This window comes from Serratia sp. CY56464, from assembly GCF_052168435.1.
In the GTDB taxonomy this organism is placed as follows: domain Bacteria; phylum Pseudomonadota; class Gammaproteobacteria; order Enterobacterales; family Enterobacteriaceae; genus Serratia; species Serratia marcescens.
On the sequence record NZ_JBJNMV010000002.1, the window covers coordinates 113,005 to 338,933 of the forward strand.

Genomic DNA, 225,929 nt, shown 5'->3' on the forward strand with positions numbered 1-225,929 from the left:
CTGTGCGGTACCGCAACCAGCTTGGCGTCTTCACCGGCTTCGTCGGTCATCTTCAGCACGCCAACCGGACGGCAGCGGATCACGGAGCCCGGCTGCAGCGGGTATGGGGTTGGGACCAGCACGTCAACCGGATCACCGTCCAGAGACAGAGTGTGGTTGATGTAGCCGTAGTTGCACGGGTAGAACATCGCGGTGGACATGAAACGGTCAACGAACAGCGCGCCGGTTTCTTTGTCGATTTCGTATTTGATTGGATCGGCGTTGGCCGGGATTTCGATTACTACGTAGATGTCTTCCGGCAGGTCTTTGCCAGCAGGGACCAGATTCAAGCTCATGTCGGTTTCCTTTAATCATCAAACCAGAAATGGAGTGGCGGCTATTATAGCGGACTCTTTTGCGATTTCCTGCCCTTTTCATCGTCGAAAACCCCGCGTGCCGGCGCAGGGATAATTTCCAGATTAATCCCGCCACGGCATGAAGTTTTGTCTCCGCCTGCCGATAACTTCAACAAACAATAATGAGCCAGCAAAGCTGGCTCCGCGTTTTGCCACCCCTACTACGTCTGATCTCACTATTCTGAAGCCGGGAAGAACTCATGCTAAAAAAGATTACGGTGAAGGCTGGGCTGATCGCCCTGCTGAGCCTGATGACCATGCTGCTGATCATGGTCAGCGTTATTGGCGTCAACGCGATTAACGAAGGATCGCGCTCGATCCATACCTTAAACCAGATCCTCGGCGAAGAGCTGGGCTCGCTGGCCAACAGCTCCAACCTGACGCTGCGCGCCCGCACCGCCGCCTCGCTGGCGGTGCGCCAACGGGAGATCGGCCAGATCGATGTCGCTGACGCCACCGTGGGCCGCATTTACGGCTACCTCGAGCAGTCGAACAAGGAAATGGCGCGCTTTGTCGGCGTCGGCACCGTGACCGAGCGCGGCCGCGAACTCTCCAATCGTCTGCAAAACAGCTATCGCGCCTACCTCGAGCAGGGCGTGAAGCCGATGGCCGCCGCCATCAAGGCCGGTAAAATCGATGAGTATTACCATATTCAGGAGACCCGCATCTCTGCGTTGAGCATCGCGTTTGAAAAGGATCTCAGCGATTTCCGCAGCTTCGCCATGAAGCTCGGCGAAAAGCAGGTGTATGACGCGGAAAACAACGCCAGCACCAAGATCTCGCTGATCGTGGTGGCGGGCCTGCTCAGCGTGCTGCTGGCGGTGCTGGCCTGGTTCGCGCTGCGCGTGATCATTTTGCGCCCGTTGGACGAGTCCATCGCGCAGTTGGAACACATCGCCGGCGGCGATCTGACCCATGAGATCCGTGGTGAGGGCGATACCGAGATGGGCCGCCTGGTGCGGGCGATGCAGCGCATGCAGCAGGCGTTGGCCATTTCGGTCAGTAAAGTGCGTGACGCCAGCAGCCAGATCGACACCGGCTCGCGCGAACTGGCGGCCGGCAACCTGCATCTGGCGCAGCGTACCGAAGAGTCGGCCGCGTCGCTGGAAGAGACCGCCGCCAGCATGGAACAGCTGACTTCGACGGTGAAAATGAACGCCGAGAACTGCGAGCAGGCCAATCAGCTGGCGCTGAGCGTGTCCGATATCGCCAACCAGGGCAGCGACGTGGTCAGTCAGGTCATGAGCAAGATGCAGGCGATCACCGACAGCTCGCGCCGCATCGCCGACATCATCAGCGTGATGGACGGCATCGCCTTCCAGACCAATATCCTGGCGTTGAACGCAGCGGTGGAAGCGGCGCGCGCCGGTGAACAGGGCCGCGGTTTCGCGGTGGTGGCCGGCGAAGTGCGCAATCTGGCGCAGCGCAGCGCCCAGTCGGCGAAAGAGATCAAAGGGTTGATCGAAGCGTCGCAGAACCGGGTGCAGGAAGGCGAGCAGATGGTGGAGTCGGCGGCGCAGACCATGAGCGGCATCACCGGTGAAGTGGGCCGGGTGACGGCGTTGATGCGTGAGATCTCGGCGGCGACGCGCGAACAAAGCAGCGGTATCGAACAGGTGAACCTGGCGGTGGCGCAGATGGATCAGGTGGCGCAACAGAATGCGGCGCTGGTGGAGGAGTCTGCGGCGGCGACGCGCTCGCTGGAAGATCAGGCTCAGCTGCTGGCGCAGAGCATGGCGGCGTTCAAGCTGTAAGGCGATAAGGGTTCGGCGTGGCGCCGAACCCTTGCCAGAAACGCGTTACTCGTCCGGGTTTTCGGCGATGAAGCGTTCTGCGTCTTCTACCATTGACTTGGTGCCGACGAAGAATGGCGCGCGCTGGTGCAGTTTCACCGGCGTGATGTCCAGAATGCGATTTTTGCCGTCGCTGGCCTTGCCGCCGGCCTGTTCGGCCAGGAACGCCATCGGGTTGCATTCGTACAGCAGGCGCAGCTTGCCTTGCGGGTGGCTGGCGGTGCTTGGGTAGATGTAGATGCCGCCTTTCAGCAGGTTGCGGTGGAAGTCCGCCACCAGAGAACCGATGTAGCGCGAGGTGTAAGGGCGCTGCGTCGCTTCATCCTGCTCCTGGCAGTACTTGATGTATTTCTTCACGCCGAGAGGGAACTTGATGTAGTTGCCTTCGTTGATGGAATACATGTTGCCGCTCGCCGGGAAGCGCACTTTCTCGTGAGAGAGACAGAACACGCCCAGAGACGGATCGTACGTGAAGGCGTGGACGCCGTAACCGGTGGTGTACACCAGCATGGTGGACGAGCCGTAAACCACGTAACCCGCTGCGACCTGGGCGCTGCCCGGCTGCAGGAAGTCTTCTTCGGTCACCGGCGTGCCGACCGGCGTGATGCGACGATAGATAGAGAAAATCGTACCGACCGAGACGTTGACATCGATGTTGGACGAACCGTCCAACGGATCCATCAATACGACATACTTGGCATTTTCAGCTCGCTCGCCGTCGAATATCACGATTTCATCTTCTTCTTCGGAAGCGATACCCGCAACTTCACCACGCGCTTTCAACGCCGCTTTCAGTTTTTCGTTCGCGTACAGGTCCAGTTTCATCTGAACTTCGCCCTGTACGTTGGACACCCCGCTGGTCCCCAGAATATCAACCAGGCCGGCCTTGTTGATGTCGCGGTGGATGATTTTGGCGCCCAGTTTAATGGCAGAAAGTAACGCAGTCAGCTCGCCGGTGGCGTGCGAGAAGTCGTGCTGTTTCTCGACGATAAATTCGCCTAACGTTTTCATGACACAATCCCTGAATCTACGGATGGATAGCGGCCTGTTAACAAACCGCCAACGTTTTCGCGAGCAGTGTAGCCCAAAGATGCGCGCCATTCATAGGCAAATCCATTTCTTCTGGACGATTCTGAGCGTTAGAATATGCCGACATTCGATGCACTCACATGAGAAACCTATGCGCATTCACATTCTTGGGATCTGTGGCACCTTTATGGGCGGGCTGGCGATGCTGGCGCGCTCACTGGGGCATGACGTCACCGGTTCGGACGCCAACGTCTATCCGCCGATGAGCACGCTGCTGGAGAACCAGGGGATCGATCTGATTCAGGGTTATGATCCCGCCCAGCTGGATCCGGCGCCGGATCTGGTGATCATCGGCAACGCCATGACGCGCGGCAACCCGTGCGTGGAGGCGGTGCTGGAGCGCGGTATCCCTTACGTTTCCGGCCCGCAGTGGCTGCACGATGCCGTGTTGCGCGATCGCTGGGTACTGGCGGTCGCCGGCACCCACGGCAAAACCACCACCGCCGGCATGGCGACCTGGATCCTCGAAGCCTGCGGCTACCAGCCCGGCTTCGTCATCGGCGGCGTGCCGGGCAACTTCGACGTCTCGGCCCGCCTCGGCGGCAGCCCGTTCTTCGTGATCGAGGCCGACGAGTATGACTGCGCGTTCTTCGACAAACGCTCCAAGTTCGTGCACTACAGCCCGCGCACGCTGATCATGAACAACCTGGAGTTCGACCACGCCGATATCTTCGACGATCTGAAAGCCATCCAGAAACAGTTCCACCACCTGGTGCGTCTGGTGCCGGGCAAAGGCAAGATCATCCTGCCGGACAACGACAGCCACCTGAAGCAGGTGATGGCGATGGGCTGCTGGAGCGAACAGGAGATGGTGGGCGAAGAGGGCGCCTGGCGCGCGCAGAAGCTGACGCCGGACGCCAGCCATTACGCGGTGTTCCTCGACGGCGAGCAGGTCGGCGAAGTGAACTGGGCGCTGGTGGGCGAGCACAACATGCATAACGGCCTGATGGCCATCGCCGCGACCCGTCACGTCGGCGTGCAGCCGGCGGACGCCTGCCGCGCGTTGGGCGATTTCATCAACGCCCGCCGCCGCCTGGAGCTGCGTGGCGAAGCCAACGGCGTCACGGTTTACGACGATTTCGCGCACCACCCGACGGCGATCCTGGCCACTCTGGCCGCGCTGCGCGGCAAGGTCGGCGGCACGGCGCGCATTCTGGCAGTGCTGGAACCGCGATCCAACACCATGAAAATGGGCATCAGCAAAAACGATCTGGCGCCTTCGCTCGGCCGCGCCGACGAAGTGTTCCTGTTCCAGCCGCACCACATTCCGTGGCAGGTCGCGGAAGTGGCGGATGCCTGCGTGCAGCCGGCGCATTGGAGCGCGGATCTCGATACGCTGGTGGAGATGGTGGTGAAAACCGCGCAGCCGGGCGACCACATTCTGGTGATGAGCAACGGCGGTTTCGGCGGCATTCACGATCGCTTGCTGGACGCGTTGGCGAAAAAGCAGGAACCGAAGGTGACCTACTGATCGTTCAGCCGCATAAGCCAATCTAAGGGCCGCATTCGCGGCCTTTTTTACGCCCATAAAAAAGCCCTCGCGAGCGAGGGCAACGGGGGTCGTCGGATAGGACGACGAGAGGGTCTCTGGGAAATCGGCGTTTGCGTCAGAACTCGGCAGTGGCAGTGACGAGGGTAATCAGCTCTGCAAAGCCGTTCCCAGAGTTGTTATTTGTAAATCTCGGCGGTGGCGTGGTAGTTGCCTTCGTTACGGGCTTCGATCACGCGGTAGGCGGTCGCGCCTTTCGCGTCGGCTTTCTCCGACAACGCCTGGCGAATATCGGTCGGCGCGCCGTCGATACCGCTGACGGTAATGGTGCCGATAGATTGCAGATTGGCGGTCTGATCGTTAGTCACCAACTGGGCGGCAGATGCGCCGAAGGAGATGACGGACAGCAAACCGAGTGCAGCAAGAGTAGTTTTCATGTTCATGATAGCGATCCTTGTTCATAACAGCCTGGAAGGGCTTGGCAGCGATTTTTATTCTTGAAGGCCGTTATGACAGCGTTTGATTCCAGAGAGGTATTGCCCGTTGCCGGGTAATGCCGTTACTTATTTGTAGATTTCAGCGGTCGCGTGGAAGTTGCCGTCGTTGCGCGCTTCGATTACGCGGTAAGCGGTCGCCCCTTTGGCGTCAGCTTTGTCGGACAGCGCCTGGCGAATGTCGGAAGGCGCCGCGGCGACGCCGCTCACGGTGATCACACCGGCGGGCTGCAGTTTTGCGGCCTGGGTTGCATCAACAGATTGTGCTGCGAATGCACCAAAGGAAAGCATGGACAGAACGCTCAGGGTTGCAACGGTAGCTTTAATTTTCATCATCTCACCTCATCGTATTCTTTTATCAGTTCCAACGAACTGTGATTCAGTTCACGAAAATGAGTATACAGCTAGTAACGCGAAAAATTAATAGTTCGCTAACAGTTGCTAGTGAAACTTTAACCTCATGATCCTTATTTTTTATAACCGTAAGGAATAAAAAACGCTCATAAAACGATCTTTTGATGTTAAATTTATGTAATTTCAATAAGGTAAGTGATTTTGACTAAAAGTGCGGAAGATCACAGTGGGTACTGCTGGTTACATGGATATGTCATGGAAATGTGTTGTTACGGGATAAAAAAGCAGTGTTAAACGCGGTTGAAGGCTGGGAAGGTAACGCGAGGGTTAAAGAAGCGCTAACAAAATGCGGTTTACAGCCGCACTTTGTTAGCGCCAGGTTTCACAGCTCTTGCTCGAACACGCCCAGGATCGCTTCATGCAGCTTCTGAGCGGTAAAGCCGCTGGACGGGGTGACGAAAATCGTGTCGTCGCCGGCAATTGTGCCGAGGATACCCTGGGATTTACCCAGTGAGTCGAGCAGGCGGGCGATCAGCTGCGCGGCGCCCGGGCTGGTGTGGATCACCACGACGGCATCGTTATGGTCGACGTCGAGCACCAGATTCTTCAACGGGCTGGTGGTGGTCGGCACGCCGAGTTCGGCAGGAAGGCAATACACCATTTCCATTTTGGCATTGCGCGTACGTACCGCGCCGAACTTGGTCAGCATGCGCGATACTTTGGATTGGTTAATGTTTTCGAAGCCTTCTTCTTGCAGCGCCAAAACGATCTCGCCTTGAGAACTGAATTTTTCTTCTTTCAATAACGCTTTGAACGTCTTGATCAGATCTTCCTGTTTTGCGGGATTACGCATTTTGCACCGTGGAATGTTGATAGTGGAAGTCATGATTATGCATATAGATGAATTTTTATGCAACAAAGGCCGCCCCAAAGAAAATAAAAATGACCGGACGGCGAGGAAAGGGCGGCATTTTAACAAAATCCGGCCGCGATGAATATGCCCTTTTGACGACGGAAAATCGGCCTGCAGTGGTAAATAAAATGTTATTAAAATGATGTTGTTCTGATGTTGCGTAAGGGTGTAATGTAACGGCCGGTTAACTTGCTCGTGAATAACCTCGCACTATTTTTGATTAGTGTGCGCTATGCCCTTCATGCGTAAGCGATTTAATCTAAAATGGGCGCGACAGCGGCCGTTTTATTACACCTGCAGGCAAGAATTGGCTAATTTATTGTTTTGAAAGGTGTAATAACGTAAGGTCCGTAACCAACACATTCACGGCGCTTTATATATTTAAGATAATAAAGGAGTATAGGATGAAAGTTGCAGTTCTCGGTGCTGCTGGCGGTATCGGCCAGGCCCTCGCCCTTCTACTCAAAACCCAGCTTCCTTCAGGTTCTGAACTCTCTCTCTACGACATTGCCCCCGTTACCCCAGGCGTTGCCGTCGACTTAAGCCACATCCCAACCGCAGTTAAAATCAAAGGCTTCAGCGGCGAAGACGCGACTCCGGCTCTGCACGGCGCGGACGTGGTGCTGATTTCCGCCGGCGTGGCCCGTAAGCCTGGCATGGATCGCTCTGACCTGTTCAACGTTAACGCCGGCATCGTGCGTAATCTGATTGAGCAAGTGGCGAAAACCTGCCCGAAAGCCTGCATCGGCATCATCACCAACCCGGTTAACACCACGGTCGCCATCGCGGCGGAAGTGCTGAAAAAAGCCGGCGTTTACGACAAGAACAAACTGTTCGGCGTGACTTCGCTGGATATCATCCGTTCCAACACCTTCGTGGCCGAGCTGAAAGGCAAGCAGCCGGAAGAATTGAACGTGCCGGTGATCGGCGGCCACTCTGGCGTGACCATCCTGCCTCTGCTGTCGCAGATCCCTGGCGTGAGCTTCACCGAGCAGGAAGTGGCGGATCTGACCAAACGCATTCAGAATGCCGGTACCGAAGTGGTGGAAGCCAAAGCCGGCGGCGGATCTGCAACGCTGTCCATGGGGCAGGCGGCCGCCCGTTTCGGTCTGTCTCTGGTGCGTGCGCTGCAGGGCGAGAAAGGCGTTGTGGAATGCGCTTACGTTGAAGGCGACGGCAAATACGCTCGCTTCTTCGCGCAGCCGCTGGTGCTGGGCAAAAACGGCGTTGAAGAACGCAAAGATATCGGCACCCTGAGCGCCTTCGAGCAGAAAGCGCTGAACGAGATGCTGGACGTGCTGCATAAAGATATTGAACTGGGCGAGAAGTTCATCAATAACTGATCGACACCGATAGTCAGCCGATAAACGCCGCCGGACGCTGTTCCGGCGGTTTTTTTTGCTCCGCGTTCACGATTTGATACGTGCTTTGCGATCCAGCAGGCAATCGTTGTGCGGATCGTAATAGCGGCTTGGCCAGATCTCCGAAGGGTGGATGCCTATCGCTTCGGCGATCAGCCATTCCCCCTTCGGCCACGGGCGCGACAGCGCATTGGCCAGCGTCGATGAGCTTAATCCGGCCTTGCGCGACACTGCCGCCAGCGTGGTGCCCTGCTTGCGTAGCGCCGCGATGATATCTGCCGGATGCCAATCTGGGTTCCTTGAATTCATGTTTACATTCCTTTTCTGATTAGCCAAAGTTGCGTTAGTGGTATAACTAACGGGTCATGGTTAAGCGTTTGAACAACGTGAAACGCTTATTCGGAAATAAGAATACCATTAAATTTCCTAAAAAATACCCAGGTAATTTCCAAAAAACGACATTGCCCACTATTGCCCAGAGATGATGGCTATGAAAAACGAGTGGTTTGCCGCCAAGGAACTGACAGGCATCGCAGGATTACCCTCCTCACCACAGGGAATCAATCTGATGGCCCGACGCGAAGGCTGGATCAGCCGCAGGCGTAAAGGCGTGCAGGGAAAAGCGTTGGAGTACCATATCGACAGCCTGCCTCCAGGCGTGCGTAACCTGCTGGCGCTGAAGGAAGACGGGGCGGCATATGACGTAGAACGCCAGGATCCGTTGGCGGTCTGGATCGAGTATTACTACCATTTGACGGAGAGCGAGCGCGAGAGAATGGTGGCTTTCCTGATGCGGGAAGGGATCGGCGGCCTGCTGGCGCGTATCGACGAAGAGAGCAATACCTAGGCAGGCCCGCCTGGGCGGGCCTGATGAATACATTTGGAAATCACGATTTCTTAAAAGTCGCGTTGTACCGCCAAATGGGCCAGGCCTTCCAGCGCTGTTCGGTGCTCTGATGCCGGCAATACCTGCAGCGCGGCGATCGCCTTGTCGGCTTCTTCCTCGGCGCGTTTGCGGGTGTATTCCAGCGAACCGCATTGCTGCATCGCCTGCAGCACCGGCTCCAACAGGTGACGGCCGTTGCCTTGCTCAATCGCGCCGCGGATCATGTCACGCTGGGCGTCGTCGCCGTTGTGCATCGCGTGCAGCAGCGGCAGGGTCGGTTTCCCTTCGTTCAGATCGTCGCCGGTGTTTTTGCCCAGGGTGCTGCCGTCGGCGCTGTAGTCGAGCAGATCGTCGATCAGCTGGAAAGCGGTGCCGAGGTAGCGGCCATAATCTTGCAGCGCCTGTTCTTGCTCAGCGCTGGCGCCGGACAGGATCGCCGACGATTGCGCCGCCGCCTCAAACAGACGGGCGGTTTTGCTGTAGATCACCCGCATATAACTTTCTTCGCTGATGTCGGGATCGTGCACGTTCATCAACTGCAGCACTTCACCTTCGGCGATGACGTTGACCGCCTCCGACATCAGCGCCAGCACGCGCAGGGATTCCAGGCTGGTCATCATCTGGAAGGCGCGGGTATAGATAAAGTCGCCGACCAGCACGCTGGCGGCGTTGCCGAACGCCGCGTTGGCGGTGGCTTTGCCGCGGCGCATGTCCGATTCGTCGACGACGTCGTCATGCAGCAGCGTGGCGGTATGAATGAATTCGATCAGGGCGGCGACGGTGACGTGCTTGTTGCCTTCGTAGCCCAACGCCCGCGCCGCCAGGACGGCGATCATCGGCCGGATGCGCTTACCGCCACCGCTGATAATGTAATAGCCAAGCTGATTGATGAGCGTGACATCGGAATTCAGCTGTTCGAGAATTGTTGCGTTCACGGCCGCCATATCTTGCGCGGTTAACTCGGTAATTTGCTCTAGGTTCATTGTGTTTTTTTCAGCTGTGTTTCTCTTCACCGCGTTGAGATCGCTGCTCACATCGGTACATGGCGGTAACTGTCCCTATGATTGTACTTGAAAAACGGTTCAGATAAACGCCACGAAAGAAACTGCGCTTTTTTTCTTCTTTTTTCTTGTTCTGGTCTTATTCTGCTCTTGTCATGCGCTGCTTTTTTGCGTAGAATTCGCGCCCTATTGTGAATATTTATAGCGCGCTCTGAACTAACACAGTCGGGCACGCGGAAAGCGGAGTTTTATATGTACGCGGTTTTCCAAAGTGGTGGTAAACAACACCGAGTAAGCGAAGGTCAGACCGTTCGCTTGGAAAAGCTGGACATCGCAACTGGTGAAGCGGTTGAGTTTGACCAGATTCTGATGATCGCTAATGGCGAAGATATCAAAATCGGCGTTCCTTTCGTCGATGGCGGCAAGATCAAAGCTGAAGTCGTTGCTCACGGTCGTGGCGAGAAAATTAAAATCGTTAAGTTTCGTCGTCGTAAACACCACCGTAAGCAGCAGGGCCACCGTCAGTGGTTCACTGACGTTAAAATCACCGGCATCAGCGCTTAAGTTAGGAGAGCGGATTAATGGCACACAAAAAGGCTGGCGGCTCGACTCGTAACGGTCGCGATTCAGAAGCTAAACGTCTGGGCGTAAAACGCTTTGGCGGCGAAGCAGTACTGGCAGGCAGCATCATCGTTCGTCAGCGCGGCACCAAATTCCACGCTGGTACCAACGTGGGTTGCGGCAAAGACCACACTCTGTTTGCTTTGAAAGACGGTAAAGTCAAATTCGAAGTTAAAGGCCCGAGCAATCGTAAATTCATCAGCATCGAAGCTGAATAATTTTTCGAGCCTTACGAAATAGATGTAAGCCCCGCAATTCGTTGCGGGGCTTTTTACATTTATGGGTTGCCTGAGGGCAGGCCCGTCAGCGTTGGCGAAGGTGATATGGATACGAAGCAGCAGGTCGGCGTTGGTATTTCTTTGGCGTTAACCACGGCGGTTTGCTGGGGCGCGTTGCCGATCGCGATGAAAGAAGTGTTGGTGGTGATGGAGCCGTTTACCGTTGTCTGGTATCGCTTTACCATGGCCGCCATCGGTTTGGGCCTGATCCTTGCGGTGCGCGGCAAGCTGCCGCCGCTGACGATGTTCCGCCAGCCGCGTTGGCTGCTGCTGTTGGCGATCGCGACGGCGGGGCTGCTTGGCAACTTTGTGTTCTTCAGCTCCTCGCTGCAATACCTGAGCCCGACGGCGTCGCAGGTGATTGGCCAGCTGTCGCCAGTCGGTATGATGTTCGCCAGCGTGCTGATTTTAAAAGAACGCATGCGCATCACCCAGGTCATTGGCGCCCTGATGCTGATTTGCGGGCTGATGCTGTTTTTCAACGTCAGTCTGATAGAGATCTTCACCCGGCTGACGGACTACACGCTGGGCGTCATGCTGGGCGTGTGCGCGGCGATGGTCTGGGTGAGCTATGGCGTGGCGCAGAAGGTGTTGCTGCGCCGGCTGGCTTCGCCGCAGATCCTGGTTATGTTGTACACTTTATGTGCGATTGCGTTGTTCCCTCTGGCCAAACCCGAGGTGATTTTCCAGCTTAGCGGCTGGCAATTAGCGTGCCTGCTGTTTTGCGGCGCCAACACGCTGATCGGCTATGGCGCGCTGGCAGAAGCGATGGCGCGCTGGCAGGCGGCGCAGGTGAGCGCGTTGGTTACGCTGACCCCGCTGTTTACCCTGCTGTTTTCAGATTTATTGGCGCTGGCTTGGCCCCAGGCATTCGCCATGCCGACGCTGAACATCGTCGGCTATGTCGGTGCGTTTGTGGTTGTGGCGGGCGCCATGTTTTCCGCAATTGGTCACCGGTGGTGGCCGCGACGGGCAGACCCCCCCCTGGTTGCTCCTTTGAAGCAGCCCGGTGAATGATTTACGGAGACGGTAAATGAAGTTTGTAGATGAAGCAGCGATTCTGGTCGTTGCAGGCGACGGCGGCAACGGGTGCGTCAGCTTCCGCCGCGAAAAATATATCCCGAACGGTGGGCCTGACGGCGGCGACGGCGGCGACGGCGGCGACGTCTACCTGCTGGCGGACGAGAACCTTAACACCCTGATCGACTACCGCTTTGAGAAGTCTTTCCGCGCTGAGCGCGGCCAGAATGGCCAGAGCCGCGATTGTACCGGCAAACGCGGTAAAGACGTCATCATTAAGGTGCCGGTCGGCACGCGCGTGAAGGATCAGGGCACCGGCGAGATCCTCGGCGACATGACCCGCCACGAGCAGAAGCTGATGGTCGCCAAAGGCGGCTGGCACGGTCTGGGCAACACCCGTTTCAAATCTTCGGTCAACCGCGCGCCGCGTCAGAAGACGCTGGGTACCGCCGGCGAAGCGCGTGACCTGTTGCTGGAGCTGTTGCTGCTGGCCGATGTGGGCATGCTGGGGCTGCCGAACGCCGGCAAATCGACCTTCATCCGCGCGGTGTCCGCCGCCAAGCCGAAGGTGGCCGATTATCCGTTCACCACGCTGGTGCCGAGCCTGGGCGTGGTGCGCATGGACCACGAGCAGAGCTTTGTGGTCGCCGACATTCCGGGGCTGATCGAGGGCGCCTCGGAAGGCGCCGGCCTGGGTATTCGTTTCCTGAAACACCTGGAGCGTTGCCGCGTGCTGCTGCACCTGGTGGACATCGCGCCGATCGACGAATCCGATCCGGTGGAAAACGCCAAAGTCATTATCAACGAGTTGAACCAATACAGCGAAAATCTGGCGCAGAAGCCGCGCTGGCTGGTGTTCAACAAAATTGATGTGATTGGTGAGGAAGAAGCCGCCGAACGCGCCAAGGCGATTGTGGAAGGCATGGGCTGGGAAGGGAAGTACTACATGATCTCCGCCGCCAACCGCGAAGGCGTCAATGCGCTGTGCTGGGACGTGATGAACTTCATCAACACCCAGCCGAAAGCGATGGCGATCGAAGAAAGCGCACCGGAAAAAGTCGAATTCATGTGGGATGACTACCACCGCGAGCAAATCGCGGAAGTGGAAGCCGAAGCGGAAGATGACTGGGATGACGACTGGGACGAAGACGACGACGAAGGCGTCGAAATCATTTACCAGAAGTAATTCGGTGATAAAGGGCTCAGCAACGCTGGGCCCTTGTTATTTGAGCGCCTTTTCCGGCAGCCAGCACTGGGCATTCAGGCCGCGCGCATCGCGGCGGTTTTCCAGCGTCAAACGCCCCTGGTGCAGTTGCGCGATGCGGATCACGATATTCAGGCCCAGTCCGCTGCCGCCGTAGCGTTGATCCATGCGGCGAAACGCCTGCGTCAGTTCCCCGACCATCTCTTCCTTGATTCCCGGGCCATCGTCGATGACCTGCAGCAGATAGCCGTTGTCTTGCGGCGTTAACCGCACCTGTATCGCGCCGCCTTCCGGGCCGTAACGGTGGGCGTTTTCGACCAGGTTGCGCAGCAGCAGCCGCAGCAGCACCGGATCGCCGTTCACGGTGGCAGCAGCCGGCAATTGCCAGCCCAGCGTCTGCCCGCGTTGGGCGGTCATTTCGTCGAGCTCTTCACGCAGCGGCTGGATCACATCGGCCACCCAATCGAAATGCTGATAATGGCCGCTGGCGAAGTCTTGCCCGGCGCGCGACAGCATCAGCAACTGCTCGACGGTGTGCATCAGCTGATCGATGCGGGCGATCAGCGCCTGGCTGCCCTTGACGCCCTGCTTTTCCATCAGTTCCAGGTGCAGGCGGATGCCGGCCAGCGGCGTGCGCAGCTCGTGGGCGGCGTCGGCAGTGAACAGGCGTTCCTGTTGAATGGTGTTATCCAGCCGTGAAAACAGCTGATTGAGTGCATTGGTGACCGCCACCATTTCCTGACTGTCGCTGGTGATTGGCAGCGGCGTCAGGTTATCGGCAGAGCGTTTTTCCAGCCGTTGCTGCAATTGGTTGAGCGGGCGGATGATCCAACTGATGGCCCAAAACGACGCCAACAGCGTGACGATCATCATGATCAGCGAAGGCGCCAACAGCGACGCGATGGCCTCGGCGATCTCGGTATCGACGCGTTCGGTACGCACTTTGGCGGACAGGGTTTCGTCCACCAGGAAGCTGATCTGTTCCTGGCTTTCGTGCCACAGCCAGAAGGCGCTGATGAGTTGCGTGACCAGCAGGATCAGCGCCAGCATCAGCAGCAGGCGGCGGCGCATGCTGATCATGACGAGGGTTCCAGGCGGTAGCCGATGCCGCGCACGGTGCGGATGCGATCCTTGCCCAGTTTGCGGCGCAGGTTGTGGATATGCACTTCCAGGGTGTTGGACCCTAAATCGTCTTGCCAGGTGTAGAGATCCTGCTGCAGGAGTTCGCGGTTGACCGTCTGCCCGGCACGCATGATCAGGCGCGCCAGAATGGCGAACTCTTTCGGCGTGACCTCCACCGGCTGCTGTTGCAGATAGACCTGCTGGCTGGAGAGATTCAACTGCAGGTCATCCACCTGCATCAGATTGTCGCTGTGACCCTGGTAGCGCCGCAGGAGGGCGCGCACGCGCGCCTGCAGCTCAACCAGCGCGAAGGGTTTGACCAGGTAGTCGTCGGCGCCGGCGTCCAGCCCATCGACGCGGTCTTCCAGGGCGTCGCGGGCGGTCAGGATCAGCACCGGCAGATCGATCTGTTGGCGGCGCCACTGCCGCAGCAGCGCGGCGCCGTCCATGTCCGGCAGACCGAGATCCAGGATCACCATGCTGTATTGGCTGGTGATGAGCAGGCTGCTGGCTTCCGCCGCTGTGGCGGCGCAGTCGCACACGTAGCCTTCGCCGGTCAGCGCCAGCGCCAACCCTTGTTGCAGCAGTTCATCATCTTCAACGACCAGCAGCTTCATGGCGATCCTCAGTTGTTTTGGTAAATATCCCGATACAGGCGACTTTCGAAACGCACCAGCGGCGCGCGGCGCTGTTTCTGATCTTCCGGCGGCACGGCGTAGCCGGAGAGATACTGCACGAAGGCCATGCGCTGGCCGCTGGCGGTAGTGATGAAGCCCGCCAGGTTGTAGACGCCCTGCAGCGCGCCGGTCTTGGCCGACACCTTGCCGTCTACGCCGGCCTCATGCAGGCCGCCGCGGTAGCGCAGGGTGCCGTCATAGCCGGACAGCGGCAGCATCGAGATAAAGTTCAGCTCGTTGTCGTGCTGCGCGATGTACTGCAGCGCCTGCATCATGGTCGCCGGGGCCAGCAGGTTGTGGCGCGACAGGCCGGAACCGTCGGCGATGATGGTGTTGCCCAGATCGATGCCTGCCTTCTGGCGCAGCACCTGGCGTACCGCATCGGAACCTGCTCGCCAGGTGCCCGGCACGCCGAAGCGCTCGTGGCCGATCGTGCGGAAGACGGTATCGGCAATCATGTTGTCCGATTTCTTCAGCATGATTTTCAACAGATCGTGCAGCGGCGCCGACTGGGTTTGCGCGATCACCGTGCCGGTGATGCCGGGGCGCGTTTGGCGTTTCAAATGCCCGTCGATCTGGATATCGGCCTGCGTCAGCTCGTCTTTCAGTATGGCGCCCGCATAGCTGGCACCGTCCTGGATGGCGAAGGCCAACGGCAGCGGTTCGCTGCGCTGCGTCAGGCAGCCGGTCAGGGTAAAGCGGTTCAGCTCGCCCGGCACCACGTCCAGTTCGCAGTATTGCGCGTCTGCGGATCCGCGCGCCAGGGTGCGCACCTGGCTAAACATATTGACCGGATAATAGGAGGCGACGCGGATAAACGCCATGTCGCCCGGGTTCGGCGCGCTGTACAGCGAGACCGAGAAACAGTTGCGATCGACGATGGCGGCGGCCGGCGGCGCGCTGAAGCACTGCGTCAGATCGTTCCACGGCCAACCAGGCGCCTTGTCATGGCTGGCGAAGACCGAGGTATCGACCAGCACGTCGCCGCTGATTTGGCGCACGCCCTGCTTCTTCAGGACGGCCACCATATTGCGCAGGCTCTGACGTTTGAAGGTCGGATCGCCGCTGAAGCGGGCGATCAGGTTGCCGCGCAGCACGCCGTCGCGGATATCGCCCTGGCTCTCCAGCGTGGTGGTGAAACGGTAATCGGGCCCGAGTTGCAGCAATGCCGCCAGCGCCGTCAGCACTTTTTGGGTACTGGCCGGCAGCGCCATCTGCTGAGAGTGATAATCGATCGTCGGCGCACCGGCACCGATCTTCTGAACGACCAGGGCAAGGTTGGCCCCATCAGGCAGATATTGTGTGTACTCTTCAACCGGGGCCGCATTCGCATTCAGAACAAATGCGCAAGCCAATGCACTGACAATTCGTGAAAAACGCATAATCTCGGGATAACAGCTGGATAACGTGCCGTCATACTACGGTGCAATCAGGGAAAAAGTAAACGATGACCCTCAAGGAACTCTAGGCTAAAATGCGTATCAAAATGCAAAACCGATCTTGGCTTGGGCCCCGTTCCGAGTCAGGTTTCTTTTGTTTGTCGCCTGGAGGCGGGGGGCGGAATGCCAACCGTGTTTTCATACGAATACGTCAGGATGACGGTTATTTGAACAGGAAAGATTTAGAGGTATTTATACGATGAACCAAATTCCGATGACCTTGTTTGGCGCTGAAAAACTGCGCGAAGAGCTCGAATATCTGAAAAGCGTGCGCCGCCCGAAAATCATTGCGGATATCGCTGAAGCGCGTGAACACGGCGACTTGAAAGAAAATGCCGAGTACCATGCCGCCCGCGAACAGCAGGGTTTCTGCGAAGGCCGCATTCAGGAGATCGAAGCCAAGCTGTCCAATGCGCAGGTGATCGATATCACCAAGATGCCGAACACCGGTCGGGTGATCTTCGGCGCCACCGTATCGGTGATGAATCTGGACAGCGAAGAAGAAGTGACTTACCGCATCGTTGGCGACGATGAGGCCGATTTCAAGAAAAATCTGATTTCGGTAAACTCGCCGATGGCGCGCGGCCTGATCGGCAAAGAGCAAGACGATGTGGTGGTGATCAAAACCCCTGGCGGCGACGTGGAATACGAGATCCTGAAGGTCGAGTATCTCTGATCGGGACCGTTGGTCATTAATGCGCCAACGTTTTGTAAAGATAGGAAAAAGGCCGCAAGCGGCCTTTTATCTTGGTCAGGCGCATGGCACCTTTTCGTTAACCTGATGGTTATTAACGCGGTAGACTGATCTTGCGCTCTTTCGACGGGCGGTAAAGAATAAGCGTACTGCCGATAACTTGCACATTGCAGGCGCCCGTTTCACGCACGATAGCGTCGGCGATCAGGGTCTTGGTTTCGCGATCTTCAGCGGCGATTTTTACCTTGATCAGCTCATGATGCTCCAGAGCCTGTTCAATTTCAGCCAGCACCCCTTCGGTAAGACCGTTATTGCCCAGCATCACCACCGGTTTTAACGGATGCGCCAGGCCTTTCAGGTGCTGTTTTTGTTTATTATTCAGATTCATTGTCTTTTTTGCTTAAGTTGGGATTGAAAACGGTACATTCTACCGCCATCTCATGTATATCACCAAATCGGTCTTCACCGGTGTGAGTCTACGTGAGCAGCGACCCTGACATAAGACTCTTTTTATGATAGTTGGAAAACGAGATGGCTAATAAAAAGCGTTCGGCTAGCTCCAGTCGCTGGTTACAAGAACACTTTAGCGATAAATATGTACAGCAGGCGCAGAAAAAGGGACTGCGTTCCCGTGCCTGGTTTAAACTTGATGAAATACAGCAGAGCGACAAACTGTTCAAACCGGGCATGACCGTGGTTGACCTGGGCGCCGCACCGGGCGGCTGGTCGCAGTATGTGGTCACCCAAATCGGCGGTACCGGGCGCATCATCGCCTGTGATATTTTGCCAATGGATCCTATCGTTGGCGTCGATTTCCTTCAGGGCGATTTTCGTGATGAACTGGTGCTGAAGGCGCTGTTGGAACGAGTAGGCGAAAGTAAGGTTCAGGTGGTCATGTCCGATATGGCCCCGAATATGAGTGGCACCCCGGCGGTCGACATTCCAAGGTCGATGTATCTGGTGGAGTTGGCGCTGGATATGTGTCGTGATGTCCTCGCACCAGGCGGAAGTTTCCTGGTGAAGGTGTTCCAGGGAGATGGCTTTGACGAGTACCTACGGGAAATTCGCTCCCTGTTTACGAAGGTTAAGATTCGTAAGCCAGACGCTTCCCGCGCCCGTTCGCGCGAAGTGTACATTGTAGCGACAGGGCGCAAACTGTAGTACCCTAACGCTGTTTGTTAACACAGTTGTAAGATGAGGTTAATCCCTTGAGTGACATGGCGAAAAACCTAATTCTCTGGTTAGTCATCGCGGTAGTGTTGATGTCTGTATTCCAGAGCTTTGGGCCCAGCGAGTCGAATGGCCGTAGGGTGGATTACTCTACCTTCATGTCCGAACTGACCCAGGACCAGGTTCGCGAAGCGCGAATCAACGGACGTGAAATTAACGTTACCAAGAAAGACAGTAACAAATACACGACCTACATCCCTGTCAACGATCCCAAGTTGCTGGATACGTTGTTAACGAAGAATGTGAAAGTTGTCGGCGAGCCGCCTGAAGAGCCGAGCCTGCTGGCTTCTATCTTTATCTCCTGGTTCCCGATGCTGTTGCTGATCGGGGTCTGGATCTTTTTTATGCGGCAAATGCAGGGCGGCGGCGGCAAGGGCGCGATGTCCTTCGGCAAGAGCAAGGCCCGCATGCTGACGGAAGACCAGATCAAGACCACTTTCGCCGATGTCGCCGGTTGTGACGAAGCGAAAGAAGAGGTGAGCGAACTGGTGGAATACCTGCGCGAGCCGAGCCGTTTCCAGAAATTGGGCGGCAAGATCCCGAAAGGCGTGCTGATGGTCGGCCCGCCGGGGACCGGTAAAACGCTGTTGGCGAAAGCGATCGCCGGCGAAGCGAAGGTGCCGTTCTTCACCATTTCCGGTTCCGACTTCGTTGAAATGTTCGTCGGCGTGGGGGCATCCCGCGTGCGTGACATGTTTGAACAAGCGAAGAAAGCCGCGCCGTGCATCATCTTCATCGATGAAATCGACGCCGTCGGCCGCCAGCGTGGCGCCGGCCTGGGTGGCGGTCACGATGAGCGCGAACAGACCCTGAACCAGATGCTGGTTGAGATGGACGGTTTCGAAGGCAACGAGGGCATCATCGTCATCGCGGCCACCAACCGTCCGGACGTGCTTGACCCCGCGCTGCTGCGCCCGGGCCGTTTCGACCGTCAGGTCGTGGTCGGGCTGCCGGATGTGCGTGGCCGTGAGCAGATCCTGAAGGTGCACATGCGCCGCGTGCCGTTGGCTGCCGACATCGACGCCTCCGTCATTGCGCGCGGTACGCCGGGCTTCTCCGGTGCCGACCTGGCCAACTTGGTCAACGAAGCGGCGCTGTTCGCCGCCCGCGGCAACAAGCGCGTGGTGTCGATGGTGGAGTTCGAGAAAGCCAAAGACAAGATCATGATGGGTGCGGAACGTCGCTCCATGGTGATGACCGAAGCGCAGAAAGAGTCGACCGCGTATCACGAAGCGGGCCACGCCATCATCGGCCGCCTGGTTCCTGAACACGATCCGGTACACAAAGTGACCATCATTCCTCGTGGCCGTGCGCTTGGCGTGACCTTCTTCCTGCCGGAAGGGGATGCGATCAGCGCCAGCCGTCAGAAGCTGGAGAGCCAAATCTCCACCCTGTACGGCGGCCGTCTGGCGGAAGAGATCATCTACGGGCCGGAAAAAGTCTCTACCGGTGCGTCGAACGACATCAAAGTGGCGACCTCCATCGCCCGCAACATGGTGACCCAATGGGGCTTCTCCGAGAAGCTGGGGCCGCTGCTGTATGCGGAAGAAGAGGGTGAAGTGTTCCTGGGCCGCTCCGTGGCCAAGGCGAAGCACATGTCGGATGAAACCGCGCGTATCATCGACCAGGAAGTGAAGTCGCTGATCGAACGTAACTACACGCGTGCTCGCTCGCTGCTGATGGAAAACATGGACATCCTGCACTCGATGAAGGATGCGCTGATGAAGTATGAAACCATCGATGCGCCGCAGATCGACGATCTGATGAACCGCAAAGACGTGCGTCCGCCGGCGGGCTGGGACGATGCGAACAAAGGCAACAGCTCCGACAACGGTGGCACCCCGAAAGCCCCGACGCCGGTAGATGAGCCGCGCACCCCAACGCCGGGCAACACCATGTCCGAACAGCTCGACAAGTAAGAACGGCTGTGTAATAACATCAAACCCCGGTACGCCGGGGTTTTTTTTGCCCGGCGGGCAGTGAACCAGGCAACAGTAAGGTGAAACAACATGCAGTTAACCGTGCGCGACATGACGCTCAACCTCTCTCATCCACAGGTGATGGGCATCCTCAACGTGACGCCGGATTCGTTTTCCGACGGCGGTCGCCACAACACGCTGAATCAGGCGTTGCTGCACGCGCATGCGCTGATTTCGGCCGGCGCTACGATGATTGATATCGGCGGCGAGTCGACAAGGCCGGGGGCGGCGGAGGTGAGTGAAGAGGAAGAATTGGAACGGGTCGTGCCGGTGGTGGAAGCGCTGGCGCAGCGTTTCGAAGTCTTCATCTCGGTCGATACCTCGAAAGCGGGCGTGATCCGCGAATCGGCGCACGCCGGCGCGCATCTGATCAACGACATTCGTTCGCTGCAGGAGCCGGGTGCCCTGGCGGCGGCGGCGGAAAGCGGCCTGCCGGTCTGCCTGATGCACATGCAGGGGCAGCCGCGTACCATGCAACAGGCACCGCACTACGACGATCTGATCGCCGACGTTCAGGCGTTTTTCGAACACCATATCCAGCGCTGTAACGAGGCAGGGATAACAAATCAGAAATTGCTGCTCGACCCAGGCTTCGGTTTCGGTAAAAATTTGGCGCACAACTATCAGCTTCTGGCCCGGTTGTCGGAGTTTCATCGTTTTGGTTTGCCGCTGTTGGTCGGCATGTCGCGCAAATCGATGATTGGACAACTGTTGAACGTACCGCCGGATCAACGGGTTATCGGCAGCGTGGCCTGCGCGGTGATCGCGGCGATGCAGGGTGCGCAGATTGTCAGAGTGCATGACGTTAAAGAAACCGTCGAGGCGATGCGTGTCGTCGAGGCAACACTTTCAGCTAAGGGACAGTAGAAACATGAGCGAGCGCAAATATTTTGGCACCGACGGCATCCGTGGCAAGGTCGGGGACAGCCCCATCACGCCGGACTTCGTGCTGAAGCTGGGCTGGGCGGCCGGCAAGGTGCTGGCGCGTCACGGTTCCCGCAAGATCATCATCGGAAAGGATACGCGCATCTCCGGCTATATGCTGGAGTCCGCGCTGGAAGCCGGCCTGGCGGCCGCCGGATTGTCCGCGTCCTTCACCGGGCCGATGCCCACGCCGGCGGTGGCTTATTTGACGCGTACCTTCCGGGCTGAAGCGGGCATTGTCATTTCCGCTTCGCATAACCCGTTCTATGACAACGGCATCAAGTTTTTCTCGATCGACGGCGCCAAGCTGCCGGACAATGTCGAAGAAGCGATCGAGGCCGAGATGGAAAAACCGCTGACCTGCGTGGAGTCTGCGGAGTTGGGTAAAGCCAGCCGCATCATCGACGCCGCCGGTCGCTATATCGAATTCTGCAAAGGCACCTTCCCGAGCGAGCTGAGTCTGAAAGGGCTGAAAATCGTGGTCGACTGCGCCAACGGCGCGACTTACCACATCGCGCCGAGCGTGCTGCGCGAGCTGGGCGCCACGGTGATCGCCATCGGCGTTGAGCCGGACGGCATGAACATCAACGAGAAATGCGGCGCTACCGATGTGCGTCAGCTGCAGGAGCGCGTGCTGCAGGAAAAAGCGCACGTTGGCCTGGCGTTCGACGGCGACGGCGACCGCGTGATGATGGTGGATCACCTGGGCAACAAGGTGGACGGCGATCAGATCCTGTACATCATCGCCCGCGAAGGCCTGCGTCAGGGGCAGCTGCGCGGTGGCGCGGTCGGCACCCTGATGAGCAATATGGGGCTGGAACTGGCGCTGAAACAGCTGGGCATTCCGTTCGCTCGCGCCAAAGTGGGCGACCGTTACGTGCTGGAGAAGTTGCAGGAGTTGGGCTGGCGCATCGGTGCGGAAAACTCCGGCCATGTGATCCTGCTGGACAAAACCACCACCGGCGATGGCATCGTGGCCGGGTTGCAGGTGCTGACCGCCATGGTGCGCAACCACATGAGCCTGCATGACCTGTGCAGCGGCATGAAGCTGTTGCCGCAGATCCTGGTCAACGTGCGTTTCGCCGGCGATCACAATCCGCTGGAATCTGAAGCGGTGCGCAAGGTCACCGAACAGGTGGAAGCCGAGCTGGCCGGCCGCGGCCGGGTGCTGCTGCGTAAATCGGGCACCGAGCCGCTGATCCGCGTGATGGTGGAGGGCGAGGACGAGCAGCAGGTGACCGCGCTGGCACATCGCATCGCCGACGCGGTGAAATCCGCAGGTTAAAACAGACAGTTAGCCACCGGGCTTGGCATCGCTGAGCCCGAATAGACGATTGTTGGCGTTTTTTTCCGCAAACGCGCCGGCGGCTGCAAATTGCCCTTGCGCGGGTTGGCGGCTTTGGTTAGTATTCACACCCGCTTCAGTAGGCAGTTTATAAACACGCCTGCTTGATGAGTGTGAAGCATTTGGCATGCGGTGAGGCCGCAAGGATACGGGTACTACTATGTACGAAGCTCTTCTGGTAATTTTCCTGCTGATTTCAATCGGGCTGGTTGCTCTGATTATGTTGCAGCAAGGTAAAGGCGCTGATATGGGAGCCTCTTTCGGAGCAGGTGCATCAGGCACGTTGTTCGGTTCGAGTGGTTCCGGTAACTTTATGACCCGCATGACTGCTGTATTGGCGACGCTGTTCTTCGTCATCAGCCTGATTTTGGGCAACCTCAGCAGCAACCAAAGCAAGAAAGGCAGCGAGTGGGAAAATCTGGGTCAGCCGGTGAAAACTGAGCAGACAACCGCGCCGGCAGCACCTGCCAAGCCGAGCAGCGATATCCCGCAGTAAGCCGTAAAAGTTTGTAAACGGTGGTTGTGAACTCGAAAGAACAACGGCCGTTAGCAGTAAGAATCAGTACCGAGGTGGTGGAATTGGTAGACACGCTACCTTGAGGTGGTAGTGCCCTAACGGGCTTGTGGGTTCGAGTCCCATCCTCGGTACCAAATCCCAGAGATAACTTGCAATTTTGCGATTATCGGCGTAGTATTTGCCACGTTTTCGGACGCGGGGTGGAGCAGCCTGGTAGCTCGTCGGGCTCATAACCCGAAGGTCGTCGGTTCAAATCCGGCCCCCGCAACCACTTTCCTTTAAGTGTTTATTTTCAAATACACTTTTCGATTGAAATCCGCTTTTCTCGATCATCATTTGAAAATGACACTTGCTCGAAAGTTGTACCGAGGCCGCCTAGCGGCAAACAGGGTCCAGTTGCATAAAGCCCCGATTTTTCGGGGTTTTTTGTTATTTGGCAACAGAATCACTGGGCTATTTAGCCCTTTTTTTATGTCTTGGGGGTGGGCTTGTCCACATTAGAGCAACAGTTAACAGAGATGCTTTCGGCACCGGTAGAAGCGTTGGGCTTTGAGCTTGTAGGCATCGAATTCATTCGTGCGCGCCAATCGACGCTCCGCATCTATATTGATAGTGATAACGGCATCAATGTTGATGATTGCGCTGATGTCAGCCACCAGGTCAGCGCTGTATTGGACGTCGAAGATCCAATCACGGTCGCTTACAACTTGGAAGTCTCCTCTCCTGGCCTTGATCGCCCGATGTTCACCGCAGAGCACTATACGCGTTTCCTCGGTGAAGAAGTCAGCCTGGTCCTGCGCATGGCGGTACAGAACCGTCGCAAGTGGCAGGGTATTATCAAGTCTGTCGAAGGCGAGATGATCACGGTTACTGTGGAAGGGAAAGATGAAGTGTTCGCGCTGAGCAACATCCAGAAAGCGAACCTGGTACCCCACTTTTAAAGTTTGGAAGAGGCAACTAGGATGAACAAAGAGATTCTGGCTGTTGTTGAAGCAGTTTCCAATGAAAAATCCCTTCCGCGCGAGAAGATTTTCGAAGCGCTGGAAACTGCATTAGCCACCGCAACCAAGAAAAAATACGAGCAGGAAATCGACGTGCGCGTCAGCATTGACCGCAGAACCGGCGATTTCGATACCTTCCGCCGTTGGGTCGCCGTAGACGAAGTGACGCAGCCAACGCGTGAAATCACGCTGGAAGCCGCTCAGTTTGAAGATCCGAGCATCGAGCTCGGCGGCTACGTCGAAGATCAGATCGAATCCGTGACCTTCGACCGCATCACCACCCAAACCGCCAAGCAGGTTATCGTGCAGAAAGTGCGCGAGGCCGAGCGTGCGATGGTGGTCGACGCTTTCCGTGAACACGAAGGTGAGATCGTCACCGGCGTGGTGAAGAAAGTGAACCGTGACAGCATCGCGCTGGATCTGGGCAACAACGCCGAAGCGGTGATTGGCCGTGAAGACATGCTGCCGCGCGAAAACTTCCGTCCGGGCGACCGCATTCGTGGCGTACTGTACGCCGTGCGTCCTGAGGCCCGCGGCGCGCAGCTGTTCGTCAGCCGTTCCAGCCCGGAAATGCTGAAAGAACTGTTCCGCATCGAAGTGCCGGAAATCGGCGAAGAAGTGATTGAAATTAAAGCGGCAGCCCGCGATCCTGGCTCCCGTGCGAAAATTGCAGTGAAAACCAACGACAAGCGCATCGACCCGGTCGGCGCCTGCGTAGGTATGCGCGGTGCGCGCGTTCAGGCCGTGTCGAGCGAGCTCGGCGGCGAACGCATCGACATCATTCTGTGGGATGATAACCCAGCGCAATTCGTCATCAACGCCATGGCGCCGGCCGACGTCGCGTCGATCGTGGTAGATGAAGATAACTGCACCATGGATATCGCCGTTGAAGCCAGCAACCTGGCACAGGCGATCGGCCGTAACGGCCAAAACGTGCGTTTGGCTTCCCAGCTGCTGAAACAACACCGCGGCGACGATCGTTGGGAACTGAACGTGATGACGGCGGACGACCTGCAGGCCAAGCACCAGGCCGAGGCTCATGCCGCTATTGATACCTTCACCAAGTATCTTGATATCGACGAAGATTTCGCCACCGTACTGGTTGAAGAAGGCTTCTCCACGCTGGAAGAGCTGGCCTACGTGCCGATCAAAGAGCTGTTGGAAATCGACGGTCTGGATGAAGATACGGTTGAAGCATTGCGCGAACGCGCCAAAGCTGCATTGACCACGCTGGCCCTGGCACAAGAAGAAAGCCTGGGCGACAACAAACCGGCCGACGATTTGCTCAACCTGCCGGGTCTTGAGCGCAGCATGGCCTTTAAACTGGCCGCGCGTGGGGTTTGTACGCTGGAAGATCTTGCCGAGCAGGGTGTTGACGATCTGGCTGATATTGAAGGGCTTAGCGACGAGCAAGCCGGCGAGCTGATCATGGCTGCGCGCAATATCTGTTGGTTTGGCGACAACGCGTAATAACTGTAGCAGGAAGGAACAGCATGACGACAGATGTAACCGTAAAATCGCTGGCAGCAGAGATTCAGACTCCGGTTGATCGCCTGGTACAGCAGTTTGCTGATGCAGGGATCAACAAGTCCGAGTCGGACTCTGTTACCCAGCAAGAAAAAGAAACATTGCTGGCGCACCTGAACCGTGAACACGGCAGCGCGCCGGGTAAACTCACTTTGCAGCGCAAAACGCGCAGCACCTTGAATATCCCGAGCACCGGCGGTAAAAGTAAATCGGTGCAAATTGAGGTCCGCAAGAAACGCACTTATGTAAATCGCGATACGCAGGAAGCCCAGTTGGCTGAAGCGGCAGAGCAGGCACAGCGTGAAGCGGAAGAGCAGGCACGGCGCGAAGCGGAAGAGCTCGCAAAACGCGAAGCGGAAGCGAAGCGCGCAGCCGAAGAGCAAGCCAAACGTGAGGCCGCGGAGATTGCTAAGCGTAATTCAGCGGAAAAAGAAAAAGTGACCAATCAACATACCGACGAAATGACCAAGCCAGCTCAGGCGGAAAAAGCACGCCGTGAAGCCGAAGCCGCTGAACTGAAACGCAAAGCGGAAGAGGAAGTGCGCCGCAAGGTTGAAGAGGAAGCCAAGCGCGTGGCGGAAGAAGCCCGTCGCATGGCCGAAGAGAACGGCGAGAAGTGGGCCCAGGCAGACGCGGCAAGCGCCGCGGTTGAAAGCGCCGACTATCACGTGACCACCTCTCAGCACGCCCGTGCCGCAGAAGATGAAAACGACGCCAAAGTTGAAGGCGATCGTCGCAGCCGCACCCGCGGCGGCAAAGCGACCAAGCAGAAGAAAGGCAACAAGCTGTCCGAATCCAAAGCGGATCGCGAAGAAGCGCGCGCCGTTACCCGTGGCGGTAAAGGCAAACGCAAGCCTAGCGCTCTGCAGCAGGGCTTCAACAAGCCGGCGCAGGTGGTTAACCGCGACGTGGTGATCGGCGAAACCATCACCGTGGCCGAGTTGGCCAACAAGATGGCGGTAAAAGGTTCTCAGGTCATCAAAGTGATGATGAAGCTGGGCGCCATGGCCACCATCAACCAGGTTATCGACCAGGAAACCGCGCAGCTGGTTGCCGAAGAGATGGGCCACAAAGTTATCCTGCGTCGTGAAAACGAGCTGGAAGAAGCGCTGATGAGCGACCGTGATACGGGCGCTGCGGCCGAGCCGCGCGCGCCGGTCGTGACCATCATGGGCCACGTTGACCACGGTAAAACCTCTCTGCTGGACTACATTCGCTCCACCAAAGTGGCGGCGGGCGAAGCCGGCGGCATTACCCAGCACATCGGTGCCTACCACGTAGAAACCGAGAACGGCATGATCACCTTCCTGGATACCCCGGGCCACGCCGCGTTTACCTCGATGCGTGCTCGCGGTGCTCAGGCGACTGACATCGTGGTTCTGGTGGTGGCGGCTGATGACGGCGTGATGCCACAGACCATTGAAGCTATCCAGCACGCGAAAGCGGCGCAGGTGCCGTTGGTGGTTGCGGTGAACAAAATCGACAAGCCGGAAGCCGATCCGGACCGCGTTAAGCAAGAACTGTCTCAGTACGGCGTGATGCCGGAAGAGTGGGGCGGCGAAGCGCAGTTCGTCCACGTGTCCGCGAAAGCCGGTACCGGTATCGACGAGCTGCTGCAGGCTATCCTGCTGCAGGCCGAAGTTCTGGAACTGAAAGCGGTACGCAGCGGCATGGCGAGCGGCGTGGTGATCGAGTCCTTCCTGGATAAAGGCCGTGGCCCGGTTGCCACCGTGCTGGTTCAGGAAGGTACGCTGAACAAGGGCGACATCGTCCTGTGTGGCTTCGAATACGGCCGTGTGCGTGCGATGCGCGACGAGCTGGGCCGTGAAGTGACCTCCGCCGGTCCGTCTATCCCTGTGGAAATCCTGGGTCTGTCCAGCGTGCCTGCAGCGGGTGACGAAGCGACCGTGGTGCGCGACGAGAAGAAAGCGCGTGAAGTGGCGCTGTACCGTCAGGGCAAGTTCCGCGAAGTCAAACTGGCGCGTCAGCAGAAGTCCAAGCTGGAAAACATGTTCGCCAACATGACCGACGGCGAAGTGTCCGAGCTGAACATCGTACTGAAATCCGATGTACAGGGTTCTTGCGAAGCGATCAGCGACTCGCTGCTGAAACTCTCCACCGACGAAGTGAAGGTGAAGATTGTCGGCTCCGGCGTAGGTGGGATCACCGAAACCGACGCGACGCTGGCTGCGGCTTCCAACGCCATCATCCTGGGCTTCAACGTGCGTGCCGACGCTTCTGCGCGCCGCGTAATCGAAGCGGAAAGCCTGGATCTGCGTTACTACTCCGTGATCTATAACCTGATCGACGAAGTGAAGCAGGCGATGAGCGGCATGCTGGCGCCGGAATACAAGCAGCAGATCATCGGCTTGGCCGAAGTGCGCGACGTGTTCAAATCGCCTAAGTTCGGCGCTATCGCCGGCTGTATGGTTACCGAAGGGACCATCAAGCGTCACAACCCAATCCGCGTACTGCGCGACAACGTGGTTATCTATGAAGGTGAGCTGGAATCCCTGCGCCGCTTCAAAGATGACGTTAACGAAGTCCGTAACGGCATGGAATGTGGTATCGGCGTTAAGAACTATAACGACGTGCGCGTCGGCGACATGATCGAAGTGTTCGAAATCATTGAGATCCAACGCACCATCGCTTAACGATTGCACATCTGCTTATATCTGTTTACGGGGGGCCTTTGTGCCCCCCGATTTGTCTGGAGAATCCAAAATGGCAAAAGAATTCAGCCGCGGTCAACGCGTGGCGCAAGAGATGCAGAAAGAGATTGCGATCATTCTGCAGCGTGAAGTGAAAGATCCGCGCGTCGGTATGGCGACCGTTTCCGGCGTGGAAGTCTCCCGTGATCTGGCGTATGCCAAGGTTTACGTCACCTTCCTGAACGTGCTGACCGAGAACCACGATCCGGATCTGGTCACCAACGGCATCAAAGCGTTGCAGGACGCTTCCGGCTATATCCGCACCCTGCTGGGCAAAGCGATGCGCCTGCGCGTGGTGCCGGAGCTGACCTTCGCCTACGACAACTCCCTGGTGGAAGGCATGCGCATGTCCAACCTGGTGACCAACGTGGTGAAGAACGACGCCGAGCGCCGTTCCGCCTCAGGCGATGACAAGGAGGATTAATGAGTCGCCCTCGTCGCCGCGGCCGTGATATCCACGGCGTGCTGTTGCTGGACAAGCCGCAAGGGTTGTCGTCCAACGATGCGCTGCAAAAAGTAAAACGCCTGTACAACGCCAACCGAGCGGGCCATACCGGCGCGCTCGATCCGTTGGCGACCGGCATGCTGCCTATCTGCCTGGGCGAAGCGACCAAGTTTTCGCAATACCTGCTCGATTCCGACAAGCGCTATCGGGTGATCGCCAAGCTGGGGCAGCGTACCGATACTTCCGACGCCGACGGTCAGATCGTGCAGGAACGCCCGGTGAACTTCACCCAGGCGCAGCTCGACGCGGCGCTGGACACCTTCCGTGGCGACATCCAGCAGGTGCCGTCGATGTATTCGGCGCTGAAATACCAGGGCAAGAAACTCTACGAGTATGCGCGCCAGGGGATTGAAGTGCCGCGAGAAGCGCGCAGCATCACGGTGTACGAGCTGCAGTTTATCCGCTGGGAAGGGGATGAGCTGGAGCTGGAGATCCACTGCTCGAAAGGCACCTACATCCGCACCATCACCGACGATCTCGGCGAGTTGCTGGGCTGCGGCGCGCACGTGATCTATCTGCGCCGCCTGCAGGTGGCGACTTATCCGATCGCGCGCATGGTGACGCTGGAACAGCTGAATGCTTTGCTGGCGCAGGCGCAGGAACAAGCGATCGCGCCCGGCGAGCTGCTCGATCCGCTGCTGATGCCGATGGACAGCCCGGTTGAGAACTATCCGGAAGTGAATTTGCTGCCGGTGGTGGCGGGTTACGTCAAGCAGGGGCAACCGGTGCAAGTGGCCGGCGCGCCGGCTTCCGGTCTGGTGCGCATCACCGAGGGTGAAGAGCGAAAATTCATCGGCGTTGGCGACATCGCCGAGGATGGTCGCGTGGCGCCGCGCCGCCTGGTGGTCGAGCATTTCGACTGACGGCGGGGCACTGCGTCGCCTTGCGATCGCACTGCGCTAAGAGTAGAATGGCGCAGCTTATGCATTGGGTTGCTGAATTAGAGATCGGCGCCTGTTTTTATTATCTATAATCTGGAGTATTACAATGTCTCTAAGTGTTGAAGCTAAAGCTCAAATCGTAGCTGATTTCGGTCGTGGTACTAACGACAGCGGTTCTACCGAAGTTCAGGTTGCCCTGCTGACTGCGCAGATCAACCATCTGCAAGGCCACTTCTCCGAGCACAAAAAAGATCACCACAGCCGTCGTGGTCTGCTGCGTATGGTTTCTCAGCGTCGTAAGCTGCTGGACTACCTGAAGCGTAAAGATGTAGCACGTTACACCAGCCTGATCGAGCGTCTGGGTCTGCGTCGCTAATCTAGCAAGTTTCAGTGGAAAGGGGCCTATTTTGGCCCCTTTCTTCTAGGAAGCATAAGCAAATCAGGTTAATGTATTACTGATGTTTCCAAACAGGTTCTTCCGTTACAGAGGTTCGCGCGGCTAATGAGAGGCTTTATCTCCCGCCTGAGATAAGGATTGTCATTAGTCGCGAGGATGTAGTGAGAAGGCAAATCGAGTCACAGGCGTGTCGAGTCGTCAATGCGATTGCGCGCCGTTAATCAAGGATATAATTTTGCTGACACCGATCATTCGCAAATTCCAGTATGGCCAGCATACCGTCACCATCGAAACCGGTATGATGGCGCGTCAGGCCACCGCCGCCGTTATGGTGAGCATGGATGACACCGCCGTATTCGTTACCGTCGTTGGCCAGAAAAAAGCCAAGCCGGGCCAGAGCTTCTTCCCGCTGACCGTTAACTACCAAGAGCGTACCTACGCCGCCGGCCGCATCCCGGGCAGCTTCTTCCGTCGCGAAGGCCGTCCGAGCGAAGGTGAGACGCTGACTTCCCGTCTGATCGACCGTCCGATCCGTCCACTGTTCCCGGACAGCTTCCTGAACGAAGTTCAGGTGATTGCGACCGTGGTTTCCGTTAACCCGCAGGTGAACCCGGACATCGTTGCGATGATCGGTGCTTCTGCGGCCCTGAGCCTGTCCGGTATTCCGTTCAACGGCCCAATCGGCGCCGCGCGCGTAGGTTACATCAACGACCAGTACGTACTGAACCCAACGACTGACGAACTGAAAGAAAGCCGTCTGGATCTGGTGGTTGCCGGTACTGCAGGCGCGGTGCTGATGGTTGAATCCGAAGCGGACGTGCTGAGCGAAGACCAGATGCTGGGCGCCGTGGTGTTCGGCCATGACCAGCAGCAAGTGGTTATCGAAAACATCAACGCGCTGGTTGCCGAAGCGGGCAAACCGAAGTGGGATTGGCAGGCGCCTGCGGTCAACGAAGCGCTGCACGCGCGCGTGGCTGAACTGGCCGAAGCTCGCCTGGGCGACGCTTACCACATCACCGAAAAACAAGAGCGTTACGCTCAGGTTGACGCGATCAAAGACAGCGTTGTTGAAACCCTGCTGGCGCAGGACGAGACGCTGGACGCCGGCGAAATCCAGGACATCCTGGGCACCGTCGAGAAAAACGTGGTGCGCAGCCGCGTACTGCGTGGCGAGCCGCGTATCGACGGCCGTGAAAAAGACATGATCCGTGGCCTGGACGTGCGCACCGGCGTACTGCCGCGCACCCACGGTTCCGCGCTGTTCACCCGTGGCGAAACTCAGGCGCTGGTTACCGCGACCCTGGGCACCGCGCGCGACGCACAGAACCTGGACGAGCTGATGGGCGAGAAGACCGACAGCTTCCTGTTCCACTACAACTTCCCTCCGTACTCCGTAGGCGAAACCGGCATGGTCGGTTCTCCTAAGCGTCGTGAAATCGGTCACGGTCGCCTGGCGAAACGCGGCGTATTGGCTATGATGCCTAAACCGGAAGATTTCCCGTACACGGTTCGCGTGGTGTCTGAAATCACCGAATCCAACGGTTCTTCTTCCATGGCTTCCGTGTGCGGCGCGTCTCTGGCGCTGATGGACGCCGGTGTGCCAATTAAGGCTGCCGTTGCGGGCATCGCGATGGGCCTGGTGAAAGAAGCCGACAACTATGTGGTTCTGTCCGACATTCTGGGTGACGAAGATCACCTGGGCGACATGGACTTCAAAGTGGCCGGTAGCCGCGACGGTATCACCGCGCTGCAGATGGACATCAAAATCGAAGGCATCACCCGCGAAATCATGCAGGTGGCTCTGAACCAGGCCAAGGGCGCGCGTCTGCACATCCTGGGCGTGATGGAACAGGCTATCAGCACTCCGCGCGGCGATATCTCCGAATTCGCACCACGCATTCATACTATCCGCATCAACCCGGATAAAATCAAAGACGTGATCGGTAAGGGCGGTTCCGTTATCCGCGCGCTGACCGAAGAGACTGGCACTACCATCGAAATCGAAGATGATGGTACAGTTAAAATCGCTGCGACCGACGGTGAGAAAGCGAAATTCGCTATCCGTCGCATCGAAGAGATCACGGCAGAGATCGAAGTGGGCCGTATCTATCAGGGTAAAGTGACCCGTATCGTTGATTTCGGCGCATTCGTCGCTATCGGCGGTGGTAAAGAAGGCCTGGTGCACATTTCTCAGATCGCCGACAAGCGCGTTGAGAAAGTGACCGACTATCTGCAGATGGGTCAGGAAGTGCCGGTTAAGGTACTGGAAGTTGACCGTCAGGGCCGCGTGCGTCTGAGCATCAAAGAAGCGATGGCGCCGGAAGCGGGTTCACCTGCGCCTGAAGCAGAATAACTGTATAGATAGTTTTACAGCTCCCCGCCACGGGGTTGGGAGCTGTTCGTATCGCGCGGGTAGGATGCCCGCGTTTTAGCAAACGGAGGACAGGACGTTCATCCAATGTTTGTCTTCGGGAGTGGGAAATGAAGCCTTTCTTGCGCTGGTGTTACGTTGCGACAGCACTCATGCTGGCAGGATGCAGCAACCATGATTGGCGTAAAGACGAAGTTTTGGCAATCCCGTTGCAGCCAACGTTGCAGCAGGAAGTGATCCTGGCGCGCATGGAACAAATTCTTGCCAGCCGGGCACTGACGGATGACGAACGCGCACAGCTTTTATATGAGCGCGGTGTGCTGTATGATAGCCTCGGGTTACGTGCATTAGCGCGCAATGATTTCTCGCAGGCGCTGGCGATACGTCCCGACATGCCGGAAGTTTTCAACTACCTGGGCATTTACTTAACGCAGGCAGGCAATTTTGATGCTGCCTATGAAGCGTTTGATTCTGTACTAGAGCTTGATCCAACTTACAATTACGCGCGTTTAAACCGGGGCATCGCACTGTATTATGGCGGCCGCTTCCCGTTGGCGCAGGATGATCTGCAGGCGTTTTATCAAGACGACCCAAACGATCCCTTCCGTTCGTTATGGCTGTATCTGGTGGAGAGAGAAATCGATCCCAAGAAGGCCGAGGTAGCGCTTCAGCAGCGCTATGACAAAGCGGACAGAGGGCAATGGGGATGGAATATTGTCGAATTCTACCTGGGCAAGATCAGCGAAAAAACGCTGATGGAACGCCTCAAGGCAGATGCAACGGATAACACTTCGCTCGCTGAGCATCTCAGTGAAACTGACTTCTATTTGGGTAAACACTACCTGAGTCTGGGGGACAAGGACACCGCTTCGGCGCTGTTCAAACTGACGGTGTCTAACAACGTTCACAACTTCGTTGAGCACCGCTATGCATTGTTGGAATTGGCGCTTTTGGGCCAAGAGCAAGACGACCTATCGGAATCGGACCAGCAATAGCTGACGAACACCTATCAGCCTGATGGACATTGGTTTTTAACCAAAGTTATCGCCTTCACGGGCGAGGGCTTTTTTGTTCGTTTTATAATCTAATTTGAGCCGGTTCACACTTTTCAATGAAAATGACTGAAAATTTTCTCGACGAGTTATGTAGACTGGCTGCCATTATTAATGAGGCACGTGTACATGACGACTGAGTTTGAAACCTCTTTTGCTGATCTGGGGCTGTCTGCTCCAATCATTTCCGCCCTGAACGATCTGGGCTATGAAAAACCATCTCCGATCCAGGCTGAGTGTATTCCTCACCTGTTGAACGGCCGCGACGTGCTGGGCATGGCGCAGACCGGTAGTGGTAAAACTGCAGCGTTCTCGCTGCCGCTGCTGCACAACCTGCAGGCAGACCTGAAAGCACCTCAGATCCTGGTGCTGGCGCCGACCCGTGAACTGGCGGTTCAGGTTGCCGAAGCGATGACCGATTTCTCCAAACACATGAACGGCGTCAACGTGGTAGCCCTGTACGGCGGCCAGCGTTACGACGTGCAGCTGCGCGCTCTGCGCCAGGGCCCGCAAATCGTTGTGGGTACCCCAGGCCGCCTGCTGGACCACCTGAAGCGCGGCACCCTGAACCTCTCCAATCTGAGCGGTCTGGTGCTGGATGAAGCCGACGAAATGCTGCGCATGGGCTTTATCGAAGACGTAGAAACCATCATGGCTGAGATCCCGGCTGAACATCAGACCGCGCTGTTCTCCGCCACCATGCCGGAAGCGATCCGTCGCATCACCCGCCGCTTCATGAAAGAGCCGCAGGAAGTGCGCATCCAATCCAGCGTGACCACCCGTCCGGACATTAGCCAGAGCTACTGGTCGGTCTACGGCATGCGTAAAAACGAAGCGCTGGTGCGTTTCCTGGAAGCCGAAGACTTTGACGCGGCGATCATCTTCGTCCGTACCAAGAACGCGACCCTGGAAGTGGCCGAAGCGCTGGAGCGCAGCGGTTACAGCAGCGCCGCGCTGAACGGCGACATGAACCAGGCGCTGCGTGAGCAGACTCTGGAGCGTCTGAAAGACGGTCGTCTGGATATCCTGATCGCGACCGACGTTGCGGCCCGTGGCCTGGATGTTGAGCGCATCAGCCTGGTTGTCAACTACGACATCCCGATGGACTCCGAGTCTTACGTTCACCGTATCGGCCGTACCGGTCGTGCGGGCCGCGCCGGCCGCGCGCTGCTGTTCGTGGAAAACCGCGAACGCCGCCTGCTGCGCAATATCGAACGCACCATGAAGCTGACCATCCCTGAAGTGGAACTGCCGAACGCAGAACTGCTGGGCGAGCGTCGTCTGGCCAAGTTCGCCGCGAAAGTTCAACAGCAGCTGGAAAGCAGCGATCTGGACCTGTACCGTGCACTGCTGACCAAACTGCAGCCGGAAGAAGAGCTGGATATGGAAACCCTGGCCGCAGCGCTGCTGAAAATGGCTCAGGGCGAACGTCCGCTGATCCTGCCGCCGGATCCGGTCTTCAAACCGCGTCAGCGCCGCGAGTTCAACGACCGTGACGATCGTCGCGGTGACCGTGGCGATCGCCGCGACAGCCGTGACGGCGATCGTCCGCGTCGCGAACGTCGTGACGTTGGCGAAATGCAGCTGTACCGCATCGAAGTGGGCCGTGACGATGGCGTAGAAGTGCGTCACATCGTTGGCGCTATCGCTAACGAAGGCGACATCAGCAGCCGTTACATCGGCAACATCAAGCTGTTCGCTTCCCACTCCACCATCGAGCTGCCAAAAGGCATGCCGGGCGAGATCCTGAATCACTTCACTCGCACTCGCATCCTGAACAAGCCGATGAACATGCAGCTGCTGGGCGATGCACAGCCGTTCGAACGTCGCGAGCGTCGTGACGGTGGCAACGGTGGCGAGCGTCGCGGCAACGGTCGTCCGTTCAACGGCGAACGTCGTGAAGGCGGCCCGCGTCGCTCCTTCGGCGAACGTCGTGAAGGCGGTAACGGCGGCGAGCGTCGTGGCGGCAACTACAACCGCGACGGCAAGCCGGCGCCACGCCGTGATGATGGCGCACCGGCGGCACCACGTCGTCGTTTCGGCGACGCATAATCGCTGATTCGCCGTTCGCGGTGAAGCGCTCTGAAAAACCAGCCTGCGGGCTGGTTTTTTTATGCCTGAAAGTTGCCGTCAAACGCCCCTGAATGGCGTATCATTCATAAGGTTTTTTCTTACGGATGATATGCACGGGAGATGCCATGAGTTGGCAGCAGTTTAAATCTCAATACCTGGTGCGCTTTTGGGCGCCGCTGCCGGCGGTGATCGCCGCCGGGATCCTTTCTACCTACTACTTCGGCATGACCGGCACCTTCTGGGCGGTGACCGGCGAATTCACTCGCTGGGGCGGCCATGTGCTGCAGTGGTTCGGCCTGCATCCCGAGCAGTGGGGCTATTTCAAGGTCATCGGCCTGCAGGGCACGCCGCTGGAGCGCATCGACGGGCGCATGATCATCGGCATGTTCGCCGGCTGCATCGCCGCCGCGCTGTGGGCCAACAACATCAAACTGCGTCAGCCGCAGCACCGCATTCGCATCGTGCAGGCGCTGCTGGGCGGCATCATCGCCGGCTTCGGCGCACGCCTGGCGATGGGCTGCAACCTGGCGGCATTCTTCACCGGCATTCCGCAGTTCTCGTTGCACGCCTGGTTCTTCGCGCTGGCGACTGCCGCCGGCTCCTACTTCGGCGCCAAATTCACGCTGCTGCCGATGTTCCGCATTCCGGTCAAATTGCAAAAGGTGAAGGCCGCCGCGCCGCTGACGCAGAAGCCTGAGCAGGCGCGCCGCCGCTTCCGGCTGGGCATGGCCGTCTTCGGCCTGGCGGTGGCCTGGTCGCTGTGGACGCTGTTCGATGCGCCGAAGCTTGGCATCGCCATGCTGTTCGGCATCGGCTTTGGCCTGCTGATCGAACGCGCGCAGATCTGCTTCACCTCGGCGTTCCGCGATCTGTGGATCACCGGCCGCACCCACATGGCGAAAGCCATCATCATCGGCATGGCGGTGAGCGCCATCGGCATCTTCAGCTATGTGCAGCTCGGCGTGGCGCCGAAGATCATGTGGGCCGGCCCGAATGCGGTGCTGGGCGGTTTGCTGTTCGGCTTCGGCATCGTGCTGGCCGGCGGCTGCGAGACCGGTTGGATGTACCGTGCGGTGGAAGGGCAGGTGCACTACTGGTGGGTGGGGCTGGGCAACATCATCGGCGCTACGCTGCTGGCCTATTACTGGGACGACCTGGCGCCGGCGCTGGCGACCGATTACGACAAGATCAACCTGCTCGATACCTTCGGCCCGATCGGCGGCCTGCTGGTGACTTACCTGCTGCTGGCGCTGGCCTTCGCCGCCATGCTGTGGTGGGAGAAACGCTTTTTCCGCGCCCGGCCTGAGGCGCAGGTGGTGAACTTGAGGAGCATGCCATGAAAGAGACGACGATAGTGCCGGACTACCGGCTGGACATGCTGGGCGAGCCTTGCCCGTACCCGGCGGTGGCGACGCTGGAGGCGATGCCGCAGCTGAAGCCGGGAGAGATCCTGGAGGTGATCAGCGATTGCCCGCAGTCGATCAACAACATCCCGCTTGATGCGCGCAACCACGGCTACAAGGTGCTGGATATCCAGCAGGACGGGCCGACCATCCGCTATCTGATCCAGCGTTAATGCCAAGGCGGTGGGGTTCCCACCGCCTTTTCGTTTTTTAGCCCTTCACGATGTCGCCCTTCACCCCGGCGACGATCTCGAACGAACGCAGCCGCGCCTGATGATCGAAGATCTGGCCGTTGACCATGATCTCGTCGGCATCGGTTTCACGCAGCAGCGTTTGCAGCCCGTGACGCACCGTTTTTTCATCGCCGACGATCGACATCCGCAGCGCCTGTTCGACGCCATACTGCTCGCCGGCGGTCCACAGCGCGTGGATGTTATCCACCGGCGGCGGCAGCGGGCCGGGCGAACCGCGGCGCAGATTGATGAATTGCTGCTGCATCGAGCTGAACAGGAAGCGCGCGTCGCGGTCGCTGTCGGCGGCGATCACGTTGACGCACACCATAGCGTGCGGCTGCGCCAGCTGTTTGGAGGGTTTGAAGTTCTCGCGGTACAGCTGCAGCGCCTGGAACAGCATATCCGGAGCGAAGTGCGAAGCGAAGGCGAACGGCAGGCCGAGCTGCGCCGCCAGCTGCGCGCTATAGAGGCTGGAGCCGAGCAGCCAGAGCGGCACATGCAGCCCCTGGCCCGGCACCGCCTGCACCGGCTGGCCGGGCTGCGCATCGCAGAAGTAGTTTTGCAGTTCCTGCACGTCGCGCGGGAAGGTATCCACGTCGCCGGACAGGTGCCGACGCAGCGCCATCATGGTGCGTTGATCGGTGCCGGGCGCGCGGCCCAGCCCCAGATCGATGCGGCCGGGGTAGAGCGACTCCAGCGTGCCGAACTGCTCGGCGATCACCAGCGGCGCATGGTTCGGCAGCATCACGCCGCCGGAGCCGAGGCGAATGCTCTGGGTGCCGGCGGCCAGATAGCCCAGCAGCACCGAGGTGGCGGCGCTGCCGATGCCGGTCATATTGTGGTGCTCGGCCAGCCAGTAACGCTGGTAGCCCCAGCGTTCGGCGTGCTGCGCCAGATCCAGCGAACAGTGGAAAGCGTCGCGCGCCTTGGCCCCTTGCGGGATTGGCGATAAATCCAGTACCGAAAGCGGTACGGCAGTGTGTTCAGTCATGACATCGTCCATCAGAGAGTGGATCGCTTAAAGGGCGATTGCAGGAGTCTGCATACTAAAAGGCCGAAAAAAAGATGCTTTTTAGTGTTAAAAGCATAATCCAATTTATAGTTATAAAAGAGGAGATATGTGCTTGTGATATCCTCATGAGTGCAATGGTGTTTTTTGGAGCAATTTGAGACATGGAAATGATGATCCCCGCCCGCCGCTTACCGTTCCGGGAGCTGACATAATGAAAAAAAAGACGCTGTTTACCCTGTTGCTGATGTTGGCGGCGATCGCATTGGCGATCCTGTTCCGCGCGCACAATCAGGATCTGTTACTGCAGGGTGAAGTGGATGCCCCCGAAGTGATCGTCGCATCCAAGGCGAAAGGCCGAGTCGTTGAACGCCTGATCGAACGCGGCGACGACGTGAAAAGCGGCCAACTGATCATCCAACTCGACAGCCCCGAACTGATGGCGCAGCTGCGTTCCGCGCAGGCGACGCGCGACGAGGCCAAAGCGCAGCTCGAGCTGTCGCTGCACGGCACCCGTGAAGAGAGCATCCGCAACCTGCGCGCCAACCTGGCGCAGGCCGAGGCGCAGTATCGCAATGCGCAAAACGACTACAACCGTAACCTGAGCGTGGCCGGCAAGGGCTATATCTCGAAGTCCGAGCTGGACGCTTCGCGCCGGTCGCGCGACACCGCCTTCCAGCAGGTGCAGGCCGCCAAGGCCAACCTGGATGAAGGCATCAACGGCGACCGCGTCGAGCAGCGGCAGCAATATGCGGCGGCGCTGCGGGCGGCGGAAGAGAACCTGCTGCAGGTCCAGGCGCAGAGCGACGATCTGCAGGTGAAAGCGCCGGTGGACGGCGAAGTGGGGCCGATCCCGGCCGAAGTGGGCGAATTGCTGAACGCCGGCAGCCCGCTGGTGACGTTGATCCGGGTGCCGGACGCCTACTTCGTGTTTAACCTGCGTGAAGACATCCTGGCCCACGTGCGCAAAGGCGACAAGGTCAAGCTGCGGGTGCCGGCGCTGAAGGACAAAATGATCGACACCGAGGTGCGCTACATCGCGCCGCTGGGGGATTACGCCACCAAACGCGCCACCCGCGCCACCGGCGACTTCGACCTGAAAACCTTCGAAGTGCGCCTGTATCCGTCACAGCCGGTGGACGGCCTGCGTCCGGGGATGAGCACCTTATGGCAATGGAAAGAGTAAGGGCCGGCTGGCGCTGCTTCAGTCACGCGTTCGACAAAGAGTGTCGCGTCGCCTTTCGCAGCCCGGTGGTGCACTGGCTGAGCTGGATCTTTCCGCTGATCTTGTTTGCGCTGATCAGCAGCAACTTCTCCGAAGGCACGCTGCTCGATCTGCCGGTCTCGGTGGTGGACAGCGATCACAGCCCGCTGTCCAAATCGCTGACGCGCCGGCTGGACGCCGGTTCGCACGCCCACGTCGAGGCTTACGGCGGCGGGCTGCCGGAGTCACTGAGCCGCCTGCGCAGCGCGCAGGATTACGCGTTGCTGTATATCCCGCCGGATCTTGAGGCCAACGCGCTGTCGGGCAAACAGCCGAGCGTGGTGATGTACTACAATGCGTTGTTCTACGGCGCCGGGCTGTACTCCACTCAGGACTTCGGCGGCCTGATGAACGAAATCAACGCCAGCACCCGCAGCATCATCGCCACCGAGATGGGCAAAACGCTGCCGCCGTTGGCGGACGTGACGCTCTCCTACGGCAGCCTGTTCAACGCCAGCGGCAGCTATATCTATTACCAGCAGTTCGCCGCCACCATCCACCTGCTGCAGCTGTTCGCGGTGACCTGCATGATCTATGTGTTGGCGCGCAGCAAGTCGCTGCTGCAGGCCAAGCCGTTCAGCCTGGCGCTGCTCGGCAAGCTGGCGCCGTACACGCTGTGTTTCACCACCCTGCTGATGGTCGAGATCGCGGCGCTGGTGGGCATCTTTGACGCCCGCGTCAGCGGCAACCCGCTGTTTATGCTGATGATTGGCCTGTTCTATGTGATGGCGGCGCAGAGCATCGGCCTGCTGCTGTACACCTTTACCGGCAGCACCATCACCGCCTACAGCCTGATCGGTATTTTGGTCAGTATCGCGATGACCTTCTCCGGTATGGCGGTGCCTGAGCTGTCGATGCCGCTGCCGGCGCGCATCATTTCCAACATCGAACCGCTGACCCACGCGCTGTACGCGATGTTCGACGTCTTCCTGCGGCAGGTGCACGCCAGCGCCATCTTCAGCGTGTGCGCGCTGCTGGCGGTCTATCCGCTGGTGGCCGCGCTGCTGGTGCGCAATCGCCTGCCGGCGCGGCTGGCAAAAGAGGGGAACGCCGGATGAAGCTCTATTGGCAAACCTTCGTTAAAGTGCTGCTCGGCATGCTGGAGCGGCCGGTGTGGCTGATGCTGATCCTGTCGCTGTGCATCATGAGCCTGGTGTACGCCAACCGCACGGTCTGGGATCTGCCGGTGGGGGTGGTCGATCAGGATCACAGCACCGCCAGCCGGCAGCTGATCCGCCAACTGGACGCCACCTCCAAGATCGCGATTGAAACCTACGACAGCCTGGAACAGGCGCAGCGCGATCTCAGCTGGCGCAAGCTGTTTGCAGTGATCATCATGCCGGTGGATCTGGAGAAGAAAATTCTCAGCGGGCAGAACATCGTGGTGCCGGTCTACGGCGACGCCACCAACCGCCTGGCTAACGGCCAGATCCAACAAGACGTGGTGGCGGCCTATCAGCAGCTGCTGACGGAGTACAACAACGGGCTGCTGCTGCGCAGCGGCTTCAGCGAACGGCAGGCGCAGATACTGCTGACGCCGATACTGGGGCAAACGCTGGACGTGTTCAACCCCGGCATCAGCTTCGCGGCGATCATCTTCCCCGGGCTGTTGGTGATGCTGTTGCAGCACTCGTTGCTGATCGCCTGTATCCGCGTCAATATCGCCATGAAGAGCATGCCCGGCGGCAAAGCGCCGCTGGCGGCGCACCTCGGCGGGCTGACGGCGCTGCTGCCGATCTGGCTGTTCCTGTCGATCGTGCTGTTCGTGCTGTGGCCGTGGGTATTGGGCTATAGGCAGACGGCGAACATCGCCGAACTGCTGCTGCTGACCTTCCCGTTCCTGCTGGCGGTATTGGGGCTGGGCAAGCTGGTGACCGAGTGCCTGCGCAGCGTCGAGATGATCTACCTCACGCTGGCGTTCATCACGACGCCGGTCTTCTACCTGTCCGGCACCATCTGGCCGCTGCAGTCGATGCCGGCCTGGGTGCGCGCCATCTCGTACAGCATTCCCTCCACCTGGGGCACCAAGGCGATCGCCGGCGTCAACCAGATGGGGCTGTCGCTGAATGAAGTGTGGGGCGATGTGGTGATGATGTTGATACTCGGCGTGGTCTACACCCTGCTGGGCTTCGGCGTGGCCTTCTTGCGCAACAGCGTGGCGCTGCGCGGGATGTTCAGGAAGCGGCGGGCGTAGGGGATAAATAAAGGCGCCATTTTCGGTGCCTTTATTATTTCGTATTATTGATATGGTTAAGGTGATTTATTTAGTGGGATGTTCACTCTTATTTTAATTTGATTTCTTATTTTGACTTTGGTAATTGTAATTGTCGACCTGCTTAGGGAGTTAATGGTTGACGTTAATTTTATCTATAACGTGTTATTTAAAGGATGGAATAATATGTCAACAATAAGAATGCTTACATTTGATGAGATGAAACTGATTGGCGGTTGTGGCGATGGAAATAACGGCGGCGATCGTGATAGGCCAAGCAGAGGTGCGCCAAACTCTTGTGCCAATCAGGTTGGAATGGGCATTATCATTGGCGCATTTACCGGTTTTTCCGGCGGCCCGCCTGGGATGGTCGGAATGGCCGTTGCCGGTGGCTTAATGGGGGCGGTCTCTTGCGCAGATAACAGCCCAGCCGGGAATAATAAGAATAACGGTGGTGCCTTGGGCGGGAATAAAAACGCCAATAGCGTTAATGGGCAATGTCGCTGGTGATGAGTCAATCGCTTTTAGAGTGTCAAAAATAGAGGGTGGGTTATGGTTAATAGGCGTCTTTTAAACCCGCTTTGTAATATGATGGCGCTAACGTTGAGTATGTTACTTATCTCGTTCTCCTCATTGAGTATTATTTCATACGGAGAACATTTGGTAGATGCGGCCATCGCGGTTTTCACGTATTTTGGTATCAGAAGCTGCTGCCTGATGTGTGTAAGTTTATTCCATTGGTTCCACGGTGGAAATGACCGCATTAATCTTGATAAATAAACAGTGCCGGCAGCGTCCGCCGCCGGCACTGTCCTCGCTAAGACACCAACTCCAACCCCGCCACGCGGCGCCAGTAGCCGTTGCAGTCGGTGTGGTCGGTCAAAGTCAGCGGCTGCTCGCCATACTCGTTGGCGCGGAAGGCGTCGATTTGCGCCAGTGTCTCGGCGCCCTGCGGCGATAGCCGCACGATGTCCACCAGCCCTTGCATGCTCGGCAGCTCGTTGCCGAGGTTATAGCAGTAGCCGCTCATGGTCTGGATGCCGTTGAGCACGAACACCTGCTGCTGCTCCTGCGAGCGCATCATGCGACCCTGCGGATATTTGATGCAGCAGGTTTCGCACTCGTCCTTGCCGCGGTTTTCCGAGCGGGCGGTGAAGCAGCGCGCCGAATAGGCCAGCGGCAGGTGGCCGTAGCTCAGCACCTCCACTTCGAAATCGTGGCGGAAGCCCAGTTCGTCGCACTGCGTCAGCAGGTTGGCCAGCCAGTCGCGCGACAGCTCGACCGGCATGCACCAGCGCACCATGCCCTGGCGGCGCAGCAGGCGTAGGGTATAAGCGTTGTAGCAGTTCAGCGCATGGCCGGCGACGAACGGCAGACCGCGCTCCGCCGCCATGTTGACCGCGCCCAGATCGTTGGCTTCAAACAAGAACTCGCCGTTCTCCACATAGCGTTTCAGCTCATTCAGTTCGGACGGCGCCTGCAGCAGCGCCAACGTGGAGATCACCACCTGCTTGCCGCTGCGGGCGATTTCACGCGCCAGCGCCAGCCAATCGCCGACCTTCATCTCGCGCCGCTTGGTGCAGACGCTCTCGCCGAGATAAATGATGTCGGCGCTGCTCTCCGCCGCCTGTTGATAGAACGCCGCGATGTCGTTTTTCGGCCAGTAGTAGAGTACCGGCCCGAGTGCGTATTTCATGTTTCCTCCGGCTACTGCCATTTGCGGTGATAGGCGCCCAGCGTGGTTTGGGTGCCCTCGGACATCGCGCCCAGCGTCTCCATCCAGGCGGCGTCGGCGCGATAGGCGGCCGGATCGGCCTGACAACGATCTATCGCCTGGCGCCAGACGCGCGCCACCTGGCTGACGTAAGCCGGGCTGCGCTGGCGGCCTTCGATCTTCACCGAGGCGATGTTGGCGGCCAGCAGCGCCGGCAGCAGCTCCAGCGTATTGAGGCTGGTGGGCTCTTCCAGCGCGTGGTAGCGAACGTCGTCCACCAGATAGCGGCCCTTGCACAGCGTCGGGTAACCGGCGTTTTCATGGTCCTGGTAGCGGTCGATCAGCACGTCGTTCAGGCGCGACTCCATGCCCTGCGGGGTGTGCTGCCAGCGCACGAAGCGCGCCGGCGAACAGGCGCCGACGGTGTTCGGCGACTCGCCGGTCAGGTAGGAAGAGAGATAGCAGCGCCCCTCGGCCATGATGCACAGGCTGCCGAAGGCGAACACTTCCAGCGGCACCGGGCTGGTGCGCGCCAGCTGTTTCACCTGGTGCATCGACAGCACCCGCGGCAGCACCACCCGGCCGACCTCGAAGTTGCGCTGGTAGAAACGGATCGCCTCCTCATTGGTGGCGGAAGCCTGCACCGAAACGTGGCGTTCCAGCTGCGGGTAGCGCTGGGCGGCGTATTCCAGCATCGCCAGATCCGCCAGAATCAACGCGTCGGCGCCCAGTTGGGCGGCCATGTCCACCGCGCGCTGCCAGCGGGCGTAGCCGTCGGGATGGGCGAAGGTGTTGATGGCGATATGCAGTTTGCGGCCGTGGCGATGCACGTAATCGACCGCTTCCTGCAGCTTTTTCTCGGTGAAGTTGAGGCCGGCGAAGTGGCGCGCGTTGGTATCGTCTTTCAGCCCGATGTAAACGGCATCGGCGCCGTTATCCACCGCGGCCTTCAGGGCCGGCAGGTTGCCGGCGGGACAAAGCAGCTCCATAGATTTATCCTGGCTTAGCCGTACGCCCGGCCGGGCGCACGCTGTCTTTAAAGGTTGCCGGCGGCGGTGTTCCGCCGGCAAACGCGAATCGGGGAGGCCATTTTAGGCAAAGGGGCGCACACAGGTTTTGATTTGGGGCAGCTTATGGCGTATTGATAAACATGGCGGTGAAATGCACTATTTGTTGATATAGACCGCTGAAGCCGCGCGCCAGTGTGGCAAAATAGCGGTAGTCCGTATTGAAAGGAGTGGATGACCGTGTTGGAACAACTACGAGCACGCCTTGTGCGCCAGGGGCCGTCGCTGCTGCGCATCCCGCTGAAATTCACGCCGTTCGCCCTGCAGCGCCAGTTGCTGCAACAGGTGCTGAGCTGGCAGTTCCGCCAGGCGTTGGCGGATGGCGAGCTGGAATTTCTCGAATCGCGCTGGTTGAAGATCGAAGTTCGCGATCTGGCGCTACACTGGTTTATGACGGTAGAAAACGACAAACTGGTGGTCAGCCAGCACGCCGAAGCGGACGTCAGCTTCAGCGGCGACGCCAACGATCTGATCCTGATCGCGGCGCGCAAGCAAGATCCGGATACGCTGTTCTTTCAGCGTCGGCTGCAGATTGAAGGGGATACCGAATTGGGCCTGTATGTGAAAAATTTGATGGACGCCATCGAGCTGGAAAGCATGCCTGCGCCGCTGCGCATGGGGCTGCTGCAGTTGGCTGATTTTGTCGAAGCAGGGCTGCAGGAGGGCACGGCGTCGGTTTCCCGTGTGGCGGTATCATGCTGATCCGCGTAGAGATCCCGGTAGACGCGGCGGGCATTGACGCCTTGCTGCGCCGCGCCTTTGGCCGCGACGACGAAGCCGATCTGGTGCAGCAGCTGCGTGAAGACGGCCTGCTGACGCTGGGCGTGGTCGCCACTGACGACGAAGGCGGGGTAGTGGGTTACGCCGCGTTCAGCCCGGTAGACGTGGCCGGCGAAGACCGCCAATGGGTGGCGCTGGCGCCGCTGGCGGTTGATGAAAGCCTGCGCCGCCAGGGGCTGGCTGAAAAGCTGGTGTACGAAGGCTTGGATTCGCTGAACGAATTCAGCTACGCCGCGGTGGTGGTGCTGGGCGATCCGGCCTACTACGGCCGCTTCGGCTTTAAACCGGCCGCCGCCTATGGCCTGCACTGCCGCTGGCCGGAGACGGAAAGCACATTCCAGGTGTATCCGCTGGCGGAAGACGCCCTGAATGGCGTCAGTGGCGAAGTGGCTTTTTCGGCGCCGTTTAATCGCTTCTAGCGCCCGGCAACAAATACTCCAACGACAGCGGCGGGTGATTCACCAGCCGCTCTTTTTGTATTTTGCTCAGCTGTTTGACGCGGTATTCCAGCTTCAGCGCCGTTGAGCGATCCCCCACCGGGCAGTGAAACGCCAGCGTCAATTCCCCTTTGCCGCGCAGCGCCTTGGCGCCTTTGCCGGCCTGATGCTGCGCCAGGCGGCGCGCCACGTCGGTGGTGATGCCGGTATACAGCATGCCGCTCGGTAAACGCAGCATATAGAGATACCAGTGGGGCAAGTCCATCATTGGGGTCCTGTGCAAGGGTAGAGATGACATCAGGCCGCCATAGCTAAGCGCGGCATCTCTATTTTGTCACGATTTAACGATGGATTTCACCACTGGCGGAACGGTTTGTTTATTCCGTCTTGACGATAAGGGATTATTTTACACCCACGGTAAATTTGTTTTCTTCCCCTTTATGATGCTGAATTGTCCACTCGCCACTGACGCGGAATGAAGCCGCGGAAGCATAGGTGTCTTCCATAAACTGGAAATAAACGATTTTTCCGTCTTTGACCTGCGCTTTTATTGCGAAAGGAGAGGTGAACTGATGGCCTAGCGCTACTGAGGTATAGGTGAATTGACCAAATACGGCCACGGTGCCTCCGTCGGCAAGAATGTCACCGATCGTGAAGTCGTTTATCTCCCAGTAAGTGCCGACATTTGAAAAGGTATCGATGTAAACCTGTCGCCCTTGAGAAGTGCCCGCCCAGGGCTCGATCTGTTTGAGCTCTTTGTTTTCAAAGTTCAGGGAAGTATAAACCGCGTTTTCATCGATAAGACGCATGGCGGCATTGGTGACGTCTTCCTTTGCCGTGTTCATCAAGAATGCATAAACCACATCTTTTGGCAGTTGAGTCTCTTCTGCTTTCACAATGAGTTTTTCATTGTTTTTCATATAAACCTCGTCACGTGACTTCCGGGATGAATAATTGGCCGTTTATTCCGATGATGAGCCGGTGATTGGTTGTAAATCAACGATGATCATAGCACCGCCGGAAAGCAGAGCAGATGATAGAAAGTGCTTAGGCGTTCGGGAAATAAAGTCCCTGTAAACGGCATTAATCATCCTAACGCCATATTAAATAAGGTTTTTATTCATGGTTAAGGCATTGGCGCACATGGGGTGACGAAGCGAGAACGCTGTTTTAAATGGATTTATATAAGCGGTATCAATGATGTTTTGATGCTTTTTATTTATGAATGGCGGTAGTGAACAGGGATTATGCTTGGTGGCTTGGATTTACTGATAATAAAGCCCGAGAGTAAGAAAGAGAGTGAGTCATTCCAGTCACTAGAGCGGCGTGGGCGACAGAGAGCATCTGCTGGCCAGGGTTGCGATGAGGTGATATTGCACCCCATCACAATCCCATCCCCGGCCGCCGGAGCCTTACCGCTTTACCCCTTTTTTCCCGCCAGCTCGAAGCGCGGCGAAACGATGCCGTACAGCGTCCAGCCGAGGAAGGTGGCGATGGCGCCCCACATCATCGCTTCTTCACCGGAGCTGTAGAGCGCATAGAAGCTGTACAGCGCGCCGATGCCGGCGATGATATTGGCGATGCGCGCCTTGTTGTCCGGCACCTTCGCCACTTTCTGAATAATGACCAGCGCCGCCATCGACAGGATGTAAGGGATGATGTTGGTCACCACCGCCAGGTTCACCAGCACGTTGAACTGCTTGTTCAGCGACGGGCTGATGGTCATCAGCGACAAACCGCTCTGGATGACGACGATGGTCAGCATGCCTTTAACCGGCGCGTCGGCCTTGCTCAGCTTGGAGAAGATTTTCGGGAAGAAGCCGCTGTCGGCGGAGGATTTGAACACCTGAGCGATGGTGAACTGCCAGCCGAGCAGCGAGCCGACGCAGGACATGACCATCAACGCCATGATGATCTTGCCGACCGTCGGGTTGAACATGTGGGAGAACGCCAGCCCGAACGGGGCGGTGGAGTTGGCCAGATCCATGTTCGGCACGATGCCGGCGATCACGTTGGTCGAAATGATATAGATCACCGCCGCGCTGAGGGTGCCGCCCAGTACGGCGATCGGCACGTTGCGCTCCGGGTTTTCCACCACGTCGGTGTTGGCGCAGGCGGATTCCAGCCCCAGGAACGCCCACAGGGTCATTGAGATGGAGGCGCCGATGGCTTCGAAGGTCGGCACCTGATGCGGGTTCCAGGCGGCGACGTAGGCGCTGCCGCTGAACCAGTACCAGCCGATGACCGAGATGCCCACCACCGGAATGATCACGCCCCAGACGGTGATGCCGCTGATTTTGCCGGTGATGCGCGCGCCGCCGAAGTTAGCGACGGTCGCCAGCCACAGCACGCCGATGGTGGCGATACAGATCCCGAGCGGGCTGAGCGTGGTGTCGAACAGCTCGGTGCCGTAGCCGACGGCTGAAATGGCGATGGCGATATTGGCGATCAGCAGCGAAACGCCGTAGGTATAGTTCGCCATGAAGTTGCCTGATTTACCGAAGGCGTATTCGGCGTAGCCGCCCATGCCGCCGGATTTACGGCTGAACATGCCGCATTTGGCGAAGGCGTAGGCCAGCGCCATCGAGCCGACGGCGGTCACCAGCCAGGAAACGATCGAAATCGTGCCTACTTCGGCCAGCTTGGTCGGCAGCATAATTATGCCGGAACCCATCATATTCACGGCGGTCAGGATCGTTAATTGTACGACCCCCATTTTATTATTGGACTTACTCATGATCATTTTCTCTTTTAGGATGCGATCCGGGCGGCGAGAATAATCACCGCCCCGTAAGGTGATTAATTTTTCATGACGTAGCCGTAAGCGCGGTTCCAGCCGTCCTCATCCTGTTGGATATAAACGCCCTGCAATTCCGGCGCGAACCCCGGCAATAAATTGATGCCTTCTTCCAGTGCCAAGAAATAACGCTGCGCGGCGCCGCCCCAAATTTCACCGGGAACCACGCACAGCACGCCAGGCGGGTAAGGCAGGGCGCCTTCGGCGGCGATGCGGCCCTCGGCCTTGGCCAGCGACACCAATTCCACATTGCCGCGCACGAACTCGGTATTGGCGTCCTGCGGATTCATCACCACGCGCGGGAAATAACTTTTGCGGAACATCTCTTTTTGCAGTTCTTTAACGTCATAGCTGACGTAAAGATCGTGCATTTCCTGGCACAACTGGCGGATGGTGTAGTTTTTGTAGCGCTGCTGGTGGTTTTTATAGACCGCAGGCAGCACCTCGCTGAGCAGGGAGTTTTGCTCGATGTGCTTCTCGAAGCGGGCGATCAGGGCCACCAGGTGCTGCATCTTGGCGATGTCTTCCGCCGGCGTCAGCAGGAACAGGATCGAGTTGAGATCGCATTTTTCCGGCACGATGCCGTTTTCGCGCAGGTAGTTGGCCAGAATGGTCGCCGGGATGCCGAACTCGCTGTAGCTGCCGGTGGCGGTATCGATGCCCGGCGTGGTGAGCAGCAGCTTGCATGGATCGACGAAGTACTGCGACTCGGCATAGCCCTCAAAGGCGTGCCACTTCTCGCCGGGCACGAAGTTGAAGAAGCGCAGATCGTTGGCCATCGCCGCGGTGTCATAGGCCTGCCACGGCTTGCCGTCGATCTGATCCGGCACGAACGGTTTGATCATCGTGCAGGTATCCAGCAGCATTTTGCGCGCTTCGATGCCCACGCGCACGCACTCTTGCCACAGGCGCTGGCCGCTCTTGCCCTCGTGCATCTTGGCGTTGACGTCCAGCGCGGCGAACAGCGGATAGAACGGGCTGGTGGAGGCGTGCAGCATAAAGGCGTTGTTGAAGCGCTTGTGGTTGCAGTAGCGGCTCTGCCCCTTGATGTGCTTGTCTTTTTTGTGGATCTGCGAGGTCTGCGAGAAACCGGCCTGCTGTTTGTGCACCGACTGGGTGACGATGATGCCGGGATCGTTTTCGTTCAGTTCCAGCAGCAGCGGCGAGCAGTCTTTCATCATCGGAATGAACTGCTCATAGCCCACCCAGGCGGAGTCGAACAGGATGTAGTCGCACAGGTGGCCAATTTTGTCGACCACCTGACGGGCGTTGTAGATGGTGCCGTCGTAGGTGCCGAGCTGGATGATCGCCAGGCGGAACGGGCGAGCCTCGTTGGCGCGTTCCGGCGCCACTTCGCGGATCTGCTGGCGCAGGTAGCGTTCGTCGAAGCAGTGCGCGTCGATGCCGCCGATAAAGCCGAACGGGTTGCGCGCGGTTTCCAGATAAACCGGCGTGGCGCCGGCCTGGATCAACGCGCCGTGGTGGTTGGATTTATGGTTGTTGCGGTCGAACAGCACCAGGTCGCCGCGCGTCAGCAGGGCGTTGGTCGCCACCTTGTTCGAGGCCGAGGTGCCGTTGAGCACGAAGTAGGTCTTGTCGGCGTTGAACACCTTGGCGGCGTGCTGCTGTGCGGCGCAAGGCGCGCCTTCGTGGATCAACAGGTCGCCCAGTTTGACGTCGGCGTTGCACATGTCGGAGCGGAAAATCGTTTCGCCGTAGAAGTCGAAGAACTGGCGGCCCGCCGGGTGTTTGCGGAAGAACTCGCCGCCCTGGTGGCCGGGGCAGGCGAAGGTGGCGTTGCCCATTTCCACATACTGCGTCAGCGTATTGAAGAACGGCGGCAGCAGTTCGCTCTCATATTTGGCGGCGGCGGCTTCCAGCTGTTTGCCGTAGAACTGGGTATTCTTGCCGCACAGCTCAAACACGCCATGCAGCGCCGGCAAGACGGCGTTATCCAGCTCTTCTTCGCAGCAGACGGCGACGAACAGCGGAATGTTCAGGCCGTGTTCTTCGATGTGCGCCACCATGCCTTGCGCGACGTCGTCTACCGACAGCACGATGGCGGCGACGTCATTGAAATCGCTGTGATGCACATCGACGATGTCGCGTTCAGTTTCAAAGCAGCCGAGGGTTTGGGTGTTGGCGGCAATTTTTAGTTTTTTCATTTTTCTCATTCTTCAGGCAAAGGCATTCCGCCGGCAAATAATTTCATTTGCCGCTAACGCCTTCACGAAAATAAAGGTGTACGAGAGCCCAGTGATGCCCTAAGACATTAACTGTGTTCTTTGTTTTATTTTTCTTGGAGGCTCTTTGACGGTATTAAAAATGTATTGCGCTCCCTTCCCGGTTTACGGGGGAAAGACATTATCACCGGAGTGCGGAGAATAAAGTGAAACGCAAAGACACTCTTAACAACGGCGTAAGAGCGAGGGGGTGAGGGTTATCTGTAGTTGAAGAATGCGAAACTAAAGCAGCTGCGATGAGCCATCATCATAATATGGGTTGTGCGCCTGATGTGCGCCATTTTTCGGTTATTGTTTTCCATTTTCTAATCCACCTTGCTGAGTGAAAAGATGGCGCTATTTTAACGCAAGGCGGGCTAAAAATCGTGATTAAAGTCACATAAATGCCGGTTTTGATAAATAACTATTCATAATTTATGCAGTGAATTGCATAAATCGTGTTCAGGGAGTCAACTGGGTATGTAAATAAATTGCTAATCGGTGCCGGACGTGTGCGCTAAATTTGCGTGTCGTCAGGATGAGAACAATAAAATCGCTCGATTAACCGGTTGCATAACGATCAAATAAATCCGCCTTGTATTTTTTATGTTATAAATCCGCTTTGGGCTTAAGTTAATAAAAATGCATTTATTGTGTTTTTATATTCAATTTTGTTTTTTGATGATTATCATTATTTGTGACTCGCTTCAACAACGCAGGGTAAGATGAAGTGAGTGAACAGGGAGGCGAGTAACCTTGAATACCCCAGAACAACGGCAGCAGATTGCGGATTTCATCGGCAAGCAACACGTCTTGACGCTGTGCGCCGGCGACGGCCTCGACATGTGGTGCGCCAACTGTTTTTACGTGTTCGACGCCGCGACGATGGCGCTGTGGCTGATGACCGAACCGCACACCCGCCACGGCGGGCTGATGCTGAACAACGGCCGGGTGGTTGGCACCATCGCGCCGAAACCGAAAAGCATCGCGCTGATCCGCGGCGTGCAATACCGCGCCGAGGCGGTGCTGCTGAGCGGCGAAGAGGCCGAGGCGGCGCGCGCGCGTTACTGCAAGCGCTTCCCGATCGCCAGGGCGATGAAGGCCTCGGTATGGCGGTTGGATCTGCACGAGGTGAAGATGACCGACAACACCCTTGGTTTCGGCAAGAAGCTGCATTGGGCGCGGTCTATACTTTAAATCGACGTATTGATTACAACGGGAGATCGCATGGCGCGAGCATTGTTAGTCGGCGCAACCGGGCTGGTGGGGCGCGAATTGTTGCAGCTGTTGCAAAGCGATCCGCAGATAACGGCCATTGTGGCGCCGACGCGCACGCCGCTGCCGCCGCACGGCAAGCTGACCAACCCGGTCGGTGATGCGCTGTTCGAACTGCTGAGCGGCCTGCAGCAGCCGGTCGATCTGGTGTTCTGCTGCCTGGGCACCACCCGCCAGGCGGCGGGCAGCGCCGATGCCTTCCGCTACGTCGATTACCAACTGGTGGTGGAGAGCGCGCTGACTGGCCGCCGGTTGGGGGCACAGCACTGTCTGGTGGTGAGCGCGTTGGGTGCCAACGCGGATTCCACCTTCCTGTATAACCGCACCAAAGGCGAGATGGAGCAGGCGCTGCGCGAACAGCGCTGGCCGCGCCTGACGCTGGTGCGGCCTTCCATGCTGGTGGGGGATCGCCCTGCGCCGCGCCTGATGGAGCGCCTCACGCTGCCGCTGTTCAGGCTGCTGCCCGGCAAATGGCGCGCCGTCTCCGCCAAAGACGTGGCGCAAACGCTGCTGCAGCAGGCGTTCACGCCGGGCGAAGGGGTCAGGGTGCTGGAATCGGATCGGCTGCATTGCTACCGAGACTGACGCTGAGGTGATCGAACGCCAGCTCCAGGCCGGCGGGCAGCTCGTTGTCCAGCAGCCACCGATCGAGATGATGGCTGATGTGCGTCAGCAGCGTGCGCTTGGGCTGCAGCAACCGCTGCGTCTCCTGCGCGCGGGTCAGATCGTTGTGGTTGCGCGGCGCCTGCGGCTGAGGCGGCAGGCTGCAGTCGAGCACCAGCAGATCCAGCGCCACATTCTGCAGATAGTCGGCGGTGGCCGGCGGCAGGCCGACGGTGTCGGTCAGGTAGGCCAGTGAAGCGCCCGCCGCCTGGATCAGGTAGCCGTGGGTTAGCTTGGAGTGTTGCAGCGGCAGCGGGGTGATGCGCATGCCGCCCAGCTCGACGGTGGCGAAGGGCGCCAGCGGCGGCTGAAACGCCAGAATGCCAGGGTGTTTGAACAGGTCGTCGCAGCCCTGTTCATCCGGCGGACCATACACCGGAATGGAATTTCCGCACCCCCAACGCAAAGGAAATAACCCCTGAACGTGATCCATGTGGTAATGTGTCAGTAAAAAACGTTGAATTTGCCCCGCCGAAAATCGCCGCTCCAAAGCCGGCAATCCCGCATCCAATAAGGTCGTTTCCCCCTGATAGTTGAGCATGGCGCTGCACGCTCGCCGCCGAAATGCCGGCTCGCGCCGCGCCCGTTGGCAGATCGGGCAGTCGCAGCCGAACACCGGCACCTGCTGCGCGCCGCCGGTGCCGAGAAAGGTCAGTTGCATCGTTCCCCCCCTCCGTTAAAGGTACTTCTGCGCAAAGCGGTTGATGTCGCGAAAATCCGCCAGCCGCGCCTGCAGCGTGGCGTGATCCCAGTGCCACCACTGGCTGCGTTCGATACGCTCGATCAGCGCGTCGTCGAAGCGCATGCCGATCTTTTTGGCCGCCACGCCGGCGACGATGCTGTAAGGCTCCACGTCCTTGGTAACCACTGCCGCGCTGCCGATCACCGCGCCGTTGCCGACGCTGACGCCCGGCATCAGGATGGCGTTATGGCCGATCCACACGTCGTGGCCGACGGTGACATGGTGCTCGCGCCGCCAGTCGAAGAACGCCGCGTCGTCTTCCCCCAGCCCGTATTCGGAAGCGCGGTAGGTGAAGTGATGCTGCGCGATGCGCTGGTAGGTCGGGTGGTTGCCGGGATTGATGCGCGCATAGGAGGCGATGGAGACGAACTTGCCGATAGCGGCGTAAAAGATCTGGTTGTGCCCGGCGGTGTAGGAGTAGTCCCCCATCTCCACCTCTTCCAGGATCGCATCGTCGGCCAGGTGCACATATTGGCCAAGCCGGGTGCGGTTAAGGGTCACGTTGTCGCCGATTTTCGGCTGGGCAAAGTCGTTCATGGCGTCGCATCCTGAGCTTGTCGGGTGGCGGTAGGCAGCAGCGCCAGCAGCGCCGCCAGGGTATCGTCGAGTGGGCCGTCGTTGTGCAGCACCCGGCAGCCGGCGGGCAGACTCTGCTGATATTCCGCCGCCCGCGCCAGCCGCTGCTCGATCTGTTCAGCGCTTTCCCGCCCCCGATCCTGCAGGCGCCGGCGCAGGATCGCGGCGTTGACCTGCAGGCATACCGGCAGCAGCTGTGCACCGTAGCGCTGCTGCGCCTGCGGCAGGTGGGCGCGTGAACCGTTGACCGCTACGTCGATCCCCTGCAGCAGCCAAAGATCCACTTCGATCCCGAACGCGTAGCGCTGCTGGTGGGCCTGCCAGTCGAGCGCGAACAGCCCCTTGGCGCGGCGGCGCAGAAATTCGGCTTCGCTCAGCGCGATGTGATTCTCGCAGCCGGCGTCCGCCGGCCGGGTGATGTAACGGTGCGCCACCAGCGGCGCGCGGTCGGCGTCGGCCCGCAGCGCGGCCAGCAGGCTGTCCTTGCCTGCGCCGGAAGGCCCCATCAGATAGATGAGCCGCGCCATCAGAACACCTGCCTGCCCTGACGCCACACGTTCTGCACGTAAACGTGCTCGCCGTGCGGCCGCGCCAGCACCAGATCCGCCCGCAATCCTTCGGCGATGGCGCCGCGATCCTGCAGATCCAGCGCCCGCGCCGGGTTGCGGGTGATCATGCGCACCGCCTGGGGCAGATCGTAGGCGTTGCGCTCGTCCGCCGCGAGGCGAAACGCCGCGTCCAGCAGGCTGGCCGGGTAATAATCGGAAGAGAGAATATCCAGCACCCCCAGCGCCGCCAAGTGGTGCGCCGCCACGTTGCCGGAATGGGAGCCGCCGCGCACGATGTTCGGCGCGCCCATCAGCACCTGCAGGCCCTGCTGGTGCGAAGCGCGGGCGGCCGCCTCGGTGGTGGGGAACTCGGCGATGGCGCTGCCCAGCGCGCAGGATTCGGCCACGTGCGCGGCGGTGGCGTCGTCATGGCTGGCCAGCGAGATGCGGCGCGCGCGGCAGTGGGCGGCGATCGCCTCGCGGTTCGGCGCGGCCCAGCGGGCGGACAGGGCGACCTGCTGCGCCTCGTACTCGCTCATCTGCTGATCGTTGAGGTGGTATTTGCCCTGATAATATTCGCGGTACTTTTCGCGCGAGGCGAACTGGCGCTGGCCCGGCGAGTGGTCCATCAGCGACACCAGCGACACACCCGGCTTGTCCATCAGCTGTTCGAACAGCGGCAGCGTGCTCTCGTGCGGCAGCTCGCAGCGCAGGTGCAGCCGGTGCTCGGCGCGGTTCACCCCGGCGCGCTGGCTGTGGATCACCGCGTCGATCATCTTCTGCAGGTTTTCCAGCCGGTGGCCGCCGTCGCGCACGTCGCCGATCGCCACCGCGTCCAGCACCGTGGTGATGCCGTTGGCCACCATCAGCGCGTCGTGGCTGCTCATCGCCGAATGGGCCGGCCAGTCGACGTTCGGGCGCGGGGTAAAGAACTTGTCCAGGTTGTCGGTATGCAGCTCGATCAGCCCCGGCAGCAGCCAGCCGCCGTCGCCGTCCAGCGCCTGCGGCAGCCGGCTCGGGCCGTCGGCGAAGCTGCGGATCACGCCGTCCTGCATCTCCAGCGAGCCTTGCACCACCTGGTCATCCAGCACCAGCTTAACGTTATTGACGATCATCAGAGGGCCTCCAGCGCCTGCGGCGCCTGCATGTCATAAAGCCGGTCGGCGACCTGTCGGCGGACGCCTTCATCGTGAAAAATGCCGACGATCGCCGCGCCGCGCGCCTTGGCGCGTTCGATAAGCTGCACCACCGCCGCGCTGTTGCGGCTGTCGAGCGAAGCGGTCGGTTCGTCCAGCAACAGGATCGGGTAATCGACGATAAAACCGCGCGCGATGTTCACCCGCTGCTGCTCGCCGCCGGAGAAGGTGGACGGCGCCAGCGGCCACAGGCGCTGCGGCACGTTGAGCGCGGCGAGCAGCGCTTCGGCGCGTTCGCGGCACTCGGCGCGCTCGACGCCCTGTTCCAGCAGCGGCTGCATCACCACCTCCAGCGCGCTGATGCGCGGGATCACCCGCAGGAACTGGCTGACCCAGCCCAGCGTATGGCGGCGCACCGCCAGAATCTGGCGCGCGTCGGCGCTGACCATGTCCAGCCAGTCGCCCTGGTGGTTGATCCAGATATGGCCGCTGTCCGGCAGGTAGTTGGCGTACAGCGAGCGCAGCAGGGTGGATTTGCCGCTGCCGGAGTGGCCGTGCAGCACCACGCATTCGCCGCCGTGGACCGTCAGGTTGGCGTCGTGCAGCACCGGCAGGCGGGTGCCGTACTGCTGATGCAGCACAAAGGTTTTACTGAGATGTTCAACTCGGATTTGCATAGTCATCTGTTATCGCCTTGGGTTACGACAGCACCGAAGAAACCAGCAGCTGGGTGTAAGGATGGTGCGGATCGTCGAGCACCCGATCGGTCAGGCCGCTCTCCACCACTTCGCCCTGTTTCATCACCAGCAGGCGGTGGGCCAGCAGCCGCGCCACGCCGAGATCGTGGGTGACGATCACCGCCGCCAGCTGCATCTCCACCACCAGGTTGCGCAGCAGATCGAGCAGGCGCGCCTGCACCGACACGTCCAGCCCGCCGGTCGGCTCATCCATAAACACCAGCTTGGGGTGGGTGACCAGGTTGCGGGCGATCTGCAGCCGCTGCTGCATGCCGCCGGAGAAGGTGGTCGGCAGATCGTCGAGGCGCGACAGCGGGATTTCGACGTCTTCCAGCCACTGGCCGGCCTGGCGGCGAATGTCGCCATAGTGGCGCTGGCCGATGGCCATCAGCCGCTCGCCGATGTTGCCGCCGGCGGAGACCTGCGGCCGCAGCCCGTCGAGCGGGTGCTGGTGCACCACGCCCCAGTCGGTGCGCAGCAGGCGGCGGCGATCGCTCTCCGCCATGGCGTACAGATCGTGTTCCTGGTCCGCCTGCGGGCGGTAAAGGATCTGCCCGCGCTGCGGCGCCAGCCGCGCCGAGATCGACTTCAGCAGCGTGGTTTTGCCGGAGCCGGATTCGCCGACGATGCCCAGCACTTCACCGGGGTAGATGTCGAACGACACGTCGCTGAAGCCCTTGCCGGGGGCGTACAGGTGGGTGAGCCGCTTCACCGACAGCAGCGGGGTGGTGCTCAATGGGGTGGAAGTCATCAGTGCTGCGCCTCTTGCGAAGATTGCGCCAGCTGCTGCCGGCAGTAGTCGGTGTCCGAACAGACGAACATGCGGTTGCCCCGATCGTCGAGCACCACCTCGTCCAGATAGCTGTGGCGCGAGCCGCACAGCGCGCAGGGTTCGTCCCACTGCTGCACGCTGAACGGATGGTCGTCGAAGTCCAGGCTCTCCACCTTGGTGAACGGCGGCAGGGCGTAGATGCGTTTCTCGCGCCCGGCGCCGAACAGCTGCAGCGCCGGCATCATGTGCATTTTCGGGTTGTCGAATTTCGGGATCGGCGACGGATCCATCACGTAGCGATCGTTGACCTTCACCGGGTAGGCGTAGGTGGTGGCGATATGGCCGTAGCGCGCGATGTCTTCATACAGCTTCACCTGCATCACGCCATACTCCTCCAGCGCGTGCATCTTGCGGGTCTCGGTTTCGCGCGGTTCGATAAAGCGCAGCGGCTCCGGGATCGGCACCTGATAGATCAGGATCTGGTCTTCGCGCAGCGCGGTTTCCGGAATGCGGTGACGGGTCTGGATTAGGGTGGCCTCCGGCGTGCGTTCGGTGGTTTCCACCCCGGCGACGCGCTGGAAGAAGCGGCGGATCGACACCGCGTTGGTGGTGTCGTCGGCGCCCTGGTCGATCACCTTCAGCACGTCGGCGCGGCCGATGACGCTGGCGGTGAGTTGAATGCCGCCGGTGCCCCAGCCGTAGGGCATCGGCATCTCGCGGCCGCCGAACGGCACCTGATAGCCGGGGATCGCCACCGCCTTCAGGATAGCGCGGCGGATCATGCGCTTGGTCTGCTCGTCCAGATAACCGAGGTTATAGCCGGTCAATACTTCACTCATCGCGGGCCTCCTGACGCTCGCTGTATTCCTGCCGCAGCCGCTTGAGCAGTTCCAGTTCGGCCTGGAAGTCGACGTAGTGCGGCAGCTTGAGATGGGAGACGAAGCCGGCGGCCTCGACGTTGTCGGCGTGGGCCAGCACGAACTCTTCGTCCTGCGCCGGGCCGGCGACGCCTTCGCCGTAGTCCGGGCTCTGCAATGCGCGATCCACCAACGCCATCGCCATCGCCTTACGCTCGGCGCGGCCGAACACCAGCCCGTAACCGCGGGTGAAGTGCGGCGGGTGGTCCTTGGGATCGACGAAGCCGTTGACCATTTCGCACTCGGTCAGCAGGATGTCGCCGATATCGATGGCGAAACCGAGCTCTTCAGGCACGATCTCCACCGAAACGTGGCCGGTGCGGATCTCGCCGGCGAACGGGTGGTTGCGGCCGTAGCCGCGCTGGGTGGCGTAGCCGAGCGCCAGCAGAAAACCTTCGTCGCCGCGCACCAGCTGCTGCAGGCGCGCCGAGCGCGAGCAGGGGTAGACCGGCGGGTTGCGGGTGATGTCGTCCGGCGCGCTGCCGTCGTCCTGTTCCTCCCGCGCAAGCTGCTGGCGACACAACAGATCGAACACGTGGCCGCAGTTGTCCGGCAGCGGTTCGTCGGCCTGCGGCGCACGCGGCGCTTCGCCTTCCGCCAGCAGCGCGAAATCCAGCAGCCGGTGGGTGTAGTCATAGGTCGGTCCCAGCACCTGCCCGCCGGGCAAGTCCTTGTAAACCGCCGAGATGCGCCGCTCCAGCCGCATGTTTTCGCTGGCCAGCGGCTCGCTGACCGCCAGGCGCGGCAGGGTGGTGCGATAGGCGCGCAGCAGGAAGATCGCCTCCACCAGATCGCCACTGGCCTGTTTGATGGCCAGCGCCGCCAGCTCGCGATCGTAGATGCCGCCTTCGGTCATCACCCGATCCACCGCCAGCCCCAGCTGCTGTTCGATTTGTTCTGTGCCGAGCGCCGGCAGCGCCTCGTCGCCGCGCCGCAGCTGTTCCTGCAGCTGATGGGCGGCCTCAATGGCTTTTTCGCCCCCTTTTACCGCTACGTACATCAGCACACCTCCACGCGGGTGGTCCGCGGGATCGCCAGCAGGCGATCGCCGCAGGTCAGCAAGATATCCAGCCCGAGCGGGAAGCGCTGCGGACGGTTGACGAGATAATCCAGCAGCGCCGGCGGCAGGCGCGGCGCTATCAGGCGTTGGCTCTTGATGCCGGGGCCGGTCAGGCGCAGCGCGGCGCCGTTCTCCAGTTCAGCGAGCTGCACCACCACCGTGGCGCCGCATTCCGGCGAGATTTCAGTGCCGTGCGGCAACGCCTGCAGATCGGCGGCCTGCACGTGCTCATCGAACAGGGCAAAACAGACCTCCTGCGCCGTGGCGGCCAGCGGCGCGCCGCTGTGAAAACGAATGTTTGTTAGCACTTGCTTACTATTTAGCGCTGGGCACAGCAGCAGCGGCGTTTCCTGATCGGCCAGCGTCAGCAGCGCGGCGGTGCTGGCGGCGTTCAGCGGCGCCCAGGCTGGGCCGTTCGGCAGCGTCACCCGGTGGCCCGGTTCGCTTAAGGCTTTAAGAATCAAACGGAAAGCGTGCTGCGATTGGTCTATCGGTTGTTCAAAACCGGTCAATAAACTCATGGCTTAATCCCCTCGCACCAGCGTAAAGAAGTCCACCCGGCTGGCGGCGATCGCCCGGGCGCGCAGCTGGCGCTGTTCGTGCTGCAGCGCGGCCAGCGGCGCGATCAGCTGTTGTTGCAGGCGTTCGCCGTGCTCCGGCTGTTGCAGCAGCGCATCGGCCAGCGCGCACAGCTCGGCGTGCGCCTTGTCGCGCCCGGCGATATAGCTGTAGCCGTAGCCGCCGTTGTCCAGCTGCACCACCGCGCGGGTGACCGTCATGTCCCCCAGCACGAAGCGGCGGCCGGTGGCGCCCATGCGCCCCTGCAGCTGGGCCAGGCCGATCTCCGGCGCGCGGATGCTGCGGTAACCCGGGCTGAGGTTCAGCGCCTGCCAGTGGCTGCGCAGCTGCTCGGGCCGGCTGTGCGCCAGCACCGACATCCAGCGTTGTCTCGACTCTAAGGCGTGCATTCAGTGCTCCATCGTCAGTTCAATCATGTCGGCGCGGGCCAGGCTGACGGAGTATTCCGCCACGTCTTCGCCGCCGCTGCGGACGTTAAGGGTGCGCACGCACAGCAGCGGCGCGTGGGTGGCGATCTCCAGCAGCCGGCTCTCTTTGGCCTGCGCGCGGCGCGCGCTGATGCGCGTCTGTCGGCGGGCCAGCGGCTGCTGGAGGTGCTGTTCGATAAACTGGTGCAGCGAACCGCTGTGGAACTGCTGTAGCGCCGGCCACCAGTCCAGATCGGGCAGATAATGGTCGATCACGCTCATCGGCACGCCGTTGACCCGGCGCAGGGTGCGCAGGTGGATCACCATTTCGCCTTCTTCACGCGAGAGCGCGCTGGCGACATGCCCATTGCACGGGCGCAAGACAGCGAGTAAGCGCTCACTGGTGGGGTGGCTGCCCTGCTCGAACAGGTTCTGGCTGAAGCGGGTGTTGGCGTGCAGCGGGTAGTCGTAAGGCCGCATCAGCACCAGAATGCCGACGCCGTGGCGGCGCTGCAGCCAGCCGCGCTCTACCAGCTGATCCACCGCGCGGCGCAGGGTGTGGCGATTGACCTGATAACGTTCGGCCAGCTGCTGTTCCGAAGGCAGGTAGTCGCCGCAGCGGTACTGCGTGCGCAGCTCCTGTTCCAGCTGCGCGGCGATCTGCTGATAGCGGGTGGGGTAAGTGGTCGGATGTCTAGATAACTCCATCATAATAAAAACCTCGTCATGCCGATGGCGGTGCGATGAAGGCGGAAGCGGTGCGTTTCATCGGGCGTCTACCCTGTGGTTTTCTCGTCGGCATCATGGTGACGGGCGCAGATGACAATCGCGTTACGCGTCGGTGGCGAACAGATGAACTATTTAGGACAGCCCGGGCGTGCACGGGCGGCGGCGGCGCGCTATGCTGGCGCCACTGTTGACTGACTCTGGCCGCTACCATGCCGCAACCTCTGAACGCCCCTGAACACGCCCCACGCGCCTGGCCGCTGTGGAAACCGATCCTGTTTCTGCTGGTGGTGGCCGTTGGCCTCTACTACGTCAAATGGCAGCCTTACTACGGCAAGGCCTTCGTGGCGGCGGACAGCCACTCGATCGGCAAATCTATCCTGGCCGACGGCGCCGCGAGCCCCTGGCTGGCGGCCTGGCAGTACGCGCTGGTCTACTTCACCGCGGTATGGAAGGCGGCGCTGCTCGGGGTGCTGTTAGGTTCGCTGGTGCAGGTGCTGATCCCGCGCGACTGGCTGGCGCGCACGCTCGGCCACCGGCGTTTTTCCGGCACCGTGCTGGGGGCGCTGATCGCACTGCCGGGCATGATGTGCACCTGCTGCGCCGCACCGGTTGCCGCCGGCATGCGCCGCCAGTCGGTATCCAGCGGCGCCGCGCTGGCCTTTTGGCTCGCCAACCCGGTATTGAACCCGGCGACGCTGGTGTTTATGGGATTTGTGCTCGGTTGGCCGTTCGCCGCCATCCGCCTGGTGGCGGGCGTGGTGATGGTGCTGGGCATCGCCTGGCTGGTGCAGCGCGTGACCGCCAACGATCCGCAGCCCGTCGCGCCGCAGCCGCCGGTGATGACGGCGCAGAACGACGAGCAGCCGTTCCTTGCCCGCTGGGGCAAAGCGCTGTGGGCGCTGTTTTGGTCGACCATCCCGATCTATGTGCTGGCGGTGCTGGCGCTAGGCGCGGCGCGGGTCTGGCTGTTCCCGCACGCCGACGGCGCCGTCGACAACAGCCTGCTGTGGATCATCGGCCTGGCGATCGTCGGCTGCCTGTTCGTTATCCCCACCGCGGCGGAGATCCCGATCGTGCAGACCATGATGCTGGCGGGCATGGGCGCAGGCCCGGCGCTGGCGCTGCTGATGACCCTACCGGCGGTCAGCCTGCCTTCGTTGCTGATGCTCAACAAAGCCTTCTCCGCCCGGGCGCTGTGCCTGACGGCGGCGCTGGTGGCGCTGTGCGGCGCGGTGACCGGCGTGGTGGGGATGGGGTTGGTGTAACTTACCGTCGCTGATGTGTGGCCTGAGGCTGTCTCAATGGAGGAGATGGAAGTGGAACAGCGGACTAAACCTGAAATGCACGTAGAGGCGATGTTGCTGGAGCAAGCGTTGCGTGAAAGGGTGGATGCCGCCCTTGAACGCTTAAGAAACGGCACCGCGATTTATCTCAGCCATTCGGAGGCAGAAAAACGAATGGCTATATTTAAAGCGAAAATCCGGGGGCGTTATCGAGGATGATGTTGAGCTGTGCAAGCTAACAGCTGGACCTACAGTGTCTAAGGTCGCTGTTGGTCGGCTTCGAGCGAAAAGCGGACATTTGATTAGTGTCAGCAATGACATTTTCTAACTCCACCTAACCCTTTTGAAGTCTGTAAAAAGCAAGTTGAAAAACTCCGCTGGCGTTAAATGGTATTCGGTTTAAGACACCGCTATCGGAGTTTTACCTAATGGTACAGTAGGCAAACCGGCGCGTTCTGGCCCGGTGTTGATCTCCCCCCCTATATCTGGTATGTCTCCTTACTGAGAGAGACACAACATGTAGCGTTCAGCGCTGCAGCAGGGCGATTCGATAGAATTGGCGTTATACCGAATCAATCCACAAAACGCCTAACGTCTCATTTTACAACGTCACTCCCATCCCCCAGATTCAGCGGCGGCCACATTCTCAGAAAATTTTCTCAGGACGAAAATATCGTGAATGCTATGATAAATAATGGGACTTTTTACCAAACAGACAAAGGATAACGTGAACCTATGCAACCAGAGAGAATGTCTATAGCAAAGGAATTGCGCGATTTCGCGGCAACCCTCGCAGCACAAATTAGAATACATACCCGGAATGGATTGAATGACCTGGCTAAAGCACAGGAACAGTCACTGCTGCCATTAATTAATAAAGCTTACGCAAGACAATTTATCGATTTAAATGAAAAAAAAGCCAATCATCCTGTGATTGATTACGGGGAATATACTGCTGGCTTGGGTCTCCAAATGACCGCATCCGTTAGAAAAGATAAGTTTAAGAATACGATTGATAAATTACTGAGTAATCCAGAATTGAGAAAAGGATATAGGGTAATTTGGTTTTTCTTGCTGACGGTGGATGCCGTACCTGCTTCAGCTACCTTCTACAGCAATGCTGTGACAGTGAAGTACATCACCCTAGATGATCTGATTAATCAAGTTCTACGCTCAGGAATTCAAGCACAAATAAATTTTCTGAGTTTGGCCAAAAAAGAATACTCCAGCTATTTTAAAAATGAATTTTCAAGCTTTACATTATCGGAGGGGGGTTCAGTCCCTCAAAATCTGAGATTGTTTAATGATTTCATCGGCACGGTAGAGTGGTTTCCAGAAAACCCCACAGAGGGATATTCCAGAGTCCATAGTAGTCTTGAGAATTTCAGAAAACGATTAAGCTTTTGCTCTAAAGAGGCTCGAACCATCCTCATTTCCATTGTAAAAATTGCAGAGTGTCCTGTAAGACAAGACGGAAGGGTAGAAATTTATCTTGACCAGTTAATGGGAAGTCTAAATATTTCCCCAGAAAACTCGGGTAATTTGCAGTATTACATGGAAGTATTAGAAAATAATAGACTTCTCGCATTCGAAGATGAATTTCAAGAGATGTATGAATCAGGTGAAGATATTCTGATTAAAAACAGAAGAAAGGTAATCCTGAACTACGGTATATATGATCCTGACATAAATTTATTTACAGTGTTGCCAGCATTTTATAGAAAATATCATACGCACTCAGATTTTGAGCGTGCGATAGAACACCTTGACTTTTCATTATTATCTGATTTTAAGTGCAAGGAATTTCAAAAAATAATTGACTAAAAGTATTAATATCTTAAGCATAATAAAGGTTGTGATATTATGGCAAATTTATATAAGTATATAGGTGCTGATATTGCGGATGTACTATTAATGGATGACAACCATTTCAGTATTAAATTTTCACATTTAAAAGACTATAATGACCCCTACGAGTTTTCCCTGACGATTAGTTACCAACGCCCTGCCGCCGAATTGGCATTTTATAATGAAATGATCGGTATGGTGTTACAACAACCCGTCACCTGCTTTGCAAAATCCCCTGTAATCATTCCAATGTGGGCACACTATGCGAACAACTCCACCGGATTCTCGTTGGAAATCGATGAGGATAAACTTAATCAGCATATAGTTAATGCAGGGTATGGTGATAGCAGTGTTTTACTCGATGTAGCGTATCGCGATGTACCTATTGACGGTATTAATGAAATGCTGGATCGTGCCTACCATATTTGCAAGCCACGTTATATAGGGTTTTTGCAAGATTATATTCGTTACGCCGCATACTCAGTCAAGAAGACTTGTTGGAGCTACGAACAAGAAAGACGCTTTATTATTGATGAAGATGCACTGACGAAGATCAATGCTAATTTAATGGTGTTGGCCGCCCCGACAGACTGTATCAAGTCAATTATTATTGGTCCAATGGCGACACCTGGGGTGAAGCAAAAGCTGGCTGAGATTAGCGACAAATTAGGATGCCAACGATACGAAATGGTGATTGGAAAAAGCACTACTGAACCCTTCATGATAGATCCTCATCAGAAGACATATTGTTTCGATGGCGAAAGTATCATATTTCAGCCCTATTCTTGTCAGAAGTGCCATGAACCTGTAGATGCCGGAGTTAAACAGTGTGCATGGTGCAGCATCACAGAAAATGACCAAGCAGAAGCCGCACATAGAAACTCATTTCGAATGCTAGGTGAAGCTGGAATATTAGAGGATTACCTAGAAAGATTTCGAGCAATAGGACAGGCAGCCAAAGATAAAAAAGGTTGATACAAGAGAGTTTCTTTCGTGAGAATTTTGCTGGTTAGCAGCCCTCTTAGTAGAACGGCCTTTTACCGAAAGCCGGAAAAAGAGAGAGAAAGGCCGCATTTTGTAGCCAAAAAAGCACGCCCGTAAGGGCAGAAGGAACTTGAACAAAGACGGGGGTTAACCACCCCGCCTTTTTTCGTTTCTGCGCTTCGGTTCGGCTGAATTGGCGTTTTACCGAAAGTAAAGAAAAAACTTCAGGGGCGGTCAGGCAGTGAAATGTGAACAACGTCCCTCTGTATAAGAAGCGGATGCTGCTGAAATCATAAAATTCCATTCGGGCAGGAAGGTACTGATAAGTTTTTGATTGCCGGTAAATTGCGGGTTTTACCGAATACGGTCGAACAGGAAAGTATCAGTCCGCTTTTGGCACAAAACTGCCCGTCAGATTGACTCTGTGCCATCGTTGTATCAGTTCGAACTTGGGCCAACACATCTTGCGATGAGCACTATCAACTCATCGCAACCTATGCACTACCTGGTTGCTGCTGCCGCGCCAAATCAGCGCCGGGTCTTGCAAATCCTGCACGAACTTGCCGTCGATCAGCACGTTGATCCTGTCCACCACCTGCATTTGCTGTGCGTCCAGCTCCGCCAGCCGGTAGCCGGTCCACAGCCAGATATCCTTGCTGGGGCACTCGGCGCGCACCCGTTTCACCAGCGTTAAGATGCTCGGCACGTTGGCCGGGTGCAGCGGATCGCCGCCGGAGAGCGACAGCCCCTGGCGCGGCACGCGCGTATCGTTCAGATCGGCAATGATGCGGTCTTCCAGCGCCGGGGTAAACGGCTGACCGGAGTTGAGCCGCCAGGTGCTTTTGTTGTAGCAACCGGGGCACTGGTGCACGCAGCCGGCGACAAACAGCGTGCAGCGGGTGCCGGGGCCGTTGACCACGTCGATTGGATAGTACTGGTGATAGTTCATCGTTCGTCTTCTGGCTGGAGGGCCCGGCAAGCCGAGCCCTGAGCGGATTAACCAAGCTGCCCATTACCGAGGTGTTTCACCCGGCGTTTCACCTCTTCCTGCTTGCCGGCGTTGAACGGCCGGGCATCGGGGCTGCCGAGATAGCCGCACACCCGGCGGGTGACCGAGACCTTGGCCGAGTCGTGGTTGCCGCATTTCGGGCAGGTGAAGCCTTTGCTGGTGCAGGAGAATTCACCGGTGAAGCCGCATTCGTAGCACTCGTCGATCGGCGTGTTGGTGCCGTAGTAAGGCACCCGGGTGTAGCTGTAGTCCCATACGTCTTCCAGCGCCTTCAGGTTGTGCTGCAGGTTCGGGTACTCGCCGTAGCAGATGAAGCCGCCGCTGGCCAACGGCGGGTAGGGCGCTTCGAAGTCCAGCTTGTCGTACGGATTGACCTTCTTCTCGACGTCGAGGTGGAAGCTGTTGGTGTAATAGCCCTTGTCGGTGACGCCCGGCACCACGCCGAAATCGGCGGTGTCCAGCCGGCAGAAGCGATCGCACAGGTTTTCGCTCGGCGTGCTGTAGAGGCTGAAGCCGTAGCCGGTCTCGTCTTTCCAGGCGTCGACGGCGGCGCGCAGCCGCGCGACGATCGCCACCGCTTTGGTGCGCAGCGCCTCGTCGTCATACACGTGATTTTCGCCGCCGAACAGCGCGTTGATGGTCTCGTGCAGGCCGATGTAGCCCAGCGAAATTGAAGCGCGGCCGTGCTTGAAGATATCCGCGATGTTGTCGTCGGCCTTGAGCCGCACGCCGCAGGCGCCTTCCATGTACAAGATTGGCGCCACCCGCGCCTTGATGCCTTCCAGCCGGGCGATGCGCGTCATCAGGGCCTTTTTCGCCAACTGCAGGCGCTGTTCCAGCAGCGCCCAGAAGCGCGACTCGTCGCCCATCGCCTCCAGCGCGATGCGCGGCAGGTTGAGGCTGATGACGCCGATGTTGTTGCGGCCGTCGTGCACCAGTTCGCCGTCCTGCTCGTAGGTGCCGAGGAAGCTGCGGCAGCCCATCGGCGTTTTGAACGAGCCGGTGACCTTCACCACCTGATCGTAGTTGAGGATGTCCGGGTACATGCGCTTGCTGGCGCACTCCAGCGCCAGCTGCTTGATGTCGTAGTTCGGGTCGCCGTACTGGTGGTTGAGGCCGTCGCGGATGGCGAACACCAGTTTGGGGAACACGGCGGTCTTGCGGTTTTTGCCCAGCCCGGCGATGCGGTTTTTCAGGATCGAGCGCTGGATCAGGCGCGACTCCCAGCTGGTGCCGAGGCCGAAACCGAAGGTGACGAACGGCGTCTGGCCGTTGGCGGTGTGCAGGGTGTTGACCTCGTACTCCAGCGATTGGAAGGCGTCGTAACACTCTTTCTCGGTGCGCGCCATGGCATAGCCTTTGGCGTCCGGGATCTGCCACTCTTCCGCCACCTGCAGGTGTTTGCGGAAGCTCTCGTCGACGAACGGCGCCAGAATTTCATCGATGCGGTTGATGGTGGTGCCGCCATAGATATGGCTGGCGACCTGGGCGATGATCTGCGCGGTCACGGCGGTGGCGGTGGAGATCGACTTCGGCGGCTCAATCTCGGCGTTGCCCATCTTGAAACCGTTGGTCAGCATGCCTTTCAGATCGATCAGCATGCAGTTGAACATTGGGAAGAACGGCGAGTAGTCGAGATCGTGGTAGTGAATTTCGCCGCGTTCATGGGCCAGCACCACGTCGCGCGGCAGGATGTGCTGCTTGGCGTAGTGTTTGGCGACGATGCCCGCCAGCAGGTCGCGCTGGGTGGGGATCACCTTGCTGTCCTTGTTGGCGTTTTCGTTCAGCAGCGCGCGGTTGCTTTGCTCGACCAGGCCGCGAATTTCCTGATTCAGGCGGCCACGCAGTTCGCGCGCCACGTCGCGATCGTGGCGGTATTCGATATAGGCGCGCGCCAGCTGTTTGTACTCGCCGGCCATCAGCTGGTTTTCCACCGCCTGCTGGATCTCGTGGATATCGACGCGCGGCTGCTGCTCCATGCGCTGAGCGACCACGCGGGCGACGGTGGCGCAGTAGTCGGCATCGACCACGCCCACCGCCAGCGCGGCGCGCTCGATGGCCTGCGCGATGCGCGCTTCGTCAAAAGGTACCTGGCAACCGTCCCGCTTAATCACTACTGGTTTCACGTTGTACTCCTTGTTCCCCGAGGGAGCGTTGATACCCGCCTGACGCGGCGAGCAACCGTCAAATGTCGCTTATCCACAGGGCAAAGCCGCAGCGCGCAAGGGCTGTGGCGGCGTGTGGATGATTTTGTGGATAACTACTATATATAGGTGTTCGTAATTCTTAATGCACTATATATAGATATTGACGCGATTCTTTTGATGTAGAACAAGGAAAACGGAAGAGCGTGCGCAAGCTGAACAGACGTCAATCGCCGGTTGGCCGATCGCGAAAATGTTCCAGCAGAAAATCGACCCAAACGCGCACCCGCGGCGGCAGATCCGCCGAAGCGTAATAGAGCCACAGCTGCACCGGGCGCGGCCAGCATTCCGCCAGCACTGGCCGCAGCGTGCCCTGCTCGAAGTGTTTCTCGACGTACCAGCGCGCCAGGTTGACGATGCCCAGCCCGGCCAGCGCCGCATCCAGCAGCATTTCCGGGCGGCTGGCCACCAGCCGGCCGTTCAGATCCAGCGCCAGCGTTTCGCCCTGATGGCGCAGCTGCCATTTGACGTGGCGGCCGTTGGCCGGGTTGCGGTGCAGCAGGCAGTCGTGCCGCAGCAGATCGTGCGGCGTTTGCGGTTCACCGCGCCGCGCCAGATAGTCGGGTGACGCCGCCAGCACCATATGCATCGGGTAGAGCGGGCGGGCCACCAGCCGGCTGTCGGGATCGACCCGGCTGCCGATGCCGACGTCAAAACCTTCGCCCACCAGATTCACCACCCGCGCATCCAGCGACAGATCGAGATCGATCTGCGGGTAGCGCGCCAGAAATTGCGGGATCAACGGCATCAGCATCTGGCGGCCGAAGCCGGGGATCATCGTGACGCGCACCATCCCGGCAGGCGCCTGCCGTTCGCCGCCGGCGCTTTCCAGCGTCACCGCCAATGCCTGCCACAGCGGCGCCACCTGCGCCAGCAGCGCTTTGCCCTCGTCGGTCAGCAGCACGTTGTGGGTGTTGCGCTGAAACAGCCGCAGCGCCAGCTTCTCTTCCAGCGCGCGGATGTTTTTGCTGACCGCCGCCGGCGTCACGCCCAGCTGGCGAGCGGCAGCGGAGAAATTTTGCGCCTGTGCGGCGGCGAGGAAGGCCGGCAGCAGGCGGTGCACGTCAAAGGGCAGCGACATAGTGGTTGATACTTTCGGTTGAAATTGAAGTGACCTTTAACAGCCTACACCCGAAGCGGCGGAAATGGAAAAATGCCCTCATCTTCTTATGACCGAGGAATCGTTATGTCACGCATTTTAGTGTTAACCGCCCACCGCACCCCCGACGAGTCGCGCATTAATAAGGCGTTGATCGAGGCCGTACGCCCGCTGCCCAACGTGACCGTTCACGAACTGATCCGCGCTTACCCGGATTACCGCATCGACGTGGCGCGCGAGCAGGAACTGCTGCAGAGCCATGATGCGGTAGTGATGCTGTTCCCGTTTTATTGGTACAGCTCGCCGGCGATCCTCAGCGAATGGCAGGATGCGGTATTAACCTACGGTTTCGCCTACGGCAGCGCAGGCACCCAGCTGCACGGCAAGCCGCTGCAGCTGGTGGTGAGCACCGGCGGCGACGCGCAGGCTTATACGGCGCAAGGGTATAACCGTTATCCGGTGCAGGATCTGCTGCTGCCGTTCCACGCTATGGCCAACCTGACCGGCATGGATTACCTGCCGCCGCATTTGGTGCAGGGCGTGAGCGACATGAGCGATGAGCAGTTGGCGCAAGAGGCCGCCGGGGTGGCGGCGCTGCTGGGGAAATGGTAGGGCGCAGCGCTCGCCGCGCCCTGTGGGGTTAGTCTTCGAGCAGCCACCACACCGCTTCGAACGGCCGCAGCGTCAGCGCCTGCGGCTGGTCCGCCGAGTCGCTGTAGTTGCTCATCAGCGGGCGCCACTGGGCGGAAGGCTCCACGCCCGCCGCCGCCCAGGCCTGCGGCTCGCGGCTCAGGTTGGCCGCCACCAGCAGGCGCTGGCCGTTCCAGCTGCGCTGATAGCACCACAGCGCCGGGTGTTCCGGCGCCAGATCCTGATAGTCGCCGTGGGTCAGCAGCGGGTACTGCTTGCGCAGGGTGATCAGCTGGCGGTAGGCGTAAAACACCGAGTCGAGGTCGGCCAGCGCCGCTTCGGCGTTGATCTGCGGGTAGTTCTCGGCGCAGCCGATCCACGGCGTGCCGGTGGTGAAACCGGCGTGCGGCGCGGCGCTCCACTGCATCGGCGTGCGGCCGTTGTCGCGCGATTTGTCGGCCAGGATCGCCAGCAGTTCGGCATCGCTGCGGCCCTGAGCGCGCAGTTCAGCGTACATGTTCAGGCTTTCCACGTCGCGATACTGTTCAATGGCGCGGAAGCCGGGGTTGGTCATGCCGATCTCTTCACCCTGGTAGATATAAGGCGTGCCTTGCATGCCATGCAGCACCATCGCCAGCATTTTAGCGGCCGGCAGCCGCAGTGCGCCTTCATCGCCGAAGCGCGACACGATGCGCGGCTGATCGTGGTTGCACCAGAACAGCGCATTCCAGGCGCGGTTATGCATTCCTTGCTGCCAGTGGCGGAAGATCTGCTTCAGCTCCACGTAATCCGGCGCCGCCCGCGTCCATTTTTCACCGCCGGCGTAGTCCACCTTCAGGTGGTGGAAGTTGAAGGTCATCGACAGCTCTTCGCCGCTCTGCGCCGCGTACTGCTGGCAATGCTCAAGCGTGGTGGAAGACATCTCGCCCACCGTCATCAGGCCGCGCGGCTGAAACACCTCGCGGCTCATTTCCTGCAGGAACTCGTGGATGCGCGGGCCGTCGGTATAGAAGCGGCGGCCGTCGCCCTGGCTGTCGGACGGGAAGTCCTGCTGTTTGGACACCAGGTTGATCACGTCGAGGCGCAGCCCGTCGACACCTTTGTCCGCCCAGAACTGACACACTTTCTTCAGCTCTTCGCGCACCGGCGGGTGTTCCCAGTTGAGATCCGCCTGCTCGGTGGCGAACAGGTGCAGGTAGTACTGGCCGCTGTCGGCGTGCCATTGCCAGGCGTTGCCGCCGAACTTGGAGCGCCAGTTGTTCGGCGGCGTATCGCCTTCGCCGTCGCGCCAGACGTAGAACTGACGATACGGGCTGTGGCGATCCTGCGCGGCCTTGAACCACGGGTGCTCGGTCGAGGTGTGGTTGAATACCATGTCCATCACGATGCGGATGCCGCGCTGGTGGGCGGCGGCGACCAACTGCTCGAAGTCCGCCATCGTGCCGTAAGCCGGATCGATGGCGCAGTAGTCCGCCACGTCATAGCCGTTGTCCACCTGCGGCGATACGTAGACCGGCGTCAGCCAGATGGCGTCGACGCCCAGCTCCTGCAGATAGTCCAGCCGCCGGGTCACGCCGGCCAAATCGCCGTAGCCGTTGCCGGTGCTGTCCTGAAAACTCTTCGGATAAATTTGGTAGATGACGCCGTTCTGCCACCAAGGGGTTGGGTTGCTCATAGCTGTATACCTTTGAATCGTGACAACGGGCCCGTACCCTTCATCTTTCAAACTGCAGCGTTGTTGGCTGCTGGCGCTGCACCCCAGTCACTTACTTGAGTAAGCTCCTGGGGACTTGCACCCTTGCTGCCTAGCTGCAGCTCGAAAGCTATAGGGTATTTCCAGCCTCTACATTCATGTTGCGTATTTTGCGTCAATTAAACCGGCAGCTCGCCGCGGGCGGCCTTGCGTTTGTAGACCATGATGGTCAGCACCAGCGGGATGACGATCGCCACCAGAATCGCCAGCGAGTAAATCAGCCAGAACTGCGGCTTGATAGACAGGATGCCCGGCAGGCCGCCGACGCCGATACCGTTGGCCATTACGCCGTCCAGGCCGCAGATCAGGCCCGCGATCGCGGAGCCGATCATCGCGCACAGCATCGGGAAGCGGTATTTGAGGTTGATGCCGTACATCGCCGGTTCGGTCACGCCGAGGTAGGCGGAGATCGCTGCCGGCACCGAGATTTCACGCTCGTTGGCCTTGCGGCTGATGATGATGATGCCGAGCACCGCCGAGGCCTGCGCGATGTTGGACAGCGCAATCAGCGGCCACACCGGGGTGCCGCCCATGCTCTGGATCATCTGCATGTCGATAGCCAGCGTGGTCTGATGCACGCCGGTGATCACCAGCGGCGCATACAGGAAGCCGAACAGCGCGGCGCCCACCGGGGCGAAGCTGCCGGTCATCACCGCTTTCACCGCCCAGGCGACGCCGTCGCCGATCATGCGGCCGAACGGCCCGATCAGCGCGTGCGCCAGGAACGCCGCCAGCAGCAGCGAAACCACCGGCACCACCACCAGATAGAGATAGTCGGGGACGATCTTTTTCAGCCGGGTTTCGATCCAGCCCAGCGCCATGCCCGCCAGGATCGACGGGATCACCTGCGCCTGATAACCCACTTTCTGGATCACGAACCAGCCGAAGTTCCACACTTCCGGCGTTTGCTGGCCGAGCAGGTAGGAGTTCATCAGCTGCGGCGACACCAGGGTGACACCCAGCACGATGCCGAGCACCGGGGTGCCGCCCATCTTTTTCACCGTCGACCAGCAGATGGCCACCGGCAGGAACATGAAGATCGCTTCACCGAGCAGCCACAGGAAGTCGTAAACGGTTTTCCACGCCGGGTGCATCTGCGCCAGCGTTTGGCCGCCGGACATCGGGATGTCGCCGATCACGTTGCGGAAGCCGAGGATCAGACCGCCGCTGATCAGCGCCGGCAGCAGCGGGAAGAAGATTTCGGCGAAGTGGGAGATGGTGCGCTCGGTCCAGGTCATGTTCTGGCGCGCGGCCACCTTGGCCTGTTCCTTGTCGGCCTCGTTGACGCCGGTGCTGGCGATCAGGGCCTGATAGTAGTCGCCGACGTCGGTGCCGATCACCACCTGGAACTGCCCGGCGTTGGTGAAGCACCCTTTGACCATCGGCAGCGCTTCGATCTCTTTCGGTTTCGCCTTGTTGGGATCGTTGAGGACGAAACGCAGCCGGGTAATGCAATGGCTGACGGTGGCGATGTTCTCGCGGCCGCCGACCAAAACAATCAGGCGATCAATATCCTGCTGTTTTACTTTGCTCATTATGGGATACCTGCAGAGGTGTTGACTGAGTAATGATCAAAGCTTAGCCACTCGGCTTTTTGAATGAAATGGGAACGTTCCCGGTTTGGGGTGAGGATCACAAAATGACAAAAAATGGTCAACTTCTAATCAGGTCGTCAGGAAAGTTTGCTGGGCACCACCAGGCGGCGGATCCCCTGTTCGCCGCTGAGCTGCGCCAGCAGCTGCTGCGCCGCCAGCAGGCCGGCGCTGCCGTAGCCGAACTCGACCGACAGGGTGTCGGGGAACAGGAAGCTGAGCAGCGGGGTGTTGCCGATGGCGCACACTTGAATGGCGCGCGCCGGCTGCTGCTGCAGGTACTTGATCGCGCCGAGGGCGATGCTGTCGGAGGCGCAGATCAGCGCGCTGGTGTGCGCATCGATCACTTCGGCGGCGTGCTGGAAACCGCTCTGGTAGCTCAGCTCGCCCAGCGCGGCGCGCGGCGTGAGCGTGAGGCGTTCGCAGGCGTCGAGATAGGCCTGATAGCGGCGCTGGCCGGTGGTGGCGTCGCTGAGCTGCACCCCCAGATAGCCAATATGCCGATGCCCTTGTTGATACAGGCGATCCATCAACAGGTTCACCGCGCCGGCGTCGTCGTAGCAGACGGACGAGAAGCCGTCGTATTCGCGCACCATCACCACCATTTTTTCCTGCCACGGCTTGAGCATCGCCGCGGTCAGGCCGGTGAAGCCAAACAGGATCACGCCGTCGACGTTGCGCTGATGCAGTACGTGCAGATGCTCCTGCACCAGGCGGGTTTCGAACTGGCTCTCCATCACGATCGGATCGAAGCCCTGCTGGTACAGCAACGGCAGCATGGTGCGCACCGCCTGGTTCTCCGACGGCGAATCGAGACGGGAAACGATGATGCCCACCACTTTGTCGCTCTGGCCGCGCATGGCGCGCGCCGACTTGGAGGGGGTAAACCCTTGCTGACGGATCACCGCTTCCACCCGTTCACGGGTTTGCGGGCTCACGCTGCCTTCATTGTTCAACACGCGTGAGACGGTGGATTTGCCTACGCCGCTCAGGCGTGCGATGTCCTTGATGGTCAGCCGGTTTTGCATGGTTTACTTTTCGTTGAAGTGGACAGGCGTAACATAACGGCCTGTAAAACAATGCCCGTCAGCATAGCTCATTTTCCTACGGGGATCTTGATGCAAAACGGGATTGTTGCACTGCGCTGAACGGCCGCTCCTGCCGCTCTGTTTTTCCCTTTACCGGAGGTTATACCCCATATGGACCCCGACCCGACTGCTTTAGACACTCACTCGGTTCTCCGGTAAAACCTCTCCGCCTGGCGCTGCTGTTTTACCGGTGAAGTACATCACGGTAACCGGTAGCGCGCGCTTCGTCGTTCGCTCCTGCTGCTGAAAAAAAGAATAAGGATCTGCGTTGGCAGAGGCTTTTTGGCGCACCCGCCATCCGCCCGGCCGATGACGATCCCCGTTTACCCGCTGCCGTGAGGCACCGGGCGACGAGGTGCGAACCATGAAACTGAAAAAACTCCCCCGTCAGCTGCTGGGCCTGTTCGCCCGCGGCCTCCCGCGCCGTTTGGTACGCCGCGACAGCTTGCTGGACGGCGTCAGCGGCGCTGCGCGCGATATGCCTGCCGGCCTGGCGCAGCAGCGGCTGGCATGCGCCGCCGCAGAGACGATGCAGCTGTTTGAGCGTTTTCACAGCCACCCGGAAGGCATCACCGCCTATGAGGCGGAACAGGTTCGCCGGCGCTGCGGCGAGAACGTCATCGACGATCAGCAGAAAGAGGCCTGGTGGCAGCACCTGTGGCACTGCTACCGCAACCCGTTCAACCTGCTGCTGACCGCGCTCGGCATGATCTCTTACGCCACCGAGGATCTCACCGGCGCCTTGGTGATCGCGCTGATGGTGCTGATCTCCACGTTGCTGAACTTCATCCAGGAGGCGCGCTCCAACCGGGCGGCCGATGCGCTGAAGGCGATGGTGAGCAACACCGCCACGGTGATCCGCAGCGACGCGCACACCGGCAAGAGCGAACACGTGGAGCTGCCGATCGCACAGCTGGTGCCGGGCGACATCATCAAGCTGGCGGCCGGCGACATGATCCCGGCGGATCTGCGCGTGCTGTCGGCCAAGGATCTGTTCATCAGCCAGGCGGCGCTGACCGGCGAATCGCTGCCGGTGGAGAAATCCGCCGCGCCGCAATTGTTGGCGGCCGATCCGCTCGACTGCCAGAACCTGTGCTTCATGGGCACCAACGTGGTCAGCGGCACCGCGCTGGCGATGGTGATCGGCACCGGCGGCGGCACCTATTTCGGCCAGCTGGCGCAGCGCGTCACCAGCCAGGATGAGCAGCCGAACGCCTTCCAGAGCGGCATCAGCAAGGTCAGTTGGCTGCTGATCCGCTTTATGCTGGTGATGACGCCGATCGTGCTGCTGATCAACGGCTACACCAAGGGCGACTGGTGGGAGGCGGCGCTGTTCGCGCTGTCGGTGGCGGTCGGGCTGACGCCGGAGATGCTGCCGATGATCGTCACCTCGACGCTGGCCAAAGGGGCGGTGAAGCTGTCGCGCCAGAAGGTGATCGTCAAACGGCTGGACGCCATCCAGAACTTCGGCGCCATGGATATTCTGTGCACCGACAAGACCGGCACTCTGACCCAGGACAAGATCGTGCTGGAGCGCCATACCGATGCGTTCGGCGCCGGCAGCGAGCGGGTGCTGCGCTACGCCTGGCTGAACAGCTTCTACCAGACCGGGCTGAAAAACCTGCTCGACGTGGCGGTGCTGAGCTGCGCGGAGCAGAACCGGCAGCCGGAGGCGCTGCAAAACTACCGTAAGGTGGATGAGATCCCGTTCGACTTCGTGCGCCGCCGCATGTCGGTGGTGGTGGCCAAAGACAACGAGTATCACGAGCTGGTGTGCAAGGGCGCGCTGGAAGAGATGCTGGCGATTTGCAGCCACGTGCGCCACGAAGACGAGGTGATCCCGCTGAGCGAGGCGCTGCTGGCGAGGATCCGCTGCATCACCGACGATCTCAACCAGCAGGGGCTGCGGGTGGTAGCAGTGGCCAACAAGATCCTGCCGGCGCAAACCCATGAATACGGCGTGGCGGACGAGTCGGATCTGATCCTCGAAGGCTACGTCGCCTTCCTCGATCCGCCGAAGGAAAGCACCGCACCGGCGCTGGCGGCGCTGAAACAGAACGGCGTCACGGTGAAGATCCTCACCGGCGACAACGAGCTGGTGGCCGCCAAAGTGTGCCGTGACGTCGGGCTCGAGGCCGATCATCTGCTGCGCGGCAGCGAGATCGAGCAGATGGACGACGAGCAGCTGGCGCAGGCGGCGGCGCGCACCACGGTGTTCGCCAAGCTGACGCCGCTGCACAAGGAGCGCATCGTCAAACTGCTGCGCCGCCAGGGGCACGTGGTGGGCTTTATGGGCGACGGTATCAATGACGCGCCGGCGCTGCGCGCGGCCGATATCGGCATCTCCGTCGATTCGGCGGTGGACATCGCCAAGGAAGCGGCGGACATCATCCTGCTGGAAAAAAGCCTGATGGTGCTGGAGCAGGGGGTGATCGAAGGGCGCCGCACCTTCGCCAACATGCTGAAATACATCAAGATGACCGCCAGCTCCAACTTCGGCAACGTGTTCAGCGTGCTGATCGCCAGCGCCTTCCTGCCGTTTCTGCCGATGTTGCCGCTACACCTGTTGATTCAGAACCTGATGTACGACATCTCGCAGATCGCCATCCCGTTCGATAACGTCGACGATGATCAAATCACTCAGCCGCAGCGCTGGAACTCCGCCGATCTGGGGCGGTTTATGGTGTTCTTTGGGCCGATCAGTTCAATTTTCGACGCGCTGACCTTCAGCCTGATGTGGTGGGTATTCAAGGCCAATACGCCGGACATGCAGACGCTGTTCCAGTCCGGCTGGTTCGTGGAAGGGCTGCTGTCGCAAACGCTGATCGTGCACATGATCCGCACGCGCAAAATTCCGTTTATCCAGAGCCGCCCGTCCTGGCCGCTGTGCATCATGACGCTGGCGGTGATCGCCACCGGCATCGGCCTGGTGTTCTCACCGCTGGCCGGCTTCTTGCAGCTGCAGGCGCTGCCGCTCGGCTACTTCCCGTGGCTGGTGCTGATCCTCGCCGGTTACATGGTGCTGACCCAGTGCGTGAAAGGCTGGTTCGTGCGCCGCTACGGCTGGCAATAACCCGTTCGCCCCCTCCGGCCCGGAGGGGGCAACTGTGATCCCGTCCGCTTTTTCACCGCAACGGTTGGACATCTGTTCTGTGCTGAGTCTTTATCTACAGCGTTGGCTGTTTTCCCCTGCGCCTTTCAAGCCACCGCGTTGTTGTTTATCGCCTAGCGGTGGTTTGAAATTCATTGGGGATATTTTGTTTTTTTCCTCTGAGGAATTTCCGATGCACAGACCTTTCCGTTATACGCTACTGGCTTCATCGTTATGGTTTTCTTGCGGCGCGCTGGCGCAGCCGGCGGGTGATTTGCCGCTGATGCCCTGGCCGCAGCAGGTGGAAGTGACGCAACCGGCGGGCAAGCTGGTTTTGGATCACCGTTTGTCCCTGACGCTGCAGGGTGACGACTTGGGTGACGCGCTGCCGCGCTGGCGCCAGCGCATCGAACTGCAGACCGGTTGGACGCTGGCGCCGAGGGAGGAAGCGAACGGCGCGGCGATCAGGGTGGTGATCAAGGATCGGGTGGCGGCGCAGCCGCTGCCGGGCAGCGATGAGAGTTACCGGCTGGCGGTCACGCCGCAGGGCGCCACGCTGACCGCCAACACCCGCTTCGGCGCGCTGCGCGGCATGGAGACCCTGCTGCAACTGCTGCAGACCGACGGGCAAAACACTTTCCTGCCATTGGTGGATATTCGCGACGTGCCGCGTTTTCCGTGGCGCGGCGTGCTGCTGGATTCGGCGCGCCATTTCCTGCCGCTGCCGGACATTTTGCGCCAGCTCGACGGCATGGCGGCGGCCAAGCTCAACGTATTCCACTGGCACCTGACCGACGATCAGGGCTGGCGCTTCGCCTCCGAGCATTACCCTAAATTGCAGCAGCAGGCCAGCGACGGCCAGTTCTACACCCGTGAGCAAATGCAGCAGGTGGTGGCTTACGCCACGGCGCGCGGCATTCGCGTGGTGCCGGAGATCGACATGCCGGGGCACGCCTCCAGCATCGCGGTGGCCTATCCCGACCTGATGAGCGCGCCGGGGCCGTATCGCATGGAGCGCGAGTGGGGCGTGCATAAGCCGACGCTCGATCCGACCCGAGACGAGGTGTATCGGTTTGTCGATACGATCGTCGGCGAGCTGGCGGCGATCTTCCCCGATCCTTATCTGCACATCGGCGGCGACGAAGTGGACGCCAGCCAGTGGCGGGCGTCGCCGTCGATTCAGGCGTTTATGCAGCAGAACGGGCTGGCGGATACCCATGCGCTGCAGGCCTACTTCAACCAGAAGCTGGAAAAGATCCTCGAGAAGCACCAGCGGCAGATGGTCGGCTGGGACGAGATCTATCATCCGTCGCTGCCGCGTTCGATCGTCATTCAGTCCTGGCAGGGGCAAGACTCGCTGGGCGCCAGCGCGCAGGACGGCTATCAGGGCATCCTCTCCACCGGTTTCTACCTCGATCAGCCGCAAAGCACCGCCTATCACTACCGCAATGAAATTCTGCCGCAGCCGCTGGGGGTTGAGACGGCGGTGCAGCCCGGCGAGCAGGCGCAAAGCTGGCGTTTCAGCATGCCGCGCCTGAAGGGCAGCGCGGTGGAGGGCAGCTTCACGTTGATCGAGGGCAAGCAGGGCTGGCGCGGCTTTATCGATTTCAACGGCAAATCGCGCCGCGCGGTGCACGATATCGTCTGGCGCACGCCGCAGCAGGTGACGTTCCGCGTCGATACCTGGATGGGCGACACGCGGCCGGTGTTTACGCTGCAACAGGACAAGCTCAGCGGCTATACGCTGGTCGGCAACGTGCGTTACCCCACCCAGGGCGAGAAACTGGCGGCGGCGCCGGCGGGCAAGATGCCGGTGGTGCCGGATGAGAAGGGGCAGGCCAAGATCCTCGGCGGGGAAGCGGCGCTGTGGGCGGAAAACGTGCGTGCGCCGCTGATCGATCTCAAGCTGTGGCCGCGCGCCTTTGCGGTGGCGGAGCGGCTGTGGTCGGCGCAGGACGTCACCGATGAGAACAACATGTACCGGCGGCTGGCGGCGATCGACGCCTGGTCGGTGGTGTCGGTCGGCCTGCAGCAGCACGCGGAAACGGCGCGCGAATTCACCCGGCTGAGCAACAGCGTGCAGATCATGCCGCTGCAGATCCTGGCCGAGGCGGTGGAACCGGCGCAGTATTACACCCGCCAGCACCTGAAGTTCCAGGCCGGCAACTATCACCAGTTCGAACCGCTGAACCGCTTTGCCGATGCGCTGCCGCCGGAGAGCGAGGCGGTGCGCGCCATGCATGCGCAGGTCGCGGCTCTGCTGAAGGATAAGCGCGATAAGGCGGCGGCGCAGGCGCTGCGCGAACGGCTGCAGCGCTGGCAGGCGAACGGCGCGGCGCTGCAGACGGCGATCGTGGGCAACCGCACGCTGCAAGATCTGGCGCCGGTGGCGCAGGACGTGGATGCCCTGGCCGCATTGGGGTTAACGCTGCTGGATCGCCATCAGCAGGACAAACCGCTGAGCCGGGCCGAGGCCGAACGAGCGCAGCGCCGGCTGGATGCGGCGGCGCAGACGCGCGACGAAGTGGTGATTGCCGCGGTGTACCCGTTGGAGGCGCTGCTGCGGGGGCTTAAAACGGAGTGAGGGTGACGGGGCTCGGCCAGTTGAGCCCCGGTTTTGTTACGCCTGTAGCGACAGCGGCGCATACCCGATGGCGTGCTGCAGGTAATTCAGCAGCAGCTGGCGGGTGAAGCGCGGCTCATCGATACCGCTGCCCTGCAGGAAGCGTTGCAGGTTGCTGCAGTCCCACCGATAGGTGTCTTGATAGAGCTCCACCGTCGATAGCTCGTCTACCATAGGATCCTTGAACAGGCTGAGCAGCGGGTACAGCGGCGCGTCGCTGTCGTTTTCCCATTGTGCCCGCCACTGTGCGAAGGGCAAGGGACGAAAACGATAACCGAACTCGCGCTCCAGCAGGCTGAAAAACTCACGCAGCGTCAGATTATTGTCACCTTGATGGATCAGGTTGAATTTCTGCCCCAGCGCCTGCGGGTTGCGAGAGACGTGGGCGATGGCCCGGGTCATGTAATCCACCGTGGTCAACCCTTCGCGCATATCCCGCAAATCCGGCACCGTGCCGCTGCTGATGCAGGTTTTCACCAGCCGTCCCCACCATTGATAATCGGCGTTGACGCCGGTACGGCTGTGGCAGGTGGCGTAGCCCAGGCGGAAGGTCATCAGCGGCAGGCCTTGCGCCGCCGCCAAATCGGCGATTTTCTCCATCACCCATTTGCTGCGCACGTAGCCGATATCGCGGCTGACCGCCGGCAGGTTTTGGTCGATATCGTCGCTTTCCCGCATCACCCGCTTGCCGGTGTGCAGATGCCCCCAGCTGTATACGGAGATGGTCGACAGCAGCATCAGCGGCTTGGTGCGGCTATGCGCCGCGAAGCGAATGATTTCCCGCAGGCCCTGCACGTTGTCGCGCTTCATGTAGGCGTAAGGCTGGATAAAATTCACCGCGCTGGCCGAATGGTAAATCAGATCGATATCTCGGCTTAACGCCCTGTAGGCCGCCGGCGTCAGCGAAAAGTCGTGTTCCGCTACGTTGCCAGGCACGATATGAATGCGCGCGTGCTGGCTGGCGTTCAGCGCGATCCGGTAGCGCTGCAGCACCGCCTCCAGCCGCTGTCTCGGCGGCAGTTTGGCGCCGTCGCGCACCAGACAGTACAGCTCGGCGTCGGTGGTGCGCAGCAGATCGGCCAACAGATGCGCGCCGACGAAGCCGGTGGCGCCGGTCAGCAAAATGGCGCGCGGCGCGCTGATTTGCCGCGGATCGAACGTCGGATCGATGACGAGATCCGACGGCAAATACACATCATCCTGTAAGGCACGCGCTTCGCCTTGCCGCTGTGTCGGTTGCCGGTCTCTGCGTTGTGCCAGTGCCTGTGCCAGGGCACCCAGAGTGGGATATTCATAGATGTCGTGCACCGAAGTCTCGACGGCAAATGCCTCGGCCAGCGCCGTCATCAGCTTGGCCGCCAACAGCGAATGGCCGCCCAGCGAGAAAAAATCATCGTCGGTTGCGGGCTGTTCCACTTTCAGCAACGAACGCCAGAGATCGGCGACGATGCGCTGATCGGCGGTCAGCGGTTGCGCAACGCCGGCGCTGACCGGTTGGTAATGCGCCAACAGAGCCGCTTTGTCGATCTTGCCGTTGTTGTTCAGCGGCATGTGTTGCAGTAAACGATAATCGGCGGGCAGAAATGCGGTGGGCAGCGTTTCTTTCAGTTTCTGTCGGACGCGTGCGATCACGTTTTCGCCGTCACACTCCGCGACCAGAAACGCCACGATTTTCTTGCCCAGCGGATCATCTGCCGCCGCCACGGCGGCCACCGCTTTACGGATGCCCGCAACCTGCAGCATGGCGTTTTCGATTTCGCCCAGTTCAATGCGATTGCCGCGGATTTTGACCTGATCGTCGATACGGCCCAGATATTGAATGCGGCCATCCGCCAGCCAACGAGCCCGATCGCCGCTGCGGTACAGGCGCAATCCGGCGAAGTGAGGCGGGGTGATGAAGCGCTCGGCGGTCAACGCCGGATTGTTCAGGTAGCCGCGGGCCAGACAGCGGCCGCTGATATACAGCTCGCCGGGGCGATCGCCGATCACGGGCTGCAGTCGGTCATCGAGGATGAAGATTTCGGTATCGCCGATGGGCCGCCCAATGCTGGCGGGCGGGTTTTGCGTGGCGCAAGCCACCCGGTTGCAGGTGGCGAAGATGGTGGCTTCCGTCGGGCCGTAGTAATCGATCAATGAATAATCGATGCCGCGCAGATCGACCGGATGAAGTTTCTCCCCTGAGCTGAACAGATACCGCAGCGCCAGATTGGCCGGTTGCGGCGCGCCGACCACTTCGGCGACCAGTACGGCGGGCAGGCTGGCGTGGGTAATGCCCTGTTCGGCAAAGTAGGCCAGCAGGACTTCCGGCTGCAGGCGAGCGTCTTCCGGGGGCAGATACAATGTGCCGCCGCTGGTCAGAGGCGACCAGATCTCCCATTGCGCAACGTCGAAACTCAAGCCGGCGATCAGCGTAGAACGACTTTCGGCATCCATAGCGAATTGCTTGTTATGCCAGAGAATTAAATTCAGCAGCGACTGATGTTCTATCAGCACACCTTTCGGTTTGCCGGTGGTACCTGAAGTGAAAATGAGATAAACGATGGCATCGGGAGACGGAGAAATTAACGTTATATTCTCCTGCGGAGAAATTGATATATTATCAATATAAATAATATCCTCGCTGAAGTTATTTTCCGAAAGCGCTATCGTCGCGTTGCTGGCGAGTATTAAAGGGGAACCGCTTTGCGTAACGATATCCTGTATTCTTTTTTCCGGGTAACGGGCGTCGATGGGAATATAGCCTGCGCCGGCTTTGACGATCGCCAACATACCGATCAGCATTTCCGGCGTGCGCAGCGTGACGAGCGGCACATAGCTGCCGGGCGCCACGCCCCGCCGTAGCAACAGCGCGCACAGTGCGCTGCTGGCTTCATCCAATTGACGGTAGGTCAGGCGTTTATTATCGCCGACGACGGCAAGTTTTTCCGGATAACGGGAAGCTTGTTGGATAAAATAATCCAATACGCTAGGTGCCATGGTTATCTCCTGTCATTATTCACGAAGTGAACGAAATGAAACAGCAATGACCCGGCCGGGTGAAAAACAATTATAGGCGTATTTTTATTAGGGAATTGTAAATGTGAACGATATTACGCTATCGCTATAAATTAATTGGGTTAAAAAATTATTATCAATAAAAACGGCCAGCCGAAGCTGACCGTGATTCGCGTGCGCGTCGATTAACGACGCACGGCGATGGCTTCGATTTCGATCTTCACGTCTTTCGGCAGACGCGCCACTTCTACGCAGGAGCGGGCCGGGAACGGCGCGCTGTGCTCGGTGAAGAAGGCTTCGTACGCGGCGTTGACGGTGGCGAAGTCGTTCAGGTCTTTCACGAACACGGTGGTTTTCACGATGTCGGCAACGAGCAGGCCGGCGGCTTCGACGATCGCCTTGACGTTTTCCAGCGACTGGCGCGCCTGTGCGGCGACGTCGTCGGCGACGGAGCCGGTTTTCGGATCGACCGGGATCTGGCCGGAAGTGATGATCATGCTGCCCAGATCAACGCCCTGCACGTAAGGACCAATGGCTGCCGGGGCGAGTTCAGTGCTGATGTTACGTGACATGTTTTCTCCTGATAAACGAGGATTGTTCTATCCAGAAATCCCATTATAGGGCGTCACCGGGAGAATGACAGCGCCATCTCCCGGCGCCCATGCCGGGCTTAGTCGGCCTGCAACACCACCTGATGCTCGAACTCTTTTTCGCAGTAGCGGCATTTCAGGTGCACTTCGCCGCCGCGCGATTTGACGCTGAAGCTCGACGCCACCGGCTCGCTGCGGCTGATGCAGTTGCCGTTCGGGCAGGTCAGCACGCCGTCGATGTGGTCCGGCAGGCTGAGGGTCAGCTTGCGCACCACTTCATAGTTGTCGATGCGGTTTACCGTGGCCTTCGGCGCGTACATCGCCAGTTGGTTGGCCTGCTGCTCGGTCAGGAAGGTGTTCTCGATCTTGATCAGATCCTTGCGGCCCAGCTCGTTGGAGGGCAGGTTCAGGCCGATGGTGATGCGCTGGTCGGTGGCGGTCAGCTTGAACAGCGTCAGCAGTTTGAAACCGATCTGCGCCGGAATGTGGTCGATTACCGTGCCGCATTTGATCGCTTCCACCTGCAGTTTGTTGTCATGAGTCATGGCGGTTCCCCCTTAAAGAGCCAAATCTGCGTTGAGCACCAGCGCCAGCAGCGCCTGGCGGGCGAAGATGCCGTTGCCCGCCTGCTGGAAGTAGTAAGCGTGCGGCGTTTTATCCACGTCGGTGGCGATCTCGTCGATGCGCGGCAGCGGGTGCAGCACCTTGAGGTTGGCGCGCGCGCCGGCCAGATCCGCGGCGCGCAGCACGAACTGCGCCTTCACGTTGGCGTACTCGGACGGATCGAGGCGCTCTTTCTGCACCCGGGTCATGTAGAGAATATCCAGCTCCGGCACCACTTCTTCAATGCTGCCGTGCAGGCTGTACTCGATGCCTTTCTCTTCCAGCATTTTCAGGATGTAGGCCGGCATCGCCAGCGCGTCCGGGGCGATGAAGTAGAAGCGGTTGCCTTCGAACTTGGCCAGCGCCTGGGTGAGCGAGTGCACGGTGCGGCCGTACTTCAGGTCGCCGACCATGGCGATGCTGAGGTTGCTCAGGCGGCCCTGGGTTTCCTGGATGGTGAACAGATCCAGCAGGGTCTGGGTCGGGTGCTGGTTGGCGCCGTCGCCGGCGTTGAGCACCGGCACGTTGCCGGAGAACTCCGAGGCCATGCGCGCCGCGCCTTCCTGCGGATGGCGCATCACGATGGCGTCCACGTAGGTGCTGATCACCGAGATGGTGTCGGCCAGGGTTTCGCCTTTCTTGCCGAGCGAGGTGTTGCTGCCGTCGGCGAAACCGACCACCGAGGCGCCGAGGCGGTGCATCGAGGTTTCGAACGACAGGCGGGTACGGGTCGAGGCTTCGAAGAAGCAGCTGGCGATCACCTTGTGTTTCAACAGCTCCGGCTGCGGGTTGGCTTTCAGACCGGCGGCGGTGCGCAGCACCAGCTCCAGATCCTCGCGGCTGAGATCGTTAATAGAGATGATGTGTTTGTGATACAGCGGGTTGGCCATTTTTCACTCCTCCTCGACGCGTGCCCGTGGCGCGGGACTTTTTAAGGCAAAAAAAAGCCCCTCAATGAGGGGCTTGAAAAGATCGGTTTAGCAACAGGAGAAACAACGGCAGCTGGCCGCCGATAGGCAGTCGGTTTTGTCGATTGCGGCTAACAAAACAAACGTCGTTTTTCATGCTTTCTCCTGGCAAATTGTGGCGCATTATACTCGCGCTTTTCGCCACTGCAAGCGTTAAAACGCCGTTTTTTGCCGCCCCGCAATCGATTGGCCGGCGATGGCCGCTCGCCGGCTATTTGCTGACGCGATCGTAGTAGACCATGTCGGCGTTCAACCCTTGTTGATAGCCTTTGACGTTGTCGCGCAGCACCACTTCGGTTTTAGCCTGATCGATAAACACGTACGGCGAACTGTGCTGCAGCTCCTGCTGCATGGCGGTGTACAGCGCGCGGCGCTTGGCCGGATCGGCTTCGGCCAGCGCCGCCAGCGTCTGCTTATTCAACTGCGGGATCTGCCAGCCGTTCAGCCCGGCCACCGTGCTGCTCTTGCCGTCGTTGTAAGCGAAGGCGCTGGCGTTGGAGTGGGCGTCGAAGTAATCCGGGATCCACAGCCGGATCGCCGCCTGATGCTGTCTGGCGCGCACGCGCGAGTAAACCTGGCTGCCCGCGGCCGGCAGCAGCTCGATCTTCACGCCGGCGGCGGCGAAGCTGCCCTGCAGCGCCTGCGCGATGGTGATGAACGGCGGTTTGTTCTCCACGTCCAGCGTAAAGGCGGCGTGGGTGATGCCCGCCTTGGCCAGGATGGCTTTCGCCTTGGCCGGATCGTAGCTGAACGGGTTGCTCTCCAGCGCGCCCGGCAGCCCGACCGGCAGGAAGCTCTGGTGCACGAAGTATTGGCCCTTCAGCAGCTCCTTCGTGATGCCCTGATAATCCACCAAGTAGCGCGCCGCTTCCCAGAAGGCCGGGTTGTTCAGCAGCGGATTGGCGCCGTTGCCGGTGTTGAACACCAGATAGTTTTGCTCGGCGGACGGGATCTCCAGCACCTTGACGCCCGGCTGGTTCTTCAGCGTGTCGGTCTGGTCGGCGCCCAGTTCGCGGGCGATATCGGCGTCGCCCTGCTGGAGCAGCAGGCGGCGGGTGGCCGGATCCGGCACGTTTTTAATGATGATGTTGTTCAGCTGCGGCTTGTCGCCCGGCGAGGTGGGGTTGGCGTCCAGCACGATCGCCTGGTGCGGCTGATAGACGCGCATCTTGAACGGGCCGCTGCCGGCGGAGTGCATCTTCAGCCAGGCGTTGCCGAAGTCGCCGTCTTTGACGTTGGCCAGCGCCGCTTTGCTGTCGACGATCGAGGCGATCGGCGTCGAGAGGATATTCAGCGCCACCGCCGGACTGACGTCCGCCGTCCAGCGCAGTTGCACGGTATGTTCGTCGATCTTCTTGAGCTGCGCGTCGATGTTGTCCGGCTGCCAGCCGAGCACGTTGAGGATGAACGCCGGCGACTTGTTCATTTTCACCGCGCGGCTGTAGGAGAAGATCACGTCGTCGGCGGTCAGCGGGTTGCCGGAGGCGAACGCCGCCTGCGGCCGCAGCTTCACCGTCAGCGTTTTGGCCGCCGCATCGCTCTGCCAGCTTTCCGCCAGCACCGGCGCCACCTTGGCCGGATCGTCGCGATCCGCCTGCACCAAGCGCTGGTACAGGCTGGGCACCGTCTGGATGCTGGAGAGTTCGTTGGCTTCCGCCGGATCGAGGCTGACGATGTCATCCAGCGATTGCACCACCACCAGCGTATTCGGCGGCGTGGCGGCTAACACGGCGGCGGGCAGGGCGGCGAGCAGGAACAGCGGCAAGAGTTTGGCTTTCATCGGTGTATATCCCCTGAAGGCGCCACAAGGTGGCGCTGAGAACGGTTTGTTATCGTTGGTTTTTACGGCGCGGGCGCCGTCGGCCTGTCACGGTAGAACCTTTGCCGGCGGCGGGCAAAGGTCAATGCGCTATTTGATATTCCTGGAATATATTAGCCGCCCTGGCCGGGGGCGCCAGGGCGGAGGAGGAGGATTGTCAGAGGGTTTCGCTCAGCGTGGCGACCAGCACCGCCTTGATGGTATGCAGCCGGTTTTCCGCCTGATCGAACACCACGCTGTGCGCTGACTCGAACACCTCGTCGGTCACTTCCATGCCGCCGTGCAGATCGTACTGCTGCGCCATCTGCTTGCCGAGCGTGGTTTGGTCGTCGTGGAACGCCGGCAGGCAGTGCAGGAACTTCACGTTCGGGTTGCCGGTCAGTTTCAGCATCGCCATGTTGACCTGATACGGCCGCAGCAGCGCGATACGCTCTTGCCAGGTTTCTTTCGGTTCGCCCATCGACACCCACACGTCGGTGTAGAGGAAGTCGGCGTCTTGCACCCCTTCGGCGATGTCTTCGGTCAGGGTGAGTTTCGCGCCGGTTTGCTGCGCCAGCGCCTGGCATTCGGCCACCAGCTCCGGCTGCGGCCAGCAGGCCTTCGGCGCCACCAGCCGCAGATCCATGCCCGCCAGCGCGGCGGCTTCCAGCAGCGTGTTGCCCATGTTGTTGCGCGCGTCGCCGACGTACGCCAGCTTCACTTCACTCAGCGCCTTGCCCGGCAGGTGTTCCTGCACGGTGAGCAGATCCGCCAGCAATTGGGTAGGGTGGAACTCGTCGGTCAGGCCGTTCCACACCGGCACGCCGGCATGTTCCGCCAGGGTTTCCACCAGCGCCTGGCCGTAGCCGCGATACTGAATGCCGTCGTACAGGCGGCCCAGCACCCGGGCGGTGTCTTTCATCGACTCTTTATGGCCGATCTGGCTGCCGCTTGGGCCGAGATAGGTCACCTGCGCGCCCTGATCGAATGCGGCAACTTCGAAAGAGCATCGCGTGCGGGTCGAGTCTTTTTCGAAGATGAGCGCAATGTTTTTGCCCAGCAGCCGGCGCGGTTCCCGCCCCTGCTTTTTGGCCTGTTTCAGATCGGCCGCCAGCTTCAGCAGCGCCTGCAGTTCGGCGGGGGTGAAATCCATTAACCTCAGAAAGTGACGTTGGTAGAACGCATTGCCGGTGCTCATAGTCCGATTCCCTGATTGTTTAATTGAATTAAAATTCACTTTATATGTATGAATATTCAATTTCAACCCCGGCGAGGAAATCTTTCACGTTTATCGTGGAAGCAATGTCGGCGGTGTGTGAAAATAGAAGGAATGAAGGCCATTTGACTTGAGGATATAGGCATGGCAAACCGCGAATTGCTGGAAGAACAACGTGAAGAGACCCGCCTGATCATCGAAGAACTGCTGGAAGACGGCAGCGATCCGGACGCGCTCTACACCATCGAGCACCATCTGTCCGCCGAGAAATTTGAGGTTCTGGAGCAGGCCGCCGTTGAAGCCTTCAAGTTGGGCTACGAAGTGACCGACGCCGAAGAGCTGGAAGTGGAAGACGGTTCGCTGGTGATGTGCTGCGACGTGATCAGCGAAGTCGGCCTGAACGCCGAACTGATCGACGCCCAGGTCGAGCAGCTGGTGGCGCTGGCGGAACGCTGCGGCGTCAACTACGACGGCTGGGGCACCTACTTCGAAGATCCGAACGGTGAAGACGGTGAGGATGACGAAGACGGCGACTACATCGACGAAGACGACGACGGCAAACGCCACTAATTAACCCCGCTTATTCACATGGGCCGGCTCTCGTCGGCCCCTGATATCCCCGTCGTCTTTCAAGCTGCAGCGTTGTTGGCTGCACTCTCTCACCCCAGTCACTTACCTGAGTAAGCTCCTGGGGATGAGTGAGCTGGCCGCCTAGCTGCAACTTGAAATACATAGGGCAATGAAGCCGATGACATACCAGTCCCTGTTAGCCCCGATTTTAAGCTTCCTGCACTGTGAAACTCCCGACGCCTGGATCGACGCCGCGCGCCGTCCGGAAAACCTGCAGCTGTTGCTGACCGACCACCTGGTGTGCGAGCTGAAGGCCGCGCAGACCGGCATGTGGCTGATCCGCCGCTATGTGGCGGACAAAGAGAGCGGCGACGCGCTGTTGGCGCTGCTGCGGCCCTACGAGGCGTTTCTGCACGAAGCGCAGGGCGCGCCGGACACGCTGTTCCGCCAGGGCCAGTTCACCCGCAAGATCCTGCCGAAAAACGGCTCGGCCTACGGCCAGGATCTGGCGGATCGCATGGTGCTGTTGATCAAGGAAGAGCTGCATCACTTCTCGCAGGTGCTGGAGATCATGCAGGCACGCGGGATCCCGTATCGCAAGATCACCGCCAGCCGCTACGCCAAGGGCATGATCCGCGAGATCCGCACCCACGATCCGGCGACGCTGATCGATAAACTGATCTGCGGCGCCTACATCGAAGCGCGATCCTGCGAACGCTTCGCCAAGCTGGCGCCGCACCTGGACGACGAGTTGAACCGCTTTTACGTTTCGCTGCTGCGATCCGAAGCGCGGCATTACCAGGACTACCTGACATTGGCCGAGCAGATCGCCGGCGGCGACATCAGCGAACGGGTGGCGCATTTCGGCCGCCTCGAAGCTGAGCTGATCCTGTCGCCGGACAGCGAGCTGCGTTTCCACAGCGGCGTGCCCGCCGCCGCCTGACGTTGAGGCGCGCCCTTACTGCGGCGCGCCCAGCAACAAATCTACCGCCTTTTCCGCCAGCATGATGGTCGGCGCATTGGTGTTGCCGCTGGTGAGCTGCGGCATCACCGAGCAGTCGATCACCCGCAACCGTTCAAAACCGTGCACCCGCAGCTGCGGATCGGTCACCGCGTCCTGTGGCGACGGCCCCATGCGGCAACTGCCCACCGGGTGATACACCGTCTTGCAGAAGTTGCGCACGAATTCTTCCAGCTGCGCTTCATCGCGCGTCCACTCCGGCTGCGGCATCAGCAGATCTTTGATCAGCGGCTTCAGCGCCGCGGTTTGCAGGAAATCCAGGCCGAACTTCACCGCGCGCACGCTGCCGGCCAGATCGTCCGGGTGGCCGAGGTAGTTGGCGTGCAGCTTGACCGGATCGCGCGGGTTGCTGCTGCGCAGCTGCACTTCGCCGCGCGCCTTCGGCTGCAGGTAGCCGACCTTGAGCGTGAAGCCGTGAATGTTCGGCAGCGGCTCGCCGGGCACGTCGTCCCAGCTGTCCAGCAGCGGCAGGAAGTGGATCTGCACGTCCGGCCGGCCGTCGCCCTGGCTGTCGGTGAAGGCGGCGCCTTCCAGCACGTTGGATGAGAGCACCCCGCTGCGAAACGCCAGCCACTGCGCGCCGTGGCTCAGCGCCTGCAGGCCGCGATCGGCGCCGAACAGGCTGATCGGCTCGCGGGTGCTGACGTTGATCGACATGTGCAGATGGTCGTGGAAGTTTTTGCCCACCGGCAGATCCGCCCGCACCTCGATGCCCAGCTGCTGCAGGTGGTCGCGCGGGCCGATGCCGGACAGCATCAGCAGCTTCGGCGAACCGACCGCGCCGGCGCTGACGATCACCTCTTTGGTGGCGCGAGCGGTCACTTCGGCGCCGCCGTTCTGGCTGTAGACCACGCCGGTGGCGACGTTGCCCTCGAAGGTCAGCCGATGCGCCAGGGCGTTCAGTTTCACCACCAGCCGCCGTTCGTCGCGCACCGCCTTCAGGTAGGTGCGGGCGGTGCTGGCGCGTTCGCCGTTGTGGGTGGTGGTTTGGTAGAAACCGACGCCGTGCTGGCTGTCGCCGTTGAAGTCGTTGCGATAGGGCAGGTTCAGCTCCTGGCCGGCGCGGATAAACGCCATGCTGAGCGGGTGGCGATAGCGGTTTTCGCTGACCGGCAGCAGCCCGTCGGCGCCGTGGTAGTCGTCGGACAGGCTTTCGTTGGCCTCGGCGCGTTTGAAGTAGGGCAGCACCTCGCGGTAGCTCCAGCCGGCGCAGCCGTAGCGTTCGGCCCAGTCGTCGTAGTCCTGCGGCTGGCCGCGCAGGTAGATCATGCCGTTGACCGAACTGCTGCCGCCCAGCACCTTGCCCTGCGCGATCTGCATGCGGCGGTTATTGGCGTGCGGTTCCGGTTCCGTCTCATAAGGCCAGCTCTTTTTGGCGATGATTTTGGCCACCCCGGCCGGCATCTTGATAAACAGGTTATTGTCGTCGCCGCCGGCTTCCAGCAGCAGCACCCGCGCCTGGGTGCGGCGGATCAGCTGCGCCGCCAGCACGCAGCCGGCGGAACCGGCGCCGACGATGATGTAATCAAAGGTATTTTCCGACATGACAGCTCTCCGTGCGCGATTGGGATACTGGCAGAGTAACGCGGGGGAAAAAGCGGTCAATTTGCGATCGTTAATTTATTAACGAACTTCACATTAAATTTACATCGTGGTTTTAAACTTCAGTTTATCTGCTTGAAAAACGGCGTTATAGCGAGTTTTACTGATTGATTGCGATATTAATAAAAAAGGCGCAGCAAGCTGCGCCCTGATGAAGAGGCAGGGGAGGATTACAGCGTTTTCAGCATGGTGACTTCGCAATCGACATGGCCGGTGGCGCCCATCGCGTGGTCGATGTGTTCAAAGCCCAGGTGTTCGTACAGCGCGACGGCCTGCGTCAGGCTGGCGGTGGTTTCGAGATAACAACAGCGGAAGCCGTGCTGGCGGGCGAAATCCAGCGCCTGCAGCGCCAGGCGTTTCGCCAATCCCTTGCCGCGCAACACCGGCAGGAAATACATCTTCTGCAATTCGCAAATATCGTCTGCGCCGCCCTGCAGCGGCGCGATGCCGCCGCCGCCGGCGACCTGGCCGTCCACCTCGATCACCCAGTAAGCGCTGCGCGGCAGGCTATAGAGCTGATACAGGGCATCTAGGTTGGGATCGGAGACGGTATAGCCTTTATCCGCCGTCAAGCCGTGCTCGGCGGAGACTTCGCGAATGACGTGAGCAATGGCGGCATTGTCTTCCGCCGTGATGGGGCGCACCAGCAGGCGCGCCGGGGTTGCTGTTGTCATGTTTACACTCGCCATTGAAAGAGACCACGTTCGTTTTTCGTTTTTATCGCAGCACGAAACGCGCCGGGGGTTATTTCCCGGCGGCGTCCCTGCAGCAGTAATATCTTGTAATAACATCTAACCCGGCCCGGATGCAACGGCGATAAAAAAACAGCGGGGAAGACCCCGCTGTTTTCAGGCGTTGGCGTGAGCCGGTGGATTACAGCGCGGCGATGGTCGCCTGCTGTTCCTGCAGCTTCACTTTGCCTTCTTTGCAGGCCGCCAGGCGATCGCGTTCTTTGGCGACCACCGCTTCCGGCGCGCGCGCCACGAAGCCTTCGTTCGCCAGCTTGCCTTCGATCGAAGCGATTTCCGCATCCAGTTTGCCCATCTCTTTGGCCAGACGCGCGATCTCGGCGTCCTTGTCGATGAAACCGGCCATCGGGATCAGCAGCTCGGCGCCGTCCACCAGCTTGGTGACGGAGACCGGGCCTTTCTCACCGGCCGGCAGCAGCGCGATGGATCCCAGGCGCGCCAGGCGGGCGATAAAGCTTTGGTTCTCCTGCACGCGGCGCTGGGCGTCGGCGCTGCAGTTGCGCAGCAGCACGTCGAGCGCTTTGCTTGGCGCGATGTTCATCTCGGCGCGGATGTTGCGCACGGCGATGATGGTTTGCTTGATCCACTCCAGATCGTTCAGCGCCTGCTCGTCTTCCAGCGCGGCGTCGTAGGCCGGGAACGGTTGCAGCATGATGGTGTCTGCGGCCGTGCCGGTCAGCGGCTTCACGCGCTGCCAGATGGTTTCGGTGATGAACGGAATGATCGGGTGCGCCAGGCGCAGCAGCGCTTCCAGCACGGTGATCAGCGTGTGGCGGGTGCCGCGCTGTTCCGCTTCGCTGCCGTTGCTCACCACAGGCTTGGTCAGCTCCAGATACCAGTCGCAGAACTGGTTCCAGGTGAATTCGTACAGGATGTTGGCCGCCAGATCGAAGCGGTAGGTATCCAGCGCTTCACGGTAGGCTTTCACCGTGCGGTTGAATTCGGCCAGGATCCAGCGATCCGCCAGCGACAGCACTTTCTCGCCGCCGTTGAAGCCGCAGTCGTGCGCCTCGGTGTTCATCAGCACGAAGCGGCTGGCGTTCCACAGCTTGTTACAGAAGTTGCGGTAGCCTTCCAGGCGCTTCATGTCCCAGTTGATGTCGCGGCCGGTCGAGGCCAGCGCCGCCAGGGTGAAGCGCAGGGCGTCGGTGCCGTGCGGCTCGATGCCGTTCGGGAATTGCTTCTCGGTGCGCTTGCGGATTTTCTCCGCCAGCTGCGGCTGCATCATGTTGCCGGTGCGTTTTTCCAGCAGGTCTTCCAGCGAGATGCCGTCGACCATGTCCAGCGGGTCGATCACGTTGCCTTTCGACTTGGACATCTTCTGGCCTTCGTCGTCGCGGATAAGACCGGTCATGTAGACGGTCTTGAACGGCACCTGCGGCTTGCCGTTTTCATCCTTGATGAAGTGCATGGTCAGCATGATCATGCGCGCGATCCAGAAGAAGATGATGTCGAAGCCGCTGACCATCACGCTGGTCGGGTGGAAGGTTTTCAGCGCGTCGGTCTGCTCCGGCCAGCCCAGGGTGGAGAAGGTCCACAGGCCGGACGAGAACCAGGTGTCCAGCACGTCTTCGTCCTGGGTCAGCGCCACGTCGGCGCCCAGGTTGTTCTCGCTGCGCACTTCTTCTTCGCTGCGGCCCACATAGACTTTGCCGTTCACGTCGTACCAGGCCGGGATGCGGTGGCCCCACCACAGCTGACGCGAGATGCACCAGTCCTGAATGTCGCGCATCCAGCTGAAGTACATGTTTTCGTACTGCTTCGGCACGAACTCGATTTGGCCCTGTTCGACCGCTTCCACCGCCACTTTGGCCAGCGGCGCGGTGCGCACGTACCATTGGTCGGTCAGCATCGGCTCGATCACCACGCCGCCGCGGTCGCCGTAAGGCACCGTCAGGTCGTGCGGTTTGATCTCGTCCAGCAGGCCCAGATTTTCGAAGGCGGCGACCACCGCTTTACGCGCCGCGAAGCGCTCCAGGCCGCGGAACTCGGCCGGGATCTCGCTGCAGTAGTCGGTGCAGACTTCGCCCAGGGTGTTGAACACTTCCGCTTCCTGACGGATGTCACCGTCGAAGGTCAGAATGTTGATCATCGGCAGGCCGTGGCGTTTGCCGACTTCGTAGTCGTTGAAATCGTGCGCCGGGGTGATCTTCACGCAGCCGGTGCCTTTTTCCATATCGGCGTGTTCGTCGCCGACGATGCGGATGCGGCGGCCGACCAGCGGCAGAATGATCTCTTTGCCGATCAGGTCTTTATAGCGCGGATCTTCCGGGTTGACCGCCACGCCGGTATCGCCCAGCACGGTTTCCGGACGGGTGGTGGCGACCACCAGGTAGTCTTTGCCCTCGGCGGTTTTCGCGCCGTCGGCCAGCGGATAGCGCAGGTGCCACATCGAGCCTTTGGATTCGCGGTTTTCCACTTCCAGATCGGAGATGGCGGTGCGCAGCTTCGGATCCCAGTTCACCAGGCGCTTGCCGCGGTAGATCAGATCTTCTTTGTGCAGACGGACAAACACTTCGCGCACCGCGTTCGACAGACCTTCGTCCATGGTGAAGCGCTCGCGCTCCCAGTCCACGGAGTTGCCCAGACGGCGCATCTGACGGGTGATGGTGCCGCCGGATTCCGCCTTCCACTGCCAGATCTTGTCGATGAACGCGTCACGGCCGTAGTCGTGGCGGGTTTTGCCTTCTTCTGCGGCGATCTTGCGCTCCACCACCATCTGGGTGGCGATGCCGGCGTGGTCGGTGCCCGCCTGCCACAGGGTGTTTTTACCCTGCATGCGTTGATAGCGAATCATGGTGTCCATGATGGTCTGCTGGAACGCGTGGCCCATGTGCAGGCTGCCGGTGACGTTCGGCGGCGGGATCATGATGCAGAAGCTTTCCTGGCTGGTGTCGCCGTTCGGCTTGAAGTAACCCTGACTCTCCCAGTGATCGTACAGCTTCTGTTCGATCTGTTTTGGGTCGTATGCGGTGTCGAGCTGACTGTTTGTCTTTTCCATTCTTTATCGTATTCAGTGAGTTGGCGGCGTAGCCGTGGTCAAATGGAAGCCGACGCTGCGATAGGCCTTGTAACGGTCGCGCGCCAACTGTTTCAGAGTGTCTTCGTAAGGAACGAAGTCTACCACTTCATGGAAAGCGGTAGCAAAGTCGGCAAACTGCGGCAGCAGGGCGATCAGCAGATCGCGCGGGGCGTTGCCGCGCTTGCCGGGCCAGCACAGTTCCACCGGCGCGCCGTAGTGCGGCCCTTCGCCGGCCAGGTTGTGCGGCACGAATTCATGCGGCTCGCGCTGCCACAGCGCTTCGTCCAGCCGCTGGGCCTGCTCCTGGCTCTCGCAGGCGATCAGCACCCGCTTGCCGGAACGCCAGCGTTCGGCGGCAACGGCGCAGGCCACGGCCTCATGGGCGCTGAGCGCGCCTGACGGTTCCGCGTTGTCGAGCAAATAAAACGTCGCCTGTTTCATTAAGGATCCACCGCTGCCGATAAAAAAACAGGGCACAACATGTAGGTTGCGCCCTTTTTGGGAACGGAGCAGATAACTCTACCCCTTCGCTGCTGAGAGGATTATATACCCAATAGATTTCAAGTTGCAGCTAGGCGGCAAGTTCGTTCATCCCCAGGAGCTGACATCAAGTCAGTGACTGGGGTGAACGAATGCGGCCAACAACGCTGCGGCTTGAAAGATGAAGGGTATTTAATCGTCGCCGTTCAGGCCTGCACGGTTGAGCAAGAACTGCGACAGCAGCGCCACCGGGCGGCCGGTCGCGCCCTTGGCTTTACCGGAGCGCCAGGCGGTGCCGGCGATATCCAGGTGCGCCCAGGTGTACTTGCGGGTGAAGCGCGACAGGAAGCAGGCGGCGGTGATGGCGCCGCCAGGGCGGCCACCGATGTTCGCCATGTCGGCGAAGTTGGAGTCCAACTGCTCGTAGTACTCGTCGGCCATCGGCAGGCGCCAGGCGCGGTCGCCGGCCTGCTCGGAAGCGCCCAGCAGCTCGTGCGCCAGCGGGTTGTGGTTCGACATCAGGCCGGTGATGTGGTGGCCCAAGGCGATCACGCAGGCGCCGGTCAGGGTGGCGATGTCGATCACCAGCTCCGGCTCAAAGCGCTCGACGTAGGTCAGGGTGTCGCACAGCACCAGGCGGCCTTCGGCGTCGGTGTTGAGCACCTCGACGGTCTGGCCGGACATGGTGGTCAGCACGTCGCCCGGACGATACGCCCGGCCGCCCGGCATGTTTTCACAGCCGGCCAGCACGCCGATCACGTTCAGCGGCAGGTTCAGCTCCGCCACCACGCGCATCACGCCGTACACGGTCGCCGCGCCGCACATGTCGTATTTCATCTCGTCCATGCCATCGGCCGGTTTGATCGAGATGCCGCCGGAGTCGAAGGTCAGCCCTTTGCCTACCAGCACGATCGGCTTAGCGTCCGGATTTGGGTTGCCCTTATATTCCATCACCGACATCAATGATTCGTTCTGCGAACCGGCGCCGACCGCCAGATAGGCGTTCATGCCCAGCTCTTTCATCTGCTGTTCGCCGATGACGCGGGTGGTGATGTTGGTGCTGAAGGCGTCCGCCAGCTGACGGGCCTGCGAGGCCAGGTAGCCGGCGTTACAGATGTTCGGCGGCATGTTGCCGAGATCTTTGGCCGCCTTGATGCCGGAAGCTACCGCCAGGCCGTGCTGGATGGCGCGTTCGCCGCTGGTGAGCTCACGGCGGGTCGGCACGTTGAATACCATTTTGCGCAGCGGACGACGCGGTTCCACCTTGTTGCTTTTCAGCTGATCGAAGGTGTAGAGCGTCTCTTTGGCGGTTTCCACCGCCTGACGCACTTTCCAGTAGGTGTTGCGGCCTTTCACGTGCAGCTCGGTCAGGAAACAGACCGCTTCCATCGAGCCGGTGTCGTTGAGGGTATTGATGGTTTTCTGGATCACCTGCTTGTATTGGCGCTCATCGAGCTCGCGCTCTTTGCCGCAACCGATCAGCAGGATGCGCTCGGAGAGAATGTTGGGCACATGGTGCAGTAGCAGCGTCTGCCCGACCTTGCCTTCCAGTTCGCCGCGGCGCAGCAATGCGCTGATATAACCATCACTGATTTTGTCGAGTTGTTCTGCGATAGGGGACAGGCGGCGCGGTTCGAAAACGCCGACTACAATACAGGCACTGCGCTGTTTTTCCGGGCTACCGCTTTTTACACTGAACTCCATGCACTCTCCTGAATCTTAAAGACAAAGGCGGACGCTACGGCTAGAATAACCGACTCCGTAACGATCTCCCGCCATTTGAGTTAACGGATTATGTTAACCTGAACGGCGTAAATTGCTCTGTTTTGGCGACTATAAGCAAGTTCCTATAGGACACCCAAACGGCTTGATGTTGTAATACTATTTTAGCTGTGAAGGTTGCCATATGATGAGAATAAATGGCGGATTAGCGATGAAATTATCGATTTTCCTGCAAAAAGACAAGTTTTCACAGGCGTAATAAGCGTGATCATCATAAGATATCTGGTACGGGAAACGCTCAAGAGCCAAATCGCCATCCTGTTCATCCTGCTTCTGATCTTCTTTTGTCAGAACCTGGTCAGGGTGTTGGGCGACGCGGTGGACGGCAATATCCCGACAAACTTAGTACTCTCTCTGCTCGCTCTGGGCGTGCCGAAGATGGCGCAGCTCATCCTGCCTTTGAGCCTGTTTCTCGGCTTGCTGATGACGCTTGGGCGGTTGTATACCGAGAGCGAAATCACCGTCATGCATGCCTGCGGGCTGGGCAAACGCACCCTGATTATCGCCGCCATGATCCTGGCGCTGTTCACCTCTGCGGTCGCGGCGGTGAACGTGTTCTGGGCCGGCCCCTGGGCCTCGCGCTATCAGGACGTGGTGGTGAACGAAGCCAAGGCCAACCCGAGCATCGCCGGGCTGGCGGAAGGGCAGTTCAAACCCTCGCAAGACGGCAACGCGGTGCTGTTTATCGGCAACGTGAAGGGCAGCACCTTCAACGACGTGTTCCTGGCGCAACTGCGGCCGAACGGCAACCAACGCCCGTCGGTGGTGGTGGCCGAGCACGGCAACATCGTGCAGCAGAAAGACGGCTCGCAGGTGGTGACGCTCGACAAGGGCACCCGTTTTGAAGGCACCGCGCTGCTGCGCGATTTCCGCATTACCGACTTCACCGACTACAAGGCGGTGATTGGCCACCGCACCGTGGCGGCGGACAACACCGAATCCGAACAGATGTCGATGCAGACGCTGTGGGAATCCGACGATCCGGATGCGCGCGCCGAGCTGCACTGGCGCCTGACGCTGGTGGTGTCGGTGGCGCTGATGGCGCTGCTGGTGGTGCCGCTCAGCGTGGTGAACCCGCGCCAGGGCCGCGTGCTGAGCATGCTGCCGGCCATCCTGCTGTATCTGATCTTCTTCCTGCTGCAGACCTCGCTGCGCTCCAACGCCGGCAAGGGCAAGCTGGATCCGATGCTGTGGCTGTGGCTGGTTAACGGCGTTTACTTCGCGATCGCGCTGGCGCTGAACCTGTGGGATACCGTGCCGATGCGCAAGCTGCGCGCACGCCTGAGAGGAGCGGCCTGATGTTTGGCGTATTAGACCGGTATATCGGTAAAACGATTTTCAACACCATCATCATGACGCTGTTCATGCTGGTGTCGCTGTCCGGCATCATCAAGTTCGTCGATCAGCTGCGCAAGGTCGGCCAGGGCGAGTACACCGCGCTGAGCGCCGGCATGTACACCCTGCTGAGCGTGCCGAAAGACATCGAGATCTTCTTCCCGATGGCGGCGCTGCTCGGCGCGCTGCTCGGCCTGGGCCAGCTGGCGACGCGCAGCGAACTGGTGGTGATGCAGGCTTCCGGCTTCACCCGCCTGCAGATCGCCGGCTCGGTGATGAAAACCGCCATTCCGCTGGTGCTGCTGACCATGGCGATCGGCGAGTGGGTGGCGCCGCAGGGCGAGCAGATGGCGCGCAACTACCGCGCCCAGCAGATGTACGGCGGCTCGCTGCTCTCCACCAAGAGCGGGCTGTGGGCGAAGGACGGCAACGACTTCATCTACATCGAGCGCGTCTCCGGCGATAAAGAACTCTCCGGCGTGAACATCTACCACTTCAACGATCAGCGTCGCCTCGAGACGGTGCGCTATGCCGCCACCGCCAGCTTCGAGAACGGCCTGTGGCAGCTTTCGCAGGTGGACACCTCGGATCTGACCAACCCGAAACAGGTGACCGGCACCCAGACGCTGACCGGCGAATGGAAAACCAACCTGACCCCGGACAAGCTGGGCGTGGTGGCGCTGGATCCGGATTCGCTCTCCATCAGCGGGCTGCACAACTACGTGAAGTACCTGAAGCAGAGCGGCCAGGAAGCCAACCGTTACCAGCTCAACATGTGGAGCAAAATCTTCTCGCCGCTGTCGGTGGCGGTGATGATGCTGATGGCGCTGTCGTTCATCTTCGGCCCGCTGCGCAGCGTGCCGATGGGCATCCGCGTGGTGACCGGCATCAGCTTCGGCTTCCTGTTCTACGTGCTGGATCAGATCTTCGGCCCGCTGAGCCTGGTTTACAGCATGCCGCCGGTGCTGGGCGCGTTGTTGCCGAGCATGCTGTTCCTGCTGATCAGCGTGTATATGCTGCTCAAACGCAAGTAGCGGAGCAAGCGGTAGTGAAGAAAGGCGTGGCCGAGGGGCCGCGCCTTTTTTGTGGGTGCGGCATGCCCCCGCCTGCGGTTTTTGTCGTGCTATAGTCACCTCAGCGGCAATGCAGGGAGAGGGAGCTGGCAGCCAATGGAAGATGAATATAATCTCAGCAACATTATCGGCAAGCGCCTGGAAGCGGCACTAGGAGAGTTGGGCGATCTCCTGTGGGCGTATGTGGTGTTATCCAAAAAAGACATTGCCTGCATCTTTGGCGTCACCAACTACCCGAGTGAATGGGTAAAAAAGTATCAAGAGCAGGGGTTGCAGTACATTGATCCGGTGGTGCTTACCGCCCGCAACCGCCTGACCCCCTTCGCCTGGGACGAGCAAATCATGGCGGACGGAGGGCTGCATTTTCCCGAACTGTTCGAACAGGCCCGCGAGTTTGGCGTAACGCACGGCTATACTTTCGTGCTGCACGATTACAACGATAACCTCGTCACGCTTTCCTTTGCCTTCAACCTTGAGCAAAGAGCGGAAGCCATCCAGGCGCTCACCGAACGTAAAGGTGATATTTCGGTATTGCTGGCCTCAATCCATGAGTCCTATCTGGCGCTGTCCCCACTGACAACAAAAAACGCCGCAGCCCTGGAGAGAAACGCCCGCTTTACCGACAGGGAAAACGAGATCCTCTATTGGGCCAGCGTGGGTAAAACCTACCAGGAAACGGCGATGATCCTGGGCATAAAGACCGGCACCATCAAGTTTCATATGTCCAACGTCGTCAAAAAGCTGGGGGTCACGAATGCCCGACATGCCGTGCGCCTGGGGATGGAGCTGCGGCTGATTAAACCGGTGGAATGACGGGCATGCTAGCCCGTGGAATACTGAGGCAACGACTGCGCAGAACTCATCAGCGTGATACGTCTAAAGGGAGAAAATATCGGCTGGCGAACAGCGTCTTTCGATTCGGGAAATGACGGGCGTTAATCGGTATTGATTTAGCCGCATGGCGCTTCAAGTGAAGGGCGTAATAAAGTGCGGGCCCCGATCTCTGTGCTTTGAAATAATCACCAGCTTGAACTGATAAAGGTCTAGTAAGGGACTGTACTTTAGTCTAACTAGTTTCTCACCCCGTAAGGCGATACACTTTCCCGGTAATTTTTTGATAAAAATACAAAAAAAAACCTGACCACGTAGGGCCAGGTTGCCAATATTGGCCAACACCAGGGAAAATTTTCTTGCACCATCTTAAAGCGATTAACTCCGCAGAGGCAAGTGTTCTCAGCAGGTTTTTACGCCTTGAGTGGCTATTTTGTTACGTATGTACGCTATTTTGTGGTGATTTTAGTTCGAAGCCTATCCAACCGAAAATACCGTCTCTTTTTTGATGGCGTTATTCCACGATTTTATTTCCTGCCTGATATTCGCCAATGAAAAAATAGTGTTCCTGGAATGTTACGCAACCTCATTCTTTATTGGCTGACACATTGTTATGCAATTATTTGCAGCATTGTCATTGCCGCTGGGGATTATTTTATTTTTGATAGGGGCTGAGTGAGACAGTGGGGATGGGGAAGGCAGGTGCTACCTTCCGCGTGGCGGGTTCCTGAACCTGTTTCGCTAGCTGGGCGAGCGGTTCTGGCTAGTGGGAGGGAGTGATGTACGGCACATGAATCATCATTGCTCTGTGCGACGAGCCTGGAATCGGACGGTATTGCGTGAGTGTGGTGCCTGATCCTGGATGCTCGTTGCAACAGCCTGTGGATGTAGCATGTTCATCACCAACGTGGTTATGGAGGGCGCGCAGCGGGTAAGGCGAGGCGGACAAACGCGCGTGGCGGCGGTTTTTTCGACACTTAACTCATTGAACAACGGATAAGTGTTGCGTGCTGGTCGCGGGAAGGTATAATTCACCCGTTTTCCGCATACTACTTCAGTGCCGAAGTGGCGAAATCGGTAGACGCAGTTGATTCAAAATCAACCGTAGAGATACGTGCCGGTTCGAGTCCGGCCTTCGGCACCATCGGAACATCAATAGACGTCAATGGACGTCTTTTTTTGTGCCTGAAATCCAGTATCCGCAAGGCTTTCCTCGCTTTTTCACTCGACCTAAGTCAACCTGATTTAATCTACATCAACTTACTGATGCGGGTACAACTGCGGGTATATCTCGGTTCGATAATGTTTGTACCCACACAGAACCCTTGAAAGGATACTCATCATGGCTCTGAGTGATGTGAAGGTTCGTTCGGCAAAGCCTGAAGCAAAAGCCTACAACCTACTGACGGTGAAGGCATGGTGTTGCTGGTTCACCCTAACGGCTCCAAATACTGGCGGCTTCGTTATCGTTTTGGCGGTAAGGAGAAGATGCTAGCTCTGGGGAGATACCCTGAGGTTTCGCTAGCGGATGCCAGGGCACGCAGGAATGAGGCCCGTAAGCTATTAGCTAATGGCGTCGATCCCGGTGAGAATAAGAAAGCCGTTAAGGTAGAACAAGAACAAGAGGAGATAACGTTTGAAGTGGTTGCCAGATACTGGCACGCTAGCAATCAAAAAGTGGTCTGAGTCGTATAGTGGCCGTGTTCTTAAAAGTTTGGAAGATAATTTGTTCGATGCGATTGGTTAGCGAAGTATTGCAGAGTTAAAAACAGAGATCTGCTTACACCGATTACAGTCGTGGAGATATCTGGAGGTCTTGAGGTGGCGGCGCGTCTATAACAACGGACAACAGTAATTATGTGATTTGCCGTGCAGAGCGGTTTAATCGATTACAACCCCGCACAAGAGATCGCTGGAGCGGCTGCTACAGCTAAGCGACAGCATCGCGCTGCGTTAGAACTTAATCGCATTCCTGAACTACTTCATCGAATAGATACCTACACTGGCAGACCTCTCACTCGACTGGCGATGGAACTAACGCTATTAGTATTCATACGATCTAGTGAACTGCGTTTCGCACGCTGGTCAGGTAACCTAGTTTCCTAGAACCATGCGAACAGCACGTTTACGAACTTCAAGGGGAAATCGGTTATGTGTTGTTATCCAGGTTACCTTTCACAAAGAGTGTAGCTTCTAGGATTGCCTGTGTGGTTCAACAAGTAATCTTTTTATTTACTGCTGGTAATTTTTCTTTCATGATTTTTATTATTAATAATTCTGTTATAATTCATAGACTTTAACGAAGCTTGTTCAGCGAGGACCTAATGAGTAACAAACGTCCCAATATCGTTTATGTCGTCGGTGCCGGTCTTTCTGCCGGTTTAGGCTTTCCAACAATAGGTAATCTCCTACCAAAAATGTGGGGGAGACTCGAGGAAAAGAAGATTGCAGATGACCTCAGTAAAATTATACGGTTTCACCATCCAAATTTTAATCCCGCACTGGAAGAAACATATCCAAACATAGAGCAGTTGCTTTCAGAAATGCAGGCAAATGAGCAATTATTTGATTCCAGTAGACCAGCAACAGGAAACTTCACATCTGAAAAACTGCAAGATCAGCGACAAAACCTTCTACTCGAATTGGCAACATGGTTCCATGAATTAAAAGATATAGCCCTAAAAAAACCTCCAGAATGGCTGAAACAGTTAGTTTCAGAAATGAAGGCGGAGAATGCACAAGTAATTTCATTCAATTGGGATCTGGTTCTTGATCAGCTTCTCTTTGGGAAGGATCTTGATTCGAGCTGTTATGGATTTGGTGAACATAAAGATCGTGTCAGGCTGATTAAGCCACACGGCTCATTAAACTGGTACGAGATGCGCACAGGGAAATATATTAAAGATGAGAAAAAAATAGACCTGACAGGTACTGGGAAAGACAAAGTATTTGCCTTTCGCCCTTATCGCTCACCGAAATCTACAAAGCGTGAATACATGCCATTAATTGTCCCTCCAGTATATGCAAAACAGTTTGAAGGGGATGTTTTTCAGCGTTTATGGCAAGAAACTGTTTCTGTTTTAAGTACTGCAAGTGAAGTTCGCTTCCTTGGATACTCATTGGCACCAGCTGATTTTCACGCTCGCTTCATATTGCGATGTGGTTTTCATAACCAGGATTTCGGTGCCCTGAAGGTAGATGGTAGCAGAGAGGAACCTATCGGGCACGCTAAAGTGACCATCGTTGATCCTCATGGTAAACCAGTATTTGACCGTATTACTGATGTAGTTGGACGGGACTGTATCAAACGAAAAAAAACAATTGAAGATTGGTTCAATTCAAGACGATAACGGGAAGGGCATTTTTGCATGATTGGCTAAGGGAAGATAAAATGAATAATACTAAGGTAATTCAACATTTTCACTCTGTCGGTAATGGGACGTTCAAAACGGGTTCTGTTTTTAACTGGAGCGACGGTAACCAGTTTAATTGGGTCTATGACTGTGGTTCCACCAGTCCCTCAACTCTTAATCGCATCTTCAGGGACATCACCATGCATAAGGGGTGGCCCGGTTACATTGACATGCTGGTTCTTTCCCACTTTGATGATGATCACGTAAATGGTGTTGAAACACTTCTCAAACATAACCATGTAAAATCGTTGGTTCTTCCCTTCTCTGAGTGGGCCCAAAGCGTACGCGAAATTTCAGTTCTTGGAAAAAAAGGGGTCTCCTCCTCCACGGCTCTTTTACAACTCAATCCACTGCAATGGCTAGCATCCAGAGATTTTGATGTTCAGGTTGACGAAGTTTTACTCGTTCAGGGAGGTTCTGACAGGCCTAGTCCTGTCTCCGATAATTTCCCAAAGGACGATGATCCTAGGGCGTTTAGCGAGAACTACTTTACTTTTAACCAACGCTCTATGTTGGGTAGGACAACGATCAAAACTGTGCGACACAATCACCCTATTTATTCCCATAAGAGTGATCTTGAATTTGTCTTTTATAATGCAGAGAAAGATTTCAAAGAATTGGGGCTCATTGTAAAAAAGGGTGGGAAATGGTGTGCGAAAAATTCAGGCAGGCCTCTTACTGATGTGAAAGCAGATATTCAAAATACAATCGAAAGCATTAATCTGCATATCCCATCTTCGACTATGCCTCTGGGATGGCGTAAGACATTGAAGAGTTGCTACGAGAAACATTTCGGCCAAACAGGTAAGGCAAAAAATAATATATCACTTTGTATGTATACAGCTCCCGCTCGAAATAATGTCAGCGATTTTTTGGTAATACGTAACTCCCAAGTGCAAAACTATCCATTTCATCCTACTTATCTGTTTTATCCGCAATATACTCTATTTCAAACTTCGCGTCTGGCAACTTTGTGCACCGGCGATATTACCCTCACTAGTAGCGTGATCGCAGATCTTAAGAGTCACTTAGGCCTACAACGCTGGGATAAGCTTGGTTTAATTCAGGTTCCTCATCACGGCTCTCAGCATTCATGGAGAAGTGGAAATGCAGGATTACTGGCTCCGGCCCAATTTTTACATTGTGCTTCGGGAAGTAAGCACCATCCTCATCCTAAAGTAACGAAAGATTTGAGCGGTTTTGTTGTTCATACTGCTGATCGCACTAATGGGGTATCGATTGGCTACAATATTTGATGCTTAAAAATATGGAGCACATAATGCTGTGTTGCATTAATGGTCGTTTTTACCGAGATGCTGAAATTACTATCTATCAATTGGTTAAGGTTTGATGCTATGACGGTAACAAGGGGGAGCATGAAACAATGGATCGTTGAGTGTCTTCGGGAACGTGGTGGTAGTGCTTGGCCACGTGAAGTTTCAAAGTACGTATGGGACAGCTACGAGGCTGAGCTTAGAGATTCGGGAGATATGTTGTATACGTGGCAATATGACATTCGTTGGGCCGCTCAACAATTGAGAAACGAGGGTACTCTGAAACCAGTTAATAGACGCAGAGATTTGCCATGGGAACTAGCATCGCAAGAGTAAGTTTAATGTCCAACTCGCAGCCAAATCTGACTTTGTTCTGAGTGGATGGGAATTGATATCTCTGAAGAAAACGTTCCTGCCTGCCTGAGTCTTGCTTCGACAGCCATATCAGTGTTCTACTGGTATGGCTTTATACCCACTCGCGATGTCTATTTTTTATACGGATTTTAACTTGTGGGTACAAGTGCGGGTATAATTAATTATTCCTTCTTATAAACTACATTGATATCAGTCTGTTGGGTGTGTAATTCGAGTCCGGCCTTCGCACCATTAAGTACCGCGCGAACAAGAAGCCACCGAAAGGTGGTTTTTTTGTGCCTGGGATCTGCCTGCCGCAATTACCTACACACTTTACTCTATATTGACGTATTTCCCATTTCAGTAAAAACCGGATCTTCCTGATGCTTTCCTAAGGCCTATCTGATTGACCTTAAAGACTAAAATGGCGTTTCATTGAACCCTTTCGGATAAAGGAGTTCCAGGATGGAACCACAATAGGAAGCGAGCACGTGGGTGTTAACGCCGGGCGAAGTCAATCAGGCGCGTTTTAAAATGGCTTCCAAACTTAATTTCCTGTGTTGACAGCGACTATGCGAGGGGCAGGAAAAATTCACCATTAAATGCATAATTCGCTTTAGTGAAGCTTAAATGAAATTTCTGATGAGCATTTAATATAAACATCAGAAATTTCAATGGTAGTTTATGGTGGGGTGATGAAATTATCGAAATTTATATCTGGCTGACCTTGGCGGGCATAATAAATTGAAAATCTTGCAATAATCTCTTTAATAAATGATGATGAAACCTGTATTTCAGGTTGCGAATACATTTCAAAAAAACTATCATAAGAAACGGTTGAGATATTTCTAAAATTAATGAAACCTCCATCAAAAAAATTAGTTTTTGGAAGCCAATGAAAATACGTTGCTTTGTTATTTCTAAATGCTTTCTGCAACTCCCCTTTTTGTGAATTACTATAACCAGTATTTGGAAAGTCTGGGAACAGTTGTTGTTGTGGTATGATTTCCGCGAGTAAGATTCTATCTGTATTACACTTGTTTGGTGCACGCATTACTAAGTCGCAGGCAGGATTCATTACTACGTATTTTACGCTCCCCGTAAGCTCTGTTACAATACTTCCAGTTTTTATTTGTACTGTTAATGGGGGATATAAATACATTTCTTCTGGGTAGCTACGATCTCCATCATCATCTAATAGTTGCAATAAATGAGATAAGGCATGTCGGAGTAGTGCTTTCTCCGTTCTTTCGGGGCATTGAGAACCATATAGCATCCATTTTTCTTTTTGCGGTAGTAGATTTCCGCGGAAGACTTGATAGAGGGTAGATTCAATAATACCACGACCTCCCATAATTCTTGTTAAGCCAGTATCGTAAATTTTCCAAAAAATGTTGAGAAGATCCTCATATTTAGCACCGGGATCGCCCTTTTTAAATATACCAATATTTACGAAATCAGTATTTACTGGATCCGGAGTTCCAGTAAGAATTGCAACAGGGATTCTTAATTGAGACTGCTCAATAAGTTGTATTACTTGATTACCCTCATTTCCTTGTTCAGCCAGTTTCATATCGATAATGGCTCCGTCGAAGGTGTTATCGATTTTCTCAAGTGCTTCTTCTAGGTTTTCACACTCAATTAGTTCTATATCACGATGGGTTTGGGCTCGATAACGAATAATTGTATCTCTGCACACCTCGCGGTCTTGCTCATTATCCTCCACCAACAATAGTCTGAATTTACTCATTTGATTCATTATCCTCCGTAATCGGTTGCAGTCGGAACCACGCACCAGGCTTAGCCTCAAAGGCTTTTAACTCCAAACCATTACGCATTGCAGCTTCACCTGCAATGGCTAACCCTAATCCGGTACCCGATTTTTTTGTTGAAAATTCTGGTTCAAATATCATTTCACTTGATATGAATTTAGGCTCTATGCCTGGGCCTGTATCGTGATAATCGATATGGAGTAAAACCCCATTGTCTGTAACGATCTCTACGATTATCTGTCGGTCGGTGATTTTTTTGTTTTCCATCCAATAAAGACTATTATCAGCAAGGTTGGTGAAAATAGCATAAATATCCTGTTGCCAAGATAAGAATTTAATTCCATCTTCGCCGATAACTCTCAGCTGAACATTTTGAGTTTTCATTTCCTCCGTGAAGACAGAAAAAGAATCTTGAATTATCTTTTTTAGATCAAATAGTTTCTTAGCCACACGTTTGCCCGCGGCTAATGGATCTAGCCTACTAAATAATTTAACGAAGATGTCGGCATTTTCAGCAATTCCCTCAGCTATTGGTATAACCATTTCCAATGACTCAATATCATTTTCTTGACGAAATCTATTAGCCCAGAAACTCATGTTAGGAATCTGGTTGTTGAAGTAATTGAGAGGACGACGTCCCTCATGTAGAATAACGTTGATAATTTTGCCAAGTGTGGCTTGACCTTGATAAATAGCAACAGTTTGGCGAATATCGTCAGCTACTTTATTCTTTTCTTCAGCATCCCGATCAATTATTTCAAACACTTCACGAACCGTTTGCTGATCTACCCCACCTTTAGTTAGTCGGAAACTAATGTCTTTTTTCAAAGCATCAAAAGAAAATAGCCCTTCTAACTCACGCTCGACTTTAGTTGCAGGCCGACTTATTCCAGCTGTTCTTCTGTAATCAAATCTGCGCTCCTCCAATTTAGAAATTACCATTCTTGTGATTTCTTTCAAACGGGAAAAAGCCTTGTTCTCTTTAAGGCCATCACGTGCACTTTTTTCTACTAGGCCGGATGATTCGTCTGATTGAATAAGAACATAACCGATAACTTGGTTATTACCAATACGTAATGATGGATTTTGGATACGTTGTTCATTGAGTTTCAGCCAATCAAAGTCAGCATCTCCTAGTGGACGAATTCGAAATCCATTACGGTAAACACCAATTCCGTTGTACTCATTCAGCAATTGGCGCGCTTGAAGTTTTCCAACATAATTACCTCTTTCATCCCTTAGTCCGCGTTCAATCAACGATTCAATAGCATTTTTGTCACGGTCGTAAGCACGAATATCAAAAAATAGATCACCGCAAGAAGAACCCGTACTGCTATCGAAAATAATCTCATCCTCAAACGTATTACGTGCATTCTGTTGGGAATATCTCAATGTACCATTTCCATCGGCACCTATAAATCCGGTGATGCGATAATCAAATAGATCAAATATAGGATAGGGAACGATTTTTTCTATAATGTCGTCAACATTAGGAAAGCCTTCAATACTAAGTGTGATACGAAAATCTTCAGAAAAATCATTATTATTTATTGAGCTAATTGGCGGGATTAATTTTTTTAACTCAAACCTAAGTTTATTAAACTGGGTTTGATCCCACTCTTGTAACACATTAATATCTCCAGACATTGTTAGTTTTGTGCCAGAGGGTTCTAATGTAGGTATTGTCTCGATGAGGATCTCAACATCTTCAAGAAACTCAGCATTTTCAAATGCATCCCATTCAATAAAGGCTGTTGTTTTATCTCCATGATTATCTACTGTTTCTAATAGAAAATCGGTTCCTAGAATAGAAGCTGCATATCGGCCAACTCCTTTCCGTCCCTGCATTATCCTTCCAGAGGGGCTTTTTCGTCTTTCTTGTTTATCCTTGGTAGAGGGAACCATCCATTTATTAACGACGGTATCTCTGGACATACCATGCCCACGATCAGTAATGACAATTGTAGTTGTATTTAAATTTGGGGTCGCTCGAAATTCAATATGTATGTCAGGTGAGTCAGCATCATAAGCATTCTTTACCAACTCAACGACAGCTGCATAACTGTCTTGGATTAAGTCTCTTCCAATGGTGAGTATATGTCTTCCCGCTGGGCGGATTTTATAGCTAATAATTGAATCCATATTCACACTCCTGTCTTAAATTTTGCACTATTTTATCCCATTGAGCCTAGGCACGAAAACCCTGTAAAGTTATTATTGTTAACTAACAGATGATTCCGGAACAGTAACAGCCGTATATTGGCGATGTTTGCCATATTTTACTGAAATAACTTCTTTAAATTGCTAACTATAAAATGGGAAAACATAGCTTACTTGTGATTGCTCTATCAGAAGATCCCATTCAGTATATCATGTATTTTATTTCCTAGAGTAACATATCCGGGGGCGATGATGTAAACTATTAACTTAATGCTATGATTTATGCATAGATAGACAAAATCTCGCTAATGAAGTCATTCAAGGAAACTAATTCATTTCTGATTTTTTCAGGATATTTTTTGTGTAAAGGTTTTGGAACAACCAATGTAACTCCGGCGTCTTTCATTTCCATAAACTGATTTACTGAGACGCCTTCTTGGAGAGTAAACAAATGTATTCTATCAATACGATTAGCCTCATTCAGCGCCTGTCTCCAGCGATCTTTACAGGTCGTTTTAACTGCTAACATTCTTAATTTCTCTGCAGGATATGCTGGATTGTGATATTCCATCCAAGATGGGAAAAGAAAGTCAGGTTTCTTTTTTCCCTCGGTAATGCTTTGTGTAGAAAAATTTTTAAGGCCATTCGCAAGAAATATTTTCTCAAGATGCATCTCAAGTGATTTTCCTGAACGAGATTTTCGGCGATTACTGACAGAATTCGCAAGTTTAATGAATTCCTCTACGGAGTTGAAGCCTTCTTTTATTTTATCTATGACGTGAATTTCCTCGATTTTTCTGAACAAGGAGTATTCTTTATCACGTCGTTCTAATAATAATTTATCTGGAGTATTAGCTTTGAATTTAAAAATATTTGGAAGATATTCTATAATATCATTGCTGCTGGGGAACGTTAATTTCCATGAATCAGGTATTGTATAATTATGAGATTTCCAATCACTATCATCAATAACGAAACCGCCCAATATCTGATCTGATGGCCCTGATAGCGCCGTCCCAGGCAATACTTCACCAATAATTGCTTCAAGTAAATCTTCTTCTTCAATGGAGTTGCACACCCATACTTCGACAAGCTCACAATCTTTTGTATTATCTGGGCTATAAAAAGCAAAGATAGCTATGGCACCTGTATTATTTTGGCTCTGTACTGGATTTTTTTGTCCACCCCAACAAGTGATACGAGTTTCATTACGGCCATTTGAGTTAAGATTTCTTAGTTTACTGTTGTAATATACAGCTCTTACTTGAGAGTCATTGGCTTCATGGGAAATTATTTTTGCAGTAAGAGACACTGATGGGTTCTTTTTATCAATCCGATTAATTGATGGAAAAATAAAATTTGCTGAATTATTAGGAAGATAAACACCAGATTGATGGCCACCGCTAGCTCCGGTATCATTTGCCGAGAGTCTTTTTATATGTATGTACCAATTATCTGACGACTTTTCTATTAGCCAATGTTGAAAGTTAGACACTTAATCCCTCTCATCAATATCGTTATGTATACCACCTATCTATTACTATGAATCTATTATCCATGTTATTGGTCAGATGTCGATGGTAAAAGACTAAATTTTAGTTAGTCGTGAGGCCTTTTCTTTGCATAGAAGGAGCATTGAGTTAATATTGTTATAATGCTAATTATTTGGTTTGTGAATACCTTTAGAATCAATAGCCGCATGTGAATCGCTAGCACACAACCATTCTTCAATTCTTTCTGAAAGTGCTCTGGTTGAAAGCTTGAGCCGTCCTTTCATGGCGCACTCCCATATAATCAACTCGCGCCATCCTTGCTCTGATAATAATTCCGTGACTTTATTATCTCGTTTCACATTTGCATCAATTTTTTTTAGCCAAAAATCTGTTCTTGTAGCTGGTATCTTGAACAGATAGCAATCATGTTGATGCCAGAAGCATCCATGAACAAAGATGACGGCTTTATATGCATCGAGAACAAAATCAGGTTTACCTGGCAGGTCCGTAACTTGAGTACGGTAAGCTATCCCCGCTTCGTCCAGAAGCTGGGATAGCTTTTTCTCAATGGCTGTATTTTGATTGCGTATGGCCCGCATATTTTTACTTCTGACTGCGGGGGTATGCACATCAGCCATTTTTCACCTCAAGCAGCTTTACTGTTATCTTTTTCAACAGCAGAAACAATGTAAGGTTCAAGCAACTTAGCAACGGCTGCAAAAGCGGGGACAATGACTGAGTTACCGAACTGCCGGTATGCCTGAGTATCTGAAACAGGGATGCGGAATGATTCGCCATCAGGTTTTTCAAAACCCATAATTCTGGCGCATTCTTTGGGCATTAAACGACGTGGTCTGTTGGCCTGGTTGTTGGGATCTGAGAAGTTTGTTTCACCGAGCTTCATGTCCCAACCCCTGTCGATGAGAATCTCTGAACCGTCTTTGTGATAGCGTGCTGAGAGTGTTCTGGCAATACTTGCCTTGTTTTTCGGATCGACTAAGCCAAAACCAAAGCCATTTCCTTTAGCCTGATGTTTTTTTGCGTAGTTATACAAATACTTCCATAGATGCTCCGTAAGAATATATTTTTCAGGTGGGTTCTCTATTAATAACTCACCGAAAGAGGGGCGATTCTCTGGGAAGAAACGATGTAAATCGTTCAATGTAAAACCACTATGAATATTGAGATCGCGTCGGAATCCCACTAACACGATACGTTCACGATGTTGAGGTAAGAAGTTTTTTCCATCGATGATTTTAGGATCGCTGGGGCCTGAAGCCTGAGCATCAGCAACTTCATAACCTAATTCATCTAACGTTTCCATGATAATTTTGAATGTTTTTCCTTTATCATGGCTTTTAAGATTTTTAACGTTTTCTAGCAGAAAGATTGCAGGTTTTTTGGCCGCAATGATCCGTGCAACATCAAAAAACAATGTACCCTGAGTCTCACACTCGAAACCGTGAGCACGGCCAAGTGAGTTCTTCTTGGATACCCCTGCAAGGGAGAATGGCTGGCAGGGGAAGCCTGCGAGTAATACATCGTGATCAGGGATTTCTTTATCAATATTTTTATAAGCATCCTGAACGGAGACATCATTATCTTCGCTAAGAGTTATTTCACGTATATCTGAATTAAATTTGTGATGTTCAGGATCGCAGTACCAGTTCGCTTTGTAGGTACGAACAGCCTCTTTGTTCCACTCACTGGTAAACACGCACTGCCCACCGATGTCTTCAAAACCTTTGCGAATGCCACCGATACCAGCAAACAGATCGATAAAGCGGAATTTATAGTTGGGGTGAAACCGGGAAGGTTCCGGCAACATCGATCTAAGTAACTTGAACTCTTCCTCTGTCAAAACTTTTTGTGGGGTTTTCCCCTTCAGCCAACGATTGAGTGACTCACGAGTCCACTCGTAGCTCCCGCTGACCTCACGCAAAAGCTCAGCTATGGCTTTTTGATCGTAAATTTCTACCAGTTTCTCGACCAGAGCTTTGTCTTGCTCTTGTCTGGTTTGTTGCTGATGTTCTGCTTCGACACGCAGCTTTCTGGCATACTCTTGGAACTCTTGCATAATAACATTTTCCAAATGTGGAACGACTTAGTGATAGCTTATCACTCACTATACCCAGTTAAAAGGTGTATGGATAAATATCCAGTGAATTTCCTTCAGGTCTGGATGTAGACAATGAGTTTAGTGTAGCAGTGATGGTCAAAGGCTAGCACTGCTACTACAGTTCATCGTTCTACGCCTTCCATCTCCCGCAACGCACGTCCATAAAGGTTACATAGCGCAGGAACCAGATGCGCCGTGGCGTTGAGGTAGCGGTTCAGTTGTTCCCAGCCTTCGGTATCCAACTGTGGGTGCTTTTGCAGTAAGTGGCCAAACAGTATCAGGCCGTGGCACAGCCCTTCCGCCTGTTCGGCAGAGAGGGCGGCCAGGTCTAAGAGTTCTGAGGGATTGAAAGCGCTAAGATCGAGGTGGTTAAACAGTTGGCGATAAAGGGTGAGGGTACTTGTGGTGTTTTCGGTGATGGCGACATTTTCCATGTGTCTTTATCCTTAGTGTGTAGTATGCGTACTACCACATGAGACGCTAAACCCATGGTGGTAGCCCAAGCGGAGTTAGCGTTACCGGACACGAAGGAAACCGGCGCTTCTTGCGAAGCCCCCACTTGGGCCACCATAATTCTGGATGTTTAAAGCCCCAACATTATATACATAATGCTGCCTTGTGTAAGTGTTCGGAACGCTAACTCCGGCTGCGGATTTTGCCGCAGCGAAAAAACTATAGCGTTATCAGTAAAAGGAAAAAATAAGCTGTATGGAATTACAGTTTGTTTGCTTTCAGCATTGGAATACAGATCGCAGTTATTTATGGTGCTCTTTTATATTTGTAATGTTGTCTATATATAGTGAATATAATTCATGGCATTCCATTCTCTAAATGAATGTTATGCTCAGTAATCCTCTATTCGCGCTACTAAATGTTAACCGTTCCAGTATTTATCCTTTCTAGAGCTTATGTTAATCATACGGCTTTGCTAATTCACGGATGAACGAACATGGCGAATGAAGATGAGTTGCGTATTGCCTTGTCGCCGGTGCAGCTTGCGGCGGTACTGTCTGATGAAAGCGTCACTGAAGGCGAAACGCTCAGTAACCGTCTGCTTGGCGGTTTGGGGCTTGCCGGTGGTGTCGTTGAGCTGATGGGGGCGGGGGTGTTGTGCTATGCGCCGGATCCGACGTTTATCACCAAAGTCGGGTGTGTGGTGGTGGGAACGCATAGCCTGGACAGCATCAAAGCTGCTTCCAATCAGATGATTACCGGGCATCCAACAACTACCGATACTTATCAGTCTGCCGTTTTATTGGCGCAAACACTGGGTGCCGATAGGGAAACGGCCTATAACGTCGGTTTAACGGTCGATATTGCCGTGCCTTTAGTCTTTGCCGGAGCGGTTGGTGCTGCCAGAGCCGCATCCGTGCGCATGGGGCGGGTTAAGCTGATTGAGCATGAGTCCGTTAGCGGTAAATATCCGGGCGGGCACACATTGGCTCGGCATATAAACATAGCTCCGGAAGCGCTTATTGCCAGGCTAGCCAGGCGCCCGAAACTGATCGCGGCAAGTACCTTCAGATCGGTAAAGGAGGCCGAAAAGTATGTATCTGTCACGGTCAAGGCGAACCGTGCAGATATTATGAATTGGGTAAAGTACGCATCTCCCGGCAGCCGTTTGAGCGTGTATCATAATTTTTCAGAGTCAGTGGGTTACGGCGTGTTACGCGGCAGCACTGACGTCTATCAATGTCACCGGGTTGGCGTTGTGATTGAATTTACCCGCTATAATGGCAAACCTTACTTTATCCTTAGCGCCTTCCCTGCGAGATAAGCCGATGAAAACCAGCGAACTTGATAACCTGATCGTTGTTTATTTTGGTCAAGATTATGACCTGATAAATGCAGAGGGCGATATTACTGCGCTGATCGCAGAGTACATTCGTCTGGCGACTCATCAGCAGCGCGAGGATTTGGTCAATGAGATAGATGCGTTATTGGCGCAGGATAATGTGGAGTCATTATTCAGCCAACGTTTCGGTTTTACCTTCAGCCCGGAGCTATGGGGAACCACGGTTCCCGCATTCCTACAACAGGCCAGAAGCGCTGCAGTGAAAGTGCTTTGAACACCACCGTGATTCGCAATCACTTTAGCGAGCTCAGTAGCCTATTCAGTATTTACTTCGGTCAGGATTATGATCTGTTTACTGATGCCGAAACGGCCGAGAGGGTGATTGACGGCTTCCTGGAGCAAAACGGCACTCAAGTCATCCGCGATATCCTCGAGGAGACTAAAGAGTTTCAGGCTACTTATGCAGGGCGTATAAACGAAGGCATGGCGGAGCATTTTTCAGATGAATTTATGCCGGAGAGCTGGGGCACGACAGCGGTAGGGTTCTTTGCCATATTGCAACGAAAAACGGAACACAAGCTGGGGCAGCTTAAGCGAATTTAAGCCCCCAACCCCACCGCCCAAACCTACCTCAAATCCCCCCCATTGCTGGCGATCACTTTCTTATACCACCAGAACGATTTCTTGCGGGTGCGGGCGAGGGTGCCGTTGCCCTGGTCGTCGCGGTCGACGTAGACAAAGCCGTAGCGCTTGCTCATTTCGCCGGTCGAGGCGGCCACCAGGTCGATGCAGCCCCAGGTGGTGTAACCCAGCACCGGCACGCCGTCGGCGATGGCGTCGGCCATGGCGCGGATGTGTTCGCGCAGGTAGCTGATGCGGTAGTCGTCCTCAATCTCGCCTGCTGCATTGAGCTCGTCGTGCGCGCCCAGGCCGTTTTCCACCAGGAACAGCGGCTTTTGGTAGCGGTCGTACATCATGTTCATGGTGATGCGCAGCCCCAGCGGATCGATGCCCCAGCCCCAGTCGCTGCGCGGCACGTGCGGGTTCGCCAGCGATTTCACCACGTTGGCGGCGCTGCTGTTGTTGTCGTTCATGTCGGCGGAGGCGCAGCGCGAGGCGTAGTAGCTGAAGGAGACGAAGTCGACGGTGTGCTTCAGGATGTCGGCGTCTTCCGGTTCCATGACGATGCTGACGTCTTTCTCACGGAATACGCGGGCGGCGTAGGAGGGGTAAGTGCCGCGCGCCTGCACGTCGATAAAGAACAGGTTCTCGCGGTCTTTCTCCAGCGCGGCCCACACGTCTTCCGGCTTGCTGGACCACGGGTAGAAGTTGCCGCCGGCCAGCATGCAGCCCACCTGGTTGGCGGGGTTCACTTCGTGGGCGATGCGCGTCGCCAGCGCGCTGGCCACCAGTTCGTGGTGCGCAGCCTGGTATTTCACCTGTTCGGGGTTTTCGTCCGCTTCAAACACCAGCCCGGCGCCGGAGAACGGGCTGTGCAGCAGGATGTTGATCTCGTTGAAGGTCAGCCAGTATTTCACCAGCCCGTCGAAGGCCTCGAAGCAGGTGTGGGCGTAGCGGGTGAAGAACTCCACCATCTTGCGGCTGCGCCAGGAGCCGTATTCGGTCACCAGGTGCATCGGCACGTCGAAATGGCACAGGGTCACCAGCGGCTCGATGCCGTATTGGCGGCACTCTTCGAACAGGCTGCGGTAGAAGGCGATGCCCTCGGGGTTGGGTGTCAGCTCGTCGCCGTTGGGGTAGATGCGGCTCCAGGCGATGGAGGTGCGGAACACGGTAAAGCCCATCTCCGCCATCAGCGCGATGTCGTCGCGGTAGCGGTGGTAGAAATCGATGGCGTCGTGGCTGGGATAAAATTCGTCGTCGCGCAGGCTAAAGCGCTTCTCCAGCCCGAGTTTGACCGCCATGCGGTTGGCGCCGTGCGGGATCATATCGACGGTGGTCAGCCCTTTGCCGCCCTCGCGATAGCCGCCTTCCGCCTGGTTGGCGGCTAAAGCGCCGCCCCATAAAAATCCTGTCGGGAATGTTGAATCGGACATGCAATCCTCTGGTGTCTCAATGCGTTGCGCTGGCGGCGTTCGCCGCCGGTGCGGTTTGGCCGGGCGCGGCGGCGTTTTCCGGCAGATCCTCGAAGCCCAGCATCAGCGTGAGCGCGAACGACAGCACCACCGAGAGCGCCATCACCGCCACCACCCACACGATGCTCATCGGGTTGGCCGGATCGAAGAACTGCACGCTGGTGAACAGCCCGGGCGAGGCCATCGAATGGCTGGCCAACCCGCCGATGCCGGCGACCGCGCCGCAGACGAAGCCGCTGATCAGGCTGGCGATCAGCGGCCGCTTCAGGCGCACCGCCACGCCGTACAGCGCCGGTTCGGAAATCCCCGCCACGATGGCGGAAGCGGCGGCGGCCAGCGCGGTCTGGCGCAGCTCGCGGTTCTTGGTTTTCAGCGCCACCGCCAGCGAAGCGCCGCCCAGCGACAGGTTGGCGCCGATCTCCGAAGGCATCACCATGCCCTCTTTGCCGGTCTCGGCGATGGTCTGGATGATGGTCGGGGTAAACACCCGGTGCATGCCGGTGATCACCAGCAGCGGCCAGATCGCCCCCATGATGGCTACGGAAAGCCAGCCCAGATAGCCGTGCACGGTGTAGACCAGCGCAGAGATGCCGCTGCCGATCCAGATGCCGAGCGGGCCAATAAGCAGAATGGCGATCGGCGCGGCGATCAGCACGATCAGCATCGGCTTGAGGAAGTTCTTGGTCACCGCCGGGGTGATGCGATCCACCCCGCGTTCGATGTGCGACAGGATCCAGGTCATCACCAGCGCCGGGATCACCGTGTAGGTGTATTTCACCGCCGTCACCGGGATGAAGGCGAATTCCACCGCCTGGCCCTGCGCCGCCTTGGCCATCAGATCGATAAAGTTGGGATGCACCAGCACCCCGGCGATGGCGATCGCCAATGACATGTTGGTTTTGAACTTCAGCGCCGCCGAGGCGGCGACCATCACCGGCAGGAAGAAGAACGCGCCGTCGCCGATCACGTTGAGGATGACGAGGGTCGAGGAGCCTTTCTCGAATACGCCGGCCATGTCCAGGATCATCGCCAGCAGCTTCACCATCGAGCCGCCGATGATGGCGGGGATCAGGGGCGACATGGTGCCCACCAGCGCGTCGAGAATGCCGGTGCCGATGCCCTTAAGGGTGAGCTGGCGTTTTACCGGGGCGGCGGGGGCCGCCGCGCCCGGCATGCCGAGCGCCAGCACCGCCTGATAGGCCTTGGCCACCTCGTTGCCGATGATCACCTGGCACTGCTCGCCGCTGTGCACCACGCCCAGCACGCCGTCGATGGCCTTCAGCGCCGGCGTGTCGATCCGCGTTTTGTCTTTCACCACGAATCTCAGGCGGGTCATGCAGTGGGTCACGGCCTCGATATTGCCCGCGCCGCCCAGGGCGGCCACGATAGCGTGCGAGATCTCTGCGTAGTTCTTCGGCATGGCGTGTCGTCTCTCAGATAGCAATTCGGATAGCCCAAAGGCGAATATTTACTGCCTGGGCGATCCGTCGTTCCATCCATATGAAACGCCCATAAGAAACCGGTTTCACAAAATCATGTATTGGTGTTTCATGGTTGGCAAGAACTATGATTTTTGGCGTTGCGTTTTCGTGATCTGGATCGTTAGGGGTAAGCGCATACCGATGTGCAGGGGCGTGAAAACGTTCCAAACGCCGGGCGTCTTGGGTAGACTGCGCTGAACCCATGGATTTTGGCGGCGCACAGATGGCAACGATACTCGAGGTGGCGAAAAAGGCCGGCGTTTCAAAGGCGACGGTGTCGCGCGTTTTGTCCGGCAGCGGCTATGTCAGCGAGGAGAAACGCGCGTTGGTGGATAAAGCCATCGCGGAAACCGGCTATCGGCCCAACCTGCTGGCGCGCAGCCTGGCGACCAACACCACCCAAACCCTCGGCCTGGTGGTCACCAACACCCTCTACAGCGGCAACTATTTCAGCGAACTGATGGCGCAGTCGGCGCGCATCATGGAGGCGAACGGCCGCCAACTGATCCTGGCGGACGGCAAGCACACCGCCGAAGAGGAGCGGGCCGCCATTCAGTTTTTGCTGGATCTGCGCTGCGACGGGGTGATCATCTACCCGCGTTTTCTGTCGATCGCGGAAATGGACGAGATCGTCTCCCAACACCGCCAGCCGATTCTGGTGATCAACCGGCGGCTGCGGCTGAACGACAGCTACTGCATCTTCAGCGATCAGCACGCCGCCGGCGCGGCGGCGGTGGCGCACCTGATCGCGCGCGGCCATCGCGACATCGCCTTTATCACCGGCTCGCTCGATTCCCCCACCGGGCTGGAGCGGCTTTCCGGCTACAAATCCGCGCTGGGGCAGGAGGGCATCGCGGTTAACGAGGCGTTGATCGTCGAGGGGAAATGGCACGCGCAAAGCGGCGTGGCGGCGGTCGATGCGCTGCTGGCCGGCGGGCAACCGTTCAGCGCCATCGTCGCGGGCAACGACGAAATGGCCATCGGCGCGATGAAGCGGCTGACAGAGCGCGGCGTGGCGGTGCCGGAGGCGGTATCGGTGATCGGCTTCGACGACATCCCATTGGCGCCCTATACCGTGCCGTCGCTGTCGAGCATGAAGATGCCGGTCACCGAGATGATCCAGGAGACCGTCAACCGCCTGCTGTCGATGCTGGACGGCGGCGAACTGAGCAAGCGCCCCAGCTTCCCGGCCAGCCTGATCGAGCGCGAGTCGGTGGCGGCGGGGCCGTATTGGGGAAAGGAATAATCGCTACCCGTCTTTTTCAGGCGCTACAACGCTTGAACCCGCCTCTTCGACAAAGCAAAAATCCCCAGCGCGCTGCCCAACGCCAGGGCGCTGGCGGCTGCCGTGGATAGCGCGAACTCGCGTGTGTAGGGCAGCAGCAGGCCAGCCGCAGAGATGCTGCCCAGCAGCAGGCTAAAGAACAGCGCTTTTTTACGATAGGGCGCCTTTAGGTTGAGATAGGCGGCGACGGCGCAGACGATAAGCGTGCCACCGACGACGACCAACAGCGGCAGGATGATGAGCGCCCCGGCGAGGAGATTGGACAGCCCAACGTCCTCCACGCCGGCGTAAGAGACAATAAGAAACATGATGCCGATGGCTAACACCGTGCTCAGTTTGATGACGATATAGGCGCTCGCGCACAGGTTAAGCGCCTTTAATCCTACTATCATCACGTTGTTTGCCATCGTTCATCCTTGAGTTTGCTGAATATGGGCCGTGTTGGCCTGGGGAATGGTTTATCTTACCCCAACCCCCCAATCCTTCCCCGAATCTCTTCCTCCGGCAGATCCACGCCGATAAACACCAGCGTACTCTTGCGCTCTTCCTCCGGCAGCCACTCCCGATCCCAGTCGGCGTTATACAGCCGCTGCACGCCCTGGAACAGCAGGCGGCGCGGTTCGTCTTCGATAGACAGTATGCCTTTGTAGCGCAGCAGGTTGTCGGCGTATTCCAGCAGCAGGCCTTCCATCACCTCGGAGATTTGCATCAGCGGCAGCGGGCGTTCCAGCGTCACGACAATTGAGCGGATGTCGCTCTGCGGCTGCGGGATGCGGTGGAACAGCGGGGTGGGCGGCGTCAGGTTGAGCTTGTCGTTCAGCGTAAAGCCTTCGATGTCGAACAGCACGCTCAGATCGATGTCGCCGTGCGTCACCTGGTAGACCGGCGCGCGGGCGTTCATCCGCTGCAGCCGCTGGATCAGCGCCTCGCAGTCCGGCGCCACGTCGGTTTTGGTCAGCAGGAGGCGGTCGGCGTAGCCCACCTGCGCCTGGGCGATGCTGAACTGGCTCAGCTGCTGCTCGGCGTGCGCCGCGTCCACCAGGGTGATGATGCCGTCCAGCAGGAAACGCTCGCACAGGATCTCGTGCGAGAAGAAGGTCTGGGTAATCGGGCCGGGATCGGCCATGCCGGTGCATTCGATGATCAGCCGGTCGAACGCCAGCTGGCCGCTGTCGACGCCGTCCAGCAGATCCAGCAGCGCGTCCGCCAGTTCGTTGGACTTGCTGCAGCAGATGCAGCCGTTGCTCAACGTGGTGATGCGGCTGGCGCGATCGCCGATCAGCGCATCGTCGATCGGCACTTCGCCGAACTCATTCTCGATGACCGCGATTTTATAGCCGTGTTCGGCGTTCAGGATGTGGCGCAGCAGGGTGGTTTTGCCGGCGCCCAAAAAGCCGGTCAGGATGGTGACTGCAATGGGTTTCATACGGGTCCTTGTGACTGCGGGTTAACAGCAGCGCATGCCGCCTTTGCCGTCGCCGCCGTAGCGCGCTTGCTGGCGCTCGCGGAAAAATTCTTTATAGGTCATCACCGGCTTGTCCGGGTGGTTGTCTTTCATGTGCTGGACGTAGGTATCGTAGTCAGGCACGCCCACCAACATGCGCGCCGCCTGCCCAAGATATTTCCCCGCCTGGCCGAGATTTCCGAACATAAGCCTTCTCCAACTCTACCCTGCATCACTACAGCGCTTGCTTAAGCCTGATATTAGGGGAAGCCGGGGGATGGGGTTCCCGCAGGGATGCCCCACCTCCGGGTCGCCCCGGGTATCTCGATTGCATCGCGCCGCACGCCTGGCGTCTTGCGATGCGCAGGCCGTGCGGCTTTGGGTACTGCTTAACGTTTATTATGCAGGGTATCCGTTAAATCACATCAATGCTGGGTCGAAACTTTGACCTCCCCCTCAGTTACGCCGTCGGCGGGCGCGGCCTGCGGCACCGGCACGTAAGGTGTTTCCTGGTCGGTGCGTTTCGGGTTTTTGTGCGCCGCCAGCGCGGTTTTCACCCCGTAGAAGATGATGCTGTACACCACCAGCAGGAACAGAATGCTCAACCCGGCGTTGGTGTAGTTGTTCACCACGATGTGGTTCATGTTGGCGATCTGCTGGGCGCTCAGCTCGGCGCCGCCTTCGGCGATCTTGCGCTTGTACTCGCCGGCCAGGAAGAAGAAGCCTTCCAGCTGCGGGTTGTCGCTGAACAGCTTCAGGCCCAGCGCGTAGGTGGTGCAGATCAGCAGCCATACCGCCGGCAGCACGGTCACCCAGATGTATTGCGCGCGCTTCATCTTAATCAGCACCACGGTGCCCAGCACCAGCGCCACGGCGGCCAGCATCTGGTTGGAGATGCCGAACAGCGGCCACAGGCTCTTCACGCCGCCGAGCGGATCCACCACGCCCTGATACAGCAGGTAGCCCCATAGCCCGACGCAGCCGGCGGTGCCGACGATGCCGGCCACCAGCGAGTCGGTTTTCTTCAGGAACGGCACGAAGTTGCCGAGCAGATCCTGCAGCATGAAGCGGCCGGAGCGGGTGCCGGCGTCCAGCGCGGTCAGGATGAACAGCGCCTCGAACAGAATGCCGAAGTGGTACCAGAAGCCCATGTTGGCGCCCGGAATGATCTGGTGGAACACGTGGGCGATGCCCACCGCCAGGGTTGGCGCGCCGCCGGCGCGGTTCAGCACCGAAGGTTCGCCGATGTCGGTGGCGGTCTGCAGGATCTGTTCCGGGCTGATGACGAAGCCCCAGGAGCTGACCGCCGCCGCCGCGTGCACGGTCACGTCCTTCAGCGAAGCCATGATCATCGGCGCGTCTTCGGTGCCCAGGCGGTGCAGATCCGGCATGGTGATGCCCAGCGCCGCCGGCGGGGTGTTCATGGCGAAGTACAGGCCCGGCTCGATGATGGACGCCGCCACCAACGCCATGATGGCGACGAAGGACTCCATCAGCATCGCGCCGTAACCGATAAAGCGCGCGTCGGTCTCATTGGCCAACAGCTTCGGCGTGGTGCCGGAGGCGATCAGCGCATGGAAGCCGGAGACCGCGCCGCAGGCGATGGTGATGAACAGGAACGGGAACAGGGTGCCTTTCCACACCGGGCCGGTGCCGTCGACGAACTGGGTCACCGCCGGCATTTTCAGCTCAGGGTTGAGGATCACGATGCCGATCGCCAGCCCGACGATCACACCGATTTTCAGGAAGGTGGCCAGGTAGTCGCGCGGCGCCAGGATCAGCCACACCGGCAGCAGGGCGGAGACAAAGGCGTAGCCGATCAGCGTGAAGGTGATGGTGGTGTCTTTAAAGGTCAGCGCCGGGCCCCAGTACGGGTCGTGCGCCACTACGCCGCCGAACCAGATGGCGGCCACCAGCAGCACGATGCCGATGATCGACACTTCACCCACGCGGCCAGGGCGCAGGTAGCGCATGTAGATGCCCATAAACAGCGCGATCGGCACGGTGGAGCAGACGGTGAACACCCCCCACGGGCTTTCCGCCAGCGCTTTCACCACGATCAGCGCCAGCACCGCCAGGATGATGATCATGATCAGGAAGCAGCCGAACAGCGCGATGGTGCCCGGTATCGGCCCCATCTCTTTTTTGATGATTTCACCGAGCGAGGCGCCGTTGCGACGCGAGGAGATGAACAGCACCATAAAGTCCTGCACCGCCCCCGCCAGCACCACGCCGCCCAGCAGCCACAGCGTGCCGGGCAGGTAGCCGACCTGTGCGGCCAGCACCGGCCCCACCAGCGGCCCGGCGCCGGCGATGGCGGCGAAGTGGTGGCCGAACAGCACGTTCTTGTTGGTCGGCACGTAGTTGAGGCCATCGTTGTTGACCACCGCCGGGGTGGCGCGGCCGGCGTCCAGCTTCATCACCCTGGTGGCGATGTACAGGCTGTAGTAGCGGTAGGCCACCAGATACACCGCCACCGAAGCGACGACGATCCACAGCGCGCTGATGTGTTCGCCGCGGCGCAGCGCCACCACGCCGAGGCAGGCTGCGCCGAGTATCCCCAGCAGCATCCACGGAATGTGCTTTAAAATCCCCTCTCGTTTCATGAGGTATCCTTAATTCCAGTCTGCAAAATATGAATGAACTCATCCGCTTGTAAGAGATGTCAGAGTGGCGCGGCGAGCCGTAGCGTCTTTCCCGAGGTAAGGCGGGTTTAGGAACAGCTCATCATCGCCGGGGGTAAGGGGGGAAGACAGGCGTATTTCGCTCAGCGGTCAGATCCGCCGGGTGAACGGTTGGATTGGCGGGGTGAGCGGTTTGCTGCATTGGCAACAGCCGCCCGCCAGCCGCTGTTACCAATGCAGCACCCGCTTTAACCCGCCGGCTTTAAACCTTCGGTTTTTCAGCCAGATGCCTTAACGCGGCGGTTGGCACGCATCCTGCTATCGGATTTATAACCAAAAAAAGATTTTCAATATTTGTAAATCAATAATGGTTATATGCGTGCCGCATCGCGGCGCCAACGAGCAGAGGGAGAGAAGCATGTCAGCAGCAAACCACTCGCAGCAGCCTATTCAGTTCGCCTACTGGGTGCCGAACGTCTCCGGCGGTCTGGTGATCAGCAACATCCCGCAGCGCACCGGTTGGGACATCGGCTACAACCGCAAGCTGGCGCAGATCGCCGAACGTGCCGGTTTCGACTACGCGCTTACCCAGATCCGTTTCACCGCCGGTTACGGCGCCGACAACCAGCACGAGTCGGTGTCGTTTTCGCAGGCGCTGCTGGATTCCACCGAGAAGCTGAAGGTGATCGCCGCGCTGCTGCCGGGGCCGTGGAACCCCACGCTGGCGGCCAAGCAGATCGCCACCATCAGCCATCTTTCCAACGCGCGCATCGCGGTCAATATCGTCAGCGGCTGGTTCCGCGGCGAGTTCAAGGCCATCGGCGAGCCGTGGCTGGACCACGAAGAGCGCTACCTGCGTTCGGAAGAGTTTATCCGTTGCCTGCGCGGCATCTGGGCCGAGCCCAGCTTCAGCTTCGCCGGCGATTTTTATCGCTATCGCGACTACTCGCTGAAGCCCAAGCCGCTGGATCCGCTGCCGGAGATCTTCCAGGGCGGCAGCTCGCGGGCGGCGCGCGACATGGCGGCGCGGGTTTCGGACTGGTATTTCACCAACGGCAATAGCGTGGAGGGCATTCGCCAGCAGGTGGACGATCTGCAGACCAAGGCCAGGGCCAACCAGCACCGGGTCAAGGTGGGAGTGAACGGCTTCGTCATTGCCCGCGATACCGAGCAGGAAGCGCAGGCGGTGCTGCAGGAGATTATCGATCACGCCAACCCGGAGGCGGTGCAAGGATTCGGCCACGAAGTGAAGAACGCCGGGGCGGCTTCGCCGGAGGGTGAGGGCAACTGGGCCAAATCCTCGTTTGAGGATCTGGTGCAGTACAACGACGGCTTTAAAACCAACCTGATCGGCACGCCGCAGCAGATCGCCGAGCGCATCATCGCGCTGAAAGACGCCGGGGTGGATCTGATGCTGTTGGCGTTCCTGCACTTCCAGGAAGAGGTGGCGTTCTTCGGCCGTGAGGTGATCCCGCTGGTGCGCGAACTGGAGCGCCAGCGGGCGGCGGCCTGAGTTCAGTAAACCTGCCTGGCGTTGATGCCGGCGGGGAAAATGCCGGTGGCGAAAATATGCCCGTTGGCCTGGATCTGGTCGTCGGGCAGCATCTCCAGCGGGAACTCGCCTGACAGGCAGCTGAGAAAGGCGTTGCGATCGTCCGTGGTGGTAAAGCCGATCAGATCGTAGAACAGCAGCGAAGCGATCAGCTGGCGATGTTCCGGGATGCGCCGCAGCAGCGCCGCCGACGGGAACGGCAGGTGGAAGAAGAACGCGCAGGCATTCAGCAGCCCCTGCTCCTTCAACGCCTGGGCGCAGGGCAGCAACTGGTAGTCGTCGATACAGACGATGTCGCCCGGGCACAGGTGCTCGCAGGCGATATCGGCGAAACGGCAGTTCAGCTGCCGGTAAGCGCGGTAGTTTTCCGGCGTGAAGTGCGCCTTCTCCGGCTGGTTGTGGAACACCGGCCACAGGCCGTCGTGGTAGTAGCCCTGATAGTGGCGGCGAAACTCCTCGATCGACAGCGGGAAGGTCACCTGATCGTAACCGGCGCGTTGGCGGCAACTGATCGGGCGCTGCGCGAAATTCTGCACGTCGCCGTTCCAGCCGAGCCACAGCCCCGGTTCGGCGTCGGCCGCCAGCGTCCGGCCGGCGCAGGCCAGATCCTTGCCGTCGCACTGTTTGTTGGAAATCAGCACCAAACGAGACATCGGGTTCTCCTTATCAGTGCAGGGCGCGCGGGGCGTGCGCCGCGCAGTCGGCGCGCCAGGGCGCTTGCAGCACGGGCAGCGTGACGCGCAGGCCGCGCAATGCCGGATGCGCCAGGCAGCAGCGCGTCAGCCAGCTTCCCAGCCCGACGCCGCGGTATTCGGCGCTGACGAACAGCTCGCTCACCGAGGCGAAGGTGGCGTAATCGGTCACCATACGGGCGAAGCCGAGCTGGTGGCGTTTGCGGTACAGGCCAAAGCACAGGCCGTGGCGCGCCAGGCGCTCCGCCGCCGCCCGATCCGGCAGGCTGAGGAAACGCTGGATCGCCTCGATATCCAATAACTGCCGATCGGTGCTGATATGAAAAACGCCTTTGCGCCAGCAGAGCAGCGGCTGTACGGGGGCCAATTGCGGTTGCATGTTCATGATTATCCTTAGGTTAACGAATCAGTGGACGGTTACAGCATCCAGCCGAGTTCGGCGGCGGTGACCTGTTCCTCGAAGCGGCGCAGTTCGGCGCTTTTGCAGGTGTGCCACAGGGTGCAGAACGCTGGGCCGAGCAGCTCGCGCAGCGGATCGCTGTGGCGGAACAGCGCCAGCGCCTCCTGCTGGCCGAGCGGCAAGGGGGCGGCGTTGTCGCTTTCGCAGCCGTGGGCGGCGGGCGGCAGCGGCAGCGGGTGTTCCAGCCCGTGCAGCAGGCCGCCGAGCATCACCGCCAGCGCCAGATAGGGGTTGGCGTCGGCGCCGGCCAGGCGGTATTCGATACGCTGATTGGCGCTGTCGGCGCAGGGCAGGCGCAGCGCCACCGTGCGATTGTTGTGGCCCCAGGAGGCGCGCAACGGCACGTGCATGCCGGGGCGGAAGCGGCGAAACGCGTTGATGTTGGGCGCCAGGATCGCCATCGACGCCGGCATCAGCGCCAGCATGCCCGCCATCGCCTGCTGCATGTTGTCGCTCAGTTCGCCCGGCGCGCCGGTCAGCAGGTTCTCGCCGTGCTCGTTCTGCAGGCTGATGTGAAAGTGCAGCCCGCTGCCGGCGGCATGGGCGCAGGGTTTGGCCATAAAGCAGGCGTGCTGGTGATGCTGCTCGGCAATCTGCCGCGTCAGGCGTTTCAGCGCCATGATCTGGTCGCAGGCTTCCAGCACGCGCCGGCTGTGATGCAGGTTCAGCTCGTACTGGCCGGAGGCGGCTTCGGCCACCACGCCGGTCAGCGGCAGGTTTTGCAGCCGCGCGTGCCGTTCGATGTCGCTCAGCAGCGCATGGTGGCGCTCGGGCGCATCCACCGCGAAGCTCTGCGTCGGGCAAGCTTCCGCCTCGGCGGGGCGCAGCGGATCCTGCAGGTAGAACTCCAGCTCGGCCGCCACCACCGGGAAGCAGTTGCGCTCGTGCAGGCGCTTCAGCACCCGTTGCAGCACCACGCGCGGCTCCAGCTCGCAGGCGCCGCCGTCGGCGTTTTGCATCGTCAGCAGCAGCTGGGCGTGGCGTTCGGGATCGCGCGCGCAGGGGCGCAGCGTGCCGGGCACCGGCAGGCACAAGCGGTCCGGCTCGCCCGCCCGCTGCCCCAGCCCGCTCTCTTCAGTCACCCGGCCGTGGAGATCCAGGGCGTAAATCGACAGCGGGAAGTAGCAGCCTTTTTCCAGCCCAAAGGCTTCGGCGATCGGCAACCGCTTGCCGCGCAACTGGCCGTTCAGATCGTGCAGATAAATATCCAACTGTTCGGTATCCGGATAGCGCTGCAGGTAGTGTTCCAGTTCTTTGCGGAAGGCGCGTGTCGGCGAAGCGGGCAGCTCCGCCAGCAGAGGATTGAACCCGATGATATTAGAATGCATGGCGCGCTCCAGAACGAAGACCGGTCACGGCCAGAGGCAGGGATAAACGCATGAGACAACTCTCTTGTGAGGCCATAGCGGCGATGTGAAAAGGGTATCTGCGGCGGCAAAAACTGTCTGTAAAAACGCCGTAACGTTAACGGGGCGCGGAATAAAAATGCCGTAAAGAGCGCGGCGGGTTGGCCGGGTCGGCACGGTCTATACTGGCGAGACGGGCCGTAGAAGGAGAGATAACGATGAAGAGAATAGGGCTGCTTATCGCCGCGCTGGCCGCGTTCAACGCCACTGCGTCTTCCCCACAGGCGTGGGCCGAGAGCGAACGGGCGATGCGCGCCGCCTGCCTGAAAGCCAGCGGGCTAAAAAACGCCAGGGTGGAAGGGGCGATCGTTCACTACGGTGATGACGTCGGCTATTCGGCACTGTTTATCGGCGGGCGCTACCCACAGCCGTTTATGAAAAACCAGCCGGGCAGGGAGCTGTGCTTATATCAGCGCGCCACGCAGAAGGCGGCGGTGCAGGCGGTGGAGGGGGAATAAATAATCCCAGTCTCCTTACTGTAGCTGTATTTCTCCTTTGGGATTAATTATTAAGTTGAATTCTTTCATATATTTACGCCTTTCCGTATCGTTATTCATCGAGACGCCGAGCAAGACGGAGTATTCTCCCGCAGCCCAGTTTATTTGCGGATAAGTGACGCATTGCCCTGGTTTCAGGTCAGGCAACGGAGTGACTTCTGGTGAGGTCCAGACGATATGCCATTGCTGTTGTTCCTGTCGTGAGACGATCACTCCCCGGTTTTGCAGGTTGTCGCCGCTGCGAACGCTGTTGATAGGCACTGCAAAGCAAGGTTGATTGTCTTTGAGCGAGACATCCAACGGATGGTACCAGGGCTGAGTGGATTGACAGCCGTTCAGTAGCAGTACGCACAGCAAAGAGAGATAACGTCTTGTCATAATAAGGTGTTCCGGTTCTTTGGATTTTTCAGGAAAGCTCGCAATACCCATTCATAGCGTTTTTTAATGTCTGGCCCAATAATGCCGCTGTAGTTGGTGATTATTTGAAAGCCATTGCGCCCGAATTTAGTGAGATAGAAATAGTCTGCAATGATACTTGCCTGTGCCTCCATTCCATAATCGGATAGAAGATGATAATTGGGCAAGGAATACTGATAGGAAACCGCCCAACTAGCCAAACCGCGCAGGTGTACGTTCATGCCTAATTGATATTGCCAGACATGCGCCATTTCATGGATAAACCAATGCTGATCGTAGGCGTTTGCCGTGGCAAAGTCTTCTTTGAAGTGTTTGGGCATAAAATAGAGCGTGCCATTTGGTGTTACGGCCGTATCTTCATGCTGTAAGCCGAAGGGGAAATAGCTGCCGTTATGGACGCGAACGCGCGAGTAATCGACAGCATCTTTGTAGAGCAGTCTGGCCAATGTGATTTCACCGGCCGTAAGTTTTCTGGCGTTTCCTTGAGTTGTGGCCATGGTTTTAATCCGTTAAAACATGAAAAAATACCATAACGAAAGTTCAGACATGATTAACCCACTTTGTCACAATCTTTTGCGTTCGCTCACAAGACGGAAAGGCAAAGGCGTGTTTGGTGTAATTAATTGATTGATATGGAGAATGATTCTATTATTTTGATATTCATTCATAAATAAAAAACCGGGTTGCGTGCTTTATTACCTCGCCAAATCAGCATGTTTTCTTCTCTGTCCGACGCTGATGTCGCTGTTCCCGTCTCTTGTTGCATCCCATGTTCAAGCCGCAAGGCAATAACCACTTTCTTTTTCGAGCTGCCGGGCGGCGAGCACGTCGGGTTTACGGTTTAAGTGCAGGAGCCGCGCCACTCCCCGCCATCTCCCGTTCGATTACCGTCGCCAGCGCCTGCGCGGCGGAAGAGAGTTGGTGTTGCGCCAGGCGGATCAGGCCCACGCGCCGTTCGATGATCGGGCCGATCAGCGGCACGCAGACCGCCCCCAGCTCATCCATCTGTCGCTCGCACAGCGCCGGCACCGCGCTGGCGCCGAGGCCGTTGGCCACCATGCGCCCGACCGTCACCAACTGGTGGCTTTCAAACGCCACCTCCAGCGTTCGCCCGCTGCGGGCCAGCTCCTGCTCCAGCAGCAGCCGCACCGCCGATGGCCGCTGCAGGGTGATGAAATCCAGCGTCAGCAGCTCCTTCCAGCTCACCTGCGCCTTGCGCGCCAGCGCCGAATCCTTCGGCACCACCGCCAGAAAGCGATCGCGGCACAGCGGGGTGAAGTGCAGGGTGTCGCTCGGCTCCGGCTCGAAGGCGATGCCCATCTCCACCCGGCCTTCGCGGATCATTTCAAACACCTGTTCGTTGATGACGTCGTGCACCGCCACGTTGATGCCGGCGTAACGATCGCGAAACGCCTTGAGGATCGGCGGCAGCGGGTTGCCGGCGAACGACGGCATGGCGGCGATCGCCACCTTGCCCATCTGCAGGGTGAAGCGCTGACGCATCGCCTCTTCCGCGTTGTCCCAATCCGCCAGCAGCTGGCGCGCCATCGGGAAGAAGGTTTCTCCTTCCGGCGTCAGCGTCACCCGGCGGGTGGTGCGCAGCAGCAGCGGCCCGCCCAACGCGTCTTCCAGCCCACGGATCGCCAGGCTGAGCGCCGGCTGAGAAATATTCAGCCGCTCGCTGGCCTGGGCGAAATTCAGAGTGTGAGCTACCGCTAAAAACGCGCGTAACTGTTTGATGCTCATTTTCATTTTGGTTGGCGTTAACTCTTTGTTAATTGTCGGTTAACGACTGATTAATAAAAATTCTAAATGAATGAGGCATAAAAACAAAATTAACAAATCATTTTTGTGACCTGAAGATGCCCTCACGCAAGCCAGGGCATTTCGCCCTGCGCCGCAACATGCAGGGGCAACGATATGGCAGGGCTCGACAAACGCGTCGGTAGCTACCAGGAAGCGCTGGCAGGCCTGACGGACAACATGACGGTGCTGGCGGGCGGCTTTGGCCTGTGCGGCATCCCGGAGAATCTGATCGAAGAGATCCGCCGGCGCGGCGTGCGCGGGTTGACGGTGGTTTCCAACAACTGCGGCGTCGACGGGTTCGGCCTCGGGCGGCTGCTGGAAACCCATCAGATCCGCAAGGTGGTGGGATCTTACGTCGGTGAAAACGCGCTGTTCGAACAGCAGGCGCTCAGCGGCGAGCTGGAGGTGGATCTCACGCCGCAGGGCACGCTGGCGGAGAAGATCCGCGCCGGCGGCGCCGGCATCCCGGCGTTCTTCACCGCCACCGGTTACGGCACGCCGATCGCCGAAGGCAAAGAGGTGCGCGAGTTCAACGGCCGCCCCTACATCATGGAAACCGCCATCACCGGCGATTTCGCCATCGTGAAAGGCTGGAAGGCCGATCACTTCGGCAACGTCATCTACCGCCACACCGCGCAGAACTTTAATCCGCTGATGGCGACCGCCGGGCGCATCACGGTGGTGGAAGTGGAAGAGATCGTGGCGCCGGGCGAGCTGGATCCGGCGGCGATCCACACCCCCGGCATTTACGTCGATCGGCTGATCCAGGGCACCTTCGAGAAGCGTATCGAACAACGCACCCTGCGGGCTTAAGGAGATTCTCATGCTTACCCGTGAACAAATGGCGCAGCGCGTGGCGCAAGAGTTGAGGGACGGTTACTACGTCAACCTGGGCATCGGCATCCCGACGCTGGTGGCCAACTACGTGCCGGCGGGCATGGATGTGATGCTGCAGTCGGAAAACGGCCTGCTGGGGATGGGCGAGTTCCCGACCGAGCAGCAGCTGGACGCCGACATGATCAACGCCGGCAAGCAGACGGTCACCGCGCGCCTCGGCGCGTCGATCTTCGATTCGGCGCAGTCGTTCGCCATGATCCGCGGCGGCCATGTCGATCTGACCGTGCTGGGGGCGTTTGAAGTGGACGTCGAGGGCAACATCGCCTCGTGGATGATCCCCGGCAAGATGGTCAAGGGCATGGGCGGCGCGATGGATCTGGTGGCGGGGGCGGAGAACATCATCGTGGTGATGACCCACGCCGCGAAGGGCGGCGAGTCCAAGCTGCTGCCGCGCTGCACGCTGCCGCTGACCGGCGCCCGCTGCATCCGCAAGGTATTGACCGATCTGGCCTACCTGGAAATTGAAGACGGCGCCTTCGTGCTGCGCGAACGCGCGCCGGGCGTCAGCGTGGCGGAGATTGTCGCCAAAACCGCCGGCCGGCTGATCGTGCCGGAGCAAGTGCCGGAAATGCGTTTCTGAAACGGGAGGTGAATGTGCAACAACGTGAAGTGGTGATCGTGGCGGCGACGCGCACGCCGGTCGGCAGTTTTCACGGCGCGCTGGCGCCGCTGACGGCGGTGGAACTGGGCGCGGCGGCGGTGCAGGGGCTGCTGGCGCAAAGCGGCGTGCCGCCGCAGCAGATCGATGAAGTGATCCTCGGCCAGGTGCTGACCGCCGGCTGCGGGCAGAATCCGGCGCGCCAGACCGCGCTCAACGCCGGGCTGCCCGTTACGACGCCGGCGCTGACCATCAACAAGGTGTGCGGCTCCGGTTTGAAGGCGGTGCATCTGGCGGTGCAGGCGATCCGCAGCGGTGATGCCGAGGCGGTGATCGCCGGCGGCCAGGAGAGCATGAGCCAGTCGCCTTACCTGATGGCCGGCGCGCGCGCCGGTCTGCGCCTCGGTCACGCGCAGATGGTGGACAGCGTGATCCACGATGGCCTGTGGGACGCGTTCAACGACTACCACATGGGCATCACCGCCGAGAACCTGGCGGAGAAATACGCCATCAGCCGCGCCGAGCAGGACAGCTTTGCGCTGCGTTCGCAGCAGAAGGCGCAGGCGGCGCAGCAGGCCGGGCGTTTCGCGCAGGAGATCACGCCGGTGACGGTGCCGCAGCCGAAGGGGGAGGCGCTGAGAGTTGAGCGCGACCAACAGCCGCGCGACACCAGCCTAGAGGCGCTGGCGCGGCTGCGTCCGGCGTTTCGCAAGGAGGGTTCGGTGACCGCCGGCAACGCCTCGTCGCTCAACGACGGCGCCGCCGTGGTGCTGCTGATGAGCGCGGAAAAAGCCGCTGAGCTGCGCTTGCCGGTGCTGGCGCGCATCGCCGGTTACGCCTCGTCGGGCGTCGATCCGGCGATCATGGGCATCGGCCCGGTGCCGGCCGCGCGCCGCTGCCTGGAAAAAGCCGGTTGGCGGCTGGAGGAAGTCGATCTGATCGAAGCCAACGAAGCCTTCGCCGCGCAGGCGCTGGCGGTGGGTAAAGAACTGGGCTGGGAGGCGGAGCGGGTCAACGTCAACGGCGGAGCGATCGCGCTGGGGCATCCGATCGGCGCCTCCGGCTGTCGCATTTTGGTGTCGCTGCTGTACGAAATGCAGCGCCGCGGGGTGAACAAGGGGCTGGCGATGCTGTGCATCGGCGGCGGGCAGGGGGTGGCGCTGGCGGTAGAGCGCCCGTAAACAACCGAGGAGGGCACCATGCAGTCATCTGACTATGCGGTACTGGGCGCCGGGCTGATGGGGGTGGGCATCGCCACCCACTTTATTCGCCACGGCCATGAGGTGCTGCTGTATGACCCGGATCCGCAGCGCCTGGCGGAAGCGCCGGCGGTGGCGAGCGGCATTCTGGCCGAGCTGAGCGACGTCGGGCAGTTTGCGCATATTGAGCGCGGCGCGGCGCTGGCGCGCCTGCGCGTGACTGGCGATCTGAACGCGGTGGCGCGCGCCCGGCTGGTGATCGAGGCGATCCCGGAACGGCTCGAGCTGAAGCACGCGCTGTATGAGCAGCTGGAAGGGCTGATCGCCGACGACGCGGTGATTGCCAGCAACACCAGCGGCCTGCCGCCGGACGAGCTGGCGGCGCGCATGACCCATCCGCAGCGGCTGCTGATCGCCCACTTCTGGCACCCGCCGCACCTGATCCCGCTGGTGGAGATCGTGCCCGGCCGCGCCACCGATCCGCGCCATCTGGCGGCGGTGCAGGCGCTGCTCGGCGGGATGGCGCTGGAGGCGGTGCTGCTGGAGCGCGCCGCGCCGGGGTTTGTCGGCAACCGGCTGCAGTTTGCGGTGCTGCGCGAGGCGCTGCACATCGTCCACAGCGGCATCGCCAGCGCCGAGGTGGTGGATCAGGTGATGCGCGCCTCGCTGGGGCGGCGCTACGCCATGGTCGGCCCGCTGGAGGCCGCCGACATGACCGGGCTAGCGACGGTGGCGGACATCGCCCGCCACCTGTTCCCGGAACTGGCGACCGGCGACGAGATGATGGCGCTGGTAGAACAGCGGCTGCAGCGCGGCGATAGCGGCCAGCGCAGCGGCCGGGGATTTTATCTGTGGGATGAAGCGCGCAGGGAACGCATTCAACGGCGACGGGCGCATCAGCTGCGCTTTGCGCTGAAACCGTAATTTCGCACGCCGTACCTGACAATAACAACGATAGCGAGGTGCCCGATGAGCGTTTTAATTGCCCTGGCAGCACTGGGATTACTGATGCTGGCCGCCTACCGCGGCTACAGCGTGATTTTGTTCGCCCCGATCGCCGCGCTGGGCGCGGTGCTGTTGACCGATCCCGGCGCGGTGGCGCCGACCTTCACCGGGCTGTTTATGGAGAAGATGGTCGGCTTCGTGAAGCTCTACTTCCCGGTGTTCCTGCTGGGGGCGGTATTCGGCAAACTGATCGAGCTGTCCGGCTTTTCCCGATCGATCGTCGCGGCGGCGATCCGCATTCTCGGCCGACGCCACGCCATTCCGGTGATTGTGCTGGTATGCGCGCTGCTGACCTACGGCGGGGTGTCGCTGTTCGTGGTGGCGTTCGCGGTCTATCCGTTCGCCGCCGAGCTGTTCCGCCAGAGCGGCATCCCCAAGCGGCTGATCCCGGCCACCGTAGCGCTCGGCGCCTTCTCCTTCACCATGGACGCCTTGCCCGGCACGCCGCAGATCCAAAACATCATCCCGACCAGCTTCTTCGGCACCAACGCCTGGGCCGCGCCCTGGCTGGGGCTGATCGGCTCGCTGTTCATCATCGCGGTCGGTTTGCTGTATCTTGAACGCCAGCGGCGCAACGCGCAGTTGAAGGGGGAGGGTTACGGCACCGAGCTGCTGAACGAACCGGAAACCCCGGACGACATCAACCTGCCTAACCCGCTGATCGCCATCTTGCCGTTGATTTTGGTCGGGGTATTCAACCTTGGCTTCACCCATTGGATCCCGCAGTGGTACGGCGCCAGCCACGATCTGACGCTGCCGGGGCTGGCCAAGCCCATCACCACCGATGTGGCGAAGATCACCGCCATTTGGGCGGTGGAAGCGGCGCTGGTGTCGGGTATTCTGCTGGTGGTGGTGTTCGGCTTTCGCAATATTCGCGGCCGGCTGGCGGAAGGCAGCAAGACGGCGGTCGGCGGCGCGATCCTGGCGGCGATGAACACCGCCTCCGAATACGGCTTCGGCGCGGTGATCGCCGCGCTGCCGGGCTTTTTGGTGCTGTCGCAGGCGCTGTCGGCGATCCCCAACCCGCTGCTGAACGAAGCGATCAGCGTCACCCTGCTGGCCGGCATCACCGGATCGGCCTCCGGCGGCATGAGCATCGCGCTGGCGGCTATGTCCGACAGCTTTATCGCCGCCGCCCATGCGGCACACATTCCGCTGGAGGTGCTGCACCGGGTGGCCTCGATGGCCAGCGGCGGCATGGATACCTTGCCGCACAACGGCGCGGTGATCACCCTGTTGGCGATCACCGGCCTCAGCCACCGGCAGGCCTATGGCGGCATCTTCGCCATCACCCTGATCAAGAGCGCCGCGGTGCTGTTCGTGATCGGCGTGTTCTACCTGACCGGCATTGTTTAAAGGAGCGATACCATGAGTGTACAAGGCAAAACCGCGCTGGTGACCGGCTCGACCAGCGGCATCGGTCTCGGGATCGCGTCCGTGCTGGCCGCCGCCGGCGCGCGCGTGATCCTCAACGGCTTCGGCGATGTGGAAGCGGCGAAGGCGCAGGTTGCCCGGCTGGGCGCCGCGCCGGGGTATCACGGCGCCGATCTCGGCGATGCGGCCCAGATAGCGGACATGATGCAGTATGCCGAACGTGAGTTCGGCGGCGTGGACATTCTGGTGAACAACGCCGGCATTCAGCACGTGGCGCCGCTGGATCAGTTCCCGGTGGAGAAATGGAACGCCATCCTCGCCATCAACCTGTCGGCGGTGTTCCACACTTGCCGATTGGCGCTGCCGGGCATGCGCGAGCGCCACTGGGGGCGCATCATCAACGTAGCGTCGGTGCACGGGCTGGTGGCGTCGAAAGACAAGTCGGCCTATGTGGCGGCCAAGCACGGTGTGGTGGGGCTGACCAAGACGCTGGCGCTGGAGACCGCCCGCACGCCCGTCACCTGCAACGCCATCTGCCCCGGCTGGGTGCTGACGCCGCTGGTGCAGCAGCAGATCGACAAGCGCATCGCCGCCGGTGCCGATCCGCAGCGGGCGCGCGATGAGCTGTTGGCGGAGAAGCAGCCTTCGCAAGAGTTCGTCACGCCAGAGCAACTCGGCGAGCTGGCGCTGTTCCTGTGCAGCGATGCGGCGGCGCAGGTGCGCGGCGCGGCCTGGAACATGGACGGTGGCTGGCTGGCGCAGTAGTGAGATTTTCCCCGGAGCGCGCAACGCGCTCCGTCGTTATTTCCCGCCTTTAATTAATTCCCTCGCGTGACGGTTTACCTGCGGCAATAATATTTATTTGTTATTTGCTATCTTTATTTCCAGATAATCACGAAGGGTTATTTTGGGTGAAGCGTGCGGATTGGTTTATTTCGTGCTGCGATTATTACATTGTTTTTCTCCGTGTTACAGGTGAACACGTGTTTGCTGAAATTAAATCCAACCTGAAATAATGGCAGGTTATGGCGTGAATTTTTATATCTTGCGTGCGCTGTTCACATCGGTTAATTATTTCTGCGTGGCTTAAGACCACCGCGTTTATAACAATAATTTTTTCGGGCAGGGGTAATAATGAGAAAAAATACAACGCCAATATTCATTGGCGGCGTCTTGCTGTCGGCGATTTCCGCCGGCGCGCAGGCCGAGATCACCATTCTGGATAAAAACCCGCAGAGCAATGTGTTGCTGGCGCCGCTCAGTTTAAAGGTGGGCGGCAGCATTCGCCCCGAGTGGATCTTCAATAACGGCCCGGAGCCGGGCTATGACAAAAACGGCCACGACGGCGGCACGCGTTTTCGCTTCAGCGGCGATTATGCGCTGACGCAGGACACTTCGATCATCGGCTATTACGAGTGGGGCGTCGATCTGGCGCACGCGCTCAGCTGGGACGGGCATTATAACGAAGACGGCAAGCGCGACTATCAGCGCCAACTGTACGCCGGTTTCAAGGACGATCGTTACGGCACCCTGACCTATGGCCATCAATACGGCATCTATTATTCGGTGGTCGGCATTAAAAGCGACGTCTGGGATAACGATGGCCATGCGGGCGGCACCGGCATCGGCATTTCCGGCGACTATGACGGCGGCAATAAACCGAAAAACAGCATCAAATACACCAATGATTTCGGGCCGGTCACGCTGTACGCCAACTATTTATTGCCGGAAGACGATCTGCACACCGCGGATAACCTGATTTACCGCCGCAAGGGCGGTGGCGGGCTGGGCTTCGATTATAAGGTGACGAAGGATTTCACCTTCAGCGCCGCCTACAGTTATACCGACGCGAAGATCAAAGACAATCTGTACCACGAACAGGATTATCACCAGCAGCTGTCCGGCACCGCGTTGACCTGGCAGCCGAACAACTGGTACATCGTCGGCACCGCCAGCTACTACAAAGATTATGTGCCGAGCACCCGCCAGCGCACGCTGTCGCACTTCTTCGCCGGTGACGGCTACGGGCTGGAAGGCTTCGTCGGTTATACCTTCAATATCGACAAGCCGTTCCTCAAATCCGTCCAGCCTTATGTGGCGGCGGACTCGCTGCGGCTGAAGGGAGACGAGGCGTATCACGCCAACCACGTCTATCTTGGCGCGGGCACCACCATCGGTTACGGTCTGTCGGTGTATGTGGAGCGCACGCTGGCCAACAGCAGCGACAACGAGCCGGATTCCACCTGGATAACGGTGTTCTACGATTTCTGATTTTCACCTGCTCCAAGCCGGCGCCTGCGCCGGCTTTTTCACATGGTAATTGCGCCGCCCAGGGTCTCTCCAGAGGCGTTGCGCTCCGCCAGGTAGCGCGCCGGCGGTTTGCCCACCGCCTTTCTGAACATGGTGACGAAGCCGCTGGCGCTCTCGTAGCCCAGATCCAGCGCCACCGTCTGTACGCTCTCGCCCTGCGTCAAGCGCTGCAGCGCCAGCATCACGTGCAACTGGCGCCGCCAGTGGCCGAAGCTCATGCCCATCTGCTGTTGCAGCGTGCGGCTGAGGGAGCGTTCGCTCATGCCGATGCGCTGCGCCCACTGCCCGAGGGTGGATTTGTCCGCCGGGCTGCTCAGCATGCCTTCGGTCAACTGCCGGATGCGCGCGTCGTCGGACACCGGCAGATGCAGATTCTCGATCGGCGCGGCCGCCAACTGATCCAGCAATACCGCCGTCAGACGCCCCTCGGCGCCCTGTTCGTCGTAAAGCGGCTCGAAGGTACTGGCCTGCAGCAGCAGCTCGCGCAGCAGCGGCGAGACCGACAGCGTGCAGCAGCTTTGCGGCAGGCCGGCGGCGGCATGTTGATCGACGAACAGGCAGTAGGCCTCGGTGGAGCCGGCGCCCTGGGCGTTGTGCAACACGTTGCCCGGCATCCACAGCGCGCACTGCGGCGGCACCAGCCACAGCCCGTTTTCCACTTCGCAGCGGATCATGCCGCGCACGGTGTAGATCAGTTGCGCCTTCCGGTGGCGGTGCGGCTCGACTTCCCAATCCTGTTCGAGGGTCGACCCCTGCAGGGCAAACAGCGGGCGCGGCACTTGATCGATATCCAGACAGTGGCGGGGGATCTGTACTTTCATGAGAATAGTTCTCAATTTGGCGGAATTGAAAAGTATTATGTCCTGATTGCGCAATGCGGTCTAGCGCCGGTGCCGATAAAGTAAGCGCCAGTCCTAAACCCTTTCGCGAGGAAACTGATTATGTCATTGGATACCGCCGATTTCCCGCTGGTGTGGATGCGCCGAAACGGGCGCGATACCCAGGCCGAGCTGGCCGAATTCAGCGCGCTGCTGGCGCGCGCCGAACCTTTTGTTCTGATCACCGACCGCAGCGTCGGCGATGAAGAAGAAGAACATGACCGCGATGCTCGCACCCAGGTGGCGCTGTGGAAACGCGATAACCGCGAGGCGCTGAAGCGGTGGGTGAAAGGCATGATCATGCTGGAGCCGGACGACGCCAAACGCGCGGCGGCGGAAGAATTCGCCGAATACGGCGCCAAATTCTGGGGCTATCCGGTGCTGGTGGCCGCCAATGAAGCCGCAGGCCGGGTATTGGCGCAGACGTTATTGATCAAATAAGGGGGAGAACACCATGCACCAGCAACAGGTGATTGAACAGCTGCTGGCCTGGATCGAACAGAGCCTGGATCAGCCGCTGACGCTGGACGATATCGCCGCCAAGTCCGGCTACTCCAAATGGCATTTGCAGCGGATGTTCAAGCAGCATACTGGCCATATTCTCGGCACCTACGCGCGCCGCAGAAGGCTGACCGCCGCCGCGCGTGAACTGCGCCTGACCGGCACCAGCGTGGCCTGCATCGCCGATACTTACCAGTTCGATTCGCAGCAGACCTTCACCCGTTGCTTCCGCAAGCAGTTCGGTCTGCCGCCGGCCAGCTATCGTCGCAGCCAGGATTGGTCGAGCTATGGCCTGCAGCCGCCGCTGCGCCTGACCGAAGCGCCATTGCCGCAGGCCGATATCGTGACGCTGCCCGCCATGCAGTTGGTGGGCCATACCCAGCGCCGCAGTTTTACCCTGGGGCAACTGGCGGCCTCCAAGTGTGAGCTGCGCCGCCACGCCTGGCGGCAGTTGCTGCAGCCGCAGGTGCTGCCGGAGGTAGTATACGGCCTTACCAGTCTGGAAGTTGACCGGCGCCGCCGGGGCAGCCCGCGCATGGCCTACACCGCCGCTCTGCCGGACGAAGGGGCGCCGGGAGAGCGGGTGACTATCGAGCAGGGCGAGTATGCCCGTTTCACCTACCAGGGACAGGCGGAAGGGTTACAAAACTTTATTGTCCGGCTGTATGACACCGCCATGCCGCAGATGAACGCCATCCGCCGGCCGGGGCAGGATATCGAGCGTTTCTACCCGGCGCAGGAGGGCAGTTGCCCGCTCGGTGGCGCGGCGATCCGCTGTGAATACCTGATCCCGATACGGCGGGAGGAAGCGTTGGCCGCCGCCAGCTAGGCGGCGGTTCTCGCAAAAAATCGCCTTCGTGGCGCGTGAGGTTACAAAAAATTGCGATATTACATCGGTAATGGTTCACACTTTGATTGATGTGCACATATAATGCGCATCCGGTCCAATCCCCCTGTTTTTCAGGCCGCAGCGAGTGGCTGCCGGCTGAAACTCATCGGGGCGAAGTGGCCGTAGAAACCGATATCCCTAATCGCCAGTGGCCTTGACCAACACGAAGATGAAAATGAGCATTCGCGCGTTATTAACCCTGTTTACGGCACTGGTTGCATTCAGCCAGGCTGCCTTCGCCGTCGTTTACCCGCTGCCGCCAAAAGACAGCCGTTTGGTGGGCGAGAATATCCAAATCACCGTACCGGAAGACAGCAAACTGCCGCTGGAGAGCTTCGCCGCCCAGTATCAGATGGGGCTGAGCAACATGCTGGAGGCCAACCCGGGCGTGGATCCGTTCCTGCCGAAGGCCGGCAGCACCCTGACTATCCCGCAGCAGCTGATCCTGCCGGACGCGCCGCGTGAAGGCATCATCATCAACAGCGCCGAAATGCGTCTGTACTATTACCCGAAAGGCTCCAACACCGTGGTGGTGCTGCCGATCGGCATCGGCCAGCTGGGTAAAGACACCCCGCTGAACTGGACCACCACCGTGCAGCGCAAGAAAGACGGCCCGACCTGGACGCCGACCGCCAAGATGCGCGCCGAATACGCGGCTGACGGCGAGATCCTGCCTGCGGTGTTCCCGGCCGGCCCGGACAACCCGATGGGGCTGTATGCGCTGTATGTCGGCCGCCTGTACGCCATCCACGGCACCAACGCCAACTTCGGCATCGGCCTGCGCGTGAGCCACGGCTGCGTGCGTCTGCGCGCCGACGACATCAAGTACCTGTTCCAGAACGTGCCGGTCGGCACCCGCGTGCAGTTCATCAACGAACCGATGAAGGCCACCGTCGAACCGGACGGCTCGCGCTACGTGGAAGTGCACAACCCGCTGTCGGCCAACGAAGAGCAGCTGCAATCCAAGGATCCGGTGCCGTTGACCATCTCTGCGCCGGTCGGCAAAGTGCTGATGGACGCCGGCGTCAACCAGAGCGAAGTGGACGCGGCGATCAAGGCCCGTTCCGGTATGCCGGTGAAAGTGAACTGATCGCCTCGGGCTCAGTGACAATGCCAAGAAGACGCCTGCGGGCGTCTTTTTTTGTGGTGTTTGGCCTGCGAACGTTGCATGGGCTTATGCAGACGCGCGGCGGGGCAGGATATCCAGTGCTAGTGCGCATGAGGCGTTTTAGGTAAACCAGGCTGGAGGACTGTCAACAACGACACGCTGTATAGTGTATGCCGCCTGTCCCCCAGCCCTGGTTCGCCGCTTGCTTGGCAAGCGACTTCGTTAATGTCAGGGAAATTGGTAGTACAACTTTCCAACGACAATATTCAATGCGGGAATATCATCAGAGGTGTTGCTGCTTTGAAGGGCTTCTATTGCACCTTCTGTCCAGTACAGTAAATCGCTGATAACAAGGGGGCTCAATATTGAAGGATCGATACTGTATACTTTTCCGATGAAAGCAGACAGTTTCAAACTGATATAGACAAATACGTTCCCATTGGGCGTGGTGATCATGTTGTCGCATTCTTTTTTAAGAATATGCAGAGCATTAACAAGCTCATCTTTTTGTTCTTTAGTCGCCATGATATTGTCCTCTTAAAGAGCCGCTACCAGAAGCGGTGTGAAGTCTTTGACAAAGTCTTTTATATATCCTAAGGCCTCCTTTAAATTTTCCTGTTGGATTTTTAGTTTTTCTTCTTTTATTTTTTTATCGATAATGTTGTCATCGATAATCGAGATTAACCCTTCATGGTACCGCTGGAAGGCCTCAATCGCCTGTTCGGCCGCGGTGGGGTTTTTGATACTTTTTTGCGTCAGGTTATTGAGCGTGATAATGTTATCGATATAGACAGCGGACTTTTCCATGTCAGAGGGTTGAGGGGATTTGGGCGTTCTTTTGTTAAAATTGTCGACGGTGAAGTTGAAAATGTCCTGTTTCATTACGTCATCATATTGCGTCTTTAGCTGATGGATATCTTGCTTAACCAACTCCATATTATCATTCTGGTTTTTTCCTTCTTGTTTAATCAATTTGGCAATGTCGCGTCCGTTTTTTTCCTCTTCAGCGAGCCTTTGCAAGAACCCCGCCAGGTTACTGACGGACTTTTTTTGGTTATCGGTGAGGTTAGCCAGCGATTTTACCGATTCGGCTTTGGTCAATGCCTTGTCCACAAGATCGCCCACCGGGTATGTCGGATCCGCTGTGTACACCGTCAGGGCGGAGAGATAGCTGGAGAAAGCAGAGAGAATGTCCAGGTCCGGCTGGAACATCTGTAGATCCAATGGCATAAGGTTAAGTAGCATAACATTATTATTTTTGAAGTCCTGAGGCGTGGCGCAAAGAGGTGAGTTTGGATTAGGTACAGATGACTCGTTAATTCTTACTGTTATCTTTCCGTCTGTATTAAATTTGCAATTAGGTTGAGTCGCGTAGACAACAACGGCCCGTTTTTGTTGAAGCGCCAACAATACGTCAAAATATTTTTTTGATTCGCCTATAGCTTCATGCCCGGCAGTGACTGTTTCTTTAGTATGGTTGATAGTGAGTTTTCCGGAACTGCAGCTAACCAGCAATAATGTGATGGCTAGCATGGAAATGGATTTTTTTGTTTTCATGGCCTTTCTCGCTGTGGTCGTTAAATTATTAACAGTAACAATTTTTCAAGGCATTTAGGACGAGTGTTATAGCAATGGAATTTTGACCTTCAAAGACGGAAGGCGCATCAAAGGAATGCTAATAAGAATGATGTATTCCAAGGTTGCTATTGTGATTTTTATTTCTTCATAGTCTGCAAATCATTATCGTGATAAGATAAGCTTTCATGGTGTTATTATTAAATCTACTGCTTATCTTGCATTATTCCAGTTGATTTATGTCTGACTTGTGCGCGTTCTAATAAATTGTGTCATTCATCGTCCTGGTATCTTTATTGTCGATATTTTATTCCAGATGTGGCGATGCTGGCAGGATAAGCTGATGGGATATTTGGGTAACGGCTCCTTCGCCTGCAGTGGTGGCATTCTGCTGTGTCGGCCTGATTGTCACTATTCTCACATTTTCGGCATGCCGGTAGCCTTGTCTATACGTCACTCTGCAATTATTCCAATAAAAACTATCGCTAATTAATAAGTTATATCTACTCCCTTATCGCCTGCCATTGAAAAAATTCTCGCAAAAAATCCGTACTGTGAAAATAAGATCACACAAGCGTAACAAAAGGTAAACAAACCCCTCCTATATTGGCTGCTTCGCTTTTGGAGGGAGTGTCATGCGTAACTGGAACGAACCGAAAAAGAACAAAGCGCACATCGAACTGATCCCGATGATCGACGTGATGATGTTTTTATTGGTGTTTTTCGTCTTGATCAGCCTGAACGTCATTCCGGCGCTCGGGCTGAAAACGCAGTTGCCGTCCGCCGGCAGCGCGCAACAGCTGAAACCGCAGAAGAAAGCGATCATCACGCTGGGGGCCGACGAACAGCTGCAGCTGGATGGCCAGCCGATCGCGCTCGACGCGTTGGTCAACACGCTGAAACAGCAGCAGCAGGCCAACCAGACCACCACCATCATCGTCAACAGCGATAAAGGCGTGGCGGTCGAGCGGCTGGTGGCGGTCATGGACAACCTGCGCCAGGGCGGCTTCTTCTCCGTCTCCATCGCGACACGGAAGCTGTGACATGTATCTGCTCTATCGCTCACGTCATCTTTTCAGCTGGTTGCCGGCGCTGATTGTCGCCGGTTGCCTGCTGTTCGCCAGCCAACAGGCGGCGCTGAAGATCCAGCCGCGCTACGACGAAACCGCCATTGAACTGGCGCTGGTGGAACCTGAACCGGCGCCGGAACCCCAACCGGAAACGCCGCCGGAACCTCAGCCCGAACCGCCGCCGCCCGAGCCCGAGCCGGAGCCGATCCCCGAACCGGTGGTGCCGGCGCCGGAACCGATCGTGGAAGCCAAGCCGGTGCCGAAGCCACAGCCGAAGCCCAAACCCAAACCCAAACCGGTGAAAGAGAAAGCCAAACCGGTAGAGAAACCCAAACCGACGCCGGCGCCCGCCGTACCGCGCGCGCTGGCCAGCAAACCGGCGGCGCAGCCCGCACCGGCCGCTCCCGCGGCGCCGAAGGTGAACGCGCAGGCGATAGAAAACGGCTACCTGCTGGCCTTGCGCCGTGAGTTGGAACAGCGCAAGCGCTACCCGAGTGGGCGGCAGGCCTCGCTCGAGCGCCCGCAGGGCAACGTCGAGGTGTGGTTGGAGGTCGATCGCAGCGGGCGGGTGCTCTCTTCCGGCATCGCCAACAAAGCCGCCAGCATGCTGCTGAATCGCGCGGCGATGAGCAGCCTACAAAGCATCAGTTCAGTGAAGCCGTTCCCGAGCGAGGCGTTCGCCGGGCAAACAACCAAAAGATTTACCGCGACGTTCAATTATCAGGCGCCTTAGCGCAAGGGTTAATCGTTTGATTTTTATGGGATGCACACAATGAAATCGTTTAATCGTTCTGGGATCTATCTGGCGGTGATGCTGCCGGGCGCCGCGCTGGCGGCCGACGCCACCGATGTCGGCACCATCAGCGTCAAGGGGCAGTCGCTCGGCGGCGGCATGATGGTGCAGGATGACAGCGCCAAGGCGCGCTCCACCGTCACCAAAGAAGCGATGGACAAAATGCCGTCGGCGGCCAACGCCATCGATAAACTGAAATACACGCCGGGCTTGAACGTCAACAGCAACGACGCCAGCGGCCTGAGCGGCGTGGACTACACCATGCGCGGCATGAACTCGGATCAGATCGGCCTGTCGATGGACGGCATCCCGATCAATGACTCCGGCAACTACGCGGTCTACCCGAACCTGCTCGGCGATGCGGAGAACCTGGAAGAGGTGTTCGTCACCCAGGGGTCTTCCGAAGCGGACGGCCCGCACATCGGCTCCAGCGGCGGCAACATCGGCCTGGTGACGCGCCGCCCGGCGAAAGACTTCGGCGGTTTCGTCAAGCAGACGCTGGGCAGCAACAGCCTGAGCAAAACCTTCGCCCGCCTGGAAACCGGCGAGTACAACGGCTTCAGCAACTGGCTCTCCTATTCGCACACCGAGGCGAAGAAATGGCGCGGCGAGGGGCGGCTGTACTCCGACAAGTTCGAGATGAACTCGTTGTATGAAGACGGCAACGGCAACAGCAGCAATCTGGTGATGAAGTACAACCGCCAGAACAACACCAACTACAACACCCTGAGCAAGGCGCAGTTCCAAAACGACGGTCGTGACACCGATTATGTCACCTCGCCGGAGTACAACAGCAAAGGGCAGTTGAACAAGTATTACAAGATTGAACGCAACCCGTTCGAGAACTTTACGCTGTCGTTCACCCAGAAACTGCAGCTGCGCGACAACCTGTCGCTGACTCTGCAGCCCTATTACTACTGGGGCAACGGCGGCAGTTTCAACGGCCAGACGGCGTCGGTATTGTCCAGCACGTCGGACAGAGCCGGGCAGTATGACCTCAGCAACCTGCAGTCCAATACCTATTACCGCCCGTCGTGGACCCAAACCTGGCGGCCGGGCATCACCACCAAGCTGAAGTGGGACATCAACGAGCAGCACAGCCTGGACGTCGGTTATTGGTACGAGCGCGCGCGCCAGCTGCAGACTCAGCCGTTCATCAGCATCAAGGGCGACGGCAACCCGTCACAGATTTGGGGGAAACCTGGCGGTTCCGATCAGGTGAAGGACGCCAACGGCAACACCGTGCAGGGACGCAACCAGTACACCATCACCCCGGCGCAGAAAGTGTGGCTGCAGGACACCTGGTTCGCCACGCCGGACTGGACCTTCGTCGGCGGCCTGGCCTATCAGTATGTGGAGCGCAAAGGGGACAACCGCGGCAGCCTGTACAACGTGCCGGAGAAGCGCAAAGCCACCTATCACGAATTCCTGCCGAACTTCAGCGCCAGCTATAAGGTGAACCAGGAAAACCAGGTGTTCTACAACCTGACGCGCAACATGCGCACGCCGCCAAACTACGTGCTGTACAACGTCGGCGACTCGCTCAGCACCAAGCCGGAACTGAGCTGGAACCACGAGCTGGGCTGGCGTTTCCAGCAAGAGGACATGCTGCTGAGCGCCACGCTGTTCTACATGCGCTACAGCGATCGCCAAATCTCCACCACCAACGCGGCCGGCGACTACGAGATGATGAACATCGGCAACGTGGAGAACAAAGGGCTGGAGCTGGAGTGGAGCGGCCAACTGCCGCATAACTTCAACTACTACACCTCTTATACCTATACCCAATCGAAGCAGAAGAGCGACATCGTCAGCAATGGCGGGCAGCCGCTGCCGACCTCCGGCAAAGAAGTGCCGAACGTGCCGAAAAACCTGCTGAACATGACGTTGGGTTATGACGACGGGCTGTATTACGGCAGCGTCAGCGGCAAGTACGTCAGCGCGTTCTACGGCGATCTGACCAACGACGAGAAGATCGGCGGCCGCACGGTGTTCGATCTGGCGGCGGGGGTGCATCTGCCGGTGGACAAGAAAATCGTCAAAAGCGCCGTGCTGCGCTTTGGCATCAGCAACCTGTTTGACAAGGAATACCTGACCTCGGTGCGCACCACCACCTTCAACGCGGCGCCCTACGGCGGTGTGAAGGCCAGCACGCCGTATTACAACGTCGGCGAAGAACGCACCTTCAGCGTCTCGCTGGAAGCCACCTTTTAACTGAATACCCCGCTGCCTGCCGTGCGGCGGGGAAGAGGAAACCTGTATGGACGCTAATCTGTTGCACGACATTATTTTCTACGTGATGTACGCCGCGCTGGCGATTGCGCTGGTGATCATCATCGAACGCACGCTGTACTTCGCCTATACCCAGCGCCAGGCGCGCCGGCTGGAGCAGGCGCTGACGCCGGAGGTGCGCCGCGCCGCCGATTTGCCCGACGCGCTGACCCAGCGCAACAGCCTGCCGATGGCGGTGATCGCGCCGGTGCTGGCGCAGAAACACCGCGCCGGCGACCGCGAGGCGATCGGCGATCTGATCGACGCCCAGTACCTGCTGAGCAAGCCGCCGATGGCGCGCGGCCTGTGGCTGCTGGAAACCGTGGTCACCGCCGCGCCGTTGCTGGGGCTGCTGGGCACGGTGATGGGGATCATCGAAACCTTCAAGGCGCTGGCCGCCTCGGGGGTGTCCGAGCCGAGTCTGGTGTCGGCCGGCATGGGCACCGCGCTGTACGCCACCGGGCTGGGCATCGCCATCGCGCTGCTGTGCCTGGTGGCCAACAACTTCCTGCAGAGCCGCATGGAGCGCATCAACGAATTGCTGAAGGTGCTGCTGATCCGCGCCGGTCAACCGGCCAGCCGTCCGGAGAGCGGCAGCGGCGAACAATGGGTTGACAGCGGAGCGCCGCGCTATGCCTAATGGCCATCCAGCACGGCGGCCGAGAGGCCGCCTTTATACGGCATTGTGGAGCGGTTGTTTGTTGATGTTGAGCCAGAGCGCTGCGGCGCGTTTTGCGATTCCCGGTTACGAGCTGGTGTACACCGCGCCGGTGGAAACCGCGCTGCAGGCCGACGACCTGCGCAACACCGCCGAGGTGTGGCGCGAGATGTTCGACGCGGCGAAAACCCGCATCGACCTGGGGCAGTTCTACGTGGCGAATCAGGACGGTTCGCTGCTGGACGGCGTGCTGCAGCACCTGAAGGCGGCCGGCGAGCGCGGGGTGAAAATCCGCTTTTTGGTCGAAGAGAAGGGCCTTCGCATTTCTACCGCCGAAACGCTGGAACAGCTGAAGGCGATCCCCAATCTGGAGCTGCGCATCATTCCTTACCAGAAGCTGAGCGGCGGCATCCTGCACGCCAAGTATCTGCTGGTGGACGGCGAGCAGGCGTTCGTCGGCAGCCAGAACTTCGACTGGCGCGCGCTGGAACACATTCACGAAACCGGGCTGCGCATCAGCGACGCCAGGGTGGTGGGGCAGATCCAGGCGATCTTCGAACAGGACTGGCGAGCGCAGGCGCTGCTGGCGCAGGATAAGCCGGTGCCGGCGCTGCCCGACTCGCCGCCGACCGCGCCCCCGCAGGGCAACTATCTGGTGGCCAGCCCGCGCGCCTACAATCCGGCAGGGGTGATCGACTCACAGGCCGAGCTGCCGCGCCTGCTGGCCGACGCCAAACGGCGGGTGCGGGTGCAGGTGATGGACTACGCGCCGCTGTCGTTTGGCCCGGAACGCAGCCGTCCCTTCTATGCGGTGATCGACAACGCGCTGCGCAGCGCGGCGGCGCGCGGCGTGCAGATCGAGCTGATGGTGGCCAACTGGAACACCAAAAAGCCGGATATCGCCTGGCTGAAGAGCCTGGCGCTGGTGCCGAACGTGCAGATCAAGGTGGTGACCATTCCGCCGGCCAGCAGCGGCTTCATCCCGTTTGCCCGGGTGATCCACAGCAAGCTGATGACCATTGATGATGAGATCGCCTGGGTGGGCACCAGCAACTGGACCGGCGGCTATCTGGACAACTCGCGCAATCTGGAGCTGGTGTTGCACAGCGCGGCGATGAGCGGGCGGTTGGACCAGCTGTACCAACAGCTGTGGAACAGCGTCTACGCCGAACCGTTGCGGCTGGATTACGACTACCCGACGCCCAAGCCGGGCGGCGAATCCTGATAATCAGGGCGCGGTTAACCCCCCCGCCCTGTGTTTTTTTACCGCCGCCAGCCGGCTTTCTCCAGCGCCGTCACCAGCTGTTCGGCGCTCAACCCTTCCGCCCGATGGCCGTTGCCGCTGACGGTATTGGCCGCCAGCAACGCATTGACGATCGCTTCTTCCACCGCTTCCGCCGCCGCGGCGAACAGCGCCGAAATGTAGTCGTTGTTCACCATGCGCAGCGGCGTGGTGAAATCGCCTTTATTGGCGTAGTCGGCGGGCGGCAGGCCGTCGTTGCCGGTGGCGAAGGCGATGAAAATGTCGCCGCTCGAATCCTCGGTGCCGCCGCCGGTGCGGGCGATGCCGATGCTGGCGCGCTGCGCCAGCCGCGCGCACTGGTGCGGCAGCAGCGGCGCGTCGGTCGCCAGCGCCACCACGATGGAGCCCATGCCGGGATGCGGCAACTGCGGCGTGAACGGCGAGGGGAGATGCCCCAGGTGGCGGCCCACCGGGTAGCCGCCCACCAACAGCGACTCGCGCTTGCCGTGGTTGGCCTGCACGATGGCGCCCACCGTCCAGCCGCCTTGATCGGCGGGCAAGCGGCGCGATGCGGTGCCGCTGCCGCCTTTGAATTCATGGCAGATCATGCCGCTGCCGCCGCCGACCGCGCCTTCCTGCGGCAAGCCGCTCCGGGCCGCTTGCTGCGCTTCGCGCACGTGTTCAGCCTTGACGTGAAAGCCGTTGATGTCGTTGAGCAGGCCATCGAAGGTTTCCATCACCACCGGCATATTCCAGTACACCGCGTTGTCGCTCGCGGGCAGCGCTTCACGCTCCAGCGCGATCAGCGCATCGCGCACCACGCCCACGCTGTGGGTATTGGTGAAGGCGATTGGGCTGGTCAGCAGGCCCGCTTCGCGCACCCATTCCAGGCCGGTGGCGTCGCCGTTGCCGTTCAGCACGTGCACGCCGGCGAAGCAGGGCGCGTGGCGGGCGGAGCCGGGGCGCGGTTCGATCACCGTCACGCCGGTGCGCACGCTGCGCCCGTCCGCCAAGTCGGCATGAATGCTGGCATGGCCGACGCGCACGCCGGGCACGTCGGTGATGGCGTTCAGCGGGCCGGGCGTGCCCTGGCCGATGATGATGCCCAGATCCTGAGCGCGCTGCGTCATGGTTATTCTCCTTCTATAGAGGGGGCGGCGAGGGGCGCCGTCTGGCGGCCGCGCAGATGGTTCAGCGCCAACCCGAAGCCGATGATGCCGGCAATGATAATAAAGTCTTTCAGGCTGCTGGCGATCAAAATCGTCCACAGCACGTACAGGCAGCACAGCAGCGCCACCACCACCGGCAGCGGCCACAGTGGCATCAGGTACGGGTGGTGGAAGTGGCGGCGACGGCGACTGATCAGCGCCGCCACCGCCATGATGATGTACACCAGCAGCAGCAGGATCACGGTGAATGAGGTCAGCGATTCGAGATCGGAGCAAAACGCCAGCAGCGCCGAGGGCACGCCGAACAGCAGGGTGGCGATCCAGGGGGTGCCGAAACGCGGGTGGATGATTTTCAGCGCCCGGTTGAACGCCGGCAGCCAGAAGCCGTCACGTCCGCTGGCGAACATCATGCGGCTGAACTGCGCCACGATGGCGATAATGGCGTTGAACACCGACAGATAAATCGCGCCGCTCACCACCCGCGCCAGCGTCGGGCCGCCGAGCTGGGTGACCACGTAGCCGACCGGATCGGCCTGTTTGGCCATCTCCGTCAGCGACGGCGAGCCGATCAGCAGGGCGGTGAACGGCACCAGTTCCACCAGCACCACGATGGCCAGCGTCAGCATGATCGCGATCGCCATCGGCCTGCCCTGTTCGCGCATGTCTTCCGCCATGTACACCGCCGCGCCGTAGCCGTTGTAGGAGAACAGCGCGACCCCGACCATGGCGACGATCAGCGGCAGCGATACCGGCGCCAGGCTGCCCTGCGCGTCCAGCATCACCGGCGCGGTGAGGATCTCCGTACTCTGATGCGGGTGGCTGAAGCCGAGCCAGGCGATCAGCGCCAGCACCGCCACTTCCACCACCAGAAAGGCGCCGGTCAGCAGGGCGTTGGCCTTGATGTTGAAAATGGCGCAGATACCGCCGACCAGCACGGTGAGCATGCCGGCGGTGGAGGCGTCGAATTGGGTGCCCAGCGCGGTATTCAGGTAGGGCACTGCGCCGGTGGCCAGCACCGCTGGCACGAACAGCGAGGCGCTGAGGATAAACAGGTAGGTCTGCAACCCGCACAGGGTGCCGAACAGGCGCTTGATGATGCTGTATTCGCCGCCGGCGCTGGGGTGTGCGGCGCCGAGCTCGGCATAGCACAGCGCGATGGCGGCGGCGACGCAGGCGGCGATCAGAAACGACAGAAAGGCGCCGCTGCCGGCGTTGGCGATCGCCAGCGGCGCGATGACGAAGATCGAACTGGCCGGCGTCACGCCGGACGCGGTGATCATTACCACGTCGAGGACGCTGAGATTGCCTTTGAAGGTGTGTTCAGGGGCGGACTCTTTCATTGGGAACTACTCCATTAACGCTTGGGTGAATTGTTGTTGCCGCCAGAAGGGCGGCTCTGTTGTCCTGCGTAAAGATGAAATGGAGCGCGTGGAAATACCGGGGAAGCGAACTTCCCCGGAAAGGACTTTTCGTTATGCTGGGATTACCCCTGCCCCGACGGGAAGCTGAAGCTGGCGAGCCGGGCGTCGCCGGAGGCCGGCCAGCGCTGGGTCACGGTCTTGCGTTTGGTGTAGAACCTGACCGCGTCCGGGCCGTAGGCGTGCAGATCGCCAAACAGCGAGCGCTTCCAGCCGCCGAACGAGTGGTAGGCCACCGGCACCGGCAGCGCCACGTTGATCCCCACCATGCCGACCTGAATGCGGCTGGAGAAGTAACGCGCCGCTTCGCCGTCGCGGGTGAACAGGCAGGTGCCGTTGCCGTATTCGTGGGCGTCGATCAAGGTCATCGCCTCCTGCAGCGACGCCGCGCGCACCACGCCGAGCACCGGGCCGAAGATCTCTTCCTGATAGATGCGCATGCCCGGCGTCACGCGATCGAACAGCGTCGGGCCGAGGAAATACCCCTGGCTGGGGCGGCCGTCGTCGCCGGTCACGCTCAGCTCGCGGCCGTCCACCAGCAGCTCGGCGCCTTCGGCCACGCCCTGCTCGATATAGCCTTTCACCTTCTGATAATGCTGTTGGGTCACCAGCGGCCCCATGTCGTTGCGATTGTCGCTGCCGGGGCCGACGCGCATGGCGGCCATCTGTTGCCGCAGCCCGGCGATCAGCGCATCGGCGGTGCCTTCACCCACCGCGACCACCAGCGGGATGGCCATGCAGCGCTGGCCGCAGGAGCCGAACGCCGCGCCCATCAGCGCGCCGACCGCGCCGGGGATATCGGCGTCCGGCAGCACCACCGCGTGGTTCTTGGCGCCGCCCAGCGCCTGCACCCGTTTGTTCTGACCGCAGCCGGTGTGATAGATGTGCTCCGCCACCGGCGTTGAGCCGACGAAGCTGATTGCTTTGACGCGCCCGTCATGCAGCAGCGTCTCCACCGCTTCGCGATCGCCGTTGACCACGTTGAGCACCCCCGGCGGCAGCCCGGCTTCCGCCGCCAGCCGCGCGATATACAGCGCGGCGGAAGGGACGCGCTCGGAAGGCTTCAGCACGAAGGTGTTGCCGCAGGCGACCGCCATCGGCCACATCCACAGCGGCACCATCGCCGGGAAGTTGAACGGCGTGATGCCCGCCACCACCCCCAGCGGCTGAAACTCGCTCCAGCTGTCGATGCCTGGGCCGGCCTCTTTGCTGTGTTCGCCTTTCAGCAGTTCCGGCACATAGCCGGCGTATTCGATATTCTCGATGCCGCGCTGCAGTTCGCCCAAGGCGTCGCTGAGCACTTTGCCGTGCTCGGCGGTGATCAATTGGCAGACGGCGTCGGCATGTTGCTCCAGCAGATCCTTGAGCTTCATCATGATGCGCGCGCGTTTCAGCGGCGGGGTATCGCGCCAGGCGGGATAGGCCTGTTCGGCGGCGGCGATGGCGCGCTCCACCGTGGCGCGGTCGGCCAGCTGCACCTCCTGCGCCGATTGGCCGGTGGCCGGGTCGTAAACCGGCTGGCTGCGTTCGCCGCCGGCGGCGGGCTCGCCGTTGATCCAATGGGTGATGGTCATGATTCTCTCCTTATTCGGTGGCGTTGAGGGCGTCGCCGACGGCGTTGATCAGCGCGTCGATTTGCGCCTCGCTGCTGATGAACGGCGGCGCCAGTTGCAGGGTGTCGCCGCCGTAGCGCACGTAAAATCCGCTTTCCCAGCAGCGCATCGCCGCCTCGAAGGGGCGCCGCGCCGGTTCGCCGGGCCGCGCCGCCAGCGTGATGCCGGCCGCCAGGCCGATATTGCGAATGTCGGCGACGTGTTTGGCTCCTTGCAGGCTGTGTACCGCGCGTTCGAAATAGGGCGCCAGCGCCTGTACGCGCTCCACCATCTGTGCGCGCTGCAGGATGTCCAGCGTCGCCAGCGCGACCGCGCAGCTGACCGGATGGGCGGAGTAGGTGTAGCCGTGCGGGAATTCGAGCTGGTAGTCCGGCTCGCCGCCGTTCATGAAGGTTTGGTAGATCTCCGGCCGCACCACCACGGCGCCCATCGGCTGCGCGCCGTTGGTCACCTGTTTGGCGATGTTCATGATGTCCGGCGTGACGCCGAACGCCTCGGCGCCGGTCATCGCGCCGCAGCGGCCGAAGGCGGTGATCACTTCGTCGAAGATCAGCAGAATGTCATGCTGGGTGCAGATCTCGCGCAGGCGCTGCAGATAGCCGACCGGCGGCACGATCACGCCGGCGGAGCCGGAGAACGGTTCGACGATCACCGCAGCGATCGTCGAGGCGTCGCGCAGCGCGATGATGCGGTTGAGCTCTTCCGCCAGCTCCGCCCCCTGTTGCGGCATGCCGCGCGAAAAGGCGTTGCCGGCCAGCAGGGTGTGCGGCAGGTGATCCGCCTCGGCGCCGGCGCCGAACGCCTTGCGGTTGCCGGCGATGCCGCCGACCGAGATACCGCCGAAGTTAACGCCGTGGTAGCCCTTTTCCCGGCCGATAAAGCAGGTTTTGCCCGCCTGGCCTTTGGCGCGCCAGTAAGCGCGCGCCATTTTCAGCGAGGTGTCCGCCGCTTCCGATCCGGAGCCGGTGAAGAATACGTAATCCAGCCCCGCCGGCGTCAGCGCCTTGATCTGGTTGGCCAGCTCGAACGACAGCGGATGGCCGAACTGAAACGCCGGCGAGTAATCCAGCGTCGCCAGCTGGCGCTGGGCGGCGTCGGTGATTTCCTGCCGGCCATGCCCCAATCCGCAGCACCACAATCCGGACAGGCCGTCGAAAATCTTTCTGCCGTCGTGGCTGGTGTAATACGCCCCCGCGGCTTGAGTAATGATGCGCGGCTGCGCTTTAAAATTGCGGTTGCCGGTAAAAGGCATCCAATGGGCCTCTAATCCTGCGGCATCGAGGTTATTTAGCGGGTGATTTTCAGCGGCCATGTTTTCCTCCGAACAGGAAAATAAGAGCGATTAATGAAATAAACTGAGTTGTTAACGAATTGTTGTGCGAAATTGACTATGTACCGCTTGTTCTCTACTGTGAATAATCATATGTCGAAACTTACTTAAGGTTTTATGCAAGTAAAAAAGCGCGCGCTGTTAGGACAATTGTCGGATATGGATCTGCGTTTGCTGCGGGTATTCAAGGCCGTGGTCGACTGCGGCGGCATGAGCGCCGCCGAACTGGAGCTGAATATCAGTCTGTCGACCATCAGCAAGCACATCAAGGATCTGGAACAGCGGCTGGGCCTGACGCTGTGCCAGCGCGGGCGTGAGGGCTTTGCGGTCACCGACGAGGGGCTGATTATCTACCAGGAAACCGTCAACCTGCTGGCGGCCACCGAGGCGTTCCGGCGCGGGGTGGACGAGGTGCACCAGCGCATGGGCGGGCAGCTGCACGTGGCGATATTCGACCATACGGTCAGCAATCCGCAGGCGCAGATCGGCCGGGCCATCGCATTATTCAGCGAGCGCGCGCCGGAGGTTTCTTTGCAAATGTACGTGGAGCCGATTAATACCATTGAACGCGGCGTCATTGACGGGCAATTTCAGGTTGGCGTTATTCCCATGCACCGCAGCGCGGAAAGTTTATCTTATCATTCGTTATTCAGTGAGAGGATGTTCTTATATTGCGGCGCGCAGCATGAATTATTTTCCGGCCCCCATGAAACATTAAATTGGGATCTGCTGCACAATTATGCCTTCGCCGGATTAGGCTATCATTCGCCGAATATGGAACTGAGCCTGCAGCAACATTTGCATCGCAAGGCGACGGGGTTTGCGCAGGAGTCGATCGCCACGCTGATCCTGTCCGGCAAATACGTCGGCTTTTTGCCGGATCACTACGCGGCGTTTTTCGTGGCGCAGAATATGATGCGGGCGATCAAACCGGCGCTGTTCCGCTATCACTGCGAATACTCCAGCGTGCTGCGCCGCTCGCCGGTGCCGCAGCGGGTGGTGAAGCTGTTCCATGAGTGCCTGCTGGCGGCCCACGGAACAGCGTGACGCTTACTGTTCTTTCTTCTTGCCGAAGATCCTGATCAGCGCGCCGACCAGGATGCCGACCGCGATGCCGGCGAAGATCCAGCCGATGATGCCCATTTCCTTACTCCTGCTAGTGCGTTGATCTGATTATACCCGTCATACTTGAAACTGCATCTGTGTTGGCTGCGAGTGCGTACGCCAGTCACTTACTTGAGTAAGCTCCTGGCGAGCCGCCTCTTGCCGCCGGGATGCAGCTCCAACTATTTAGGGTAGATATCATCATTCGACGCGAAACGCCTCTTCGATCATCCGTTGCCGCTGCGCCGGCGCATAGTCGATCCAGGAATTCTTGCTGTTGGATTTCTCCAGCGCCACCGCCAATTCCTGGCCGGAAATCGGCAAATCGTCCTGCCAGAACGGCGCGATGGCGTGGCGGGTGATGAAATCGGTCAGGTAGCTCTCCGGGCTGCCCTGCCAGTGCGGGTACAGTCTGGCGGCCAGCTCGGCCATCAGCGCGCGCTGCTGCGGCTGTTCGCTGTTTTCCAGCAGGGCGAGGAACGGCAGCAGCAGGCGGCCGCAGACCTGGCCGTGGTGGTAGTCGCGCAGCGCGCCGATCTCGCCGGCGATGCCGTGAATGACCCCCAGCCCGGCGGCGCTCAGCGTCAGCCCGCCGAGGTAGGAAGCCTGCATGATCGCCTCGCGCGCCGCGTCGCTGCGGTTGAGCGCCGGCCAGGCGGCGAGGAAGTGGCGGATGCCGCTCAGCGACATGTCGCGCGTCATGGCGCCGGCGGTTTTCGACAGATAGGCCTCGAACAGGTGGGTGAAGGCGTCGATGGCGCAGTAGGCCAGCACCTTGTCCGGGGCGCCCGCCAGCAGCTGCGGATCGAGAATGGCGGTGTGCGGCACGAAGTTGTTATGGCGCAGCGAGGCTTTCACCTTACTGATCTGGGTATCGGTGATCACCGCGTTTTGCGTCACCTCGCTGCCGGTGCCGGCGGTGGTGGGAATGGCGATCAGCGGCAGGGTGGCGCCGCTGATTTTGCTGTCGCCCACCTTTTCCATATAGCGCAGCGTTGGCAGCGGGTGCTCAACTAGCGCGGAGAACGCTTTGGCGGCGTCCAGCACGCTGCCGCCGCCGATGGCCACCACGCGCCGCACCTGTCCGCGCCAGCGCGCCACCCAGGCGTCGATTTCCTGCGGCGACGCCTCGTGGCTGACGATCTCGGTGCCGATGAACAGCGGCGCCAGCGATTCGCGCAGGCCGGCGTACACCGGGCCGTTGAGAAAAGATCGGCAGCTGAACAGCAGCGTCGGCTGCGGATCGGCAAGCAGCAGCGGCGACAGCTGTTGGATGCTGCCGTGGCCGAACCAGGTCTGGCGGTTGGCGATGATGTGGCTGACGGACATGAGGTCTCCTTGACGGCGTTGCAGGTCGCGATGCCACAGCATAAGCCAGCGGGCGCGGAGCGGCCACCGCTTTCCCCGCCGCGGCAACCTGTGAGTTGTTTAACATGTAAACGATCGCGTTCTTGCATTTCGGCGCTGCGGATGCTTTTTTTAACAGTACCGGCCGTCGTGCGGCCAACCCCATCCGAAATCGGTAGATTGTTAATGTGTTAATAATGGCGAGGCGGGTATGGAAATTCAGGTTGAACGCTTGTCTGCGGTGATCGATGCGGTGGCCAGCCCACGCTTTTATCCCAGCCTGTTGAACTGGCTGGAAGGGTTTTTCGCCTTCGACAACGCCATCGTCTATGCCTTCGAACGCGGTCGGCCGCCGCATTGCCTGATCAAAACCGAGCGGGAAAACAGCGATGCGGTCAACCAGCTCTACCAACAGGGCGCCTACCTGCAGGATCCGTTTTACCGCGCGCTGAGCGACGGCGGCGAAGGTGAGGTGCTCACGCTGCGCCAGCTGGCGCCCTGCGGGTTTTATCACAGCGACTATTACCGCAATTTTTATCGCAAGACCGGCTGGCACGACGAGGCCGGCGTGCTGCTGCAGCTGACGCCGGAGCGCGGGCTGGGGGTGTTCTTCGGCTCGGCGCGCCGCACGGTGGCGGTGCGCTACCCGCAACGGGCGGATCTGCGCAGCGCGTTGACGCTGGTGAAAAGCGTGGCTCGGCTGCACGGTGAGGTGGTGGCGGCGCCGGCCGAGGCCGCGACGGTGAACAGCGACGGCGCCCAGGCGCGCTATCTGCTGACGCCGCGCGAGCGCGAGATCGTCGATCTGATCCTCGCCGGCTGCGGTTCGCAGCAGATTGCCGACCGGCTGTTCATCAGCCTCGGCACGGTAAAAAACCACCGCAAGAACATCTACGGCAAGCTGAACATCGGTTCGCAGGCCGAACTGTTCAGCCTGCTGCTGACCGCCCCGCAGCGGCGCAGCGCGTGAATGTATCGATGTATCCCCTATAGCTTTCAAGCTACAGCTAGGCGGCCAGGACGATAGTCCCCAGGAGCTTACTTAGGTAAGTGACTGGGGTGAACGTCAGCAGCCAACAACGCTGTGGTTTGAAAGATGAAGGGGACGAATGTCCCTAAGGGGACATAGCGAACGATCCCACTGCTCCCGATAATCCGATGTCATGGCATAGGCAATCGGGAGTGCGGCAGTGAACAACGAAATCGAGTCCTTAACCTACTACGCGGCGACCAAAAAATACGATCTGCGCTTCCCGACGCTGGAAGAGGATCTGGACGTCGACGTGGTGATCATCGGCGGCGGCTTCTCCGGCATCAACACCGCGCTGGAGCTGGCGGAGAAGGGCATCACCAACATCGCCATTCTCGAAGGCCGCTATCTGGGCTACGGCGGCACCGGGCGCAACGGCGGCCAGGTGATGGCCGGCATCGGCCACGATCTGGAGAAGATCAAACGCCACGTCGGCCCGGCCGGGCTGGAAACCATCTTCAAGATCAGCAACCTCGGCGCCGGCATCATCCGCGAACGCATCAAGAAATATGACATCGACGCCGACTTCTGCTTCGGCTACGGCTATCTCGGCAGCAACGCGCGCCAGGAGAAGACCCTGCGCGGCTGGCTGAAGGAGTTCAGGGCGGTGGCGCCGGAGGAGGAAATTGAGCTCTACACCGGGGCGGAGGTCAAGCAGGTAGTGGGTTCCGACGCCTACACCTGCGCGCTGAAACACATGGGCGGCGGCCACGTGCATTCGCTCAACCTGCTGCTGGGCGAGGCCAAGGCGCTGAGCGGCTACGGAGTGAAAATCTTCGAGAACAGCAGCGTGCTCGACGTCGAGTATGGCCCGCGCATCACGGTGCGCACCGCCATGGGCTCGGTGCGCGCCAACAAGATGCTGTGGGCCTGCAACGGCTTCCTCAACGGCATGGAGCCGCAGATCTACCGCAAGACCATCAATACCTACGCCTTCCAGCTGGCCACCGAGCCGCTGTCTGACGAACTGATCCGCCAGATCAGTCCGATCCGCGGCGCTTACAGCGACATCCGCCCGGTGATCGACTATTACCGGGTGACCAACGAAAACCGGCTGCTGTTCGGCAGCGCCACCCGCCTGATCGAATATTTCCCGTCGGATCTCAAGGCCTGGAACCGCAACCTGATGCTGAAGGTGTTCCCGTACCTGAAAGACGTGAAGATCGATCTGGCCTGGGGCGGCCCGCTGTGCTGCAGCGCGAACCTGTTCCCGCAGATCGGCACGCTGCCGGATCGCGACAACGTGTTTTACGTGCAGGGCTACTCCGGCTTCGGCGTGACGCCGAGCCACATCGTGTGCAAGGTGCTGGCGGAGGGCATGAGCGAAGGATCCGATCGGTACGATCTGATGAGCTCGATCCCGCACGTCAACATCTTCGGCAAGGACAAGCTGCGGCGGGTGATGACCACCGCCGGTAAGGTTTGGCACCAGACATCCGGCTACTGGAAAGGCCGCCGTTAACCCTCAGAGGAGAATGACATGAAACCGTTACTGCTTAAACAACCGTTGCCGGAACTGCTGGAGATCGGCAGCGTCAGCAACCTGGGCGCCACGGTGATCGCCGGCACGCCAAACGTCGGCGTGGCCAGCATTTTCGGCGAACCGACCGACAACCTGAACTGCGGCGTATTCAGCTGCACCCGCGGCAGCTTCGTGATGGAGTACCCGTTCGCCGAGCACGCCACGGTGTGGGAAGGTAGCGCGACCCTGACCAACGAACGCACCGGCGAATCGGTGCAATATCAGGCCGGCGACTCCTGGTTCGTCGAGAAGGGCACCCCGGTGCGTTGGGACATCACCTCGGATCGCTTCGTCAAACACTACCTCGCCATCGTCGAAGGCTGACGCCGTCATGCCCCCTCAGCCTGCTGAGGGGGAACGCCTTAGCCTAACGCCCGCGCAATAAAATCGGTCACCCGCTTGAGGATCTGATCCTTATTGGTTTCGTTAAAGCTCTCGTGCCGCCCGCCCGCATTGATCATCCGTTCGAAATCGTCGCCCTGCAGACGATCGAGCGCGGTTTGCGTTTCGCTCATCAGCACCAGCCGATCGTCGTCGCCGTGGATCCATAACGTGGGCAGCGCGCCGAAGCCCGGCCCGGCGTTGATGGCGGCGAGGATCCGCTGCATGGCGCGCAGGGTGGGGCGCTTGAACGGCCCGTGCCACACCAGCGGATCTTCCTGATACGCTGTGCCGACCGCCGGATCGCGCGCCAGGGTGGCGGTATCCAGCGGCGCGTCGGGGATCGTCGGCAGTTCGGCCAGATCGGAGATCGCCATTCTGTCGCCGAGCAGCGGGCCGGACAGCACCAGCGCGCGCACTTCCTCGCCATGGCGCTGCACGTAGCGGGTGGCGATCATGCCGCCCATCGAGTGGCCGATCGCCACCAGCGGCAAGGTGGGGTATTGCTGCCGGAAATGGCTGACCACGCGCTGCACGTCGTCGACCACGGCGTCATAATCTTCGATCAGCACGCGCTCGCCCTGCGACAGGCCGTGGCCGAGGTGGTCGGGGCCGAACACCCGCGCGCCCTGCGCCTGCAGCGTGCGCGCCACGTATTGATAGCGGCCGAGATGCTCGCCGTAGCCGTGCACCAGCAGCGCCAGATAGCGCGGCTTGTCGTTTCCCCAGTCGTGCACGGCGATGTCGCCGTGACGGCCTTTGATAAAGCTGACGGTTTGTTCGGACATGTTATTGTTCTCATGGTGGTAGGGTTGCCCTTCAGCGTAGCGGCTGGCGGCGACGTTGTCAGGGGCGCCGGGTGCGGCGCCCGCAAAGGGGGGATTACAGGCCGAACTGGCGCGCCAGCGCATCGAGCGCTTCGCGCTGGAAGCGGTTGAAGGCGTCGCGCGGCTGCTGCTGCTGGATGAACGCCAGCAGCGGATCCTGCACTTCAGTGCGCACGCCGCTCAGCTGTTCCATTACCGCCAGCCCGCAGAACGGCACGTAGGATTCGGCGTAGCCGCCTTCGTGCACCATCACCAGCTTGCCGCCGCACAGCCGGTCGGCGGCGTCCTGCACCAGCGCGGTCATGGCGCGGAAGCTGTCGCTGTGCAGCTGCATGCGCGCCAGCGGATCGAGGGCGTTGGCGTCGTAGCCGCAGGCGACGATGATCAGCTCCGGCTCGAATTTTTCCAGTGCCGGGATGATGATGCGCCGCATGGCGTGCAGGTAGCCGTCGTCGCCGGCGCCGGCCAGCATCGGCACGTTAACGTTGCAGCCCGCCCCGTCGCCTTCACCGCGATCCTGCTCGCCGGAATAGCCCGCCGGGAAACAGCCGTCCTGATGCAGCGACAGCGTCAGCACGTCGCCGCGCTGCCAATAGATGTGCTGGGTGCCGTTGCCGTGGTGCACGTCCCAGTCGAGCACCGCCACTTTTCCGAGGCCGTAACGGGCCTTGGCGCGCTCGATGGCGATGGGAATATTGGCCAGGAAGCAGAAGCCCATCGATTGATCCGGCAGGCAGTGGTGGCCCGGCGGGCGCGACAGCGCATAGGCGTTATCCAGTTCGCCCTGCAGCACCGCCTCCACCGCCGCACAGGCCAGGCCGGCGGAGAGTTTGGCGATTTCATAGCTGCCCGGCCCCAGCGGCGCTTCCTCCCCCAGCAGGCCGCCGCCGCTGTCGCTCACCTGTTTGAAGCGCTGCAGGTAGTGGGCGGGGTGGATGCGCAGCAGATCTTCTTCCGTCGCCGGTTCGGCGCTCAGCAGGGTGAGCCGGCGCGACAGGCCGGATACGTCCATCAGGTTCTTCATGCGCCGTTTGGTTTCCGGCGACTCGGCATGGCCGGCGCCCGAGGGCGGTTGCACCCAGCCGCCGACCGGCAGGGTGGTGGCGTGCAGGCCGGTGCTGTGCCAGAAACAGCGTTCATCAAACAAGAAACCGGTTGTTCTTTTCACCTTTCTCCTCCTGTTATACGGCGCGGTGCGCGCGGTGAAGCCAGCGAAATCAACAGCAGCGACAGCAGCGCGCAGCCCAGCGCGCCGAGCAGCAAGGCGTTGAAACCGCCGAAAGATTCGATCAGAGAGCCGGCCAGCGTCGGGCCGATGGCCATGCCGCCGCCGATCACCAGGTTGATGCCGTTCATCAGCTTGCCGTCGTTATCCAGCCCGGCGACCCGCGCCAGAATGAACGGCAGCACGAAGGTCCAGGTGAATTTGAACAGCAGAGCGGCCAGGGCGAAGCGCAGCAGCAAGGGTTGGCCCGTCAGCAGCGCCACGCTGGCCAGCAGCAGGGCGTACCCCAGCACGATCAGGCGCCCGCCGCCGAAGCGCGCGCCGATCAGCGCCGCGGCGCCGGCGCCGACGATGCCGAGCAAGGTGGCGACGGCCAGCACCTGGCCGCTGTGAGCCGGCGACAGCCCGGCGCCGGCGGCGATGCCGCCGATAAAGGTCCAGACTGCGCTCAGGCTGATGTAAAAGGTCAGCACCGCCAGCACGGCGCACAGCTTGCGCGCCAGCGAGGCGGCGGGGCCGCTGCGGGCGGCGCGGGCGGCGGTGAAACCGTTGGGGAACGCCGGGATGAGCGGCAGGCAGCACAGCATGATGGCCGCCAAAATCAGGTAGACCGCCATCAGGCCGAAGTGCGCGAATAGCGGCGGCAGCACCAGCAGCCCGACCGCGCCCAGCACCAGCTGGCCGAGCACCCAGAAGGCATAGACGCGGCTGGGATTGGCGGTGCCGGCGGCGCAGGTGATGCACAGGATCATCAGGGTGCCGCCCGCCAGCGAGGCGATAAAGCGCAGCGGCAGCAGCAGGGTGAAATCCTGCACCAGCGCCGAAGCCAGGTTGCCGGCGATAAACACCAGCGCCGACAGCGTAGCGACCCGCCGCCAGTTGATGCGCCCGATCCACCACCACGCCGGCAGCGTGGCCAGGCTCATGGCGCCGAGTTCGGTGGAGAACAGGTGGCCAATCTGCGCCGGACCGAGCTGCCACTGCGCGGCGAGCTGGGCGGCCACGGCGGGGGCGGTCATCAGAATGCCCGGCGCGATGGCGGCGAAGACGATAATGGCGGTCAGCAGCCGCGGCGGGCAGGGGAGCGCCGCGCCGACGGCGGGCGCGGAAACCGAATCACTGGACATAAACCTTATTCCCCAAGCGTTAAGTGACGATGAAATATCCCGCTCGGCCCGATTGCGGGCAGGGGGAAGCCGCGCCATAAATGGCGAATACGTTCTGGCGTTATTTTTCGGCCGTCGGCAGCGGCGGCCGCTATCGGGCGTTAACCGTGGGCGAGAAAACCGCCGGCGACCAGTTCGGTGCGGTTCACCACGTCGGTTTTGGCGAAAATATTGCGCATATGGGTTTTCACCGTGGACAGCGAAATGCCCAGCTTCAGGGCGATGCGCTTATTGCTGGCGCCTTCGCGCACCAGGTTGACGATCTCTTGCTCTTTGGCGGTCAGCAGCTGCGCCTCGCCGTCGGGCAGCAGATCGCGCGTCGCCAGCTCGATCAGCGGCAGCACCGCGCGCAGGCGGCCGCGCTCCGCTTCGGTAAACGGCGTATCGCGGATCAGCGATACCCCGGCGACGATGCGCTTGCGCTGGCGGATGAAGATCTCCGTCATGTCGCGCATGTCGTTCGGCAGCATAAAGTCGTGGTAATAGCGGCGGTTGCCGGCGATCGCCGCCGGGCTCATGCCGACCATGGTGATGTCCTGGCGATGGAAATTGGCCGGCTGCAGCGGGTCTATCTGCTGGAAGTGGTTCAGGTACTGCTGATGCGTTTTATCGGGCATGCCGTGCAGGATGTAGTGATCCGGCCGCAGGTCGCGATCGACCAGATAAAACACCCCGGCGGACACCGGGATCAGGTGCGTAATGGTCGCCAAACAACTGTTGATAAAGGCATCGGATGCGGTGCTGTGCATGATTCGTGTTCCTCCCTTTATCGTTCAACTGGAGAATGTTGGCGGTCAATATATGAACGATACAAGCATAGTTGTAGCAATTTGGCAACACAATAAAAACATATTAACAACGTGAGGCCGATTGCAATAAAACACATAAATAACAAGATGACACTGCGTTAGTCAGGGCTTTTTAGGCTGTATTTATCGCGATTTTCATTAATAGGTTAATGAAATAATTCACCGCTTTTCCCGCTGAATTTACAGCGCTTTTCAATGCTTGCCTGGGCGAAGCCCTCGCCGCTCTGCGCGTGCTACAACCGGCGCGACCGTCGCCGTCCCTCGTTCTTAAGAACGATAGCCAGGCTTTTCCACCGCTTCCTACACTGCGAATTGAAGATAGCGCCAGGCGGCGCCAAACGTATAAGACGAAAAAATGATGACCTTTCTCGGGCTGAGGCGTCGGGTTGTTCAGTCCACATGACCATACGGGGAACGAACGATGCAGAAAAAAACGCTGGCGGTGGCGTTGAGCGGTGCCTTATCGGGCCTGGCTCAGGGGGCGGACGCCGATCGCCCCAATGTGCTGATCATTCTGGTGGACGACATGGGCTACTCCGACATCAGCCCGTTCGGCGGCGAGATACCGACCCCCAACCTGCAGGCGCTGGCCGAGCGGGGCGTGCGCATGAGCCAGTACTACACCTCGCCGATGTCGGCGCCGGCGCGGTCGATGTTGATGACCGGCAACACCAACCAGCAGGCCGGCATGGGCGGCATGTGGTGGTATGAGAGCACCGCCGCGCAGCCGGGCTATGAAATGCGGCTGACCGACCGCGTGACAACATTGCCGGAGCGCTTTCGCGACGCGGGTTACGCCACCATGATGGCGGGCAAATGGCACCTGGGCTATGTCGACGGCGCCAAACCGACCGATCGCGGCTTCGAGCGCGCCTTCGCTTTCATGGGCGGCGGCACCAGCCATTTCGACGATGCGAAACCGCTGGGCACCGTGGAGGCGTTCCACACCTTCTACACCCTGAACGGCAAACGCGTGTCATTGCCCAAAGATTTCTACTCCAGCAAGGCCTATGCCGATCAACTGGAACAGTGGATCCGCGAGACGCCGCAGAATAAGCCCGTCTTCGCTTATCTGGCGTTCACTGCGCCGCACGATCCGCTGCAGGCGCCGGATGACTGGATCGCCAAATTCGACGGCAAATACGACGCCGGCTACCAGCAGGCCTATCAGCAGCGCATTCAACGCCTGAAAGCGCTGGGGTTGATTTCCGATCGCACGCCGATGCCGACGCTGGCGCTGGATAAGGCCTGGAACGCGCTGACGCCCGAGCAACAAAAATATGAAGCCAAGACCATGCAGGTGTACGCGGCGATGATTGCCTATATGGACGATCAGGTCGGCGCGGTGCTGAACACCCTGAAGCAGACCGGTCGCGATCAAAATACGGTGATCGTGTTCGCCACCGACAACGGCGCCAACCCCGCCAGCGGCTTCTACTACGGCTCGAAGCCGGAGTATTGGCGGCAGTTCGACAACAGCTACGCCAACCTCGGCCGCAAGGGATCGTTCATCTCCTACGGGCCGCACTGGGCCAACGTCAGCAATGCGCCGTATGCCAACTACCACAAAACCACCAGCGCACAGGGCGGCATCAATACCGATTTCATCATCTCCGCGCCACAGCTGAAAGGGCGCGGTGGCATCGACCGCACGCCGATGGCGGTGTATGACATCGCCCCGACGCTGTACGACTATGCCGGCATCGATGCCAACAAACCGCTGAAGGCCAAACCGACGCTGCCGATGGTCGGCGTCAGCTTCAAGCGCTATTTCAGCGGCGAGGCCAACGGCGTGCCGCGCGCGACCTACGGCGTGGAGCTGCATAACCAGGCCGCCTATGTAGACGGCATCTGGAAGCTGCGGCGGTTGGTGAAGGCCGGGCCGACGGCGCAGATGGCGCCGTGGGGGCTGTTCAACCTGCATGACGATCCGCTGGAAACGCGCGATCTGGCCGCCGCTAACCCGGAACGGGTCAAACGGCTGAGCGAAGCGTATCGCCGCTTTGCGCAGCAGAGCATGGTCATTGAAGCCAAAGGCGCAGCGATCGACTATCTCGGCGTTGACGCCAGCACCGGTGACTACATCGGCCTGGATCCGCAGACCCACAAACCGTTGCCGCAGGCGGCGCCATGAATCTGGCCCAGCTGCGCGCGCAGCAGATCCCGGTGGAGAGCGAACCGCGCGCGGCGGCGCCTTTTCATTTGCTGGTGAAGCCGATCGGCGCCGGCTGCAACCTGGGTTGCCGCTACTGTTACTACCCGCAGCGCCAGCAAGAGCGGACGCGCAAGATGGACGACGACCTGCTGGCGGAGTTTATCCGCGGCTACATCGCCGCCCAACCGCGTTACAGCCGCGAGATCAACTTCGTCTGGCAGGGCGGTGAGCCGCTGCTGGCGGGGATCGGTTTTTACAAGCGGGCGCTGGCGTTGCAGCGCCGCTATGCGCCGCCGGGCGTGCGGATCAGCAACAGCCTGCAGACCAATGGCACACTGCTGAACGACGCCTGGTGCCGGCTGTTCCGACAGCATCACTTTATCCTCGGCGTCAGCCTGGACGGCGATCGCGAGGTGCAGGACGCCCACCGGCCGGACAAGCGCGGCGGCGCCAGCTATGACGCCGCGCTGCGCGGCATTGCGTTGCTGCAGCGCCATCAGATCGACTTCAACCTGCTGATGGTGGTGCACGACGGCGTCGCGGATCGCGCCGAGGCGATCTACGATCATGCGGTGGCGATCGGGGCGCGTTATCTGCAGTTTCAGCCGCTGATGCTGGAAGGGGATGCGCCCACCGCCGGCTATGGGCTGAGCGCCGCCAACTGGGGGCGCTTTATGCTGGCGGTATATCGCCGCTGGCGCAGCCGCGGGCACGTTGGCCAGGTCTTCGTGATGAACATCGAACAGGTCTACGCGCAGTATTTCACCCACGTCAGCCCCAGCTGCGTGCACGCCGAACGCTGCGGCGGCAATCTGGTGATGGAGCCGGACGGGCGGCTTTACGCCTGCGATCATCTGATCAATGCGCAGCATCTGCTCGGCCATGCCGATCGCCACACGCCGCTCGCCACCCTGGCGGCAAGGGCGGCGGAGATGCCGTTCGGTAAAAACAAGAGCCTGCGCCGCGAGTGCCAACGCTGCAGCGTGAAAAGCGTCTGCCAGGGCGGCTGCCCGGCGCATGTGGGCGACGATCGCTATAACCGGCTGTGTGCCGGTTATTACGCCTTCTTTTCCGCGCTGCTGGCGCCGCTGCGCGCCTACCCGCGCAGCCCGCAGGGGGCGATGCAATGGCGCGCCGCCGTGAGCGCCGCCGCAGGTTGAAACCGTCTCGTCCTTAAGGACGATAGTCAGCATTTTCCTTTCCTCTCTATAGTGAGATTACCGCCGCTGGCGGTGAAAAACCTGCAAGCACCTGCATGCATCAGGCCAAAACTATAAGAGGAAATAACCATGAACCTGTCGTCGCGGTTGCACGCCCACCTGGCTCGAGGCAAGGTCGGCTTTCCCACCACCCTGGCCAGTTCGGTCGGGGTGATCATGGCCAGCCCGGTGATTCTGACGGTCACCAGCGGCTTCGGCATCGGCGGCGACACCTTCGCGCTGGCGATGCTGATCGCCTTCATCATGATGCAGGCACAGCTCACCACTTTCTCCGAAGCGGCGGCGTTGCTGCCGACCTCCGGTTCGGTTTACGACTACATTTCCTGCGGCATGGGGCGCTTTTTCGCCATCACCGGCGCGCTGTCGGCCTACCTGATCGTGCACATCTTCGCCGGCACCGCCGAGACCATTCTCTCCGGCATCATGGCGCTGGTGAACTTCGAACACCTCAACACCCTGATGGAAAGCCACAACGCCTCCTGGATGGTCGGCGTCGGGCTGGTTGTCGTGTTCGGCATGCTCAACGCGTTCGGCATCGAGGCCTTCGGCAAGGCGGAGATCGTGCTGACCTTCGCCATGTGGAGCACGCTGGTGATTTTCGGCATCGTCGGGCTGCTGTCGCCGCATGCGGTGCCGCTCGAGGGCTGGTTCGGCAGCACGCTGAGCCTGAACGATCCCTTCGCGGTGTTCAGTCTGATCGGCATGGCGATGTTCATGTTCGTCGGCTGCGAACTGGTGACGCCGATGGCGCCGGAGATCAAACGCTGCGATCGGGTGATCCCGCGGGCGATGGCGCTCGGGCTGTGCGGCGTGGCGGTGTGCATGGCGCTGTACGGCGCGGCGCTTAGCCACCAGGTGGAAAACGTGGTGATCGACGCCGCCAGCGGCACGCGCCTGCTGGAAACGCCGATGGCCATCCCGGCCTTCGCCGGCCAGGTGATGGGCCAGTTCGGCAAATACTGGCTGGGCGTCGGCCTGCTGCTGGCGGGCGCGGCGACCATCAACACGCTGATGGCGGCGGTGCCGCGCATTCTGTACGGCATGGCGCTGGACGGCGCGCTGCCGCGCATGTTCGCCTATCTGCACCCGCGCTTTAAGACGCCGGTGGTCGGCATTCTGGTGGCGGTCTTAATCCCCTGCGTACACGCCTTCGCCATTCAGGGCAACCTCGACAAGATCATTCCGCTGGTGCTGGCGGCGGTGTGCGCCTGGGGCGTGGCCTACCTGCTGGTGACCTGCTCGGTGGTGCTGCTGCGCCTGCGCCGCCCCGATCTGCCGCGCGCCTATAAATCGCCGTGGTTCCCGCTGCCGCAGATCGTCTCCAGCGTCGGCATCGTGCTGGCCATCGTTTACATCACGCCGCCGGGGATGAATCCGCGCGACGTCTACATTCCCTTCGGCTGGATGATCGGCCTGACCGCCGCCTATGCGCTGTTCTGGACGCTGTGCGTGCAGAAAGTGAATCCGTTCAAGCCGGTGCCGGTCGAACAGGTGCTGGAGAACGCGTTCGCCAAGGGTGAAAACGAGGAGGCGCAGTTTGATCGGCTTACTTCCCTCACTTAATCGCGCCTGGCGGCGAGCGCCGTCGGGCTATCGGCCGGGCGCCGCGCTGGATCGTCTGGCGCGCAACCTGGAACCCTACGCGTGCGAACGCCTGGCGCCGGGCCTGCTGCGGCTGACGCTGCCGCAGGGGACGCAGATCGAGGTCAGCGAACAGGTGCAGGGGCTGTTTATGGCGCATATCGTCAGCCACCGTTTTCGGCTGCAGGGCGCATGCGCAGCGCAGCCTCCGCTGACGCTGGACGTGGTGGCCGGCGGTTGGCTGCGGCGGCGCGGGGTGCGCTATCTGCTGCGTCAGCGCCATACGGCCGCGCAGCGGTTGCTGGCTGGGCTGCAGCGCTACCCGCAGATCGGCGAGACGCTGGCGCAGCTGGATTTTCGCCGCGTGCGGCTGACGGTGAACGACGGGCGCTGGCAGGCGGATATCGAGCATTTCGCCGCCTCGGAGGTGGTCAGCCGCGTGCCGGCCGGCCGCCGCTATCTGCGGCTGGATGCCGAACAGCGGCGGCTGCTGTTGAGCAGTCTGCTGATGATCGGCCAACTGATGGAGAAGCTGAATCATGAATAGAGTGGTTGTGATTACCGGCGGCGGCACCGGCGTCGGCGCCGCCTGCGCCCGTCTGCTGGCGGCGCAGGGCGATCGGGTGTTCATCATCGGCCGCCGTCCGGAACCGCTGACGGCGCTGGCGCAAGAGATCGGCGCGCAGGCGCTGGTGGGCGACGCCGCCAGCGGCGAGAGCTGGGCCCACACGCTGCTGCCGGCCATTCTGCGCGACGCCGGGCGTATCGACTGCCTGATCGGCAGCGCCGGCGGCATGGGCTTCAAGCGCATTACCGAGATGACCGACGCGCAGTGGCAAGGGGCGATGGACAGCAACCTCAACAGCGCTTTCGCCAGTGCGCGCGCCTGCCTGCCGGAGCTGATCAAGAGCGGCGGCAACCTGCTGTTCGTGGCCTCGATCGCCTCGCTGGCCGCCGGGCCGGAGGTTTGCGGCTACGTTACCGCCAAGCACGCGCTGATCGGGCTGATGCGTTCCATCGCCCGCGACTATGGCCCGCTGGGCGTGCGCGCCAACGCGGTGTGCCCGGGCTGGGTGACCACGCCGATGGCGGACGAAGAGATGCAACTGCTGATGGACGCCCATCAGATTTCGCTGGAGCAGGCCTACCAAATGGTCTGTCGCGATGTACCGCTGCGCCGGCCGGCCAGCGCCGAGGAGATCGCCCGCGTCTGCCGTTTCCTCTGTTCCAGCGAAGCTTCCATCATTACCGGCGCGGCGCTGGTGGCCGACGGCGGCTCCACCATTGTCGATGTGCCGACCCTGGCTTTCACTTCCCTGTAAGGAGCATTTCCATGAGTTCAGAAGCGGTATTCATTCAGGTTGGCGCGCTGGCGGAAGGTTTTGCGCCGCACAGCAACACGCTGGAACGGCAGCACGGCCTGGCGGGCGCCACGTTGACGCTGCGCTTTAGCGACGGCGCGACGCAGCGCTGTCGGTTTACCGATGAGCAGACGCTGGAGTGGGGGGAACGGCGCGGTATCGCCTATCGCGCCACCAGCATTCGCCCCGGCGTGTTGTTCATCGATTTTCTCGATCCCGCCCGCGCCAACGCCAGCATTACGCTGGTGTGCGACCGCAATCAGGGCAACTTCAGCGCGGTGTACGGCCAACTGCCGGACGAAGCGCAGACGCGGCTTGACGCCTTCAGTCGGGTGGAACAGGGACTGCCGCTGACCGCGGTCGAGGCCGAATTCCGCTTCGGCACGCTGGATGACGCCGACGTGGCGCCGCCGGGCTTTACCGATGAGCTGATCGGCATGCGCAACATGTACACCTACAGCCCGACCGAGCGGTACGAGCACATCTACCTGAACGACAACTTCTACGCCTGGCAGTGTCTGGACGGGGTGGAGAAAGGGCTGGCGGATGTCGATCGCTGCCACTATGTGAAGGTGGCGGAGCAGCTTTATCTGTTCGTCTGGCGCGAGAAGATCATTCCGACGCTGGGGGTGGTGATGATCGATCTGCAGGGCATGCGCACCGACGGCAAGATCCTCGGTTATCAGGGCAGCGATTTCAGCGCGCTGAGCAACTTTGCGGTGGGCGCCCATGCGCAGGTGCTGAACACCACGCGCCACCCGCGAGGATAGGGCGATGAGCGCAACCTATGCGGCCGATGCTTTTGCGGGGCAGGTGGTGCTGGTGACCGGCGGCGCGCAGGGCATTGGGCTGGCGATCGTCAGCGCCTTTGCCCGGCTGGGCGCCGAGGTGACGATCGCGGACGTGCAGTTGCCGCAGGCGCAGGCGGCGGCGCAAACGCTGCGGGACGAAGGGGGGAGCGTGCAGGCGCTGGCCTGCGATCTGGCCGAGCCGGGGCAGATAGCCGAGTTGGTGGCGGCGGTGGGCGAGCGGCATCAACGGCTGGATGTGGTGATCCACAACGCTGCCTATTTTCCGCTGACGCCGTTCGCTGCCATCGACGCGGCCCTGTTGCAACGCACGCTGAGCGTCAATCTGATGGCGCCGTTCTTTCTGGCGCAGGCGGCGCTGCCGTGGATGCGCCGCGCCGGCGGCGGCAGCCTGCTGGTGACCTCGTCGGTGACCGGCCCGCGGGTGGCGTATCCGGGGCTGGCGCACTACGCCGCCTCCAAGGCCGGGGTGAACGGCTTTATTCGCGCGGCGGCGCTGGAGCTGGCGGCGGAGAACATTCGCGTCAACGGCGTGGAGCCGGGGATGATCCGCACGCCGGCGATGGCCAACCTGGGCGACGCGCAGGTGAATCAGGCGATCGCCGCCGCGGTGCCGCTCGGGCGGCTGGGGGAACCGGAAGACATCGCCGCGGCGATGGTGTTTCTCGCCTCGCCGGCGGCGGCCTACATCACCGGCCAGACGCTGGTGGTGGACGGCGGCGCGCTGTTGCCGGAAACGAATTCTCTGCTTACTTGACGCTGCAGCGTTGTTGGCTGCAACGCCAATTAATTTGAGAATTCCGGTTGGTTAAATCACTGCTTGGCGGGATGCGCGGTGACGTTGGCGGGCAGGCTGTCGCCCAGGGTGATCAGCTCGTCCAGCAACGTCATCAGTTGGTCCATTTTCTGCCGCGAGAAAGCGGCTTCAATCTCGGCGTAGCCCTGTTCCACCTGGTGGCGCGCCACTTCATACAGATCCTGGCCCTGTTGGGTCAACGACACGTACAGCTTGCGCTGATCGTTAACCGGCTTGAGGCGGAAGATCAGCTTATCACGCTCCATGCGCGACAGAATGCCGGTCAGGCTGGGACGCAGGATGCAGGTTTCCGCCGCCAGTTCGTGGAATTCGATTGAACGGCTGTTGGCCAGCACGCGGATGATGCGCCACTGCTGTTCGGTCAGGTTGTGGCTTTTCAGGATCGGGCGGAAGAACCCCATGGCGGTTTCACGCGCCTGCAGCAGGGCGATGGTTAACGATTCATGCATAAGTTTGGCCTTAGCTATCAAGGTGTTCGCTGTTACGGCGCTCGTCATGGGGGCGCCTGCCCCGCAAAGCCCGATTTTGTTAATAACTTAATAGTAGCCAAAGTTACCCGTAGGGATAAAGCAAAAATGCGCGGCGCAGCGAAAAATGGCGAGAAAAATGATTAATGCGTTGAATAATCACGCCAATGTTCGTTGTTTGTGAATATTTTGTTATCACGATCACAAATCATTCCAAGCGCGTTGCGTAAAAGCTGCACAGCGTATAAAAGTAATCATTAATATGTTAATGAATGCCGGTTGTCATGTTTTGCCATTGGAGGAGTTCGCATGAAAGGCACCGTATTTTCCGTTGCGCTGAACCACCGCAGCCAACTGGACGCCTGGGATCAGGCGTTTCACCAGCCGCCGTATCAAACCCCGCCCAAAACCCCGGTGTGGTTTATCAAACCGCGCAACACCCACCTCGCCAACGGCGGGGCGATCCCGTTTCCGGCCGGTGAAACCGTGCAGAGCGGCGGCACGCTGGCGGTGATCATCGGCGATACCGCGCGCAAGGTGCCGGCGGCGCAGGTGGGTCGTTATCTGGCCGGGTATGCGTTGGCCAACGACGTCAGCCTGCCGGAAAGCAGCTTCTACCGCCCGGCGATCAAGGCCAAATGCCGCGACGGGTTCTGCCCGCTGGGAGAGATCGGCCAGCTGGAGAATGCCGATCGGCTGGAGATCGTCACCGAGATCAACGGCGTGGAGCAGGATCGCTGGTCCACCGCCGATCTGGTGCGCTCGGTGCCGGAACTGATCGCCGCCATCAGCGATTTCATCACCCTGCAGCCGGGCGATGCGGTGCTGATCGGCACCCCGCACCAGCGGGTGGAGATCAAACCGGGGGATGAGGTGACGGTGCGCGCCGCCGGCCTGCCCACTCTCACCAACCGCGTCACCCAGGCAGGAGCTGCATCATGAAACATGCCCGTATTCGCCATCATGGCCAGATCGTCAACGTTCAGGTGGACGACCAGCTGCGCGTCACGCTGCCGAACGGCGAGGTGCTGCAGGAGCGCGAAGTGGAATGGCTGCCGCCGGCGCAGGGCACGGTGTTCGCCCTGGGGCTGAACTATGCCGACCACGCCAGCGAGCTGGAATTCAAGGCGCCGGAAGAGCCGCTGGTGTTCCTCAAGGCGCCGAACACCCTGACCGGCCACCGTCAGGTGTCGGTACGCCCGGCCGGCGTGGAGTACATGCATTACGAAGCCGAGCTGGTGGCGGTGATCGGCAAGACCGCGCGCAACGTCAGCCGCGAGCGCGCCATGGAGTATGTGGCGGGTTACACCCTGTGCAACGACTACGCCATCCGCGACTACCTGGAGAACTACTACCGGCCGAATCTGCGGGTGAAGAGCCGCGATACCCTGACGCCGATCGGGCCGTACATTGTCGATCGCGACGACGTCGCCGATCCGCACCGGCTGGCGCTCAGCACCTACGTCAACGGCGAGCTGCGCCAGCGCGGCAGCACCGCCGACATGATTTTCGACATTCCGTTCCTGATCGCCTACCTGAGCGAATTCATGACGCTGCAGCCGGGCGACATGATCGCCACCGGCACGCCGAAAGGGCTGGCCGACGTGCTGCCGGGCGATGAAGTGGTGGTGGAGATCGAGGGCATCGGCCGTCTGGTTAACCACATTATCAGTGAAAAAGATTACGAGGAGAGCCTGCGATGAAAACCATCAACCACTGGATCAACGGCAAGAGCGTCGCCAGCAAAGAGTATTTCACCACCACCAACCCGGCGAACGGCGAGGTGCTGGCAGAAGTGGCCTCCGGCGGTCAGTTGGAGATCGACCAGGCGGTGGCGGCCGCGAAAGAGGCTTTCCCCAAATGGGCCAACACGCCGATGAAAGAGCGCGCGCGCCTGATGCGCCGTCTGGGTGAACTGATCGACCAGAACGTGCCGCAGATCGCCGAAATGGAAACCGCCGACACCGGCCTGCCGATCCATCAGACCAAAAACGTGCTGATCCCGCGCGCTTCGCACAACTTCGAGTTCTTCGCCGAGGTGTGTCAGCAGATGAACGGCAAGACCTACCCGGTGGACGACAAGATGCTCAACTACACGCTGGTGCAGCCGGTGGGGGTGTGTGCGCTGGTGTCGCCGTGGAACGTGCCGTTCATGACCGCCACCTGGAAAACCGCGCCTTGCCTGGCGCTGGGCAACACGGCGGTGCTGAAAATGTCCGAACTGTCGCCGCTGACCGCCGATCGCCTGGGCGAGCTGGCGCTGGAGGCCGGCATTCCGGCCGGGGTGCTGAACGTGGTGCAGGGCTACGGCGCCACCGCCGGCGACGCATTGGTGCGCCATAAAGATGTGCGCGCGGTCTCCTTCACCGGCGGCACCGCCACCGGCCGGCGCATCATCGAAAGCGCCGGGCTGAAGAAATTCTCCATGGAGCTCGGCGGCAAGTCGCCGGTGCTGATCTTTGAAGACGCCGACATCGAGCGGGCGCTCGACGCCGCGCTGTTCACCATCTTCTCGATCAACGGCGAACGCTGCACCGCCGGCTCGCGCATCTTCATTCAGGAGAGCATCTACCCGGAATTCGTCAAACGCTTCGCCGAGCGCGCCAACCGTCTGCGCGTGGGCGATCCGCAAGATCCCAACACCCAGGTGGGGGCGCTGATCAGCCCGCAGCACTGGGAAAAAGTCTCCGGCTATATCCGCCTCGGGGTGGAGGAAGGGGCGACCCTGCTGGCCGGCGGCCCGGATAAACCGGCCGGTTTGAGCCACGGCAACTTCCTGCGCCCGACGGTGCTGGCGGATGTCGACAACCGGATGCGCGTGGCGCAGGAGGAGATCTTCGGGCCGGTGGCCTGCCTGTTGCCGTTCAAGTCGGAAGAAGACGGCCTGCGCATGGCCAACGACGTGGAGTACGGCCTGGCGTCGTACATCTGGACGCAGGATGTGAGCAAGGTTCTGCGCCTGGCCCGCGGCATTGAAGCCGGCATGGTTTTCGTCAACACCCAAAACGTGCGCGATCTGCGCCAGCCGTTCGGCGGCGTGAAAGCCTCTGGCACCGGCCGCGAAGGCGGCGAATACAGCTTCGAAGTGTTCGCCGAAATGAAGAACGTGTGCATTTCCATGGGCGACCACCCGATCCCGAAATGGGGCGTTTGAGCCTCAGGCCACAATAATAACGAAAGAGATGAGAACAATGACGACAAAACTGACCACTGATGCTGTCCCTGCTCCCGACGTCGTGCGCTGTGCCTACATGGAAATTCAGGTCACGAACCTTCAAGCCGCACGCGAATTTTACGTCGATATCCTCGGCCTGGTCGTGACCGCCGAAGAGGATAAAACCCTCTACCTGCGTTCGATGGAGGAGTTCATTCACCATAACCTGGTGCTGCGCGAAGGCCCGGTCGCCGCCGTGGCGGCGTTTGCTTTCCGCGTGCGCACGCCGGAAGACGTCGATCGCGCCGAAGCGTATTTCAAGGCGCTTGGTTGCCGCACCGAGCGGCGGGTGAACGGGTTCGCCAAAGGCATCGGCGATGCGGTGCGGGTAGAAGATCCGCTCGGTTTCCCGTATGAGTTTTTCTACGACGTGCAGCACGTCGAGCGTCTGGCCTGGCGCTACGATCTGTATACGCCGGGCGCGCTGGTGCGCCTCGACCACTTTAACCAAATCACCCCTGACGTGCCGCGCGCCGTGGAATACATCCAGGGGCTGGGCTTCCGCGTGACGGAAGACATCCGCGATGAAGACGGCGTGGTTTACGCCGCCTGGATGCGCCGCAAGGCGACGGTGCACGATACCGCGATGACCGGCGGCGCCGGGCCGCGCATGCACCACATCGCCTTCGCCACCCATGAAAAGCACAACATTTTGGCCATCTGCGACAAGCTCGGCGCGCTGCGAAAATCCGATGTGATCGAACGCGGCCCCGGCCGTCACGGCGTCTCCAACGCGTTTTATCTCTACCTGCGCGATCCCGATGGCCACCGCGTGGAAATCTACACGCAGGATTACTATACCGGCGATCCGGACAACCCGACCGTGACCTGGGACGTGCATGACAACCAGCGCCGCGACTGGTGGGGCAATCCGGTGGTGCCGAGCTGGTACACCGAAGGCTCGTTGGTGCTGGATCTCGATGGGCAGCCGCAGCCGGTCATCGAGCGCAGTGCGCCCAGCGAAATGGCCGTCACCATCGGCGCAGACGGTTTTTCCTATACCCGCGAGGGCGATACGGAAAAAGGTTTCAAACTTGGCAATACGCTGTAAATGCCGCTGCGCGGGCCGTGCCCGCGCCTATGCGCCGTCTGGAGAACGCTATGCCCCATTTTTACGCTGAATGCACCGACAACATCCGCCGCGAGGCGGATTTGCCCACCCTGTTCGCCAAGGTCAACGAGGCGCTGGCGGCGACCGGCATCTTCCCGCTGGCCGGCGTGCGCAGCCGCGCCATCTGGCTCGACACCTGGCAGATGGCCGACGGCAAACAGGATTACGCCTTCGTGCACATGACGCTGAAGATCGGCCACGGCCGCAGTCTGGAAAGCCGGCAGCAGGTGGGCGAGATGCTGTTTGCGCTGATCAAGGAACACTTCGCCGCGCTGATGGCGCAGCGTTACCTGGCGCTCTCTTTCACCATGGAAGAGCTGGATCCGGTGCTGAATTACAAACAGAACAATGTCCACGCGCTGTTCAACAAGGCGTGAATAAGGGGTCGTAAATGCTGGATAAAGAGCAGGTTAACCGCGCCGTGCAGCGCCTGCATCAGGCGGAAAAGAGTCGTGAACAGATCCGCGCCCTGTCGCTCGATCATCCCGAGATCACCATTGAAGACGCCTATGCCATTCAGCGGCAGTGGGTAGAACTGAAGATCGCCGAGGGGCGCACGCTCAAAGGCCACAAGATCGGCCTGACCTCACGGGCCATGCAGGTGAGCTCGCAGATCACCGAGCCGGATTACGGCGCGTTGCTGGACGACATGTTCTTCAACGACGGCAGCGACATTCCGATCGATCGCTTTATCGTGCCGCGGGTGGAGGTGGAACTGGCGTTCGTGCTGGCCAAGCCGCTGCGCGGGCCGAACTGCACGCTGTTCGACGTCTACAACGCCACCGACTACGTCATTCCGGCGCTGGAGATCATCGATGCGCGCAGCCACAACGTCGATCCCGAGACGCAGCGGCCGCGCAAGGTGTTCGACACCATCTCCGACAACGCCGCCAACGCCGGGGTGGTGATGGGGGGGCGGCCGATCAAGCCGGATGCGCTGGATCTGCGCTGGATCTCCGCGCTGCTGTACCGCAACGGCGTGATTGAAGAGTCCGGCGTGGCGGCCGCGGTGCTCAACCACCCGGCCAACGGCGTGGCCTGGCTGGCCAACAAGCTGGCGCCGTATGAGGTTGAGCTGGAAGCGGGGCAGGTGATCCTCGGCGGTTCCTTCACCCGGCCGGTGCCGGCGCGGCGCGGCGATACTTTCCACGTCGACTACGGCCCGATGGGCTGCATCAGCTGCCGCTTCGTCTAATAAGCCGGCTCGGCGAACCGGGCCGCAATAACCGGGCGGGGGCCACGCGGCGCACCCGCTTGTCAGGGAGAATGCGATGTTAACCAACCACTTCAAGCGAGCGCTGCAGGAAAAACGCCCGCAGATCGGGCTGTGGCTCGGCCTGTGCAGCAGCTACAGCGCCGAGCTGCTGGCCGGCGCCGGTTTCGACTGGCTGCTGATCGACGGCGAACATGCGCCCAACAACGTGCAAACGGTGCTGGGGCAGCTGCAGGCGGTCGCGCCTTACCCGAGCCAGCCGGTGGTGCGGCCGCCGTGGAACGACGCGGTGATCATCAAGCAGCTGCTGGACGTCGGCGCGCAAACCTTATTGATCCCGATGATTCAAAACGCCGAACAGGCGCGCGACGCGGTGCGCGCCACGCGCTATCCGCCGCACGGCGTGCGCGGCGTCGGCAGCGCTCTGGCGCGCGCCTCGCGCTGGAACCGGGTGCCCGATTACCTGCAGCAGGCCGATGAGCAGATGTGCGTGCTGGTGCAGATTGAAACCCGCGAAGCGGTGAAAAACCTCGATGCCATTTTGCAGGTGGAAGGGGTGGACGGCGTGTTTATCGGCCCGGCGGATCTCAGCGCCGACATGGGCTTTGCCGGCAATCCGCAGCACCCGGAGGTGCAGCGCACCATCGACGACGCGATTGCCCGCATCCGCGCCGCCGGCAAGGCTCCGGGCATTTTGATGGCCAACAAGGCGCTGGCGCAGCGCTATCTGGAAGCCGGTGCGCTGTTCGTTGCGGTAGGGGTGGACACCACTCTGCTGGCGCGGGCTGCGGAAGCCCTGGCGAACGAGTTCAAACAGGGCGGGGCGCAAGCGCCTTCATCGGGAGTCTACTGAACCATGAACCACGTCGATTCGCTGCCGCCGGCCAACCCGGCGCAGCAACATAAAGCGTTAACCGCCGCCGAGCAATCGGTGATTAAAAAGTTGTTTCGGCGCCTGATCATTTTCCTGTTCGTGTTGTTTGTTTTCTCTTTCCTCGATCGTATCAACATCGGCTTCGCCGGGCTGACGATGGGCAAAGATCTCGGCCTCAGCTCGACCATGTTCGGGCTGGCGGCGACGTTGTTCTATGTCACCTACGTGATCTTTGGCATTCCGAGCAACATGATGCTGAGCCGGGTCGGCGCGCGGCGCTGGATCGCCACCATCATGGTGCTGTGGGGCATCGCTTCCACCTGCACCATGTTCGCCACCGGGCCGACCAGCCTGTACGTGCTGCGCATGATCGTCGGCATCACCGAGGCCGGCTTCCTGCCGGGCATTCTGGTGTACCTCACCTACTGGTTCCCGGCGTTCTACCGCGCCCGCGCCAACGCCTTGTTCATGATCGCCATGCCGGTGACCATGGCGATCGGTTCGCTGGTCTCCGGCTATATTCTGGCGCTGGATGGGGTGATGAACCTGAAGGGCTGGCAGTGGCTGTTCCTGCTGGAAGGCATTCCGTCTGTGCTGCTGGGCGTGGTGGTGTGGTTCTATCTCGATGACACGCCGGCCAAAGCCAAGTGGCTGACCGACGAGGAAAAAACCAGCCTGAAGGCGATGATGGAGGCCGACAAGCTGCAGCTGGTGCAGCCCAACGGGCCGAGCAGCCACCGCGCGCTGCAGCAGCGCAGCCTGTGGCGCGAGATCTGCACGCCGATTGTGCTGATGTACACGCTGGCCTATTTCTGCCTGACCAACACCCTGAGCGCGATCAACATCTGGACGCCGCAGATCCTGCAGAGCTTTAACCAGGGCAGCAGCAACGTGACGATCGGCATCCTGGCAGCGATCCCGCAGATCTGCACCATCGCCGGCATGGTGTGGTGGAGCAAACGATCCGACAGGCTGCAGGAGCGCAAGCATCACACCGCGTTGCCGTACCTGTTCGCCGCCGCCGGCTGGCTATTGGCGTCCGCCACCGATCACAGCCTGATCCAGCTGCTGGGGATCGTGATGGCGTCGGTCGGTTCCTTTACCGCCATGGCGATCTTCTGGACCACGCCGGATCAGTCGATCAGCCTGGAAGCGCGAGCGGTGGGGATCGCCGTGATCAACGCCACCGGCAACATCGGATCGGCGCTCAGCCCGCTGCTGATCGGCTGGTTCAAGGATCTGACCGGCAGCTTCAACTCCGGGCTGTATTTCGTCTCGGCGCTGTTGATCGTTGGCGCCGTGCTGGTGTGGCGCATCCCGATGAAGGATTCGCGCCCGAGAGCGACGCCTTGATACGCAGATAGGCAGGATTGCAGGAGGTCATGAGGTGCGGAAAAGTACCGGCTTTATCGCCAACATCGATATTTGCAAAGAGTATGACGCGCGCTACGCCGCCGACGAGGTGCACTACGAAACCTTCGCCGGGCTGGCGGCATTCTTCGGCCGCGACATGCAGGTGCACTGGCACGACTGCTTCTTCCAGGTGCATTTCCTGGAGACCGGCAAGATAGAGCTGCAGCTCGACGATCAGCACTATTCGGTGCAAGCGCCGCTGTTCATCCTCACGCCGCCGTCGGTGCCGCATGCGTTCTTCACCGAACCGGACAGCGACGGCCACGTGCTGACGGTGCGCCAGGAGCTGATTTGGCCGCTGCTGGAGCGCCTGTACCCCGGCAGCAACCTGGCGCTGGACATGCCGGGCATCTGCCTGTCGCTGGCCGATGCGCCGCAGGAACTGACGGCGCTCAGCCACTACTGGGCGCTGATCCGCCGCGAGTTCGCGCAGAACCTGGCCGGGCGAGAACAGACGTTGGCGCTGTTGGCGCAGGCGGTGTTCACGCTGCTGCTGCGCAACACCGCGCTGGAAGACAGCGCCAACAGCGGCGTGCGCGGCGAACTGCAGCTGTTCCAGCGCTTCAACAAGATGGTGGACGAGCGTTTTCGCGAGCACCTGCCGGTGCCGGAGTATGCGCAGGCGTTGGGGGTGACTGAATCGCGGCTCAACGATCTGTGTCGGCGCTTCGCCAACCGGCCGCCCAAACGGCTGATCTTCGATCGGCTGCTGCGCGAGGCCAAGCGCATGCTGCTGTTCAGCGCCTGCACGGTGCATGAAACCGCCTACAGCCTCGGCTTCAAGGATCCGGCCTATTTCGCCCGTTTTTTCAATCGGCTGGAAGGCTGTTCCCCCTCGACCTACCGCGCGGCGCAACACGCCCTTTCGTAACCGCGATCACAGTTTGCCGCGAAAGCGGCAAACTGACCTGAAAAGTACCGGCGATTGCCGCAAAAGTCTCTTCTCGAAACCGGCTTTGGCAGCTTCAATTAAGCAACCAAAAGAAAACATTATTTTAACAAATGGCCGACTCCACGGCCTGAAAAATGCCGATGACGAGGAAGACCCGATGAAACCAGAAGACTTTCGTGCCGACAGCAAACGCCCATTCACCGGCGCCGAATACCTGAAAAGTTTGCAGGACAGCCGCGAAATCTACATTTACGGCGAGCGCGTGAAAGACGTCACCACCCACCCGGCGTTCCGCAACGCGGCGGCGTCTGTCGGCCAGCTGTACGACGCGCTGCACGATCCGGCCAGCCAGGATCGCCTGTGCTGGAATACCGACACCGGCAACGGCGGCTATACCCACAAATTCTTCCGCTACGCCCGCAGCCCGGAAGAGATGCGTCAGCAGCGTGACGCCATCGCCGACTGGTCGCGTCAAAGCTACGGCTGGATGGGGCGCACGCCGGATTATAAAGCGGCCTTCGGCTGCGCGCTGGGCGCTTATCCGGAGTTCTACGGTCAATTCGCCGATAACGCGCGCCACTGGTACAAACGCATTCAGGAAACCGGGCTCTATTTCAACCACGCCATCGTCAACCCGCCGATCGATCGCCATAAGCCGGTCAACGAGGTGAAGGACGTCTACATTCAGGTGGAGAAAGAGACCGACGCCGGCATCATCGTCAGCGGCGCCAAAGTGGTGGCCACCAACTCGGCGTTGACCCACTACAACTTCATCGGCTTCGGTTCAGCGCAGGTGATGGGCGATAACCCGGACTTTGCGCTGATGTTCGTGGCGCCGATGGACGCCGAAGGGGTGAAGCTGATTTCACGCGCCTCCTACGAGCTGGTGGCCGGCGCGACCGGTTCGCCGTTCGACTACCCGCTGACCAGCCGCTTCGACGAGAACGACGCGATCCTGATCATGGATCATGTGCTGATCCCGTGGGAAAACGTGCTGATCTACCGCGATTTCGACCGCTGTCGCCGCTGGAGCACCCAGGGCGGTTTCGCCCGGCTGTTCCCGCTGCAGGCCTGCGTGCGCCTGGCTGTGAAGATGGACTTCATCACCGCGCTGCTGCAAAAGAGCCTCTCGTGCACCGGCGTGCTGGAGTTCCGCGGCGTGCAGGCCGATCTGGGTGAAGTGGTGGCCTGGCGCAACCTGTTCTGGTCGCTGAGCGACGCAATGTGCGCCGAAGCCACGCAATGGGAAAACGGCGCTTACCTGCCGGATTCCGCCGCGCTGCAAACCTACCGCGTGATGGCGCCGATGGCCTACACCAAGGTGAAACACATCATCGAGAAGAACGTCACCAGCGGCTTGATCTACCTGCCGTCCAGCGTGCGCGACATGAACAACCCGGAGATCGACAAGTACCTGGCGCGCTACGTGCGCGGATCGGACGGCATGGATCACGTCGAGCGCATCAAGATCCTCAAACTGATGTGGGATGCGATCGGCAGCGAGTTCGGCGGGCGCCACGAGCTGTATGAGATCAACTACGCCGGCAGCCAGGATGAGATCCGCCTGCAGTGCCTGCGCCACGCGCAGGGATCCGGCAACATGGATCGCATGATGCAGATGGTCGACAAGTGCCTGGCCGATTACGATCAGCACGGCTGGAAGGTGCCGCACCTGCGTAACAATGACGATATTAATCAGTTGGATAATCTGCTGAAGTAATTCAGGAGGAGGTTGTATGTCTCAGGAAAATGAACAGCGGCTGCGCTTTCGCGACGCGATGGCCAGCCTGTCGGCGGCGGTGAATATCGTCACCACCGACGGCCCGGCGGGGCGCTGCGGCATCACCGCCACGGCGGTATGTTCGGTGACCGATACGCCGCCGACGCTGCTGGTGTGCATCAACCGCAACAGCGCGATGAACCCGGTGTTTCAGGAAAACCGCAGGCTGTGCGTCAACGTGCTCAACCATGAGCAGGAGCTGATGGCGCGCCACTTCGCCGGCATGACCGGCGTCAGCATGGAAGATCGTTTCCGGCTGGAAGAGTGGCAGCTCGGCGCGCTGGGGCAGCCGGTGCTGCGCAATACCCTGGCCAGCCTGGAAGGGGAGATCGAGCAGATCCAGAGCATCGGCACCCACCAGATGTATCTGGTGCAGATCAAGCAGATCGCGCTGAGCGAAGCCGGCAACGGCCTGATCTACTTCAAGCGCAACTTCCATCCGGTGATCCATCAGATGGCGGTGCCGGCCTGAGGCGTTGGGGCGCAGCAGGCTGCGCCCCGCATATCAGCTCTTGTTGGCTGCCAGATCGCTCACCAGGCGGTTGACCGGATCGCTCATGTTGGTGAACTTGCTCAGCTCCGAGCGGGTCACCACCACGAACACCCCGACGTTTTTTGCCGGGATCATCGCCATGTAGGTAATGAATCCGCCGCCGCCGCCGGTCTTCTGAATGATGCCCGGCAGCCCGTCCTTCGGCGCCATATACACCCAGCCCAATCCCAATGCATCCGCTTGCCCCGGCACGTCCATGCCCTTCAGCGACACCAGATCGTGGCGCTGGAAGTACATGGTTTGCTCGCTGGCGGCGGTGGCTTTGCGCGGGCCGCTGGCGCTGGAGGAGAGGAACTGCTGCATCCAGCGCTGCATGTCGCGCGGGGTGGAGTAGACGCCGCCGCTGCCGGCCGCGGCGGTGGTGTCGCGGCAGGCGCTTGGGCCGGCCGCCGCCACCATCAGGCGCGAACATTGTTCAGGGCTCGGCGTCAGCGTGGTGTCGACCATGCCGAGCGGCGCGGTGATTTTCTCTTTCAGCAGCGCGCTGTAAGGCTTGCCCGCGGCGCGCGACAGCGCGTCGGCCAGCAGATCGTACGCCAGGTTGGAATAAGCGGCGCGCACGCCCGGCGGCACCGTGACGTTGGCATGCGCCAGCCACTGCCAGCGCTGGGCCTTGGTCGGCCAGGTGAACACCGGCGTTTTCGGCGGCTTCTTGCCCGGCTGCTCGCGCGGCAGCGCGCTGGTGTGGGTCGCCAGGTTCAATAACGTGATCGGCTGGCCGGCGTTGTAAGACGGCACATAGGCGCCCTTGGGGGCGTACTTGCGCAGCGGATCGGTCAGCTTGACCTGACCTGCCGCCGCCATTTTCACCATCACTTCGCTGGTCATCAGCTTGGTGATCGAGGCGATGCGGATCAGCGAATCCGGGCGCGGGCGCAGGTTATTGCCGGGCTTGGTGTCGCCGAAGCTGCGGTTAACCACCTGATTGCCGTCGATCACCACCAGCGCCATGCCGGTGGCGCCGCTGTTGTAGAAAATATGTTCGGCATACTGGTCGACGATTTGCGAAGCCAGCTGCGGGGGCGCGGCCTGCACGGCCAGCGGCGCGGCGCACAGGCCCAGCGCCAGCAATAAAGCGGAGACAGAGTTCTTCAACGGTCGTTATCCATTTAACAATGCAGCGGGAAAGGGCGTAATCCATCGCCCAGTGTAATGTGCCCACCCCCCCGCTGCATGTAGAAAAAAGAGCGGTGGCGATAAAATTTTTTCACCGCCGGCGGCTTACTGCGCGCGGGCGAAAATGGCGATCACTTCATCCAGGTGCGCCTTCATCGCTTTGCGGGCGCCGCGCACATCGCGCGCTTCGATCGCCGCCAGGATCGCCCGGTGTTCCAGCTCGGAACGGTGCGGCATGTCGTCCGGCGTATAGTGGCGCTGCAGCACGCGGAACATGCTGCCGTAGCGGTGGCCGAGCAGATGGCCGATGATGAACGCGTAAGCCGGATTGCCGCTGGCCTGGGCGATGCGGATGTGGAACAGTCGATCGCCGGGGTGGGTGGCGGAGCCGGCGCGGTTATCGCGGCAGTTCTGCTCATAGGCGGCGCGGATGCCCGCCAGCTCCTCGTCGGTGGCGTGGCGCGCGGCCAGCGCAGCGGTCTCCGGTTCAATCAGCAGGCGGGTTTGCAGCAGTGAAAACGGCGGCAGCTCGGCGTTGAAATCCAGCTCGATATTCAGTTCGTCGTCGATCTCCGCCCACTGGTTGCGGCCGGCCTGGGCCATCACCGACTCCTGCGACGCCGCCGGCGGCGTTTGCGAACGCACGATCACCCCGTTGCCCACCTTGACGTCCACCAGGCCGATCACTTCCAACGCGATCAGCGCCTCGCGCACCGACGCGCGGCTGACCTGCAACTGCTGGGCGAGATCGCGCTCCGAAGGCAGGCGGCTGCCAGGCGGAAATTCGTTATTCTCGATAAGACGTTTGAGCTGGTCGGCTATCTGTCTGTAAATCCTTGGGTTTTCCAGTCGGGTAATCGGCATTTTTGACCTTTGACGATTCGGCGTTCAGTGATTTGGCGCACAATTATGCGACAAGGCGCTTGAGTAATCGTTATTCAAGTGTAAAAAAATGGTTAATTGAAATGTGGTTTCAAGGCTGTTTTATTAACTTCTTCCCCCAACGATAACGCGTAAAGCGTCTTTTGTCATGTTAGAGGCCTGACCTTTAATCGCCCTTAGTGGCCTGACCATTAGACCTTTAGGCCGAGGAGTCAAGATGGATTTAACCGGGAAACGCGTACTGATCACCGCCGCCGGGCAAGGGATCGGATTCACTACCGCCAGGCTGTTCGCCGCCGCCGGCGCCGACGTGATCGCCAGCGACATCAACCTTGAGCGCCTGCAGGGCTGCGCCGGGATCCGCGCGCTGACGCTGAACGTCACCGATCCGGCCGCCATCGCGGCGGCGGCGGAAGCGATCGGCCCGATCGACGTGTTGTTCAACTGCGCCGGCGTAGTGCACAGCGGATCGATCCTCGATTGCAGCGAAGATCAGTGGGCGTTCGCGCTCGATCTCAACGTGACCGCGATGTTCCGCATGATCCGCGCCTTCCTGCCGGGCATGTTGGCGCGCGGCAAAGGCTCGATCATCAACATGTCTTCGGTGGCCTCGAGCGTGAAAGGGGTGCCGAACCGCTTCGCCTACAGCGCCAGCAAGGCGGCGGTGATCGGCCTGACGCGCTCGGTGGCGGCGGATTACGTCACCCAGGGCATCCGTTGCAACGCCATTTGCCCTGGCACGGTGGAATCGCCGTCACTGCGCCAGCGCATCGCCGAGCAGGCGCGCGAACAGGGGCGCAGCGAGCAAGAGGTGTATCAGGCGTTCGTCGCCCGCCAGCCGATCGGGCGCATCGGCACCACCGAGGAAATCGCCCAATTGGCGCTGTATCTGGCCTCCGACGCCAGTTCGTACACCACCGGCACGGTGCAGATCATCGACGGCGGCTGGAGCAACTGATCCGCCATTTTTGAGAGAGGAACGCATGAAACTTTTACGTTATGGGCAACCTGGGCAAGAGCGCCCCGGCATGTTGGATGCACAGGGCCGCCTGCGCGATCTGTCGCAGCATATCGCCGACGTGGGCGGCGCCGCGTTATCGCCGGCGTCGCTCGCCAAACTGCGTGCGCTGGACAGCGCCGCATTGCCGCTGGTCGAGGGGCAGCCGCGCCTCGGCGCCTGCGTCGGCGGCATCGGCAAGTTCATCTGCATCGGCCTGAACTACGCCGATCACGCGGCGGAAACCGGCGCGGCCATTCCTGAAGAACCGGTGGTGTTCAACAAATGGACCAGCGCGGTGGTCGGCCCCTACGACCGGGTGGAGATCCCGCGCGGCTCGCAGAAAACCGACTGGGAAGTGGAGCTGGGCGTGGTGATCGGCCTGGGCGGGCGCTACATCAGCGAAGCGGATGCGATGCGCCACGTCGCCGGTTATTGCGTGATCAACGACGTCTCAGAACGCGAATATCAAATTGAGCGCGGCGGCACCTGGGACAAGGGCAAAGGCTGCGACACCTTCGGGCCGATCGGGCCCTGGCTGGTGACCGCCGACGAGATCGCCGATCCGCACAGCCTGAATTTGTGGCTGGAGGTGGACGGCAAGCGCTATCAGGACGGCAACACCAGCACCATGATCTTCCGCATTCCGCAGATCGTCAGCTACCTCAGCCGCTTTATGAGCCTGCAGCCGGGCGACGTGATCTCCACCGGCACGCCGCCGGGCGTCGGCATGGGGCAGAAACCGCAGCCCATCTACCTGCGGGCGGGCCAGACGATGCGTCTGGGCATTGAAGGGCTGGGCGAACAGCGCCAGCAAACCGTACAGGCTTAACCGGGAGCGCCGCCATGACCATCATTACCGCACTGCGGGTTGAAGACATTCGTTTCCCCACCTCGCTGGGGCTGGACGGATCCGACGCCATGAATCCGGATCCCGACTATTCCGCCGCCTACGTGATCCTGGAGACCGATCGCGCGGATCTCAGTGGCCACGGACTGACGTTCACCATCGGCCGCGGCAACGAGATCTGCTGCGCGGCGATCCGCGCGCTGGAGCATCAGATCGTCGGTGAGCGGCTGGAGACGATCGCCGCCGACATGGGCGCCTTCTGGCGGCGCTTCACCAGCGACAGCCAGCTGCGTTGGATCGGGCCGGACAAAGGCGCCATTCACCTGGCGACCGGCGCGGTGGTCAACGCGGTGTGGGATCTGTGGGCCAAATCGGTCGGCAAACCGGTGTGGCGGCTGGTGGCAGAGATGACGCCGGAGGAGCTGGTGCGCTGCATCGACTTCCGTTACATCACCGACTGCATCACGCCGCAGGAAGCGCTGGCGCTACTGAAACAGCGGGCCGAGGGCAAAGAACGGCGCCTGGAGCGGCTGCTGCAGGAAGGTTACCCCTGCTACACCACTTCGGCAGGTTGGCTGGGGTATCCGGACGACAAGCTGCGCCGCCTGTGCCAGGAAGCGGTCGACGCCGGTTTCTCCTACCTGAAACTGAAGGTCGGGCGCGATCTGGAAGACGACATTCGCCGGGTGCGCATCGCCCGTGAGGTGATCGGCCCGGATCGCCGGCTGATGATCGACGCCAACCAGGTGTGGGAGGTGGACGAAGCCATTCCGTGGGTGAAACATCTGGCGTTCGCCAAACCCTGGTTTATCGAAGAGCCGACCAGCCCGGACGACGTCGAAGGGCATCGCCGCATCCGCGAAGGGGTGGCGCCGGTCAAGGTGGCTACCGGCGAGATGTGCCAGAACCGCATCATGTTCAAACAGTTCATCATGCGCGGTGCGGTGGACGTGGTGCAGATCGACGCCTGCCGTCTCGGCGGCGTCAACGAAGTGCTGGCGGTGATGCTGATGGCGGCCAAATACCAGCTGCCGGTCTGCCCGCACGCCGGCGGCGTCGGGCTGTGCGAATACGTGCAGCACCTGTCGATGATCGACTACCTGTGCATCGCCGGCACCCACGAAGGCCGGGTGATCGAGTACGTCGATCATTTGCATGAACACTTTGTCGATCCCTGCGTGATCAACGGCGCGGCCTACATGCCGCCGAGCCGGCCCGGTTACTCGATCGAGATGCATCCGTCGTCGATCGAGCAATACCGGTTCCGCGGGTGAAGCGGGAGGTTCGCATGCCGCGCATCGACGCTCACCAGCACTACTGGCGCTACCACCCGCAGCATTACCCGTGGATCGACGAGCGGATGCGCGTGCTGCGGCAGGATTTCGATCCGCCCCGGCTGCGGCCGCTGTTGCAGGAACACGGTTTCGACGGCGCGCTGGCGGTGCAGGCGCGCCCCAGCGAGGAAGAGACGCTGGCCTTGCTGGCGCTGGCTGAACGGAGCGAAGGCGTATGCGGCGTGGTGGGCTGGTTGGATATCGCCGCGCCGCAGCTGGCGCAGCGTCTGGAGGCCCTGAGGCCGCGCGCTGCGCTGCGCGGGGTGCGTCATCAGGTGCAGGACGAAGCGGATCCGGCGGCCTGGTTGGCGCGGCCGGAGGTGGAACGTGGCATGCAAACGCTGCAGCGCGCCGGGTATGTGTACGAGATCCTGGTGACGCATCGGCATCTGGCGGCCGTGGCGTCGTTCGCCGCCCGCCATGACGAGCACTGGCTGGTGCTGGATCACCTCGGCAAGCCGGACATCGCGCGCGGCGCGCGGCACTGGGCGCAGCAAATCCGGCCGCTGGCGGCGCTGCCGCACGTGGCCTGCAAGCTTTCGGGCCTGATCACCGAGGCGCCGGGCGGCCGGTGGCGGGCGGAGGAACTGCTGCCGTTCTTCGACGCCGCGCTGGAGGCGTTCGGCCCGCAGCGGCTGATGTTCGGCTCCGACTGGCCGGTGTGCCTGCTGGCCGGCGACTACCGCCAGGTGGTGCAACTGTGCGAACGGGCGCTGTCGACGCTGGGGGCTGCCGAGCAGGCGGCGATTTGGGGCGACACCGCCTGGCGAATTTACGGTTTAACGGAGTCTGGTTATGGATCTGTATCTGCAAGATAAGGTGGTGCTGGTCACCGGCGGCGGTGCCGGCATCGGCGCGGCGATTTCTCATGTGCTGGCTGAAGAGGGGGCGATCCCGGTGCTGGTCACCAACGCCGCGCCGGAGGCGGCGCTGCTGGCCGATTTGCAGCGGCTGCAGCCGCACACCGAGGTGATCCTCACCGAATTGTGCGATGAGGCGGCCTGCCGCCGCGCGGTCAGCCAGACGCTGGCGACCTTCGGCCGCGTCGACGGGCTGGTGAATAACGCCGGGGTCAATGACGGCGTCGGGCTGGAGGCGGGGCGTGAAGCGTTCGTCGGTTCGCTGGAAAAGAACCTGGTGCACTACTACCTGATGGCGCACCTGTGCCAGGCGGCGCTGCGGGAGAGCCGGGGCGCTATCGTCAACATCGCCTCCAAGACCGCGCTCAGCGGCCAGGGCGGCACCAGCGGCTACACCGCCGCCAAGGGCGCGGTGCTGGCGCTGACGCGCGAATGGGCGGTATCGCTGCGCCATGACGGGGTACGGGTGAACGCGGTGGTGCCGGCGGAGGTGATCACCCCGCAGTACCAGCGCTGGCTCAACACCTTCGCCGAGCCGCAGCGGCAGATGGAGAAAATTACCGCGCGCATTCCGCTCGGGCAGCGCATGACTACGCCGCAGGAGATCGCCGATACCGTGGCGTTTCTGCTGTCGTCGCGGTCATCGCATACCACCGGGCAGTGGCTGTCGGTGGACGGCGGCTACCTGCATCTCGATCGGGCGCTGACGTGAGCGGCGCGGCGGCAGGGCGGCGCCGTTTCTGCCAGGCGCTCGATCTGATTGACTCACCGGCGCTGATTGCGGAGTACCAGCAGCATCATCAGCGCATTTGGCCGGGCATCGCCGCGCATTTGCGCGAGCACGGCATTCTGGACATGGAAATTTACCGGTTGGGCACCCGGCTGTTCATGATCGTGGAGGTCAGCGCCGATTTCGACGCCGCGCGCTTTGACGCCGCCAGCCTGAACAACCCCGAAGTACAGCGATGGGAAGCGCTGATGTGGCACTACCAGGCCGCCACCCCCTGGACGCCGCAGGGCGAAAAATGGGTGGAAATGGCGCGGATTTTCTCTCTGCAACAGCAATAACGCCAACATCATCATCGCCAGACGATACGAGGGTATCACCATGCTTGCTGAAAAAAGTGCGGCCTCCGCGCAGCCGGGCGTCCCCGTGACCGCCAATCTGCGCTGGGCCTTTATCCTGGTCACCAGCCTGTTCTTCATGTGGGGGCTGTCCTATGGCCTGCTGGACGTATTGAACAAACATTTTCAGGAGACGTTGCACGTCACCAAGGCGCAGTCGGGGCTGCTGCAGGCGGCCTACTTCGGCGCCTACTTCCTGGTGGCGCTGCCCGCCGGGTACTTTATGGATCGCAAGGGCTATAAGGCGGGCATTCTGGTCGGGCTGTGCCTGTACGCGCTGGGGGCGTTGCTGTTCGTGCCGGCGGCGTCGGCCAACAGCTTCGGCGTATTCCTGTTCGCGCTGTTCGTCATCGCCAGCGGCCTGGGGTGCCTGGAAACGGCGGCCAACCCGTACGCCACGGTGCTGGGCGACGCGCAGGGCGCCGAACGGCGGCTCAACCTGGCGCAGTCGTTCAACGGCCTCGGGCAGTTTATCGGCCCGCTGATCGGCGGCACGCTGTTCTTCTCCGCCAGTCAGTCCGCCGGCGATGGCGATCAGAGCGCTGTGAAGATGACCTATGTGGCGATCGCCGCGCTGGTGCTGCTGATCGCGCTGTTGTTCAGCCGCACCCGGCTGCCGGCGATCCGCGAAGAGGAAAAGCCGGTGCACGGCGTGATAGCGCAGGGATTGTGGCAGCATCCGCATTTCGTCGGCGGGGTTATCACACAGTTCTTCTACGTGGCGGCGCAGGTGGGCGTCGGGGCGTTCTTCATCAACTACGCCACCGAGCACTGGCGCGAGGTGTCTAACCAGAGCGCCTCTTACCTGCTGTCGATCGCCATGATCTGCTTTATGGTCGGGCGCTTCTTCAGCACCTGGCTGATGGGGCGAGTCAAACCGGCGACGCTGCTGGCGGTCTATGCGCTGATCAACATCGCGCTGTGCGGCGTGGTGATGCTGAGCGTCGACGGCGTATCGGTGGTGGCGCTGATCGCGGTGTTCTTCTTTATGTCGATCATGTTCCCGACCATTTTTGCCCTGGGGGTGAAAAATCTGGGCAAGCACACCAAGCGTGCCAGCTCGTTCATGATCATGGCGATCGTCGGCGGCGCCATCATGCCGTACTTTATGGGGGCGCTGGCCGACCGTTACAGCACCGCGCTCTCTTATCTGCTGCCGCTGCTGTGCTTCGCGGTGGTGCTGGTTTACGGCCTGCGGCAGCGCCGCGCCTGATTCACCCCGGCGGCGAATCGGCTTTCGCCGCCGTTTTCGGCATCTGCCGCCGGGTCCCCATCAGGATGGCCAACGCCAGCAGCAGCACCAGGCCGGACAGCGCGCCGTTTATCGTCAGGCCGCCGGCATCCACCACCAGCCCACCCACCAGCGAACCGCAGGAAATCGCCAGGTTAAACAGCGCGATATACAGTGAAGAGGCGACCTCGACCGCATCGGGCGCCGCCTTGAGCATCCACGCCATCAACGCAACGGAAACGCCGCCGTAGGCGATGCCCCACAGCAGGAGGAAGGCGCCGCCGCTCAGCGGCGCGTGGCCCAGCAGCGGCAGCAGCAGGACGGCGAGCGCCAGCCCGAGGGCGATCAGCGCCAGGGTGCGGCGCAGTCGTTTGGCGGCGGCCTGGCCGGCGATAAAATTCCCGACGAGGCCGGCGATGCCGTAGGCGAACAGCAGCGGCCCCACCCAGCGGCTCTCGATGCCGGAGACCGTCTGCAGCAGCGGGCGGACAAAGGTGTAAGCCATAAAGTGGCCGGCGACCAGCAGAAACGTCAGCAGCAGCCCGGTCAGCAGCCGGCGATTCGCGCGTTGCGCGGTGAACGACCGCCAGCCGATCGCCTGCGTGACCGGCAGCGGCGGCAGCACGCACACCAGCAGGAGCAGGGTCAGCGCCGCCAGAACGGCGACCGCCAGAAACGCCATGCGCCAGCCCAGCGCTTCGCCGAGGAATACCCCGAGCGGCACGCCGAACACCGAGGCCGCCGCTACGCCGCCGAAGATGATGGACAGCGCCAATCCGACGGAGGCCGGCGGCACCAGGCGTTCCGCCAGCCCGCCGGCGATGGCCCAGATACCGCCGATGCAAAAGCCCAGCAGGATGCGCGCGGCGAACAGCAGCGCCAGGGAGGTGGCGGCGGCGGCCAGCAGGTTGGCGGCGATCAGCAGCAGCAGAAAGCCCACCAACAGGCTGCGGCGATCCGTGCGCCGGGCGCCCAGCACCACCAGCGGGGCGAACAGCGCGGCGAACAGGGCCGGCAGGGAAATCAGCAGCCCGGCACGGCCTGTCGATGCGTTCAAGGTGCTGACGATCGGAGTCAGCAGCCCGACGGGCAGCATTTCTGCGGTGACGACGGTAAAGGTGGACAGGCCGATGGCGAAGGTCGCCAGCCAAGACTTTGCGCCGCCGCCGGCGTGTAAGGCACTCATAAGGATCCTCCCAACAGATGAATAACCTCAGTGTATCCGCGCCAAAATGGCTGATAAACTGGCCTGATTGCGCAACATTGGGGACAAATCGTGGCTAATTTACCGTCTATGCCGTTGGATAACCTGACCGACCTGCTGGTATTCATTCGCGTCGCCGACGCTTGCAGCTTCACGCTGGCGGCCGAGAGGCTGGGCATCTCCCGATCGGCGGCGGGAAAATGCGTGAACCGATTGGAGGCGCAATTGGCGACCCGGCTGCTGCAGCGCACCACGCGCAGCGTCAGCCTGACCGAAGACGGCGCGGTGTTTTACGAGTATGCGCAGCGCATCCTGTCACAGGCCGAAGAGGCGGAAACGGCGCTCAATACGCGGCGGCAAACCCCGCGCGGGCGGCTGCGGCTGGATCTGCCGGTCTCGCTGGGGCGGTTGCACATTTTGCCGATTTTGCGGGAGTTTTTGGCACAGTGGCCGGAGGTGGACGCCGACGTCAGCTTTTCCGACGATTACAGCGATTTGGTGCGCGACGGCATCGACGTGGCGATCCGCGTCGGCGGCAGCGACGACAGCCGACTGGTGCGGCGGGTGCTCGCGCCGCATCGCCTGATCACCTGCGCGGCGCCGGACTATCTGGCGCGGCACGGCGCGCCTGCGAAACCGGAGGCGTTGGGCGATCACGAGACGCTGGTCTTCAGTCATCAGGGGCTGTCGGCGCCCTGGCGCTATTTGGTCAACGGCCAACTGCACGAACAGCCGGTGCGCGGCCGGATGCGTTTCAACAACGTCGAGGCCTTGCGGGATGCGGCCGTCGCCGGGGCCGGTCTGTGTCAGGTGGGGGCGTTTCTGGTCGGCGAGCAGATTGCGGCCGGCACGCTGGTGCCGGTGCTGGAACGCTATTGTCGCCCTGGGCCGCCGATCTGCGCCGTCTATCCCAGCCGGCGCCATCTCTCCCCCAAGGTGAAACTGTTCCTGGCGGCGATCGAACGGCGCTGGCAGGGCAAGGCGATTTGGGAAAGCGCCTAGCGCGGGCGATTCACGCCGCTTTCAAGGCCAGCGTTCGCCGCATTAGGCGATAGCCGCCGGCCGCCACCAGCAGTACGACCAGGCCGGCCGTGAGTGTAACGCCAAAGCCGGCCGTTATCCCCGCAGCGTCGATCGCCAGGCCCGCCAGGGCTGCGCCGAACGCTACGCCTATCCCCAGGCCGGTGACCATCCAGGTCAATCCTTCCGTCAGCCGGGAGGGCGGCACGATGTTTTCAACCAGCCCCATGGCAACGATCATGGTCGGCGCAAAAAACAATCCGGCGACAAACATCGCCGCCGCCAGCGTTAAGACATTGTGCACCCACAGCAGCGACAAGGTGGTGAAAGCGGTGGCGAACGCCGCGTATAAGAACAGACGAGGCAAGGGGACGGGGATTTTCATTGCGCCGAAAATCAGCCCGGCCAGGCAGGAGCCGAACGCGTAAACCGACAGTACGATGCTGGCGGCGGCCGGCTGCCCTTGCTGCTCGGCGAAGGCCACGCTGATGACGTCCACGGTGCCGACGATGGTGCCGAGGGCGATCAGCGCCAGCACCAGGATCTGCATCGACGGCATGGTCAGGATGGCGCGCTGCCGCTGGTTATTGTGGGCGTAAACCGGGGGCTGGGTGCTTTTTTGCGCGGCGAATGCCGCAACGCCCGCCACCAGAAGTATGGCGGCTACCAGAGGGCCGGCCTCTGGGAAGAGTGAAACGCTAAGCCCCACGGCGATCGGTGGGCCGACGATAAAGGCCACCTCGTCCAATACGGACTCGAATGAAAATGCCGTGTGCAGCTGTGGCGTGCCGCGATAAATTTCGCTCCAGCGGGCCCTGACCATCGCGGAGATGCTGGGCATGCCGCCCGCGAGCGCGGCGAAGACAAACAGAGTCCAGTCCGGTGCCCGATAGTGGGTGCAGAGCAACAGCAGCAGCAGGGCGATCGCGCTGATCCCGGTGGCATACGGCAACACGCGGCTTTGGCCGTGACGATCCGCCGCGCGCGCGATTTGCGGCGCAAGCAGCGCCATGGAAAAGGCGAACGTCGCTGCCACCGCGCCCGCCAGCCAATAAGAGCCGCGTACCTGCGAGAGCATGGTAATGATGCCGATGCCGGTCATCGAGACCGGCAGGCGCGCGATTAGCCCGGCAGAGGAAAACGCCTTGCTGCCCGGGGCGTTGAACAGTTTGAAATAAGGATTTGCCATGGAAAGGGCTCCGGAATGTTGGCGGCTCGGTATTCGCTCAATGTCCATCATTGACATACGCCACGTATGTTACGTTAATTGACATACATGGCGTATGTCAATTATAACGTCATCAATAATGAGGCGGAGTGGACCCATGGCACGTAAAGCGCGCACCGAAATGATTGAAGAAACCCGACAAAAGCTGGTGGCAGCGGCCCGCCGGCAGTTTGGCAGCGTGGGGTATGCCGAGACGGTGATGGATGATCTCACCGCCCAGGCCGGCCTGACGCGCGGCGCGCTCTATCACCATTTTGGCGATAAAAAGGGGCTGTTCCTGGCGGTGGTGCAGGCGATAGACGCGGAGATGGATGCGCATCTGGCTGACATAACCGCGAGTACTGCGGATGACTGGGAGGCTTTTGCGGCGCGTTGCCGCGGTTATCTGATCATGATGACGGAGCCGCAAGCGCAACGCATTCTGTTGCGTGATTCACCTTCGGTGCTGGGAGCTGAATATCTGCGGGCCAGCAAGCTGGCGTGCATCAGCTGGATGACGGGCGCATTGCAGGCCTTGATGGCGCAGCGGCGCATCGCCGTCGCCGAGCCGGAATCGCTGGCGCATTTAATCAACGGCGGCCTGATGGATGCCGCGCTGTGGGTCGCCCATCATCCGGAAAAAGATGTGGGGCTGGAACAAGCCTTGGTCAGTTTGAACCTGTTGCTGAACGGGCTGCGTTCCACCGCCGTATAGCCGTATAAGTGTTGATGTCAGCCGCCGCGCCGTTACGGCGGCGGCTTAAGGGTGAACGGCGGCGGGCTCGACGTTTTGCGCCAGCTGAATATTGTTGCGGCCGCTGTGCTTCGCCAGATAGAGCGCGGCGTCGGCCGCGCCGATCGCTGATTCGACGTCCAGCTTTTCCAATGCCGAGATGCCCGCGCTGAGCGTCAGCGTGCCGCTGTGCTGCGGGCTGGCGCCGTGCGGGATATTCAGTTCCGCCACGCGTTGACGCACCCGTTCGGCCAACTGCGCCGCATAGCCTTCGTGCACGTTGGTCAACAGCACCAAAAACTCTTCCCCGCCGTAGCGCACCACGATGTCGCGCGAACGCACCGCATCGCGGATGGCGATCGCCACCTGCACCAGCGCCCGGTCGCCCATGGCGTGGCCGTAGCTGTCGTTGTAGACCTTGAAGTGGTCGATATCCAGCAGCAGCACGTAGTGGCGGCCGGTTTGCGGTTCCAGCAGCATAGTGATCTTATTCTCCAGCCCTCGACGGTTATAAAGGCCGGTCAGGGGATCGAGCATGCTCAAATTATTGAATTTGTCCCGCTCGTTATACAGGTTGGCCACCAGCGCGTGGGTAAAGATTTCACTGCGTTTCAACATCAGGTGATGAATGGAGAAAGCGATAATAGGTAATAGCGTGGTGAATAATATCCGCAGGGTATTATGCATACCGTCTAAAGCCAGGATCATCATTGCGGAAGGTACGGCGTGTAAACAAAAGGCGGTAAAGTTATCCGTCAGAGAAATAGCGCTGATAAAAAAGATGCTAAACAAACTAATTAATAAAAAATCTTGGTTATTCGGTAGGCAATATTGACTTTTAACGTAAATATGTGCGGCCCAGAGCAGGCCGAGCACGCTGGCGAACAGGTTGAGTTTACACAAATATTTACGTGGCGTTTGCAGAGAAAATAGCGCTGCTACCAGACAAAATAGCGGTATACATAATAAAGGTAGGGTAAATGCGGGCGTATCCCTAAAAGGGAACAATAATGTAAATACGGAAGAGGCGGCATTCATTATCAGAAAAAGAAATAATGCCAGGCGCTGCTTGCTGTTCAGTAATTCCTGATAAGAACGGGCGTTCATACGGAGGTCACTCTTTGCAAAGTCGTTCTGTCGAATAATTAAGGTTGAGAAGCATTCCCTTGGCGCGAATATCCACTTGAATTGCATGGTTGAGGGTTGTGATTATTATCATGCAAACAGGACTAGGAATTTTCTTATGTCAAATTATCATTTTTTCCTGCTGGTGTCATCTGAGTTTGGTCAGCGCAGTGAAAATGATGCGGCGGCCAAAAAAGTGTTATATGATATTGGTTATCATTATCACTTAAGGAGGTTGTCATGCTCACTGCCATGATTGCCGCGTGCGGGCTGTGGGGCGTCAGTTGGTGCCTCGGGGATCGCCTGGCCAGCGCCTGGGGCGTTTTGCTGCCTTGTGCTTTGATGCCGCTGCTGGCCTTGATCAACCTGGATATGCTGCAGTTGCGCACCCTGATCGTGATAGCGATGTTGGCCACGCTGGTGATGCTGTTCAACAGCCGGCTGCGCCACTATCTGCTGTTGCCTTCCTGCATGGCGCTGGCGGGCGGCCTGGCGGCAGTCAGCCTCAACTTCAGCTTTGGGTGAAACGCCAGAAACGGCAAAACCACGCTTAAGCGTGTTTATCATCAATGCGTTGGGATTTTTTCGAAGGAACCGCCGAAGAGATCATCAATTGGTGCGAAGAGAGGGACTTGAACCCTCACGTCCGTAAGGACACTAACACCTGAAGCTAGCGCGTCTACCAATTCCGCCACCTTCGCACAGTCGATGTTGTTGCTTTGATTTATATTACGTCGCCAGCTTGGTGCGAAGAGAGGGACTTGAACCCTCACGTCCGTAAGAACACTAACACCTGAAGCTAGCGCGTCTACCAATTCCGCCACCTTCGCATCGATGCTGAGTGCAATATAAATCATGTGGTTATTTGGTGCGAAGAGAGGGACTTGAACCCTCACGTCCGTAAGGACACTAACACCTGAAGCTAGCGCGTCTACCAATTCCGCCACCTTCGCGTACCAGAAACATTACCGGAGTAACGTTACCACGGAGGCGAATTCTAGAGATTTTGGCGGGCACGTCAACAGTTATTTCCCCGCTTTGCGGGCGTTTGCTGGAAAAACAGCCATATCGCCGCTTTTCTGCTGGTCAAACAGCCAAATCAGCCAATCAATCAACACCCTGACCCGTGGCGCCAGGAAACGGCCGGGTGGATACATGATGTAAATCGGCATCGGCGGGGGCGGCGTGTCCGCCAACACTTCCACCAGTTCGCCCTGTTCCAGCCAAGGGGCAAGCGAATAGCGCGCCGCCTGAATCAATCCCATGCCGGCCCGCGCGCCGGCGATGTAGGCGTCGGCGCCGCTGACGCTGAGCCGCGCGGGCAGCTCGCGCAGTTCCAGCTTGCCGCCGCGGCAGAATTCCAGCGGGTAATCGCGGTTGTTGGCCAGGGAAAAATACCCCACCGCGCGATGCGGCTCCAGGCGATCGATGTCGAGCGGCGTGCCGTGGGCCTGCAGATAAGCGGGGGAAGCGCAGGTGACCTGCGGTAGCTGGGCGATGCGCCGCGCTACCAGACTGTCGTCTTCGGTTTCCCAGGCGCGCAGCACGCAGTCCACGCCTTCGCGCAACAGATCGACGTGGGTGTCGTTGGCGCCCAGTGCCAGGGTGATGTCGGGATAACGCCGGTAAAAGTCGTCCAACGCCGGAATGACGATCTGGCGCGCCAGCGAATGGGGCATATCGATGCGCACCTTGCCGGACGGCTGCAGCTTATGGTGACTGAACAGCGTGTCCGCCTCCTCCAGCGCCCCCAGCAACTGCACGCAGCGTTGATAGTAGAGGCTGCCTTCACTGGTCACCTGCACCTGGCGGGTGGTGCGGATCAGCAGGCGCACGCCCATCCGCTGTTCCAGCCGTTTCAACGCGTTGCTGACCGTAGCGCGCGGCAGCTGCAGGCGTTCGGCCGCTCGACTGAAACTGCCCAGTTCGACGATGCGGGTAAAAATGCGCATGGCTTGAACCTGATCCATGTTCACTCCGGATTGTTGGTGATTTTTGAACAGTGATGTGCAATCTGCATTATTTATCTTTGTCGCGTAAACAACCAGACTTTGCTGCGTTATCCATTCACCGCATGAGGGCAGCACAATGCAACAACGTAAACTCGGTTCCCACGGTCCCGTCGTCTCCGCCCTGGGGCTGGGGTGCATGGGCATGAGCGACTTCTACTCCACCGGCGCCGATCGGCAGGAAGCCATCGCCACGCTGCACCGGGCGCTGGAGTTGGGCGTCACGCTGCTCGACACCGCCGACATGTATGGGCCGCACACCAACGAAGAGCTGGTGGGGGAGGCGATCAAGGGCAAGCGGCAACAGGTGTTCCTGGCCACCAAGTTCGGCATTCTGCGCGATCCGGCGGATCCGTCGGCGCGCGGCGTCAGCAGCCGGCCCGAGTATATCCGGCGCTCGGTGGAAGGCAGCCTGCGGCGCTTGGGCGTGGAGGAGATCGATCTCTATTATCAGCACCGGGTCGATCCGCAAGTGCCGATCGAAGACGTCGTGGGCACGATGGCGGATCTGATCCGCGAAGGCAAGATCCGCCACATCGGCCTGAGCGAGGCGTCGGTCGCCACGCTGGAGCGGGCGTACAAGGTACATCCGATCACCGCGCTGCAGACCGAGTATTCGCTGTGGACGCGCGACGCCGAGCAGGGCGTACTGGCGGCCTGCGAACGCCTGGGCATCGGCTTTGTGCCTTACAGCCCGTTAGGGCGCGGTTTCCTCACCGGCGCTATCCGGCGGCCGGAGGATCTGGCCGAGGACGATTTCCGCCGCGGCAACCCGCGTTTCCAGGGGGAAAACTTCGCCCGCAACCTGGCGCTGGTGGAGAAGGTGAGCGAGCTGGCGGCGCAGAAGGGCGTCAAGCCTTCACAGCTGGCGCTGGCCTGGGTGTTGGCGCAGGGCGAGCACATCGTGCCGATCCCCGGCACCAAGCGCCGTCGTTACCTGGAAGAGAACGTCGCGGCGGCGGAGATAACGCTGAGCGCGGCTGAGCTGGCGGCGATTGAAGCGGTGTTCCCACTGAGTGCGGCGGCCGGCGATCGCTACGGCGCGGAGTCGATGACCTACATCAACGGTTAAAAAAAAGCGCGGCCTGCAGGCCGCGCTCTGTCGTTTTCCGCCAACGGCGAATTATTTCTTCTTCGGCGCGCGCGGCGGGCGGCCGACGGTGGCCTGGTACACCTTGAAGCGGCCGTTTTGCGCCAGCACTTCGTGGCTGCCGAAGGTGGCGTCCAGAATGTCCGGGTATGGCAGGAAGGCGTTGGCGACGATGCGCAGCTGACCGCCGATCGGCAGGTGCTTCACCGCGCCGCGGATCAGGGTTTCGGCGGCGGTCAGGCTGGTCTGCAGCCCGTCGTGGAACGGCGGGTTGGAGATGATCATGTCGAAACGGCCGGTGATGTCGGAGTAAACGTTGCTGACGACCACTTCGCCTTCGATGCCGTTGGCGGCCAGCGTCGCGCGGCTGGACTCCACCGCGGCGGCGTTGACGTCGCTGAGGGTCAGTTTCACCTTCGGCGACAGCTTGGACATTACCGAGGCCATGACGCCGGCGCCGCAGCCGATGTCCAGCACCTTGCCTTTCATGTGTTTTTCCAGCGTCGACAGCAGCAGTGAGCTGCCGACGTCCAGGCCGTCGCGGCTGAACACGCCCGGCAGCGTTTTCACTTCCAGATCGTGCAGCTGATAGCTGTCCCACCAGTCGTTCAGGTCGAATTCGGTCTGCGCGTCCAGGCGGCCGTGATACAGGCCACAGCGGCGCGCGCTGTCGATTTTCACCAGCGTGACGTGGCCTTCCAGCGTTGGCTCGGCGCTGCGCACGCCGCTGCGGTTTTCACCGACCACGAACACGTCCGCGCCCACCGGCAGCAGCGCCAGGAGGTTGCACAGCTGGAATTGCGCTTCCTGCTTGCTCTTCGGCCAGTAGTACACCAGCGTGTCGCAGTCGGCGACGAAAGCGGGATCGACGGTCAAACCGAACTGCACGTTATCGCCCATCGTCCGGTTCAGTAACTGCCAGTGATGGTATTGCTGAGTGTGGACGCGCACGTCCGCGGCCTCGAATTGGGCCGGCAGGCTGTCCTGCAGGTCGCCGGCAAACAGCACGCGGCGTTCGATAAATTCATCACTGTGGCGCAGCATGACTTCACTGGCGGGGGTTAATGCAGACATCAGATATTGGCTCCTGGAAATAAGACCGGGGATTATAGAGCTTTGTGGCGATATGTTCGACGGGTTTGTTGGCGCGGGCTGCGCGGGTTTGTTAGCATAGCGCGGCGCATGGCAGGCATGGCGCACCACAACGGGTAGGAATCGGCATGGCATCAAAACGCGACTGGCTGTTACAACAACTGGGTATTACGCAGTGGACATTGCGCCGCCCGGGCGTGTTGCAGGGCGAAGTGGCGGTCAGTCTGCCGCCCGAGACGCGCCTGCTGGTGGTGGCGCAGACGCTGCCGGCGCCCGACGATCCGCTGTTTTGCGACGTGCTGCGCAGCCTGGGGCTGACGCCGGCGCAAACTTACAGCCTGACGCCGGAACAGGTGGCGATGCTGCCTGCAGAGACCGCATGCAACAGTTGGCGGCTGGGCGTGGCGGAGCCGCTCGCGGTCGCCGGCGCGCAGCTACACAGCCCGGCGCTGGCCGAGCTTTCCCAAGACGCGGGGGCCAAACGCGCCCTCTGGCAGCAGATTTGTCATCATGAACACGATTTCTACCCTGACGGCGGCCGACCTGGCCACGGCCTTCACCATTGAGCAAGCCAGCCACGCTTTCCCCTGGACGGAAACCACCTTTGCCAGCAATCAGGGCGATCGCTACCTTAACCTGAAGCTGAGCGCCGATGGGGAGATGGCGGGGTTCGCCATCACGCAGATCGTGCTGGACGAAGCCACGCTGTTCAACATCGCCATTCATCCGCAGCACCAGCGCCGGGGCTTTGGCCGCCTGCTGCTCAACGCGTTGATCGAACAGCTGGAGAGCCGCGGCGTGGTCACGCTGTGGCTGGAAGTCCGCGCCTCCAACCAGGCGGCGATCGCGCTGTATGAAGATCTCGGTTTCAACGAAGTCACCGTGCGCCGCAATTATTACCCGAGCGCCCACGGCCGCGAAGACGCGATCGTGATGGCACTGCCGCTGGGGTAATCAGCCCGGTCGGAAAAAGCATTGATTGTCACCGGTTGGCAAATCGGCGAAAATGCCCGGCTGTTATCTTTTATTCACCGCTTTGCCCGGCGCCGCGATCGGCGCGTTCTGATGATGTCGCAGGGCGGACTAACCGTAGAACCTGAAAACCATGTCTCCTAGTGAATTTGCCCGCGAAGTCTCCAAAAGAAGAACTTTCGCCATCATCTCGCACCCCGATGCCGGTAAAACCACCATTACCGAAAAAGTGCTGCTGTTCGGACAGGCGATCCAGACCGCCGGTACGGTAAAAGGCCGCGGCTCCAGCCAGCACGCCAAATCCGACTGGATGGAAATGGAAAAGCAGCGTGGGATCTCGATCACCACCTCGGTGATGCAGTTCCCGTATCGCGACAGCCTGGTCAACCTGCTGGACACCCCGGGGCACGAAGACTTCTCCGAAGATACGTATCGCACCCTGACCGCGGTCGACTGCTGTCTGATGGTGATCGACGCCGCCAAGGGCGTTGAGGATCGCACCCGCAAGCTGATGGAAGTCACCCGCCTGCGCGACACGCCGATCCTGACCTTCATGAACAAGCTGGACCGCGACATCCGCGATCCGATGGAGGTGATGGATGAAGTCGAACGCGAACTGAAGATCGCCTGTTCGCCCATCACCTGGCCGATCGGCTGCGGCAAGCTGTTCAAGGGCGTTTACCACCTGTACAAGGATGAAACCTACCTGTACCAGACCGGTAAAGGCCATACCATTCAGGAAGTGCGCATCGTCAAGGGCCTGAACAACCCAGAGCTGGATGCGGCGGTGGGCGAAGATCTGGCGGCGCAGCTGCGCGATGAGCTGGAATTGGTGCAGGGCGCTTCTCACGAGTTCGATCAGGAGGCTTTCCTGAGCGGCGAGCTGACGCCGGTGTTCTTCGGTACCGCACTCGGCAACTTCGGCGTGGATCATATGCTGGATGGCCTGGTGGCCTGGGCGCCGGCGCCGATGCCGCGCAAAACCGACACCCGCGAAGTGACGGCGGCGGAAGAGAAATTCACCGGCTTTGTGTTCAAGATCCAGGCCAACATGGATCCGAAGCACCGCGACCGCGTGGCCTTTATGCGCGTGGTTTCCGGCCGTTATGAGAAGGGCATGAAGCTGCGCCAGGTGCGCACCGGCAAAGACGTGGTGATCTCCGACGCGCTGACCTTTATGGCCGGCGACCGTTCGCACGTGGAAGAAGCCTACCCCGGCGACATCATCGGTCTGCACAACCATGGCACCATTCAGATCGGCGATACCTTCACCCAGGGTGAAGACATGAAGTTCACCGGCATCCCGAACTTCGCGCCGGAACTGTTCCGCCGCATTCGCCTGCGCGATCCGCTGAAGCAGAAACAGTTGCTGAAGGGGCTGGTGCAGCTGTCCGAAGAAGGCGCGGTGCAGGTATTCCGCCCGATCGCCAACAACGATCTGATCGTCGGCGCGGTCGGCGTGTTGCAGTTCGACGTGGTGGTGGCGCGCTTGAAGAGCGAGTACAACGTGGAAGCGTTGTACGAGTCGGTTAACGTGTCGACCGCTCGCTGGGTCGAGTGCGACGACGTGAAGAAGTTCGAAGAGTTCAAGCGCAAGAACGAGATCAACCTGGCGCTGGACGGTGGGGACAACCTGTCCTACATCGCGCCGACCATGGTGAACCTCAACCTGACGCAGGAACGTTATCCTGACGTGACCTTCCGCAAAACCCGCGAACACTGATCAATCGGCAGGGCGCCCGGTGCGCCCTGCACGCTCCTCCACCCTAACCGCGCTAATTAATAAACCTTACTCATATTTTACCCTGCGAACCGATGTCGCCAGGCGGCGTTCGTTCGGCCTGCATTTTCCGTCTGATGGTCTATCTTTAACAGGATGTTCGCACATTGCTTGAGAGTAAATCACTGAAATACGTTGCTTGTTTGGTGAGTTATTCTGATGTGTTGCCGATAGGAGACAGTCAGTTTCTTTAAATATCAATGAGATAGCTATATTTCAGTTTCGTGTGGCTTAGTCTGTCGTCAATAGACGACAGTTTGTTGATTAAAAATCCAACTGAAAAATTTTTATCTTTGATAAATAAGGTGTTTTTTGGATTGGCACGGCCGTTGCAATACTCCTGTCGTGAACGCTTAATCGTATAGCGATGATGAAGTATTTACCGAGAGGCCGCGTGAAGGCGGCTGAAGGGTTCCGGCGCTCTGGCGCTGCGAGCCCCCAACAAAAGGAAGAGATCGATGAAAAAGACCAAATTTGCACACTCGCTGATGGCTGTTGTTTTGGGTTCTGCTTTGGTGAGCGGCACTGCACTGGCCGAAGACAGCCTGTTAAACAAGGCGTCTAACGCCGCGGACAGTGCCGGTGCCAAAATCGATAGCTCCATGAAAAAAGTTGACGGTTACATGGATGACAGCGCGATAACGGCTAAAGTTAAAAGTGCGTTGGTGGAAGATAAGACCATCAAAAGCGCTGACATTTCGGTGAAAACCGAAAAAGGCGCCGTGATCCTGAGCGGCTTTGTCGGCAGCCAGGCGCAGGCGGAACATGCGGTCGCGGTTGCCGGTAAGGTGGAAGGCGTCAAGACCGTCAGCGACAAGCTGCACGTGAAGGACGAAGCCAACCAGTCGATCAAATCGTATGCCGGCGACACTGCCACCACCAGCGAGCTGAAAGCCAAGCTGCTGGCCGATGACATCGTGCCGTCGCGCAATGTGAAAGTGGAAACCACCGATGGCGTGGTGCAGCTTTCCGGTGAGGTGAAAACGCAGGCGCAGTCTGAGCGTGCCGAAAGCATCGCCAAGGCCATCGACGGCGTGAAAAGCGTGAAAAACGACCTGGTGGTCAAGCCGTAATCCCGCCAGGCGCCCGTAACAAGTAACAACAAGCCGCATCTGTCGGGCCGTGAAGGCGGCCCGACGTGTACCACCAAAAAAAGAAACTGATTTGCCGTCGACGTCCCGCTGTCGGGGCGGCAGACAGCAGAGAATTTTTTCACAATGGTAAGGAGAAGCTTATGTTTCGTTGGGGCATTATCTTTTTAGTCATCGCGCTTATCGCTGCGGCACTGGGATTCGGTTCGCTGGCGGGCACCGCCGCCTGGGCCGCCAAGGTGGTGTTCGTTGTCGGCATCATCCTGTTCCTGGTCAGCCTGTTCACCGGCCGTCGGCGCCCTTAGCCGGCCGGCATTTTCCCGTAAACTGTAACAAAGCTTAATTCCTTTTCTCACCTCGGGGAGGGCCGGCCATGAACAGCGACATCATCGTCGGGCGCTGGAAACAGCTGAAAGGCCAGGTATGGCAGGCGTGGGCCGAATGGTCCGGCAGCGATTGCGCATGGCTGGCCGGCAGCAACGATTTCCTCGCCGGTGTACTGCAAGAGGATTACGGAAGAGAGCGAGACGCGGTATCCTCGGAGAAAACGTCTCACTGAGGATGCCAAGTTGGGATACAGAATACCCATCACGCTCGGCAATATAGAACCGCTGGCGTCTAAACCCTTTCGGCCAGGCAAGATGGCGCTGGTCTGCGAAGGCGGCGGCCAGCGCGGCATTTTCACCGCCGGCGTGCTGGACGAGTTTCAGCGCGCGGGCTTTAACCCTTTCGATCTGCTGATCGGCACATCGGCCGGCGCTCAGAATCTGTCTGCCTATATCTGTGGGCAGATGGGCTACGCGCGCCGGGTGATCACCCGTTACACCACTTCGGCACAGTTCTTCAATCCGCTGCGCTTCGTGCGCGGCGGGCATCTGATCGATCTCGATTGGCTGGTTGATACGGCGGCGGCGCAGATGCCGCTGGCGATGGACGTGGCGGAACAGCACTTTATCGACGGGCGCGAATTCCTGCTGTGCGCCTGCCGCAGCGACGATTTCGAACCGGCCTATCTGCCGGCGCAGCGCGAACGCTGGCTGCCGGCCATCAAGGCGTCCAGCGCCATTCCCGGCTTCTACCGTCAGGGCGTGGAGTTGGACGGCGTCAGCTATCAGGACGGCGGCATCAGCGATGCGATTCCGGTGGAAGAGGCCTATCGCCGCGGCGCCGACACCATCGTGGTGATCCGCACCGTGCCTTCGCAAATGTACTACACCCCGCAGTGGATGAAGCGTATGGAGCATTGGCTGAGCGACAGCAGCCTGCAGCAGATGGTGCGCATCCTGCAGCATCATGAGCAAAGCTATCACCGCATCCAGCGCTTTATCGAGAAGCCGCCGGGCAAGCTGCGTATCTTCGAGATCTTCCCGCCTAAGCCGCTGGCCAGCAATGCGCTGGGCAGCCGACTGGGGGCGCTCAATCAGGATTATCACCTGGGGCGCCGCTGCGGCCGCTACTTCCTGGCCACCGTCGGCCAGTGGATGGCGCAGCAGGAACCGGACGGCATCAAGGTGCGAAAATCGCTGTCGCGCCGCCTGATCCAGCCCGAGAATGTCAGAATGCCTTCGCCGATCGTGACCGACATCGCCATGTCGCCCGATCTCACGGCGCAGCCGGAGGCTGCGGTGGCGGCGCCGAAACTCATTCTGCCGGGCGATCTGCCGCCGGGTGAAGGGGGCGCGCTGTGAGCTACGCCTTTACCGACACCCACTGCCATTTCGATTTCCCACCCTTTACCGGACACGAGGCCGAAAGCCTGACGCGGGCGGCAAGCGCCGGCGTGCAGCGCATCATCGTCCCGACGGTCACTGCCGATCGCTTTGCGCGGGTGCTGCGGCTGGCGCAGGATCACGCGCCGCTGTTCGCCGCGCTGGGGCTGCACCCGCTGTATATCGCGCAGCATCATGAGCCGCAGCTGGAACAGTTGGCGGCGCTGTTGGCCGAACGGCCACGCAAGCTGGTGGCGGTGGGGGAGATTGGGCTCGATCTATATATGGACAACCCGCAGTTCGAGCGCCAGCAAAGCGTGCTGTTGGCCCAGCTGAGGCTGGCGAAACAGCATGACCTGCCGGTGATCCTGCACTCGCGCCGCACCCACGATCAGCTGGCCGCGGCGCTGCGGCGCATGCAACTGCCGCGCCGCGGCGTGGTGCACGGCTTCGCCGGCAGCCTGTCGCAGGCGCAGGCGTTTATCCGCCTCGGCTATTACATCGGCGTGGGCGGCACCATCACCTATGAGCGGGCGCAGAAAACGCGCGGCGTGATGGCGCAACTGCCGCTTGAGGCGCTGCTGCTGGAGACGGATGCGCCGGACATGCCGCTGGCCGGCTATCAGGGGCAGCCGAATCGCCCCGAGCGCGCCGCCGAGGTGTTTCACACGCTGTGCGCGCTGCGGCCGGAACCGGCCGACGAGATCGCCGCTCACCTGCAACGCAATACCCAGTCACTGTTTGCCATGCCGGATTGATGGGTTTATAACGTGACCTGCGTCACGTTATAAGATTTTCATTTGCGTCTCGTTGTATACATTTGTGACATAAATCGGTGCGAGGGTGACCTCGCTCAGTATAATCCCCCCGAAACTCTCCAATAGCAGACCTCTCTTCATGAGCAGGGATGTATTTTATTTTTTGCAACAGGGAAACTTTGCATGCAACTCATCATGAGTCTGGTCGGTATGGCGGTGCTGATCGCCATTGCGGTGCTGCTCTCCAGCAACCGTCGGGCCATCAAATTGCGTACCGTCGTGTGGGCGTTCATCATTCAGGTCGGCATCGGCGCGCTGGTGCTGTACGTGCCGCTGGGCCGCAGCATCCTCGGCAGTATGTCTAACGGCGTGGCAAACGTTATCGCCTACGGCAATCAGGGCATTTCGTTCATTTTCGGCGGGCTGGTGTCCGACAAGATGTTCGAGGTGTTCGGCGGCGGCGGCTTCGTGTTCGCGCTGCGCGTCCTGCCGGTGATCGTGTTCTTCTCCTCGCTGATTGCGGTGCTGTACTACCTCGGCATCATGCAGTTGGTGATCCGCGTGCTGGGCGGCGGCCTGCACAAGCTGCTGGGCACCTCGCGCACCGAATCGCTGTCGGCGACCGCCAACATTTTCGTCGGCCAGACCGAAGCGCCGCTGGTGGTGCGCCCCTATATCGCCACCATGAGCCAGTCAGAACTGTTCGCCGTGATGTGCGGCGGCCTGGCTTCGGTAGCCGGTTCGGTGTTGGCGGGGTACGCGCAGATGGGCGTGCCGCTGGAATACCTGATCGCCGCATCCTTCATGGCCGCGCCGGGCGGGCTGCTGTTCGCCAAGCTGATGGTGCCGGAAACCGAGCAGACCCACGATAAAGACGATGCGATGAAGCTGATCGCCGAAGAGGATCGTCCGGCCAACGTGATCGATGCGGCGGCTTCCGGCGCGGCTTCCGGCATGCAGCTGGCGCTGAATGTCGGTGCGATGCTGCTGGCGTTTATCGCGCTGATCGCCTTGCTTAACGGCATTCTCGGCGGTATCGGCGGCTGGTTCGATTATCCGCAGCTGTCGCTTGAGCTGATCCTCGGCTGGGTGTTCTCACCGATCGCCTTCCTGATCGGCGTGCCGTGGAGCGAAGCGATGACCGCCGGTTCGTTCATCGGGCAGAAGATCATCGTCAACGAGTTCGTCGCCTACATGAACTTCGGCGCCTATCTGCGCCCGGATGACGTGGTGGCGGCGGAAGGCCTGCAGGTGCTGTCGACGCACACCAAGGCGATCATCTCCTTCGCGTTGTGCGGCTTCGCCAACCTCTCCTCGGTGGCGATCCTGCTGGGCGGTCTGGGCAGCATGGCGCCCAACCGTCGCCACGACATCGCGCGCTTCGGTCTGAAGGCCGTGGCGGCGGGCACGCTGTCCAACTTGATGAGTGCCACCATCGCCGGCTTCTTCCTGGCGCTGTAAGCCATCACGGAGCCCGCGACGGCGCGACCGATCGCGGGACTCCGCCTATACTCTAAGCAACGCGGGTGCTTGCCGCATCCGCGATCTTCAGCCGCTTCTTTAGCGAATTTGTGAACGATATCGCGTTATTTTGTGATGTTCTTCACATATAATTCCGGTCTGTTACAGTGCTATTTCATATAGTGTGACGATGAACGCGAATCGCCTTCGGCATTCGTGTTCAAATAGCTATTACTGGCCGGCCGCAAGGCGGGTGGCCATGTGCGGTGAGAAGGATCTCAGTTGCCGCCGCGGGAACGCCGTTCCCCAGCGCTATCTTCATGGAACCAAGTCCGCTCGCCAACACCCAGGTACTCAGTTGGAGAGTTTTATGACCGAATTAACCGCAGCAGCGCAACGTGCGCTGAACTTGATGGATTTAACCACGCTGAATGATGATGACACCGACGAGAAAGTGATCGCGCTCTGTCGTCAGGCCAACAGCCCGGCCGGCCACACGGCGGCCATCTGCATCTACCCGCGTTTTATCCCGGTGGCGCGTAAGGCGCTGCGCGAGCAAGGCACGCCGGACATCCGCATCGCCACCGTGACCAACTTCCCGCATGGCAATGACGATATCGACATCGCGCTGGCGGAAACCCGCGCGGCGATCGCCTATGGCGCGGATGAAGTGGACGTGGTGTTCCCATACCGCGCGCTGATCGCCGGCAACGAACAGGTCGGCTTCGAGCTGGTGAAACAGTGCAAGCAGGCTTGCCAGGCGGCCAACGTGTTGCTGAAAGTGATCATCGAAACCGGTGAGCTGAAACAGGCCGATTTGATCCGCAAGGCGTCCGAGATCGCCATCAAGGCCGGGGCGGACTTTATCAAGACCTCCACCGGCAAGGTGCCGGTCAACGCCACCCTGGAGAGCGCCGAGCTGATGATGTCGGTGATCCGCGATATGGGCGTGGCGAAGACGGTGGGCTTCAAGCCGGCCGGCGGCGTGCGCACCGCGGAAGACGCGCTGCATTATCTGCAACTTGCCGATCGTATTCTGGGCGAAGGGTGGGCCGATGCGCGGCATTTCCGCTTTGGCGCTTCCAGCCTGCTGGCCAGCTTGCTGACCGCGTTGGGCCACCAGACCCAGACCGCCGGCGGCGGCTACTGATCGATTTCGTTGGCGGGCGCCAGGCGCGCCCGTCTGCACCGACTCTCGGCGACACAGGGGGATGCCTTGTTCCTGGCTCAAGAAATTATTCGTAAGAAACGCGACGGTCAGCCGTTAAGCGAAGCGGAAATCCGCTTTTTCATCAACGGCATTCGCGACAACGTGGTGTCGGAAGGGCAGATCGCCGCGCTGGCGATGACCATTTATTTCCATGACATGAGCATGCCGGAGCGCGTGGCGCTCACCATGGCGATGCGCGATTCCGGCACCGTGCTGGACTGGAAGAGTTTGGCGCTGAATGGCCCGATCGTCGACAAGCATTCGACCGGCGGCGTGGGTGACGTGACCTCGCTGATGCTCGGCCCGATGGTGGCGGCCTGCGGCGGCTATGTGCCGATGATCTCCGGCCGCGGCCTGGGGCATACCGGCGGCACGCTGGACAAACTGGAAGCCATTCCGGGCTTCAATATTTTCCCGGACGATAACGCCTTCCGCAAAATCATTCAGGACGTCGGCGTGGCGATCATCGGCCAGACCAGTTCGCTGGCGCCGGCGGACAAGCGTTTTTACGCCACCCGCGACATCACCGCCACCGTGGATTCGATCCCGCTGATCACCGCCTCTATTCTGGCCAAGAAACTGGCGGAAGGGCTGGATGCGCTGGTGATGGACGTGAAGGTTGGCTCGGGCGCCTTTATGCCGACCTATGCCCTGTCGCAAGATTTGGCGCAGGCGATCGTCGGCGTGGCCAACGGCGCGGGCTGCAAGACCACCGCGCTGCTGACCGACATGAACCAGGTGCTGGCTTCCAGCGCCGGCAACGCGGTGGAAGTGCGCGAAGCGGTACGCTTCCTGACCGGCGAATACCGCAACCCGCGCCTGCTGGAAGTGACGCTGGCGCTGTGCGTGGAGATGCTGCTGTCCGGCGGCCTGGCGCAAGACGAGGCCGATGCGCGCGCCAAGCTGCAGGCGGTGCTGGACAACGGCAAAGCGGCTGAGGTGTTTGGCCGCATGGTGGCGGCGCAGCAAGGGCCGATAGACTTCGTCGAACGTTATGATAGCTATCTGCCGGCGGCAACGCTGAGCAAGCCGGTGTATGCTGAAAAGCCGGGCATCATCAGCGCCATGGATACCCGCGCGCTGGGTATGGCGGTGGTGTCGCTGGGCGGCGGCCGCCGCCGGGCGAGCGACGCCATCGATTACAGCGTTGGCCTGACCGAGGTAGCGCGTCTGGGCGATAAGGTGGATACCCAGCAACCGCTGGCGATGATCCACGCCAACGATGAAGAGAGCTGGCAGCTGGCGGCCGATGCGGTGCGCAGCGCAATGACGCTGAGCGACAAGGCGCCGGAGGCGACGCCGGTGGTGTATAAGCGCATCACTCAAGCGTGATGACCCTCGTCTTTCAAGCCGTAGCGTTGTTGGCTGCACGCGTGCACCCCAGTCACTTACTTGAGTAAGCTCCTGGGGATACACGCGCTAGCCGCCTAGCTACAACTTGAAATCCATTGGGTATAAATTTAGAGAATAAGGGCGATTGCAGTTTTGCGGTCGCAATAGCGTGAGAACACGCAGGAGAGCACAGATGAAACGCACATTTATTATGGTATTGGACTCCTTCGGCATCGGCGCCAGCGAAGACGCCGAACGTTTTGGCGACCAGGGTTCCGACACCCTGGGCCACATCGCCGAGGTTTGCGCGCGCGGTGAAGCCAACGTGGGCCGCCAGGGCCCGCTGACGCTGCCTAACCTGAGCCGTCTGGGCCTCGGCAAAGCGGCGGAGGAGTCCACCGGCAACTTCCCGCAGGGGCTGGATCGCAACGCCGACATCATCGGTGCTTACGCTTACGCCAGCGAGCTCTCTTCCGGTAAAGACACGCCGTCGGGCCACTGGGAAATCGCCGGCGTGCCGGTGCTGTTCGACTGGGGCTACTTCAAGGACGAGCACAACAGCTTCCCGCAGGCGCTGCTGGACAAACTGGTCGAACGCGCCAATCTGCCGGGCTACCTGGGCAACTGCCACTCATCCGGCACCGTGATCCTCGATCAGCTGGGCGAAGAGCACATGAAAACCGGTAAGCCGATTTTCTACACCTCCGCCGACTCGGTGTTCCAGATCGCCTGCCATGAAGAAACCTTCGGCCTGGATCGTCTGTATGAGCTGTGCGAAATCGCGCGTGAAGAGCTGACCGAAGGCGGTTACAACATCGGTCGCGTGATCGCGCGTCCGTTCGTCGGCGATAAGCCGGGCCACTTCCAGCGCACCGGCAACCGCCACGATCTGGCGGTAGAGCCGCCGGCGCCGACCGTGCTGAAAAAGCTGGTGGACGAGAAGGGCGGCGAAGTGGTGTCGATCGGTAAAATCGCCGACATCTACGCCAACGTCGGCATCACCAAGAAGGTGAAGGCGACCGGCATCGATGCTCTGTTTGACGCGACCCTGATTGAAATGGAAAAGGCCGGCGATAACACCATCGTGTTCACCAACTTCGTGGACTTCGACTCCTCTTACGGCCACCGCCGCGACGTGGCGGGCTACGCCGCCGCGCTGGAGCTGTTCGACCGCCGCCTGCCGGAGCTGCTGAAGCTGGTGAAAGACGAAGATATCATCATCTTCACCGCCGACCACGGCTGCGACCCGACCTGGCCGGGCACCGACCACACCCGCGAGCACATCCCGGTGCTGGTTTACGGTCCGAAAGTGAAACCGGGTTCGCTGGGCCACCGCGAGACCTTCGCCGACATCGGCCAGACCGTCGCCAATTATTTTGGCCTGTCGCCGATGGATTACGGTAAGACCATGTTCTAAGCCCTGTCTTTCAAGCCGCAGCGTTGTTAGCTTCACGCGTGAACCTCAGTCGCTTACTCAAGTAAGTTCCTGGGGATTCACCCGCTAGCTGCCTGGCTGCAACTCGAAATTCAAGGCTTGGATGTTTGACGTTTTTATTAAATAAGATTTCTAAAGGAAGAAAATTATGGCTACGCCGCACATTAATGCTGAGATGGGTGATTTCGCTGACGTAGTACTGATGCCGGGCGACCCGCTGCGCGCAAAATACATCGCCGAAACCTTCCTGGAAGGCGCGGTGGAAGTGAACAACGTGCGCGGCATGTTGGGCTTCACCGGCACCTACAAAGGCCGCCGCATCTCCGTAATGGGCCACGGCATGGGCATCCCGTCCTGCTCCATCTATGCGCGCGAGCTGATTGCCGAATTCGGCGTGAAGAAGATCATTCGCGTGGGTTCCTGCGGCGCGGTGCGTGACGATATCAAACTGCGTGACGTGGTGATCGGCATGGGCGCGTGCACCGACTCCAAGGTGAACCGTCTGCGCTTCAAGGATAACGACTACGCGGCGATCGCCGACTTCGACATGGTGCGCAACGCGGTCGACGCGGCGGCGGCGCAGGGCATCCCGGCGCGCGTGGGCAACATCTTCTCTGCCGATCTGTTCTACACCCCGGATCCGGACATGTTCCAGGTGATGAAGAAGTACGGCATCCTGGGCGTGGAAATGGAAGCGGCCGGCATCTACGGCGTGGCGGCGGAGCTGTACGAAGAGTTCGGCTGTAAGGCGCTGACCATCTGCACCGTGTCCGACCACATCCTGCGTCACGAAGCGACCACGGCGGCGGAACGCCAGACCACCTTTAACGAAATGATCGTTATCGCGCTGGAATCCGTGCTGCTGGGCGACAAAGCGTAATACCGCGGCGGGCGTCGTCATGGCGCCCGCCCGTCAATCTATTCATTCCGCACGGTCGTTTTTGGCTAACGCTTTACCTTTCAATTGATTATGGGTGCAGCCGTTACGGGCAATCTATTCACTGAAAGGACAATAAAACGGCGAGAACGCATTCAACGCCTGGCCTGAGTTATTCCTTCTTCGGCGCTTCCTGCTTTGTTTCCGGCGCATCCTCTTCGTCGTCTTCCACCGTATTGCCTTCTTCCAGTGGCGTGTTGGCGGTCAACAGGTACGGCGACTGCTGCCAGCGGCTGCGGCGGTGTTGCAGCAGGGTACGCGCCAGAATGATGCCGATCGCCAGCGCCAGCAGGATCATCAGGCGCAGCAGGTTGGTGGTGTTGTCCACCTGCTTGGATTCGGTCGCCAGCACGTGGGTGTCGAGGGTGATGCGGATAAAGCCGATCGGGCCGTCTTTGCCCTGAATGGATTCGACCAACTGGTGGTTGAAGTAGCTGCCGGCGCGTTTGCCGTCGAGCGACAGGCGATCGCGTATACTTATCTGTTCCCCGGCGTGGGAGACCAGCGTGCCGTCAAGCTGATACACGCTGACGTCGAGAATGCGGCTGTGATCGGTGAGCTGCTTGAGGATGGCGTCGATGCGCGGGTTGTTGCCGTCGTCGTCCAGCAGCGGCGCCAGGCTGTAGGCGACCTGTTTGGTCAGCGTCTGCGCCAACTCTTCCACCTGCTCGGATCGCGCCATTTGGTGACTCAGGCTAAAATAAGAGGCGCCCTGCATCAGCAGCACCAGCAAAGCCAGGCAAATCAGGATAATAGCGGTGCGGTGCAGGCGAAATTTCAGTTTAGCGCGAGCCATGCAGGTTCCTTGGGCATCGGGGACACTTTATGTTGCCAGAACCGCTGGCGATAGGATAGCTTGATGCGTCGTTTTATCATGCAGCGTTTTTGTCCATTCAGGAGTCAATGATGTCAAACAGTCTGACCTATTGCGATCTTCCGGCGGAGATCTCTCAATGGCCGGGTCTTCCCCTTTCGCTCAGCGGCGACGAAGTGATGCCGCTGGACTACCGGGCGGGCAATACCGGGTGGCTGTTATACGGCAGAAAGCTGGACAAGGCGCGCATTACGCAATTCCAACGCAAGCTGGGCGCGGCGATGGTGATCGTCACCGCCTGGGGCGTGGACGACTATCAGGTCGTGCGCCTGGCGGGCACCTTGACGCCGCGCGCCAAGCTGCTGGCGGCGGAGAGCGGGCTGGACGTGGCGCCGCTCGGCAAGATCCCGCACTTGCGCACGCCGGGGCTGCTGGTGATGGATATGGATTCGACGGCGATCGAGATCGAATGCATTGATGAGATCGCCAAGCTGGCGGGCGTCGGCGAACAGGTGGCGGAAGTCACCGAACGCGCGATGCGCGGCGAGCTGGACTTTACCGCCAGCCTGCGCCAGCGCGTCGGCACGCTGAAAGGGGCCGACGCCAACATCCTCAAGCAGGTGCGCGACGAGCTGCCGCTGATGCCGGGGCTGACCAGCCTGGTGGGCAAGCTGCAGGCGATGGGTTGGCATGTGGCGATCGCCTCCGGCGGTTTCACCTACTACGCCGAATACCTGCGCAACCGGCTGCGGCTGGTGGCGGCGGCGGCCAACGAGCTGGAGATCCGCGACGGCAAGCTGACCGGCGAAGTGCTGGGGCCGGTGGTGGACGCGCAGTTCAAAGCCGATACGCTGCTGCGGCTGGCGGAGAAGCTGGAGATCCCGCTGGCGCAGACCGTGGCCATCGGCGACGGCGCCAACGATTTGAAAATGATGCAGGCGGCGGGGTTGGGCATCGCCTACCACGCCAAGCCGAAAGTGTATGAAAAAGCGCAGGTGGCGATCCGGCATGCGGATCTGATGGGCGTACTGTGTATTCTCACCGGCAGCCTGAAACACGAAGTGCGATAACGAAAGATTGAGGTAAGACGTGGCAAAAGCGGCAAAACGGGCATTTGTGTGCAATGAGTGCGGGGCGGACTATCCGCGTTGGCAGGGGCAGTGTAGCGCCTGTCAGGCCTGGAACACCATCACGGAAGTGCGTTTGGCCGCGTCGCCCGCAGCGGCGCGCAACGATCGCCTCAGCGGCTATGCCGGCGACGCCGGCGTCAGCAAGGTGCAGAAGCTGTCGGAAATCAGCCTTGAGGCGCTGCCGCGCTTCACCACCGGCTTTCTCGAGTTCGATCGCGTGCTGGGCGGCGGCGTGGTGCCCGGCAGCGCGATTCTGATCGGCGGCAACCCCGGCGCCGGCAAGAGCACCCTGTTGCTGCAGGTGCTGTGCAAACTGTCCGAACAGATGAAAACCCTGTACGTCACCGGCGAGGAATCGCTGCAGCAGGTGGCGATGCGCGCCCACCGTCTGGGGCTGCCGACCGGCGGCCTGAACATGCTGTCGGAAACCAGCATCGAGCAGATCTGCCTGATCGCTGAGCAGGAACAGCCGAAGCTGATGGTGATCGACTCGATTCAGGTGATGCACATGGCGGACATTCAGTCTTCGCCGGGCAGCGTGGCGCAGGTGCGGGAAACCGCCGCCTACCTGACGCGCTTCGCCAAGACGCGCGGCGTGGCGATCGTGATGGTCGGCCACGTCACCAAAGACGGCTCGCTGGCCGGGCCGAAAGTGCTGGAACATTGCATCGACTGTTCGGTGCTGCTGGACGGTGACGCCGATTCCCGCTTCCGCACCCTGCGCAGCCACAAGAACCGCTTCGGCGCGGTCAACGAGCTGGGGGTGTTCGCCATGACCGAACAGGGGCTGCGCGAAGTCAGCAACCCGTCGGCGATCTTCCTTAGCCGCGGCGATGAAGTCACTTCCGGCAGCTCGGTGATGGTGGTGTGGGAAGGCACCCGGCCGCTGCTGGTGGAGATCCAGGCGCTGGTGGATCACTCGATGATGTCCAACCCGCGCCGCGTGGCGGTGGGCCTGGAGCAGAACCGGTTGGCGATCCTGCTGGCGGTGCTGCACCGGCACGGCGGGCTGCAGATGTCGGATCAGGACGTGTTCGTCAACGTGGTTGGCGGGGTGAAGGTCAGCGAGACCAGCGCCGACCTGGCGCTGCTGATGTCGCTGGTCTCAAGCCTGCGCGATCGGCCGCTGCCGAACGATCTGGTGGTGTTCGGCGAAGTGGGGCTGGCGGGGGAGATCCGCCCGGTGCCGAGCGGCCAGGAGCGCATCTCCGAAGCGGCCAAGCACGGCTTCAAGCGCGCCATCGTGCCGCACGGCAATATGCCGAAAAAGCCGCCGGCCAACATGCAGGTGTTCGGGGTCAAGAAGCTGGCGGACGCGCTGGACGTGCTGGAAGGGTTTTATTAATGTCGCCGACGGCGAGCAAGATATGCTATTTTGTTTAGCATATTAAACGGAGGTGGCCATGCCGCAATTTGATTACCTGAAGACGTCCATCAAGCAAAAGGGCTGCACGCTGCAGCAGGTGGCGGATGCCAGCGGCATGACCAAGGGCTATCTGAGCCAGCTGTTGAACGACAAAATCAAAAGCCCGAGCGCGCAAAAACTTGAGGCGCTGCACCGTTTTCTCGGGCTGGAGTTCCCGCGCAAAGAGGTTAAAGTCGGCGTGGTGTTTGGTAAATTTTACCCGCTGCATACCGGCCACATCTATCTGATCCAGCGCGCCTGCAGCCAGGTGGACGAGTTGCACGTTATTTTGTGCCACGACGAACCTCGCGACCGCGAGCTGTTCGAGAACAGTTCAATGTCGCAACAGCCGACGGTCAGCGATCGCCTGCGCTGGCTGCTGCAGACCTTCAAGTACCAGAAAAACATCCATATCCACTCGTTCGACGAGCAGGGCATCGAACCCTATCCGCACGGCTGGAACGTGTGGAGCGACGGCATGAAGGCCTTTATGGAACAGAAGGGCATCGTGCCGAGCTTCATTTATTCCAGCGAAGCGCAAGATGCGCCGCGCTACCGCGAGCATCTGGGCATCGAAACCATTTTGGTCGATCCCGAGCGTTCGTTCATGAACATCAGCGGCAATCAGATCCGCCAGGATCCATTCCGCTATTGGGATTACATCCCGACCGAGGTGAAGCCGTTCTTCGTGCGCACCGTGGCGATCCTCGGCGGCGAGTCGAGCGGCAAATCGACGCTGGTCAACAAGCTGGCCAACATCTTCAACACCACCAGCGCCTGGGAATATGGCCGCGATTACGTGTTCTCGCACCTGGGCGGCGACGAGATGGCGCTGCAATACTCCGACTACGACAAAATTGCCCTCGGGCAGGCGCAATACGTGGATTTCGCGGTCAAGTACGCCAACAAGGTGGCGTTTATCGATACCGATTTCGTCACCACCCAGGCGTTTTGCAAAAAGTACGAGGGGCGTGAACACCCCTTCGTGCAGGCGCTGATCGACGAATACCGTTTCGATCTGGTGATTCTGCTGGAAAACAACACGCCGTGGGTGGCGGATGGCCTGCGCAGCCTCGGCAGCACCGCCGATCGTCTGGCGTTCCAGCGCCTGCTGGAGGAAATGCTGCGCGCCAACGACATCGAGTATGTGCACGTTGAGTCCAGCGATTACGAAGAGCGTTTTCTGCGCTGCGTCGAGCTGGTGCAACAGTTGCTGGCGGCGGACGCCGGCCGGTTGGCGAACGCGCCCGCCCAGCATCACGCCGCAGGCTGAGAAAATTAGCGGAATGTGCGGTCGCGGCGGCAGAAACGGCCGCCCGGGCGCATATTTAACGGCTTGTTTAAACATGGTTCATTCGACAGCGACTACGGTAAGATTTTCTTTACAATAACGCTCAGAAGAAGACATGTCTTATCGCTTGCTCGCTCTTTGGTTGGTCTGCTATGCCGCAGCCTGGACGCTGCTGACTGTTCATCTCGATCCTACCCTGCCTTACGACGCCGTCGAGGCGCTCAACTGGGGCCTCAACGGCGAGTGGGGCTCACCGAAAAACCCGTGGCTGGTCGGGGCGGCGATGCAGCCGGCGATCGGGTTCTCGTGGCTGCCGCTGAACCTGTACTGGTATGGCGGGCACTTCATCGCCATCGCCATCGGCATGCTGGGCGTCTGGCTGTTGGCGCGCCGGCTGAGCGGCAGCACCTCGCTGGCCTGGATGGCGCTGTTGACGCTCAACCTGTCCGGCATCATCAATTTCGACATCATTCCCTACAACGACAATTACCTGTTGGTGATGCTGTGGCCGTGGATGGCGCTGTTTTTCCACCTGGCTATTTCGCGTTCGGCCAACTGGTGGCCGGCCTTCGCGTTGGCCGCCGGGCTGGCGATGATGGCGAAGTACTCGACCTTCGCCTTTGTCTATTTCGCTGCGCTGTCGACGCTGTTCGTGCCGCAGATCCGCCGCTGCTATCGCCAGCCGCAGTTCTATCTGGCGGTGGCGATCTGGTTGGCGCTGGTGCTGCCGAACGTGTTCTGGTTGTGGAACCACGACTTTGCCGCCTTCAAGTGGGTGGATTCGCAGATCAAGATGCAGCTCAACCTCGATATGCTGCAGTCGCTGCTGCTGGTGTTCTATCCGTCGCTGGTGCTGTGGGGGATCCTGCGGCGCAGCGGGGCGGTGCTGGCCTGGCCACCGGCGTTGCCGATGCGGGTGTTGCTGTGGGTCTATCTGTTGCCGCTCGGCATCATTACCTTCTGGTTCTCTTTCAACGTCGGCGGCCGGCTGACCGAATGGCTGCAGCCTTTCTTCATGCTGGCGCCCGCGCTGCTGGTCGGTTGCGTGCGCCAGCCGCCGGTGCGTTCGCTGCGCGCGGCAACCATTGGGCTGATGTGTGCGGCGCTGGCGGTCTATCTGGGGTATGCCGCGGTGATGCTGGGCAACGTGCGCAACGCCGGTCAGAAAATGGTGGGTATCAAGGCGTTCAGCGCCGGGGTGGAGCGGCAGTGGCAAGAGCGGTATGGCGTTGAACTGCGCTACGTCGGCGGCGAATACCTGTCGCAGTGGATGACGGTGTACGCCGGTTCCCGGCCGCGGACCATTACGCGTTGGTCCAATCATGCGCGGCCGAATATCTACAACGTCAACATCAGCTATCCGCAGATTGCGCAGCACGGCGTCGCCCTGTTCGGGCGGTTGGGTGAAGACTGCGCGCACAGCGACTTTGGCGGTGAGTTGGCCCACTGGCCGAAGATGCGCCTCGATTGGCAGCAGACGCTGACCTTCCGCGCCGATCCGCAGAGCGACGAGCAGATGCTGTGCGTCGGCTTCGTTCGTCCGCAGTAACGGCGGCGCGCTGCGCCGCCGCGATTCAGGCTCAGTAAGCGATGACCAGCTTGCCTTGCATATGGCCGCCGAGCAGCTGTTGATGCGCGGCGGTCAGCGTGTCTACCGACAGCCCGTGCAGGGTTTCGCTCAGCGTGGTGCTCAGCTTGCCCTCGTCCAGCAGCTGCGCCACCTGCTGCAGGATCTTGCCCTGCTGCGCGATATCCGGGGTGGTGAACATGCTGCGGGTGAACATGAACTCCCAGTGCAGCGCGGCGCTTTTCAGCTTCAGCGCGTTTTGATCCAACGGCTGCGCGTTCTCGACGATGGTGCAGATATGGCCGAGCGGCGCGATCAGTTCGGCCATCGCCGGCCAGTGGCCGTCGGTATCGTTCAGACACAGGATGTAATCCACCTGCTCGATGCCGTGCTGCGCCAGGTTGCCCTTCAGATCGCGGTAGTCCACCACCAGATCGGCGCCGCGCTCACGGCACCAGGCGGCGGATTCAGGTCTTGATGCGGTGGCGATCACTTTCACCTTGCTGCGCAATGCGGCCAGCGGAATGGCCAGCGAGCCGACCCCGCCGGCGCCGCCGATGATCAGCAGCGTCTTGTGCTCCGGCGCGTCCTGAATGTTCAGGTGTTCGAACAGCGCCTCCCAGGCGGTGAGGGCGGTGAGCGGCATGGCGGCGGACTCGGCCCAGTTCAGGCTGCGCGGTTTGTGCGCGGCGATGCGTGAGTCGATCAGTTGGTGACTGCTGTTGCTGCCGGGGCGGGTGATGTCGCCGGCGTACCACACTTCATCGCCGGGCTTGAAGCCGCTGACGCTGCTGCCCACGCCCACCACGATGCCGCTGGCGTCCCAGCCGAGGACGCGCGGCTGCTGCAGGCCGCTTTTCTGCAGGCCGGCGTGCACTTTGGTGTCCACCGGGTTGACCGACGCCGCTTTCACTTCCACCAGCAGATCGTACTGGCCGGGAACCGGCATCTCCGGTGAGATTTCGATGAAACCGGCGGGGTTCTGCGGGTCTACGGCAATGGCTTTTATCGACATGATTGTACTCCTTTCAAATGATGCCCCCAGTGTAGACCCGCGGCAGTGGGGTGATAAGATGGACAATATCTAACGGAGTGTTCGTTTAAGGTGAACAATGGAATTCAAACAGCTGCAGGATATGGCGCTGTTCGCGCTGGTGGCGGAGTGCGGCAGCTTTACCGCCGCCGCGCAGCGCGTGGGGTTGCCGAAATCCAGCGTCAGCCAGCGCATCAGCCAGCTTGAGCAGACGCTGGGGCTGCGCTTGCTCAATCGCACCACGCGCCAGCTGAACCTGACCTTCGCCGGCGAGCGTTATCTGGAGCATTGTCAGGCGATGATGTCCGCTGCCGAACGCGCCGATCTGGCGTTGCAGCGGCTGCGCGATAACCCGAGCGGGCGCCTGCGCATCTCGACGCCGGCCGGGCTGGGGGCGACCCTGGTGGCGCGGCTGGCGGCGGATTTTCAGCGCCAGTACCCGGACGTTTCGCTGGAGGTGTCGGTGTCCGACGCCATGGTGGATCTGGTGCAGGAAGGTTACGACGCCGCGCTGCGCACCGGCAAGCCGCAGGATTCTTCGCTGATCGGCCGACGCCTCGGGTACGCGCCGCGCTATCTGCTGGCGGCGCCGTCCTACCTGGCGCAGCACCCGCCGATCGAACATCCGCAGCAACTGCAGCAGCATCGTTGCATCGCCCACCGCGCCTGGACGGCCTGGAACCTGCGCTGCGGCGATGACTACTACCGTTGGCAGCTGCCGCTGGCGCACACCACCGACAACCTGCTGTATGCGCGCGAATGCGCCATCGCCGGTGCCGGCATCACGTTGCTGCCGGCGTTTCTCAGCCGCGAGGTGGTGGCGCAGAAGCTGTTGGTGGAGGTGTTGCCGGCGTGGCGTGCGGAAGGGAACGAGCTGTATCTGGTCTACCCGAGCCGCAAGCTGAACTCCCCGGCGCTGGCTTGTTTCATCGATGTGGTGCTGCAGCACCCGGCGTTCGACGATTACGCGCGCGAGTTGGCGCGGGGGTAAAAAAAAGGCGCCGCATGCGGCGCCTTGGGTATTACTTGGCGATCTTTTTGTACTTGATGCGGTGCGGCTCGAGCGCATCGGCGCCCAGCGTGCGCTTCTTGTACTCTTCGTACTCGGTGAAGTTGCCTTCGAAGAATTCCACCTTGCCCTCGTCCTGGTAGTCCAGGATGTGGGTGGCGATACGGTCGAGGAACCAACGGTCGTGCGAGATCACCATGGCGCAGCCAGGGAATTCCAGCAGGGCGTTTTCCAGCGCGCGCAGGGTTTCGATATCCAGGTCGTTGGTCGGTTCATCGAGCAGCAGCACGTTGCCGCCAACCTGCAGCAGCTTGGCCAGGTGCAGACGGCCACGCTCACCGCCGGACAGCTCGCCCACGCGTTTGCCCTGATCGACGCCCTTGAAGTTGAAGCGCCCGACATAGGCGCGGCTCGGCATCTCGGTGTTGCCGATGCGCATGATGTCCTGCCCGCCGGAGACTTCTTCCCACACGGTTTTCGAACCGTCCATGCTGTCGCGGAACTGATCGACGGAAGCGAGTTTGACGGTGTCGCCCAGCACGATGCTGCCGGAATCAGGCTGCTCCTGACCGGACATCATGCGGAACAGCGTGGATTTACCCGCGCCGTTCGGGCCGATGATGCCGACAATCGCGCCTTTCGGCACCGAGAACGACAGGTCGTCGATCAGCAGGCGGTCGCCATAAGACTTGCGCAGGTTGCTGACTTCGACCACTTTATCGCCCAGGCGCGCGCCAGGTGGAATGAACAGTTCGTTGGTTTCGTTACGTTTCTGGTATTCGGTGTTGTTCAGCTCTTCAAAGCGGGCCAGGCGGGCCTTGCCTTTGGACTGACGGCCTTTGGCGCCCTGACGCACCCACTCCAGCTCTTTCTCGATCGACTTGCGACGAGCGGCTTCGGCGGACGCTTCCTGCGCCAGACGCGCGTCTTTCTGCTCCAGCCAGGACGAGTAGTTGCCTTCCCACGGAATGCCTTCGCCGCGGTCGAGTTCGAGGATCCAGCCGGCCACGTTATCCAGGAAGTAACGGTCGTGGGTGATCGCCACCACGGTGCCTTCAAAGTCGTGCAGGAAGCGTTCCAGCCAGGCCACGGACTCGGCGTCCAGGTGGTTGGTCGGTTCGTCCAGCAGCAGCATGTCCGGCTTTTCCAGCAGCAGGCGGCACAGCGCGACGCGGCGGCGTTCACCCCCGGACAGGTGGGCGATTTTGGCGTCCCAGTCCGGCAGGCGCAGCGCATCGGCGGCGCGTTCCAACTGGGCGTTGAGGTTGTGACCGTCGTGCGCCTGAATGATCTCTTCCAGGCGGCCCTGTTCGGCGGCCAGCTTGTCGAAGTCTGCGCCTTCTTCCGCGTACAGCGCGTACACTTCGTCCAGGCGCTTCAGCGCGCCGACCACTTCCGCCAGCGCTTCTTCCACCGATTCACGCACGGTGTGTTCGAGGTTAAGCTGCGGCTCCTGCGGCAGGTAACCGATCTTGATGCCCGGCTGCGGGCGCGCTTCCCCTTCGATATCGGTATCGATGCCGGCCATGATGCGCAGCAGGGTGGACTTACCGGCGCCGTTCAGGCCCAGCACGCCGATTTTTGCCCCAGGGAAGAAGCTCAGGGAGATGTTTTTCAAAATATGACGCTTCGGCGGTACCACCTTGCCGACGCGGTGCATGGTATAGACGTATTGAGCCACGTTGCTCTAAGCCTCTCTATATCAGTATTTATAGGATGTCTGGCGGCATGAGTGTAGCCCGTTTCGATCTCGGATCCCAGACATCGCTCAGCGATCGCCAAGTATAACCGTTTATGCGCCGATAAAGGCGCATATTGGTGGCTTATGGCGTGACGACGATCGCGACGCGGCGGTTTTCCGCGCGGCCGCTGGAGGTGCGGTTATCGGCAACGGGATCGCGCTTGCCCATGCCGCGGGTTTCGATATTGGCGCGCGGAATGCCGACGCTGGCCAGCAGATCGGCCACCGCATCGGCGCGGCGCAGGGAAAGCTGATCGTTATAGCTGTCTTCACCGTAGTTGTCGGTATGGCCGTCCAGGCGGAACTTGGTGATGCCGACGCTCAGCAGCGCACGGCCCATCTTCTGCACCGTCTCGGTGCTTTCCGGGTTCAGCTTGCCGATGTTGTTGCCGAACAGCACCTTATCCGACAGGCCGAACTCCCAGCCGTTATCGGTCAGTTTGAAGCCCTGCGATTGCAGCAGCGCAACCTGCTCGGGCGTCAGGCCCTGCGGTTTGCTCTGGCAGCCGGCGAGCGCCAGCAGGGCGACGAACGCCATCGCCAGCAGTGAAAAACGACCTTTAAACAGTTGCTGTATCATAGTCAAAATCCCTAGTTCAAGTGTTATAGCCGGGGCTCTTATTTATGTATAGCCAGCCGCCAGCCTCCGTTATAACGATGCTTTGCCTGATACATCGCATCGTCAGCTTCGTGCAAAAGACCCTGAGGCGTCGACGCGTGATCAGGGTACAGCGCAATACCGATACTCAGAGAGGTGATGACCGCCTCGTCGTTCGGCAAAATGACCGGTTGCGTCATGCAGTCGATGATGTTGTCAGCGATCTGCAAGACATCTTCCGTGCCGTGTACCGGCGCCAACAGCACGGCGAATTCATCCCCTCCCAGGCGGGCGACCAGATCGGTCTCGCGCAACTGCGCGCGAATGCGCCCGGCAATGGTGGTCAGCACCGCATCGCCTGCGGCGTGGCCGTAACTGTCGTTCACCTCCTTGAAGCGATCGCCGTCGATAAACAGCACCGCCAATTTCGCCGGCGGTTCGATATCGCCCAGCGCCCGGCTCAGCCGCCCTTCGAAGAAGGCGCGGTTCGGCAAGCCGGTCAGGCTGTCGTGCGTCGCCCGGTGAGCCAGCGAGTCGTTTTCCTGCTTCAGATGGGCCTGCCAGGCCTCCAGCTCGTCGAGCAAGCCGTTGAAATCGTTGCTGAGCTCATGCAGCTCGGCGATAGGCGCCGACGGCACCCGCAGGCCGAAAGTGCGATCGCGGCGCACTGCATGTGCCACGTTGGCGATGTCGTCAAGCGAACTGACGATGCCGACCAGCATGCGGCGCGACAACACCAGGGCGCACAGGGTGCTGAGCACCAGGCAGGCGATCATGCCGACCATGCCGCGCAACAGGAAACGCAGCAGGCTGCCGCCGTTGCCGCTCAGCCAGACCTGGCCGACCTGTTTGCCCTCGTGGGTGATAGGCAGAATGACCGGTTCGGGCAGCGCCCAGTGCGCGACGATCTGCTCTAGGCCGTGCAGCGGCCCATCGGTAGGATGGCGCCAGTTGGCCAGCATCTTGCCGTTGTTGTCGAGGATCCGCGCGTCCGACACCTCTTCATTGGAGGATATCAGCATCAGCGCTTCGCGCGCGGCGGTGCGGTCTTCAAACACCACGGCGGCCTCGACGGTATAGCTGATGGAGCGCGCGATCAGGTGCAGGTTGTGATTGGCATAGGCGCGCAGCGCAAACAGCGCCACCAGCGTCAAAAAGATGCCGGCGGTGCCGACGGCGATCAGCGCCAGCCCAAGATGCACACGCTGCAGCACTCGGCCCAGCGTCGGGCGCGCATTGCCGGAGCGGTTTCTACGCAACAGCCTCATAGCGGCGGCGCCTGTTTGCGTGCCAGCTGCAGCACGTTGGGGTGAACGCGCACGCCGCTGCGCGCCAGAGCATCCAGGTTGACCTTGAAGCTGGCCTGGTCCCCATCAATCTGCAGGCAAAATGCGCTGCCGGCGGAGCATTC

The 225,929-nt window shown here is 59.8% G+C and carries 211 protein-coding genes, 6 tRNA genes and 2 pseudogenes (2 of these 219 only partly in view); 124 read left to right on the forward strand and 95 right to left on the reverse strand.

Annotated features, from left to right (window positions below; translation table 11 throughout):
• Positions 1-335: the 5' portion of an inorganic diphosphatase gene (ppa, locus tag ACJ8KE_RS14160; RefSeq protein ID WP_004933594.1), read on the reverse strand. It extends 196 nt beyond the left edge of the window; only the first 335 of its 531 coding nucleotides appear in the window; its start codon is at positions 333-335; its stop codon lies beyond the left edge, outside the window.
• Between the two features lie 260 nt (positions 336-595).
• Here ppa and ACJ8KE_RS14165 point away from each other — a divergent pair, with 260 nt between their 5' ends.
• Positions 596-2,149: a methyl-accepting chemotaxis protein gene (locus tag ACJ8KE_RS14165; RefSeq protein WP_110146632.1), complete on the forward strand. Its 1,554-nt coding sequence runs from the start codon at positions 596-598 to the stop codon at positions 2,147-2,149.
• 45 nt (positions 2,150-2,194) lie between these two features.
• Here the strand turns inward: ACJ8KE_RS14165 and fbp are convergent, their stop codons facing one another.
• Positions 2,195-3,199 carry a class 1 fructose-bisphosphatase gene (gene fbp, locus ACJ8KE_RS14170; protein ID WP_004933587.1) on the reverse strand — a complete coding sequence of 335 codons (1,005 nt, stop codon included), beginning with the start codon at positions 3,197-3,199 and terminating at the stop codon, positions 2,195-2,197.
• A gap of 169 nt (positions 3,200-3,368) precedes the next feature.
• On the opposite strand from fbp, the gene mpl reads away from it, so the two are divergent.
• Positions 3,369-4,748, forward strand: coding sequence for a UDP-N-acetylmuramate:L-alanyl-gamma-D-glutamyl-meso-diaminopimelate ligase (gene mpl / locus ACJ8KE_RS14175; RefSeq protein ID WP_079451159.1), 1,380 nt, complete (start codon positions 3,369-3,371; stop codon positions 4,746-4,748).
• Positions 4,749-4,945: 197 nt separating this feature from the next.
• Here mpl and yhcN (ACJ8KE_RS14180) read toward each other — a convergent pair whose 3' ends face one another.
• The 3 genes from yhcN (ACJ8KE_RS14180) to argR all read right to left on the reverse strand — a co-directional run bounded on the left by yhcN (ACJ8KE_RS14180) (position 4,946) and on the right by argR (position 6,467).
• Positions 4,946-5,209: a peroxide/acid stress response protein YhcN gene (gene yhcN, locus ACJ8KE_RS14180; protein WP_025305042.1), complete on the reverse strand. Its 264-nt coding sequence runs from the start codon at positions 5,207-5,209 to the stop codon at positions 4,946-4,948.
• 120 nt (positions 5,210-5,329) lie between these two features.
• Positions 5,330-5,593: a peroxide/acid stress response protein YhcN gene (yhcN, locus tag ACJ8KE_RS14185; protein WP_004933574.1), complete on the reverse strand. Its 264-nt coding sequence runs from the start codon at positions 5,591-5,593 to the stop codon at positions 5,330-5,332.
• A 403-nt stretch (positions 5,594-5,996) separates the two neighbouring features.
• The gene (gene argR / locus ACJ8KE_RS14190; protein WP_016929335.1) at positions 5,997-6,467 is read right to left on the reverse strand and encodes a transcriptional regulator ArgR; all 471 of its coding nucleotides are present in this window, start codon (positions 6,465-6,467) and stop codon (positions 5,997-5,999) included.
• Between the two features lie 464 nt (positions 6,468-6,931).
• Here argR and mdh point away from each other — a divergent pair, with 464 nt between their 5' ends.
• Positions 6,932-7,870 carry a malate dehydrogenase gene (mdh, locus tag ACJ8KE_RS14195; protein ID WP_028127571.1) on the forward strand — a complete coding sequence of 313 codons (939 nt, stop codon included), beginning with the start codon at positions 6,932-6,934 and terminating at the stop codon, positions 7,868-7,870.
• 66 nt (positions 7,871-7,936) lie between these two features.
• On the opposite strand, the gene ACJ8KE_RS14200 is transcribed toward mdh, so the two are convergent.
• Positions 7,937-8,197: a helix-turn-helix domain-containing protein gene (locus tag ACJ8KE_RS14200; protein WP_016929333.1), complete on the reverse strand. Its 261-nt coding sequence runs from the start codon at positions 8,195-8,197 to the stop codon at positions 7,937-7,939.
• A 181-nt stretch (positions 8,198-8,378) separates the two neighbouring features.
• Between ACJ8KE_RS14200 and ACJ8KE_RS14205 the strand changes: the two genes are divergently transcribed.
• Positions 8,379-8,735 (forward strand): DNA-binding protein, encoded by a 357-nt coding sequence (locus tag ACJ8KE_RS14205; RefSeq protein ID WP_028127572.1) that lies wholly within the window; start codon positions 8,379-8,381, stop codon positions 8,733-8,735.
• 50 nt (positions 8,736-8,785) lie between these two features.
• On the opposite strand, the gene ispB is transcribed toward ACJ8KE_RS14205, so the two are convergent.
• Positions 8,786-9,757: an octaprenyl diphosphate synthase gene (gene ispB, locus ACJ8KE_RS14210; RefSeq protein WP_016929331.1), complete on the reverse strand. Its 972-nt coding sequence runs from the start codon at positions 9,755-9,757 to the stop codon at positions 8,786-8,788.
• Between the two features lie 270 nt (positions 9,758-10,027).
• Between ispB and rplU the strand changes: the two genes are divergently transcribed.
• From rplU to cgtA, 4 genes are all read left to right on the forward strand, one after another.
• A complete protein-coding gene (gene rplU / locus ACJ8KE_RS14215; RefSeq protein ID WP_004933561.1) occupies positions 10,028-10,339 on the forward strand; it encodes a 50S ribosomal protein L21 in 312 nt (103 codons plus the stop codon).
• A gap of 17 nt (positions 10,340-10,356) precedes the next feature.
• A complete protein-coding gene (gene rpmA, locus ACJ8KE_RS14220) occupies positions 10,357-10,614 on the forward strand; it encodes a 50S ribosomal protein L27 (protein ID WP_004933559.1) in 258 nt (85 codons plus the stop codon).
• A gap of 105 nt (positions 10,615-10,719) precedes the next feature.
• Complete coding sequence (locus ACJ8KE_RS14225) at positions 10,720-11,691, forward strand: DMT family transporter (RefSeq protein WP_016929330.1); 972 nt, start codon at positions 10,720-10,722, stop codon at positions 11,689-11,691.
• 16 nt (positions 11,692-11,707) lie between these two features.
• Positions 11,708-12,880 carry an Obg family GTPase CgtA gene (gene cgtA, locus ACJ8KE_RS14230; RefSeq protein WP_004933553.1) on the forward strand — a complete coding sequence of 391 codons (1,173 nt, stop codon included), beginning with the start codon at positions 11,708-11,710 and terminating at the stop codon, positions 12,878-12,880.
• A gap of 36 nt (positions 12,881-12,916) precedes the next feature.
• Here cgtA and pmrB read toward each other — a convergent pair whose 3' ends face one another.
• The 3 genes from pmrB to dacB are packed head-to-tail and all read right to left on the reverse strand — an operon-like array spanning position 12,917 to position 16,079.
• Positions 12,917-13,978 carry a two-component system sensor histidine kinase PmrB gene (gene pmrB, locus ACJ8KE_RS14235; RefSeq protein ID WP_016929329.1) on the reverse strand — a complete coding sequence of 354 codons (1,062 nt, stop codon included), beginning with the start codon at positions 13,976-13,978 and terminating at the stop codon, positions 12,917-12,919.
• Entirely contained in the window at positions 13,975-14,637 is a 663-nt protein-coding gene (gene pmrA / locus ACJ8KE_RS14240) for a two-component system response regulator PmrA (RefSeq protein WP_004933545.1), read from the reverse strand. Before pmrA ends, pmrB begins: the two co-directional genes overlap by 4 nt.
• Before the next feature lie 8 nt (positions 14,638-14,645).
• Positions 14,646-16,079 (reverse strand): serine-type D-Ala-D-Ala carboxypeptidase, encoded by a 1,434-nt coding sequence (gene dacB, locus ACJ8KE_RS14245; RefSeq protein WP_028127573.1) that lies wholly within the window; start codon positions 16,077-16,079, stop codon positions 14,646-14,648.
• A 256-nt stretch (positions 16,080-16,335) separates the two neighbouring features.
• Here dacB and greA point away from each other — a divergent pair, with 256 nt between their 5' ends.
• Positions 16,336-16,812: a transcription elongation factor GreA gene (gene greA, locus ACJ8KE_RS14250; protein WP_004933539.1), complete on the forward strand. Its 477-nt coding sequence runs from the start codon at positions 16,336-16,338 to the stop codon at positions 16,810-16,812.
• Positions 16,813-16,924: 112 nt separating this feature from the next.
• Here greA and yhbY read toward each other — a convergent pair whose 3' ends face one another.
• Complete coding sequence (yhbY, locus tag ACJ8KE_RS14255) at positions 16,925-17,218, reverse strand: ribosome assembly RNA-binding protein YhbY (protein ID WP_004933536.1); 294 nt, start codon at positions 17,216-17,218, stop codon at positions 16,925-16,927.
• Between the two features lie 143 nt (positions 17,219-17,361).
• Between yhbY and rlmE the strand changes: the two genes are divergently transcribed.
• The 19 genes from rlmE (at position 17,362) to yedF (ending at position 36,919) form a co-directional block, all read left to right on the forward strand.
• Positions 17,362-17,991 carry a 23S rRNA (uridine(2552)-2'-O)-methyltransferase RlmE gene (gene rlmE, locus ACJ8KE_RS14260; protein ID WP_004933533.1) on the forward strand — a complete coding sequence of 210 codons (630 nt, stop codon included), beginning with the start codon at positions 17,362-17,364 and terminating at the stop codon, positions 17,989-17,991.
• A 56-nt stretch (positions 17,992-18,047) separates the two neighbouring features.
• Entirely contained in the window at positions 18,048-19,979 is a 1,932-nt protein-coding gene (gene ftsH, locus ACJ8KE_RS14265; RefSeq protein ID WP_004933529.1) for an ATP-dependent zinc metalloprotease FtsH, read from the forward strand.
• A 90-nt stretch (positions 19,980-20,069) separates the two neighbouring features.
• Positions 20,070-20,906, forward strand: coding sequence for a dihydropteroate synthase (gene folP / locus ACJ8KE_RS14270; protein WP_016929326.1), 837 nt, complete (start codon positions 20,070-20,072; stop codon positions 20,904-20,906).
• 4 nt (positions 20,907-20,910) lie between these two features.
• Positions 20,911-22,248 (forward strand): phosphoglucosamine mutase, encoded by a 1,338-nt coding sequence (glmM, locus tag ACJ8KE_RS14275; protein ID WP_021504256.1) that lies wholly within the window; start codon positions 20,911-20,913, stop codon positions 22,246-22,248.
• A 220-nt stretch (positions 22,249-22,468) separates the two neighbouring features.
• Positions 22,469-22,804, forward strand: coding sequence for a preprotein translocase subunit SecG (gene secG / locus ACJ8KE_RS14280; protein WP_004933519.1), 336 nt, complete (start codon positions 22,469-22,471; stop codon positions 22,802-22,804).
• Between the two features lie 68 nt (positions 22,805-22,872).
• A tRNA-Leu gene (locus ACJ8KE_RS14285) sits at positions 22,873-22,959 on the forward strand.
• 60 nt (positions 22,960-23,019) lie between these two features.
• A tRNA-Met gene (locus tag ACJ8KE_RS14290) sits at positions 23,020-23,096 on the forward strand.
• A 217-nt stretch (positions 23,097-23,313) separates the two neighbouring features.
• On the forward strand, positions 23,314-23,766 hold the full coding sequence (rimP, locus tag ACJ8KE_RS14295) for a ribosome maturation factor RimP (protein WP_028127574.1): 453 nt from the start codon (positions 23,314-23,316) through the stop codon (positions 23,764-23,766).
• A gap of 21 nt (positions 23,767-23,787) precedes the next feature.
• On the forward strand, positions 23,788-25,296 hold the full coding sequence (gene nusA, locus ACJ8KE_RS14300; protein ID WP_004933514.1) for a transcription termination factor NusA: 1,509 nt from the start codon (positions 23,788-23,790) through the stop codon (positions 25,294-25,296).
• Positions 25,297-25,319: 23 nt separating this feature from the next.
• The gene (gene infB, locus ACJ8KE_RS14305) at positions 25,320-28,007 is read left to right on the forward strand and encodes a translation initiation factor IF-2 (protein WP_004933511.1); all 2,688 of its coding nucleotides are present in this window, start codon (positions 25,320-25,322) and stop codon (positions 28,005-28,007) included.
• A gap of 70 nt (positions 28,008-28,077) precedes the next feature.
• On the forward strand, positions 28,078-28,488 hold the full coding sequence (rbfA, locus tag ACJ8KE_RS14310) for a 30S ribosome-binding factor RbfA (protein WP_004933508.1): 411 nt from the start codon (positions 28,078-28,080) through the stop codon (positions 28,486-28,488).
• Positions 28,488-29,432, forward strand: a complete 945-nt coding sequence (gene truB, locus ACJ8KE_RS14315) for a tRNA pseudouridine(55) synthase TruB (protein WP_039567792.1) — start codon at positions 28,488-28,490, stop codon at positions 29,430-29,432. The genes rbfA and truB overlap by 1 nt, the downstream gene beginning before the upstream one ends.
• Before the next feature lie 124 nt (positions 29,433-29,556).
• Entirely contained in the window at positions 29,557-29,826 is a 270-nt protein-coding gene (gene rpsO, locus ACJ8KE_RS14320) for a 30S ribosomal protein S15 (RefSeq protein ID WP_004933502.1), read from the forward strand.
• A gap of 256 nt (positions 29,827-30,082) precedes the next feature.
• Positions 30,083-32,200, forward strand: a complete 2,118-nt coding sequence (pnp, locus tag ACJ8KE_RS14325) for a polyribonucleotide nucleotidyltransferase (RefSeq protein ID WP_016929321.1) — start codon at positions 30,083-30,085, stop codon at positions 32,198-32,200.
• A 128-nt stretch (positions 32,201-32,328) separates the two neighbouring features.
• Positions 32,329-33,213 carry a lipoprotein NlpI gene (nlpI, locus tag ACJ8KE_RS14330; RefSeq protein WP_004933495.1) on the forward strand — a complete coding sequence of 295 codons (885 nt, stop codon included), beginning with the start codon at positions 32,329-32,331 and terminating at the stop codon, positions 33,211-33,213.
• 122 nt (positions 33,214-33,335) lie between these two features.
• Positions 33,336-33,410 (forward strand): protein YrbN, encoded by a 75-nt coding sequence (gene yrbN, locus ACJ8KE_RS14335; protein ID WP_223182019.1) that lies wholly within the window; start codon positions 33,336-33,338, stop codon positions 33,408-33,410.
• Positions 33,400-35,322 (forward strand): DEAD/DEAH family ATP-dependent RNA helicase, encoded by a 1,923-nt coding sequence (locus ACJ8KE_RS14340; protein ID WP_004933492.1) that lies wholly within the window; start codon positions 33,400-33,402, stop codon positions 35,320-35,322. The genes yrbN and ACJ8KE_RS14340 overlap by 11 nt, the downstream gene beginning before the upstream one ends.
• Positions 35,323-35,468: 146 nt before the next feature.
• Complete coding sequence (yedE, locus tag ACJ8KE_RS14345; protein WP_016929320.1) at positions 35,469-36,683, forward strand: selenium metabolism membrane protein YedE/FdhT; 1,215 nt, start codon at positions 35,469-35,471, stop codon at positions 36,681-36,683.
• Entirely contained in the window at positions 36,680-36,919 is a 240-nt protein-coding gene (gene yedF / locus ACJ8KE_RS14350; RefSeq protein ID WP_004933486.1) for a sulfurtransferase-like selenium metabolism protein YedF, read from the forward strand. Before yedE ends, yedF begins: the two co-directional genes overlap by 4 nt.
• A gap of 37 nt (positions 36,920-36,956) precedes the next feature.
• On the opposite strand, the gene ACJ8KE_RS14355 is transcribed toward yedF, so the two are convergent.
• A complete protein-coding gene (locus ACJ8KE_RS14355) occupies positions 36,957-37,970 on the reverse strand; it encodes a luciferase-like monooxygenase (RefSeq protein WP_033633542.1) in 1,014 nt (337 codons plus the stop codon).
• A 232-nt stretch (positions 37,971-38,202) separates the two neighbouring features.
• On the opposite strand from ACJ8KE_RS14355, the gene ACJ8KE_RS14360 reads away from it, so the two are divergent.
• The 4 genes from ACJ8KE_RS14360 (at position 38,203) to ACJ8KE_RS14375 (ending at position 41,974) form a co-directional block, all read left to right on the forward strand.
• Positions 38,203-39,174, forward strand: coding sequence for an HlyD family secretion protein (locus tag ACJ8KE_RS14360; protein ID WP_016929318.1), 972 nt, complete (start codon positions 38,203-38,205; stop codon positions 39,172-39,174).
• Entirely contained in the window at positions 39,156-40,310 is a 1,155-nt protein-coding gene (locus tag ACJ8KE_RS14365) for an ABC transporter permease (RefSeq protein ID WP_028127576.1), read from the forward strand. Before ACJ8KE_RS14360 ends, ACJ8KE_RS14365 begins: the two co-directional genes overlap by 19 nt.
• Positions 40,307-41,446, forward strand: a complete 1,140-nt coding sequence (locus ACJ8KE_RS14370) for an ABC transporter permease (RefSeq protein WP_016929316.1) — start codon at positions 40,307-40,309, stop codon at positions 41,444-41,446. The genes ACJ8KE_RS14365 and ACJ8KE_RS14370 overlap by 4 nt, the downstream gene beginning before the upstream one ends.
• A gap of 153 nt (positions 41,447-41,599) precedes the next feature.
• Positions 41,600-41,974: a hypothetical protein gene (locus tag ACJ8KE_RS14375; RefSeq protein ID WP_126502204.1), complete on the forward strand. Its 375-nt coding sequence runs from the start codon at positions 41,600-41,602 to the stop codon at positions 41,972-41,974.
• Positions 41,975-42,281: 307 nt separating this feature from the next.
• Here the strand turns inward: ACJ8KE_RS14375 and ACJ8KE_RS14380 are convergent, their stop codons facing one another.
• Together ACJ8KE_RS14380 and ubiU are read right to left on the reverse strand one after the other, a co-directional pair.
• Positions 42,282-43,160: a U32 family peptidase gene (locus tag ACJ8KE_RS14380; RefSeq protein WP_282677084.1), complete on the reverse strand. Its 879-nt coding sequence runs from the start codon at positions 43,158-43,160 to the stop codon at positions 42,282-42,284.
• Positions 43,161-43,171: 11 nt separating this feature from the next.
• Positions 43,172-44,167: a ubiquinone anaerobic biosynthesis protein UbiU gene (ubiU, locus tag ACJ8KE_RS14385; protein ID WP_072626613.1), complete on the reverse strand. Its 996-nt coding sequence runs from the start codon at positions 44,165-44,167 to the stop codon at positions 43,172-43,174.
• A 258-nt stretch (positions 44,168-44,425) separates the two neighbouring features.
• Here ubiU and ubiT point away from each other — a divergent pair, with 258 nt between their 5' ends.
• Together ubiT and ACJ8KE_RS14395 are read left to right on the forward strand one after the other, a co-directional pair.
• Complete coding sequence (ubiT, locus tag ACJ8KE_RS14390) at positions 44,426-44,947, forward strand: ubiquinone anaerobic biosynthesis accessory factor UbiT (protein WP_028127577.1); 522 nt, start codon at positions 44,426-44,428, stop codon at positions 44,945-44,947.
• Complete coding sequence (locus ACJ8KE_RS14395; protein WP_261420412.1) at positions 44,941-45,444, forward strand: GNAT family N-acetyltransferase; 504 nt, start codon at positions 44,941-44,943, stop codon at positions 45,442-45,444. Before ubiT ends, ACJ8KE_RS14395 begins: the two co-directional genes overlap by 7 nt.
• Here the strand turns inward: ACJ8KE_RS14395 and ACJ8KE_RS14400 are convergent.
• From ACJ8KE_RS14400 to speFL, 5 genes are all read right to left on the reverse strand, one after another.
• Complete coding sequence (locus tag ACJ8KE_RS14400) at positions 45,431-45,727, reverse strand: GIY-YIG nuclease family protein (RefSeq protein ID WP_033634297.1); 297 nt, start codon at positions 45,725-45,727, stop codon at positions 45,431-45,433. The two genes, ACJ8KE_RS14395 and ACJ8KE_RS14400, sit on opposite strands and share 14 nt — an antisense overlap.
• A gap of 136 nt (positions 45,728-45,863) precedes the next feature.
• Positions 45,864-46,382: a nuclear transport factor 2 family protein gene (locus ACJ8KE_RS14405; RefSeq protein ID WP_004933453.1), complete on the reverse strand. Its 519-nt coding sequence runs from the start codon at positions 46,380-46,382 to the stop codon at positions 45,864-45,866.
• Positions 46,383-46,882: 500 nt separating this feature from the next.
• The gene (potE, locus tag ACJ8KE_RS14410; RefSeq protein WP_025305085.1) at positions 46,883-48,199 is read right to left on the reverse strand and encodes a putrescine-ornithine antiporter; all 1,317 of its coding nucleotides are present in this window, start codon (positions 48,197-48,199) and stop codon (positions 46,883-46,885) included.
• Positions 48,200-48,261: 62 nt separating this feature from the next.
• Positions 48,262-50,424 (reverse strand): ornithine decarboxylase SpeF, encoded by a 2,163-nt coding sequence (gene speF, locus ACJ8KE_RS14415; protein ID WP_442517290.1) that lies wholly within the window; start codon positions 50,422-50,424, stop codon positions 48,262-48,264.
• A gap of 275 nt (positions 50,425-50,699) precedes the next feature.
• Positions 50,700-50,804, reverse strand: coding sequence for a leader peptide SpeFL (gene speFL, locus ACJ8KE_RS14420; RefSeq protein WP_004933443.1), 105 nt, complete (start codon positions 50,802-50,804; stop codon positions 50,700-50,702).
• Between the two features lie 433 nt (positions 50,805-51,237).
• Between speFL and ACJ8KE_RS14425 the strand changes: the two genes are divergently transcribed.
• Both ACJ8KE_RS14425 and ACJ8KE_RS14430 read left to right on the forward strand, forming a co-directional pair.
• Positions 51,238-51,678 carry a YhbP family protein gene (locus ACJ8KE_RS14425; RefSeq protein WP_015376428.1) on the forward strand — a complete coding sequence of 147 codons (441 nt, stop codon included), beginning with the start codon at positions 51,238-51,240 and terminating at the stop codon, positions 51,676-51,678.
• Positions 51,679-51,708: 30 nt separating this feature from the next.
• Positions 51,709-52,341: an NAD(P)H-binding protein gene (locus tag ACJ8KE_RS14430; RefSeq protein ID WP_028127579.1), complete on the forward strand. Its 633-nt coding sequence runs from the start codon at positions 51,709-51,711 to the stop codon at positions 52,339-52,341.
• Here the strand turns inward: ACJ8KE_RS14430 and phnP are convergent.
• Genes phnP through phnF form a run of 11 tightly spaced genes read right to left on the reverse strand, consistent with a single transcriptional unit; the run spans position 52,298 to position 60,604 of the window.
• Positions 52,298-53,080, reverse strand: a complete 783-nt coding sequence (gene phnP, locus ACJ8KE_RS14435; protein ID WP_079451154.1) for a phosphonate metabolism protein PhnP — start codon at positions 53,078-53,080, stop codon at positions 52,298-52,300. The two genes, ACJ8KE_RS14430 and phnP, sit on opposite strands and share 44 nt — an antisense overlap.
• A gap of 15 nt (positions 53,081-53,095) precedes the next feature.
• A complete protein-coding gene (locus ACJ8KE_RS14440) occupies positions 53,096-53,698 on the reverse strand; it encodes a DapH/DapD/GlmU-related protein (RefSeq protein WP_079451153.1) in 603 nt (200 codons plus the stop codon).
• Positions 53,695-54,264: a ribose 1,5-bisphosphokinase gene (gene phnN / locus ACJ8KE_RS14445; RefSeq protein ID WP_079451152.1), complete on the reverse strand. Its 570-nt coding sequence runs from the start codon at positions 54,262-54,264 to the stop codon at positions 53,695-53,697. The genes ACJ8KE_RS14440 and phnN overlap by 4 nt, the downstream gene beginning before the upstream one ends.
• On the reverse strand, positions 54,264-55,400 hold the full coding sequence (gene phnM, locus ACJ8KE_RS14450; protein ID WP_033638888.1) for an alpha-D-ribose 1-methylphosphonate 5-triphosphate diphosphatase: 1,137 nt from the start codon (positions 55,398-55,400) through the stop codon (positions 54,264-54,266). The genes phnN and phnM overlap by 1 nt, the downstream gene beginning before the upstream one ends.
• On the reverse strand, positions 55,400-56,104 hold the full coding sequence (phnL, locus tag ACJ8KE_RS14455) for a phosphonate C-P lyase system protein PhnL (protein WP_019453319.1): 705 nt from the start codon (positions 56,102-56,104) through the stop codon (positions 55,400-55,402). Before phnL ends, phnM begins: the two co-directional genes overlap by 1 nt.
• A gap of 16 nt (positions 56,105-56,120) precedes the next feature.
• Positions 56,121-56,909, reverse strand: a complete 789-nt coding sequence (gene phnK / locus ACJ8KE_RS14460) for a phosphonate C-P lyase system protein PhnK (RefSeq protein ID WP_079450005.1) — start codon at positions 56,907-56,909, stop codon at positions 56,121-56,123.
• Positions 56,909-57,769 carry an alpha-D-ribose 1-methylphosphonate 5-phosphate C-P-lyase PhnJ gene (locus tag ACJ8KE_RS14465; RefSeq protein ID WP_004933420.1) on the reverse strand — a complete coding sequence of 287 codons (861 nt, stop codon included), beginning with the start codon at positions 57,767-57,769 and terminating at the stop codon, positions 56,909-56,911. Before ACJ8KE_RS14465 ends, phnK begins: the two co-directional genes overlap by 1 nt.
• Positions 57,762-58,847, reverse strand: a complete 1,086-nt coding sequence (locus tag ACJ8KE_RS14470; protein ID WP_079451150.1) for a carbon-phosphorus lyase complex subunit PhnI — start codon at positions 58,845-58,847, stop codon at positions 57,762-57,764. The genes ACJ8KE_RS14465 and ACJ8KE_RS14470 overlap by 8 nt, the downstream gene beginning before the upstream one ends.
• A complete protein-coding gene (gene phnH / locus ACJ8KE_RS14475) occupies positions 58,847-59,428 on the reverse strand; it encodes a phosphonate C-P lyase system protein PhnH (protein ID WP_079451149.1) in 582 nt (193 codons plus the stop codon). Before phnH ends, ACJ8KE_RS14470 begins: the two co-directional genes overlap by 1 nt.
• Before the next feature lie 3 nt (positions 59,429-59,431).
• Positions 59,432-59,875, reverse strand: a complete 444-nt coding sequence (gene phnG / locus ACJ8KE_RS14480) for a phosphonate C-P lyase system protein PhnG (RefSeq protein ID WP_016929298.1) — start codon at positions 59,873-59,875, stop codon at positions 59,432-59,434.
• Positions 59,876-60,604, reverse strand: a complete 729-nt coding sequence (gene phnF, locus ACJ8KE_RS14485) for a phosphonate metabolism transcriptional regulator PhnF (protein ID WP_079451148.1) — start codon at positions 60,602-60,604, stop codon at positions 59,876-59,878.
• Between the two features lie 227 nt (positions 60,605-60,831).
• On the opposite strand from phnF, the gene ACJ8KE_RS14490 reads away from it, so the two are divergent.
• The 4 genes from ACJ8KE_RS14490 (at position 60,832) to ACJ8KE_RS14505 (ending at position 64,728) form a co-directional block, all read left to right on the forward strand.
• A complete protein-coding gene (locus tag ACJ8KE_RS14490; RefSeq protein WP_261420409.1) occupies positions 60,832-61,887 on the forward strand; it encodes a permease in 1,056 nt (351 codons plus the stop codon).
• A 45-nt stretch (positions 61,888-61,932) separates the two neighbouring features.
• Positions 61,933-62,124: a hypothetical protein gene (locus ACJ8KE_RS14495; protein ID WP_442517291.1), complete on the forward strand. Its 192-nt coding sequence runs from the start codon at positions 61,933-61,935 to the stop codon at positions 62,122-62,124.
• A 516-nt stretch (positions 62,125-62,640) separates the two neighbouring features.
• The gene (locus ACJ8KE_RS14500; protein ID WP_442517292.1) at positions 62,641-63,729 is read left to right on the forward strand and encodes an SMEK domain-containing protein; all 1,089 of its coding nucleotides are present in this window, start codon (positions 62,641-62,643) and stop codon (positions 63,727-63,729) included.
• 39 nt (positions 63,730-63,768) lie between these two features.
• Complete coding sequence (locus ACJ8KE_RS14505) at positions 63,769-64,728, forward strand: DUF2971 domain-containing protein (protein WP_261280783.1); 960 nt, start codon at positions 63,769-63,771, stop codon at positions 64,726-64,728.
• 493 nt (positions 64,729-65,221) lie between these two features.
• Here the strand turns inward: ACJ8KE_RS14505 and nrdG are convergent, their stop codons facing one another.
• The 3 genes from nrdG to ACJ8KE_RS14520 form a co-directional block, all read right to left on the reverse strand.
• Positions 65,222-65,686, reverse strand: coding sequence for an anaerobic ribonucleoside-triphosphate reductase-activating protein (gene nrdG / locus ACJ8KE_RS14510; RefSeq protein ID WP_342146098.1), 465 nt, complete (start codon positions 65,684-65,686; stop codon positions 65,222-65,224).
• Positions 65,687-65,733: 47 nt separating this feature from the next.
• Positions 65,734-67,872: an anaerobic ribonucleoside-triphosphate reductase gene (gene nrdD / locus ACJ8KE_RS14515; RefSeq protein ID WP_261420072.1), complete on the reverse strand. Its 2,139-nt coding sequence runs from the start codon at positions 67,870-67,872 to the stop codon at positions 65,734-65,736.
• Between the two features lie 244 nt (positions 67,873-68,116).
• On the reverse strand, positions 68,117-69,031 hold the full coding sequence (locus ACJ8KE_RS14520; protein WP_306376568.1) for a LysR family transcriptional regulator: 915 nt from the start codon (positions 69,029-69,031) through the stop codon (positions 68,117-68,119).
• 105 nt (positions 69,032-69,136) lie between these two features.
• Here ACJ8KE_RS14520 and ACJ8KE_RS14525 point away from each other — a divergent pair, with 105 nt between their 5' ends.
• Positions 69,137-69,661, forward strand: a complete 525-nt coding sequence (locus tag ACJ8KE_RS14525) for an NAD(P)H-dependent oxidoreductase (protein ID WP_079451141.1) — start codon at positions 69,137-69,139, stop codon at positions 69,659-69,661.
• A gap of 28 nt (positions 69,662-69,689) precedes the next feature.
• On the opposite strand, the gene treC is transcribed toward ACJ8KE_RS14525, so the two are convergent.
• From treC to treR, 3 genes are all read right to left on the reverse strand, one after another.
• A complete protein-coding gene (gene treC / locus ACJ8KE_RS14530) occupies positions 69,690-71,354 on the reverse strand; it encodes an alpha,alpha-phosphotrehalase (protein WP_079451140.1) in 1,665 nt (554 codons plus the stop codon).
• Positions 71,355-71,551: 197 nt separating this feature from the next.
• The gene (gene treB, locus ACJ8KE_RS14535; RefSeq protein WP_442517293.1) at positions 71,552-72,967 is read right to left on the reverse strand and encodes a PTS trehalose transporter subunit IIBC; all 1,416 of its coding nucleotides are present in this window, start codon (positions 72,965-72,967) and stop codon (positions 71,552-71,554) included.
• A gap of 137 nt (positions 72,968-73,104) precedes the next feature.
• Positions 73,105-74,052, reverse strand: a complete 948-nt coding sequence (treR, locus tag ACJ8KE_RS14540; protein ID WP_079451138.1) for a trehalose operon repressor TreR — start codon at positions 74,050-74,052, stop codon at positions 73,105-73,107.
• Positions 74,053-74,476: 424 nt separating this feature from the next.
• Here treR and mgtA point away from each other — a divergent pair, with 424 nt between their 5' ends.
• Positions 74,477-77,185, forward strand: a complete 2,709-nt coding sequence (mgtA, locus tag ACJ8KE_RS14545; RefSeq protein ID WP_079451137.1) for a magnesium-translocating P-type ATPase — start codon at positions 74,477-74,479, stop codon at positions 77,183-77,185.
• Between the two features lie 211 nt (positions 77,186-77,396).
• The gene (locus ACJ8KE_RS14550) at positions 77,397-79,787 is read left to right on the forward strand and encodes a beta-N-acetylhexosaminidase (protein ID WP_442517294.1); all 2,391 of its coding nucleotides are present in this window, start codon (positions 77,397-77,399) and stop codon (positions 79,785-79,787) included.
• Between the two features lie 36 nt (positions 79,788-79,823).
• Here the strand turns inward: ACJ8KE_RS14550 and ACJ8KE_RS14555 are convergent, their stop codons facing one another.
• From ACJ8KE_RS14555 to argF, 6 genes are all read right to left on the reverse strand, one after another.
• Positions 79,824-82,802 carry an amino acid adenylation domain-containing protein gene (locus tag ACJ8KE_RS14555; RefSeq protein WP_442517295.1) on the reverse strand — a complete coding sequence of 993 codons (2,979 nt, stop codon included), beginning with the start codon at positions 82,800-82,802 and terminating at the stop codon, positions 79,824-79,826.
• 203 nt (positions 82,803-83,005) lie between these two features.
• The gene (ridA, locus tag ACJ8KE_RS14560) at positions 83,006-83,392 is read right to left on the reverse strand and encodes a 2-iminobutanoate/2-iminopropanoate deaminase (RefSeq protein ID WP_016929282.1); all 387 of its coding nucleotides are present in this window, start codon (positions 83,390-83,392) and stop codon (positions 83,006-83,008) included.
• 98 nt (positions 83,393-83,490) lie between these two features.
• Entirely contained in the window at positions 83,491-83,955 is a 465-nt protein-coding gene (pyrI, locus tag ACJ8KE_RS14565) for an aspartate carbamoyltransferase regulatory subunit (protein ID WP_004933377.1), read from the reverse strand.
• A 12-nt stretch (positions 83,956-83,967) separates the two neighbouring features.
• Positions 83,968-84,903: an aspartate carbamoyltransferase gene (pyrB, locus tag ACJ8KE_RS14570; protein WP_004933375.1), complete on the reverse strand. Its 936-nt coding sequence runs from the start codon at positions 84,901-84,903 to the stop codon at positions 83,968-83,970.
• Between the two features lie 289 nt (positions 84,904-85,192).
• Complete coding sequence (locus tag ACJ8KE_RS14575; protein ID WP_442517296.1) at positions 85,193-86,761, reverse strand: ABC transporter substrate-binding protein; 1,569 nt, start codon at positions 86,759-86,761, stop codon at positions 85,193-85,195.
• 196 nt (positions 86,762-86,957) lie between these two features.
• The gene (gene argF / locus ACJ8KE_RS14580; protein ID WP_016929280.1) at positions 86,958-87,977 is read right to left on the reverse strand and encodes an ornithine carbamoyltransferase; all 1,020 of its coding nucleotides are present in this window, start codon (positions 87,975-87,977) and stop codon (positions 86,958-86,960) included.
• A gap of 162 nt (positions 87,978-88,139) precedes the next feature.
• Here argF and rraB point away from each other — a divergent pair, with 162 nt between their 5' ends.
• Together rraB and miaE are read left to right on the forward strand one after the other, a co-directional pair.
• The gene (rraB, locus tag ACJ8KE_RS14585) at positions 88,140-88,565 is read left to right on the forward strand and encodes a ribonuclease E inhibitor RraB (RefSeq protein WP_004933365.1); all 426 of its coding nucleotides are present in this window, start codon (positions 88,140-88,142) and stop codon (positions 88,563-88,565) included.
• Positions 88,566-88,743: 178 nt separating this feature from the next.
• Complete coding sequence (miaE, locus tag ACJ8KE_RS14590; protein ID WP_015376459.1) at positions 88,744-89,508, forward strand: tRNA isopentenyl-2-thiomethyl-A-37 hydroxylase MiaE; 765 nt, start codon at positions 88,744-88,746, stop codon at positions 89,506-89,508.
• A 15-nt stretch (positions 89,509-89,523) separates the two neighbouring features.
• On the opposite strand, the gene ACJ8KE_RS14595 is transcribed toward miaE, so the two are convergent.
• The 5 genes from ACJ8KE_RS14595 to pepA all read right to left on the reverse strand — a co-directional run bounded on the left by ACJ8KE_RS14595 (position 89,524) and on the right by pepA (position 97,143).
• Positions 89,524-91,131, reverse strand: coding sequence for a GMC family oxidoreductase (locus ACJ8KE_RS14595; protein WP_016929278.1), 1,608 nt, complete (start codon positions 91,129-91,131; stop codon positions 89,524-89,526).
• Between the two features lie 227 nt (positions 91,132-91,358).
• On the reverse strand, positions 91,359-91,862 hold the full coding sequence (locus ACJ8KE_RS14600; protein WP_016929277.1) for a GNAT family N-acetyltransferase: 504 nt from the start codon (positions 91,860-91,862) through the stop codon (positions 91,359-91,361).
• Between the two features lie 199 nt (positions 91,863-92,061).
• On the reverse strand, positions 92,062-94,938 hold the full coding sequence (locus ACJ8KE_RS14605) for a valine--tRNA ligase (protein WP_016929276.1): 2,877 nt from the start codon (positions 94,936-94,938) through the stop codon (positions 92,062-92,064).
• A gap of 12 nt (positions 94,939-94,950) precedes the next feature.
• Positions 94,951-95,400 carry a DNA polymerase III subunit chi gene (locus ACJ8KE_RS14610; protein ID WP_016929275.1) on the reverse strand — a complete coding sequence of 150 codons (450 nt, stop codon included), beginning with the start codon at positions 95,398-95,400 and terminating at the stop codon, positions 94,951-94,953.
• 231 nt (positions 95,401-95,631) lie between these two features.
• The gene (pepA, locus tag ACJ8KE_RS14615) at positions 95,632-97,143 is read right to left on the reverse strand and encodes a leucyl aminopeptidase (protein ID WP_004933352.1); all 1,512 of its coding nucleotides are present in this window, start codon (positions 97,141-97,143) and stop codon (positions 95,632-95,634) included.
• Between the two features lie 282 nt (positions 97,144-97,425).
• Here pepA and lptF point away from each other — a divergent pair, with 282 nt between their 5' ends.
• From lptF to ACJ8KE_RS14650, 7 genes and pseudogenes are all read left to right on the forward strand, one after another.
• Positions 97,426-98,520, forward strand: a complete 1,095-nt coding sequence (lptF, locus tag ACJ8KE_RS14620) for an LPS export ABC transporter permease LptF (RefSeq protein WP_016929274.1) — start codon at positions 97,426-97,428, stop codon at positions 98,518-98,520.
• The gene (gene lptG / locus ACJ8KE_RS14625) at positions 98,520-99,590 is read left to right on the forward strand and encodes an LPS export ABC transporter permease LptG (protein WP_016929273.1); all 1,071 of its coding nucleotides are present in this window, start codon (positions 98,520-98,522) and stop codon (positions 99,588-99,590) included. Before lptF ends, lptG begins: the two co-directional genes overlap by 1 nt.
• A gap of 135 nt (positions 99,591-99,725) precedes the next feature.
• Positions 99,726-100,442 carry a LuxR family transcriptional regulator gene (locus ACJ8KE_RS14630; RefSeq protein ID WP_306376573.1) on the forward strand — a complete coding sequence of 239 codons (717 nt, stop codon included), beginning with the start codon at positions 99,726-99,728 and terminating at the stop codon, positions 100,440-100,442.
• A 1,077-nt stretch (positions 100,443-101,519) separates the two neighbouring features.
• A tRNA-Leu gene (locus tag ACJ8KE_RS14635) sits at positions 101,520-101,604 on the forward strand.
• A gap of 198 nt (positions 101,605-101,802) precedes the next feature.
• A pseudogene (locus tag ACJ8KE_RS14640) lies at positions 101,803-102,548 on the forward strand (tyrosine-type recombinase/integrase); the annotation flags it as partial.
• A 236-nt stretch (positions 102,549-102,784) separates the two neighbouring features.
• Positions 102,785-103,810, forward strand: a complete 1,026-nt coding sequence (locus ACJ8KE_RS14645) for a hypothetical protein (RefSeq protein WP_442517297.1) — start codon at positions 102,785-102,787, stop codon at positions 103,808-103,810.
• Positions 103,811-103,851: 41 nt separating this feature from the next.
• Positions 103,852-105,129: an MBL fold metallo-hydrolase gene (locus tag ACJ8KE_RS14650; RefSeq protein ID WP_306376575.1), complete on the forward strand. Its 1,278-nt coding sequence runs from the start codon at positions 103,852-103,854 to the stop codon at positions 105,127-105,129.
• Between the two features lie 1,054 nt (positions 105,130-106,183).
• Here ACJ8KE_RS14650 and ACJ8KE_RS14655 read toward each other — a convergent pair.
• The 7 genes from ACJ8KE_RS14655 to ACJ8KE_RS14685 all read right to left on the reverse strand — a co-directional run bounded on the left by ACJ8KE_RS14655 (position 106,184) and on the right by ACJ8KE_RS14685 (position 113,616).
• The gene (locus tag ACJ8KE_RS14655; RefSeq protein ID WP_306376576.1) at positions 106,184-107,251 is read right to left on the reverse strand and encodes a hypothetical protein; all 1,068 of its coding nucleotides are present in this window, start codon (positions 107,249-107,251) and stop codon (positions 106,184-106,186) included.
• The gene (locus ACJ8KE_RS14660; protein ID WP_306376577.1) at positions 107,244-109,415 is read right to left on the reverse strand and encodes a sensor histidine kinase; all 2,172 of its coding nucleotides are present in this window, start codon (positions 109,413-109,415) and stop codon (positions 107,244-107,246) included. The genes ACJ8KE_RS14655 and ACJ8KE_RS14660 overlap by 8 nt, the downstream gene beginning before the upstream one ends.
• A gap of 298 nt (positions 109,416-109,713) precedes the next feature.
• The gene (locus ACJ8KE_RS14665; RefSeq protein ID WP_306376578.1) at positions 109,714-110,928 is read right to left on the reverse strand and encodes a type II restriction endonuclease; all 1,215 of its coding nucleotides are present in this window, start codon (positions 110,926-110,928) and stop codon (positions 109,714-109,716) included.
• Positions 110,929-111,090: 162 nt separating this feature from the next.
• A complete protein-coding gene (locus tag ACJ8KE_RS14670) occupies positions 111,091-111,564 on the reverse strand; it encodes a very short patch repair endonuclease (protein ID WP_306376579.1) in 474 nt (157 codons plus the stop codon).
• An 8-nt stretch (positions 111,565-111,572) separates the two neighbouring features.
• Positions 111,573-113,003: a DNA cytosine methyltransferase gene (locus ACJ8KE_RS14675; RefSeq protein ID WP_049187780.1), complete on the reverse strand. Its 1,431-nt coding sequence runs from the start codon at positions 113,001-113,003 to the stop codon at positions 111,573-111,575.
• A gap of 164 nt (positions 113,004-113,167) precedes the next feature.
• Positions 113,168-113,479: a hypothetical protein gene (locus ACJ8KE_RS14680; RefSeq protein WP_306376580.1), complete on the reverse strand. Its 312-nt coding sequence runs from the start codon at positions 113,477-113,479 to the stop codon at positions 113,168-113,170.
• The gene (locus tag ACJ8KE_RS14685) at positions 113,374-113,616 is read right to left on the reverse strand and encodes an ash family protein (protein ID WP_306376581.1); all 243 of its coding nucleotides are present in this window, start codon (positions 113,614-113,616) and stop codon (positions 113,374-113,376) included. Before ACJ8KE_RS14685 ends, ACJ8KE_RS14680 begins: the two co-directional genes overlap by 106 nt.
• Positions 113,617-113,994: 378 nt before the next feature.
• On the opposite strand from ACJ8KE_RS14685, the gene ACJ8KE_RS14690 reads away from it, so the two are divergent.
• From ACJ8KE_RS14690 to ACJ8KE_RS14700, 3 genes are read left to right on the forward strand one after another with little or no spacing between them, the layout of a single operon-like run.
• Positions 113,995-114,822 (forward strand): RNase A-like domain-containing protein, encoded by an 828-nt coding sequence (locus tag ACJ8KE_RS14690; RefSeq protein ID WP_306376582.1) that lies wholly within the window; start codon positions 113,995-113,997, stop codon positions 114,820-114,822.
• Between the two features lie 4 nt (positions 114,823-114,826).
• The gene (locus tag ACJ8KE_RS14695) at positions 114,827-115,114 is read left to right on the forward strand and encodes a contact-dependent growth inhibition system immunity protein (RefSeq protein WP_242141295.1); all 288 of its coding nucleotides are present in this window, start codon (positions 114,827-114,829) and stop codon (positions 115,112-115,114) included.
• A complete protein-coding gene (locus ACJ8KE_RS14700) occupies positions 115,111-115,443 on the forward strand; it encodes a contact-dependent growth inhibition system immunity protein (protein ID WP_306376583.1) in 333 nt (110 codons plus the stop codon). The genes ACJ8KE_RS14695 and ACJ8KE_RS14700 overlap by 4 nt, the downstream gene beginning before the upstream one ends.
• 23 nt (positions 115,444-115,466) lie before the next feature.
• Here ACJ8KE_RS14700 and ACJ8KE_RS14705 read toward each other — a convergent pair whose 3' ends face one another.
• Entirely contained in the window at positions 115,467-116,897 is a 1,431-nt protein-coding gene (locus ACJ8KE_RS14705; protein WP_306376584.1) for a 6-phospho-beta-glucosidase, read from the reverse strand.
• 16 nt (positions 116,898-116,913) lie between these two features.
• Complete coding sequence (gene ascF, locus ACJ8KE_RS14710) at positions 116,914-118,356, reverse strand: PTS cellobiose/arbutin/salicin transporter subunit IIBC (protein ID WP_116404104.1); 1,443 nt, start codon at positions 118,354-118,356, stop codon at positions 116,914-116,916.
• A 284-nt stretch (positions 118,357-118,640) separates the two neighbouring features.
• Here ascF and ACJ8KE_RS14715 point away from each other — a divergent pair, with 284 nt between their 5' ends.
• Complete coding sequence (locus ACJ8KE_RS14715) at positions 118,641-119,663, forward strand: LacI family DNA-binding transcriptional regulator (RefSeq protein ID WP_442517298.1); 1,023 nt, start codon at positions 118,641-118,643, stop codon at positions 119,661-119,663.
• A gap of 23 nt (positions 119,664-119,686) precedes the next feature.
• On the opposite strand, the gene ACJ8KE_RS14720 is transcribed toward ACJ8KE_RS14715, so the two are convergent.
• The 4 genes from ACJ8KE_RS14720 to ACJ8KE_RS14735 all read right to left on the reverse strand — a co-directional run bounded on the left by ACJ8KE_RS14720 (position 119,687) and on the right by ACJ8KE_RS14735 (position 123,752).
• Positions 119,687-120,109: a hypothetical protein gene (locus tag ACJ8KE_RS14720; protein WP_274985199.1), complete on the reverse strand. Its 423-nt coding sequence runs from the start codon at positions 120,107-120,109 to the stop codon at positions 119,687-119,689.
• Between the two features lie 56 nt (positions 120,110-120,165).
• Complete coding sequence (gene yjiA, locus ACJ8KE_RS14725) at positions 120,166-121,128, reverse strand: GTPase (RefSeq protein WP_274985200.1); 963 nt, start codon at positions 121,126-121,128, stop codon at positions 120,166-120,168.
• Between the two features lie 21 nt (positions 121,129-121,149).
• On the reverse strand, positions 121,150-121,353 hold the full coding sequence (locus tag ACJ8KE_RS14730; RefSeq protein WP_004953088.1) for a YbdD/YjiX family protein: 204 nt from the start codon (positions 121,351-121,353) through the stop codon (positions 121,150-121,152).
• A 218-nt stretch (positions 121,354-121,571) separates the two neighbouring features.
• Complete coding sequence (locus ACJ8KE_RS14735; protein WP_079450037.1) at positions 121,572-123,752, reverse strand: carbon starvation CstA family protein; 2,181 nt, start codon at positions 123,750-123,752, stop codon at positions 121,572-121,574.
• Between the two features lie 436 nt (positions 123,753-124,188).
• Between ACJ8KE_RS14735 and sfnG the strand changes: the two genes are divergently transcribed.
• The gene (gene sfnG, locus ACJ8KE_RS14740; RefSeq protein ID WP_004933309.1) at positions 124,189-125,283 is read left to right on the forward strand and encodes a dimethylsulfone monooxygenase SfnG; all 1,095 of its coding nucleotides are present in this window, start codon (positions 124,189-124,191) and stop codon (positions 125,281-125,283) included.
• Positions 125,284-125,285: 2 nt separating this feature from the next.
• Here the strand turns inward: sfnG and ACJ8KE_RS14745 are convergent, their stop codons facing one another.
• Genes ACJ8KE_RS14745 through ACJ8KE_RS14755 form a run of 3 tightly spaced genes read right to left on the reverse strand, consistent with a single transcriptional unit; the run spans position 125,286 to position 127,802 of the window.
• Positions 125,286-125,975 (reverse strand): trehalose-6-phosphate synthase, encoded by a 690-nt coding sequence (locus ACJ8KE_RS14745; RefSeq protein ID WP_016929237.1) that lies wholly within the window; start codon positions 125,973-125,975, stop codon positions 125,286-125,288.
• A gap of 13 nt (positions 125,976-125,988) precedes the next feature.
• Positions 125,989-126,399, reverse strand: a complete 411-nt coding sequence (locus tag ACJ8KE_RS14750; RefSeq protein ID WP_015376489.1) for a GNAT family N-acetyltransferase — start codon at positions 126,397-126,399, stop codon at positions 125,989-125,991.
• Between the two features lie 32 nt (positions 126,400-126,431).
• Complete coding sequence (locus ACJ8KE_RS14755) at positions 126,432-127,802, reverse strand: glutamine synthetase family protein (protein WP_117287167.1); 1,371 nt, start codon at positions 127,800-127,802, stop codon at positions 126,432-126,434.
• A gap of 236 nt (positions 127,803-128,038) precedes the next feature.
• On the opposite strand from ACJ8KE_RS14755, the gene ACJ8KE_RS14760 reads away from it, so the two are divergent.
• Positions 128,039-128,338 carry a hypothetical protein gene (locus ACJ8KE_RS14760; protein WP_197759249.1) on the forward strand — a complete coding sequence of 100 codons (300 nt, stop codon included), beginning with the start codon at positions 128,039-128,041 and terminating at the stop codon, positions 128,336-128,338.
• A 15-nt stretch (positions 128,339-128,353) separates the two neighbouring features.
• On the opposite strand, the gene ACJ8KE_RS14765 is transcribed toward ACJ8KE_RS14760, so the two are convergent.
• The 3 genes from ACJ8KE_RS14765 to ACJ8KE_RS14775 form a co-directional block, all read right to left on the reverse strand.
• Positions 128,354-128,755, reverse strand: coding sequence for a putative T6SS immunity periplasmic lipoprotein (locus tag ACJ8KE_RS14765; RefSeq protein ID WP_284065491.1), 402 nt, complete (start codon positions 128,753-128,755; stop codon positions 128,354-128,356).
• Entirely contained in the window at positions 128,752-129,291 is a 540-nt protein-coding gene (locus ACJ8KE_RS14770) for a hypothetical protein (protein WP_016929230.1), read from the reverse strand. Before ACJ8KE_RS14770 ends, ACJ8KE_RS14765 begins: the two co-directional genes overlap by 4 nt.
• A gap of 337 nt (positions 129,292-129,628) precedes the next feature.
• Positions 129,629-130,546 (reverse strand): LysR family transcriptional regulator, encoded by a 918-nt coding sequence (locus ACJ8KE_RS14775; protein ID WP_016929229.1) that lies wholly within the window; start codon positions 130,544-130,546, stop codon positions 129,629-129,631.
• A gap of 168 nt (positions 130,547-130,714) precedes the next feature.
• On the opposite strand from ACJ8KE_RS14775, the gene ACJ8KE_RS14780 reads away from it, so the two are divergent.
• From ACJ8KE_RS14780 to ACJ8KE_RS14810, 7 genes are all read left to right on the forward strand, one after another.
• On the forward strand, positions 130,715-131,413 hold the full coding sequence (locus tag ACJ8KE_RS14780; protein WP_004933280.1) for a CoA transferase subunit A: 699 nt from the start codon (positions 130,715-130,717) through the stop codon (positions 131,411-131,413).
• 10 nt (positions 131,414-131,423) lie between these two features.
• Positions 131,424-132,077, forward strand: a complete 654-nt coding sequence (locus ACJ8KE_RS14785; RefSeq protein ID WP_015376496.1) for a CoA transferase subunit B — start codon at positions 131,424-131,426, stop codon at positions 132,075-132,077.
• 14 nt (positions 132,078-132,091) lie between these two features.
• Entirely contained in the window at positions 132,092-133,276 is a 1,185-nt protein-coding gene (locus ACJ8KE_RS14790; protein ID WP_261460094.1) for an acetyl-CoA C-acetyltransferase, read from the forward strand.
• An 18-nt stretch (positions 133,277-133,294) separates the two neighbouring features.
• Positions 133,295-134,218: a 3-hydroxyacyl-CoA dehydrogenase family protein gene (locus ACJ8KE_RS14795; RefSeq protein ID WP_317006243.1), complete on the forward strand. Its 924-nt coding sequence runs from the start codon at positions 133,295-133,297 to the stop codon at positions 134,216-134,218.
• 45 nt (positions 134,219-134,263) lie between these two features.
• Positions 134,264-135,655 (forward strand): GntP family permease, encoded by a 1,392-nt coding sequence (locus tag ACJ8KE_RS14800; protein WP_049300764.1) that lies wholly within the window; start codon positions 134,264-134,266, stop codon positions 135,653-135,655.
• Positions 135,656-135,667: 12 nt separating this feature from the next.
• The gene (locus ACJ8KE_RS14805) at positions 135,668-136,438 is read left to right on the forward strand and encodes a 3-hydroxybutyrate dehydrogenase (RefSeq protein ID WP_197755133.1); all 771 of its coding nucleotides are present in this window, start codon (positions 135,668-135,670) and stop codon (positions 136,436-136,438) included.
• A 369-nt stretch (positions 136,439-136,807) separates the two neighbouring features.
• Positions 136,808-137,944: a porin gene (locus tag ACJ8KE_RS14810; RefSeq protein ID WP_004933268.1), complete on the forward strand. Its 1,137-nt coding sequence runs from the start codon at positions 136,808-136,810 to the stop codon at positions 137,942-137,944.
• Positions 137,945-137,982: 38 nt separating this feature from the next.
• Here ACJ8KE_RS14810 and ACJ8KE_RS14815 read toward each other — a convergent pair whose 3' ends face one another.
• On the reverse strand, positions 137,983-138,804 hold the full coding sequence (locus ACJ8KE_RS14815) for an AraC family transcriptional regulator (protein WP_004933266.1): 822 nt from the start codon (positions 138,802-138,804) through the stop codon (positions 137,983-137,985).
• Positions 138,805-138,924: 120 nt separating this feature from the next.
• On the opposite strand from ACJ8KE_RS14815, the gene ACJ8KE_RS14820 reads away from it, so the two are divergent.
• The 3 genes and pseudogenes from ACJ8KE_RS14820 to ACJ8KE_RS14830 form a co-directional block, all read left to right on the forward strand.
• Positions 138,925-139,302, forward strand: coding sequence for a hypothetical protein (locus tag ACJ8KE_RS14820; RefSeq protein ID WP_016929221.1), 378 nt, complete (start codon positions 138,925-138,927; stop codon positions 139,300-139,302).
• Between the two features lie 13 nt (positions 139,303-139,315).
• The gene (locus ACJ8KE_RS14825) at positions 139,316-140,191 is read left to right on the forward strand and encodes a helix-turn-helix domain-containing protein (RefSeq protein WP_079451109.1); all 876 of its coding nucleotides are present in this window, start codon (positions 139,316-139,318) and stop codon (positions 140,189-140,191) included.
• 229 nt (positions 140,192-140,420) lie between these two features.
• A pseudogene (locus ACJ8KE_RS14830) lies at positions 140,421-141,338 on the forward strand (L,D-transpeptidase family protein); the annotation flags it as partial.
• A 249-nt stretch (positions 141,339-141,587) separates the two neighbouring features.
• On the opposite strand, the gene ACJ8KE_RS14835 reads toward ACJ8KE_RS14830, so the two are convergent.
• Both ACJ8KE_RS14835 and ACJ8KE_RS14840 read right to left on the reverse strand, forming a co-directional pair.
• Positions 141,588-141,884: a hypothetical protein gene (locus tag ACJ8KE_RS14835; RefSeq protein WP_016929218.1), complete on the reverse strand. Its 297-nt coding sequence runs from the start codon at positions 141,882-141,884 to the stop codon at positions 141,588-141,590.
• A gap of 12 nt (positions 141,885-141,896) precedes the next feature.
• Positions 141,897-142,916: a hypothetical protein gene (locus ACJ8KE_RS14840; protein WP_028127883.1), complete on the reverse strand. Its 1,020-nt coding sequence runs from the start codon at positions 142,914-142,916 to the stop codon at positions 141,897-141,899.
• A 653-nt stretch (positions 142,917-143,569) separates the two neighbouring features.
• Here ACJ8KE_RS14840 and ACJ8KE_RS14845 point away from each other — a divergent pair.
• From ACJ8KE_RS14845 to ACJ8KE_RS14865, 5 genes are read left to right on the forward strand one after another with little or no spacing between them, the layout of a single operon-like run.
• The gene (locus tag ACJ8KE_RS14845) at positions 143,570-143,977 is read left to right on the forward strand and encodes an ExbD/TolR family protein (protein ID WP_004933244.1); all 408 of its coding nucleotides are present in this window, start codon (positions 143,570-143,572) and stop codon (positions 143,975-143,977) included.
• A 1-nt stretch (position 143,978) separates the two neighbouring features.
• Positions 143,979-144,737: an energy transducer TonB family protein gene (locus ACJ8KE_RS14850; RefSeq protein WP_079451108.1), complete on the forward strand. Its 759-nt coding sequence runs from the start codon at positions 143,979-143,981 to the stop codon at positions 144,735-144,737.
• A gap of 39 nt (positions 144,738-144,776) precedes the next feature.
• The gene (locus tag ACJ8KE_RS14855) at positions 144,777-147,011 is read left to right on the forward strand and encodes a TonB-dependent receptor family protein (RefSeq protein ID WP_079451107.1); all 2,235 of its coding nucleotides are present in this window, start codon (positions 144,777-144,779) and stop codon (positions 147,009-147,011) included.
• 46 nt (positions 147,012-147,057) lie between these two features.
• Complete coding sequence (locus tag ACJ8KE_RS14860; protein ID WP_016929215.1) at positions 147,058-147,708, forward strand: MotA/TolQ/ExbB proton channel family protein; 651 nt, start codon at positions 147,058-147,060, stop codon at positions 147,706-147,708.
• Positions 147,701-148,951, forward strand: coding sequence for a phospholipase D-like domain-containing protein (locus ACJ8KE_RS14865; protein WP_033638814.1), 1,251 nt, complete (start codon positions 147,701-147,703; stop codon positions 148,949-148,951). Before ACJ8KE_RS14860 ends, ACJ8KE_RS14865 begins: the two co-directional genes overlap by 8 nt.
• Positions 148,952-148,989: 38 nt before the next feature.
• Here the strand turns inward: ACJ8KE_RS14865 and ACJ8KE_RS14870 are convergent, their stop codons facing one another.
• The 4 genes from ACJ8KE_RS14870 to ACJ8KE_RS14885 all read right to left on the reverse strand — a co-directional run bounded on the left by ACJ8KE_RS14870 (position 148,990) and on the right by ACJ8KE_RS14885 (position 154,481).
• Positions 148,990-150,099 (reverse strand): DmpA family aminopeptidase, encoded by a 1,110-nt coding sequence (locus ACJ8KE_RS14870; RefSeq protein ID WP_049300758.1) that lies wholly within the window; start codon positions 150,097-150,099, stop codon positions 148,990-148,992.
• A 2-nt stretch (positions 150,100-150,101) separates the two neighbouring features.
• Positions 150,102-151,478, reverse strand: coding sequence for an APC family permease (locus tag ACJ8KE_RS14875; RefSeq protein WP_016929212.1), 1,377 nt, complete (start codon positions 151,476-151,478; stop codon positions 150,102-150,104).
• A gap of 143 nt (positions 151,479-151,621) precedes the next feature.
• On the reverse strand, positions 151,622-153,130 hold the full coding sequence (locus ACJ8KE_RS14880; protein ID WP_016929211.1) for a CoA-acylating methylmalonate-semialdehyde dehydrogenase: 1,509 nt from the start codon (positions 153,128-153,130) through the stop codon (positions 151,622-151,624).
• A gap of 10 nt (positions 153,131-153,140) precedes the next feature.
• A complete protein-coding gene (locus tag ACJ8KE_RS14885) occupies positions 153,141-154,481 on the reverse strand; it encodes an aspartate aminotransferase family protein (RefSeq protein WP_110146668.1) in 1,341 nt (446 codons plus the stop codon).
• A 135-nt stretch (positions 154,482-154,616) separates the two neighbouring features.
• Between ACJ8KE_RS14885 and ACJ8KE_RS14890 the strand changes: the two genes are divergently transcribed.
• A complete protein-coding gene (locus ACJ8KE_RS14890) occupies positions 154,617-155,546 on the forward strand; it encodes a LysR family transcriptional regulator (protein WP_016929209.1) in 930 nt (309 codons plus the stop codon).
• Positions 155,547-155,804: 258 nt separating this feature from the next.
• Here ACJ8KE_RS14890 and ACJ8KE_RS14895 read toward each other — a convergent pair whose 3' ends face one another.
• Positions 155,805-156,932 (reverse strand): iron-containing alcohol dehydrogenase, encoded by a 1,128-nt coding sequence (locus ACJ8KE_RS14895; RefSeq protein ID WP_033638809.1) that lies wholly within the window; start codon positions 156,930-156,932, stop codon positions 155,805-155,807.
• A 229-nt stretch (positions 156,933-157,161) separates the two neighbouring features.
• Here ACJ8KE_RS14895 and ACJ8KE_RS14900 point away from each other — a divergent pair, with 229 nt between their 5' ends.
• From ACJ8KE_RS14900 to ACJ8KE_RS14910, 3 genes are all read left to right on the forward strand, one after another.
• Positions 157,162-157,920 carry a helix-turn-helix transcriptional regulator gene (locus tag ACJ8KE_RS14900; RefSeq protein ID WP_016929207.1) on the forward strand — a complete coding sequence of 253 codons (759 nt, stop codon included), beginning with the start codon at positions 157,162-157,164 and terminating at the stop codon, positions 157,918-157,920.
• 220 nt (positions 157,921-158,140) lie between these two features.
• Positions 158,141-159,442, forward strand: coding sequence for an NAD(P)/FAD-dependent oxidoreductase (locus tag ACJ8KE_RS14905; RefSeq protein ID WP_016929206.1), 1,302 nt, complete (start codon positions 158,141-158,143; stop codon positions 159,440-159,442).
• Between the two features lie 18 nt (positions 159,443-159,460).
• The gene (locus tag ACJ8KE_RS14910) at positions 159,461-159,826 is read left to right on the forward strand and encodes a cupin domain-containing protein (protein WP_015376517.1); all 366 of its coding nucleotides are present in this window, start codon (positions 159,461-159,463) and stop codon (positions 159,824-159,826) included.
• 38 nt (positions 159,827-159,864) lie between these two features.
• Here ACJ8KE_RS14910 and ACJ8KE_RS14915 read toward each other — a convergent pair whose 3' ends face one another.
• The 4 genes from ACJ8KE_RS14915 to ACJ8KE_RS14930 form a co-directional block, all read right to left on the reverse strand.
• Entirely contained in the window at positions 159,865-160,671 is an 807-nt protein-coding gene (locus tag ACJ8KE_RS14915; RefSeq protein ID WP_442517313.1) for an alpha/beta hydrolase, read from the reverse strand.
• A 94-nt stretch (positions 160,672-160,765) separates the two neighbouring features.
• The gene (locus ACJ8KE_RS14920) at positions 160,766-161,878 is read right to left on the reverse strand and encodes a class II histone deacetylase (RefSeq protein WP_016929203.1); all 1,113 of its coding nucleotides are present in this window, start codon (positions 161,876-161,878) and stop codon (positions 160,766-160,768) included.
• Positions 161,875-163,062, reverse strand: a complete 1,188-nt coding sequence (locus ACJ8KE_RS14925; RefSeq protein ID WP_079450055.1) for an MFS transporter — start codon at positions 163,060-163,062, stop codon at positions 161,875-161,877. The genes ACJ8KE_RS14920 and ACJ8KE_RS14925 overlap by 4 nt, the downstream gene beginning before the upstream one ends.
• Positions 163,063-163,202: 140 nt before the next feature.
• Complete coding sequence (locus ACJ8KE_RS14930) at positions 163,203-163,850, reverse strand: helix-turn-helix transcriptional regulator (protein WP_016929201.1); 648 nt, start codon at positions 163,848-163,850, stop codon at positions 163,203-163,205.
• Between the two features lie 481 nt (positions 163,851-164,331).
• Between ACJ8KE_RS14930 and ACJ8KE_RS14935 the strand changes: the two genes are divergently transcribed.
• The 7 genes from ACJ8KE_RS14935 (at position 164,332) to ACJ8KE_RS14965 (ending at position 171,793) form a co-directional block, all read left to right on the forward strand.
• Complete coding sequence (locus ACJ8KE_RS14935) at positions 164,332-166,044, forward strand: arylsulfatase (protein WP_115435501.1); 1,713 nt, start codon at positions 164,332-164,334, stop codon at positions 166,042-166,044.
• Entirely contained in the window at positions 166,041-167,225 is a 1,185-nt protein-coding gene (locus tag ACJ8KE_RS14940; protein WP_274871281.1) for an anaerobic sulfatase maturase, read from the forward strand. Before ACJ8KE_RS14935 ends, ACJ8KE_RS14940 begins: the two co-directional genes overlap by 4 nt.
• A gap of 129 nt (positions 167,226-167,354) precedes the next feature.
• The gene (locus ACJ8KE_RS14945) at positions 167,355-168,848 is read left to right on the forward strand and encodes an APC family permease (RefSeq protein WP_016929198.1); all 1,494 of its coding nucleotides are present in this window, start codon (positions 167,355-167,357) and stop codon (positions 168,846-168,848) included.
• A complete protein-coding gene (locus tag ACJ8KE_RS14950; protein WP_143779189.1) occupies positions 168,823-169,413 on the forward strand; it encodes a DUF3156 family protein in 591 nt (196 codons plus the stop codon). The genes ACJ8KE_RS14945 and ACJ8KE_RS14950 overlap by 26 nt, the downstream gene beginning before the upstream one ends.
• Positions 169,406-170,188 (forward strand): SDR family NAD(P)-dependent oxidoreductase, encoded by a 783-nt coding sequence (locus tag ACJ8KE_RS14955; protein WP_025305180.1) that lies wholly within the window; start codon positions 169,406-169,408, stop codon positions 170,186-170,188. The genes ACJ8KE_RS14950 and ACJ8KE_RS14955 overlap by 8 nt, the downstream gene beginning before the upstream one ends.
• 11 nt (positions 170,189-170,199) lie before the next feature.
• Positions 170,200-170,997, forward strand: a complete 798-nt coding sequence (locus ACJ8KE_RS14960; protein ID WP_016929195.1) for a MoaF C-terminal domain-containing protein — start codon at positions 170,200-170,202, stop codon at positions 170,995-170,997.
• 4 nt (positions 170,998-171,001) lie between these two features.
• Positions 171,002-171,793 (forward strand): SDR family oxidoreductase, encoded by a 792-nt coding sequence (locus ACJ8KE_RS14965; RefSeq protein WP_197758578.1) that lies wholly within the window; start codon positions 171,002-171,004, stop codon positions 171,791-171,793.
• A gap of 56 nt (positions 171,794-171,849) precedes the next feature.
• Here the strand turns inward: ACJ8KE_RS14965 and hpaR are convergent, their stop codons facing one another.
• Complete coding sequence (gene hpaR, locus ACJ8KE_RS14970; RefSeq protein ID WP_004933183.1) at positions 171,850-172,302, reverse strand: homoprotocatechuate degradation operon regulator HpaR; 453 nt, start codon at positions 172,300-172,302, stop codon at positions 171,850-171,852.
• Positions 172,303-172,629: 327 nt separating this feature from the next.
• Between hpaR and ACJ8KE_RS14975 the strand changes: the two genes are divergently transcribed.
• The 11 genes from ACJ8KE_RS14975 to hpaC all read left to right on the forward strand — a co-directional run bounded on the left by ACJ8KE_RS14975 (position 172,630) and on the right by hpaC (position 183,289).
• Positions 172,630-173,262, forward strand: coding sequence for a fumarylacetoacetate hydrolase family protein (locus tag ACJ8KE_RS14975; protein ID WP_025305184.1), 633 nt, complete (start codon positions 172,630-172,632; stop codon positions 173,260-173,262).
• Positions 173,259-174,023, forward strand: coding sequence for a fumarylacetoacetate hydrolase family protein (locus ACJ8KE_RS14980; RefSeq protein ID WP_079451100.1), 765 nt, complete (start codon positions 173,259-173,261; stop codon positions 174,021-174,023). Before ACJ8KE_RS14975 ends, ACJ8KE_RS14980 begins: the two co-directional genes overlap by 4 nt.
• Positions 174,020-175,474 (forward strand): 5-carboxymethyl-2-hydroxymuconate semialdehyde dehydrogenase, encoded by a 1,455-nt coding sequence (hpaE, locus tag ACJ8KE_RS14985; protein WP_016929191.1) that lies wholly within the window; start codon positions 174,020-174,022, stop codon positions 175,472-175,474. The genes ACJ8KE_RS14980 and hpaE overlap by 4 nt, the downstream gene beginning before the upstream one ends.
• Before the next feature lie 37 nt (positions 175,475-175,511).
• The gene (hpaD, locus tag ACJ8KE_RS14990; RefSeq protein ID WP_025305186.1) at positions 175,512-176,585 is read left to right on the forward strand and encodes a 3,4-dihydroxyphenylacetate 2,3-dioxygenase; all 1,074 of its coding nucleotides are present in this window, start codon (positions 175,512-175,514) and stop codon (positions 176,583-176,585) included.
• Positions 176,586-176,635: 50 nt separating this feature from the next.
• A complete protein-coding gene (locus tag ACJ8KE_RS14995; protein WP_004933172.1) occupies positions 176,636-177,022 on the forward strand; it encodes a 5-carboxymethyl-2-hydroxymuconate Delta-isomerase in 387 nt (128 codons plus the stop codon).
• Positions 177,023-177,036: 14 nt separating this feature from the next.
• The gene (gene hpaH, locus ACJ8KE_RS15000) at positions 177,037-177,840 is read left to right on the forward strand and encodes a 2-oxo-hept-4-ene-1,7-dioate hydratase (protein ID WP_004933170.1); all 804 of its coding nucleotides are present in this window, start codon (positions 177,037-177,039) and stop codon (positions 177,838-177,840) included.
• 76 nt (positions 177,841-177,916) lie between these two features.
• The gene (gene hpaI, locus ACJ8KE_RS15005; RefSeq protein ID WP_074055321.1) at positions 177,917-178,711 is read left to right on the forward strand and encodes a 4-hydroxy-2-oxoheptanedioate aldolase; all 795 of its coding nucleotides are present in this window, start codon (positions 177,917-177,919) and stop codon (positions 178,709-178,711) included.
• A 3-nt stretch (positions 178,712-178,714) separates the two neighbouring features.
• Positions 178,715-180,085, forward strand: coding sequence for a 4-hydroxyphenylacetate permease (hpaX, locus tag ACJ8KE_RS15010; RefSeq protein ID WP_016929187.1), 1,371 nt, complete (start codon positions 178,715-178,717; stop codon positions 180,083-180,085).
• 34 nt (positions 180,086-180,119) lie between these two features.
• Positions 180,120-181,016, forward strand: a complete 897-nt coding sequence (gene hpaA, locus ACJ8KE_RS15015) for a 4-hydroxyphenylacetate catabolism regulatory protein HpaA (RefSeq protein WP_004933161.1) — start codon at positions 180,120-180,122, stop codon at positions 181,014-181,016.
• 178 nt (positions 181,017-181,194) lie between these two features.
• On the forward strand, positions 181,195-182,757 hold the full coding sequence (hpaB, locus tag ACJ8KE_RS15020; protein WP_004933158.1) for a 4-hydroxyphenylacetate 3-monooxygenase, oxygenase component: 1,563 nt from the start codon (positions 181,195-181,197) through the stop codon (positions 182,755-182,757).
• A 16-nt stretch (positions 182,758-182,773) separates the two neighbouring features.
• On the forward strand, positions 182,774-183,289 hold the full coding sequence (gene hpaC, locus ACJ8KE_RS15025; RefSeq protein ID WP_016929186.1) for a 4-hydroxyphenylacetate 3-monooxygenase, reductase component: 516 nt from the start codon (positions 182,774-182,776) through the stop codon (positions 183,287-183,289).
• A 33-nt stretch (positions 183,290-183,322) separates the two neighbouring features.
• Here hpaC and ampH read toward each other — a convergent pair whose 3' ends face one another.
• Together ampH and ACJ8KE_RS15035 are read right to left on the reverse strand one after the other, a co-directional pair.
• Positions 183,323-184,465, reverse strand: coding sequence for a D-alanyl-D-alanine-carboxypeptidase/endopeptidase AmpH (gene ampH, locus ACJ8KE_RS15030; RefSeq protein WP_015376541.1), 1,143 nt, complete (start codon positions 184,463-184,465; stop codon positions 183,323-183,325).
• Positions 184,466-184,591: 126 nt separating this feature from the next.
• Positions 184,592-185,350 (reverse strand): FadR/GntR family transcriptional regulator, encoded by a 759-nt coding sequence (locus ACJ8KE_RS15035; protein WP_004933150.1) that lies wholly within the window; start codon positions 185,348-185,350, stop codon positions 184,592-184,594.
• Between the two features lie 235 nt (positions 185,351-185,585).
• On the opposite strand from ACJ8KE_RS15035, the gene ACJ8KE_RS15040 reads away from it, so the two are divergent.
• From ACJ8KE_RS15040 to fucP, 7 genes are read left to right on the forward strand one after another with little or no spacing between them, the layout of a single operon-like run.
• Positions 185,586-186,326: an SDR family oxidoreductase gene (locus ACJ8KE_RS15040; RefSeq protein WP_097102809.1), complete on the forward strand. Its 741-nt coding sequence runs from the start codon at positions 185,586-185,588 to the stop codon at positions 186,324-186,326.
• Between the two features lie 25 nt (positions 186,327-186,351).
• Entirely contained in the window at positions 186,352-187,197 is an 846-nt protein-coding gene (locus ACJ8KE_RS15045) for a fumarylacetoacetate hydrolase family protein (protein ID WP_028127877.1), read from the forward strand.
• A 14-nt stretch (positions 187,198-187,211) separates the two neighbouring features.
• Positions 187,212-188,489: an L-fuconate dehydratase gene (locus tag ACJ8KE_RS15050; RefSeq protein ID WP_079451097.1), complete on the forward strand. Its 1,278-nt coding sequence runs from the start codon at positions 187,212-187,214 to the stop codon at positions 188,487-188,489.
• A gap of 14 nt (positions 188,490-188,503) precedes the next feature.
• A complete protein-coding gene (locus tag ACJ8KE_RS15055) occupies positions 188,504-189,367 on the forward strand; it encodes an amidohydrolase family protein (protein ID WP_097102807.1) in 864 nt (287 codons plus the stop codon).
• The gene (locus tag ACJ8KE_RS15060; protein ID WP_097102805.1) at positions 189,345-190,121 is read left to right on the forward strand and encodes an SDR family oxidoreductase; all 777 of its coding nucleotides are present in this window, start codon (positions 189,345-189,347) and stop codon (positions 190,119-190,121) included. The genes ACJ8KE_RS15055 and ACJ8KE_RS15060 overlap by 23 nt, the downstream gene beginning before the upstream one ends.
• Positions 190,118-190,477, forward strand: a complete 360-nt coding sequence (locus tag ACJ8KE_RS15065) for an L-rhamnose mutarotase (protein ID WP_015376547.1) — start codon at positions 190,118-190,120, stop codon at positions 190,475-190,477. The genes ACJ8KE_RS15060 and ACJ8KE_RS15065 overlap by 4 nt, the downstream gene beginning before the upstream one ends.
• Positions 190,478-190,517: 40 nt before the next feature.
• The gene (gene fucP, locus ACJ8KE_RS15070) at positions 190,518-191,747 is read left to right on the forward strand and encodes an L-fucose:H+ symporter permease (RefSeq protein ID WP_097102803.1); all 1,230 of its coding nucleotides are present in this window, start codon (positions 190,518-190,520) and stop codon (positions 191,745-191,747) included.
• Between the two features lies 1 nt (position 191,748).
• Here the strand turns inward: fucP and ACJ8KE_RS15075 are convergent, their stop codons facing one another.
• Positions 191,749-192,951, reverse strand: a complete 1,203-nt coding sequence (locus ACJ8KE_RS15075; protein ID WP_442517299.1) for an MFS transporter — start codon at positions 192,949-192,951, stop codon at positions 191,749-191,751.
• Between the two features lie 108 nt (positions 192,952-193,059).
• Here ACJ8KE_RS15075 and ACJ8KE_RS15080 point away from each other — a divergent pair, with 108 nt between their 5' ends.
• Positions 193,060-193,971: a LysR family transcriptional regulator gene (locus ACJ8KE_RS15080; RefSeq protein WP_097102799.1), complete on the forward strand. Its 912-nt coding sequence runs from the start codon at positions 193,060-193,062 to the stop codon at positions 193,969-193,971.
• A gap of 10 nt (positions 193,972-193,981) precedes the next feature.
• On the opposite strand, the gene ACJ8KE_RS15085 is transcribed toward ACJ8KE_RS15080, so the two are convergent.
• Positions 193,982-195,178: an MFS transporter gene (locus tag ACJ8KE_RS15085; protein ID WP_097102797.1), complete on the reverse strand. Its 1,197-nt coding sequence runs from the start codon at positions 195,176-195,178 to the stop codon at positions 193,982-193,984.
• A 136-nt stretch (positions 195,179-195,314) separates the two neighbouring features.
• Here ACJ8KE_RS15085 and ACJ8KE_RS15090 point away from each other — a divergent pair, with 136 nt between their 5' ends.
• Positions 195,315-195,911: a TetR/AcrR family transcriptional regulator gene (locus ACJ8KE_RS15090; RefSeq protein WP_016929176.1), complete on the forward strand. Its 597-nt coding sequence runs from the start codon at positions 195,315-195,317 to the stop codon at positions 195,909-195,911.
• A gap of 45 nt (positions 195,912-195,956) precedes the next feature.
• Here the strand turns inward: ACJ8KE_RS15090 and ACJ8KE_RS15095 are convergent, their stop codons facing one another.
• Complete coding sequence (locus tag ACJ8KE_RS15095; RefSeq protein WP_028127874.1) at positions 195,957-197,036, reverse strand: diguanylate cyclase; 1,080 nt, start codon at positions 197,034-197,036, stop codon at positions 195,957-195,959.
• 258 nt (positions 197,037-197,294) lie between these two features.
• On the opposite strand from ACJ8KE_RS15095, the gene ACJ8KE_RS15100 reads away from it, so the two are divergent.
• A complete protein-coding gene (locus tag ACJ8KE_RS15100; RefSeq protein ID WP_004933115.1) occupies positions 197,295-197,579 on the forward strand; it encodes a DUF1435 domain-containing protein in 285 nt (94 codons plus the stop codon).
• Between the two features lie 89 nt (positions 197,580-197,668).
• On the opposite strand, the gene ACJ8KE_RS15105 is transcribed toward ACJ8KE_RS15100, so the two are convergent.
• The 4 genes from ACJ8KE_RS15105 to ACJ8KE_RS15120 form a co-directional block, all read right to left on the reverse strand.
• Positions 197,669-197,755, reverse strand: a tRNA-Leu gene (locus ACJ8KE_RS15105).
• 42 nt (positions 197,756-197,797) lie between these two features.
• Positions 197,798-197,884, reverse strand: a tRNA-Leu gene (locus ACJ8KE_RS15110).
• A 36-nt stretch (positions 197,885-197,920) separates the two neighbouring features.
• Positions 197,921-198,007, reverse strand: a tRNA-Leu gene (locus tag ACJ8KE_RS15115).
• A 72-nt stretch (positions 198,008-198,079) separates the two neighbouring features.
• Complete coding sequence (locus ACJ8KE_RS15120) at positions 198,080-199,024, reverse strand: LysR substrate-binding domain-containing protein (protein WP_442517300.1); 945 nt, start codon at positions 199,022-199,024, stop codon at positions 198,080-198,082.
• Positions 199,025-199,142: 118 nt separating this feature from the next.
• On the opposite strand from ACJ8KE_RS15120, the gene ACJ8KE_RS15125 reads away from it, so the two are divergent.
• Complete coding sequence (locus tag ACJ8KE_RS15125; RefSeq protein ID WP_442517301.1) at positions 199,143-200,135, forward strand: aldo/keto reductase; 993 nt, start codon at positions 199,143-199,145, stop codon at positions 200,133-200,135.
• A gap of 51 nt (positions 200,136-200,186) precedes the next feature.
• Here ACJ8KE_RS15125 and rsmC read toward each other — a convergent pair whose 3' ends face one another.
• Positions 200,187-201,227, reverse strand: coding sequence for a 16S rRNA (guanine(1207)-N(2))-methyltransferase RsmC (gene rsmC, locus ACJ8KE_RS15130; RefSeq protein ID WP_079451089.1), 1,041 nt, complete (start codon positions 201,225-201,227; stop codon positions 200,187-200,189).
• Between the two features lie 146 nt (positions 201,228-201,373).
• On the opposite strand from rsmC, the gene ACJ8KE_RS15135 reads away from it, so the two are divergent.
• From ACJ8KE_RS15135 to deoD, 13 genes are all read left to right on the forward strand, one after another.
• Positions 201,374-201,811 carry a DNA polymerase III subunit psi gene (locus ACJ8KE_RS15135; protein WP_016929171.1) on the forward strand — a complete coding sequence of 146 codons (438 nt, stop codon included), beginning with the start codon at positions 201,374-201,376 and terminating at the stop codon, positions 201,809-201,811.
• Entirely contained in the window at positions 201,756-202,199 is a 444-nt protein-coding gene (gene rimI / locus ACJ8KE_RS15140; protein ID WP_044029730.1) for a ribosomal protein S18-alanine N-acetyltransferase, read from the forward strand. The genes ACJ8KE_RS15135 and rimI overlap by 56 nt, the downstream gene beginning before the upstream one ends.
• 151 nt (positions 202,200-202,350) lie before the next feature.
• Positions 202,351-203,940 (forward strand): peptide chain release factor 3, encoded by a 1,590-nt coding sequence (gene prfC, locus ACJ8KE_RS15145; protein ID WP_004933094.1) that lies wholly within the window; start codon positions 202,351-202,353, stop codon positions 203,938-203,940.
• Between the two features lie 515 nt (positions 203,941-204,455).
• Positions 204,456-205,070: a molecular chaperone OsmY gene (gene osmY, locus ACJ8KE_RS15150; protein ID WP_016929169.1), complete on the forward strand. Its 615-nt coding sequence runs from the start codon at positions 204,456-204,458 to the stop codon at positions 205,068-205,070.
• 161 nt (positions 205,071-205,231) lie between these two features.
• Positions 205,232-205,393 carry a DUF1328 domain-containing protein gene (locus tag ACJ8KE_RS15155; RefSeq protein WP_004933089.1) on the forward strand — a complete coding sequence of 54 codons (162 nt, stop codon included), beginning with the start codon at positions 205,232-205,234 and terminating at the stop codon, positions 205,391-205,393.
• Positions 205,394-205,461: 68 nt separating this feature from the next.
• On the forward strand, positions 205,462-205,647 hold the full coding sequence (locus tag ACJ8KE_RS15160; protein WP_025305210.1) for a CsbD family protein: 186 nt from the start codon (positions 205,462-205,464) through the stop codon (positions 205,645-205,647).
• 10 nt (positions 205,648-205,657) lie between these two features.
• Positions 205,658-206,776 (forward strand): patatin-like phospholipase family protein, encoded by a 1,119-nt coding sequence (locus ACJ8KE_RS15165; protein WP_028127872.1) that lies wholly within the window; start codon positions 205,658-205,660, stop codon positions 206,774-206,776.
• The gene (locus ACJ8KE_RS15170) at positions 206,773-207,555 is read left to right on the forward strand and encodes a metal-dependent hydrolase (RefSeq protein ID WP_016929166.1); all 783 of its coding nucleotides are present in this window, start codon (positions 206,773-206,775) and stop codon (positions 207,553-207,555) included. Before ACJ8KE_RS15165 ends, ACJ8KE_RS15170 begins: the two co-directional genes overlap by 4 nt.
• Positions 207,556-207,738: 183 nt before the next feature.
• Entirely contained in the window at positions 207,739-209,016 is a 1,278-nt protein-coding gene (locus ACJ8KE_RS15175; protein ID WP_004933076.1) for a NupC/NupG family nucleoside CNT transporter, read from the forward strand.
• Positions 209,017-209,386: 370 nt separating this feature from the next.
• On the forward strand, positions 209,387-210,166 hold the full coding sequence (gene deoC, locus ACJ8KE_RS15180; protein WP_016929165.1) for a deoxyribose-phosphate aldolase: 780 nt from the start codon (positions 209,387-209,389) through the stop codon (positions 210,164-210,166).
• Between the two features lie 66 nt (positions 210,167-210,232).
• Positions 210,233-211,558, forward strand: a complete 1,326-nt coding sequence (deoA, locus tag ACJ8KE_RS15185; RefSeq protein ID WP_048796556.1) for a thymidine phosphorylase — start codon at positions 210,233-210,235, stop codon at positions 211,556-211,558.
• A gap of 193 nt (positions 211,559-211,751) precedes the next feature.
• Positions 211,752-212,975, forward strand: a complete 1,224-nt coding sequence (deoB, locus tag ACJ8KE_RS15190; protein WP_016929163.1) for a phosphopentomutase — start codon at positions 211,752-211,754, stop codon at positions 212,973-212,975.
• Between the two features lie 166 nt (positions 212,976-213,141).
• Positions 213,142-213,873 (forward strand): purine-nucleoside phosphorylase, encoded by a 732-nt coding sequence (gene deoD / locus ACJ8KE_RS15195; protein ID WP_004933059.1) that lies wholly within the window; start codon positions 213,142-213,144, stop codon positions 213,871-213,873.
• 169 nt (positions 213,874-214,042) lie between these two features.
• On the opposite strand, the gene ACJ8KE_RS15200 is transcribed toward deoD, so the two are convergent.
• Positions 214,043-214,726, reverse strand: coding sequence for a YtjB family periplasmic protein (locus ACJ8KE_RS15200; RefSeq protein ID WP_004933054.1), 684 nt, complete (start codon positions 214,724-214,726; stop codon positions 214,043-214,045).
• A 110-nt stretch (positions 214,727-214,836) separates the two neighbouring features.
• Here ACJ8KE_RS15200 and serB point away from each other — a divergent pair, with 110 nt between their 5' ends.
• The 4 genes from serB to ACJ8KE_RS15220 all read left to right on the forward strand — a co-directional run bounded on the left by serB (position 214,837) and on the right by ACJ8KE_RS15220 (position 220,119).
• A complete protein-coding gene (gene serB / locus ACJ8KE_RS15205) occupies positions 214,837-215,814 on the forward strand; it encodes a phosphoserine phosphatase (protein ID WP_016929162.1) in 978 nt (325 codons plus the stop codon).
• A gap of 19 nt (positions 215,815-215,833) precedes the next feature.
• Positions 215,834-217,219 carry a DNA repair protein RadA gene (gene radA / locus ACJ8KE_RS15210; RefSeq protein WP_028127870.1) on the forward strand — a complete coding sequence of 462 codons (1,386 nt, stop codon included), beginning with the start codon at positions 215,834-215,836 and terminating at the stop codon, positions 217,217-217,219.
• Between the two features lie 58 nt (positions 217,220-217,277).
• Complete coding sequence (gene nadR, locus ACJ8KE_RS15215; protein WP_016929160.1) at positions 217,278-218,552, forward strand: multifunctional transcriptional regulator/nicotinamide-nucleotide adenylyltransferase/ribosylnicotinamide kinase NadR; 1,275 nt, start codon at positions 217,278-217,280, stop codon at positions 218,550-218,552.
• A 133-nt stretch (positions 218,553-218,685) separates the two neighbouring features.
• Positions 218,686-220,119 (forward strand): glycosyltransferase family 39 protein, encoded by a 1,434-nt coding sequence (locus ACJ8KE_RS15220; RefSeq protein WP_049300119.1) that lies wholly within the window; start codon positions 218,686-218,688, stop codon positions 220,117-220,119.
• Between the two features lie 31 nt (positions 220,120-220,150).
• On the opposite strand, the gene ACJ8KE_RS15225 is transcribed toward ACJ8KE_RS15220, so the two are convergent.
• Positions 220,151-221,152: a zinc-binding alcohol dehydrogenase family protein gene (locus tag ACJ8KE_RS15225; protein WP_397609377.1), complete on the reverse strand. Its 1,002-nt coding sequence runs from the start codon at positions 221,150-221,152 to the stop codon at positions 220,151-220,153.
• Between the two features lie 97 nt (positions 221,153-221,249).
• Here ACJ8KE_RS15225 and ACJ8KE_RS15230 point away from each other — a divergent pair, with 97 nt between their 5' ends.
• Complete coding sequence (locus tag ACJ8KE_RS15230; protein ID WP_016929157.1) at positions 221,250-222,161, forward strand: LysR family transcriptional regulator; 912 nt, start codon at positions 221,250-221,252, stop codon at positions 222,159-222,161.
• Between the two features lie 31 nt (positions 222,162-222,192).
• Here ACJ8KE_RS15230 and ettA read toward each other — a convergent pair whose 3' ends face one another.
• From ettA to ACJ8KE_RS15250, 4 genes are all read right to left on the reverse strand, one after another.
• Positions 222,193-223,860 (reverse strand): energy-dependent translational throttle protein EttA, encoded by a 1,668-nt coding sequence (gene ettA / locus ACJ8KE_RS15235; protein ID WP_025159620.1) that lies wholly within the window; start codon positions 223,858-223,860, stop codon positions 222,193-222,195.
• Between the two features lie 142 nt (positions 223,861-224,002).
• Positions 224,003-224,500, reverse strand: coding sequence for an OmpA family protein (locus tag ACJ8KE_RS15240; protein WP_016929155.1), 498 nt, complete (start codon positions 224,498-224,500; stop codon positions 224,003-224,005).
• 38 nt (positions 224,501-224,538) lie between these two features.
• On the reverse strand, positions 224,539-225,786 hold the full coding sequence (locus ACJ8KE_RS15245) for a diguanylate cyclase domain-containing protein (protein WP_016929154.1): 1,248 nt from the start codon (positions 225,784-225,786) through the stop codon (positions 224,539-224,541).
• Positions 225,783-225,929: the final stretch of a YfiR family protein gene (locus ACJ8KE_RS15250; protein ID WP_438285063.1), read on the reverse strand. 465 nt of this gene lie beyond the right edge of the window; only the last 147 of its 612 coding nucleotides appear in the window; its start codon lies off the right edge, out of view; the stop codon is at positions 225,783-225,785. The genes ACJ8KE_RS15245 and ACJ8KE_RS15250 overlap by 4 nt, the downstream gene beginning before the upstream one ends.

Excerpts from the sequence above, each read along its gene's own strand:
- hpaB (WP_004933158.1), top strand. The coding sequence starts at position 181,195 with ATGAAACCAGAAGACTTTCGTGCCGACAGCAAACGCCCATTCACCGGC.
- ACJ8KE_RS14915 (WP_442517313.1), bottom strand. The coding sequence starts at position 160,671 with ATGTCCGAACAAACCGTCAGCTTTATCAAAGGCCGTCACGGCGACATC.
- ACJ8KE_RS14785 (WP_015376496.1), top strand. The coding sequence starts at position 131,424 with ATGCTTACCCGTGAACAAATGGCGCAGCGCGTGGCGCAAGAGTTGAGG.
- pyrI (WP_004933377.1), bottom strand. The coding sequence starts at position 83,955 with ATGACTCATGACAACAAACTGCAGGTGGAAGCGATCAAATGCGGCACG.
- rraB (WP_004933365.1), top strand. The coding sequence starts at position 88,140 with ATGGCAAACCGCGAATTGCTGGAAGAACAACGTGAAGAGACCCGCCTG.
- ACJ8KE_RS14925 (WP_079450055.1), bottom strand. The coding sequence starts at position 163,062 with ATGTCCAGTGATTCGGTTTCCGCGCCCGCCGTCGGCGCGGCGCTCCCC.
- ascF (WP_116404104.1), bottom strand. The coding sequence starts at position 118,356 with ATGCCGAAGAACTACGCAGAGATCTCGCACGCTATCGTGGCCGCCCTG.
- ACJ8KE_RS14500 (WP_442517292.1), top strand. The coding sequence starts at position 62,641 with ATGCAACCAGAGAGAATGTCTATAGCAAAGGAATTGCGCGATTTCGCG.
- ACJ8KE_RS14865 (WP_033638814.1), top strand. The coding sequence starts at position 147,701 with ATGCCTAATGGCCATCCAGCACGGCGGCCGAGAGGCCGCCTTTATACG.
- ACJ8KE_RS14770 (WP_016929230.1), bottom strand. The coding sequence starts at position 129,291 with ATGGCCACAACTCAAGGAAACGCCAGAAAACTTACGGCCGGTGAAATC.
- rpsO (WP_004933502.1), top strand. The coding sequence starts at position 29,557 with ATGTCTCTAAGTGTTGAAGCTAAAGCTCAAATCGTAGCTGATTTCGGT.
- ACJ8KE_RS14955 (WP_025305180.1), top strand. The coding sequence starts at position 169,406 with ATGAATAGAGTGGTTGTGATTACCGGCGGCGGCACCGGCGTCGGCGCC.
- ACJ8KE_RS15160 (WP_025305210.1), top strand. The coding sequence starts at position 205,462 with ATGAACAGCGACATCATCGTCGGGCGCTGGAAACAGCTGAAAGGCCAG.
- ACJ8KE_RS14655 (WP_306376576.1), bottom strand. The coding sequence starts at position 107,251 with ATGAGTAAATTCAGACTATTGTTGGTGGAGGATAATGAGCAAGACCGC.
- ACJ8KE_RS14860 (WP_016929215.1), top strand. The coding sequence starts at position 147,058 with ATGGACGCTAATCTGTTGCACGACATTATTTTCTACGTGATGTACGCC.
- ACJ8KE_RS15120 (WP_442517300.1), bottom strand. The coding sequence starts at position 199,024 with ATGGATCAGGTTCAAGCCATGCGCATTTTTACCCGCATCGTCGAACTG.
- ACJ8KE_RS15230 (WP_016929157.1), top strand. The coding sequence starts at position 221,250 with ATGGAATTCAAACAGCTGCAGGATATGGCGCTGTTCGCGCTGGTGGCG.
- yhcN (WP_025305042.1), bottom strand. The coding sequence starts at position 5,209 with ATGAACATGAAAACTACTCTTGCTGCACTCGGTTTGCTGTCCGTCATC.
- ACJ8KE_RS14165 (WP_110146632.1), top strand. The coding sequence starts at position 596 with ATGCTAAAAAAGATTACGGTGAAGGCTGGGCTGATCGCCCTGCTGAGC.
- ACJ8KE_RS14930 (WP_016929201.1), bottom strand. The coding sequence starts at position 163,850 with ATGCACAGCACCGCATCCGATGCCTTTATCAACAGTTGTTTGGCGACC.
- ACJ8KE_RS14855 (WP_079451107.1), top strand. The coding sequence starts at position 144,777 with ATGAAATCGTTTAATCGTTCTGGGATCTATCTGGCGGTGATGCTGCCG.
- potE (WP_025305085.1), bottom strand. The coding sequence starts at position 48,199 with ATGAGTAAGTCCAATAATAAAATGGGGGTCGTACAATTAACGATCCTG.
- ACJ8KE_RS15040 (WP_097102809.1), top strand. The coding sequence starts at position 185,586 with ATGGATTTAACCGGGAAACGCGTACTGATCACCGCCGCCGGGCAAGGG.
- ACJ8KE_RS14680 (WP_306376580.1), bottom strand. The coding sequence starts at position 113,479 with ATGGAAAATGTCGCCATCACCGAAAACACCACAAGTACCCTCACCCTT.
- miaE (WP_015376459.1), top strand. The coding sequence starts at position 88,744 with ATGACATACCAGTCCCTGTTAGCCCCGATTTTAAGCTTCCTGCACTGT.
- ACJ8KE_RS14380 (WP_282677084.1), bottom strand. The coding sequence starts at position 43,160 with ATGAAATACGCACTCGGGCCGGTACTCTACTACTGGCCGAAAAACGAC.
- ACJ8KE_RS14720 (WP_274985199.1), bottom strand. The coding sequence starts at position 120,109 with ATGGCAAACAACGTGATGATAGTAGGATTAAAGGCGCTTAACCTGTGC.
- ACJ8KE_RS15075 (WP_442517299.1), bottom strand. The coding sequence starts at position 192,951 with ATGAGTGCCTTACACGCCGGCGGCGGCGCAAAGTCTTGGCTGGCGACC.
- ACJ8KE_RS14750 (WP_015376489.1), bottom strand. The coding sequence starts at position 126,399 with ATGAACATGCAACCGCAATTGGCCCCCGTACAGCCGCTGCTCTGCTGG.
- ftsH (WP_004933529.1), top strand. The coding sequence starts at position 18,048 with ATGGCGAAAAACCTAATTCTCTGGTTAGTCATCGCGGTAGTGTTGATG.
- ACJ8KE_RS14900 (WP_016929207.1), top strand. The coding sequence starts at position 157,162 with ATGGAAATTCAGGTTGAACGCTTGTCTGCGGTGATCGATGCGGTGGCC.
- ACJ8KE_RS15125 (WP_442517301.1), top strand. The coding sequence starts at position 199,143 with ATGCAACAACGTAAACTCGGTTCCCACGGTCCCGTCGTCTCCGCCCTG.
- rbfA (WP_004933508.1), top strand. The coding sequence starts at position 28,078 with ATGGCAAAAGAATTCAGCCGCGGTCAACGCGTGGCGCAAGAGATGCAG.
- ACJ8KE_RS14465 (WP_004933420.1), bottom strand. The coding sequence starts at position 57,769 with ATGAGTGAAGTATTGACCGGCTATAACCTCGGTTATCTGGACGAGCAG.
- ACJ8KE_RS14360 (WP_016929318.1), top strand. The coding sequence starts at position 38,203 with ATGAAAAAAAAGACGCTGTTTACCCTGTTGCTGATGTTGGCGGCGATC.
- ACJ8KE_RS14850 (WP_079451108.1), top strand. The coding sequence starts at position 143,979 with ATGTATCTGCTCTATCGCTCACGTCATCTTTTCAGCTGGTTGCCGGCG.
- ACJ8KE_RS14875 (WP_016929212.1), bottom strand. The coding sequence starts at position 151,478 with ATGAAAGAGTCCGCCCCTGAACACACCTTCAAAGGCAATCTCAGCGTC.
- cgtA (WP_004933553.1), top strand. The coding sequence starts at position 11,708 with ATGAAGTTTGTAGATGAAGCAGCGATTCTGGTCGTTGCAGGCGACGGC.
- pyrB (WP_004933375.1), bottom strand. The coding sequence starts at position 84,903 with ATGGCCAACCCGCTGTATCACAAACACATCATCTCTATTAACGATCTC.
- ACJ8KE_RS14405 (WP_004933453.1), bottom strand. The coding sequence starts at position 46,382 with ATGAAAAACAATGAAAAACTCATTGTGAAAGCAGAAGAGACTCAACTG.
- ubiU (WP_072626613.1), bottom strand. The coding sequence starts at position 44,167 with ATGGAGCTGCTTTGTCCCGCCGGCAACCTGCCGGCCCTGAAGGCCGCG.
- mpl (WP_079451159.1), top strand. The coding sequence starts at position 3,369 with ATGCGCATTCACATTCTTGGGATCTGTGGCACCTTTATGGGCGGGCTG.
- ACJ8KE_RS14815 (WP_004933266.1), bottom strand. The coding sequence starts at position 138,804 with ATGAAAGTACAGATCCCCCGCCACTGTCTGGATATCGATCAAGTGCCG.
- ACJ8KE_RS15035 (WP_004933150.1), bottom strand. The coding sequence starts at position 185,350 with ATGCCGATTACCCGACTGGAAAACCCAAGGATTTACAGACAGATAGCC.
- ACJ8KE_RS15045 (WP_028127877.1), top strand. The coding sequence starts at position 186,352 with ATGAAACTTTTACGTTATGGGCAACCTGGGCAAGAGCGCCCCGGCATG.
- rplU (WP_004933561.1), top strand. The coding sequence starts at position 10,028 with ATGTACGCGGTTTTCCAAAGTGGTGGTAAACAACACCGAGTAAGCGAA.
- ACJ8KE_RS14650 (WP_306376575.1), top strand. The coding sequence starts at position 103,852 with ATGAATAATACTAAGGTAATTCAACATTTTCACTCTGTCGGTAATGGG.
- pepA (WP_004933352.1), bottom strand. The coding sequence starts at position 97,143 with ATGGAGTTCAGTGTAAAAAGCGGTAGCCCGGAAAAACAGCGCAGTGCC.
- ACJ8KE_RS14395 (WP_261420412.1), top strand. The coding sequence starts at position 44,941 with ATGCTGATCCGCGTAGAGATCCCGGTAGACGCGGCGGGCATTGACGCC.
- ACJ8KE_RS14945 (WP_016929198.1), top strand. The coding sequence starts at position 167,355 with ATGAACCTGTCGTCGCGGTTGCACGCCCACCTGGCTCGAGGCAAGGTC.
- ACJ8KE_RS14910 (WP_015376517.1), top strand. The coding sequence starts at position 159,461 with ATGAAACCGTTACTGCTTAAACAACCGTTGCCGGAACTGCTGGAGATC.
- ACJ8KE_RS14575 (WP_442517296.1), bottom strand. The coding sequence starts at position 86,761 with ATGAAAGCCAAACTCTTGCCGCTGTTCCTGCTCGCCGCCCTGCCCGCC.
- sfnG (WP_004933309.1), top strand. The coding sequence starts at position 124,189 with ATGTCAGCAGCAAACCACTCGCAGCAGCCTATTCAGTTCGCCTACTGG.
- ACJ8KE_RS14880 (WP_016929211.1), bottom strand. The coding sequence starts at position 153,130 with ATGACCATCACCCATTGGATCAACGGCGAGCCCGCCGCCGGCGGCGAA.
- ACJ8KE_RS14685 (WP_306376581.1), bottom strand. The coding sequence starts at position 113,616 with ATGGTGGCCCAAGTGGGGGCTTCGCAAGAAGCGCCGGTTTCCTTCGTG.
- hpaI (WP_074055321.1), top strand. The coding sequence starts at position 177,917 with ATGTTAACCAACCACTTCAAGCGAGCGCTGCAGGAAAAACGCCCGCAG.
- ACJ8KE_RS14890 (WP_016929209.1), top strand. The coding sequence starts at position 154,617 with ATGCAAGTAAAAAAGCGCGCGCTGTTAGGACAATTGTCGGATATGGAT.
- ACJ8KE_RS14755 (WP_117287167.1), bottom strand. The coding sequence starts at position 127,802 with ATGCATTCTAATATCATCGGGTTCAATCCTCTGCTGGCGGAGCTGCCC.
- ACJ8KE_RS14730 (WP_004953088.1), bottom strand. The coding sequence starts at position 121,353 with ATGTTCGGAAATCTCGGCCAGGCGGGGAAATATCTTGGGCAGGCGGCG.
- ACJ8KE_RS14780 (WP_004933280.1), top strand. The coding sequence starts at position 130,715 with ATGGCAGGGCTCGACAAACGCGTCGGTAGCTACCAGGAAGCGCTGGCA.
- ACJ8KE_RS14715 (WP_442517298.1), top strand. The coding sequence starts at position 118,641 with ATGGCAACGATACTCGAGGTGGCGAAAAAGGCCGGCGTTTCAAAGGCG.
- rsmC (WP_079451089.1), bottom strand. The coding sequence starts at position 201,227 with ATGTCTGCATTAACCCCCGCCAGTGAAGTCATGCTGCGCCACAGTGAT.
- ACJ8KE_RS14735 (WP_079450037.1), bottom strand. The coding sequence starts at position 123,752 with ATGAAACGAGAGGGGATTTTAAAGCACATTCCGTGGATGCTGCTGGGG.
- fucP (WP_097102803.1), top strand. The coding sequence starts at position 190,518 with ATGCTTGCTGAAAAAAGTGCGGCCTCCGCGCAGCCGGGCGTCCCCGTG.
- mgtA (WP_079451137.1), top strand. The coding sequence starts at position 74,477 with ATGAAACTGAAAAAACTCCCCCGTCAGCTGCTGGGCCTGTTCGCCCGC.
- ACJ8KE_RS14440 (WP_079451153.1), bottom strand. The coding sequence starts at position 53,698 with ATGAACGACTTTGCCCAGCCGAAAATCGGCGACAACGTGACCCTTAAC.
- ACJ8KE_RS14885 (WP_110146668.1), bottom strand. The coding sequence starts at position 154,481 with ATGGCCGCTGAAAATCACCCGCTAAATAACCTCGATGCCGCAGGATTA.
- ACJ8KE_RS14845 (WP_004933244.1), top strand. The coding sequence starts at position 143,570 with ATGCGTAACTGGAACGAACCGAAAAAGAACAAAGCGCACATCGAACTG.
- ACJ8KE_RS15055 (WP_097102807.1), top strand. The coding sequence starts at position 188,504 with ATGCCGCGCATCGACGCTCACCAGCACTACTGGCGCTACCACCCGCAG.
- phnF (WP_079451148.1), bottom strand. The coding sequence starts at position 60,604 with ATGATGGAGTTATCTAGACATCCGACCACTTACCCCACCCGCTATCAG.
- ACJ8KE_RS14795 (WP_317006243.1), top strand. The coding sequence starts at position 133,295 with ATGCAGTCATCTGACTATGCGGTACTGGGCGCCGGGCTGATGGGGGTG.
- ACJ8KE_RS14835 (WP_016929218.1), bottom strand. The coding sequence starts at position 141,884 with ATGGCGACTAAAGAACAAAAAGATGAGCTTGTTAATGCTCTGCATATT.
- ACJ8KE_RS14675 (WP_049187780.1), bottom strand. The coding sequence starts at position 113,003 with ATGCAAGAGTTCCAAGAGTATGCCAGAAAGCTGCGTGTCGAAGCAGAA.
- folP (WP_016929326.1), top strand. The coding sequence starts at position 20,070 with ATGCAGTTAACCGTGCGCGACATGACGCTCAACCTCTCTCATCCACAG.
- ACJ8KE_RS15135 (WP_016929171.1), top strand. The coding sequence starts at position 201,374 with ATGGCATCAAAACGCGACTGGCTGTTACAACAACTGGGTATTACGCAG.
- ACJ8KE_RS14965 (WP_197758578.1), top strand. The coding sequence starts at position 171,002 with ATGAGCGCAACCTATGCGGCCGATGCTTTTGCGGGGCAGGTGGTGCTG.
- nrdG (WP_342146098.1), bottom strand. The coding sequence starts at position 65,686 with ATGAACTATCACCAGTACTATCCAATCGACGTGGTCAACGGCCCCGGC.
- argR (WP_016929335.1), bottom strand. The coding sequence starts at position 6,467 with ATGCGTAATCCCGCAAAACAGGAAGATCTGATCAAGACGTTCAAAGCG.
- ACJ8KE_RS15050 (WP_079451097.1), top strand. The coding sequence starts at position 187,212 with ATGACCATCATTACCGCACTGCGGGTTGAAGACATTCGTTTCCCCACC.
- ACJ8KE_RS14670 (WP_306376579.1), bottom strand. The coding sequence starts at position 111,564 with ATGGCTGATGTGCATACCCCCGCAGTCAGAAGTAAAAATATGCGGGCC.
- ACJ8KE_RS14820 (WP_016929221.1), top strand. The coding sequence starts at position 138,925 with ATGTCATTGGATACCGCCGATTTCCCGCTGGTGTGGATGCGCCGAAAC.
- yhcN (WP_004933574.1), bottom strand. The coding sequence starts at position 5,593 with ATGAAAATTAAAGCTACCGTTGCAACCCTGAGCGTTCTGTCCATGCTT.
- ACJ8KE_RS14660 (WP_306376577.1), bottom strand. The coding sequence starts at position 109,415 with ATGGATTCAATTATTAGCTATAAAATCCGCCCAGCGGGAAGACATATA.
- ACJ8KE_RS14630 (WP_306376573.1), top strand. The coding sequence starts at position 99,726 with ATGGAAGATGAATATAATCTCAGCAACATTATCGGCAAGCGCCTGGAA.
- ACJ8KE_RS14430 (WP_028127579.1), top strand. The coding sequence starts at position 51,709 with ATGGCGCGAGCATTGTTAGTCGGCGCAACCGGGCTGGTGGGGCGCGAA.
- ACJ8KE_RS14340 (WP_004933492.1), top strand. The coding sequence starts at position 33,400 with ATGACGACTGAGTTTGAAACCTCTTTTGCTGATCTGGGGCTGTCTGCT.
- ACJ8KE_RS14555 (WP_442517295.1), bottom strand. The coding sequence starts at position 82,802 with ATGGCACCTAGCGTATTGGATTATTTTATCCAACAAGCTTCCCGTTAT.
- ACJ8KE_RS15220 (WP_049300119.1), top strand. The coding sequence starts at position 218,686 with ATGTCTTATCGCTTGCTCGCTCTTTGGTTGGTCTGCTATGCCGCAGCC.
- ACJ8KE_RS14935 (WP_115435501.1), top strand. The coding sequence starts at position 164,332 with ATGCAGAAAAAAACGCTGGCGGTGGCGTTGAGCGGTGCCTTATCGGGC.
- ACJ8KE_RS14605 (WP_016929276.1), bottom strand. The coding sequence starts at position 94,938 with ATGGAAAAGACAAACAGTCAGCTCGACACCGCATACGACCCAAAACAG.
- ACJ8KE_RS14870 (WP_049300758.1), bottom strand. The coding sequence starts at position 150,099 with ATGACGCAGCGCGCTCAGGATCTGGGCATCATCATCGGCCAGGGCACG.
- treC (WP_079451140.1), bottom strand. The coding sequence starts at position 71,354 with ATGAGCAACCCAACCCCTTGGTGGCAGAACGGCGTCATCTACCAAATT.
- ACJ8KE_RS14810 (WP_004933268.1), top strand. The coding sequence starts at position 136,808 with ATGAGAAAAAATACAACGCCAATATTCATTGGCGGCGTCTTGCTGTCG.
- ACJ8KE_RS14840 (WP_028127883.1), bottom strand. The coding sequence starts at position 142,916 with ATGAAAACAAAAAAATCCATTTCCATGCTAGCCATCACATTATTGCTG.
- hpaH (WP_004933170.1), top strand. The coding sequence starts at position 177,037 with ATGCTGGATAAAGAGCAGGTTAACCGCGCCGTGCAGCGCCTGCATCAG.
- ACJ8KE_RS14690 (WP_306376582.1), top strand. The coding sequence starts at position 113,995 with ATGGCGAATGAAGATGAGTTGCGTATTGCCTTGTCGCCGGTGCAGCTT.
- ACJ8KE_RS15155 (WP_004933089.1), top strand. The coding sequence starts at position 205,232 with ATGTTTCGTTGGGGCATTATCTTTTTAGTCATCGCGCTTATCGCTGCG.
- ACJ8KE_RS14995 (WP_004933172.1), top strand. The coding sequence starts at position 176,636 with ATGCCCCATTTTTACGCTGAATGCACCGACAACATCCGCCGCGAGGCG.
- ACJ8KE_RS14225 (WP_016929330.1), top strand. The coding sequence starts at position 10,720 with ATGGATACGAAGCAGCAGGTCGGCGTTGGTATTTCTTTGGCGTTAACC.
- deoB (WP_016929163.1), top strand. The coding sequence starts at position 211,752 with ATGAAACGCACATTTATTATGGTATTGGACTCCTTCGGCATCGGCGCC.
- rimI (WP_044029730.1), top strand. The coding sequence starts at position 201,756 with ATGAACACGATTTCTACCCTGACGGCGGCCGACCTGGCCACGGCCTTC.
- pmrB (WP_016929329.1), bottom strand. The coding sequence starts at position 13,978 with ATGATCAGCATGCGCCGCCGCCTGCTGCTGATGCTGGCGCTGATCCTG.
- rpmA (WP_004933559.1), top strand. The coding sequence starts at position 10,357 with ATGGCACACAAAAAGGCTGGCGGCTCGACTCGTAACGGTCGCGATTCA.
- ACJ8KE_RS14520 (WP_306376568.1), bottom strand. The coding sequence starts at position 69,031 with ATGTCGCTGCCCTTTGACGTGCACCGCCTGCTGCCGGCCTTCCTCGCC.
- osmY (WP_016929169.1), top strand. The coding sequence starts at position 204,456 with ATGAAAAAGACCAAATTTGCACACTCGCTGATGGCTGTTGTTTTGGGT.
- glmM (WP_021504256.1), top strand. The coding sequence starts at position 20,911 with ATGAGCGAGCGCAAATATTTTGGCACCGACGGCATCCGTGGCAAGGTC.
- deoD (WP_004933059.1), top strand. The coding sequence starts at position 213,142 with ATGGCTACGCCGCACATTAATGCTGAGATGGGTGATTTCGCTGACGTA.
- deoC (WP_016929165.1), top strand. The coding sequence starts at position 209,387 with ATGACCGAATTAACCGCAGCAGCGCAACGTGCGCTGAACTTGATGGAT.
- ACJ8KE_RS14365 (WP_028127576.1), top strand. The coding sequence starts at position 39,156 with ATGGCAATGGAAAGAGTAAGGGCCGGCTGGCGCTGCTTCAGTCACGCG.
- secG (WP_004933519.1), top strand. The coding sequence starts at position 22,469 with ATGTACGAAGCTCTTCTGGTAATTTTCCTGCTGATTTCAATCGGGCTG.
- phnK (WP_079450005.1), bottom strand. The coding sequence starts at position 56,909 with ATGACTTCCACCCCATTGAGCACCACCCCGCTGCTGTCGGTGAAGCGG.
- ACJ8KE_RS14205 (WP_028127572.1), top strand. The coding sequence starts at position 8,379 with ATGAAAAACGAGTGGTTTGCCGCCAAGGAACTGACAGGCATCGCAGGA.
- serB (WP_016929162.1), top strand. The coding sequence starts at position 214,837 with ATGTCAAACAGTCTGACCTATTGCGATCTTCCGGCGGAGATCTCTCAA.
- ACJ8KE_RS14775 (WP_016929229.1), bottom strand. The coding sequence starts at position 130,546 with ATGAAAATGAGCATCAAACAGTTACGCGCGTTTTTAGCGGTAGCTCAC.
- yhbY (WP_004933536.1), bottom strand. The coding sequence starts at position 17,218 with ATGAATCTGAATAATAAACAAAAACAGCACCTGAAAGGCCTGGCGCAT.
- ridA (WP_016929282.1), bottom strand. The coding sequence starts at position 83,392 with ATGTCACGTAACATCAGCACTGAACTCGCCCCGGCAGCCATTGGTCCT.
- ACJ8KE_RS14400 (WP_033634297.1), bottom strand. The coding sequence starts at position 45,727 with ATGGACTTGCCCCACTGGTATCTCTATATGCTGCGTTTACCGAGCGGC.
- ACJ8KE_RS14470 (WP_079451150.1), bottom strand. The coding sequence starts at position 58,847 with ATGTACGTAGCGGTAAAAGGGGGCGAAAAAGCCATTGAGGCCGCCCAT.
- ACJ8KE_RS14355 (WP_033633542.1), bottom strand. The coding sequence starts at position 37,970 with ATGACTGAACACACTGCCGTACCGCTTTCGGTACTGGATTTATCGCCA.
- ACJ8KE_RS14495 (WP_442517291.1), top strand. The coding sequence starts at position 61,933 with ATGGAAGTGGAACAGCGGACTAAACCTGAAATGCACGTAGAGGCGATG.
- phnL (WP_019453319.1), bottom strand. The coding sequence starts at position 56,104 with ATGACTATGCAAATCCGAGTTGAACATCTCAGTAAAACCTTTGTGCTG.
- speF (WP_442517290.1), bottom strand. The coding sequence starts at position 50,424 with ATGAAAAAACTAAAAATTGCCGCCAACACCCAAACCCTCGGCTGCTTT.
- ACJ8KE_RS15245 (WP_016929154.1), bottom strand. The coding sequence starts at position 225,786 with ATGAGGCTGTTGCGTAGAAACCGCTCCGGCAATGCGCGCCCGACGCTG.
- ACJ8KE_RS14765 (WP_284065491.1), bottom strand. The coding sequence starts at position 128,755 with ATGACAAGACGTTATCTCTCTTTGCTGTGCGTACTGCTACTGAACGGC.
- ACJ8KE_RS14525 (WP_079451141.1), top strand. The coding sequence starts at position 69,137 with ATGTCACGCATTTTAGTGTTAACCGCCCACCGCACCCCCGACGAGTCG.
- hpaC (WP_016929186.1), top strand. The coding sequence starts at position 182,774 with ATGTCTCAGGAAAATGAACAGCGGCTGCGCTTTCGCGACGCGATGGCC.
- ACJ8KE_RS15200 (WP_004933054.1), bottom strand. The coding sequence starts at position 214,726 with ATGGCTCGCGCTAAACTGAAATTTCGCCTGCACCGCACCGCTATTATC.
- ACJ8KE_RS15240 (WP_016929155.1), bottom strand. The coding sequence starts at position 224,500 with ATGATACAGCAACTGTTTAAAGGTCGTTTTTCACTGCTGGCGATGGCG.
- ACJ8KE_RS14505 (WP_261280783.1), top strand. The coding sequence starts at position 63,769 with ATGGCAAATTTATATAAGTATATAGGTGCTGATATTGCGGATGTACTA.
- ACJ8KE_RS14745 (WP_016929237.1), bottom strand. The coding sequence starts at position 125,975 with ATGTCTCGTTTGGTGCTGATTTCCAACAAACAGTGCGACGGCAAGGAT.
- treB (WP_442517293.1), bottom strand. The coding sequence starts at position 72,967 with ATGAGCAAAGTAAAACAGCAGGATATTGATCGCCTGATTGTTTTGGTC.
- infB (WP_004933511.1), top strand. The coding sequence starts at position 25,320 with ATGACGACAGATGTAACCGTAAAATCGCTGGCAGCAGAGATTCAGACT.
- nadR (WP_016929160.1), top strand. The coding sequence starts at position 217,278 with ATGCCGCAATTTGATTACCTGAAGACGTCCATCAAGCAAAAGGGCTGC.
- hpaD (WP_025305186.1), top strand. The coding sequence starts at position 175,512 with ATGACGACAAAACTGACCACTGATGCTGTCCCTGCTCCCGACGTCGTG.
- yedE (WP_016929320.1), top strand. The coding sequence starts at position 35,469 with ATGAGTTGGCAGCAGTTTAAATCTCAATACCTGGTGCGCTTTTGGGCG.
- greA (WP_004933539.1), top strand. The coding sequence starts at position 16,336 with ATGAACCAAATTCCGATGACCTTGTTTGGCGCTGAAAAACTGCGCGAA.
- ACJ8KE_RS14760 (WP_197759249.1), top strand. The coding sequence starts at position 128,039 with ATGAAGAGAATAGGGCTGCTTATCGCCGCGCTGGCCGCGTTCAACGCC.
- ACJ8KE_RS14825 (WP_079451109.1), top strand. The coding sequence starts at position 139,316 with ATGCACCAGCAACAGGTGATTGAACAGCTGCTGGCCTGGATCGAACAG.
- ACJ8KE_RS15080 (WP_097102799.1), top strand. The coding sequence starts at position 193,060 with ATGCCGTTGGATAACCTGACCGACCTGCTGGTATTCATTCGCGTCGCC.
- dacB (WP_028127573.1), bottom strand. The coding sequence starts at position 16,079 with ATGCGTTTTTCACGAATTGTCAGTGCATTGGCTTGCGCATTTGTTCTG.
- ACJ8KE_RS14550 (WP_442517294.1), top strand. The coding sequence starts at position 77,397 with ATGCACAGACCTTTCCGTTATACGCTACTGGCTTCATCGTTATGGTTT.
- ACJ8KE_RS15090 (WP_016929176.1), top strand. The coding sequence starts at position 195,315 with ATGGCACGTAAAGCGCGCACCGAAATGATTGAAGAAACCCGACAAAAG.
- ACJ8KE_RS14975 (WP_025305184.1), top strand. The coding sequence starts at position 172,630 with ATGAAAGGCACCGTATTTTCCGTTGCGCTGAACCACCGCAGCCAACTG.
- speFL (WP_004933443.1), bottom strand. The coding sequence starts at position 50,804 with ATGGAAAACAATAACCGAAAAATGGCGCACATCAGGCGCACAACCCAT.
- ACJ8KE_RS14490 (WP_261420409.1), top strand. The coding sequence starts at position 60,832 with ATGCCGCAACCTCTGAACGCCCCTGAACACGCCCCACGCGCCTGGCCG.
- ACJ8KE_RS14600 (WP_016929277.1), bottom strand. The coding sequence starts at position 91,862 with ATGACAACAGCAACCCCGGCGCGCCTGCTGGTGCGCCCCATCACGGCG.
- ACJ8KE_RS15085 (WP_097102797.1), bottom strand. The coding sequence starts at position 195,178 with ATGGCAAATCCTTATTTCAAACTGTTCAACGCCCCGGGCAGCAAGGCG.
- yedF (WP_004933486.1), top strand. The coding sequence starts at position 36,680 with ATGAAAGAGACGACGATAGTGCCGGACTACCGGCTGGACATGCTGGGC.
- truB (WP_039567792.1), top strand. The coding sequence starts at position 28,488 with ATGAGTCGCCCTCGTCGCCGCGGCCGTGATATCCACGGCGTGCTGTTG.
- phnG (WP_016929298.1), bottom strand. The coding sequence starts at position 59,875 with ATGCACGCCTTAGAGTCGAGACAACGCTGGATGTCGGTGCTGGCGCAC.
- ispB (WP_016929331.1), bottom strand. The coding sequence starts at position 9,757 with ATGAACCTAGAGCAAATTACCGAGTTAACCGCGCAAGATATGGCGGCC.
- prfC (WP_004933094.1), top strand. The coding sequence starts at position 202,351 with ATGTCTCCTAGTGAATTTGCCCGCGAAGTCTCCAAAAGAAGAACTTTC.
- yjiA (WP_274985200.1), bottom strand. The coding sequence starts at position 121,128 with ATGAAACCCATTGCAGTCACCATCCTGACCGGCTTTTTGGGCGCCGGC.
- ACJ8KE_RS14960 (WP_016929195.1), top strand. The coding sequence starts at position 170,200 with ATGAGTTCAGAAGCGGTATTCATTCAGGTTGGCGCGCTGGCGGAAGGT.
- ACJ8KE_RS15225 (WP_397609377.1), bottom strand. The coding sequence starts at position 221,152 with ATGTCGATAAAAGCCATTGCCGTAGACCCGCAGAACCCCGCCGGTTTC.
- ACJ8KE_RS14375 (WP_126502204.1), top strand. The coding sequence starts at position 41,600 with ATGGTTGACGTTAATTTTATCTATAACGTGTTATTTAAAGGATGGAAT.
- treR (WP_079451138.1), bottom strand. The coding sequence starts at position 74,052 with ATGCAAAACCGGCTGACCATCAAGGACATCGCACGCCTGAGCGGCGTA.
- nusA (WP_004933514.1), top strand. The coding sequence starts at position 23,788 with ATGAACAAAGAGATTCTGGCTGTTGTTGAAGCAGTTTCCAATGAAAAA.
- ACJ8KE_RS14980 (WP_079451100.1), top strand. The coding sequence starts at position 173,259 with ATGAAACATGCCCGTATTCGCCATCATGGCCAGATCGTCAACGTTCAG.
- hpaX (WP_016929187.1), top strand. The coding sequence starts at position 178,715 with ATGAACCACGTCGATTCGCTGCCGCCGGCCAACCCGGCGCAGCAACAT.
- ACJ8KE_RS14940 (WP_274871281.1), top strand. The coding sequence starts at position 166,041 with ATGAATCTGGCCCAGCTGCGCGCGCAGCAGATCCCGGTGGAGAGCGAA.
- lptG (WP_016929273.1), top strand. The coding sequence starts at position 98,520 with ATGTTTGGCGTATTAGACCGGTATATCGGTAAAACGATTTTCAACACC.
- ACJ8KE_RS15060 (WP_097102805.1), top strand. The coding sequence starts at position 189,345 with ATGGATCTGTATCTGCAAGATAAGGTGGTGCTGGTCACCGGCGGCGGT.
- rlmE (WP_004933533.1), top strand. The coding sequence starts at position 17,362 with ATGGCTAATAAAAAGCGTTCGGCTAGCTCCAGTCGCTGGTTACAAGAA.
- phnN (WP_079451152.1), bottom strand. The coding sequence starts at position 54,264 with ATGGCGCGGCTCATCTATCTGATGGGGCCTTCCGGCGCAGGCAAGGAC.
- hpaE (WP_016929191.1), top strand. The coding sequence starts at position 174,020 with ATGAAAACCATCAACCACTGGATCAACGGCAAGAGCGTCGCCAGCAAA.
- ACJ8KE_RS14645 (WP_442517297.1), top strand. The coding sequence starts at position 102,785 with ATGAGTAACAAACGTCCCAATATCGTTTATGTCGTCGGTGCCGGTCTT.
- ACJ8KE_RS15100 (WP_004933115.1), top strand. The coding sequence starts at position 197,295 with ATGCTCACTGCCATGATTGCCGCGTGCGGGCTGTGGGGCGTCAGTTGG.
- phnM (WP_033638888.1), bottom strand. The coding sequence starts at position 55,400 with ATGATCGTCAATAACGTTAAGCTGGTGCTGGATGACCAGGTGGTGCAA.
- ACJ8KE_RS14705 (WP_306376584.1), bottom strand. The coding sequence starts at position 116,897 with ATGTCCGATTCAACATTCCCGACAGGATTTTTATGGGGCGGCGCTTTA.
- ACJ8KE_RS14200 (WP_016929333.1), bottom strand. The coding sequence starts at position 8,197 with ATGAATTCAAGGAACCCAGATTGGCATCCGGCAGATATCATCGCGGCG.
- ACJ8KE_RS14595 (WP_016929278.1), bottom strand. The coding sequence starts at position 91,131 with ATGTCGGAAAATACCTTTGATTACATCATCGTCGGCGCCGGTTCCGCC.
- argF (WP_016929280.1), bottom strand. The coding sequence starts at position 87,977 with ATGAGCACCGGCAATGCGTTCTACCAACGTCACTTTCTGAGGTTAATG.
- ACJ8KE_RS14695 (WP_242141295.1), top strand. The coding sequence starts at position 114,827 with ATGAAAACCAGCGAACTTGATAACCTGATCGTTGTTTATTTTGGTCAA.
- nlpI (WP_004933495.1), top strand. The coding sequence starts at position 32,329 with ATGAAGCCTTTCTTGCGCTGGTGTTACGTTGCGACAGCACTCATGCTG.
- ACJ8KE_RS15175 (WP_004933076.1), top strand. The coding sequence starts at position 207,739 with ATGCAACTCATCATGAGTCTGGTCGGTATGGCGGTGCTGATCGCCATT.
- pmrA (WP_004933545.1), bottom strand. The coding sequence starts at position 14,637 with ATGAAGCTGCTGGTCGTTGAAGATGATGAACTGCTGCAACAAGGGTTG.
- ACJ8KE_RS14370 (WP_016929316.1), top strand. The coding sequence starts at position 40,307 with ATGAAGCTCTATTGGCAAACCTTCGTTAAAGTGCTGCTCGGCATGCTG.
- phnP (WP_079451154.1), bottom strand. The coding sequence starts at position 53,080 with ATGCAACTGACCTTTCTCGGCACCGGCGGCGCGCAGCAGGTGCCGGTG.
- phnH (WP_079451149.1), bottom strand. The coding sequence starts at position 59,428 with ATGAGTTTATTGACCGGTTTTGAACAACCGATAGACCAATCGCAGCAC.
- mdh (WP_028127571.1), top strand. The coding sequence starts at position 6,932 with ATGAAAGTTGCAGTTCTCGGTGCTGCTGGCGGTATCGGCCAGGCCCTC.
- ACJ8KE_RS14895 (WP_033638809.1), bottom strand. The coding sequence starts at position 156,932 with ATGTCCGTCAGCCACATCATCGCCAACCGCCAGACCTGGTTCGGCCAC.
- ACJ8KE_RS14805 (WP_197755133.1), top strand. The coding sequence starts at position 135,668 with ATGAGTGTACAAGGCAAAACCGCGCTGGTGACCGGCTCGACCAGCGGC.
- ACJ8KE_RS14610 (WP_016929275.1), bottom strand. The coding sequence starts at position 95,400 with ATGAAACAGGCGACGTTTTATTTGCTCGACAACGCGGAACCGTCAGGC.
- fbp (WP_004933587.1), bottom strand. The coding sequence starts at position 3,199 with ATGAAAACGTTAGGCGAATTTATCGTCGAGAAACAGCACGACTTCTCG.
- ACJ8KE_RS14800 (WP_049300764.1), top strand. The coding sequence starts at position 134,264 with ATGAGCGTTTTAATTGCCCTGGCAGCACTGGGATTACTGATGCTGGCC.
- ACJ8KE_RS15095 (WP_028127874.1), bottom strand. The coding sequence starts at position 197,036 with ATGAACGCCCGTTCTTATCAGGAATTACTGAACAGCAAGCAGCGCCTG.
- hpaR (WP_004933183.1), bottom strand. The coding sequence starts at position 172,302 with ATGCATGAATCGTTAACCATCGCCCTGCTGCAGGCGCGTGAAACCGCC.